Below are 230686 nucleotides of genomic sequence, written 5' to 3' on the forward strand. Positions count from 1 at the left end.
AGCATACAGCTTCTTAAAGAAGAAACTGTATTATTTATTTATTGCAAGTATGGCGTCTAGTTTTGCATTTATGTGTAAGGGTCCTATAGCATTCGTTTTTATTTTTAGTTTTTGGTTAATTTTTTTAATCAACTATATTTTAAAAAATAAAGGACAAATATTAAAATTAATTTTTATACATATCTTTTCCATAATATTTATTCTTACTCCCATATTAATATGGATATTTTTACTACTAAAAGAACCTAATGGCCAGCATTTATTTAATATTTGGTTTTGGGAAAATCAAGTTGGGAGACTTTCAGGAAGCTCAACTTCATTGGGACATATCAATAAAAGTTATATTTATTATCTTGGCCCAATATTAGAGTATACTCTTCCATGGACACCATTATTTATAGTTGGATTAATTCAATCTTTTAAGAAATTTGATTGGTTAAAGTTTACAGTTTCACTTAGCTTTATTATAAGTATGATTATACTAAGTATTGCTTCAACAAAAAGAGGAATGTATTTACAACCACTTCTTCCATTAATGGCAATTATAACAGCTTTTTATCTATCTAAATTTTTAGAAACAAAGTGGTTGAAAGTTTATTCATATATTCTACTATTCATTTTTACAGTTGTTGTAATTATTTTAAATTTAGCACCCTTTTTTATTCATTTTTTGCAAGAAAAACTGCCTCATGATGTTTACAATGATTTGTCCACAATTAGTTTCAAACAACTGATACCTTTTGTTTCTCTTGCTGCTTTATTGGTTATTTTTTTAAAAAGAAAAAGTCTAAATGCTGTCCATTTAATTTTATATACAACACTATCCTTATATTTTTCAATGTACTTTTATGTATACCCAATTCTAGATAAATCCAGAAATCTTGAAGGAGTAGCAACAAAGGTTTATCAATTCATACCACCAAGCGATCATATTAATACCGTCGGTGTAAATTTGAAAGAAACCACAAGAGGACTATTCGATTTTTATTATAAATGGTCTATCAAAAATTATTCCTACAAAAAATTTTCAACCCTGGAACAACTAAATTTAAAAAAAGTTAAATATATCATTTTAAGAAGCGAAGATACTCAAAAAACTATTAAACTTAATAACCCGAGGAAAGAGTTCAAAGTTGTACAAAAAATTGACTTTCCATCTAATAAACCTGGTGAGCACGAAGGATGGGTTATTCTAAAAGGAAAAGAATGAAATTAATCTTGCATCAGCCAATCTGATGCATCCTTCTCATTATCATATGTTTTAATTTCTGAGGCTACTATCTGTTTGATGAGATCAACAAGAAAAATCATCCAAGATTTATTTGTGACGATAGCTAGCTTTGCAATTTTTTTTCTTTTTGTAACCCCTAATTTTAGATCGTCAAGAACTGCCCTTGGTTGCATTCCTGAAAATTCTAACGCATTAATCATCAACTTCATATTACCTAATTCTGATAATTTATTGATCTCAGGAATTAAAGTTTCAATGTAATCCTTATGAGTTAGCCTTCCATGAACGATTATTTTTGTGTAATAATCACGATGAACAATAGTAAACATAAGGCAATAAAATACTAAAAATATTAATATATGTTTAGTATATAATTATTAAGTTTTCAAGACTATTTTCAATAAGGTTAATCATAGAGTTTGAAGATAAAGCTTAGGAGTGATATTCATATTTCTTTTAAATGCGCGACTAAAAGAGATTGAGGAAGCAAAACCACATTTATAAGCAACTTGCTCAAGTGATAAATGTTTATTTTGGTTAAACAATTCCTTGCTTTTTTCTATTCTAATTATTTCTAAATATTTTTTTGGCGTTACGCCAAATTCTTTTTTAAATTGTCTGTTAAAATTTCTCAAACTCATATGACAAGTATCAGCCAAGTGCTCAACTGAATATGTTATATTAAGATTTTCATGGAAAAGCTTTAGCAATTTTTGAAATCTTGAATTTTTTAGATTAATGTAACTTAAACTTTTATTAGTTGAAGTATTTAATTCATCCGACAATATTATCAAGTGTTTCGCAGTTTTATCCGCTAAGATTTTCCCAAAATCATATTTTACAATGTAAATTGCCAAATCAATACCTGAAATACCCCCAGCTGAAGATAAAATATTGCCATCATGAATATATAACGATTTATCAGATATATTAATCTTAGGAAATTTTTTTTTAAATTGAGGCATACAGGTCCAATGTGTTGTCACAGTTTTATTTCGTAAAATGCCTGCATAAGCTAGTAAAAATATCCCACTACAAATTGCAACAATTCTTATATTTTTATTTAACGAACTTATCCTGTCAATTAAAGTTTTATCCTGCGAAGCTTTTTCATAACCCACTCCTCCCATAACTATAATGGTTTGATAAGAATTCAAGGAAACATTATTCTGCAAACTTAATGTGTATATTGAAAGACCATCTTCAGATACACACTTTCCCCCTTCAGATGAGTAAATACTTACCGAATACTTTGGACTATTTCTATTAACAGAATTAAAAACTTCTGTCATACAAGACAAATCTAATAAAGAAAATTTTGGATACACGACAATTGCAATTTTATGCATAAAAAACCTATCTTAGGACAAGAATCTTTTGAAACTGATCTAATATAAAATTAAAAATAAACATATTTTATAAATCACTTGCTATGTTAATACATATACTGAAAATTATGGAGTGTTATATGCAACAATTTAATATAGAACCTCATATAATTGATAAGTATATACGTTCATTAGCATACTATCATTATGATTTACTGAAATATTTAAAACAGTCTTCTCAAAGTGAATCTATTAGAGAATCATATTATCATGTGAAAATCATAATTGATTTGATGAACTTTACAGAATCAAGCATTAATTTTCTTGAAAAAATAAAATCCAAACCGGTAACTAGTGTGATTGGATTTAATTTCAAACTCTCAAATATAGTTTATCTTGTTGATGAAATTGAGAAACAAAAATCAAATTCTGCTTTTGCTATCATAGATATTAAAAGACATGAAAAAGTAATTCATTAAAAGAATTATTTGCATAAAAAGTATTTAAAATACCCTTGTACATTTGTTAAGAAGAAAAATCAAATATTCCAAGCCTATAACTGACAAAAAATCACATTTATAATATATATTTATTTTAAAGGACTGTTTCCCCAAATATCTTTAAGCTTATCATCTCGTCCGCATTTCCATCGATAAAACTGATATTTAACTGGATTTTTTTTATAATATTTCTGGTGATAACTTTCTGCTGGATAAAACGTTGTTGATTTCAAAATTTTAGTTTTAATAATTTGTGATTCATTCAATTTATCAGTCTCAGCTAATATTTTCTTAGCTAATTTATATTGTTGGTTATTTAAATAGAATATAGCGCTCGTATATTGTAACCCCTTATCACAGAATTGGCCTCTATCATCATAAGGATCTATCTGTCTGAAAAAAAAATTCAGTAACTTCTCGTACCCAACAATATTTGAATCATATTTTATTTTAACAACTTCTAAGTATTTTGTTTTTCCACTTGATACATCTTCATAAGTTGGATACTGTTTTATTCCGCCATCATAACCTACAGTTGAATTAATTATGCCCTTTTTAAAGTTTTGATCAAAATCTTTTTGGATACACCAAAAACATCCTCCAGCAAAAATTGCTGTTTCAATTTTTGCCTTTACCGCAAAACTAAATAATAAAACAATTAAGCTAAAATATCTCATAATAAAGTAATAAATTTTAAATTTATTACTTTATTATATTGTATATAACTGAAACAGAGTCCTTAAAGATTATATAATTTGGAATATAACTCAAATTAATGTCTCTATTAGACGCCCTTCCAGCGTATTGAACAAGGTTTAAATCAGAACTTGTTTTATAAAAATTATTAACATTATATTTTATAGATTTTATCGAACCAAGCTTATAACCAAAATCTGTTGAAATATTTGTTGCATTTGTAATTGCATTTTTGACTGCTAATTTTTGAACTTTTCTTTTATAAATTTCAGGTTTTAAAATGTCATAATCTAACCTATTTATTTGGATATCTTTTGAACTCACTAAAGAATCCATAACTTGATTGACAAGATTTAGATTATCTAGATTAATTTGATAACTTCTTTTGGCAACATATCCAGAAAATTTCTTTGTATTATCTTTTTGAAGATCATATTGAGGTAATAAAGAAAAACTTAATGGTTGAATCTGATTTTTATTAACTCCCAACTCTTTAAGTTTTTGCTGCATATCGATTACAATTTGATCTACCATTTTTTTGCATCATCTTTTATGTTTTGATTGGACTCTATCGAGATGAAGATTTTCGCAGTGTTGGGTTTAACTTTTAACTCTGCGGTCCCTGTAGTCTCTATCAAATTTGAAGACTGAGTTGCATTAGCCTTCATACATAATGAAGAGAATACTAGTAATACTATATATGCACTTCTCGTTATTTTGTTATACATTTTTACCTCTATTAAAATTATTAATAATCATCTTCCACCAGAAACGTCAATAAACGTTCCAGTAACATACGCTGACTTTTCGGATAGTAACCAACATATAGCCTCTGATACTTCGCGAACTGAGCCGCCTCTTTTCAATGGAATTGTTTGCTCCAACCGTTTTACTCGCTCAGGCTCTCCACTATCTGCATGCATATCTGTTTTAATTAAACCTGGTCTCACTGCATTTATTCTAATGCCCTGTTCAGCAAATTCTTTTGCTGTTCCAATTGTCATAGTATCGATAGCTCCTTTTGTGGATGCATAATCCACATATTCATTGGGAGAGCCCAGAACACTTGCACGAGAAGAAACATTAACAATAGAACCTCCAGCCCCACCTAAACTAGTTGACATTCTTCTACAAGCCTCCCTTATACAGAGAAAATTAGCAAAAACATTAATGTTATAAATATCTTTTAATCTGTCCAATGAAATATCTAATATTGAGGACTGTTTCTTTACTATACCAACATTGTTAACAACCCCAATTAAAGGTTGTTTGTATTTATCCAATTCATTAAATAATGCCATGATTTCATCTTCTTCAGAGAAATCAACTTTTATGGCAATAGCTGTGCCTTTTAATTGTTCAGCTTCATTCAAAACTTCTTTAGCTTTCTCTAAATTATGATTGTAAGTAAAAACAACTAACTTTCCTAATTTAACGAGATCTAAAACAGTTGATTTACCAATACCTCTTGATCCACCCGTAACTAAATACATTATCAAATCTCCATTAGTTTACCGAATTACAAATGACTCGAATTAAATTCAACCAAAACAATCGGTTAGAAATAAGTGAGTAGCATCCCATGAACGCTTGGATATTAAAGCATCATACACGGTTCCTGAATTCATATCGTTTGCATTTGGATTAGTAAAAGCGTGATAGCCATCTCCATAAGAAATAAATTGCCAATCACAATTTCTTAGAGATAATTCTTCCTGAATAAGAACTACCTGTTGCTGCGTACTTGTTCCTGACATGACACCAATCAAAGGATCTTTATAACCATGTAAAATTAATACTTTAGAATTAATCTCTGTATTTGTTTCATTGGGCTTTGAGTATAATCCATGAAATGACACTACTCCTTTGAGGTTTAATCCGGCTCTAGCCATATCTAAAACACATAATCCACCAAAACAAAATCCAAGTGCTACAACTTTATCTACATTTACTTGTTTAAGTTGGATTGCCTTTTCATAACCACCCTTTAATCTTTTTAGGAGTTCTTCTCTATTTTGGACTAAAGGTTTCATTAAAGATTCATTCTCTTCTGGATTTTTCCCAACCCTCCCATTTCCATAAACATCTAAAACAAAGCAGGTATAACCCTGTTGTGCTAATTTTACTGCATGTTTGCAACTAAGTTCACTTCTACCATCCCAGGCTGAAGCAATTAAAATAGTGTTCAGAGCCTCGGCTTCTTGAGGATGAGCAACATAGCCCTTATAATTTTTGTTATCAATTTTATAATCTAAGTCATAAGTTTCTATTTCTATCATAAATTTATCCTTTAATTTATTTGACTCCACTCTGACCATGAGCCGTCATATATTGAAAAGTTTTCAGCCCCTATACAATAACCACAGAAAGCTAAAATACATGCTGTAACCCCTGAGCCACAAGTATAAATGATATGTTCATTTAATTGCTCGGGTGTAATCACATTCATAAAATTTTTATAAATATTCTTATGAGATGGAAATTCATTGCTTTTCACTAGATTACGATAATATAAGTTTTTGGAATGAGGAATGTGGTCTACCCGATTATTGTTGCTCTGCGCATTAAATCTATCAGGGGAACGAGCATCAATGATTAAATCTTTATTCATTGAAGCTGACATTACATCATCATAATTAGCGAGAAGGTTTGATTGAAAACTTGCATTATATTGAGCCGGAACTATGTTTAAATGTGGTGGACTTTCTTCAATTGGATACCCTAATTCGATCCACCCTTTGAGACCCTCATCTAATATAGAGATCTTTTGATGACCCATGATCTTAAACATCCACCAAACTCTTGGGGCAGAAAAAAAATCACAATTATCATATATTATGATGTGTGTATTATTCGAAATACCCATTAAACCAACTTGCTCGGAAAAGTATTCCGGACTGGGAAGCATATTTGGTAATAGACTATTGTGCTCTTTAATTTTTTTATTAAAATCAAAATAAAGAGAAGTAGGTATTCTTTTCGAATTCCATTCAAAAAAACCATCCCTTTTATCATTTTTTAAAAAAAAAGAAGCATCTAAGATACATATATTTTCATTGTATAAATTATCTTTTAACCATTCACAGGAAACGAGAAAATTACTATTCATCATCAACATAATCTCAAAATATAAAGCTTGATTTTAAGAAATAAATAATATAAAAACAGTAACATAAAATGAAAAATTACTTTCCATTTTAATCTGGTTATAAAAAATATTGCCAATAAAATCGACTCTCAAAAACCGATAAGGATACTCATTAATTTATGAAAAAATCACAATACATAGGAATGATGTCAGGGACAAGCTTAGATGGCGTAGATATTTGTCATGCAGATTTTAGCCAACCTCAAAACCCCCTAATTCAACAAAAAGAGTATCCATTTCCTCAAGATTTAAAAAAAGAAATTCTTGATTTATGTCAAAATAACTCTACCACAATCGAAAAAGTAGGTTTAATCGACCATAAATTAGGACAATTATATGCAAATGTTGTTTTAAAGTTTACAAGTGAATTTAAGATTAATACAAAAGAGATTTTAGCTATTGGTTGTCATGGTCAAACTGTTTGGCATTCGCCAGAAGGTCCTTACCCTTTTTCAATTCAGTTAGGGGATTTGAACATTATTGCTGTAAAAACTGGCATCAAAACAATCGGGGATTTTCGAAGAAAAGATATAGCTTTAGGTGGTCAGGGTGCTCCTTTAGTTCCTGTTTTTCACAATCATTTTTTCAAATCTGAAACAGAAAATAGAATTATTTTAAATATTGGTGGTATTTCTAATATTACAAAATTATATATAAACGAGCCTATTACCGGGTATGATACTGGCCCTGGTAATATACTTTTAGATGCTTGGATTAGGAAAGTAAAAGGGTTAAATTACGATCAAAATGGACAATGGGCTAGTACCGGAACGGTCCATAAGAAATTATTAAAGATTTTACTTTCAGATCCATATTTTATTAAACCAGCACCCAAAAGTACTGGAAGAGAAAAATTTAATCTAAATTGGATAGAAAACATACTTAAAAATCAATTTGATCATATTCCTGAACAAGACGTAATGGCTACCTTAACGGAGTTAACTGCTCAATCTATAACAAATGAAATTAATAATATTAATAAGTGTAACACAGTTATTGTATGTGGTGGCGGTGCATTAAATAAAGACTTGCTTCATAGACTTAAAAGGAAACTGCACAAAATTAATATAGCTACTAGCTTAAAATATAATATTGATCCTCTATGTGTTGAATCCATAGCCTTTGCATGGCTTGCTAAAATAAGAAATGAGGAAATTTCTGGTAATATCCCCTCTGTGACCGGTGCTAGAGAGGATACTTTGTTAGGTACAATTGTAAAATAAGTGTTTAATGGGTTTCTTTTTTGACCCAATTTTTAGATTTATGGTAGCCCTTAGAAAAGGCATGACCCACTTGGTGTAAATCTTTTTTAGCAACATCTTCAGCTTTATGCCAATTTTTTTTTATTTTATGCCCTTCCTCATTCATTCCATCTGCATGACTGAGAGTTGGAATCATAAAACATAAAATATATATCGAACTAATTAATAACTTTTTCATTTTTATCTCAATTTCTAATAGTTTAATTATATGACCAATCATTTTTCATAAGGTTCAAAAAAATAAAAGACCAATGCAAAGGTCTTTTATTTTTAGAGCTATAATTTGCAATATAAAGATCTTATTTAATATATCACAAAATATTACACTAACACTTCATCACTTTTAAAAGAAGCCATTACAGTCCCTAGATCTGGAATAGAAGGCTGTGCTCCATTTTTTGTTACAGAAATGGCAGCTGCGATATTTGCAAACCTTATAGACTCTTTCATGGTCATATTTTGACTTAATGCCACTGTTAATGCACCATTAAAAGTATCCCCTGCAGCTACAGTATCAACCGTTTTAACTTTCATAGTAGGGACACAATATCGCTCATTTTTATCAGCAAAAAATGCTCCGTTTTCACCCAAAGTAATTATTACATTATCAACACCCTTTTCTAATAAAATATTAGCTGCTTCGTTTGCCGTTTCTTCATTGATGACTTTAATACCAGTTAATATTTCAGCTTCAGTCTCATTGGGTGTAATTAAATACAAACTATTTAAAATATCATCCGATAAAGTTTTGGCTGGTGCTGGATTCAAAATTATTTTAGTATTAGACTTATTTGCAATATCAATTGCTTTTTCAATACCATCCATAGGTGTTTCTAATTGCATTAAAAGCAAGTCAGAATTTTGAATAGCAACATGATTTTTTTCAACAATATCTTTTGTCAATAGTGCATTAGCATTCGCAGATATAGATATAATATTATTACCATTATCATCAACTAATATTAATGCTATGCCGGTATTCTGACCGTTACAGACTTCAATGTGCTTTGTATCCATACCATCTTCAATAAATTGATGAATAGCATCTCTTCCAAATGAGTCTGTTCCAACACAAGCTATAAATTTCACATTTCCTTTTAGCCTAGAGGCACTCACTGCTTGATTTGCACCCTTCCCTCCAAATGCTAATAAATGACTATGGCCCTCAATTGTTTCTCCAATTTTAGGAATATATTTAGATTGAATCGAATGATCCTGATTAACACTTCCTAAGACTACAATGTTTTTATTTTTCATATTAAAAATCTCTTCCTATTTAGATGCCAAAATCATAAAAGTTATACCTACAATAAAAGTGATAAATACAAATAAAATTAATTTACCCGTTCCTTTGGGTGCTCCTTTAAATTCTTTCCAAACAAATACACCCCAAATTAATGCAACCATAGCGGCACATTGACCAAGAGCATAACTTACTGCATAACCAGCTTTATTTCCACATAAATAAACCAGAGCAGTCGCTAAGCACCAAATAGCACCACCAATGATACCCACAATATGCTCTTTAAAGCTACCCTTAAAATAAGCTTTTCCATTAATAGGTTTGCCTGAAATCGGTTTCTTCATTACAAAAACATTTAAGATAAAATTAGATAGAAAAACTCCAATTGCAAAAATAAATATAGCTGTATATGGCGTTAACATTCCAACAGAAATTTGTTCAAGGTTAGGTGAAATGGATTTCACAATAAAGGATGCAAACCACCCCATCGTTAAACCTGCTGCAATCGCAGTGATTAACCCCTTTTTCTTATTTAAAACATCTTGCTTCATTCTAGAAGATGCAACTCCACTTAAAATTATAGCAAGCGTAATGCAAAATAAACCAAGTAAAGTTAATGCTAAATTACCTGAAGGTGAAGAAATATAACTTGTAATTGTACCTAAAACTAAAGCTAGACCTACCCCAATAGGAAATGCAACTGCCATACCAGCCAAATCAATTGCAGCTACTAAAAGCAAATTACCTATATTAAATACAACACCAGCTATGAAAGCGTCTAAAATGAACGAAGTTTCTGCCTGTGTTAGATTTGTAAAAAATGACTGTCCCTGATCACCTGTAGACCCTAATGTTAAGCCTAAAGCTAAAGAAAATAATACAAGACCTATGGAATAGTCCCAATAAAATAATTGGAAAGGCCACCTCTTATTATCAACTAATTTAGTAGTATTTGCCCAAGATCCCCAGCCTATCATAGCCAGGAAGGTAAACATTATTGCCATCATGTGTGTTTGAACGATAAACATATTTTTCCCCATATTTAAGTTATTTTTTAATTAATTTGTTTTTTCTAATAAACGAGAAATAGCTAATTCTCTTTTTGGCATATTAGATGCTCCTTTTCTTTCAATTTTTAAAGAAGCATATGAATTTGCAAATTTAATCGATTCTTTTATTGTTTTTCCTCGAGACAATTCCCCAACAAAAGCGCCAGCAAAGGCATCTCCTGCACCACAAGTATCTACAACATACGATTTATATGTAGGGAAAATCCAGAATTTTTCACCATTAAAATAGACACAACCATCCTTTGACATCTTGATTATTACATGTTTTGGTCCCATCCCATGAATTTTATAAGCCGCTTCTTTAGCACTTTCGTAATTAAGTATTTCTATATTAGATAACTTTGAAGCTTCAACTTGATTAGGTAAAATAATGTCAACTTGCTGAAGTAATGGAATGCAATTTAAGTTTAGTGGTGATGGATCTAATACAACTAAAATATTCTGATTATGAGCTCTTTGAATAAGATGTTTTGTTACATCAAAATTATTTTCAAGTTGCGTTAATAATATATCACTTTGATCCAAGTGACATAGATCTTGTTCAATTTCATTTAATGTTATGTGAAGATTGGCTCCCAAATTAGCATAAACTTTGTTATTTCCTGCTTTTTTTGCGCTGACTATAACCGCTTGACCAGTTGAATATTCATTATCCATCAATACAGTTCTCGACATTAATGGGATATTTTTAATAAATTCTTGAGCCTTAAAACTCAAAGCATCACTACCTATTTTTACAGTTAAGTGAACTTTATCTGATATACAAGATGCTGCTGTTGCTTGATTTGTACCCTTGCCACCTGAATAATAATTAATACTTTCCGCTGCAAGTGTCTCACCAATACTTGCAAAATCATCCACTTCAACACAAATATCAATATTAAATGAACCTAGAATAAATATCTTTTTGTAATCATCTGTATTTGACTGGGAGCTGTTTAAGATTTGTGATTTTGTATCATTTTGAGTTGATAAGTAGTTATTATTAATTTTTAAATTAAAGTTTTTATTATATACAGAGGTATATAAACTTCCATAATTAATTTTTTTCTTTTTAGCACCGCCACGAAAGATTTCACAACCAATTTTTGTCTGAAGTTCTTTTAAATCATTTCTTATTGTTCTGATTGTAACGTTAAACTGTTGAGATAAATCAAACAACGAAACTTGGCCCTTAATCCTAATTTGATCGCTGATAATTTTAATTCTTTCATGTTTTTTCATAATAACTCCTTCAGTGAGAGATATTATCCAAAAAAATAAAAAAAAATATGAAAGAATTCAAAAATAACAACTAAATAGGAAAATTTATTTCAATTCATGATCTTTATCACGAAGTTCAGTTATAAAATTTTCAATTTCCATTCTGTTATAAAAAATTTTAACTCCTAATTTATTAAGTTGCTCAATAATATTTTTTTCAGAGTTTAAATCAACTAATTTTGTTGCGTTAAAATTTAAAATGACCTTAACTTGGTTTTTTATTAACTGATTTATAGTTGAAAAAACACAGTAATCTAAAGCCAATCCACCACATAACACCCATTTAATATTATGGTATCTTAGAAATTCAATTAACCCAGTAGATTGTGTTTCTTGTAAGTCATGATATAAAGCGCCATATGGATGTGCATCAATTTCAATTCCTTTGTATACCTGGAAGTCATAATGGAAAGGTTCAATTAAACCATCAATTAACTCAAAACCCTTTGTTCCTATAACACAATGACTTGGCCATTTTATATCAAGGTTTGCACCTTCTATTTTCTTAAAGAATTCAGTTTCATTTTTTGCTATCCACTTTGCATTTGTGGGATGTGCATCTCTAGTTAAAATATGGATATCTGTCATTGAATGATTAAATAATAATTCGTCAGCTATTTTGTGACCATCAACTACTGGCAATTCATCAGGACATAAAGGCGTAAACCCTTTTTGTGGATCGATATCCAACGAAGCAATTTTCATTTATATACTCATATTAAAAATATGTACTATATCATAAAAGAGTAGCTTTGTGTTTAATCTACTAAGTATGGATTTTCATCATCTATATCTGGAATTCCGTCATTATCACTGTCCACATCAAGATGATCAGCTAAACCATCTCCATCCGTATCAATTCCTTCACAATAACCAACATCACTCTCATATGATGCCAAAAGCTCAGAATAAGGAACTTGTCCAACAAAAAATACTGGTGAGCTATGAAGCGTTGAACTATTGGAAGCAGTCCATTCTACTGTATCGCCCTCATTTAAAATCACTGTCGTTGCATAAAACGCATTACCAAATCCACTTGTACTATTTGCTAAAACATACAATCTACCAGTTTCGCCCGTTGTAATGTTATTAATTTCAATGTTTCCGTAAGAAAATATTTCATTACCGATAAGATTTAATCCTGTAATATCAACAACAGTCTGTTCTCCATCTGTATCTAAAGTTTGAAGGCCACCATTACTTGAGTCAGATAAAATAGGATCATTATCTTTTATCATAATTGTTGAATAATCTAGATTTTGAATTATCACAGTCTCTGTTGTTCCATTATATCCAAATATATTAGCGCCATTTAAATTTTGTATTAAATTGCTTGAGTATATAAGTAGTTCAACTTCACCATCATCATTAAACGACGCATATTTTTTATTAGAGCAACCCTCATCAATATCCAAAATAGTATCATTATCATCATCCGTATCTGTATTATCACCAATTCCGTCTCCATCAGTATCTCTAGTTTCACTGGGATCATTCGGGAAATCATCTCCATTATCACCTACACCATCACCATCAGTATCAGTTTGTTCCTCAAAATCAAGCGGAAATGCATCACTACTATCTCCTACACCATCTCCATCAGTATCTGAGAACTCAGTGGGATCATAAGGGAATGCATCCATAAAATCAGGCATACCATCATTATCATCATCATCATCTCCATTATCCCCTATTCCATCATTATCAAAGTCACTACTTTCTGAATTATCTAACGGAAATAAATCTTCAGCATCTGCTACACCATCATTGTCATCATCTGTATCTGTGTTATTCCCAGTTCCATCACCATCCGTATCGATACTTTCAGAATCATCTAATGGGAAGGCATCGTCACTGTCTGCTACGCCATCATCATCATCGTCGCTATCTGCATTATTCCCTGTACCATCGCCATCGGTATCAATACTTTCTGAGTTATCTAATGGGAAGGCATCGTCATTATCTAATACACCATCATCATCATCGTCGCTATCTGCATTATTCCCTGTACCATCGCCATCGGTATCAATACTTTCTGAATTATCTAATGGGAAAGCATCGTTATTATCTAATACACCATCGTTATCATCATCGGTATCTGCATTATTACCAGTTCCATCACCATCCGTATCAATGCTTTCTGAATTATCTAATGGGAAGGCATCGTCATTATCTAGCACACCATCATCATCATCATCGGTGTCTGCATTATTACCAGTTCCATCTCCATCCGTATCAATGCTTTCAGCATTATCTAATGGGAAAGCATCCTCGTTATCAGATACACCATCATCATCATCATCGGTGTCTGCATTATTACCAGTTCCATCTCCATCCGTATCAATGCTTTCAGCATTATCTAATGGGAAAGCATCCTCGTTATCAGACACACCATCATCATCATCATCGGTATCTGCATTATTACCAATACCATCACCATCCGTATCAATGCTTTCAGAATTATCTAATGGGAAGGCATCGTCATTATCTAGCACACCATCATTATCATCGTCATTATCTGCGTTATTCCCAGTTCCATCACCATCGGTGTCTATTGTTTCACTATCATCCAATGGAAGTGCATCTTCGCTATCAAGCACACCATCATCATCATCATCGCTATCTGCATTATTACCAATACCATCACCATCCGTATCAATGCTTTCTGAATTATCTAATGGGAAGTCGTCCTCATTGTCTGCTACGCCATCATCATCATCGTCATTATCTGCGTTATTCCCAGTTCCATCACCATCCGTATCGATACTTTCAGAATCATCTAATGGGAAGGCATCTTCATTATCTAGCACACCATCATCATCATCATCGGTGTCTGCATTATTCCCTGTACCATCGCCATCGGTATCAATACTTTCTGAATTATCTAATGGGAAAGCATCTTCGCTATCAAGCACACCATCATCATCATCATCCGTATCTGCATTATTACCCGTACCATCGCCATCGGTATCAATACTTTCAGAATTATCTAATGGGAAGGCATCGTCATTGTCTGCCACGCCATCATTATCATCATCGGTATCTGCATTATTACCAGTTCCATCACCATCCGTATCAATGCTTTCTGAATTATCTAATGGGAAGGCATCGTCATTATCTAGCACACCATCATCATCATCATCGGTGTCTGCATTATTACCAGTTCCATCTCCATCCGTATCAATGCTTTCAGCATTATCTAATGGGAAAGCATCCTCGTTATCAGATACACCATCATCATCATCATCGGTGTCTGTATTATTACCAATACCATCAGCATCGGTATCAATGCTTTCAGCATTATCTAATGGGAAAGCATCCTCGTTATCAGACACACCATCATCATCATCATCGGTATCTGCATTATTACCCGTACCATCGCCATCGGTATCAATGCTTTCTGAATTATCTAATGGGAAGGCATCTTCATTGTCTGCCACGCCATCATTATCATCATCGGTATCTGAATTATTACCCGTACCATCACCATCGGTGTCTATTGTTTCACTGTCATCCAATGGAAGCGCATCTTCGATATCTAGCACACCATCATTATCATCGTCCGTATCTGCATTATTCCCAACACCATCGCCATCGGTATCCGTATTCTCTGAATTATCTAATGGGAAAGCATCGTTATTATCTAATACACCATCGTTATCATCATCGGTGTCTGTATTATTACCAATACCATCAGCATCGGTATCAATGCTTTCAGAATTATCTAGTGGGAAAGCATCCTCATTATCTAGCACACCATCATCATCATCATCATTATCTGCGTTATTCCCAGTTCCATCACCATCGGTGTCGATACTTTCTGAATTATCTAATGGGAAAGCATCCTCATTATCTAGCACACCATCACCATCATCATCGGTATCTGCATTATTACCAGTTCCATCCCCGTCAGTATCAATGCTTTCAGAATTATCTAATGGGAAAGCATCCTCGTTATCAGATACACCATCATCATCATCATCGATGTCTGCATTATTACCAGTTCCATCACCATCCGTATCAATACTTTCAGCATTATCTAATGGGAAGGCATCGTCATTATCTAGCACACCATCATCATCATCATCGGTGTCTGTATTATTACCTATACCATCTGCATCGGTATCAATGCTTTCTGAATTATCTAATGGGAAAGCATCCTCATTATCTAGCACACCATCGTTATCATCGTCCGTATCTGCATTATTCCCAACACCATCACCATCGGTGTCTATTGTTTCACTATCATCCAATGGAAGCGCATCTTCGATATCTAGCACACCATCATTATCATCATCGGTATCTGCATTATTACCAATACCATCACCATCGGTATCAATGCTTTCAGAATTATCTAATGGGAAAGCATCGTCATTATCTAGCACACCATCATTATCATCATCGGTATCTGCAATATTTCCAGTTCCATCCCCGTCAGTATCAATGCTTTCAGAATTATCCAATGGGAAGGCATCTTCATTATCTAGCACACCATCATCATCATCATCATTATCTGCATTATTACCAACACCATCACCATCCGTATCAATACTTTCAGCATTATCTAATGGGAAAGCATCTTCGCTATCAAGCACACCATCATTATCATCATCGGTGTCTGCATTATTACCAATACCATCGCCATCGGTATCAATACTTTCAGAATTATCTAATGGGAAAGAATCCTCATTATCGGATATACCATCATCATCATCGTCGGTATCTGCATTATTACCAGTTCCATCATTATCTGTATCTGTATCCTCAGTTGCATCTAAAGGAAATGCATCATTATCATCAGCAGTACCATCATTGTCGTCATCGGTATCTACATTATTACCAATACCATCACCATCCGTATCAATACTTTCAGAATTATCTAATGGGAAAGCATCGTCATTATCCACTACACCATCATCATCATCGTCAGTATCTGCATTATTCCCAGTTCCATCATTATCTGTATCTGTATCCTCAGTTGCATCTAAAGGAAATGCATCATTCTCATCAGCAGTACCATCATTGTCATCATCGGTATCTGCATTATTACCAGTTCCATCACCATCCGTATCAATGCTTTCAGCATTATCTAATGGGAAAGCATCGTCATTATCTAGCACACCATCATTATCATCATCGGTATCTGCATTATTACCCGTACCATCGCCATCGGTATCAATACTTTCTGAATTATCTAATGGGAAGGCATCGTCATTATCTAATACACCATCATTATCATCGTCGCTATCTGCATTATTACCTGTACCATCGCCATCGGTATCAATACTTTCTGAATTATCTAATGGGAAAGCATCGTCATTATCTAGCACACCATCATTATCATCATCGGTATCTGCATTATTACCCGTACCATCGCCATCGGTGTCGATACTTTCTGAATTATCTAATGGGAAGGCATCGTCATTATCTAGCACACCATCATTATCATCATCATTATCTGCGTTATTCCCAGTTCCATCACCATCGGTGTCGATACTTTCTGAATTATCTAATGGGAAGGCATCGTCATTATCTAGCACACCATCATCATCATCATCGGTGTCTGTATTATTACCTATACCATCACCATCCGTATCAATGCTTTCTGAATTATCTAATGGGAAGGCATCGTCATTATCTAGCGCACCATCGTTATCATCGTCCGTATCTGCATTATTCCCAACACCATCACCATCGGTGTCTATTGTTTCACTATCATCCAATGGAAGCGCATCTTCGATATCTAGCACACCATCATTATCATCATCGGTATCTGCATTATTACCAATACCATCACCATCGGTATCAATGCTTTCAGAATTATCTAATGGGAAGGCATCGTCATTGTCTGCCACGCCATCACCATCATCATCGGTGTCTGCATTATTACCCGTACCATCGCCATCGGTATCAATACTTTCAGAATTATCTAATGGGAAGGCATCGTCATTGTCTGCCACGCCATCACCATCATCATCGGTGTCTGCATTATTACCTATACCATCGCCATCGGTATCAATACTTTCAGCATTATCTAATGGGAAGGCATCTTCATTATCTAGCACACCATCATCATCATCATCGGTGTCTGCATTATTACCAACACCATCACCATCCGTATCGATACTTTCAGAATTATCTAATGGGAAGTCATCGTCATTATCTAGCACACCATCACCATCATCATCGGTATCTGCATTATTACCCGTACCATCGCCATCGGTATCAATGCTTTCAGAATTATCTAATGGGAAGGCATCGTCATTATCTGCTACGCCATCATCATCATCGTCATTATCTGAGTTATTCCCAGTTCCATCACCATCGGTGTCGATACTTTCAGAATTATCTAATGGGAAGGCATCTTCATTATCTAGCACGCCATCATTATCATCATCGGTATCTGCATTATTACCCGTACCATCACCATCGGTATCAATACTTTCTGAATTATCTAATGGGAAGGCATCTTCATTATCTAGCACGCCATCATTATCATCATCGGTATCTGCATTATTACCCGTACCATCACCATCGGTATCAATACTTTCTGAATTATCTAATGGGAAAGCATCTTCATTGTCTGCTACGCCATCACCATCATCATCGGTATCTGCATTATTACCCGTACCATCGCCATCGGTATCAATACTTTCAGAATTATCCAAAGGAAATGCATCATCGTCATCGGAGACACCATCATCATCATCGTCCGTATCTGCATTATTACCCGTACCATCGCCATCGGTATCAATACTTTCAGAATTATCTAATGGGAAAGCATCTTCACTATCTGCTACGCCATCATTATCATCATCTGTATCAGCATTATTACCAATACCATCACCATCCGTATCAATACTTTCAGTGTTATCTAATCTAAATGCATCATCGTTATCGGAAACACCATCGTTATCATCGTCTGTATCTGCATTATCCCCTATACCATCACCATCACTATCCAAGGTCTCATTTGCATCAACAGGAAAAAGATCCAATATATCTGAAACTCCATCACCATCATCATCCGTATCTGCATTATTACCAACACCATCACCATCCGTATCAATGCTTTCAGAATTATCTAATGGGAAGACATCTTCACTGTCAGGTATACCATCATTATCATCGTCTGTATCTGTATTATTACCAACTCCATCGCCATCGCTATCAATGGATTCATTTGTATCAAGAGGAAATACATCTATACCATCATTAACACCATCATTATCACTATCTTCATCTAAATAATTAAATAATCCATCATTGTCTGTATCAATGTCACAACCATTATTATTGTTTTCTTCAGTAGCTATTAAATCCGTGTAAGGTGCTTGCCCAATATAAAAACTAGGTGATTGAATATCTGGTTTATAATTTGCAGAAGTTAATTTAATACTATCGCCATTTGTAAGAACAATCGTAGAAGCAAATACATAATTAGATGATGAGGATAAAATATATATACTTCCTGATTCACCTGTTGATAGATTTTCAACCGATGTTCGACCGATACTAGTTATGTAATTACCTGAATTTAAATTGGCAATTGTTAAATCATTAACAACATATTGCGTATTAACAATATCATTATCCCTTATTTGCCCATCAGATGTACCACTATCATTAAGCATGTCATCATCATCGTAAACAACAATAAGCTCTGAAGTCAGAGCACTTAATGTAGTTGTAACTGAACCATTAAAAAATAAAATGTTTGAACCAGTAGTAATTCCTTGGTAAACAATAAATTCATATTCACCATTTTCATTAGCTGTAGCATATATTGGTCCAGAACTTCCAGTACATTCTTCAGTATCAGTTAAGCCATCACCATCATCATCCGTATCGGCATTATCTCCTATTCCATCACTATCTGTATCTGTGTCTTCATTTTGATCTAAAGGAAATGCATCATCAATGTCATTGGTGCCATCACCATCATCATCGCTATCCGCATTATCACCGGTCCCATCGCTATCGGTATCTGTATCTTCATTTGGATCTAAAGGAAAGACATCATCAGTATCATTGGTGCCATCACCATCATCATCATTGTCGGCATTATCACCAGTTCCATCATTATCTGTATCTGTGTCCTCCGTTGGATCTAGTGGGAAAGCATCATCACCATCATCTGTCCCATCACCATCATCATCATTGTCGGCATTATCACCAGTACCATCACCATCGGTATCTATATCTTCTGTTGGATCTAAAGGAAATGCGTCATCTGCATCTGGCGTACCATCATTATCATCATCGGTATCCGTATTATCACCGTCTCCATCATTATCTGTATCTGTGTCCTCCGTTGGATCAAGTGGGAATGCATCATTACTATCATCAGTTCCATCTCCATCATCATCGGTATCCGCATTATCACCAGTACCATCACCATCGGTATCTGTGTCCTCCGTTGGATCAAGTGGGAATGCATCATTACTATCATCAGTTCCATCTCCATCATCATCGGTATCCGCATTATCGCCAGTTCCATCATTATCTGTATCCGTATCTTCATTTGGATCTAAAGGAAAGGCATCATTACTATCATTGGTTCCATCACCATCATCATCATTGTCGGCATTATCACCTATTCCGTCGTTATCTGTATCTGTATCTTCAGTTGGATCTAAAGGAAATGCATCATCATTATCATCTGTTCCATCTCCATCATCATCTGTATCTGTATTATCACCGGTTCCATCGCTATCGGTATCCGTGTCTTCATTTGGATTTAACGGAAATCCATCTTCAGTATCATCTGTTCCATCTCCATCATCATCGGTATCTGCATTATCACCAGTTCCATCATTATCTGTATCTGTGTCCTCCGTTGGATCTAGTGGGAAAGCATCATCACTATCATCAGTTCCATCTCCATCATCATCGGTATCCGCATTATCACCAGTACCATCACCATCGGTATCGGTATCTTCTGTTGGGTCGAAAGGAAAGACATCATCTCCATCATCTGTTCCATCTCCATCATCATCGGTATCTGCATTATCGCCTGTTCCATCATTATCTGTATCCGTATCTTCTGTTGGATCGAAAGGAAATGCATCATCTGTGTCTGGCGTACCATCATTATCATCATCGGTATCTGCATTATCACCAGTTCCATCATTATCAGTATCGGTATCTTCATTTGAATCTAAAGGAAATGCATCATCCGCGTCTGGCGTACCGTCATTATCATCATCGGTATCGGCATTATCACCAGCTCCATCATTATCGGTATCTGTATCTTCATTTGAATCTAAAGGAAATGCGTCATCTGCGTCTGACGTACCATCACCATCAGCATCGGTATCGGCATTATCGCCCGTGCCATCACCATCGGTATCCGTATCTTCATTTGGATCTAAAGGAAATGCGTCATCTGTATCATCAGTACCATCATTATCATCATCGGTATCGGCATTATCGCCTGTTCCATCATTATCCGAATCTGTGTCCTCCGTTGGATCAAGTGGGAATGCATCATTACTATCATCAGTTCCATCTCCATCATCATCGGTATCTGCATTATCGCCTGTTCCATCATTATCGGTATCCGTATCTTCAGTTGGATCTAGTGGGAAGGCATCATTACTATCATCAGTTCCATCTCCATCATCATCGGTATCCGCATTATCACCAGTACCATCACCATCGGTATCTGTATCTTCTGTTGGATCGAAAGGAAATGCATCATCCGCATCTGGTGTACCATCATTATCATCATCAGCATCTGCATTATCACCGGTTCCATCATTATCGGTATCCGTATCTTCAGTTAGATCAAGTGGGAATGCATCATCAGTATCGGGCGTACCATCATTATCATCATCGGTATCTGCATTATCACCCGTGCCATCACTATCGCTGTCTGTATCTTCTGTTGGATCTAAAGGAAAGGCATCATCTGTATCTTCAGTTCCATCACCATCATCATCGGTATCTGCATTATCGCCTGTTCCATCATTATCTGTATCCGTATCTTCTGTTGGATCAAGTGGGAATGCATCGTCTGTATCTGGCGAACCATCATTATCATCATCGGTATCTGCATTATCACCAGTTCCGTCATTATCGGTATCTGTATCTTCATTTGAATCTAAAGGAAATGCATCATCCGCATCTGGTGTACTATCATTATCATCATCAGCATCTGCATTATCACCGATTCCATCATTATCCGAATCTGTGTCCTCCGTTGGATCTAGTGGGAAGGCATCATCTGTATCATCAGTACCATCATTATCATCATCGGTATCTGCATTATCACCGTCTCCATCACTATCGGTATCCGTATCTTCTGTTGGATCGAAAGGAAAGGCATCACCCACATCTGGTGTACCATCATTATCATCATCAGCATCTGCATTATCACCGATTCCATCATTATCCGAATCTGTGTCCTCCGTTGGATCTAGTGGGAAGGCATCATCTGTATCATCATTACCATCATTATCATCATCGGTATCTGCATTATCACCGGTTCCATCATTATCCGTATCTGTATCCTCAGCTGAATCTAAAGGAAAGGCATCATCAGTATCTGGCGTACCATCATTATCATCATCGGTATCTGCATTATCACCCGTGCCATCACTATCGCTGTCTGTATCTTCTGTTGGATCTAAAGGAAATGCATCGTCTGTATCTGGCGAACCATCATTATCATCATCAGTATCTGCATTATCACCGGTTCCATCATTATCGGTATCCGTATCTTCAGTTGGATCAAGTGGGAATGCATCATCAGTATCGGGCGTACCATCATTATCATCATCGGTATCTGCATTATCACCCGTGCCATCACTATCGCTGTCTGTATCTTCTGTTGGATCTAAAGGAAAGGCATCATCTGTATCTTCAGTTCCATCACCATCATCATCGGTGTCCGTATTATCACCGGTTCCATCATTATCGGTATCTGTGTCTTCAGTTGGATCAAGTGGGAATGCATCTTCTGTATCATCTGTTCCATCTCCATCATCATCGGTATCTGCATTATCACCCGTGCCATCACTATCGCTGTCTGTATCTTCTGTTGGATCGAAAGGAAAGGCATCATCTGTATCTTCAGTTCCATCACCATCATCATCGGTGTCCGTATTATCACCCGTGCCATCACCATCGGTATCTGTGTCTTCACTTGGATCAAGTGGGAATGCATCGTCTGTATCTGGCGAACCATCATTATCATCATCGGTATCTGCATTATCACCGTCTCCATCATTATCCGTATCTGTATCCTCAGCTGAATCTAAAGGAAATGCATCATCAGTATCGGGCGTACCATCATTATCATCATCGGTATCTGCATTATCACCTGTTCCATCATTATCAGTGTCGGTGTCTTCACTTGGATCGAAAGGAAAGTCATCTTCAGTATCATCTGTTCCATCTCCATCATCATCGGTGTCCGTATTATCACCGGTTCCATCATTATCAGTGTCGGTGTCTTCACTTGGATCAAGTGGGAATGCATCGTCTGTATCTGGCGTACCATCATTATCATCATCGGTATCGGCATTATCTCCAGCTCCGTCATTATCGGTATCTGTATCTTCATTTGAATCTAAAGGAAATGCATCATCCGCATCTGGTGTACCATCATTATCATCATCAGTATCTGCATTATCACCGGTTCCATCATTATCGGTATCCGTATCTTCAGTTGGATCAAGTGGGAATGCATCTTCTGTATCATCTGTTCCATCTCCATCATCATCGGTATCTGCATTATCACCGGTTCCATCATTATCCGTATCTGTATCCTCAGCTGGATCTAAAGGAAATGCATCATCTGTGTCTGGCGTACCATCATTATCATCATCGGTATCTGCATTATCACCCGTGCCATCACTATCGCTGTCTGTATCTTCTGTTGGATCTAGTGGGAAGGCATCGTCTGTATCTGGCGAACCATCATTATCATCATCGGTATCTGCATTATCACCTGTTCCATCATTATCGGTATCCGTATCTTCAGTTGGATCTAGTGGGAAGGCATCATTACTATCATCAGTTCCATCTCCATCATCATCGGTATCCGCATTATCACCAGTACCATCACTATCGCTGTCTGTATCTTCTGTTGGATCGAAAGGAAAGGCATCATCTGTATCTTCAGTTCCATCACCATCATCATCGGTATCGGCATTATCACCGATTCCATCATTATCGGTATCCGTGTCTTCACCCGGATTTAAAGGAAATGCATCATCAGTATCGGGCGTATCATCATTATCATCATCGGTATCTGCATTATCACCCGTGCCATCACCATCGCTGTCTGTATCTTCTGTTGGATCTAAAGGAAAGTCATCTTCAGTATCATCTGTTCCATCTCCATCATCATCGGTGTCCATATTATCACCGGTTCCATCATTATCAGTGTCGGTGTCTTCACTTGGATCAAGTGGGAATGCATCGTCTGTATCTGGCGTACCATCATTATCATCATCGGTATCGGCATTATCACCGATTCCATCATTATCGGTATCTGTATCTTCATTTGAATCTAAAGGAAATGCGTCATCTGCGTCTGACGTACCATCACCATCATCATCGGTATCGGCATTATCACCGATTCCGTCATTATCCGAATCTGTGTCTTCACTTGGATCTAAAGGAAATGCATCATCCGCGTCTGGCGTACCATCATTATCATCATCGGTATCGGCATTATCACCGATTCCGTCATTATCGGTATCCGAGTCTTCACCCGGATTTAAAGGAAATGCATCTTCTGTATCATCAGTACCATCATTATCATCATCGTTGTCGGCATTATCTCCTGTTCCATCATTATCCGTATCTGTGTCTTCACCCGGATCTAAAGGAAATGCATCTTCTGTATCATCAGTACCGTCATTATCATCATCGGTGTCCGCATTATCGCCTGTTCCATCATTATCCGTGTCGGTGTCTTCATTTGGATCTAAAGGAAATGCATCATCCGCGTCTGGCGTACCGTCATTATCATCATCGGTATCGGCATTATCACCCGTGCCATCACCATCGGTATCGGTATCTTCATTTGAATCTAAAGGAAATGCGTCATCTGCATCTGGCATTCCATCACCATCATCATCGGTATCGGCATTATCACCGGTTCCATCATTATCCGTATCTGTGTCTTCAGTTGAATCTAAAGGAAAAGCATCATCTGTATCATCAGTACCATCATTATCATCATCGGTATCGCCATTATCACCAGTGCCATCACCATCGGTATCTGTATCTTCAGTTGAATCTAAAGGAAATGCGTCATCTGCATCTGGCGTACCGTCATTGTCATCATCGGTATCGGCATTATCTCCTGTTCCATCATTATCGGTATCTGTATCTTCAGTTGGATCTAAAGGAAATGTATCATCTGTGTCTATCGTACCATCATTATCATCATCGTTGTCGGCATTATCCCCAGCTCCATCACCATCAGTATCGGTATCTTCAGTTGAATCTAAAGGAAATGCGTCATCTGCGTCTGGCGTACCATCATTATCATCATCGGTGTCCGCATTATCACCGGCTCCATCATTATCGGTATCCGTATCTTCAGTTGAATCTAAAGGAAATGCATCATCTGCGTCTGGCGTACCATCATTATCATCATCGGTATCGGCATTATCTCCAGCTCCATCATTATCGGTATCCGTGTCTTCAGTTGAATCTAAAGGGAAGGCATCATCACCATCATCTGTTCCATCCCCATCGTCATCGTTGTCGGCATCATCACCCGTGCCATCACCATCGGTATCCGTATCTTCAGTTGAATCTAAAGGAAATGCGTCATCTGCGTCTGGCGTACCATCATTATCATCATCGTTATCCGCATTATCGCCCGTGCCATCACCATCGGTATCCGTATCTTCAGTTGAATCTAAAGGAAATGCGTCATCTGCGTCTGGCGTACCATCATTATCATCATCGTTGTCGGCATTATCCCCAGCTCCATCACCATCAGTATCGGTATCTTCAGTTGAATCTAAAGGAAAGGCATCATCTACGTCTGGCGTACCATCATTATCATCATCGGTATCGGCATTATCTCCAGCTCCATCATTATCGGTATCCGTGTCTTCAGTTGAATCTAAAGGAAATGCGTCATCTGCGTCTGGCGTTCCGTCTCCATCATCATCGTTATCCGCATTATCACCGGCTCCATCATTATCCGTATCTGTGTCTTCAGTTGAATCTAAAGGAAATGCATCATCAGCATCTGGGGTACCATCATTATCATCATCGTTGTCGGTATTATCTCCTGTTCCATCTCCATCGGTATCCGTATCTTCAGTTGAATCTAAAGGAAATGCATCATCAGCATCTGGGGTACCATCATTGTCATCATCGGTATCGGCATTATCACCGGCTCCATCATTATCGGTATCCGTGTCTTCAGTTGAATCTAAAGGGAAGGCATCATCACCATCATCTGTTCCATCCCCATCGTCATCGTTGTCGGCATTATCACCCGTGCCATCACCATCGGTATCCGTATCTTCAGTTGAATCTAAAGGAAATGCGTCATCTGCGTCTGGCGTTCCGTCTCCATCATCATCGTTGTCGGCATTATCACCCGTGCCATCACCATCGGTATCTGTGTCTTCAGTTGAATCTAAAGGAAATCCATCATCAGCATCTGGGGTACCATCATTATCATCATCGTTGTCGGTATTATCTCCTGTTCCATCTCCATCGGTATCTGTGTCTTCAGTTGAATCTAAAGGAAATGCATCATCAGCATCTGGGGTACCATCATTGTCATCATCGGTATCTGCATTATCACCGGCTCCATCATTATCGGTATCTGTATCTTCAGTTGGATCTAAAGGAAATGCATCATCTGTATCATCAGTGCCATCTCCATCATCATCGTTGTCGGTATTATCTCCTGTTCCATCACCATCGGTATCGGTATCTTCATCCTGATCTAAAGGAAATGCATCATCTGTGTCTGGCGTACCGTCATTGTCATCATCGGTATCTGCATTATCTCCTGTTCCATCATTATCGGTATCTGTATCTTCAGTTGAATCAAGTGGGAAGGCATCATCTGTATCATCAGTGCCATCATTATCATCATCGTTGTCGGTATTATCTCCTGTTCCATCACCATCGTTATCTGTGTCTTCAGTTGAATCTAAAGGGAAGGCATCATCACCATCATCTGTTCCATCCCCATCGTCATCGTTGTCGGCATTATCACCCGTGCCATCACCATCGGTATCCGTATCTTCAGTTGAATCTAAAGGAAATGCGTCATCTGCGTCTGGCGTTCCGTCTCCATCATCATCGTTATCCGCATTATCACCGGCTCCATCATTATCGGTGTCGGTATCTTCATCTGAATTTAATGGAAATGCATCATCTGCGTCTGGTGTTCCATCATTATCATCATCGTTATCCGCATTATCGCCTGTACCATCACCATCGGTATCCGTATCTTCAGTTGAATCTAAAGGAAATGCGTCATCTGCGTCTGGCGTTCCGTCTCCATCATCATCGTTATCCGCATTATCACCGGCTCCATCATTATCCGTATCTGTGTCTTCAGTTGAATCTAAAGGAAATGCATCATCAGCATCTGGGGTACCATCATTATCATCATCGTTGTCGGTATTATCTCCTGTTCCATCACCATCGGTATCTGTATCTTCATCCGGATCTAAAGGAAATGCATCATCCGCGTCCTGCGTACCATCATTATCATCATCGGTATCTGCATTATCTCCTGTTCCATCATTATCGGTGTCGGTATCTTCATCTGGATCTAAAGGAAAGGCATCATCAGCATCTGGGGTACCATCATTATCAGCATCAGTATCGCCATTATCACCGATTCCATCACCATCGGTATCCGTATCTTCATCTGGATCTAAAGGAAAGGCATCATCAGCATCTGGGGTACCATCATTATCAGCATCGGTATCGGCATTATCACCCGTGCCATCACCATCGGTATCTGTATCTTCATCTGGATCTAAAGGAAAGGCATCATCAGCATCTGGGGTACCATCATTATCAGCATCAGTATCGGCATTATCACCCGTGCCATCACCATCGGTATCTGTATCTTCATCCGGATCTAAAGGAAAGGCATCATCCGCGTCCTGCGTACCATCATTATCATCATCGGTATCTGCATTATCTCCTGTTCCATCATTATCCGTGTCGGTGTCTTCATCTGGATCTAAAGGAAAGGCATCATCAGCATCTGGGGTACCATCATTATCATCATCGGTATCGGCATTATCACCCGTGCCATCACCATCGGTATCTGTATCTTCATCTGGATCTAAAGGAAAGGCATCATCAGCATCTGGGGTACCATCATTATCAGCATCAGTATCGCCATTATCACCGATTCCATCACCATCGGTATCTGTATCTTCAGTTGGATCTAAAGGAAAGGCATCATCAGCATCTGGGGTACCATCATTATCAGCATCAGTATCGCCATTATCACCCGTGCCATCACCATCTGTATCTGTATCTTCATCCGGATCTAAAGGAAATGCATCATCCGCGTCCTGCGTACCATCATTATCATCATCGGTATCTGCATTATCTCCTGTTCCATCATTATCGGTGTCGGTATCTTCATCTGGATCTAAAGGAAAGGCATCATCAGCATCTGGGGTACCATCATTATCAGCATCAGTATCGCCATTATCACCCGTGCCATCACCATCGGTATCTGTATCTTCATCTGGTTCTAAAGGAAAGGCATCATCAGCATCTGGGGTACCATCATTATCATCATCGGTATCTGCATTATCTCCTGTTCCATCATTATCCGTGTCGGTGTCTTCATCTGGATCTAAAGGAAAGGCATCATCAGCATCTGGGGTACCATCATTATCATCATCGGTATCGGCATTATCACCCGTGCCATCACCATCGGTATCTGTATCTTCATCTGGATCTAAAGGAAAGGCATCATCAGCATCTGGGGTACCATCATTATCAGCATCAGTATCGCCATTATCACCGATTCCATCACCATCGGTATCTGTATCTTCAGTTGGATCTAAAGGAAAGGCATCATCAGCATCTGGGGTACCATCATTATCAGCATCAGTATCGCCATTATCACCCGTGCCATCACCATCTGTATCTGTATCTTCATCCGGATCTAAAGGAAATGCATCATCCGCGTCCTGCGTACCATCATTATCATCATCGGTATCTGCATTATCTCCTGTTCCATCATTATCGGTGTCGGTATCTTCATCTGGATCTAAAGGAAAGGCATCATCAGCATCTGGGGTACCATCATTATCAGCATCAGTATCGCCATTATCACCCGTGCCATCACCATCGGTATCTGTATCTTCATCTGGTTCTAAAGGAAAGGCATCATCAGCATCTGGGGTACCATCATTATCATCATCGGTATCGGCATTATCACCCGTGCCATCACCATCGGTATCTGTATCTTCATCTGGATCTAAAGGAAAGGCATCATCAGCATCTGGGGTACCATCATTATCAGCATCAGTATCGCCATTATCACCCTTGCCATCACCATCGGTATCTGTATCTTCATCTGGTTCTAAAGGAAAGGCATCATCAGCATCTGGGGTACCATCATTGTCATCATCGGTATCCTTATTATCGCCTGTACCATCACCATCGGTGTCGGTGTCTTCATCTGGATCTAAAGGAAAGGCATCATCCGAGTCTGGCGTACCATCATTATCATCATCGGTATCAGCATTATCAACTGTTCCATCATTATCGGTATCTGTATCTTTATTTGGATTTAAAAGAAGTGCATTATCTGTATCATCGGTTCCATCATTGTAATCATCAGTATCCTTATTATCGCCTGTTCCATCACTATCCGTATCTTCATCATCAACCTTGTCATCATTATCGACATCTTTCTTTACAGGTTTGACAATATTATTATCGTCTGTGTTAGTGACAACTTTATCTTCAGTATTATTCTTAGTTGGATTATCTAATTGGCTAGTTTGTTTGTTATCATTAAAGGAGTTGCTATCCTCACAACTTGTTAAAAAAAACAAAGAAGTAAATATAGTAATTAACAGTAATCTTAAAGGTAGCTTTCTATCCATAAACTTAAGCCTAATAAAAACCTAAGTAAATTTATGCAAATTTCAAGCCACAAAGTTTAAAGAATAACTTATTGATTTTAATGTTTAAATAAACTTAATATGAATGTTTTTCCGAAATGCAACAAATGAAATTTTTATTTTGACAAAAATCTTGGAAACAAAACTAATTATTGAATCCAAGATTATTTTTTTAGCGAATTAATATTCAATGAGATATAAGTTTTTAGAATAGATATAATTTAGTGCATCATTCATTGGGAAACCTTTTACATATGGTTTTACAATTGTTGTTGCAGAAGTTTGAAACCATGTTACAGCAGGATAATCCTTATCTAAAATTTCCTGCATTTTTTGAAAAAATACAATTCGTTTTGTCAAATCTTCTTCCATAAATGATTTTTCGATCAATTGATCGAAATCTTTATTGGAATAACCACCTGAATTTTGAGAGCCTCCTGTTTTTAAGTTTCCATAAAACGCCATAGGATCGTTAAAATCTGCAACCCATCCTTGACGTGCCATCTCCCAGTTTCCTGTATCGAGGGTATTCAAATATGTCTTAAACTCTTGATTAGTGATGGTTACTTGTACCATTGGTAATGCCTGCTGAATCATGGCTGCAATTGCGGACATTTGTTTTTGTCTTTCATCACTTGTTGGATAAAGTAAACTAAATTTTAGTGGCTTATCTTGACTGTAACCTGCTTTTTTAAGAAGTTCTAATGCCTTTTCTTTTCTTTGCTCGGGATTCATCGATTGATATGGTGACTTAATACTTTTAAAATTAGCTGTACCCTCAACAGCAAAATTATACAAGGGCTTTGTTGCTCCTCCCATTACAAATTTTGACAATGCTTCTTTATCAATAACCAAAGAAATAGCTTGTCTCACATCTACATCGTTAAAAGGTGGTTTTTTAACATTAAAAATTGCATACTCACTTGTTAAAAAAGGGGTTATTTTCAATTGATCTCCATATTCTTTTTGAAGACTTTTAAAAAAATCACCTCCAGGCAACTGCCAACCAGTCATGTCTTCACCATTTGATTTATAGCGATTAACGTCAGCAACTCTATCATTTATAACAAGATACGTCACTTTTGTAATTATTGTATTTTTATTGTCCCAATAAAATTTATTTTTCTCGGTTACAATTTTTTCATTTATAACGTGATTAGTTAATTTATAAGCTCCATTACTAACTATATTTTTGGGATCTGTCCACTTATCTCCCCATTTTTCAATAACTTGTTTAGGTAATGGAAACATAACTGTTTGACCAAGCATACCTACAAAATATGGCGTTGGCTTAACTAAAGAAACCTCTAAAGTATGAGCATCCTTAGCTTTAACACCAAGGTCAGTCGATTTTAATTTACCATCAATAATTTCTTTTGCATTTTTAATGTTTGCAACTTCAAGATAGAATGAATATGGTGAAGCTGTCTGAGGATCTACGGCCCTTTGCCACGAATAAACAAAATTGTCAGCAGTTACTGGTGATCCATCGCTCCATTTTGCGTCATCTCTCAAGTAAAAGGTATAAGTTAAGCCATCTTTACTCATTTCCCATTTTTTAGCAACACCTTCTGACGGTTCTCCATTATCATTAATGGTAATTAAACCCTCAAAACAATCTATAGCTACCCTTGCTCCATAAGTATCTTCAATTAATGTAGGATCTAGGGAGCCCGGTTCTGCTTGATTATTAAATGTTATTTGCTGATTTTTTGCTAATTTTGCACCTTCTGGAACCTCAGCAGCAAAAGAAGTTGAAGTAAAAATAAATAAAAAGAACCAATAAAACAAATGTTGAATTAATTTATTCATAATAGTAACCAGTCAATTTAAATATTAATTAAAGTATTAATGAGAACTGGAATTTTTCAAAAAAATAATACAAAAAAAATGAGAATTGAGGCTTTTTAAACTTATATAAAAATAATAAAAAAAAACCTCAATCAGAATTGAGGTTTTTATGAGCTTATATTAAAAATTAATTAGTGTTTAACTAAATATAAATCTTTAGAATAAACATAATTTAAAGCATTATTCATTGGATACCCCTTAACATAAGGTTTAACTAAAGTTGTAGCTTTAGTTTGGAACCAAGTAACCGCAGGGTATTCTGTTGATAAGATTTCTTGCATTTGATTAAAATATTTTTTACGTTTATTTAAATCTTGCTCTAAATATGAAGCTTGAATAAGGTCATCATATTTTTTGTTTGAAAAACTACCATAGTTAGATGGTGAACCAGACACCAAGTTTCCGTAGAAAGTCATTGGATCATTGTAATCTCCAACCCAACCATTTCGAGACATTTGCCAATCATTAGTATGAAGTGTTGATAAGTATGTTTTCCATTCTTGAACTTCAATTGAAGGTTTAACAAATGGAACAGCCTGGGAAATCATCGCTGCTACAGCTTCGATTTCTTTTTTACGCTCATCACTCGTAGAATATAAAATACTAAATTTCAATGGATTACTTGCATTATACCCTGCTTCATTCAACAGTTTTGTTGCCATTGCGATGCGTTGTTCTTGTGTCATCGTCTGATACGGTGTTTTAATAGGTGAGAAGTTTGCTGTTCCAGCTGGTGCAAAATTATATTGAGGAGCCGTCGCACCACCCATCACATATTTTGACAATGCTTCTTTATTAATTACTAAGGAAATCGCCTTTCTTACTTTCACATTATTAAATGGTGCAACTTTAGTATTAAAAAGAGCGTATTCATCAGATAAAAATGGAGTAATTTTAAGTTGTGAACCGAAGTTAGCTTGTATTTGTTTAAATACTTCTCCACCTGGTAATTGCCATGCACTAATATCTTCGCCACCAGATTTATAACGATTTAAATCTTGATTTCTATCTGGAATTACTAAATATACAACCTTATTAATAACTGTATTTTTATTATCCCAATATTTTGGATTTCTAACAGAAACTATTTTTTCATTTACAACATGTTTTGAAAGCTTATATGCGCCATTTCCGACGAAATGTTCTGGTTTAGTCCATTTGTCACCCCACTTCTCAACAGTAGCTTTTTGGACTGGGAACATACATGCGTTTGATAGCATACCAATGAAGAATGGAGTGGGTTTTTCAAGTTTTACAACTAAGGTATAGTCATCTTTAGCAACAACTCCTAACTTACTTGCAGGCATTTTTCCATCAACAATTTGAGCAGCATTCACAATATTACCCATTTGTGGATAATAGGCATAAGGTGCTCCAGTTTTTGGATCAACTAATCTTTCCCAACTATAAACAAAATCTTTTGCAGTAACAGGAGAACCATCAGACCACTTCGAATCTTTTCTTAAATGAAAAGTATATGTTAGTCCATCTTTACTTTCTTCCCATGATTTTGCAACTCCAGGAACAGGGTTACCATTACCATCAACGTTGACCAATCCCTCAAGTAAATCATCTAAAATTCTATTGGCGTAAGCACCTTCATTTAACTGTGGATCTAGGGTTTGAGGTTCAGCTTGGTTATTAAATGTTAGGGTTTGATCTTTAGCTAACTCAGTTCCAGCAGGCACATTCGCAGCGAAAGAAGATGTAGACAACATACCCAACAGAGCTGTTGCAATAAGGGTTTTTCTTAAACTTTTATTGTTCATTTTTAGTCCTTGTGTGTTTGTAAAAATATTTTTTTTTTATTTTTTTAACACAAATGAACAATAATTTAAAGAAAAAAGTTAAAATTTATATAAGTTTTATTTATTAATAGTAGAAAAAAAATAAATCTAAAGGCACAAAGTCCTTAAAAAACTTAGCTTTATTGAAGTTATTTTAATCAATTTTTTTGATACCTTTATATAATGCCTGCATAGGTTTTTGATTATCACATAAATCCATAAAATATTGCTCGGCTTCAACATCCGAGTTAGCTTCAAATTCTACTTGAACCTCTTCACTAAAGCCAAAACATTGTACAGCGTATCCAACGTATTTCATGCCTACCACCTATCAGTAGATTAATATTAACAATTTAATTATAGCTAAAAAATGTTAAAAATTGACTTTATTTTTTAAAATTTATTCAGTGCGTCGAAAAATTTTAAAAATGTAACCGACTAAATAAATAGAACATAAAATCATAGTGATTAAAAAGCTTGTTGGTATATTAAAGTAAAATGTAATTACAAGTGATAACCAGATTGATATTAAAGAAATAATAATACTTGTAAATATCATTTTAAATACATTATCACACCACTGAGTTGCTATTGCACCTGGAATAATCATAAGTGCAAAAATTAAAAGAGCTCCAACAATTTGACAGCCCATTGAGACTGAAATTGATAACAAAAGCGTAAAATAAACATTTATATTTTTCATTGGAAACTGATAGGCTCTTGCTAACTCCGGATCAATAGTTGTGAAAATAAAAACTCTATATAAAATAGAGATACCTATAAAAACGATGACACATGAACCCAGTAGAATCCAAATCTGTTCCAAACTAATGGACAAAATATTTCCAAATAATATACTCATCACACTTCCAGAATAATTATTTTGAAAAATAAATAGAAAATAGGCACCTAAACCAAGAAAAAAAGATAGAATTACACCCACAGAAAGATCATTTTTTTTAATTTTATCTCCAAATAATCCAATTAAAATAGCAACAATTGCATTAATAACCAGTTGTCCCACAACACCTGGAAGCCCTACTAAAGCCGAACCAGCAGCACCTGTCAAACTTGTATGGCCAAGTGCATGAGCTGCAAAAGAGCTTCTTCTTAAAATTACAAAAACACTCATTAAACCACATAAAATACCAATCATGGTCCCTGCTATAAAAGCATACTTCATAAATTCGTAGTTAAACATAAAGACAGCTCTCCAGATTTTCAATAGTTTTGTGATAATGTAACTGCTGTTCACTAAAATGCATGAAACCATCTAATTCTTGGTATACTTCTCTCATTTCATGTGAAATCATCAAAACATTTAACTCTCTTTGTTCTCGAATACGGTGAAGGGATGCAATAAAAGCTCTTTTAGATTTAGGATCAAGATCTGCAAGTGGTTCATCTAGTAAAAGTAATTTAGGTTGACTGATTAAAGATTGGACTAGAAATATCCTTTTTTTTTGTCCTCCTGATAAAGTTAAAAACGGTTGATGAATATAGCTTCCAACATCTACCAAATCTATTAAATTATTCAGAAAATTACGATCAATTTTTTTTTGCTGTTTAATCTGGGGAGAGCTTAAAGTATATTTCACTAGGGAGTAACCCGTCATTTTATCTGGCAAATTTAGCTCTCTTTCTTGAGGGATATAACTAATGAGATTATTTGAGTTCTCTGGCTTTTGATTAAAAATTAATATCTCACCTCTCAGAGGTTTAATAATACCTAAAAAAGTTTTAAATAAGGTTGTTTTTCCAATACCATTTTTCCCAACAACTCCTAACCATTTGTTATCAGAAATTTTAAGGTTTATGGGATTAGTTATGGGTTTGTGATAACCCAAAACCAGATCTTTCATTTCTATCATAGAGAATATAAGAATATTTTAAAATGATACAATATACCAAATCGAATGGTATAATGCATCATTTAAAATTTATTAATTCTTTATAATATCTTTTGCCTCATATCTATTGGAAAAAAGTTTTCTTAATGATAACAGTGAAATTAATAGAAAAAATGACACAAAAACCACTGTAAATTGTAAGATACTGCTTAAAGGAATAAGGCCCATCAAAGATACGATTAAAGTTGCTGCGCCCACATTTATAAAGGACATAACGCCACTCCCAATGGCTTTATCTGCTAGGGATTTAGTGGCTAAATAACTCCCTGGACCCATAATAGCACCTAAAAAAAGATAGAAGAACATTGCCATTACAAAAAATAGTGATGTACTCACAATATATCCTAGAGCAATTAAAACCCATACAAAAAGTAGTGGAATCATCATAATCAATAGTAAAAATATCGTCCTTTCAGGAGATGTTTTTTTCATCAAATAATTAGATAAAAAACTACCCCCAATCATCCCTATTGTATTTATAAAACTATATGATCCATACTCTTGTGGAGAAAGAGTTAAAACTTGAGAGCAATATATAGGTGAAAAAGCTGTATATCCATAGGAGAAAATAGCTAACAAACTAATTATAAAAGCATAAAAAATTAAATTTTTATCTTTAAAAGCATTACTATAATCTTGAAAAATATTTTTAATATTTATACTTTTTTGTTCTGTAAGTGTTTCCTTAAATTGCCAAGTTAGGAAGAACATTACTATACCGTGGAACAATAAAAGCCAAAAAATACTATACCAACTAAAATATTGAGTAATTAAACCACTTATAAAAATTATAAGGCTAATCCCAACGCTAAATGCAAAAACTGAGAAAGAAAGAGCTTGTTTAGCTTTTTCTTTACTTAAACTTTCATGAATTAAAGTATATGTTATTGCTAAGCCAGCTGAAGCACCGAGAGCACTTAAAAACCTCCCTAGTATAATTATCCCAAATAAATTTAAATAACCGGCTATTAAACAAATGATTGAACCTATAATGTATATTAACAATCCCGCTCTCAGGGTATTGAGACGTCCAAACCTATTGGCAAATGGTCCATATACCAATTGTCCGATTAAGTAACCTACTAAAAAAACAGATACAATAGCATTCGTCATCACATCTGAAAGATGCATAGATATTTTAATATCATGTAATCCTGGTGAAATTGCAGCTGCTGCTAAGGAAGCAATACTTATATAGGTCAATAACAAGCCTATTTTTAGATTGTTCATTTCGTTACTCCAAATAATTATAAATTGGAGTCATTTTACAAAACATGGAGGTTTCAAATTATAATTATTAAGACGAAGTATTGTTCAATTCGGACATGTTTATTTATGGAACCAGCCATCTTGTCATTTGGAATTTTGACAAAAAATGAACAGTGGCAAAGGATAGAGTAAAACTAATGATCCCCCAAAGTAAAATATTAAAAATAGTTGGACCAATATAAATATCATAATTTCTTGTTGGCCACAAAAATATGGGATGTATTAAGTAAATACCCAAGCTGTATTTGCTAATTAATGATAATTTTTTTTGTATTTTAATAGAAATATAACCACTAAGCTGCCTGACAATTAAAAAAATCATAGTCGCAATCAAGACTGTATTGAGTGTCTTGTATGAAAACCATAATCCAATATCATATGTTTGAGATATGAAACTGTCTTTTAAAACAAAATAGTTAGATATGATTAAAGATACCAAACCCAATAAACAAAAAATAAAATATTTAAGTTTTTATTTAAATATAAATAATACCCTAGTAATAGAAATCCACCATACATAAACAAATCATTAGTCCAGAACCCTTGAATAGAAAGCAAATACATTAAAGTTAAAACTAACCAAATCAAGATAATAAACTCCACAGAGTTATTTTCTGTATTTGTTTGAACCATGTACCTAAGAAAAGGAATAATAAAATAAAGAGGAATAAAATAATAAAAAAAACCCAAATGATAATAAGCCTCATGATGATAAAGGTTTTTGAGTGTACTTAAAAATATATCATACTCAAAACCAGCACTTGTGAGACCCGATAAAACTGTAAAAAAAAGTGACCAAACTAAAAATGGAATAAATACTTTAAAAACTCTTCTTTTGATAAAGTAATTCAAATCAAATTTTCTAGTGTCACTCAACATTAGTGCACCTGTAATCATAATAAAAACTGGTACAGCCCAACGAAGAGAACCATTCAACCCAATTGCCATTGCCCATTCATAATCAGGTATTTTTCCAATTTGTTCTCTATAAGGTCCTATTGAATGGATTAATACAACAGCGACGCAGCCAACTACACGCAAATTATCAAAAAAAGTAATTTTTTTCATTGTAACTCAAACTTTTTACACATAATAAAAATGTAGAACAACTTGAAAAAAAATGCTTACTTTCTTGTCGTTAAACGAGTTTATCTAATTAATTTGAAATGACATACAAAAAACCTTTATTATCTTGCAGTGAATATTATATATTAATTGATATACAATAAAGTTTAAAAAGTACGCTATGAAACAAATAGAAGTAGCCCCTGAAGAACATATTAAATTTATTGATGAATCAAAACTTCCTTTGATAACAAACCCATTTAATGAAGAGTGGAATCATTATGAACATTCACACAATAAAACACAAATTACCTTCGTGGATAATGGACTCTTAAAAGTTAATATTGATAATCAGATATATTTAATTACTTCAGGTTTTTTGATTTTGATACCACCAAAGTTCAATCACTCTGTCGAAATTCAAAAAAACTCAAAATTACTGACTGTTTTCACAGAGACACAACTAATGATTAAACCAAATTGTATAATGGCCACTCCTTTCTTAAAATCACTGCTAATTAAGCTTGATAATACATTCCCAAATGAACAATTACCAAAACAATTAGCCAATTCTTTTTCAGAAATACTAAAACATGAAATAAAAGATATTAGCTCAGAAACAAATTATAAAATGCTTGTGCCAAAAAATAAAAAGCTTGTTTCAATAATTTCTTATATTGACGCCCATCTATCTGAAAAATTATCCTTATCAGACATATCTTCTCGCTTTTTCATATCAGATAGACATTTAAGTCGCTTATTTAAGAATGAAACAGGGCTTTCTTTTTCAGACTGGATTCAAAAATATAAGTTCTTAATATCAGTGAATAGGTTATCAGTTGCAAAAAGTACTACTGTCGTTGCAAAAGAGTTAGGTTATGATAGTGATAGTTCTTTTATTAAAATGTTCAAAAAGTTTACAAATGGAAAAACACCATCCAAATTTTTTTAAAAAAATGGAAACCCAAAGTACGTATTTTGCACTATGGGTTGAGAGAATTATTCAATTCTAAAGTTACTTTAAAACTTTATCAATTGCGTCTAACTCTGATAAAAACCATGTATTAACATCAGTAACACCCTTTGGAAGAGTTTCAGTTACACCGACAACAGGTACATTATTTTTCTTAGCTAAGTCTTGAATATTAGTCGTTACTGGATCCGTTACTTGGCTATTGTAAAATAAAACCTTAACCTTTCCATCTTTGATATTGTTTTGATATTCTGCTAATGCTTTTGCAGATGGATCTGCATCATTCATTATTGTCCACTGAACATCTTTCCCAACCATATCAAATCCTAGTGCGTCTGCCATGTAGCCAAAAACTGGTTCAGTTGCAGTAACTGTTACGCCTTTTGTTTTAGATTTAAGTTGCTCTATTTTAGCTAATACCTTTTGATGTTCTTTTAAGAAATTTTGAAGATTAGATTCAAAATAAGCTTTTTCTGCTGGCATTATTTCGGTAAAAGTTACAACTAACTTCTTGGCTAAAGTTGGGAAAGTTTGAGGATTATACCATAAGTGAGGGTTCGCATCTTTACTCGTAATATTCATCAATTGGCTTACTTCAATCACAGATCTTTTACCATCTTTATTTTTAGTATTTAGTAGTGTCTTACTCCATGGATCATAATCAACACCATTAAAGATAAAAACTTGAGCATTCGTCATAGCTTTACTTGTTTTTGCGGAAGTTGTAAATAAATGTGGATCTGCATCAGGGTTATTCAAAATACTTTCAACATGAACATATTTGCCACCAATGACATTTGCTACAGAGCCATAAAAGTTTTCAGCAGCAACAACATTAATTTCGTTAGATTTTGCAAGTGCTAAACTTGAACACACTAATAGGACTAGACCTAAAATATACTTTTTCATTTAAATTCCTTAGATATGATATAACATCACGGTAATTCTATAATATATATTTTTTTTTCAATATAATTTATATTGGCATTGAACTAATTAATAAAATTACACTCAAAATTATGTCTTATTTATTTAGAAGGAATCTAGAATGAAAACAAAAAATATAATAATGTCAGTAGTATTTCTTGGTATTGTTTCAACTGGTGTTTATGCCGTTACTGCAAACAAATCAAGTCAACAAAGTAATTTAACAAAAAAAAATCAAGAAATTCACTTATATACATCTGCATCGACAAGTTCAAAAGTTATACAAGACTACCCTCTTACTAAAAGTTTTGTTGTAATTTATCAAGATCCTAAAAACAAGGATTGGTTTAAAGTCGGTGACCAAAGAAATGGTCAAGTAGGCTGGATTAGCAACACACAATATAATCAAGCAGTAAGCAATTATCAAAAATCTTTATATAACGAAGATCATTTTAAAACACAATCCGTTTATATTACAGAGACGCGTACGAAGGATAACAAGCCAAAAATGAATATTGAGGTTTACCAAAATGGTAAAAAATTATCTGAAAAAGAGGCTCAGAAGGTCTACCAAAATATAAAAATAAACGAACAGAAATCGTCAAGAGAGTTTATGCAAGAACAAAAAGCCATTAATTACCAAGTCCACCTAATGAATCAACAAATGGATGAATTAGATAATCATAATATGATGTTTAATTAATACATAATAAAGCCCTTAAATTTATTTGATTTTTGTTATAAAATATCATTAACCAATTTTTTTAAGGGTAGCAATATGACTAATCAGCAAAAAACATTTTCCACTATTGAAACTCATTGTTTGCGTGAGGATGTCAAATTAACTCCCAAGAGAAAAAAATTCTTGATATTTTATATAAATCAGAAGCGCCTTTATCCGCTTATGAAATAGCCGATTTATATAATCATGATGAAAAAAAACCAATGCATGCCATGTCAATTTATAGAATATTAAACTTATTTCTTGGAATAAATATTATTCATAAATTAGCATCACAAAATAAATACATCTTTTGCTCACACATAACTTGTGATCACAACCATGTTGCTCAACAATTCCTTATTTGTAAAAAGTGCAAAAAAGTAAAAGAGATTGAGTTAAATCCAGCTCTAATAAATGAGCTGAATGCAAATATCAAAAAATCTGGATTTCAAATCGATGGTCCTCAACTGGAAATCGACTGCATATGTGAAAAGTGTGCTAGAGATGACATTTTGTAATATCATTTTTTGGAATTTAAATTTAACCCTTTTTCATAAATTTCATTCATTTTTTTGTGCTTATCCCTATTGCAAAACATAATTTTAAAATAAAATTCATACATGATTGAAAAACTATTCCATTTTTTTCAAATCTTATGGCTGATGTTTGAGAAACAAATTCTATTCGAATAGGCTTATAAACCTTTTTTAATAGATTACAAAGTACTGTGTCTTCAAAAATCTCATGAGGTGGCATGTGATTAATTTCATCTAAAATATGTTTTTTAACAAAAATACAATGATCCAAGTAGTAAATTTTTCTTATATCTCCACGAATATAATTTGAATACCATGATGTAAATTTATAAAACCATCGTTTTTCAATAAAATTATGAGTTAGTGCTCCCCAATGAAAACTTTGATGATGTTCTTTTAAAAAATCAATTGCACGAATATCTATCAGCGAACGGGGATGATGATACAGAATTATATCCCCATTAGCTCTTTTGGAACCATATGATAGCCGTTTGCCACGAGATTGAAGTGGAACAGAATAATATGTAATTGAATAATTTTTAATTTTACCTAAAAAATCACTCTTACTGTCAAGATCTACCACAATAACTTCAATATTTTTCAAGCTTCTTAGGTTCTCTAGAGTTTGAAAAAAAATATTATTTTCACCATCGTTATGGGTTGGAATAATTATACTGATTAACATTTATTAAAACTTTACTCCATTAACCAAATCAAGAGGTAATTGGTAGGATTTGGTATTTTGAACCAAGTCTTGTCCGAACTTAATTAGAAGCAATTCTGATTCATCCATCTTAATATCTGTAAAATTAAATACAGGAAAATTTGATGCTCCAATTATACGCCGCATAATTTCACATCCACAAAACTTGATAGATTCAAACCATAATTTATCAAAATATTGCTGGAGTTCTGAACTAGTTTTCAAGTTATCTTCTAAAATAGAAAATTGGTCTTTAAAACCATTCCAAAAATCATTCAAAAATTCTAACACCTTCAATCGATCCTGGCCTGGCACAACTAAAATAACTATAATATGGGCTATAAAAACACCAATATCAAAAGAAGAAGGGCCAAAGCAACAGAACTCATGATCAATTATTTTGATACTATCATTTAAATTTGACATCACGCTACCAAGATGAAAGTCGCCATGAATTAAAGACTCTGTATCATTTATATATTTAACTTTTAATTTTTTTATTTCATCTAATAAATATTTATTATTTTGTATCAATTCAACTTCTTTAACTAAATGTAAACCATAGTTGTTAGTTTCATGCTCTTCATATGGATAATTAAAGATATAATCAATATGTAGATTTTTTAGATTGTTATCTTGAAAAATCTTTTGTTGATGACCCATCAATTTACTTTTACCGTATTTGTCCTGAGTTAAGAAAATCATATGAGCCAAAAACTGTCCTATCTTACCAAAGTTAATATGATCCGTTTTTAAAGAAAGCCTTGTTAAAGTTTCATGCTCATGTAAATATTCCATGATAATGAATTTATTTAATTTAGAATATTTGAAAATTTTAGGAGAAAACATTTGTAAATGTTTATTTAGAAAATTATAAAACTCAATTTCAACTAAGATCCGATCACTCGATAAATAATAATTTTTCCCCAAACAAGGAATATAGTTAACTGACTTTTTGATGATCATAGAATTTTTAATTTCGTCAGAGCAAAACTTAAAAACATAATTCATGTTGCCATCATTAATTCGATTTGCATTAATATTTTCAGGAGGTATTTTAAAAATTTCAGAAACAGTAAAAGTTAAGTCTTCCTTAATATCTAATAGATCTTCCATAAATGTTGTCATTATTCAAATTTGTAACTTAAATTATCATACTTTCAGACAATCTAATATAAGTTTTTTAAATAAATACACACTCTTAACTCAATAAAAAAGCTCTTTTTTATTTAATATTACATCAATATGTCTACTCTCTCGAGGAGATGAAATCATTTCGTCATATACATTGGAGTGTCGTAAAATGTAATATTTTGTCTCTATTGAACCAATCAAAGTTAGAAGTTCTTGAACAGAATTTTTCGTAACTAGTTTATCTTTACTATCTAAAATAACATGTTCTTCGCCATCAATTTCAACAATTAGATTATAGAAACAGTTTTCATTACTAGAGAATATAATTTTATCCAAAAAGTAATGTTTTTAAACTCCGATAAATGAATAGACATTTTATTTTCTCCGCAAAAGCAATGTATTAAAATAACTTTAATTTAACATATTTTAAATTACAAATTTGTATAATAAGCATTTTTAATCAACTAGGAATAAAATGCTTAATTTCCCCAATATAGATCCTGTTGCTCTCTCCATAGGGCCAATACATATTTACTGGTATGCCATAATGTACATATCAGGGTATGGTCTTGCATCTATGTTTTTAAAAATGCGTATAAAAAAGTATAATTTACCTTGGAAAAAAGACCAACTTGAAAATTTAACTTTATTTATTGGTATTGGCTGTATACTTGGTGGTAGGCTTGGCTATGTTTTATTTTATAACTTACCTTTTTATTCAAATAACCCATTACAAATTTTCCAAATATGGCATGGAGGAATGTCTTATCATGGAGGTATGATAGGAGTTTTATTGGCTATATTTATTTATGGAAAAAAATATAATAGAAGTTTTTTTTCAATATCTGACTTTATTGCACCTGCTATTCCAATCGGGTTAGCTCTCGGAAGAATAGGAAATTTTCTAGGTGCGCAATTGTATGGCAAAACGACTTCATTACCCTGGGGAATGATCTTTCCAAATGCAGGGCCATTACCTAGACACCCAAGCCAAATTTATGAATTTTTACTGGAAGGTGTTTTACTTTTTATTATTTTAGCATCCTTATCCCGTAAGAGTCGAGCTCCTATGTATCTTTCTGGTATGTTTATGGTTTTTTATTCAATATTTAGATTTATAAGCGAATTTTTTAGAGAACCTGATCCACAGATTGGTTATCTCGCATGGAATTGGTTGACAATGGGACAAGTGCTATCAATACCAATGTTCATAATTGGAATAGTATTAATTTTTAAATCATATACCTTTGAAAAAAAAGATGTAGTTTTAGATCTAAGCAGAAATTAAGTGCTCCTTAATTTTTTGCAGCCAAATATAATTTTTGTAAAATGGGACAATCTTTAGTCTCCATTTTACCATCACAAGCCCTATCAAGCTCGGAAAGAACGTACTCTAAACTTTTTAATTTTGAAATCTTTTCTTTAATTTTATGTTGTTGCTTTTGAATTTTATTTTTAATTTGGTAACTACCCGACTCTAAAAGTTCTAAATTAAAAAAATCTCTAATCTCTTTTAAATCAAAACCTAAGTTTTGGGCATTCTTAATAAAAATAATTCTTTGTTTAGCTTCTTCATTAAAATACCTGTAACCATTTCCTTGACGTATAGATTGAATTAAATTCATATTTTCATAATATCTTATAGCCACCTTAGATACATTTGTTTGCTTTGATAATTCGCCTATATTCATAATTACAATATTACTCTTAAGTACTAAAATTATATTTTAAAATAAGAATAATATTTTCTAGGCAAACTATCAAATAATAAACTTTATTTATTAATATCTTGGACAATACCCATGTCTGCAATGAGGATGTCTCCAACGCCAACGCCAATGAGGGTGACTTCTATTCCAATGTGCCCTTCTCCAGTGACGGTGTTCCCAACGATTATAGTGTCTCCAACCACCATGATGTCTCCAACCACCATGATGTCTCCAACCACTATGATGTCTCCAACCACCATGATGCCTCCAACCACCATGGTAATGGCCATGATCTTTTATTACAAACCTAAAACTATCTGCATTTGCATTAGTAACAGAAAGAAACAAAATACAACTTGAAATAACTCCAAGAAAAATCATTTTATATTTCTTCATTTTTATTTTCCTTCGTCAAAAATAATTATGACCATCGTAATAGCAATGAAAGATTGTCACAAAACCTATTTGATGAACGGTATTATTTTGTTATGAGTTGAAATTTAATATTTCTATAACAGGTATTTGGGATGAGTTTTGTGAAAATTATTTAATGAAGCAGAAAAAATGGAAGACTATAAATGATTTGTACTATACAGATACAAGCTTGTTTGTACAATACAAATCTTAATTAAATGTAATTATCTTTTGGAAAATATTTTATGAATAATAATTAAGGCTATAAAAATAATCAAAGCTCCATAATTTTCTAAAATATTTATAAGGTTTAGATCAAATTGAGTTATTTGTCCTGCTATGATTATTACGATAAAAATCATAGCTAATAAAGGAGCAATTGGATAAAATTTTGATTTATATTTTAAGTTATTAACCTTATCCTCCCCAATACTTTTTCGAAACTTAAAGTGACTAAGAGCAATACCAAACCAAGCTATAAATCCACACAACGCAGATATAGTCAATAATGTTGAAAAAATATTTTCATTTTTAGAAAATGCAGATAATAAAAATGCTGAACCAACTAAAGCTGTCGCAATAAGAGCATAAATAGGTAATCCATATTTATTGGTCTTAGCGAATATTTTTGGTGCTTGAGATTTTTGTCCCATCGAAAATAACGTTCTGGTTGAAGCATACATACTTGCATTAGCCGCTGATATCACCGCAATTAAAATAACCAAGTTAATAAAGTTTGTTGCCAAACCCTGACCAAAAAACTTCATAAAAATTAAAGTAAACGGACTTGACTCCACACTATCTTGTATAAATAGCTTTGGATCGTTAAAAGGAATTAATAAACCAATAAGAGCTGTTGCTAATATATAAAATAAAATCAATCTCCAAAACACAGAACGAACAGCTTTTGGAATTGATTTTTGTGGATCTTTTGTTTCACCTGCACTAATTCCAATTAATTCACATCCTTGAAAAGAAAAACCAGCAATCAGAAAAACGGACATAAATCCATAAAAACCTTGATGAAAGGGGCCGTCTGCAGTAAATATATTTTGAGATGCAAGTGAAGGTTTCGATACGACTAAAGCAAAAGCTAATATAATAAATGTTATGATGACCGCAACTTTTATAAAGGATAAAATATACTCAGTCTCACCAAATATTTTCACAGAAAAAACATTAAAAAATAATACCAATAAAAAAATTAAACTTGAAATTAGTATAGGTGAGATATCTGGAAACCAAAATTTCATTATGATCGCAGCAGCAGATATTTCAGCTGCTATAGTGATAGCCCAATTAAACCAATAGTTTATACCCATAGCAAACCCAAATGATGGGCCAACATAATCAGTAGAATACTCGCAAAAAGACCCTGAGGTTGGTCTAAAAGTAGCCATTTCCCCTAAGCTTGTGATCAAAAAATAAACCATTATTGATAATAAAGCATACGCAAGAACGGCTCCAGCAGGTCCTGCAACATGAAGTGCGTAACCGCTTCCTAAAAATATTCCAGTACCAATTGAACCACCTAAAGCTATCATATTTAAATGTCTAGCTTTTAAATTTCTTTTTAACCCTATATTTTCCATTTTTTATCATATTCAAAAAAAAACAATAATGTACATGAATAAAACTCATATATCAATGACTATTTGGAATATTATTTGAAATATAAACAATTTAACTTAGGTAAAAGTATAATTTGGTTAGATATCTGAATAGTATTATTTAAAAAAAATGATAACAATAGAATTGTTATCATTTTCAAGCAAGAAGTTCATTCCAACAAAAAATCAATATACCAGATTTTAGGCGTATATTAGTTAGTTTGTTTCTGTACTTTCTCTATTGCAGTTACAATGGAGTTCGGATCTGCCCCTGGTATGACAAATGTATTATTTTCATTGGCATTTTTCACTGGCATTACTATAAATGATGGAGTACCTTGGAATCCTAGGTCCTTAAACAAAGAAATATCAACAGATGTATTTTCTTTATCATCAAATTTACTTATATCTGCACCTATTTTCTTTGCCACTGCATTAATATCACTTTTTTGAAGTTGTCCTTCCATTTTATTAGTAGCAAATAGGTCATTATGATAATTATTATAAGCTTTACTTCCGTAATTTTTATAAATCCAAAGCCCTACTTTTGCCGCATAATCTGATGCTTCCCATTGACTTCCGAAAATTGGCGTTTCTTTAAATACAAATTTGACCTTAGGGTATTTTTCTTCAATTTGTTTCATATATGGTGCCATTTTTGAACAATATGCACATTGATAATCAAAAAACTCAATTAAAGCAACTTTAGCATCTTGAGGTCCGTAAACTGGTGTTGCAGGATCAGACAATAATTTTTCTTTGTTTGCAAGTACCGCCTTCACCATTTTTTTTGCTTCTGCTTTTTGCTGTTCTTCTTGCTGACTCTGTAATTTATTAGAAGCTTTAATTAATACATCTGGATGATCAATTATATAATCAGAGGCAATTTTTCCAATTTGATCTTTATCGCTTTGAGACAAATTGTCAAAGTTTGTTTTTTCTGCTTGTGCATTACATCCTGCTAGAGCAAGAGCAGAAAAAAGCACTGACGAAATAATTTTATTTTTCATAATTTTTTCCATTTAATAAAAATATATAAATATTATAAATAATTTTCTAAAATTACAATAGGACAAATGTGCTATTCATATTCTTTAATTTGAAATTATCAAATTTTCTTTAGATAAGTCAAAGATAATTTTCCTTTTAGATCTTTATAAACTTGGGCTTTATATTTTTTATTACCATGTGTTAAAAAAGTTACTTTATAATTCATTCCTGCAACAACTTGCTGTTGAGCATTAAGTATACTTTTAATTTCATTGTGTTTAGTTTTTACATGTGATGCAGCAAATTTAGTTACTTGTTTTACATCCTTAGAATTGGTACTTACGTTACTCCAACCACCTGCAAAATTTTGATTCTTATTATTTGAATGGTGGTTATCGTGACTATGATGATGTCCCTCATGATGATTAGAGTTTGCATTATTAGGATTATAAACACAACCAGTAAGAGTAAATGTAAGTAAAGCACATAAATAAATTATTTTTTTCATACCTTATCTCCACATAAAAAAAAAGCAACTAATAAAAGTTGCTTTTCTCTAAAGTCAACTTTTATTGACTTGAGCTATCTGAGCTATCACCAGCTGAATCGTCTGCGCTTGCTGCTGAATCATCTGTGCTTGCTGCTGAATCATCTGAGCTTGCTGCTGAATCATCTGAGCTTGCTGCTGAATCATCTGTGCTTGCTGCTGAATCATCTGTGCTTGCTGCTGAATCATCTGTACTTGTTGCTGAGTTATCAGCAGAAGAATCAGTTGTTTGTGAAGAATCAGTTGAACTGCTTGAATCAGAAGAATCATTACAACCAGTCAATGCTACCGCACCACCCAATAAAACAACAAGAGGAATAATTTTTATATATTTGTTCATAATTACCTGCCTTTATATTTATACTTATATTTATATACAAATAAATACGTTTGAAGTTAGAAAAAGTATAGCAAACTAATAAATTAATTCATTAATTTTTATTACAATTTACATTCAAATTACTTTCAATGCAACAAATCACAATATAAGTCAATTTTTTAACAGTTTATTGACATAAAAAAGCCTTTTATTAACAAAAGTTAATTTTCTTCGTTTACTTTATCCTTTATATCATCAATACTTTCTTTTGTTGAATCAGCAGCATTATTAATAGCTTCTTTTGTTCTGTCTTTACCCGTTTGTGCTGCTTCAGCCACATTGTCAATACCTTTATCAACTGACTCCTTAACATTATCTTTCATTTCTTCAATTTTATCTTTATGTGAATCGTTGCAAGCAGCTAAACCTAATATTGAAGCAATTGTTAAAATATATATAAAAAGTTTCATATTTAATCCTTAACTATTGTTTAAATTAATTTTTATTATAACAAACTTTAAATTTGTTCGAGTTATTAATCATTTTTTAACCTTTAAAAATACTTGATAACATATTTTTCATCGTTAATTGCAAATTCTAATTTAAAGAATGCATAAAATATAGGGCTATCTCAACTACATTATTAAATTAATGGTTTTATTATATATAAACTTTTTGGGAATATTCTTAATTTTTTAAAATTATTAAGAATCAATTATTTATTAAAAAAGAAAAATAGCTCTTATAGGTGATGTTTTATTTATAATATTTTTTTATTATGAACTGGCTTTGCATACATATTCTTGACAATTAACCTTATTTCAGGTGAAAGACTTTCTAGCTTTTGATTCCATTTTTCCTTTAACTCTAATATATCATCTTCATCTTTGGTTTGTTCAGCTGCTATCAAATTATATGGAAATAAATAGTATGATTTATGAATTACAGCATCAATGGCGGCACTTACCTCTTCTGGTGTTGTAAATTCACCTTTTAGAGGACTTCCAAAAGACACATTAACTTTACCTTTTTTTCCTAAAATTCCTTTGATGATCGTATCAATATCTTCAAATTCAGTTTTTTCATATGAACCATTAATGTTCAATTTATGTATTTCATTGGCCATCATAATATCACATGGATCATTTTCATATGAAATTGAAACAGGCACTATATTCATTTGATTAACAATATCTGAAAAAGAAAGTTTATCTTTCTTAAAATCTAAACTTAACATTTTTATCATTGCAGGATCAGTTTGATCATTTCCGTCTTTAGCCCGTCCAGACTTTTGAGCAATCCAAATCGAATTACCTTCTTTCAATGAAAGTCTTATATATTTAGACAAGTTTTTTAATGATTTTAGCAGCTCTCTACCTGTAGAAGATCTGTCAACAATGAAAGTTTTATTTAATTTCATTAATATAGTCGAGCAATCTTTTTTAAGTAAGTTATCTCCCATAGCTATTCTTACAGTAGGAAAGCCTTCCATATGAAGACACCAGTTAATCAAAGCTGAGTCCATAGCAATATTTCTATGATTAGAAATAAATAAGTATGGTTTATTTTTTTCTAATTTTTCTAAACCTTCATAGTTCAACTTTTCAATAGTATTAGGGATTAATTTATGCATGTAATTAGCAATTTGATCTTGTACTTGCTTAACAGTTTTAATATTTCTAAATTTAACTTTCAAAAAAAACTTGAGTAAAGGTGTAATTATTTTAATTAATTTTTTATTATGTATAGAGAATTTTGCATGCATAATCAAATCTAGGAACTCTTGATCATTAATTAGGTTTTTTATAGCCCCATTTACTTCATCATCATGGTAAGGCCTAATTTCTTTAAAAATATCAGAGTTACTATCAAGCATCGTTCACATTATCACTATTGAAATAAACAAGAAATTATAACTTAAAGTATTAAATAATCAAATATAATTCTTAAAATTACTTTAGTCGTCACTATCATATAAATCATAATTAAAATTTAGAAATAACGTATTATTTTCCCTATTTTTCCAATAATAATCTAAATTTATATATGGTGTATCTTCAGTTTCTGGAAAGTTAATGCTCACCTGATGTCCATAAAAACTTTTTCTAGCTTCATCATTTATTTGTTGAAAAAATGGTAGCTGATGATAACTTGATTGATAATATCCATTTGTATCACTAAATAAAATAGTGTTTTTATCACCTTCCCATAAATTTAAGTAATAATGTTCGAAATTATTACTATTATATAAATCAAAGTTTAGTTTTTGATCTGGCACCAAAAAACTGTCATCCTCTTCAAAAAATAATTTATTTTTTTTTACACTCAAATTATCTTTACCATCACCATCCTCAATAGAGTTTATGGTTGAAAAATCATGAGATTTTAGGTTATAAAATTGATTGCCCAGTTGGGGATACCCTAATTGATTGGATATCATATCATCTGTGTCTTTAAACTGTTGATTATTAACTATGACAGATTGTACAGAATCATTTGAAATTAACGCAGGCATATCAAGTTTATTTTTAAATAGAAAACCATAAACTATTGTTGAAGCCAATAATAACAAAAAGATAGAATGCCCAAATGTCCTTTGTTTCAATTTCATTCTGTTGTCCTAAAAAGATTTTTACTCTTGATATATTTCAATACATTATTAGTAGTTAAGTCATCAATAGATTTTTTTTCATTTATTTTTGTTCTTATTAGAGTACTTCGAATTTTAATAATTTCTGGTATCACTAATATTGACCACTTTTCTAAAATACTAGTATGTTTATAAAACTTATTAAAATTATAAAAGTTATCTGGCCCTATAACAAAGGTCAAATCATCTTTGACATATTTGTTTTGTAACGCAGTCAAAACATCATAAGTTGTAACAACATTATTATGAATTGAGAAAATAGATTCTTCTATCAGCGAAATTCTCAAATTATCTATATCTAAATCATCAATGAATAATTGCAACATTTCAACTCTTTGTTGGAAGGAAATAACTTGTTTGCCCCATGCATGTTTATATGAAGGAACAAGAATGATTTCTTCAAAATTAGACAGTTTTTTTATCACTTCTTTATGTCCATTTGTTGGAGGATTAAAAGAGCCTCCATAAATCGCTATTTTCCTAGTCATTAGATATCATTTGATGTAAAATAATAATTATATATTTTGTAAATCAATTTGTCTTTATAATAATTATTTAAGAGCCTAAAATTATGACTATTCAAACCACTATAATTAATGAAATGAAAGTACTACCTAATATTGATCCCAAATTTGAGATTAATAGAAGAATTCAATTCATAAAAAATATGATGTTAAAGAGTCATTCAGAGGCATTAATACTTGGAATTAGTGGTGGCGTCGACTCTAGTACATGTGGTAGAATTGCTCAATTAGCAATTGAACAATTAAACCTCGAACAAAATACAAATAAATACAAATTTATTGCTGTAAGACTTCCTTATGCTGAGCAAAAAGACGAATCTGATGCTCAACAAGCGTTAGATTTTATTCAACCCTCAGTTATACATACTGTAAACATCCATAATGCAACTGATGCTCTTCACGCAGAAGTTTTAAATAATTTTGCCAATCAGCAATTAGATTGCTCAAAAGTTGATTTTGTAAAAGGTAATTTAAAAGCACGATTAAGAATGTGTGCTCAATATGAAATCGCCGCATTATACAATGGACTTGTTCTAGGTACAGATCATTCTGCAGAAAACATTACAGGTTTTTATACTAAATTTGGTGATGGTGCCTGTGACCTTGCACCTTTATTTGGCTTGAATAAAAGGCAAGTTAGACTTCTGGCATCTCACTTGGGAGCTCCTAGTCTTCTTATACATAAAACACCTACCGCGGATCTTGAATCTTTAGACCCTCAGAAATCAGATGAATCTGTCCTTGGCTTATCATACGATGATATTGACGATTACTTAGAAGGAAAAGTAATTAGTTCTGAAAATCTGAAAAGTTAGAAGGAATTTATTGTAGAACTATGCATAAACGTGAAGAAATACCGACTATTTATAACTAATTACTTTGCCAATACGTTTTAATTTTGGTTATAATCATAATGATCAAACTCTGAAGGATTAGAGTACATAAACGGTTCTGAAATATTTTGCTCATTTTCAATTTTAATTTTTCCTTGAAATCTCGTGAAGGTTAACCCTACTTCCACTCTGTACTGTTTTGAAGGAATCATTAATTCTGGAATTTTTCTGTCGACTAAACTCAATGGGATAACTTTTAAATCTTTATCGTCATCAATATTTATATTTTTCACTGTAAGTTGTAGAGTTGGTTCTGGACATATTGATTCTTGAAGAGTTATATTCTGTAAAAACCATGTATCATCACTGATCCACCCCAAATGAAAACTTAACCTGGGCTTTCTAAGAACAACCCAGCTTGTCCAGGACTTATCTCCGTTTGAAATCTTTATCAAATACAATCCAGATGAGATTGAACTATCAAGGTTTTTTTTTGTTACAAACTTACCATCTGTTTGTACTTTTACATTTGCATTTATGATCTGATTATTGGGCCACTTAATAAAACTAACTTTCATCTCATCAGATGTTGAAACCCCTAATATCTCAAGAGAATAAGAAGAATTTATACCTTGTGAGTATACTCTTTTAATAGATAAAGATTTCAACCAAGTTGGATAATTTAAATTAGATAACGATCGTCCACAATCTAAATTAATTGCACTATGAAGAAGACTTATCAAGTTGTTTTTTTCAACTATATCTACTTTATGCTGTAAAAGATTTACGATTTTATCAAAAGAGGCCGATTCATTTCCTTGTAACAAGTTTCTATGAGCAGCAGAAAGTTGATTTTTATATAAAAACCAGTTTGGATCCTTAGCCAATAAATTTAAAGTGGTAAGGAGCAAAATAATTGGCAAGAAATAATTAAATCGCATAAATTTCATATAATTAAGGCTTCATTCGATAACCTACACCTCTTAAAGTTTCTATTTCAATACCAGGTAGTTTTTGTCTCAATTGTAGTATGTGTGTATCTACTGTTCTAGTCGTCGGATAATGGTTGTACCCCCAAACTTGATCAAGTAATTCATCTCTAGTAAAAACTCTACCAATACTTTTTGATAAGAAAACTAATAAATCAAATTCAGTTCGAGTTAATATTATTAACTTTCCATCAATTTCAACCTCTCTACTTTCAAGCAGAATGGTTATATTATCATTAATTTTTATATTATTTTTAACTTCTTGATCTTGATTAGTACGAAGTTGTGCCCTAATCCTAGCTAAGAGTTCTTCTTCAACAAAAGGCTTTGTTAAATAATCATTTGCTCCACTATCAAGTCCTTCTATTTTATTTCCAACAGAAACCATTGCTGTGAGCATAATAATTGGAATTTGTTTAATTTTTTTCCAATTTTTAATAAATTCTTTCGAATCACCTTCTGGCAGTTGTCTGTCTAACACAACCAAATCTGCATTTTTCCATTTAGATTCTACTTGAGATGCACAATTCGCGTATAAACAATCATATCCAGAGGATGTTAAAATGTTTTTTAAACCTTCAGCAAGATTTTGATCATCTTCTACCAACAGTATCGTTTGATTCACAAGGTATCTCCATTATAAACGTTGTAGGTGGCCCTTCTAATCTCAAAGTGCCCCCCATTTTTTTTATCATTGACTCAACAATAGTTAAGCCTAAACCTAAACCACTTTTACTTTCAAATGGCTTTTTTAGTCTGCTCCAATCAGATGACTTCAAATTTCCCTGATCGATAATTTTAATTACAAGCTGTCCAGACTCAACACTAGAATATAGCTCAATAGGAGCCACTCCATATTTAGTTGCATTTGATAATAAGTTATCAATACAAGTGCCCAACCAGTAAACATTTAAAAAGACTTTAGTATCTTTATTGGTGTGCATATTAACATTATATGACTCACAAATATAGGATAACCAAGAATTTAAAGATTCAAGTTCGCTAACTTTCATTTGTCCTTGATTTGCTAACAAATAGTCTTTACTTGCTTCTGCAAGCTGCCTCAGACGCCTACTATCCTCACATAAACGTCTAAACTCATCATAAAGAGAGTCAGGCAGCTTATCAAATGATTTCCTAAATCCTTCAACTGTCATACCTAAACTTGCTATCGGTGTTCTAAGTTCATGAGTCAAGATTTGTAGTATGAGCATCCTTTCATTAAGAATTTTTCTATGCTCTATCCATCTTGAAATAATCCAAGCAAAAATGATAGTGAAATTTAAAATGATTAATATTATGAATAAATACCAAGTAAATTTATCTTTGTTTTCGACTTTATTTATACATACATTTCCTAATTTCTCTAAACAAAATACATTGTTTTTTCTCGTAGAGATATTTAAACCAAGTTCATCAGCTATTTTTTTCCATGAATTCTTTGGGTAAACAGAATAAAATTGATTGCTTTTAAACCATAAGTATTGTCCCGATAATATCAAAGGTGTTCCTGTAACCAAATTTTCAATGGCTGTTTCATTCATTCTTTGTAGCTGGCCTAGTTCTGTTAATATACCTGACTTACTTCTTTCACGAATATGCAAAAATCTTTCATACTTTTTCTTTTCTTTAGGATATTTTTCAATATATCGTTTTGCATATGAACCTCCACCTGGATGAATATAGTTTGCGCGAGAAAACCAACTTGGAGGTAATTTAAGATTAAGACACATCGCTCGTGTAAACACTAAGGGTTGTAATAGCCTGGGATCTACAGTTTTATCACCTTTACAATCACTTTTATAAAATTTATATAATTTTTGTAATTCTTTAATATTATAACTTGATGTTTGTGGTAGGAGTTTTGAAGGCAATAAAAGCTGTTCTGGGTAGCGGGATAAAATATGTTGTAATGAAAATTTTCTAACTGGTTTAACAATTAATAATTTTTCTCTAAAGGCAATAATCTTTTGAGATATATCTTCCGAAATAGCTTTAAAAGTAAAAAAAATTAAAAAAAAACAAGACTTTTTAATAAAAAATTATGTCTCACAAATAAAACCAAAGTTAGTATGAACACATAGTTCATACTAACATATTAAAAGTATTTAACAAAATTTAAACCTTAAAGATTTTCTAAGATCTTAAGACATGATTCTTTTGCATCACCAAAAAGCATTGATGAGTTTTCTTTAAAGAACAAAGGATTTTGAACACCTGCATAACCAGTATTCATCGATCTTTTGAAAACAACAACATTTTTAGCATTCCATACTTTTAAAACAGGCATTCCAGCGATTGGACTTGTTGGATTCTCTGCCGCAGCTGGGTTGACGGTATCATTAGCGCCAATAACTAATACAACATCTGTTTCTTCAAAATCGTCGTTGATTTCATCCATTTCCAAAACAATATCATAGGGAACTTTTGCTTCAGCTAACAAAACATTCATATGTCCTGGCAGTCTTCCTGCAACTGGATGAATCCCAAATCTAACATTTACACCTTTAGCTCTCAATTTTTCCGTTATTTCATAAACTGGGTACTGAGCTTGTGCGACAGCCATTCCATAACCTGGAGTAATAATAACTGACTTTGCATCTTTTAACAGTTCAGCAACTTCTTCGGCGCTGCTTTCGTGATATTCACCATACTCTTCATCTGAATCAATTTGAACATCAGTTCCAAAACCACCTGCAATTACACTGATAAAAGATCTATTCATAGCTTTACACATGATATATGAGAGTATAGCTCCTGAAGAACCAACTAAAGCACCAGTTACAATTAATAAATCATTATTTAACATAAAACCAGCAGCTGCAGCCGCCCATCCTGAGTATGAATTTAGCATGGAAATTACAACCGGCATATCAGCACCACCAATAGATGCAACAAGATGATAGCCAAATATTAAAGCAATTATTGTTACTAATACTAATGTAAACACATTACCATTCGATTCAACGAAATAATATAGTAAATAGAGAGATATTAACAACGCAACTAAATTTAGTTTATGTCTATGTGGCAGCATCAAAGGTTTCGATGAGATCAAACCTCTTAGTTTTCCAAAAGCAACAATTGAACCAGTAAAAGTTACAGCACCTATAAATACTCCCAAGAATATTTCCACAAGATGAATGTTTAGCATAACTTGATTGAATTGAGTAGAATCTAGTTCAATGAAAGTATTAAACCCAACAAGAACGGCAGCTAACCCCACAAAACTATGAAGTATTGCAACCAACTCAGGCATACCCGTCATTTCGACTCTTTTGGCTAGAATAATACCAATAACTGCACCTATAACCATAGCTAAAATGATCCAAGAATACCCTTCAGCATGAGGTCCTAAAATAGTCGCCAATAAAGCAATAGTCATACCGGCAATACCGTAATAGTTACCAGATCTTGCAGACTCTTGCTTTGAAAGACCCGCTAAAGATAAGATAAAACATATTGCTGCAACTACATAAGCTGCTTGCACTAATCCTAATGACATTTAAAAATTCTCCTTACTTATCTTTACGAAACATTTCAAGCATACGTTTGGTTACTGTAAATCCACCAAAAATATTAATACTTGCGACTAAGATGGCAATAAATGCAAAAAATGTGGCTAATGCGGATCCATGACCTATTTGTAAAATAGCACCAACAACAATTATTCCAGAAATTGCATTTGTTACTGACATTAAAGGAGTATGAAGTGCATGCGTAACATTCCAAATAACGTAATAACCTATAACACATGACAGCACAAAAACTGTAAAATGTGATAAAAACTCTGGAGGAGCGGATTGTGCAATCCATCCAAACCCAATTAATCCTAGAGCAAGTAAACCTACTTTCTTATAGACACAAGGCTTTTTTTCTTCAACCACAATTTCAGTTTCTTTAACTTCTACTTTTGGCTGAGCTGAAACTTGAATTGGTGGAGCAGGCCAAGTTACTTCACCACTTTTAGTTACGGTTAAACCTCTTATGACTTGATCATCAAAATCAATATCTATCTGACCATCTTTATTTTTACAAAGTAATTTCAACAAATTTACGAGATTATTCGCATAAAGCTGAGAGGATTGAGTAGGCAACCGACTAACCATGTCTGTATAACCAACTATTTTCACACCATTTGAAGTAGTTATAACTTTATCTTTTTCAGTATAATCGCAGTTTCCACCGTTTGCGGCAGCTAAATCGACAATGACACTTCCTGGTTTCATTGAATCAACCATAGATTTTGTGATTAATTTAGGCGCAGGCTTACCAGGTATTAATGCTGTTGTGATAATAATATCTACATCTTTTGCCTGTTCTGCATAAACAGCTTCTGCTGCTTTATTAAAATCATCAGACATTTCTTTAGCATAACCATCATTAGATTCAATGGTTTCTTCAAATTTGATTTCTAAAATTCAGCGCCCATACTCTGAACTTGCTCTTTAACTTCCGGTCTAACATCAAAAGCTCGAACAATGGCTCCCAAGCTACCAGCAGCACCAATAGCAGCTAAACCTGCAACACCAGCACCTGCAACTAAAACTTTAGCTGGAGGAACTTTACCCGCAGCTGTAATCTGTCCAGTAAAAAAACGACCAAATTCATGCGCAGCTTCGACAACAGCTCTGTAACCAGCAATATTAGCCATTGAGCTTAATGCGTCTAATGATTGAGCTCTTGAGATTCTGGGTACAGAATCCATTGCCATGACGTTTATATTTTTGCTGGCCAGTGTTTTAAGTAATGTTTCATTTTGTGCAGGCCAAATAAAACTAATTAAATTTGAACCTTCTTTAAGCAAGTCAATTTCACTTTCAGTATTGGGTGCATTTACCTTTAAAGTTATATCTTTAGACCAAGATTCTGCTTTATCAACAATCTCAGCGCCAGCTTTAATATATGCTTCGTTATCGAAGCTTGCCAATAAACCTGCATTTGTTTCAATAAAAACCTCAAATCCAAGTTTAATAAGTTGTTCAACAGACTTAGGAGTCGCTGCAACGCGATTTTCTCCAATAAAAGTCTCTTTTGGTACACCAATTTGCATAATGATTCCTTCACTATTGGTATGTTAAAACTAAAAACAGTTAGTAACTGTTCACCACTTAAGCATGTAAGAATTAGAAAATATCCTCACCACTTTGATCTATGAATAGTTTAGATTTACTAATCATCAATTCCTGAGCATCTTCAATATTATTTAATACATCTGAACGAATAAAAGTGTGTGTCAATGTGTCATTATCTTTAGATAAACAAATTCTTCCTGCTACTCTATATTGACCATTTTCATGTATTGGCTCAGGATAAATTACAAAACCATTATAATGAACTGGCTCAGCTATGCTCTCTTGAATATTGTCATCTTTTTTGAATAATTTACTAAAGAAACCCATTTCAAATTCTCCACAATGTTATGCTTAAATCAATTAAATATCTAATTGTCATTTTCTATATAGATAATTGCTAATTCCTATCAATATATCAATATTAATTGAAAAAGATTAAATTACAACTTACTTCAAAATAAAAATGAAGATAAATAATTGTTTTTTTATGGATTTCGAAATTTGTTTAAGTTTTTTGGGGCATCTTTTAAAGATGTTAGGTAGAGGGAATGATATAGATACTGCAATTTTTTGCAGTATCAAATATAGTAGGATTAATACAATCCTATATCTTTTTTCATATGTTCAGACAAAAATAACTTATTTTGACTAATTTTCATTTTATTTTTAAAAATTTTATTTAAGATTCTTTTTTTCATGCTTCCTCCAAATCTTAAGTATTAAGTAACTTTTCAATGTGGAGCAATATACTCTTAAAGTTTTCAAAAAAAAATGATAATTATTAATTGTCAATCATTAGAAAAAGTAATGCGAATCTTTATTCTTTTATAATAAATTTTTATTCAAAGTTTTCCTAAATTCAGAATATTTTATAAATGCATCATTCATACATATTCCAATTGGAGTGATTGGAATTGTAGAGCTTAAAATCTCATCATATCCTTCTTTTCCTGTTGCAGTATAACTTGATGAAATAGACACATATTCTCTATCATCAATGATTTTAGCCCATCCATTATTAGTTTTAATTTCAACGTTAAAAACATCTACCTGACCTGATTGATAAATTTTAACATCAAAACGAAGGCCTGCTGCATATGGATAGCTACCCCCGCTAGAGTTTTTTGCATAAAGAGCATTCGTAATTGAATCTTTTAAAAGTTTTTTTATTTTTTCTCCGCTTAATCTATATTGTACCAATTCAATTTCAAATGGAAGGATTTTACCCGAAATATCGCCTTCACTTAAATTACCCTTTGGAATATGGGAACGAACCCCTCCAGCATTATGAATTGCAAAGTCAGCATTTTTACCGAGTTTGTTTGCAGACCATAAAAAAGAATCTGCAACTAATGGAGCAACACAACTGGATTTGTTATCATTAGGTATTCTTATATGATTTAAGTCTTCCTCTACTTGAGCAATTATCTTTTTTTCTAACTTTGCTTTAATCTGTCTATAGTTGGTATTAAGGCAATGTTCTATACGTTTATCTTTACTAGCAAAAATTACTCCATCTTGTCTTTTTAAATAAGAAAAAATCTTCTTCGACAAAGAGCTATCAATTAATTTTTTTTTGTCCTTATCATTATAAAACTGCGTATCCAACATCAAATAGTTATTACCATTATAAGAACTCACTACTCCATCTGAGTTTAAAGTCAATTCTAGATAGCCATAACTTAGGGAATTAGAACCTGATTGAACAATCAAGGTATTGTTCATAACAAAAGGATATTCTTCAATTTTTTTCAAACCCACATTTGAAAAATTTCCAAGTAAAGTATGAGTATGCCCACCAATTATAATACTTATTCCATCAACTTTTTCAGCAACTTCTTGATCTTTCTTAAATCCTAAATGGCTTAATAATATAATATGACGTATTTTCAAATTATGAAGATGTTGAACTGTATTTTGAATAACAGGGATAGCTTTCAAAAATTCCGTATCATGATCTGGACTTGCTATTTCTGCCATATTATCAATTGTTATACCGAATACAGCCAATTTAACATTATTAACATTATATATTTTATAATTAGCAATCTGCTGTTTTACATTGTAATCGATCAGATGATCTTTATTAATCTTAGAGCTTAATTTGCTCGGGGATTCCTTTGATAAATCCCAATTTCCTGCAAATATTGGAAAATTAATTTCATCAAGAAATTCATAAAACAATTCGTTTCCAAGATCTAACTCGTGATTACCCAAGGCCATTCCATCAGGAGAAAGAATATTATACAAATCTGCATTTGCTTTCCCTTTAAAGTATGAAAAATAAAGTGAGCCCTGAAAAGTATCTCCACCATCAAAAAAGAAAAATGGTAGATTATTAGCCAAAGAGTCCTTCTTTCTTCTCTTCTTTTCACTATTAATATAAGAAAATCCTCCACAATCAACCCAAAATTCAATAAGTTCGTTCTGAATAGGAACAGTTAATTTTAATATTGATGGATCAAAATTTGAGTGTGTGTCATTAATGTGAAATATATTTAACTTCATTAATTTAAATTTTACCTAATTTTTTTTTATAGTCTGATACAAATTTCTTAAATGCATCTCTTTCAATAGGATTTGTTATATTATTTTCAAAATCTCTAATTTCAGCTGGTGCGCAAATTGACTCTTCTACTTTCCAAACCAAATAGGCAGCGTGTTTTTGTAAATTAATCAAATTTTTTTCATGCTCATCAAGGTTACTTAAGTTATTTTCTTTCATATTCATTTAATATATTTAATTGATTATTTTGTTTAACTGTAAACAACTATATAATGGAGTGGTTTTATCTTTCAAGAATAAATTTTAAAAAAGGGAAAGAAATGAGTTTCCATTATGTAAGTAGAGCTATTATTATCCAAAAAAACCATCTTTTAGTTTGCCATGCTAAGGGTGATCAGAACTGCTATTTACCAGGCGGTCACATTGAAATCGGTGAAAAAGCCGAATACGCCTTAAAGAGAGAAATAAAAGAAGAAATTTGTTGCGACATAGCTGAACTTAGCTTTTTTGGTGTGATTGAGAATAAGTGGGTTAACGGTAATCAGGAAGAATTTGAATTAAACTTAATTTTTAAAGTATCCTTGGACAATCTAAATTATCCTGATATTCCAAAATCTAATGAACCCCATCTAACTTTTTCTTGGTTAGATCTTAGTAAACTTGAAAGCTCAAAACTTGAGCCAAATCCTTTACGTATAGATTTAAAAAATTCTTATTTACGAATGCCATCATATTTTAGATCTACGATGTAACAACATACAAGGATCTCAATGAACAAATAAATTTATAAATTTCCTTGACTCAACAAATATCTCAGTAATAACGGTGCTTAAGTAGGATTTACACAAAGTTATTCACAACTTCTGTGGATATTAAAATTTTAGAATTTAATCTTTAATAGTTTAAACTTCTAAATATGAATAAATCCAATATTATCAATGACATTTGTGCAAAATTAGTGCACATAGTTATGTAAAAGGATATTTTTGGTAAAATTATGTTACAATTTAATAAAAAATTACAGAATACATGAACTTTAATAGAATTGTTTGCTTTGATCTTGAAATGTGTTGTTGGGATAAATCTATAAGGAAAACGACTGGAGAAATCATCGAAGTTGGTCTTGCTGAAATAGATTTGATGGAAAACTCTATTGTTAAACGTGCACAATATTACGTAAAGCCGGATACTGATGAGATTTCAGAGTATTGTACAAACTTAACTGGTATTACACCAAATCTAATCAATAAGAAAGGCAGACCTCTGGAACATGTTTTAAAATCAGTTATGAAAAACTTCGCTACGAAACAGAAGGTTTTTGCGGCATGGGGGTATGATGATGTCATTCTAAGAAATGAATGTAAAAAAAGAACCTACAATACCCGATTCGAGAATACATCAATTTAGCAACTTTATTTAAAATTAATAAACGTATTGCAAATGGTAGAATTGGACAAAGAGCTGCTATGGAACAATTAGAGATTCAATGGCAAGGTACCCAACATTCAGGCTATGATGATGCTTATAATTTAGCCCTTCTTGCGAAAAAAATATTATAAAAAAACAACTTTACATAGACGTCTATGCGTCTTAAAATGCAAAAGCCTATCAAAACAATAAATCTAAAAATGAAAAACTCTAACAACATATTAATAATTAGTGCTCTGACACTTTTGAGCCTAAATGTATATGCTCAAGAAAACAATGGAATCAATAACAAAAAACCTGAAAAGAATTACCCAACAAATGTAAGAGACGATAATAGAAACAAACCTTTAAGTTTGACCATTACTAAAGGAAAATTACTTTCATCTCCAACATCAATGTCTAATTTAAGTGCTAATTCAACACAAATTAGTGGAGCTGAAGCAGCTTTGAGAGGACAAACTTCTTTGGACGATGTGCTTCAATATAATGCTCCTGGCTTTATATATATTGATAAAGGTCAAGGCTATCCAACTGTATTCAATATGGGTATTGGCTCTCAATACACACAATATTTTTTAAATGGTGTACCATTACCATCAAACTCCTCTGGCATTTCTGGTTTATTTAACTTCCCTACAAGTATGACTAAAGAATACGAGATTGTCCGTGGCGGCTCCTCTTTTTTATATGGAGGTAATGCTGTAACAGGAATTGTTAATATTAATACCTATGATCCCGGCTATTATCCTAACTCTATTTCTTTTGGTTATGGGTCGAATCAAACCTATCAAACTCAAATAAATATTTCTAAAAAAAATAATGAATGGGGTATCGGATTATCACTAAACCAGTATGCAACCCAGGGTTATGACATTAATACAGGTTTGCCAAATTTCAATGGAAATACTAAATATAAGAATAAGAATGATAATCAAAGTGCATTAATTAATTTAACGCACTATTCAACAACAAGCAAAACCAGCCTTATATTTCTTGAATACCATACAAACTATGCACCTTATCAAAGCATCTTTCCTTTAGACCCTTCAAAACAACCTACAAATGGCGAAGTTGCACAAAATACTCAAACCACAAGACAAATCAGTCTCAATCATAATCAGAAGTTATCAAAACAGTTAGATTTGAATTTTGTTTATGCATTTACTGAATCAAATTATGTTCAATTTAGTAATTACGATGTCTATCAAAACTATGTTAGAACTACTTTAAAATATCACTTAAATAAAAAAAGTTATTTGACTTTTGGCGGACAATATGAACATTCCGATATTTCTTCTTCATATAATGAAAAAGAAATTGACAGAGCCTTACTATTTAATTCTAAACTTTATTTAACCAATAAGTGGTCCATTAATGGTGGTGCAAAATTTAACAGTTTCAGTCAGTTTAAAAATGCTCAAGAATATAGTGCAGGAACTGCTTATGAATTTACCCCACGGACCAGTTTATATTATTCATACTCAAAATCAATTACACTCCCTACTCCCTATGATGTGTCGACAACCATCGGAAAAAATCAACCAAAGCTTAAACCAAGTTACTCATACTTAAATGAAGTAGGTTTAAAAAATATAAGTGATTGGGAAAATTCATCAATAGAAAATACACTGTCAGTTTTTCAAGGGCATTTTGTTGATTTGATAAACTACATTAACTTTATCGCTACTAATCAAAATTCATTTAAATCCAAAGGAATTGAATATCAAATTTCTATTACCAATTCCTTCTTTAGCTGGCTAACAAATATTACCTATACTCAAGCTAAGGACAACAATGGTAATTTTCCAGATCAAGTGCCTAAGTGGCTTGTAAAAGATCAAGTTGGGATTCCTATTCAGAACAATTTAAATTTATACTTAACTCACTTATATGTTGGAAAAACAAAGCAAGTGCAATATTACAGTTATAATTATAATCCCTATAATCTATTTAATGTTTCTTTAAATTATGAGGTCGTTCCTCAATTCAAAACTCAATTTGTAGTTAACAATATTTTTAATCATCGAGCTATTACTTATGTTCAAGATAAAAATACTCAATACTACACTGAAGGTAGGAGTTATATGTTTACTATCAACTATCTTTTTTGATCAATTTTATTATAGAGCTAATTAAAGGTTACATTTCAATTTGTTCGAATGTGACCTCTGTTTTTAAACTTTTTGATAAAGCCACTCAACTAGCTCTAAGGTTTTTTTCTGTCTATTTTCTGTATCCATAATTAAATAATAATGATAATCAGGGACAATTTTTTTTGTATTTAAATTAATTAACAAACCATTTTTTAACTCATCAATTACAAAAGCTTTATGTGTTACAAAAATGCCAAGACCCGCAATGGCTGCTTGGATAGCTTGTAAGGAGGTTTGAAAAAGAATATTATTATCTTCAGGAGTTTCTAGTAACTCCATATTTGCGCTCCAAAATGCCCAGTCGTCTTCCCTGAAAGGTACATCAACAACAATCTTCGGATATTTGTTCAATATATTCTGTAAATTATTGTGCTGAGCAACCGATGGAGCACAAACTAAAATTAATTCATCTTCAAAAAATAGCTTTGAATTAACTTGCTCAAAATCTTCTTTTTTGCCATATAAAATACTTATATCAGAATTCAATATAACTTCTTTTGAAGATGGTTTAGATGTGTCACCAGCAGTATAATAATCATGCATTGGAGTCGTAATCTTAATATTTAAATCTGGAAATGCTTGCTTCATCTCAGGGAAAATGGGTATTAACCATTTAATTGCCAGAGACGATATACACTGAATATTAATTTCATTAATTTTTTTTAATTCAAATTTGGTTGCTTCTTCTAAAATCCTAATAGACTCCCTTGCTTTAAGGTAAAATCGTTCTCCAAACTCTGTCAAAGAAATAACCTTATTTTCTCTATTGAACAATTTTTTATCAAAAAAGGATTCCAATTGCTTTATGTTTTGACTAACAGCGGAATGCGTAACAAATAATTTGTCAGCCGCTTTTGAAAAACTTAAGTTTTCAGCAACCTCAACAAAAACTGGAATAGCTTTTAAGGGAGGAAGTTTTTTCATACTTATCAATCCTTTTTTAGGGACTAGTAATTAATTTAAGAAAGATATAAATTAAAATTATATTATAATAAATTTATATTAAAGCCTATTATGAAAGCTCAAAGTATTACTAACTTTATAAAATTTAAACAAAATAATCAAAAGTTTGCTACGGTTACCTGTTATGATTCAAGTTTTAGTCAAATTATAGAACAAGCTGAAATTCCACTTATACTTATAGGTGATTCATTAGGTATGGTCGTACAAGGCAAATCAAATACTCTTTCCGTCACAGTCGATGACATTAGTTATCATACAAAATGTGTTGCAGCTACTAATCACAAATCACTTTTAATGGCTGATATGCCGTTTATGTCATATCAAAACCCCAAAGATGCCTGTTTCAATGCTGCAAAACTTATTCAATCCGGCGCACATATGGTTAAATTAGAAGGGGGTATATGGCTGAAAGATACTATATCTATGCTAACAGAAAGAGCTATTCCTGTTTGTGCTCATATTGGATTAACACCACAGTCAGTAAATATATTTGGTGGTTTCAAAATACAAGGTAAAACAAATGAAGATGCTGATAGAATAATTAATGAAGCACTGACACTTCAAAATGCAGGCGCCCAACTATTAGTCATTGAGTGTGTTCCAGAAAATTTAGCGACCGAAGTAACTAAATTACTTGATATACCAGTTATTGGAATTGGTGCAGGCAAAAATACAGATGGACAAATTTTAGTGCTACATGATATTTTAGGTATCAGCTCAGGTTATATACCTAAATTTGCTCAAAACTTCCTAGAAAGGGAAAACTCTATTCTTGATGCCTTAAAAAGCTATAAAAAGTCAGTTGAGCTTGGTCTCTTCCCTTCTAAAGAGCATATTTTCTAATAATATACAAAAGATGGTTTATCGATTCTTCATATCAAACAATAAGTTGAGTCATTGAAATTTGACTCAAATTATATATTGAATTGGTGCTGTACATCCTTGTCTTCTAAAGATTGAGGATAATACTTTTCCATTACATAATGCATAAACCCCATTAAAGGATGCCCAATAATGTATGCCTCTAATAAACCAACAATTGTTTTATGAATATTCTGAATTTCATGTGCATTTGGAAAATCATAGTACCAAAATAAAAGCCAGGCCACACCTGTAACGCAGACCAGAACAATTGAAAGAAGACCTAACCCCTGAACTATCGCAGCGAGGCCTTTTGGTTTTGCATTTGGTAATTTCAAAGACATCATGGTTAACAAATCTTTTTTTAAATTTTGAAAATCCATCCAGATGTACGGGTAATAATATTTTAGTCCCCTTTTCTTAAATGATAGAAAAACCAAAAATAAAGCTAATACTGATGTCAATATACCAACTATGATATGAATAATTGTACCAATATTAAAAGACATCAATACATATTTAACATGCATAAAGTTACTGTCCAAGATTTGTAACAACACGCATCCAGCTAAAGTTATATGCACCCATCTAAATATAAAATTCTGTTGTTCACTTATATAATTCCAAAAACCAAACAAGGTATTACTCAAAAATTTCATAAAAACAACACTCCAATATCAATGATCTTACTTCAATATTTTTTTATTATAAAGCGAGGTCTTTTTCGAACTTCTTCATAAATTCGTCCAATATATTCACCTACAATTCCCAGCCCCATCAGAACTATACCAATGAAAAAGAATGTTAATGCAAATAGTGTGAAAACACCTTCTGCATCAGGACCATGCATAAAACGTTGTATTATAAGATACAAAAATAAAATAAAACTTATAGTTGATACAGCCAATCCGAGCATAGTAAAAAACTCTAGAGGAGCTTTTGAAAAGTTTGCAAAAAAATCAAAATTATATCTTATTAGCTTATATAAATTATAACTTGATGTACCCTCTTCTCTTGCTGCATGACGGACATCAATATCTGTTGGATTCGCAGCAAAACTATGAGCCAAAGCAGGTAAAAACGTCGAGTTCTCTTCTGTAGCAATAACTTGTTTTACAATATCTTTTGTATAAGCTCGAAGCATGCACCCTTCATCAACCATATCAATGCCTGTTAATTTTAGTCTTAGAGAGTTATGTAGTTTTGAAACAAGAAGTCTCCATTTTTTATCTTGGCGATTAACTCGAACACCACCGACAACATCATGACCTTGCTCCACTTGATCGATTAAAAGACCTATATCTTCAGGATAATTCTGAAGATCAGCATCCATCGTTACAACAATCTCACCAGATGACTGTTCAAATCCTGCCATTATAGCCATATGTTGACCATAATTTTTATTAAAATCAATAATAACTGTTTTATCCGGATATTTTGAATGCACTTTAGTTAGTATTTCCAATGATTTATCTTTACTGCCATCATTTATAAAGATAACTTCATAGGTGCTTTTAAGTTCATCCATTGCAGGAAATAATCTTTGAAATAAAGATTCTAAAACTTCCTCTTCATTATAAACAGGGATGACAACTGAAATTTGTTTATTCATAAATTTAATATATTCCTCTATAACATATTATTTATTTGTAACAAGAACCATTTTAGAGGTTGCCTTTACAAGAATTAATTTGTGTTTATTTTGATTCAAAAGGCTATCATAATCTTTTTTTCTCATAAACATGAGAACCTTTTGAGGTGAATGCCATGCATCCCAAAGTTGTGTTTCAGTTTTTAAAGTATATTTAGCACCAGAATTTCTCATTTTTCCAGTAATTTCTAGTTCACCGGGATTATCAATGATCCATAATTTACGATGAAGATAAAAAGATGCTCCATAAAAATAATCATGATAACCAGCAATAATTGTGCTCTCATTACTTTTCATTATACTCTGAGCGATGTTTATTAAAGGCTTTACTGTCTTTGACGATAAATATTCTGCACCAATCCATGAACAATTTACAATAATACACATTCCAAATATAATCAAACATAACAATTTTCTAATTTTTTTTCTTTTTAAATATAAAATTGAAAAAATAATGATTGGTAGAAGAATAAGTGACATCGAAAAAAACACACTTATTAAAGTGGATTGATAATACTCAAATTTGGGAATAAGTGGAACAATTACTCCTGCAATTGCAAAAAGTATTAAGAAACTTATCGCTAATATCAAAGGGATCTTATTTGCACTAGAAATGGTGTTATTTTGAAAATCTATTTTTAGTTTTTTGGCTATTAAAATCGATACAGGTGCTATTAATGGAAGAAAGTAACCGATCAAAACAGAATGTGAGAAGGCAAAAAATGCAACTATAGATAAAAACCAAATAATAAGAAACTTTTCTTCAAGGTTTGTATTAAACCAGTTTTTGAAGTAATTTTTAACTAAAATTGGTAAAAAACCTAACCATGGAATGAAAATGGCAAAAACACATACAAAATATACAATAATGTTCATGCTTCTATGCTGTTCATTTGTTGTAAATCTTAAAAATTGTTGAACAATTACATAATAATGAAAAAAGTCAGGATAGCGACTATTTACGGCAAATATCCAAATACTTGAAACAAGCAAAACCAAAATTGCACCTAGGTAAAGTCTGTAATTTTTTAAAAGAAAAAATCTACCTGTAAAGATTACCCATAATCCAATGACCATCATTGGAAAAACTAAACCGATTAGTCCTTTTGTCATCACTGCCAAAAATGAAAAAATAAATGATAATGTTAACCAAATTTTTGACTTTTTTTGACTATAAATGGATGCTAAAAAAGTTAGTAATGAACAATTAATAAAAATTGCAACACCTATATCCAAGTTTAAATAGCGACTCATCACCAAATATAGTAATGAAGTTAAGCACAATAAAGAAGAAAGTAGTGCGATAATTCGAGAATTAAAAATCCTTTTGATAAGTAAATACTGAAAAATGATATAACTTAGTGATAGAATAGGATTAACAAGTCTGGCAGCCCACTCATTTAACCCAAATAATTTTAAATAAACTGCCGTTAACCAATAAATAAGAGGTGGCTTTTCAAAATAAATTACGCCATCAAGGTGAGGAACAATAAACTCGTGTGTTTTGATCATTTCACGAGCAATTTCTGCATATCGAGTTTCATCAGGAGAAAATAAAGCTGGGATTCCATAAGTTAAAATTGCAATAAAAAAAATCAAGCTTAAAAATAGCAAATCTAACCAAGTTTTGTTTTTATCACTACTTAAAAAATTAAACATGTCTCTTGAGATAATTATAAAAAAAATGATTATATAATTGCACAAGTGACATCAAAGTGACTTTTACATTACAATTTTGTCATTTATTTTTTTAATCGTATCTCTATTTCTGTTCCCTTTCCTTCTTGACTTGTTGCATTAATTAGACCATCGTGCATATCTATTATTGACTTAACAATAGACAGTCCAAGACCAAATCCGTTAATTTTTCTAGATCTGGACACGTCTGTTCTATAAAACCTATCGAAGATTAGGTCTAAATCTTTAGTAGGAATACCAATACCTTCATCTTTAATGAGAATGTAAGAATATTTAGCATCTTCTTTCATCAAACAAACAATATCAGAATCACTTTCTGAATATTTGATAGCATTTGAAATTAAATTTCCGACAGCCCTTTTTAATAGCAATCTATCTGCATAAACAATACAATGTCCTTTAATATGAATATTAATTCTTTTATCTTCGGCAACTTCATCATAGTATTCAACTAATTGTTTTAAATCCAATGAAAAATCATAAACTTGTCGTTCCAAACTATTTTGTGGAGATTCAGCTCTTGCAATAAATAATAATTTATCAATTAAAGTAGATAATCTTCTTAGCTCTTCAAGATTATTAAGTAGAGTATCATAATAATCTTGGTTATCTCTTTTTTTTGAAAGGATCACTTCATTTTGACAAACAATTGAATTAAGAGGGGTTCTTAATTCATGAGCCAAATCATTTGAACAACTTGATAAACGATGAAAAGAGTGTTCTATTTTATCCATCATTTTATTTAATAGATCCACCGTTTGTGTTAATTCAGTTGGCCACTTTCTTTTACTAGATAAATTAATATTAAAGCTTTGAAGATCTGTATTTTTTATCGCAAAGTTAAGATCATATATCGGTTGAAGTCCCTTTCTCGAAAATAAATTAATGAAGAAAAAAGAAATAATAAAAATAAGAATAAACGAAGTTAATAGTATCCCCTTGTATTGTTCAACTAAACCATCACTTTGGGTTATATCTATTACAGAAATAATTTCAATATTATTGGTTTTATAAAAAAATTGGTTCGTTTTGAATAAAAGAATCTTTTTATTAATTCTAAGTTTAAAAAGATTATTTTCAGAACGAATGTTATTTTTTATGGCAAAATTATCAAAATCTATACCAGGAGTTTGAATATAGTTTTTGCCGTTGAATAATATTAGAACATAAAATTTATTTGAATTGTCCTCTGCTTCAGTTATAACTTCTTGTGCAAGACTCGGTTTTAGATTTTCATCTTTCGATTTTTTGATAATATTTTTAATAGTGTTAATTTCATTTTCTAAAAAATTTTCATTTTTATCTGAAACAATCTTAACTACTGCAAAGTAACTGACACCAAATGCAAAACTTAATAACAAAATAGAATATATTATATAAGATAATAATATTCTATTTTTAAGAGAAAAAGCATCGATTTTAAAGGCACTACCTTTTTTCCAAAACATATCCAAACCCCCTAACAGTGTGGATTAATTTTGATTCAAATGGCGTATCTACCTTACTTCTCAAACGCTTTATAGCGACATCAACTATGTTTGTATCACTATCGAAATTAATATCCCAAACTTGCTCAGCTATCATTGTTCTAGATACAACCTTAGTTTCATTTCGTACTAAAAATGATAAAAGTTTGAATTCTTTTGCTGTCAGATCTAATTTTATACCATCTCTATATGCTTTGAGTGATTCAAAGTCTATTTTTAAATCTGATATGTGAACGGTTTCGTTGATTTGCGAGTTTTGTGTCCCTCTTCTCATTAGAGAATTTATGCGGGCTAATAACTCTACAAAGTGGAAAGGTTTAACTAAATAATCATCTGCACCTAGTTGAAGACCTTTCACTTTATCAAAAACTTCATCTTTAGCAGTTAAAAAAAGCACAGGTGTTTGTTTATTCTTGGAACGGAAAATTTTAATTAAACTAAAACCATCTAAATCAGGCAAGTTAACATCCAATATAACTAACGAATATACATTGTTTTGGGCAAGATGTAGACCATCGATACCATTATGAGTGATATCAACAACAAAATGGTGTTCCTCAAGACCTTTTTTTAAATATTGGGCTGTATTAATCTCGTCTTCAACAATTAAAATTTTCATTTTTTTTCTCTACTTCAAAAAATTTTATTATACATAACAAGAAAAAAAAAACATTTAAAATTGGAATTTTTAATTTGATTATTCTGTATAGGATAACTGTTATTGTACATAACACCTATCCTATTTAATATTCATTATACAGATATCATTGAATAGATATTAATATCCACCCGCCTTTCCACCACCGATCCATTTAAAATCACCTTTAATCGTAAATGGTTTAAAGTATGGTGCTGTTCCAGTTTCTTTATCTGTATGTCTGAAAAATCCATTCCAATCAGGTGGATCAATGTGACATATCTCATCATAATGTCCAGGACCATCAAGTTTTATATTTCTACCATAGTGTGGTCCATCATTGGCTACCATCGGCATCATAGAAAATACAATTCTCCAATCAGAATTTCTTTTACTGATAGTACAAGCAATATTTGCATTAGGGATCCAACCGCCAGCACCAAAACCCATTTCAGAACCTTTAATTTCATGCATATCAACTTCATTATGGATGTCGAACTTTTCCATATTCATCGTTGGCATTGGAGCCATAGTTACGGGTTCAACCCATATAAGAGCTACTTCCACTTTATTTTGGTATACTTTTGGCGGAGAAATAGGATGATCTGCATAGGCAGCTGACGTCCCAAGCGCCATAATAGCCGCAGACAAAACGGCTGGTTTGAAAAATTTTTTCATTGTTCTTACCTCTTTTTTTAAAAATTATTTATTTACCGGGTACAATAAGATGCTGCCGGATCATTTCAACTTCAGACATATAGCCCTGCCCGAGTATCGCAGGCCACCACATGTATAAAATCATTAAAATATTTATTATAACTAGCAACAGTGCCATAGACTTTTTGTAAAAAGCGACGGATTGAAGACTAAATACATATTGGTAACTAAGTATAAAAGTCCATAACATACTAGAAATTAACATGATACTTTTAATCCAAACTTCGATAAGTTCGGGAAGGTTAAAATCGTCATGTAACACTTCAAAAAACTTCCCGCACAAGCCAATAATAATTGACAAAATAGCCACTGGTATAAATTGATATGTGATAATTTTAAATGACTTTTTAAATTGTTCTTTATTGCAAGATATGAGTTTTGAAGCAATTGCATTTGTCCCTGCTAAAATAAGAGCAATGATCATTCCGTAAAAAGACATATATAATGTTATTGATATTACATCTAACCATGTGAAATTTTGATTCCATGTTTGTGAAGAAAGTAATGGTGAAGCTTGATTGAAAAACCACATAAAATTATTATCAAGTAAGATACCACCCACATAATCTCTAAATACATTGTAATCATTTAATATTAACCACAAGAATCCCCCCGCGCATAATCCTGGTGTGATTAAGATAAAAATTATCTCAGACCAGTTTGGGCTATGATTCATAATATTTTTGACTTCAAAACCAGGCTTTCTGAGATAAATACCTAGCATAGCTTTAGGTTTTGCATGAGTACAAGCCCCACATGTTATACAGTTATTTGTGGTCGATTTAATTGAAAGGTTATAATCAGTAGGACATAAACTACCCTCAATATATTCGGGCAACTGTTCAGTTTTTTTTCGTTGTTTATTAGGCTTAAAATCTAAAATTCCCAGACGCGATACTACACCTAAAATTTTTCCAATGGGACAAAAATATCTACACCAAGGTCTGCTCCCTCTTTTACCAAAAAGCAAACCGACAATAAATGCTAAGACAAAAATATAGAGAAATAGAAGTGCAAGTCCTTTTGGATCGTCTCGAACATCCATAGTTTGACCCAAAATGGTTACTAATAAAAACATGATGACTAACCATCCATTCCATTTCACCCACCTAGGAACTTCTCTTTTTAATCCTAATCGACCTGCCCACTCAGATAAAGCTCCAAGAGGACAGAGTAATCCACACCATAATCGACCTATAACAATTACGGATAATAGACAAAAACCATACCAAACCCCCCAAAACAGAAATTGACTTAAGAGCGTCACATTTGTAAATATCGTATCATGTGATTTTGGAACACTCGCAAATAATGGTGCGATCGTAAGATAAAGAAATAATAAAAACATAATAGCTTGAACTATATAAAAATTCTTACGAAATTTTAGAAATATCTTTTCAAGCCAAACTAACCTTGCTTTTTGAAAAGCAGGTTTATTATTTAAATATTTCACAGGAATTTGTTTACCAACCTTATCAGGCATAATTAACTCTTAAATATATAAATCAAAAAATCTTTAATAGTTTTCGAGAATTGTTTTAAAAACAATAAACCAGTTGAAACTAAAAATATGGTTATACAAAGCAAATACTCTACACTTGATTGGGTTTTCAAAATTGAATTATCAAACATATATTGTGTTGGTGTAAAGCCAAGCCAGTTAGCCTCTTGAAATGCATTCACCGCATTACCTATGCACATCACAGCTAATAAAAAAATGAACCAAGGGGTTAAAGAAAAAATAACTCTATTAATTTGTCTATATTTATCTGTTGAGTATTTATAAATAATCAATAAAATAGCAAACAAAACAATACCAAGCATCAACCCTGACAATGTTCCAAATTGTTGAGACATAGAACCTTGAAATAAACTAAAGTAAAATAAAATCGTTTCTGCAAGCTCTCTGAAAACGCTTATAAAAGCCAATAAACCAATGCCAAATAAGCTCAATTGATGAAGGTTTTCTTGTCTAGAAAAGGTTTCAAAATTAACGTAAAGTAACATCGCCATTGCAAGTAAGCTGGCAACCGCTTCACTAACCTCTCTTGCTTGTCCAGTGAACACACTACTTAGATAAACACAACCAAGTGCCATTAATAAACCAGCAAACAAAGCTCCTACACAGTTTTTATAAACAATACCAACTTTATCTTCTCTATCCGATTTTTTTAAGGCAGATATTAACATAATTACAACAAGTAAGGCTTCGGTGCCCTCTCTTGGAATTATCCAAAATGATGAGGAAAGTGCACTAAAAAATGAATTATCAAACATATTTATATCCTCACAGTCCCAATTCTTTATTTAGTAAAGCTGCTTCTTTATTAACTTCCTTACAAATTCCATCCATTTTCTTTTTAATTTGAGCTTTTTTATTATCATTCATTGGTTTTTCAATTAATGCAGCTAAGGAGTGAAATTGTTGCTCTACTTCAAAAAGTTGAGAGGGTGAAGCATAAGATCTATATTTAATCTCAATAACAGCATCATATACATCCCAATATGCACTCGATGCTATATCGTGAGCCTTTTGAATTTCGCCTTTATTTATTAACTCATATGATTGTTCCATCATATTACATATTTGCTTAGCTTTTTGACTATAAATACTGCTTGATTTAGATTTCCCATCTTTAACAGTTGGCTTATCTGAAGTCTTTTCTGCTTTCGTTTCGCTGGTAGCATTATTATTTGTTGGAGATGAACCAAAATAAATAATTGCACTAGCAACTAAAAAAATTGCTATCAAGGTTCCAAATAAAATTAATAACTTTTTACCCATTGTTAATTCTCAGTTAATGTAGATATAGTTACGGGATCTTAATTCAAATGATAATTATTATCAATACTATTTTCAAAAAAATTGCAACATTGATAAAAAAAAATTATCAAAAACTCTTTCAAGTTAAGATTAAAAGTATGAATTGAGATACATTGAAATATTAAATAAATAAAAAGTATTAAAGATGAGCCATATTCAAACGATTTTTCTTGCATTAATTCAGGGTTTAACCGAATTTTTACCCATATCTAGCTCAGCACATCTAATTTTACCTTCGCAATTACTGGGGTGGAATGATCAAGGGATTCTTTTTGATGTCTGTGTACACTTTGGCACTTTATTAGCAGTCATTATCTACTTTAGAAAAGAAATTTATGAGATATTGGTTGGAACATATAATGCAATTTTAAAAAGGAATCCTAATGAACATTCAAAATTATTTGGATTACTTATATTAGCAAGCATTCCAGTTTGCATTTTTGGATATTTCCTAAAAGATTTTATTGAGGTTTATTTAAGATCAAGTCTTGTTATTGCCCTATCAACAATTATTTTTGCTTTTTTACTCTGGTGGAGCTTTTCTTCAGCACGTGAGACAAACACTTTGAAAGATTTAAATTGGAAAGATGCATTTTTTATTGGACTATTCCAATCTATTGCATTGATTCCTGGGACTTCTCGGTCAGGCATAACAATTACGGCTGCTCTACTCAAAGGGTTTGACCGAGTATCTGCAGCCAAATTTTCATTTTTGTTATCCATTCCAGTGATATCATTAGCAATGGGTTACTACAGTTACAAATTGATTTTAACACCTAATTTAAAAATTGATTTTTTAAACTTATTATTAGCAACCAGTATTTCATTTTTATCAGCATTAATCTGTATACACTTTTTTATTAAAATTATATCAAAAGTGGGAATGTTGCCATTTATTATCTATCGATTGATTTTAGGAGTTTTCCTTTTTCTGTTTATAGGATTTTAGCCATTCCCTTTTTAAAAGCAAATTATAAAGTTTAATTCGGCTATTAATCAAAACTAAAATCAACGTTTTAAAATCGTTTAATGGATTATTGTTTTCTACATTAATTGACTCAATTTGTGTTTGTATAATTTTAAGTTGGTCCTTCTTTTCATGCAAATTATCTTTTAGGTTTGGGATTGAGCTATGAAGATGGCTAAATACATCAATACATACTGAAGTAAATTGATGATTATTTTTTAAGTCCTCAGCACTTATTTTCGATAAACTTTTCACCATTTTATTTAATGTTGTATCAACAATTTCATACAATTTAGCAGTTGTTGTAAAATAAAATAATGGCTCTTTGGTCAAAAAAGTATAATCTTGATGAAGCTGGATAGTTTTAATTCGAAAGTCCTTTGTAAATGCGAGCATTTGTTCATTATCCAAACTTTCATTTAAAGTTTTTTGCAGGAAAATAGTCATATCATGATAAAATTTCATAATTTCTAATCGAATATCATTAGATATACTTCGTGGAAAGAATATCAACTCTCCAATTATGGCTATGATGACTCCAATTAAAGTATCTATCAAACGTAATTCCACAAAATCATTGAATGTCATCTTAACTGGCATAAAAAAATACAGATTTATAATTAAAATGGAAGCAAGAACCGTAACAATAAATACCTTCCTAGCAAGAGCAAAATTGATAATTGCAAAAAGTAAAAAAACGAGTGAATATTTTGCAAACTCAAACGGTTCAAAATAGATAATTGCGATAAAATAACCAAGAATCAGGCCTATGATGGTCCCAAAGACTCTTTGTTTGGCTTGCTCAATTGTCATGGCAAGATTTTGTTGGCTTAATACTAAAGCAATAATACAAATCCACAATATATTTGAATTGGGTAAAAATAAACTAGCAAAAATTGAAAATAAAAAATTAAGGCTAATACGAAAGGCTTGTTTAAAAACATATATGTCTTTATTGATCGGTATAGATGGTATCTGGGTCAATGGTATAACATAAATAACAAAACAATAACAAAGTGAGACAATTACAGCTGACTTAATAATTAAAGCTAAATCTGATAGATATTCTTTTGGTTGAAAGCCATAATAATTCAGATAAATTAATAAAAGTACCAATGTAAAGATTGATAAAGGTTTACCATATGACATAAACCTTGGTAAACAAAAAGCTAAAAAAGTTAAAATAGTTAGCGAAATATAGTCAAATGGTGGCTCTAAAGTATGACAGCAAAGTATCGCAATGATAAGAATCAAAAGCATCACAACAAAACTTTTTAATAAATTCAAAATCTGCGATGTTTTGTTAGATCCAAATCTAATAAAGGTTAAAAAAACGGAGAAAAAAACCAACCAAACTGAAGACGGAAAATGAAAAATTGAACCCAAAGCCCACGATAAAAAAACAACTAATAATGTGGAAGTACTCATCCAAAATTGTTGTTTAAAAATAAGCTTAATTTCTGAAAATGAAGAAAGATAGTTCAAAACAAGTCGTAAAACCAATCAAATAAAAACAAAATATATCTTAACTATAAGCGATAATCTATAATTTTTTGCAGAAAATCATTATTAATTTTTGTCGTACTATAAACCCCAAAATCCTTCCAAGAAGACGTCTCCGTCCAGCTTGTTGAATTTGATGCAATTTCTAGTAAGTCCTTATAAGGCATAAAAAACCATATGTTTTTTAAAGGAAAAACAATATGTAAATCTTCGTCTTCGCAACTTTTATCAATAGTCGGTGCAGTTTTCATAATAACTTTAATATTATGTTCTTCGCTACATGCTAAAAAATCAGCTTTCCAATAACTATAATCAAGTTTGATTAAGTGATAACCATATTGAGCAAGCTTAGCTGCAACCAAATGAAAATTATATATTTCTTTTTGCTTAGCCGATAATTCATTAAGATGAAGTTTCTTCAATTTCATATTAAAAACCTATTATCAAAATCTTTGTTAATCCATAAGACCATGTTAAGGATTAATGTATGATTGCAAACCTAGTTATTATAATAATGTGATAAAAATCTAATTCCACTTTTCAAAAAAACAATCAATTTAACAGTTTTTTAATCACTATCACCCATAGTCAAATACCATTTGTCATTGATAAGAATTAAATAATTGACTCCTTTCGTGGATTCATTCGACCAAAATATGCTAGCTTTCTTTTGATTTTTAGAAATTGATATTTTATCAAGATGAATCGTTTTTGACATATTTTGATTTGATACACTCATAATTGAGACAAAATAGTCTTCATCTTTTAACTGTTTAATTTCAGATATTGACATGTTACTTGCTTTGGAAAATTCAGCTAATGCTTTCGGATTAGTTTTTAAGTCGTGAAATTGACTAGAAAAATAACTTTTACTATCATCAGTGAGCATCTCCCATACAATATTATATTTTTTATTATTAAGTGCTGAGAGTAATTTTTCCGCCGAACGTTTTACTTCATCATTAACTTCAATAACAGATGTATTATCACTACTTTCATTCGTTTGTTCCACTTGAGCTTCGTTCACAACATCTGTTTTTTTATCATTTTCTTTTGAGCAAGAACTTAGTAAAATAGCAACAGATAATAAGCCAACTAATTTTAATCCCTTCATGTCCATGATCTCTTTACCTTATTTTTTATTTATTATCACTTTTTCAATAAATTAATTTGTCATATTTTTATAAAGATTTATGATTTTTTTGTGAAAAAAATTGAAATTTTACCAACTGTAAATCCAAATTTAGTCATTGTCGTTAAATTAATTATATGTTTAGGATCCTGAAGGTACATCCAATCATTCACTGAGACATTCACTTCACCATATTTATCAGTCATAACTTTCAGTGTATATTTCAAGTTAAAAGCATTACCTGATTCAACACCAATAGCATCCCCCTCTACATCTGAAGCATTTGCGATATATTTACCATTTTCTTTTCTAACCGTCCAAATCCGCTTATTTGGATTATTACCTTTTCTATCCCATTTAAAAGTCTCGTCCAGAATAAGTTTATTATCTTTAATAACACCAATAGTATTAACAGTAAATCGACTAATTATTTTACCACTTGAATCCTGCACCATTCCATAAGCCTCTGTTTCTCCATTAAAAAATTGAAAGAAATCAAGCTTTGGTGTTTCGTCTTTGAAATCACTAATAGATGCAGAGCAACCAACTAGAATAGAACATAATACGAATAAGAATGCCTTTTTAAACATATTGTAACCTCCTGATAGAACTACTGGGCATTTTTAAGTAGAGACCGCCTCAACCTTGTGGCTGTTGAGTTTTCAGATAGCCAAATTCCCAAAAATTTTTTGGAAAAGTTATTATCTTTAATCATACCAATTTTTTTTCTATTTAAAAAAAACAAACTATTTCCTGGTTGATAAACAAATGTTATTACATCGTTTTCTTTAACATTGGGATAAATTTTTGACAACACTTTTTCTCCATTTGCAATAAAACTAGGAGATTCTCCCATTCTTCTCCAACTCCTCGACGTCGCTTCAATGAGATCTTGTTTGGTAAAGCTTTGTAAATAACGTATTGAAATCGCAGCTTCAGAGGATGGATATTTATAATTTAACGTTGGTGACTTCAAGGTAGCTTTGAATCTTGTTTTGAATAAGAACACATAACTCCCTTTTCCAACTTCTTTCCAGCTTTTTATATCATTTAAATTGACAACTTGCTTAGCATAGATATTTGTTGATAAACAAGTGGCAGAAAATAAAAAAAAATAAAACATCTTTCTTAAAATAAGTTTCATATCAAGCTTCCTTAATCTGCTTATTCATAACAATATTTGCATAAATTCCTGTTAAAATACTCCACAAAACAAATAAAACACAAAGGGTAATATAAAGATCTTTAGGAAAAATCACAGCCCCTATTTTCATACCCGCGAAATAGGATAAGGTTCCCCCTACACCACCTCCAATTATCATAAGTATATAAGGGATTTTTGCGACAAAAGGCTGAAAAAAGTATAAAAAAACGCCAAAACCCAACCATAACACCACAAGCCACAGTGGTATAATTAATTGATTAAATTCGAAAAATCCCAGATAAGTTAGAGTTGAATCAATGATGCAACCAAAGATAGCATAACTCAATGAATACAGAACACATTTATTATTACAAATCCATATTACACACAGCATCAAAATAGGTATATAAATATAATTATTTTTACCAAAAACACACAAAATCCAAAAAAGATAAAATAATATATTATAAATTATCAAATTCATGAAAGTTCCCTTTAAATGTTTTTCTCTAGGAGAATTTGAGCTACGCTAATAGACTTTTCTTCAAAACCTCCCTGACAATAACTAAAATAAAACTGGAATGTTTTGATGAACTTTTCATCATATCCCTGCATAAGTATAGCATCTTTGTTTTGATTAAATTTTTCATGCCATATCTCTAGTGTTTTAGCATAGTCTTGTCCCAAATCCATATAATTTTTTAAAACAAGATTAGAGTGATTGGTCGATTCTTTTAAAAAGGCACTTATGGATGGCAAATATCCTCCAGGAAATATATATTTTTGAATAAAATCAACTTGGTTAGAGTATGCTTTATGTCTTTGATCTTTCATAAGAATCGATTGAATTAAAATTAATCCATTATTATCTAACAATTCATTACATTTATTAAAAAACTTGGGGATATATTTTTTTCCAACAGCTTCGATCATTTCAACTGAAACAATCTTGTCAAAAGTTCCTTCTAGTTCTCTGTAATCTTTTAAAAGTAAATTAATCTTATTTTGAAGGCCTAATTTTTGAATTAAACTTTGTGTGTAATTATATTGCTCTTTCGATATAGTTGTTGTTGTAACTTGGCAGCCATATTCGGATGCCAGATAAATACTTAATCCTCCCCAACCAGTTCCAATTTCTAATACATGATCGCAAGACGAAACATTTAAAGTTTTGGCGATAAGATCAAGTTTATTTACTTGTGCTTCATTCAGACTAATCTTAAAATCTGAGCCAAAATAGCCGCTTGAATATTGCATTCTTTCATCTAAAAAAAGCTTATATAAATCGTTTCCAATATCATAATGACGAGAAATATTTTTTTTGGCTTGTACAACTGAATTTTTATTAAAATAATGTTCTAATTTTGACTTTATCTTAAAAATAAAATTTAATTTACTATCTATAAGATCAATAACATCTTCATTTTTGATCATTACTTTTATAAAATTAGTTAAATTTTTGGTATTCCAATGACCATTAATAAAGGATTCACCAGCACCAATTGAACCATGAAGGATAACTTGTCTGTAACATAATGGATTAAATACTTCAATTTCAACAACATTCTTTGATTCAGGATCTCCAAAAACATAAAAATCTTGGTTACTTTCATTTAATTTAATAAAGCAGTTTTTCATATTTTTTAAATAATTAAAAACTAAATGTCGATAAAACTTGTTTTTTTTATTCAGCTTGTCAAACTGTTTTTCAATCTCAACTTGATACATTATTATCTCCTTAATTTATATCAGGATGTGAATAAAATTTATTTCCCTTCAACCAAACTTTAAATGCTTCCCAATAAATATTGATTAAAATTCTGAATGTCATAGATGGTGTTTTCAATACACATTTTCGCATCAATTTTTTTGAAAAAGGAAAACCTTTTAAGATTAATGTTGCATCAAACACCTTATTTTCATGACATACGTCCATGTGTACTTTTAAATATTTAGAGGGATTATTAATTTTCCAATGATAGATCTGGTCCATTGGATTAAAGGGGGATACATGAAATGACTTTTCATGGCTCCATTTATATAACTTTTGTTCTTCTAAAATAACTTTTGAATAATAAAACCTTTCATTCCAAGGCGTATTAGAGACTTCTACTAAGACTCCTTGAAGTATATTTTTCTGATAAATATAATAAATATTGATCGGGCTAAAAAAAATTTCACAATATCTAAATTGGCACAGCATAAAAACTTGAGCATCTAAATAATTAGTTTTTTCTAAATCATTAAATTTATCTAAAACAGATTTTTTTATATTTTGGCTATTTTGCAAATAATCTTTCTTTTGAAATTTAATCGGAGTGTAAAAATATTTGCCAAAAATTTTGAGTAAACTTTGAATTTCCTCAAATTCATCAAGATTTATATAAGGCATAAATATTGGATAATTAAAAAAATGCTTTTTGGGTGAAAATCTTCTGTGTCTTACATTCCCAATATAGATCTTACTTTCCATATTTTGTACCATTCAATAAACTTACAATATCTAATGCACTTCTAATACCATCCTCATGAAAACCGTTATACCAATATGCACCACAAAAATAACAGTTGTTTTTTCCATTAATTTTAGAACGTAAGCCTTGAGCTTTAACAGTACTCTCATTAAAAATTGGATGTGAGTATACAAAAGAATTTATTATTTTCGACTTATCGATTGATTTCGTATCATTTAAAGTCACACAAAAGGTCATTTTATCTTCAAGTCTCTGAAGAATGTTCATATTATATGTTACTGAAGGTAATTGATCTGTTAAATGATCTTTATTAAACCTATAATTCCAGGAAGCCCATGCCTGTTTGGTTTTTGGTAGCATATTAATATCATAATGAAGAACAACTTCATTCTCTTTATATTTGATTTGTCCTAATATGTTTTTTTCTTCAGGAGTAGGGTTTTTAATTAATTTTAAGGTTTCGTCACTATGCGAGGCAAAAATGACTTTATCATAATTTAAAATCTCATTACTAATCTCGACAGCACAATGATTTGAAAAGCGCTCAACAGCTATGACAGGCTCATTTAATCTAACTTCAAAATTACAATTTTCAAATATTTTTTCAATGTAATATTTTGAACCATTTGGAATAACCTTCCATTGTGGGCGGTTATTAATATCTAATAGTCCATGATTATTAAAAAATTTTACAAAAAATTTCACTGGAAAATTCTTTATATCATCCAATGATGATGACCATATTGCCGAACCCATCGGTAACAAATAATTTTGACAAAAATATTCACTAAACTTATATTTTTTTAGTAGCTCTGAAAGCAAATAATCATCTGAAAAATTTTCTAACATCTCATTATTCACATATTTTTTAGCGATTTTATTAAATCTTATAATTTCATATAAAAACTTGTAGAACTTCAAATTAAAAAAATTTTTCTTTTGAGCGAATAAACTTAAAAATGAATGGCCATTATACTCTAAATCATATCTAGGATTTGAAACACTAAAACTCATTTCTGTGTCTAATCCTTCAATATTTAAATCTTTCAAGAAATTATTAAAATTTGGATAGGTTCTGTCATTAAAAACAATAAATCCTGTATCAATTCTGTAGGATTTGTTATCTTTAGTAAATTCATGAGTTGCAGTATGTCCTCCAATATAATTATTCTTTTCAAATAAAGTCACTGAATGTTCTTTACTTAAATAATACGCAGATGCTAATCCTGATATTCCACTTCCAATTATGGCTATTTTCATATTAATCCCTAATTTTTTGATAATTTTTTTGTAAACTTAATCTGTAAATCTATTGGTAACATACGGATTAACTTTAAAATAAACATAAACTTCCAAGGAAAAGAAATTTCTTGAGGTGAACTTTTTAATTTTCTTATAATAAATTTAGATGCATCATCAACATCAACTAAAAAAGGCATATTGAAATCATTTTTATCAGTTAATTCTGTTTTTACAAAACCTGGGTTAATAACTGTTAATTTTGAATTTAATTTTTCAGTAGAAAGTGAGTTAATAAAATAAGTCAACGCAGCTTTTGAAGAACCATATGCTTCTGAACGAGGGAAAGGAATGAATGTGGCACTTGAACTTACAACTGCAATGTGTGTATTGAGAAGTGGATCTTTCTTTTGAAAAAACTCTATAATCCAAACTGGTGCAAAGAAATTAACTTTGTGCACTCGCTCAATTAAATCACTATCAATTTGTCCATCGTTTATATATTCACAAACTCCAGCATTCAAAATAATAAGATCTGGTATAAACTCAAGAGTTGAAAGTTTATCATGTATTTCTTCCTTATTAGAAATATTAAAAGAAAGTATAGTGGCTTTAGGGTCAAGCTTTTGGAGTTGCTGTAATTTTTCTTCATTCCTCCCACAGGCAATGACATGATAGCCTTCGTCAATATAATCCTGTGCTAATTGAAAGCCAATTCCTGAAGTTGCTCCAGTGATCATCACCGTTTTTCTTTTTGCTTCCATTACTTACTCCCTAAACTCATTTGTTGAGTGATTTTTTAATTTTTCGGATAAACCATGAAAGAATCGGTATCCCCTCATAAATCATACTTCCCAAATCAATGTAATCTCTGTGATAATAAATTTTATCATCACTCATTTTTAGTATGCTGGCTCCCTCAACGGTTCGAGAGTCTCCCTTAAATAATTTGGGGTGCTTAAAAGACATATCCCACTCAATAATGCTGATATCATGTTTGATAATAATATTTTTAAAACTAAAATGACATTCATGGATATTGGAATACATATTTAAGAAATAATTTTTTAGATTATCAATTCCTTTTATTTCATGGGCTGGATCTACGAAAATAATATTATCTGAGTAAATTGAAGATAACTCATCGATGTTTTTAACAGTTAATTGGTTGTAGAAAGTTTCTAAATTATCAATAATATTTTTTACTTTTTGCTCTTCCATAAATTAAATTCCATTTTCATATTTTTCTTTTGCAAACTTAAAAGTCTCGATAGCTTGTTTTCGAGAAGATGACAAGCTTACCATGGGTTCATAGTAAATATTTTCAGAGTTTAGTTGGATATAATCCCATGGTTCATGAATATATTTTCTAGGAATATTTTTTAGTTCAGGAACATATTTTTTGATGTATTCTCCATTAGGATCAAAGTTCTTACTTTGAGTAATAGGATTAAACACTCTAAAGTAAGGCTGCGAATCCGTTCCTGTAGAAGCTGACCATTGCCATCCACCATTATTTGAAGCAAATGTTCCATCCACTAAATGCTGCATGAACCAATCTTGTCCTTTTTTCCAATGAATTAATAAGTTTTTGGTAAGAAAACTTGCAACAATCATTCTAACTCTATTATGCATCCAACCTTCTTCAATTAATTGTCTCATTCCAGCATCTACAATTGGAAAACCAGTCATCCCTTTTTTCCATTTATTAAAATCATCTTCAGATTCATTCCATGGAATAAATTTAGTATATTGAAGAAAGGGTTTATTTTGTCCTAAATCTGGAAATGCTTGTAGTAAATGGATATAAAATTCTCTCCAGATAATTTCATTTACCCAACTATTATCGAGAGCTATTTTTGAGTCTATGCAGATTTTTATTAAAGTCTGAGGAGAGACAATGCCTACGGCAAGATATGGGGACATCTTACTTGTTCCATTTATAGCTGGAATATCTCGTGTAAACTCGTAGTCGGCTAAATGGTTAAGGACAAAAGAATTGAATATCTCTAAGATTTCTTTCTCTTTATAAAAATATTTGTTTTCATATTCAACATCTCTAAAGAAATTATTATATGCATTCTGTGCGCTTTCAAAAATAATTTTATCGGTAAGGGTATTATAATGATTAGTTTCTATATTAAATTTACTTCTATCTAGTTGGTGAATCCATTTTTTTTTAAATGGAGTAAAAACCTTGTACATTTTTTTCTCACCATTTAATACAGTTCCAGGCTCTAATAAAGTTTGATTATGCATTTGTATATATTCAAAATTATTCCGAGATAAAAGAAAATGAACAGCGTGATCTCTTTCAGACTCATCATATTCATACTCATAGTTGCTCAAAAGTTTCTGAATAGAAAATTGATTCATAAACTGAATCAGAAAGTCAGGTATTTCGGAAAAGCTATTAATTTCAAAAATAAAAAATGGAATATTTTTTTCTTTAAATAAAAGATATAAATATTTGAGTCTATCAAATATCAGAGCGCGTTGAATATTCGACTTTTTGTGTAATTTCCATTCATGAATGGCATGAAAATAGATAACAATAGTTTCTTCCGATGATTCATAGTCTCTAGAAAATAAAATATTATCCATCATCCTTAAATCACTTCTTAACCAAATTAATCTTCTATTATTTTTACTCATCATTCATTTCCCCCCATCATCATGTCTTCTTTTTTTAATAAGATTCCGGGGTTATCTAAATTACTGATGAAGTTTTTTTGTTTTTGATTAAGCGTAACGTTATGAGAGCAATATACTTTGGTAATTTTATTTGCATTTAAGTACGCCTTTAACGTTAAGTTATTGGCATTCGCACATACCAAAAAATCAATGTAGTAACCTTGATTGGCTAAAGTAAGAGCATCATGATAAATGTGTAGGTAATCATAATTAAAACTAATAATTAAAACACTTTCTGTATTTTGTTTATTTAAACTGGAAATAATAGATTTAAAAATATCAACAGAAATATTTACAAATAAATCATATAAGAATTCTTGATTAGGTATAATGCCAGATTTTAATTTATGTTGTATTTTTTTAAAAATTTGATTATAAAATATATGATAAGGATAGTTTTTCAGCACCTCATTTAAATAGGACTGAATCTTTCTTCTATTCATACTCAATAATAAGTCAATTATCGTAGATACCTCGGTGAAGTCTTCATTTGAGTTACTCACATCATGGTTCAAAGTCTCATCAGATAATAAAAGAGGCTTTACCTTTCTGATGGGTACACCTTTATCTAACCAGTTCAAGATTTGATGAATTATATTTATGTCTGATTGATCATAAACTCTATGACCCTTGGGATTTCTTTTGGGATTAATTAATCCATATCTTCTTTGCCAAGCTCGCAGTGTTACAGAGTTCACATTTGTAATTTTTGATACTTCCGTAATAGTATAAAATTTATTGCATTCCATATCTGATATTCAACTCTTCTGGGTATGGCGATAAAAAAGACTGACATTCAATAAACTTGTCATAATATTTATTTTGATAATGTTTTAATAAAGTCATCGGTGATTCAATAGGTAAGATTGAATTCCTATATTTTAAAATAATTTCGGAAAGTTCCTTTTTTTCATTTTTATCTAAAATTTGTTTATAGTGTCCTTGAATATGCATTAGTACATTAGTATTAGTTTTTCTATTGGCATGTTTTCTAAGAGTATCCATAAATTTTTGTCTATAAATATGGTAAAATTCTTCATTGTTATATTCGCAAATATGGGCAACTAAATGGCCTAATTCTTTGTAACCCTCTTGGCAGTGAGAGAGCAGCAAATATTTATATCGCGTATGAAAATTGATGTAATCTTTTCTTTTAGACTGAAGATTTATATTTTTATAGTAATCATTTAACGCAAATACCCTAACAATAAAGTTTCGGCGTAATACCAAATCACACAATCGACCATCTTCTTCAACTGGTAACCAGGGCATTTTTTGAATTAACTTACCTGTGAAAAGACCCGGTGTTCCTCCTGGAATAGTATTTCCATTTTCTCTGTAAAGCTTTACTCTTTCCATACCACATGTAGGTGATTTTGCGCAGACAATATATCCACACATTTGATTCTGTTCATTAAGTTGATTTATTTTTTTTTCAGAGAAATCATTCATTTGATCAGTAAAATCTTTCTCATGTGTTTTAGTATCTACTAAGAGGTTTGTTTGATTTTTAAATAATAGACGAACTGTGGGTCTTGGAACACCCATATTAATTGCTACTTCAGGGCAAATAGGCTGGAAAGAAAAATAAGGAGTTAAAACTCTATCAACAAATCTACTTAATTTATGTCCGCCATCAAATCGAACTTTTTGACCAAGAACACATGAGCTTATACCAACTTTAATCATCTTTTCCTCACAAAAGGTGTACAAAAAAATACCTTACTAAATAATTGTACAACCTAAATACTCGCTTGTACAATTATTTTTTTGTATAACTTGATTTGTTCTTGGAGTTGAGAAGCTGCTCTCGCTCTGTTATCCTGCTATGAAAATTAAAATTTAATTATATATGTTCTTAATTTTTCTAAGTTTCAAAATCAATTCGAATTCCATTCACTGAAAAAATTCTTGTATGATTTCTACCCACTTTTTCATCTAAGACATTTTTATTTACATTTTTTTCTAACTTCAAAATAGTTTCATGAACAAGTTTCTTTTGGCTCTGTAAGCTATGTTCTAATTCATTAATATGTTGATTTAACTGCTCCAAAATACTTAATTGCAAATAATCACCTTTGTTATGCATAATATTACTCCCAAAATATAAATACTAAAAATGAATTAATAAAAACCGTTTTCTTTTTGAGCAATAATATTACAAATAAATTAACTTTCAAAACATGACGCTGTTCAAAAATTAAGCATATTAGTTAATATGATGAATAACCAACCTTTATAAAATCAATCAAATTGCTACATGATTTCATAAAAACAAATATTTTAATATAAGATAAAATTAATTTTTATCATTTAGTTTTGCCTAACAATTTTCAAATTAGTACTATCAGAACTAGTAAATATTTTGATAAAGTCTTATTTTTTCTTTCATAAAGTTTAGAAAAGCTTTGTGGGTTGGGAGATGTGAATTACCCTTATCATAAAAAAAATACTGATCCATTGTTCCAAAATCAAACGAAGGCAGTAATCTGATTAAACTGCCATCATTAAGATATTTATAAACTTTATTATCTGGTAAGATACTTACACCAATATTTTTTAAAATCAAACTAATTATTGCATTTTGCGTGTTTAATAATAAATTTGATTGCCGTAATTCAAGCTTTAATCCAGTTAAAGAATCAAAGGATTCTGGGGTGGGTGTCAAATAATGATAGAGAAAACGAAATTTTTTTATATCTTTTAGCGATTTTGGTCTTCCAATAAATTTTTCATGTTCTGGTGTACAGACAAGCAAAAGCTTTGAACTTAAAATTTTTTGAGCAATTAAATTTGGTGATAATCCTTTAAGATCAATTCTAAAGCCTATTAAAAAATCAATCTTATTAGCTATAAAATTAGGTACTTCTTCTCTAATTTCAATTTTAAGATTAATTTCAGGATACATTGTAATAAATTCATTTAAATATTTGAAAAGTAATTGGTGACATATTATTTCAGATACAACGATTTTAAGTTCTCCTTTTGGATTTTCATTAACATTCAAATATAATTTTTCTGTATTTTTTAGTAATTCTTGTACCTTTTTTGTATGTTCGTAAAACGCAACCCCCCTCTCCGTTAAGTGAACAATGCGTGTTGTCCTATTAAATAACTTATAGCCAAGCTTATTTTCTAACTTTTTTATTTGTGCACTTACAGCTGGTGGTGAAATTTCGTAATATTCAGCTGTTTTAACAAAACTACTTAATTCCACTATTTTATTAAAAGTTAACATATATTTTATCAACGAAACCATATCTTAAACTCCTCTGTAACTTATAAATTTATAAAATCGGTAAAATCAAAATTTGAAAACACTTACAGCTAAACCAACATTATTAACCTTATAGTTAATAATATCTTAAATATAAGCTTATTGATATGTGTGTTTTTTAAAAATAGTATGGATATTATTTAAAAAAATATAGGTATCGAATATGAGATTTAACAATCAAGTAATGTTTAATTTTACACTCATAATAATCTATGGATTTGGTAATTTTATGAATATAATTTTATCAACTTCAATAAAAGATATAGCAAATGAGTTTATGGTATCTAATGAAATATCATCATACATAATGCCTATATTTTTAGCTGGTTATGCATGTGGTGCAATTTTATTTGGTATCATGTCACATAAATTGGGCAGAAAAAATACTATGTTAATAGGGTGTTTAACCTCACTTCTTGGAATTGGCATAGAGTTAACAGGTATATATTCTCAATCCATTATCCCTTTATTTTTAGGACGATTTATAAATGGACTTGGTTCATCAGCAGGTGTTTGTATTGCGCTAATACTAATTGCAGATACATTTAACCATAAACAGGGCTCTAAAATGTTATCTCTCATTTTTTTAGTCTATAGTTTTGTTCCTCCTTTACTTATAAGCTTAAGCGGCTTTGTGATAAATCAATTAAATTGGCATTACATTTTATATAGCAGTTTTGTTTTTAATATCTTTGTAATGATTTTAGTCTTTATAAGCCTTAACGAAGATCTCAATAATAATTACAATAAACAAACATCTAAAAATATTTTTATAGAGTCATCCATAATTATGGGTAACAAATATTTTTTACTTTATCTAGTTTTATGTATTACATCTTCTTCAGTGCTATTTATCTACAATGCTTTCAGTCCTTTCATTGCTAAAAATCAATATCATATTTCTTATGAGACTTGCGGGATAATTTCAATTATTCCTTGTTTTGGCTTGTTAGTTGGGTCTTATTTATCAAAAAAGCTCATAAACTATATTAAGGAGGAGATAATAATTAGTATAGGTTTAATTTTATTTTTGATTTCATCACTGACATTATTTGCCATTAACATCGCAAAATCATCTAACTTTTATTATTTCATTATTACCCAACTATTGTCTTTTTTGGGGTTGTCTATCATTATGCCCATTTCCAACATTCTTGCTATTAAAGCAACTCAAAATACATCATTAGCAACAGGGCTTTTGAACTTCTTAAACTTTTTAGCATGTGCTTTAATTTTAGGTTTAGTTAATAATTTCCTAGATATTAGATTTGACTTAGCAGTATCGCTTATGATGATAACTATAATGGGAGGCGTTGCAATGGTTTTATTATTTAAGAAAAATTATTCATAATTAGATAAAAAAAAAGAAGTAATTTGTTTGAACAAAAATACTTCTTTTTTAAGTTATTTTAAAATTTTGTGACATTAACCTCGGGGGGTCTTCATCATCACTTAAAATAATATCTGTAATCATTTTATAACTTTCGTTTACTTAGCAAAAAATCTTAAAGCTGCAGTCGAGACTTGCGCTTTATGAATTGCACTATCATCATAAAGGTAGTCGTTTTTACACGGCTTTTTTGACATTGGAAGTGCCTTGATGCTAAAAAATTTGAAGTTAAAGCTCATAATTACTCTCCTTGTTATTGACTTTAAATAGAACAATAAAAAAAAATTTATACCATTAAATATTCTTTTTATTATGCGGACGAATTAAAAATTCTAAATTATTAGAGCATAAAACACACAAAAATGCAAGCAATGTAATATAAATGTAATAAAACTGTGATAATGATTTATTGAAAACAAAATATTTTATTACAATCGATAACAATGAACTGTTGATTTTTGATTTAAAAAAAAGTAAATTATCGTTCTTTTATATTTAGAAAAATTCTCTTATGAACAGGATTATTAAATTTATTCCAATCATTTTATTAGTTTTTATTTTTGCCTTAATTCATTTAAATAAAAACAATATAAATAAAACAGAAACTAAATTTAAAAATGATGACAATGTAGTAAGATTGAATGTTTTAGAAAGCCTCAATGCTGCCAAAGAAGCTTTGCTTAATCATAATAGCGATAAGTCCAAAATTTAATTTTCCACCACAGCTTTTTCCCAAGCATCTTTATAAGCTTCAGGAACAGTTTCCTCACTAAGCAACGAATCCTTCAAAATAGTTGGATAAATTTCTTCATAAGACTTAACACAACCTATAGACGTACGTCTAAAGATAAGATCTGGTGTAATCTCACTTGGGTATTTAAAGCCCATTGCACCAATAATTTCACGGAAACTATGAAGAGTTGCATCATGAAAGTTATTAATACGAACTTTCTTATCTTCAATATCTAAATTTTTGTATAACTTAGGGTTTTGAGTTGCTACTCCAACAGGACAGGTGTTATTATTACATTGACGCGACTGGATACATCCTAAGGCCATCATCATAGCTCTCGCAGAATTACAAATATCAGCGCCCAAAGCTATTTTCTGAACCATATCAAAACCAGTGGCAACTTTACCACTTGCAATCAGTTTTATCTTATCTCTTAAACCAAAACCAATCAAAATGTTATTTACAAAATGTAAAGCTTCATTCAATGGCGCACCTACGGAATCAGCATATTCCATCGGAGCAGCTCCTGTACCGCCTTCTGAACCATCAACGGTAATAAAGTCTGGATAGATTTTATATTTAACCATTGCTTTACAGATGCTAATAAACTCATCATGGCGTCCAATGCATAATTTAAAACCAATAGGTTTTCCATCCGATAACTCACGAAGCTTTTGAATAAAAAAGCATAAACCTTTAGGGCCTTCGAAAGCACTATGAGAAGGTGGAGATAAAACATCTTTACCAAAATTACAACCTCTAATTTCGGCAATTTCTGCAGTAATTTTTGCTGCTGGTAAAACGCCGCCATGTGCTGGTTTTGCGCCCTGAGATAATTTAATTTCTATCATTTTGATAAAATTAGGTTGAACTCTTTCTTTGAACTTTTGCTCATCAAATTCACCAGTATCTTTATTTCTAACACAAAAATACCCTGTTCCTATTTGAAAAACAACATCGCCACCATTATCATGATAAGGAGTAAGACCTCCTTCACCCGTATTTTGGTAGAATTTACCGAGCGCAGCTCCTTTATTTGCCGCAATTAGAGCATTTTTGGAAAGAGCCCCATAGCTCATTGCTGAGATATTAAGCCTTGAAGCAGAGTAAGGGTGTTTACAATCCGGACCTCCAATAAACACTCTATTTTCAACATCTAGAGGATCTTTGGGTGTTAGTGAATGGGCAATCCATTCATAACCGACTGCGTATACATCTTTATCAGTTCCAAATGCCGTAGTGTCATTTATGCCTTTGGAACGTCTATAAATAACAGTTCTTGTGTCTCGATCAAATGGCTTTTCACTTTTATCATCAGCAATAAAATATTGTTGTATTTCTGGTCTAAAAAACTCAAAAATATATCTTATATGCCCCAAAATTGGAAAGTTTCTTAATAGCGTATGTTTTGTTTGTATCAAATCATATGCTGCAACAACAGCAAGAGAAACTAAAAATATAATTATCCAAAAATGACTTGCATGAATCGATATCATAAAGCCAACTAAAGCTAAAATAACAATGGCAAAACCAAGATACCATTTTCTTCTTTCTGATAACTCCATAATATGTCTCTAAATCTACTTGTATTCTTAAAAAAGCCATGATACACGATAAATGTATCATTTCAATCAGTCAAAAAGTAATTTATGTTTTCATGTTTATATTTAAAAATTAATCTAATAAATCTGAAGCCACTTTGTATGAAGGATCTTCAATTAAATTTATTTCACATGCTACATTAGACTGCTTTAATAATTTTATGCATTCAGGGCTAAGATGTCTAAGTTTTACAATTTTATTATTTTCTTTGTAAATATTATTTAATTTGGAAATTGTGTCTAATCCAGATTGATCAAGTATTCTCGAGTTTTTAAAATCTAATATTATATGCTTAGGATCTTTTTTTATTTTAAAAATTTTTAGGAAATTATTAGTAGACCCAAAAAACAATGGACCATATATAAAATAAACTTTTTCCTTTCTCTTTCTATTAATTTGACTAGTCGCGTGAATTTTTTTTGATTGAATCCAGCTGAACCTCAACGCATATAGAACAATCCCATAAATAACTGCAATTGTGACATCATAAACTAAAGTTAAAATAGTAACTGATATTAAAATCAAAACCTCTCCTTTTGATACTTTTTTTATTGATTCACTAATGGTCCATTTGATTGTGTTAATAACTAATATAATTACCACTGCTAGAAGTGCTGCAACTGGAATAGACTCAATAAAATTTGAGGCTAATGGAGTAAAAATTAAAAGCGCTAAAGCTGCAGTTAGACTTGATAACCTTCCTCTTCCTCCATATTTAATATTATGAATTGACTGACCTATCATTGCACAACCTCCCATACCACCTAAAACAGAACAAGACATGTTGCCAATACCTTGAGCAATACATTCCTTATTACTCTTCCCTCTTGTTTGGGTTAATTCATCTAATATGCTCAGAGTAACCAGTGACTCAATAAGCCCTACTGTTGCTATGATTAATGCGTAAGGGAAAATAATTTCTAATGTTTGCCATGTTAGTGGTAATGATGGTAAATAAACAGTTGAGAAGTGCTGATGAATAAAATTATCGTTTCCTTCGATATGAATAGCAAAATCCAGTGCATCCTTAGTTGGTATATTAAAAAAATATAAACAATATGTTACCAGTATTATAGCTACCAAAGCTGAAGGAATCGCCTTCGTAACATAAGGAAATAATTTAATAATGAGAAGAGTTGCAATTGTAATGAAAATAATTTTTATTATTTCAAAAGAAGATAGCCAACCTTCATTACCATTAAAATCTATGGTTCTAAATTGATCTAATTGAGCAAAAATGATCAGAATAATTAACCCATTAATAAATCCAAAAATAACTGGGTAAGGTACAATTCGTATGAATTTACCAAATTTCAGAATTCCAAATAAAATTTGAAATATTCCCGCAAGAAATAAAGCACCAAATAAATAATCAACCCCATGATCTGCAACCAAATCTATAATGACCACAGCAACTGCACCAGATGCACCAGAAATTAAGCCTGGTCTACCACCAAAAACAGCGCTAGAAATCCCCATTATAACAGCACCATAGAGACCCAAAGTAGGAGATACACCCGCAACAACAGCAAATGCAATTACCTCAGGAATTAACCCTAAAGCAATTGTAAATCCAGCAAGAATTTCTTTAACATATAATTGAGCTTTATTTCGAAAAATACTTATTGAATTCAAAATCTAAAAAACCATAGAACATATCAATTTTATTTTTAAATTATAGCTTCTATTTGAAATATACCTCTTTTGTCAATAAAAAAAAGGGAGTTTTAACCTATCTATGGTTAAAACTTCCTTTTAGCAAAAGTATAACCCTAATTATTCAGAGCTTTTAAATCTGATTCTTCATGTGATTTTTTGTTGATTATTAAGTCTTGATCAAAATCTTTCTCTAATTGAGGTGTTACCCAAGCAGATGAAATTCCCCAATAAAAGAAACAGAGACTAACTATTCCAACAACAACCATATCCTCACCAAAATTTAAATAACCCAACCCATTAAACTCTTTACTCCCAATAAAAGATAAGAAAGCCATCGTGATAAAATATCCAAAAATCCACAGTGACGAAACAATGTGTTCTTTAATATCAGCCCAACCATTCTTATTTTGATAAATTGCAAAAATCACAAATCCAAAAAGTAACACAAAAATACACTTTCCTGTCAAAGGCCATGTAGCCCAATATAAAATTTCAGAACAAACAATAAAGCCTAAGGGAGCTATAATATTTAAACGCTTAATACGATTTGTTCTTTTAGCTTCAGGCATTAATTTTCTCATAGACATGGCGGCAACGGGTCCTACTAAATATGTCACCACTGACAATACTGATATTACACCAGCCAGCTGTCCCCAGCTACGAAATAGATATAAGAAAACAAAAGCTATAAAGATATTAACCCATAAAGCAGCCCTAGGAACTTTTAAGGTTGGATGTAACTTACTCAAGAATTTTGGTAAATGTTTATTTTCACTCATGGCAAATAACATTCTTGTTGTTGCACCTAAATAAGTAATCCCTGTCCCTGATGGAGAGACAAAAGCATCAACATAGAGCATCAAAACAACTAGGTTTAAATTTAATGCTATTGCTATTTGTGCAAAAGGAGAATCAAAGTTTAAACTCCATCCAGATTTATCAAGTACGCTTGGTTCAACGCTTCCTAGAAAGCTAACCTGTAAACCGACATACAATATTATCGCAATAAAAATAGTAAGCAAGACAGCTAAAGCAAGGTGTTTTTTTGGGTTTTTGGCTTCACCCGAGAAATGAAGAGGGATTTGAAAACCATTATAAGAAAAAATAATACCTGCGGTTGATATTGCAGTCAAAACTCCGGCCCACCCATATGGAATGAAAGAGTGATTAACATGATTAAAATTAGAAGAATGAAAACCAGCCAAAACAATTGAGAGTACACAGAAAAAAGGAACAAAAATTTTAAACCAAGTGATTGCAGACTGACACTTTGAAAAGAAACTTACACTCCAATAATTTAATAAAAAGTAAACAATCATTAAAATACCGGCAATTCCCAACCCTACTGATGATAAAGAATCATTTTCTAAATTAAATATATTTTCTGTAATTGGCTTTGCCCATTCCCACTGCCAAGACGCCATATATTGAACTGATGCCTCTGCCTCAATTGGAATAACAGTTATTATCGAAAGCCATGTTGACCATGCAATTAAATAACCAACAACTTTACCATGAGTGTAATCTAGATACCTTACCGGACCTCCGGATTTTGGGATCATAGAAGACATCTCTATGAAAGAAAGAGCTACTATTAAAACCGCGACTCCTCCTAAAATCCAAGAAAAAATTGAGGCTGGTCCAGCTAATTTTGCTGCATGGTATGCTCCAAATAACCAGCCAGAACCAATAACAGAGCCTATTCCTGTCATTGTTAAACCGACTAAACCAATACTCCTTTTAGGAGCGTTATCACTTTCATGTTTCATATTTTAACTCCATGTTGCATTTGTATAATGTGTTTTTATTTTTATTTTTATTTTTATTTTTATTTTTATTTTTATTTTTATTTTTATTTTTATTTTTATCACAAACACTATTACACACTTAAGCTCTAAAAAAAAGTGTAATTTCAGAATTAAATTCTTTTATTATTTGTTTTTTATCAATAAAACAATCATTTGTTCTGTTATGATGCAATTATTTTATATATGCACTCAAAACGTGCTTATGTGTAACAACATAGAAAAATCAGTTTATGTTTATTTATAAATGAAGGGGAAAAATATCTTTTTTAGAAAATTAATGAAAATTATGGTGTCAGAGTTGCAGCAATTGGCCTAACTTTAGTATCAATAATTTTTTTATTTGATAAATCAACCATCATAGATGGCTGCGTCGATAAATCAACAAAAATGGGATTCTTGTTTTCTCTTGTTAAAGGCTGTAATAATATATTTTTTACTACTTTACTAGCTTTATTGACTTTATAAATAGCTGTTAATGCTCGGTAACGATAGACATAATCTCTTGTTTCTTTCGGTAAATGTAAATCTTCAATCGTTTGATGATTGGAGTACTTTTTTAATGCATTTAATACTCTACCTTCTCCAGCATTATAAGCAGCTAAAGTTAAATACTCATCTTTATTAAATAATTTATATAAAAAATCCAAATAATCAATCGCAGCATCAGTACTTTTGCGTGGGTTAAAACGCTCATCATTTACCCCGTAAGAGATTAACCCAAATCTTTTAGCCGTTTTAGGCATTAGTTGCCACAATCCAGCTGCTTTAGCATGTGATACGGCTTTTTTATTAAAAGATGATTCAATATAAGGAACAAATATAAAAGTTGATGGTAATTTTCGCTCAATTAATTTATCTCTTATATGTTTTACTAAGCTATAGTTTTTAGAAAAAGTAGCCGAAATAAGCGCATCTTGTTTCTTGTAGGATTTAATTTGAGCTTCAAGTTTTTTATTTTGTAAAAATGGTACGCTAAATACATTTGAATGAAAGGCTATAAACAAAATTATAAATAAAAATCTAATATAAGTGCAATTTAATACCATTATTTATGTGCAAACCTTTTTTAACATGATTAAAAAATGAACATGTTAACATTCATTTAATAATTAGTCACTTTTTTCTATACATTATAATTAACATTATCTATAACTAATAAATTTTTAATTTATTTTATGATTCTGTTCTCACAGGTAAAAAAAGAGCTACAAAGTAGCTCTCTCACATAAATGGTTAAAATATGAATTATCAAATTTATGTTTAACTAATTATCTTATTAGCTTGGTAATTGCATATTAGCTTGATAAGAGCAAGCTTCTGCTTGTTCTGCTTCGCTTTTACTCATTCCTTTTCCTGAGCCATGACACAATAACTTCCAATGTATTAAAGACTTATCATTCTTTTGAAGAGTTAGGCTTTTATTTGTTCTAGTAAGCCCAGAACCAGGAATAGTGTTTTGACATGATTTCGCATCAGAGTCACATCTAAACATTGCATTATCGCCATTAATAGCTTTCATCACAATAGTACCGCGATGATATTTTTCCACTTCATTTGGCCAAGTTTTTGCTTGTGCATCCCATTCTGGTCTTATTGGCGTTAAAGAGTTTGGGGAAGTTTGTTTTAAAAAATTCTTTATATAAATTGAGTACTCTTTATTTTTACTAGCAGGTAATATTGGCATTAAATGTTCAAAATTTCCATTTTTCCATTGCTGATACGTTTTTGGTAAAGATTCATTTACACGATATACTTCAAGCTTTTTAACCTGATTGGAATATACAGTGCTATCATTTAAATAGCTGTTTGTGTAAGTATTACCTGGCATCTTACTGTGTTGTTTCCAATGGATCACAAAAACATAAACCATTCCATAATCATTATTAGCCCAAGCCCTACTTTGTTGTGAGGTATTGTAATTATCAGAAACTAGTTTCATCAAATTTTCTTTAGATACTTGACCGTCCACTGCTTTTTCAGGCATTAAGCGCTCAATCAAGCCCTGTGCTAAGTTGGATGCTTGATCATGCTCCCATGAAATATAGGTGACAGAATTTCTATAGTTTTTACTTTCTACATCTATAACATTTGGATGATCTGGGTGTTCGTAATTGTATGATTGACCATGAGATTTAATTACTCTTTTATCCCAGTTATTTAAAACTTCTGTTGTAATATCGGTTGGCCATTTATTAACTGCATTTGCTTGACGCTTAAACTTGTAAGGCTTACAAGCAGGAGTCCCTTGAGTTATATGATCGGTATTTTTTGCATCAGGATTATAACAACCTAGATAATCACTACCTATACCAACATAACTATTAATTGCAGTCCAACCAATATAAAAACTTCCATTTATTGATTTATCAATTGAGTTAGCAAATGGTGCTACTGTTGTAAAAGGTCTTGTATAAAAGTTTGAAGACCAATATGAGTCAGTGCTCGTCGCCATGATATAATTAGGATTACCAACAACTTTTCTTAGTGCTTTACCAGTGTCATGGTAATCTTGTTGGATTTGACCATAATCAGATTGTTGTTTAGCATCTAAAATTACTTTAGGGAATTGATAATGTTGTAACTGTGCTCCAAGCACTTTACTAAAATAAGCAGGCAACAAAAGAGAACGCTCTGTTCCTTCATTACTCAAGTTATTTCCTGAAAAAGGATATTTGCCCTGAGCCTTTTCTCCATGACGAAATAAAACAATTACTTGGGTATGACTTTCAAGATTTTGTGCATTTGATGGGTTTGCATTATTAATGTTTTGTGCTGATGTTTGATAAGAACAACTCGCTATAAAAGCACTTAAAACAACAGATGATATTAGATTTTTTTTCATTTTAGATCCTAATTTTATTTTCCAATGAAAAGATAAATCTTTAATATTTCATTTCTTTGAAGAATATATGACTTTTACATGAACAAAATATGAAAAAAGATGAAATATCATCCTAAAATACATAATGATTCAATTTGAAGATTAATTTAAGTTTAGTTATCATAAAGGTGTAAGAAATACTTTGGAGTTTGGACAATGAATAAAGATAGTGAACAAGAGTTTCAAGATTTTTTTAAATCTGTAAAACCATTAAAAAATGACAAAGTATATCCAACTAAAAAATATGAAACAACAGAAAATCATAGGGCAAAGCAGCGTTCTGCTGTATCTTTTACAACTAACCCCAAAGATAGTCTATCTCTAGATTACGCACCCTTTGTTGAGCCGGATGAGATTATTAGCTACAAAAAGTCAGGTGTGCAAGAAGGAGTGATGAAAAATTTAAGACTCGGTAAATATAGAGTTGAAGCGAGTTTAGACCTTCATAAAAAAACACTTGAACAAGCTCGTAATGAAATTCTTTTATTTATAAAAAAATGCATGAAACTAAATATTAGAACTGTTTTAATTATTCATGGAAAAGGCTCTAAAAGTAATCCTCCCGCCTTATTAAAAAGCTTTGTCGCATCATGGTGTAAACAGATTAAACCAGTTTTGTGCTATCACTCTTCAATTATGAGGCACGGTGGCTCTGGCTCAACGTATCTTTTATTGACAAAAAACGAGGAATCAAAGCTTGCAAATAAAGAAAAACATAAAAGAAATTAAGTTCAAATAATATATTTTTATTTCAACAAAATTTCTTTTATTTGCACGTTTATGCTTTTTGTTTAATATCTTTTATTTTACTTTGAAGCTCTCTTACACTGTGCTTTGAAATTAAAAAAGTATACTTTTGATTATTCCAAACTTTGTTGAATGAATTTTGAATGAAATGGGAAACTCTTGAATTATTCATTAATAAAATACCTAAATCTCTATTTTTTTCAAAATAAGTTTCTGTTACATTTGAATTTGAAATCCAAACATTATCTCCCACAGACATGTATTTTGCATGGTCGTACTGAGCATAATCTATTCTTTTTTCAATTTGATTTGGATAATAATCGGTAAAACCAATTTCTAATTTACCACTCTTTTTCATTGAGTTATATTTTTGCTCTAACTTATAAAGATCGTAAAAATTAGCATAAAGTTGAGCTTTTTGCTCTTGTGACAAAGGTAGTGGTGCATTTAAAATTGCGTCATCAACATAAGCAAAATCTTTTCCAGAAAAAAGTATTTTTATGTGCTTACCCTCATTAAGTGCCGTTTTAATTGCAAAATAAAAACTGTCCCAAGTAGTTTTACCTTGATTAAAGTAAAAATCTGTTGTTCCAAAGTTCTCAGTTTGAATATAAACGTTTTTTCCTGTTTTAGGATTTGTAATCAAATTTAAAAACTGCCTTTCTTCATTACTTTGATCAAAACGGTTAAACTTTGTATCCTGAGTAGAAACATTTTTATCAAATGTGCCCCTAATGACACCATTTCCTGGAGAAATTAATATTTGACTAGCATTTTGTTTATTATTTAAAATTAAATTTTTTTGATAAGGTTTTAAAGTCAAGTTTCCTGCAAAATCATTCATTAAAATTGACTGTAAATCTTTTGCATCTTGAAGATATTGGTTATTTTTGCTGTTTTGTCCGATATAAATTAAACCAACGTCATGGCTGTGTTCTATTGCCCCAGCATCAAAATTATTCGAGCCTATAAAAAATGAGACTCCATCAACCGAAATTGCTTTGGTATGAACTATACCGGCGTTCGATGTATCAAATTTCTTATCATCATCAATATTTTCATTTCTGTTATAAGGATATTTAACCACCTTACCAATCTGAGATAATTGCTCGAAATTTTGCTTCCCACTTTTATCTTTTAAATTAATAATACCATATCTAGGATTATATCGAATTTGCGTTGCTGTCTTTATTTTTATGTTTTTTTCACATCCTGAATGCTGAGCCATATCCATCAGAAAGTTTAAAGTTTTCAAATTTGAGCCTTCATTACTATCATCAATCCCTGACTGTCTACTTAACAAAATATTAATTTTGACACCACGAGTCGCTGCAAGGACTAAAGGCATAATAATATTATCAACATATCTCTGACTCTGTTCATAATGATCATCCTCACTATTGTGAGAAGTTTTGTGAGCTATAAACATATTTAAATAAAATGCTTGAATGTAAATATCTTTATGTGCACTATCAATTAGCTCTTTAAATCCTTTGTAGGGGTCAATTGCTGAATGACTGGACTGCAAAGAATCATGGACTATTGGAGGAAAACTCTCTAATATATTGAGTTTATTGTATTGGACTTGGTTATTTGAATCACTGGCGTAAGCACTTGTAACACAAAGTGATACTATTAACCCGGCTATAAGTTTTTTCATTCGATTTCCTTTAATTATAAATTATTGTTTTTTTTTGTTTTTTTCAGATAATTCTAAAAAAAATATATGACAAAACTATGTCATTTATATGACAGTTAAATGGTTTAACTAAACATTTTTACAAAACCAATAATTCGCTAAACAATTTTTTAAGATAAAAGGAAAGCTAGATAAGGTAAAACATCAATGATTAACAAAACATTATTAACTAATTTTTTTTCAATTGTTCTCTTTTTATTAGGATACTTATTAAATTTAAAGGCAGTTATGTATTGCGGTCTATTCGCTTTTTCTGGTGCCATAACCAACTGGTTAGCAATATATATGTTATTCGAAAAAGTGCCTTTTTTATACGGCTCTGGCATCATTCCCCTAAGATTTGATGAGTTCAAAAAAAGCATAAAAAACTTAATGTTAGAAGAGTTTTTTACCAAAGAAAATATTGAAAAATTTATTGCTGCTGAAATGACAAGTCAACCACCATTAAATTTAAAACCTATTATTGAAAAAACCAACATTGAACCTGCATTTAATGCTTTAGTTGACGTTGTAATGAACTCAAGTTTCGGTGGGATGCTGGCAATGTTTGGTGGTGAGGAAAGCCTTGCTCAATTAAAAGATCCATTTCAAATTAAAATGAAAGAGAGCTTGATTAAAATTACGGAAACAAAAGAGTTTAAACAATCTATTTCAGATGAACTCTCATCACCAGAAGCTTTTCATGATATCATTGATAAAATTGAAGGTATTATTGATGCAAGGTTAGATGAGTTAACCCCATCTCTTGTGAAGAATATAATTCAAAAAATGATTAAAAAGCATTTAGGATGGTTAGTTCTTTGGGGTGGTGTTTTCGGGGGCATAATAGGTTTTCTATCTGCCTTTCTGGTCTAAAAGACTAACTGAATTTCTTTTTATAAGATCAGGTTTTAATTGAAAAACTTGTGTTTCTAACTTAGGATCTTTGATTCTCTGCATCAATAAATCAACAGACTGAATACCCAGTTCGTACTTAGGTTGATGTATAGTTGTTAAAGCAGGATTCAAAAATTCTGAGTATTCGATATTATCATATCCAATTATTGAAATATCATCCGGTATAGTGAATCCATTAGAGTAAGCCTTATTCATAAAACCCATAGCCATTAAATCATTAAATATAAATAAAGCTGTAGGACGTTTATTTCGAGGTAATCTCATATATTTTTCAAAACAATCCTGACCACTTCGACAATCAAAGTTACCCTCAAATATATAATTCTTATTAACCATTAAACCAGCTTTTTCAAGTGCTTTTTGATAACCTTTAAAACGGTCCCTATTTACTTTACTACTCATATTACCTGAAATACATCCAATTTGTTTGTGACCACAAGCAATCAAATAATCTGTTGCTTTATAAGCACCATAAACAGAATTACTTAAGATTTGATCTACTAAATGATTTTTTACTGAAATATCTATATCCATAAAAACCATTGGTGTTTTAGAGTATTGTTCCAGACAACTTAACGGATAGCTATTGATTTCGCTTCCAAATAATAGTAAACCGTCTACTTTTTTTTGCATTAAAGTATTCAAGTTAAACTCAAATCTTTTGTGCTCACTTTCAAAATTACTTATTATTATGCTGTACCCATTTTCATATGCCCTTTTATCAACAGCAGATAAAAGTTCGGCAAAGTAAGGGTTTGTATTTCTATCAAATATGACTCCAATAGTTTTCGTTTCATTTTTTTTTAAACTACGAGCGATTGCTGATGGAGAATAATTTAATTCTATGGCAATTTTTTTAACCTTATTGCTTAGTGACTCACTGACAAACCTTGTCTTGTTGAGTACATGACTTACTGTTGAAATTGAAACTCCAGCCTTTTTAGCAATATCTTTTATTGTAGCCATTAATTTTATGTCTCGATTAAATTTTTTTAAGTTACAAAAAAAAATTGAATATGTATAAAAAAACGTTTTTATTTGTGAGCTTTGTCATATAAATGTGTTTTTTTAAATTATAATATAAGTTAAGATAATCTAAACGTATTAAAGATTTAATATTTATTTTGTCCAAACCTATTATCTTAACCATAGCTGGATTTGATCCATCAGGCGGAGCTGGTCTTCAAGCTGATATTAAAACTATAAGTGCCCTTGGTTCTTATGCTTGTTCTATTGCAACATCATTGACAGTTCAGAATACTTTAAAAGTGTATAGTTCTCACCCAATATCTACTTCAATTATTGAAGATCAGTTTGATAAACTTATGATGGATATGCCTATAAGATATTTAAAAATAGGCATGCTTGCTCATAAAAACATTGTTGTTCTTTTAAATAAGCTGATTAACAAATACAAAGATCATTTTGAGTTCATTATTTTAGATCCAATAATCAAATCTTCGAGCGGTCATTTTCTTTTAGATAAGGAAGGCTTAAAAGTTCTTTTTAAAGATATTTTCCCACAAACTAACCTGATTACTCCAAACTATATCGAAGCTTGCGAAATATTCCAATTAAGCCCTGAAGATTCTCTTGCGCACAATATATGTTGTATTCAAGAAAGCATAAAAGATTTAGGAGTCCCCTTTTGTTTACTCAAAGGAGGCCATTTACCAGGAACAAGTAATCAATGTATAGATTATCTAATATCCTCAAAAACAGTTCAATCTTTTATGGGTAAAAAAATAAGCTCTAAAAACACTCATGGTACAGGGTGTACACTTTCTTCCGCAATAGTAACGAATATATCTCAAGAAAACTGTTTGACTCAATCAATAATTAAAGCGAAAGAATATTTAATCGAAAGCATGTTGCAATCCAAAAACTCAATATTTGGTTCAGGTCATGGTTCTCTTGAACATTTCCATCATTTAACTTAATTTTACCCAAAATACTGTCTGTTTAAAATAACAAGTTCACATAGGTATATTTTATTCCTTTCTAATTATTCTACATACATATCTTAATAGTGATTTCATTAAACATTAACTTATCAAAAAAAGCCTCATATAAATCTTGCTGTTATTTATTACAACTTTAATAATCGGGCATGATATTGGAAATGATAGTATTAAATTAAAAGAAAGTGAGTTTTAGTTTGTAATTTTCCAAAAGTTGGGTTGTAAGAATCATTTTTTTCGTGAAAACACCATTATAGAAGCGGAATTCATATTGAATTAAAAACTCATGAAATGGATTTTGCTTTCAATGTTTTCTTTAAAATAAGCCAACTACACATAGATAACTTTCCTCTTGTAATCAATTTAAACATAAGAAACACTTAAATCATTAAAAAAATTATGTTTAAATTCTTTAAATCTGATTTGCATAAGTTGGATATCTTTTTTAATCTCTATAGGTGTCGAATTAGTCTTAATCAAACCACTTAATTCAGAATGCATTAACTCACCAATCTCTGCTAATTTAATATCAAATTTACGAGCAGCAAAAATAATTACCTCATCAACTAAAACTTCTAAGTTTTCTATCTGAGAATGCATATGACTTTTATTTTTTAACAAAACCTTTAATGTAGAGATGTTGCTGTGCAATACTTCAAGTCTACCCATGGTTAAAGCTGCGTCATCAGTAAAGTTTTTATTAGATTTAATGAAAATATTGTTAAAATTATTGTCTATACACAAGAAATGATCTATCTCATTGATAATTGGGGATATTAGATTTATTAATCTAGTTCGACGTAGTTCAGATAAGATGTTATACAAAAGCTTCATCAAACAAACAACCAGTACAGTCCCAAATATAGCTACAATCAAGAGAATAATCTCTATACTTAAACTCAATAAATTCATGTGAAATCCTAATAAAAATTTTAATTTAAGTATAGTTAACAGAATTATTATTTAATATATTTTTTTATAATGACATTCAACTCTTCAGCTGACTTTAGCTGCTCATCTGTCGCAGTGTGTGGGTTTAATACATGATCCATAATGTGTCCTTCAATCAATTCTGCTAAAAATCCATTGATGGCACCTCTAGATGCAACAATAGTATTCAATATTTTGGTGCAGTCACCATCACTTTCTAACATTCTAATAACACCATCTATTTGACCTCTAATCCTCTTAGCACGATTTAAAAGCTTTACTCTATCTTTTAAGGTATGAGCCATTTATCCCTCTTTAACACATAAAAATAATTTAAACTAATATACTGAACATATAACTATTATCAAGTCATGATTTATAAATAACCCTTAATTTTAAAGAAAAGGTACGGTGCAACACCAGAGATCAACATTAATATTAAGGTAACTTCATAACCATACTTCCAATTTAGTTCAGGCATTAATGAAAAGTTCATTCCATAAATGCTTGCAATCATTGTAGGAGGTAGAAAAACTACTGCCATAATTGAAAATATTTTGATGATTTGGTTTTGTTCTATATTAATAAAGCCTTGTGTTGCATTCAACAAAAAGTCAACTTTCTCTGATAGATAAGTATTATGTGGTAATAGTGTTTCCAAATCAGCTAATAATTCATGTATAATTTGATTATCTTCACCTAACCATTGATTTTTTTTTCTTAATAAAAATAACAAATCTTTCTGACCAGCTATTAAGCATAATCTAGTTTTCCCGATAATATCATCTTCTCTAGCTAGTTCTTCAATGCTATTTTCAATGCTAAGTTTACTTTTAACGTTTAAAACCTGTTTGCTTATATGATTCAACCTGCGATAGCCATCTTGTAGAGATTCTCCTAATTGCTCAAACTTCATTTCAAGTAAATCTAAGAAAATATTTTTTGGTTTTGTTGATGTCTTGAGGCCTTTTTTAATACGGTTTCTTAACAGCCTCAATTCTGGCACCTCATCATCAGCTAGAGTTATTATGGATTGTTCATTAATAATAAAAGCTACATTTATGTTTAAGACTTCATCAACTTTTCTATGCATAAACAAACAGTTTATCTGAAAACCTCCATCATACTCTTCATGATGAGAAGTACCTTCTAATTCTGTAACCTCATCTATATCTGGGATTGGTAACATACTAGCGTTATTTAGCAATTCAAGTTCATGTTCAGTTGGTTCAAAGACATCGATCCAAACTGCAGATTTTAAATCTTTATCTGTTAAGTTTAATGTAGGCTTTAATTGACCGCCTTCAAGTTTAAATGCATTAATCACAAATTATCTCTCTAATTTTTAAAATCTTTATTAATGTATATAACCTACTAAAGTTAATACATTTTTTCAATTTTTAATAAATCATCATTATTAAAAAATTGTGTGGGATTATCTACAAAGATAAACCTCACATTGCATTCAGAGGCATTATTTATTATTGAATGAAAAAAATCTCTATAAATGCTCCTCTTTAAATCAAACTCATGAAAATCATTTATAATAATAAACAATGGTCTTGCTTTTGCTTTCATTTGTTTTTGTATTTTTAGACTTTTTAAAATTATGTATAGAAATAATTGAATTTTCATATTATAACTTTGTTCAGTACTAAAATTTATTGAACTTATTGAGTGCATAAAACTATTTTGAAATAGATGCTCACGATCAAATTGATTGAATAGATAATTATGTAAAGTCCTTTTTTCAAAAATACGATTAAGTTCAGGGCATGTGTTTAGAAAAATAAATCTCCATCTATTGGACATATAATTAATATCATCTATTAGATTGTTTAATTTATTTTTTTCAATGTATAAAGCCATATTTTGATTATGAAACATTAAATTGATAAGTTTGGTTTCAATGATCATACTGAAGTCCTACTCAGTTTTTATGTATAAATATTGTAGCATTTTGTTCTCTAATTATGTGTCGTAATTGATGAATTTTGAGAAGTAAATGCTCAATTATTTTTGCAAATTTATGTAAATTTTATATTCAAATTTTAAAAAATGTCTTAAAATAATTTTTTCAGCCTTAATTAGAATTTTAAAAATCATGAAACAAAAATATTTTTTAGGTATTATATTTTTTGTAATTTTAGCTATTTATTTTATATTTTTTAGCAATAAAGATAACGCTATTGAAAAAATTAGAAAACCAAAAGAAGTAAACGTTATTAAGGTTAAGCAAAAAGAATTTCCTTTAACCATAAAAATTCCAGCAGTGGTCAGCTCTCAAGATAATATAATTTTATCTGCAATGACCTCTGGAAAAATCACAAAAATAAACTTTAAAAATGGTCAGTTTGTAAAAAAAGGGACTGTTTTGATTCAAATAGAAGATAAAAACCAACTATCCGCGTTAAGATCTGCAGAAGCAAGTTATGAAAATGCAAAACAAAACCTAAAAAGATTTAAAATTGTCTCTAAGGAAGTTCCTGGAAGTATTGCACAAACAAAGTTAGATGAAGCAGAAACAAACCTAAAAGCTGCAAATGCACTACTGGCTGATGCAAAAGAAAACTTTAACAATACTCGAATAAGAGCACCTTTCGATGGTTATATGGGTACACTACTTGAACAGAAAATGTCTCAAAACTCAACCTCAAGCATTCAAACTTTTACGAACTTATCAGTCGGAAGCTATGTAAAAGTTGGGACTGAGTTGGTTTCAATAACAAACAATCACCTATTATATGTTCAATACGATATACCAAAGAAATATCATAATTTTTTAAAAATAGGCAAAACAGTCCTTTTAAATAATCCACAACATAAACACCAAAAAATTAAAACCTCAATAATTTATGTTTCAAAAAACATTAACCCAGATTCTAATACTTACACAGTTAGAGCTCTAATTCCTAATTTAGTTCATGAAACTAATTTATTTTCACCGGGTGCTAATATTATGATTACGCAAGTTTTAGATGATGACAGAAAAATGATTACAGTACCAGGGTTGAGTCTCGTACCCTCTATTAATGGATATTCAGTATATTCAATTAATAAAGGTGAGGTTGTTTCCGTGCCTGTTACGATTGGTAATAGATTTAATACAGAAGTGGCAATTGATTCTGGTGTTAAAGTTGGTGATTTAGTTATCACCAATGGGGTCGATCAAGTCAATCCAGGCGATAAAGTAAAAATAAAGAATCAAGAATAAAGGCTTTCAATGAACTTACCAGAAATATGTATTAGGCGCCCAGTTTTAGCAATTGTCTTAAATTCGGTTTTAATTGTACTTGGCTTTCTCGGTTATCAACAAGTAAAAATGGAATTTATGCCTTCAGTTTTTAAGCCAGTATTGACTATTATAACTAATGTACCCGGTGCAAGCTCAGACTTTGTCGAACAAAATGTTACAAATCCACTTGAAAATAATCTTAAACAAGTCGGAAATGTATCTTTTGAAACATCCGAATCAACCTCTGATAAATCCAAAATAAAGTTATACTTTGGCACGATTTCGCAGGATCAATTTCTAACAGTTCAGTCTCAAGTTCAACAAGCTATTTCGCAGACAAAATTACCTACTAATGCTAAAAATCCATTGATAAGAACCAGAGATGGTTCATCTCCTCTATTTATTCTTGGTGTAACGGATAAAAATATTGGGCCCTATGAATTGGGAATGTATGTTACTAATAATATTGTAAACCCTATTTCTCAAATGAGTGGTGTGGGAGCAGTTGATCAATATGGAGCTCAACCACAACTTCAAATTGAATTAAATCCAAAACAAATGGCTCTTAAGGATGTTAGTATTGATGATATAAAAAATGCTATTTCATCATCTAATACCTCAATTTCCGCTGGTAATATCATTAATAAAGACCAACAAATAACATTAAATCTAAATTCAAAATTAACAAATTTAGATAATTTTAAAAATATCATTATCAAAAAAACCGGTCGACACTTAATTTATTTAAAAGATGTATCTAAATTAGGTATTACAGACCAAAACCCAGGCGGCTCATTAATAAAAATTAATAATAGTAATGGCCAATATGTCATTATCTCTCAAACAGACACGGCTAACCCTCTCATTCTTGGTGAAATGCTTAGAAAGAAATTAAAAGAAATACAAAAACAAATGCCTACCGGAATGAAAATTGTCAAACTTCAGGATACCGCAGAGGCAATCAAAGTAGCGAATGACGAAGTCTTTCATACAATTGTTGAGGCAGTAGTAGCCGTCACTATTATTACTATTTTATTTATTGGAAGTTGGCGCTTATCTTTAATTCCGCTTGTCACAATACCTGTTTGTTTGATTGCAACCTTTCTAATCATTTGGATGGTTGGGTTCACGCTAAATATTTTTAGTATGTTAGCTTTAGTTGTTGCGGTAGGCCTTGTAGTCGACGATGCTATCGTTGTTCTTGAAAATGCCCAAGTATATAGTAAAAAAGGAATAAGCCCAATTGATTCAACTATCCAGAGTATGAATAAAATCATATTTCCCGTGATAGGAATGACAATCGTCATTGCTGCTATTTATGTTCCCATATTTTTTATGAAACCTCATAAAGAAACTGTCTATTTACAACAATTTGCCTTCTCTCTATCGGGAGCAGTCTTGTTTTCGGGCTTTGTAGCATTAACTTTATCCCCCATGATGTGTTCAAGACTTATTAGACCGGATAATAGAAGCCAATTAGAAAAGTTAATTGAAAAGTTTTTTATTAAAGTCTCAAGTTTATATATAAAATCTCTGAAAATATTTCTAAATAATATTTGGTTACCCGTACTCATAGTTATGTTATTTTTTTTCATTGGCTACTTATACTTTCAGAAAATGTCGAGTACCGATCTTCCTCCAGAATATGATGGCACAATAAGTGTTACAATGCGCACACCTGATTCTTCAAGTGTAGAGAAAACTAGAACACTGACAGCACCATTGATAAAGGAATTAAGAAAGTTTAAAGAAGTACAAGCAATTGGTTCTATTACATCAAAGAAACTTGCTGGCAATAGTTCTGTATCAAATACTATTGTAACGAATTTAAAATCTGAGCAAGCTTTGCAAGAACTTTCAGAAAAAATGATGCAAGCTCTAAACAAAATTAAAACACCTGATGTGAAAATATCTGCAACACCAAATAATTTTAACTCTCATGGGGGTAATAATGCAGCTAATCAGAATGAATTTGATTTTTATGTAACAGGCTATGCTAGCCCAAAAGAATTAAATCAAGCAACAAATAATTTAGTTAATGCTTTAAAGCAAACAGGAATGTTTTTAGATATAGAGAACAACTCAAAATTTAATCAGCAACAATACGATCTTACAATCCAAAATAATAAATTAATCCGACTAGGTCTCACTCGTGAACAGGTAAATGATGCTATTAATACTTATTTAGGTACTTATAGCTTCCCTACTGACTTTGACTTTTTAGGTCAAAGCCTTCCTCTTGTAATGGGTTTGCCTGCAAAAAAAATTAAAGATCTATCTGTTTTACAAACAATTTTCCTGAAGAATAAAACTGGTAACTTTATATCCCTCGATAGAGTTGTAACTCCAAATTTTATTGCAACACAACAAAGTATAACTCACATAAATAATACACCAGCTGGAGAGATCGGTGCGATTCCTAAAACTAATATATCTAAAGGAAAGTTAATCAAAATAATTACTGCAACTGGTAAGCAAAGTTTACCTTATAATCTTAAGGTCGCATTCAATACAAAAACTCAAAGCGTTACCCAAGCGAAACAGTCATCGAAAATTATTGTTATAGCTTCCATTATATTTATTTACTTAATACTAGGTGCATTATTTGAAAGTTTTATTGATCCATTAATTATTTTAACAACTATACCTATGTGCGTAATATCATCCATGATTGCACTTTATTACGTTGATGGTAGTTTTAACACCTATACGATCATTGGGTTTATAACTTTAGTCGGTTTAATTTCAAAACATGGTATATTGATTACAAAATTTGCAAATGATTTAAAAAATGATAATGTCAATACAGAAAATGCCATAATACAAGCCTGCCAGACCAGGTTGAGACCTATTTTAATGACAACAGCAACTATGATAATAGGCCTAATTCCATTATTATATGCATCAGGCGTTTCAAAAAATTCACACCTTGAGCTAGGTGTTGTGTTAATCGTAGGTTTAATTTTTGGAACACTTTTTTCTTTGTATATTGTTCCATCATCTTATAAAATTCTTTCTAAATATAAAAAAGCATAATTTAGGAAAAACCAATAAAAATGAAGTTTATAATGAAAACTTATGGAAATATATAATAATCTCCCGATCTAATAATAGGGAGATTAAATATACCGTTATTAAGAATAAAAATTTAAAATATTATTTTCTCTGTCATGTAAAAATTCATTTAAGGAAATATGCTCCATAATATTTTCATAACTTTGATTCTTATTTAAAAATAATAATTCAGACTGGAGTAATGGATCTTTTACATCCTGAATGATTAAATGATTTTGAGGATATTTTTTAAAGAATATCCCAGGTAAAATGCTGAATGACGGCATTTCTTCGAGTAACCTATATAAATTTTCGTATGAGCTTGCAGTAATTTCTTTTGGGATTTGGATTGAACTATTTTTAACAAATTGGTTTAGTCTTAATAAATATTCTTTGTCCATATTTGGTTTTAAAAAAATCAAGCTATTACTAGAACCACTCAATATATCGTTAATAGTAATATTATTTTTTTTATGGGTAACAATATAAGATGTATCTGAGTATATACTTTCATGAGAAATATCCGAATTTAAAATAAAATTTTTGTGAAAGTAACCAAAAGCAAAACTCAAAGTCTCTTTATGCAAACCATCTAAGATTAAATCATTAGATAACTCATTAATGTTAATATTTTTTTTAATTAACTCTTTTTCATTTAAATTTCTTATAATATCAGCCGATAAAATTCCACTAAAATAAGAAAACCCTATATTTAAATAGTGTGAGTGATCGTCTAAAGCAAATGTTTGTATTTTATTTGTTGCTTCTTTTTTCAAGGAAAAAATTTTCTGAGTATAATCATATAAAATTTTTCCAGAAGAGGTTAATAAAATTGTTCTTGGGTTTCGAGTAAATAATTCAACTCCTAATTCATCTTCTAAGAGTTTTATTTGATTGGACAGAGCAGGTTGAGAAATAAACAATGCACTTGATGCTTTTCTAAAATGCTTATATTCTGCTACCGCTTTAAAATACTTCAAGCGTTTCAACATAATATGAACCTTCGTGTTTGTAATTTATTGTTATTTTATTTTTATATTATTTTTCAACAAATAATTGTTGTTATAAACATACTAAAGCAATGATTAACTTTTGTACATGTTTTTTTATCTTTATAAAATTGAATTGCAGTCATTAAAAATTGATTTTAAGTTTACATTAGATATAATTAGCCTTTTTTAAAAGTACATTTTATGTCAAAAAGAATCCGAGCAGAGCTAGTATTAATTTTAGTTACTATTTTATGGGGCGTAAGTTTCCCAATAATTGAAATGTCCGTAAAATCAATCGCTTCCAATCAGTTGGTCTTTTGGAGGTTTTTAGTTTCAGCGGTATTTTTACTTCCCTTTGTAATGCATTTACTTAATAAAACTAATAGAACTTTGTTATTTTTCTCTGGTATTCTTGGAACAATTAACTTTATATCATACTTCACCCAAACAATGGGTCTAGAAACGATCAGCTCTGGAAGAAGTGCTTTTATCACAGGAAGTTCTGTGTTGTTAGTTCCTTTTCTTGCACCTTTATTTAAATTAAACAAACCCCAAATGCTTGATTATGTTTCTGTCATTATTGGTTTAACAGGATTATATATTTTAACTGGAACATCCTTAAAATTCGGTCAGGGGGACTTTTTAACTTTTATATGCGCAATTTCATGTGCATTTGAAATTATCATTGCCCAAATTGCATCTGAAAGAAAGTTTAACAATAAATTATTAACTTTTTATCAAATTACATTTACGATACCATTTTGTTTATTAATTCCTTCTCCTATTATTACAAGCAATTTATTTATAGCACAAAATATGATATTTATATTTATTCTAGCTGTTTGTAATACTGTTCTCGTATTATATTTAAGATTTAAATATCAAAAGGATACCACCGCTCATAGAGCTGCACTCATTTTCATTTTAGAGCCAGTTTTTGCAGTTTTAGCTGCTTATCTGATACTAGGATCTAAAATTACACCTGAAATGATTTTAGGTGGTTTAATTATATTAGTAGCGATTCTGATACCCGATCTATGTGGGTATTTATCTTTTAAAAGGTTGAGTAAGTCATAAAAATAATGTTTAAAATTGACTTATTCTAGTTATTAAATGATAGTGTTAGTAAATCTAATATTAGGAAAAAACTATGGAAATATCTGAAATAGCTTGGTCATTATTTATAAAAAACTATAAGATACCTGAAAACTTAGATAAAATTAGCCCTGAATATCTTAAATCATTAGAAAAAAAATTTGAAACCATGTACTTTTTAGGTTTTTATTTAAAAAATTTTGAAAAAGATTTGCTTAATTCAGATGAAATAGAAAAAGTTGAGAAACTAGCAAAAGATTTTTTTATTGAAAACAAAATCATTCGTTAATTTGATTTCAAAATCTTATTTATCAAGTTCAAAAAAACGAATACGATTATTGACGTTGTACCAAAGCAAAACAAATAATTATAAATTTCTTTTTTATCAAAAATAAAAACAAGAATAGAAGAAAGAAACATGAATAACATATAAATGCCAAGAAATTCATAAAAATTTACAACTTTCATCTTAAATTCTGTAGGTAATCTTGTTTTATTCATTATAAGTCCTTATATTTGCTTGATTGATTCCCCGATCCATGGGGAAACTATATTATCTCCAATTTAGGAGTTAAATGCACCTTGTAGTGGTGGAACAATTTGTTTTTTGCGACTTAACACACCATCTAACCAATTTGATGAATTATCTTCAAGATTAAATGCAGATTTAATTAATTTCTCATCATCACTAACAAGAATTAACTCTGATCCTTCTTTCATAATATCTGTTAACAACAGAATGAGAGTATGTCGATTACCTTCGGCTTTTAAATTTGTTATATCAGCCATTAACTCTGATTTAATTGAATCAAACACCGAAATATCAATCACTTCTAACTGTCCAATTCCAACTTTATGACCATTCATATTGAAATCTTTAAAATCTCTAAGAACTAATTCTCTGACAGGTGTTCCTTCAACTGCTGATTTCACTTTAAACATTTCCATTGCTAAGGCTTCATAATCAGGTATGCCCGCGATTAGAGCTAAATCCTCTACAGCTCGTCTATCAGCTGTTGTAGTGGTTGGAGATTTAAACAGTACAGTATCACTTAGAATTGCACACATCATAATACCAGCAATATCTTTAGGGATATCAACTTTATAAAAGTCGTACATCATTTTAATAATAGTATTACTGCAACCAACGGGTCTAATCCAACACTCTAGGGGAGTTGATGATGTTAAGTCACCTAACTTATGATGGTCAACAATTCCAACAATAGTTGCTTCATCAATATCATCTGGAGCTTGAGTTTTTTCAGTATGGTCTACAATATAAACTTTTTCTCCAGCATAATTCATCTTTAAAAGCGGAGCTTCAAAGCCAAATCTGTCTATAATAAATTGTGTTTCTGGTGATAACTCTCCCAACCTTGCTGGTATCGCTTTCTCACCAATTTCATTTTTTAAATGAGCTAAGGCAATTGCCCCACATATAGAATCAGAATCAGGTATTTTATGGCCAATGACATAAATTGACATTTAATAGTTCTCCTAAAAATTTTAAGTATACTGTTTACTTTTATTGTATCACAAATAAATGACTTATTTAATCAATAAGGCAGCACCAAAAACACCCGCGCTATCTCCTAACGAAGGTTTAATTATTTTGGTATTTACATGTTCATTGAATATTAACTTTTCTAATTTTTCATACAATAAATCAGAATATATTTCATCAACATTACCTACTCCACCGCCAATGACCACAACATCAGGATCTAATAAATTCAAAACATAGCTTAATGATAAAGAGAAATAATCAAGCAATCTATTCACTGTAAGATTAGCTGCTTCATCAAATGTGTCTGAACGATAGCTGTCAATAATATCTTTCAACTTGAGCTTTTTATCTGTCAAAGAAAAATAATAACGTTCTAAACTTGGCCCAGCAATAATTTGCTCAAGGCATCCGTATTTACCACAATAACATTGCACATCATGATCTGGTAAAAAGACGTTGTGTCCCCACTCTCCTCCAATACCATGTTTTCCATGCACAATTTTACCATCAACTACAACACCACCGCCAACTCCTGTGCCTAATATCACACCAAAGACCACTTGAGCTTTAGGGTCTACTTCTGGAACTGCACCCATATTAGCTTCTGCAAGCGCAAAACAATTTGCATCATTAGCTAATTTAATTTCACAGTTTAAAATATTTCTTAAATCTTGATCTAGAGGTTTACCATTTAAACAGGTTGTATTGCAGTTTTTCATGGTGCCACTTGCTGGATCAAGTGCACCTGGTGTACCAAAACCAATTATTTTGGGATAGTAGCCAATTTCTTGAGCGCAAGTATCAATTAAACTTTTAATATTTGAAAGGATAACATCATAACCACGACTTGTTTCAGTTGGTGTTCTTTTTCTTAAAACACATTCATTTGTAATTTTATCAATAATCGCACATTCAATTTTTGTACCGCCTAAATCGATACCCCAACAGTAATTATCCACTCTTTCATCCTTTTAAATTTATAAACCCAATGACAACGAGGAGCTTATTTTATCAAGACTTTTGGACAATGCAAATACAAGAGCAGAATATCCTTCTTTTTTTAATGGCGTTATCGAATTAAAGCTACCATTTTTTATAATATTTCCATTTGAATTTAGTAATAGCCATGTTCCTGATACAATTGCATTTCCATCAAAACGTCCTTGAAAAGCAGAAATATAAATTTTTAACCTTAATACATTTAAGGTATTTAAACCTGTTACATTTTTGTTAAAAAAATATTTTGATTGTTTATTATTTAATTGAGTAATCAATTGGTCTGTGATCTGCTCTGAAAGGGAGTAGGCCCATACATTATTATTAGCAATATTAATTTCATTAGGAGATATTTGATAAGCAATACCAGAGGAATCAATTTCATTGGGCATATTTACATTATCAATGATAGCTATCTTCCGATTTTTATAATTTATATATTGAGAGTTTTTAATTTTATTCTTATTCACTAAAGTATAGGATTTCATAGGGCTTGATGAACAACTTACTAAAGTGATTAAAAATATAAAACTCAAAAGGATTCTCATTTTGAACTCCCTACTGGAATTGGATCTTTATTTTTATCGCTACCAAAGATTAATGAATTTGGTTTCCTATTTAATTGCTTAATTAGTGGGTTTAAATCCGACAGAGTTTCATTAAACTTGGATAAGGATGAGTTAATTTCACTATAAGCACTTGAATTTGGGCTAAAGCCATTAATTGTTTTTTGTAATTGAACTAACGTATTATTCAATTCTTTTACACTTTTATCTATCGGTAATTTACTTATTTTATCTAATATTGTATTTACCTTGTTTTTAATTTGATCGAGTGAGTTAGCTTTACTTGGGAATACATAATACTGGTCTACTTTAACTAATTTTTGCTTTTTCTTTAATGGCTTGCCTTTAACTAAGTTTACAAACAATTCACCAGTTAACAAACTCTGAGTATCTAATGTTGCATATAAACCATTATGAACGGCTTTCAAGACTTGTTGTCTAAATTCATCAACATTAACTTTTTCGGGATCTTGAAAAACTCTTCCCAGATCAATTTTAAACTTCACAGAAATTTTAGATGGAAAATTGAAAGTTTTATTTTCACTCAATAACTTGTAAGGAGCTGATACAACAGTACCAACACGAGCACCCTTATACAATACAGGAGCGCCGGCTTTCAATCCATTTGAATCATCAACCTGCAAGATGAAGTATACGGATTTTTGATATGAATCTTTCTTCGCTGCATCATGAGTAGTATAAAGTTTAAAAACTGTATTTTGCTTAACTGGACTAGGATCGGGCTTGTTATGTGCTAAAAGACCAAAAGAAACACCACCCATTAACAAAGAAGATAGTGAAGAAACATTCACCGTCGCTCCATTTGGAGTTAAGCTCATACTAAATCCAGATGATGTCCAAAACACACTATTATTATGTAACAATTTATTATATGGCTTGTTAATCAGCAAAGTATATTTGGTATAGCCTAATGCAAGGTCAAATTGACTCCTAACAATCTTGCCAACAGTATATCCATTATAAAGTATAGGATCTCCAATATTTAATTTATATGATAGATTATCTTTGTCATACAAAATTACGCTTGTGCCACCTTGATCAGGTCTAATTAGAGGTGCTTCTTGCTTTACCTTAAATTTAGTTTGAAGTGGACCAGGCTGACCAGGTTGAAGTGAAATATATCGACCTGTCAAAATAGTAGATAAACCTGTAATCCCATCCTTACTAATATGTGGAGAAACAACCCATAAAACAGCAGTATCAGTCAACATTTTTGTTGCTATTTTTTTCATTTGAGCTGTTGCTTTAATTTTACTATAGTCCTTGTTGAAACTTAATTTTGTTATCGTTCCAATATCTACATTTAAAGCCTTAATTTTTGTTTTACCAGCCTCTATTCCATCGGCATCTTGAAGAATTAAATGAATTACTGGTCCTTGACTAGAAACATGAGAATACACCATCCATGCTCCAATTATGATTGCAAAGATGGGTAATAGCCATACTATTGAAATACTTGATACTCTTCTTTTTTTAGCTTGCTTTGTTTGAACCATATTTTTTTTCCAAATTTTCTCCATGCATATCACTTCTCAACCAAAGCATCCTAGAATCAAATAAAAGTGATGACGACATTGTACAAACGACAACTAGACAAAAATAGATAACACCTTTACCAGGAATAATTGATGATAGCTGATTCAATTGAATTAAAGCAACCAATAAGGCTACTACAAAAACATCTATCATTGACCATCTACCGATACTTTCGGCGAATACAAAAAACTTTTTTCTTTTAAGTGAAGATCTATACGAATATTTACTTTCAAAGTGCGTTGTCCAATAAACCCAAAATAGTAAAAATATTTTAATTAAAGGAATACAAATACTTGCCATAAATATAATTAAGCCAATAAAATATTCTTTATTTTTCAAAAAATAAATGACTCCCGATATTATGGTTTGAGGCTCATTTTTACCAAAAATTGAAAAAATCATCATGGGATAAAAATTTGCCGGGATATAAAATATCAAAGCAGCAAAAAGTAGTGCCCATGCAGCTTGATTTCTCTTTGATGAAGGCGTTTTGTCAATTTTTGAGTGACAACGATCACACCTTATACTAACTTTCGATTTTTTTCTAACATTTAAACAGTGAATACACTGCTCATATCCTGATAAAAGATAGTTTTGGTTTTTTATTTCAACAGGATATTCAATCTTTTTATAAATATTCCATAAAGAATATTTGTCCACTTTTGAAATAAAATACATTAAAAAAAAAGCATAAAAGCAATAACTATAAACTGCATAATCTAAATAAACACTAGCCATACCAACTAATTTAATAAAAGTTACAATTAAACCCATAATAAATACATCAGCCATTAACCAAGGTTTTATTCTAAAAATAATTTTTAACGCCAAAAGTGTTAAAATAGTTGGCTTCAAATTAAAAACCTTATGTCCATATACAAAAAGTACTCCAGTTACAAATACAACTGGTAAAACAATTATGGTAAGAAAAACAAAAAGAGCTAACAGAGGTAATTGAAACTTTTGTAACATTTCAGGGGCATTTAAAAGTGAAATTGTTCCAGAGACACCGAACCTAGTAAATGTTAGCAAAGGAAAAGTTAGAGTCAGAAAAAGAGTTATGTAGATACATATACCTACAGAAAACTGCATATGAGTCACTGAATCCATTCTTCTAGTTAGAGTTGAATTACATCTCGGACAGACCACTTTCTCATTATCATCAAGAGGAGAATAAGTTAAAAATAATCCGCAAGTTGAGCAGGCAATTTTTTTTTTCATAACTCCATTTAAGTATATATTTTTTTAATCTCCAAAATTATAGTATTTCTGAAATAAAAAACAAGATTTTTTATTTATATTTGAACTTTTATATATAGATTAAGGTTAATTTAATCACCACAGGTGTTTCGATTCGAAACAAATTAATTTTCGTTTTGACAAAATTGTTTCATTATGAAAGAATGCAATCAAATATTAATAATTAATATAATAAATGGTATATAAGAACATTAAAACCAGACAAAATAAAATTGTTGAGCTTGTTAATTCACAAAAGAAAGTTTCTGTTGAGTATTTAGCTCAACAATTTAATACATCTGTAGTCACAATTAGAAAAGATTTATCAACTCTTGAAAAAAGTGGAAAGTTACTTAGACAACATGGTGGAGCAATTTCAATATCATTTGATAGAACATCATCTGAAGCTGATAAAAATAGCGAATATAAGGAATTAATAGCAAATTTAGCTGCTACACTTATTGAAGATAACAACAGAATAATCGTTGATTACGGTACAACTACAGGTTTTTTAGTTCAATCCTTTGAGAATATCAATGGGTTAGTCGTAATGACCAACTCTATACCTCTAGCCAATAAAATAAACATGCTTAAAAATCAACCAACCTTGTTGATGACTGGCGGAACTTGGGATAATCATTCTGAATCACTTCAAGGTAGAGTCGCAGAACAAGTGTTAAAATCTTATGATTTTGATCAGTTGTTCATTGGATGTGACGGTATAGATTTAAGCAAAGGAACAACAACTTATAATGAACTTTTTGGTCTTAGTCATGTTATGTCAGAGGTATCTAAAGAAATTATCGTATTAGCTGAGTCTGAAAAAATTGAACGCAAAATCCCAAACATTGAATTAGCATGGGATCAAATTGATTATCTAATTACTGATGAAAATATCAGTGAATCACAAAAACAAGCTATAAAAAAACATAACGTTAAGGTTATGTGTGCTTCCAAGTCTTTAAATTTAGGAGAATAAATATGTGTGGAATTGTTGGGGCTGTTTCTCAAAGAAATGTAATTAATATCCTATTGGATGGCTTAAAAAAATTAGAATATAGAGGATATGACTCTTCTGGAGTTGCGGTTTTAAATAAAAACAAAGAACTTTCATTTTATCGTAAAGTTGGAAAAGTTCAGGAACTTTCCAACTTGGTAGAAAATAAAAATGTTGATGGTGGAACGGGCATTGCACACACAAGATGGGCTACGCATGGTGAGCCCTCAGAAAAAAACGCACACCCTCACTTATCAAACAAAGTTGCTGTTGTTCACAATGGAATAATTGAAAATTATGAAGAGCTTAAACATGAACTAATCTCGAGTGGATATAATTTTAAGTCCGAAACTGACACAGAAGTAATTGCTCACCTTCTTGATTTTTATTTAAATGAAAGTAAAAACTTACGTGAAGCTTTTTTTAAAACAGTTAAAAGATTAAAAGGTGCTTATGGCACAGTTGCTTTTGAATTAAATAACCCTGAAGTCCTTATTACAGCGAGATCTGGGAGCCCTATTGTAATTGGTTTAGGTTATGATGAAAATTTTATTGCCTCCGATCAACTGGCTTTACTCAATGTTACGAGAAAATTTATGTTTCTTGAGGAAGGAGACATCGCTGAAATAAAATATAATGAAATAAGTGTATTTGATGTTAATGGTAAAAGTATTGAAAGGGACATCATAGAATCAAATCTGAAAGAAAATGCCACCGTAAAGGGTCAATACAAGCACTTTATGGAAAAAGAGATTTTTGAACAACCCCAAGCAATATTGGATACGTTAGCGGGAAGAACTCTTGATAATGATGTTTTAGTTGAAAGTATTCACTATGATGCAAAAGAAATACTAGAAAAGGTTGAACATGTTCAAATTATTGCATGCGGAACATCATTTAATTCTGGTTTAACAGCTAAATATTGGTTTGAAAGTATTGCTAAAGTTAGTTGTGATGTTGAAATCGCATCAGAGTTTAGATATAGAGACTTTGTTACGCGTCCAAATAGTCTTTTGATCACATTATCCCAATCAGGTGAAACTGCAGATACATTAGCAGCTTTAAAATTAGCAAAAGAAAAAGGATTTATGGCAACCATGTCCATTTGTAACGTTGCAGGTTCATCTCTTGTTCGAGAGTCAGATTTCTCCTTCATGACAAAAGCTGGCGTGGAAATTGGAGTAGCTTCGACTAAGGCATTTACAACCCAGTTGGTTTGTTTATTACTTATGGTAACTGCTATTGGAAAAGTTAAATGTAAAATTAATACTGAAAAGGAACATGAAATAATCTCTTCTCTTAAAGTTCTTCCGAAACAAATACAAAGTATATTCAAATTTGATAAAGATATTGCAGAAATATCTAAAGATTTTTCTGATAAACATCACACCCTTTTTCTTGGGAGAGGTGAATTTTATCCAATAGCTATTGAAGCGGCGCTCAAACTTAAAGAAATATCATATATACATGCAGAGGCATACGCTGCTGGTGAACTTAAACATGGTCCATTAGCATTAATTGATGAAGATATGCCTGTAGTTGTTATCGCACCTACAAATGAACTTTTCGAAAAGCTTAAATCAAATATTGAGGAGGTGAAAGCTAGGGGGGGGAAACTATATGTTTTTACAGACACAGAGTCAACTTTTACAGATGAAGAAAATACAAAAGTAATTAAGCTACCTGCAGTAAATCATATAACAGCTCCAATCTACTTCACAGTTCCTATGCAACTCCTTTCCTATCACGTTGCACTGATAAAAGGTACAGATGTAGACCAACCGAGAAACTTAGCTAAAGCAGTTACAGTCGAATAACAGTTAAGTTTTAATTTAATGATTGTCAGAGGTCAACAAAATTTGTAACTCTGACAATCAATAGTTTCACCAATCATTATAAATTAAAGTTTGTTCTTTCGGTAAGCTAAAACTTATTTATTTTGATAACTCATTAATAAAACACAAGCTTAAATAATTTCGTTCAGTATAATTTTATAATAAGAATTCAATTACTTGTTATTTTTCTTGAACCCATCGACTTTCAAGTTTAATAATTTCGCTGTCAAAATTAATTGATACCTCAACTCCTATTGGGGTTACCAACATAGGATGCGTATGACAACTATCGAAACCATAAAGTATAGGAATATTTTTACCATTTAATACTTCAATCAAAACATCGAGTGGTGTTCGACCGGTTCCTTTGTCATTAAACAATTCATGTTTACCTAATATGATAGCGCCTACCTTATCAAATACACCACAAGCCAGTAGATGCGCAAAGGAGCGCTCAACAGTTTCTATACCTTTAAGAGAATCCTCAATAAAAAGGATATCACCTGAATTAATTTCTGGCATATATTTGCTACCCCAAATACCTGCAATTGTATTCAAATTACCACCTATGATACGTCCACGTACTTGCCCATTACCCAAAAACTGCCATTTATTTGGATATCTGGGTTTCGGAGAATCTTGAGTTTCCCATTCAAGTAATACATCTGTCCATAATTCTGGCATTTTGTATTGGTAAGAGTCATAGGTAGAACATAAAATATCCAAAAATGATTGAAAGGTTTCTTCAACTAATGGAGGAAACTCACCAAATGATGCAACCAATGCAGGACCATAAAAAGTGATTAGTCCTGTTTGGGCATAAATAGCTAAAAGCAACGCAGTGACATCAGAGTAACCAATTATAATCTTCGGATCTTTTCTAAGGGCTTCGTAATCAATATAAGGTAATAAAGAATTACTATTATAACCTCCAATTGTAGACATAATACAACGCACATCAGGGTTACGTATTAATCGATTCAACTCTTCTGCACGTTCTAAAATTGACCCTGAACGATAGAAATCAGAATGACCAGTGAGCGAACCTTCTACCAGATTAAAACCTTTGGATTCCAGATAAGACTTTGCTCTACTCAAACGATTTGGAGCAAAAACTGTTGCTGGTGAAGAAGGCGAAAAAAAGCCAATTTTATCACCCTTTTTTAAAGCTTGTGGATATATCATTTATAATTGCCCTTAATGTTTGCATGTAGATTTATAACATTATTTGATTATTGTTTACTCACATCATATATCTTCTAGTAGGATCATTCAACAATTACCATATTAATCAGTAAGTTATAGTTATTTTTAATAGTCACAACTTAAAATGGTTCTCAAATACTAATATTTAAAATTATGTATAACTTTTATTTTATCTTCTTTGTATATCAAATTTCTTTATTTTAAACCCTATAAAACAATTATATAAAATCAAAAAAAATGATACTTTTCATAAGCATAAGATCAACTTATCGTATAAATTAATTTTTTAATATTTCTTTTACAAGATGAATTTAAATTAATAATAAAACTTACAAGGATAAATTATGATCATTGATCTAAGTATTGTTATACTTTTTTTGCTTATAAATTTATGGATTGGTTATCAATCAAGCAAGTCAGTAACAGATTTTTCTATATTTTCGGTTGGACATCGTTCTTTCTCTAGTTTTTTAATTTTCTGTACTCTTACAGCTACTTTTGTGGGTGGAGGATATACCTTTGGTACGGCAGCATCCGTGTTTAACCACGGTATGATTTTTTCTTTAGCTCTTTTAGGATTTAGCTTAAAAGAAATTCTTGTTGCAACAATTATTGCACCTCGAATGGGTAGATATAGTGACTGTTATTCAGTGGGAGATATGATTGCCAAAACATACGGAAAAAGAGCTAAAATAGCGACAGGAATTTTTAGTCTTTTAATTTGTGGGGGGATTTTAGGAGCACAAGTTGGTGCTTTAACGGTGATTATTCATTCAACACTTAATATAAATACCACTTTAGGTGTGATGATCAGTTTGCTCGTTTTGTTAATATATGCAAGCCTTGGTGGCATGCGTGCTGTAGTTTTTACAGATTTGTTTCAAGGCATAATCCTATTAATAGGCATACCCCTCACCTTTTTTATTGGATTAAATCATGTTGGTGGTTGGCAGCACGTCACATCAGTGGTACCTCATAGTTATCTTCATTTTCTTTCTAATGGAAAGGATTGGATATTTTTTGTTTTCTTGTTTTTAACTTTTATGTTAGGCGAAACCTTAGTACCACCATATGTTCAAAGGTTATTTATGGCGTCTTCAATTAAACAAACAGCAAAAGGTATTCTGTTAAGTGGCTTAGTATCAATACCTATCTTCTTAATATCTGGTGGAATTGGTTTAGTTGCATACGCGAGCAATAATCAAATTGATGCAAATACAGCCTTCCCTTTTATTGTCAATGAAATGTTACCAATAGGTTTACGAGGATTTATTATAGCTGCCCTTTTATCAATAATTTTATCCTCTGCGGCAGGATTTTTAAATGCGGCAAGCATTTCTTTTGTAAATGATTTAGTTAAGCCTATGAGTAAAAGTCCTGAAAAAATCAATTTTTTGAAAATGGCTCGTGTCAGCACCATTTTAGTTGGTATCATTTCTATTATATTTGCTTTAACAATTAAAAATGTCTTAAGTTTGTTATTGGCGGCATATAATTTTTGGTCTCCTATTATTTTAATTCCTCTTGTTGCTGCAATTTTTAATGTCAATGCCAAAGAGCGTGATTTTTTTATTGGGGCATTTTGCGGGATTGCTGGAAGTCTGGTTTGGGAGTTTGTTTTAAATGATCCATACAACATTTCACCAATTTTATTAGGCTTATTATGTAATTTAATTGGCTTCATAATTTCTTTAAGCTTTAGTAAAAGTTCCAAAAAGATGAATGACCAACAATCAATAACATCCAATATTTAAATTATTTATTGTTGCAAGATATACATTAAAGCCTCTAAGAGGCTTTAATGTATAAGATTATAAATGACTATTGTTGATGCTGATAATATTCTCTTAACTTTCTTCTCATAATTTTATTAGATGCTGTTCTAGGAAGTTTATCCAAGTTATAACATGAGCTTACTTTAAATAAAGGATTTAATTTATTTTTTATTAGATTTTGCATATCAGTTAAATCATTTTTGTTTTTATCACCAACATAACAAATTACTAATTTACTTGGTCCACCTCTTTTATCGCTGAGCTCTATAGCTGCAGCTTCATTTACATAGGATATTTCTGTTATTAACTCCTCAATTTGAGTGGAACTTACCTTTATGCCTCCTAAATTCATAGCGTCATCACTTCGACCTTGAATCTGATAATATCCATTCGTATGCTGAATTAAATTATCACCATGTCTTCTTAAAGTAAGTCCATCAATTTTGGGACAATCCTTATAATAAACTTTGAAATGGTCACCATTGATCAATTTATTTGAAAGACCCATAATTGGAGGAATTAAAAACACTTCTCCCCTTTTACTTAATTCACCATCATCATTTAAAATTACAAAATTTCCACCTAAGGTTGGCGTAGAAAAAAAAGAGGGCAAATTAGGCTGAATTAAGGTGGATGAAATATAACCTCCACCAGTTTCGGTTCCCCCACAATATTCAATGATGGGTTTATTATCAAATTGTTCCATTAATTCCTTCATTTGATGTGGATTAGAGCATTCACCAGATGAACTGAAACATTTAAGGTGTTGCCATCTAAATTGATTCATTGTTTTCTTTTGTAACCAACTAGATACAATACTTGGAACTAATCCAAGTACATTAACTTTAGCATTTTCAATAAAATGACCAAACTGACTATCTAAAGGTGAATCGTCATATAAAGCTATTGTGCCTTTATTAATCAATGTGGCAAAAACTAACCAAGGGCCCATCATCCAACCTAAATTAGTTGGCCAACATACGACATCTTTTGATTGTACGTCATGATGATAATATGCATCAGATGCAGATTTTATAGGTGTACAATGATTCCATGGAATTGCTTTGGGATTTCCAGTTGTTCCCGAAGAAAATAAAATGGTCATTTCTGTTTCAGGTGGGCAGTAATGAGTAATATCTTCAAAATTAGAAATCAAAAATTCTTCCCAAGAAATATCTTCGGCTTTAAGTTCTAAATTTTTATCTTCGTTACAGTAAACAACACATGGATACTGTCCAGCAACCTTTACTTTTGAATATAATTCGATTTTTTTTCCAGATCTAGTAACTACATCTTGAGTTATTACTAATTTTACATCCGTAATATTTAAACGAGTTTTTATTTCTTCAGCTGAAAATGAATCTGCTATGTTAACAGCTACTGCACCATATAAAATAACTCCCAAATAAGCAATAACAGATTCTGGGTTCATTGGCATATCGATCGCAACACGATCACCAGGAGAAATACCCTGTTTCTTTAAGGAATTGGCAAACTGCATACATTTTAGCTTTAATTCTTCATATGACATTTGCTCAATCTGATGGTGCTTATTTTCATAAATTAATGCAATATCCTGTTTGTCTGCATTAAAACAACTTTTTGCAATATTTATACTTGAGCCATATAACCACTTTGCATCATGAACACCTAAATCAAGGTTCAAAATATCCCGGTAGGGTTTGTCAAAAACGATATTTAATTTTTGAACTGTATAAGACCAAAAACCTTTTTTATCACTTTGAGAATACTTTAAAAAATCATCATAATTTAAAATATTATGATCAGTCATTGAATTTTCTATATTTGTTTTAACTTTTTTAATTGGTGATGTTCCTGTATGATTTTTTTCAGTCATTTTTATTCCCTTAAATTTAAAATACAGAATATGATTATAATGTCACAAATTATTTCAATTTGTGACTTAAATAAACTAATTCATATAAAAATTTCATTGTTTGACTTTTAATGATCTCATTTTTTATAAAGTATCTTTTATACAAACAAAAAGTGATTTAACTCACAGTTTACAAAATATATTAGGGAAAATAAACGTGACCAATGTCACATTAAGATCGAGTTTAGTCCATTTTTTTTTCATTGAGTGCGATCTGGATCACTTATAGGTTTTTATTTGTAATAATTTTTTGTGAAATGCGTCACGTATAATCCTTTATTTGAGCTATTTTTATAATGTGATACATTCAAAAAAAAATTTTAGGACACAACACAATGCAATCCAAATCTATTCAAACCAAAGTTCAAGCCTTTGGAAGATTTTTATCTAATATGGTTATGCCTAACATAGGTGCCTTTATTGCCTGGGGTTTGATTACCGCTTTATTTATACCCACAGGGTGGCTTCCAAATAAAAATTTTGAAACACTAGTACCTATAATTTTAACTTATTTACTTCCAATACTCTTAGCCTTTACTGGAGGAAAATTAGTTTACAAAGAAAGAGGAGCAGTGGTAGGAAGTATTGTTGTCATGGGTGCAATTGCTGCATCACCAAATACACCTATGTTTCTTGGTGCAATGATTTTAGGTCCTCTTGGCGGATATGTCATAAAAGTTTTTGATAAATTAATTGATGGAAAAATAAAAAGTGGATTTGAGATGCTTGTTAATAACTTTTCAGCAGGTATCATCGGATTAATATTAGCACTGATAGCATATGAGTTTGTCGCTCCATTTTTACACCTTATAACTCAGTTTTTGACTTTCGGTGTACAGTTTTTAATATCTAATAATTTACTCCCCCTTACATCTATATTTGTAGAGCCAGGAAAAATATTATTTTTAAATAATGCTATTAATCAAGGTATATTTACACCTATTGGAATACAACAAGCCAAGGATCTTGGTCATTCAATATTTTTCTTAATAGAGGCTAATCCTGGTCCTGGTGTTGGTATGCTTTTAGCTTATATGTTTTTTGGAAAAGGCACAGCAAAACAGACTGCTCCAAGCGCCATCATTATACAATTTTTCGGGGGTATTCATGAAATTTATTTCCCTTATGTCTTAATGAAACCAAGATTGATATTAGCATTAATTGCTGGTGGAATGACAAATGTATTTATCTTAACAATATTTAAAGCTGGATTAATTGCTCCCGCATCTCCTGGATCAATTTTTGCAGTTCTTTTAATGACACCAAAAGGTTCTTATATTGGTGTTATATTATCAGTAATATGCTCTGCTGCAGTCTCTTTTATCATTTCTTCAATTTTATTAAAATTAGAAAAAAGTTCTAAAGAGGATAACTTGGAAGAGGCTCAAAATAAAATGAAAAACCTCAAAAATGAATCCAAGGGTGTCCCGAATCAAGAAATTGATTACTCGACCATCAAGAAAATTATTGTAGCGTGTGATGCAGGTATGGGATCCAGTGCAATGGGTGCCGGATTATTAAAGAAAAAATTAAATAATAAAAATATAGAAATAGAGTCATATAATACTGCAATTAATGATATACCCAAAGATGCAGATCTTGTAATCACACACAAAGATCTGACGCCAAGAGCTAAAGAAACTGCTGACCATGCGCACCACCTATCACTGAATAACTTTTTAGATAATAGTTTCTATGATGAATTAATAGAGAAGATTCTATCTTTTGGCTCTCATAAAACAGCGCAAGATAATTTAGACAAATCTCATGAAGAAGAGCAAGATCAAGAGCAATGTTTCCAAATTTCTGAGAAAAATATTTTTCTTCAAAGAAAAGAAAGTAACAAAGAGGATGCTATTAATTTCATCGGTGAACAGCTTGTAAACTTAGGCTATGTATCAGAAGAATATGTAGAAGGAATGCATGCCAGAGAAAAATTAGTCTCTACTTATTTGGGTGAATCCATAGCCGTTCCTCATGGCACTATTGAAGCTAAGGAATTTATCAAACACACAGGTATTTTATTCTGTCAATTTCCTAACGGTATTCAGTGGGGAGATGATGAAGAAGATATAGCAAATATTGTCATCGGTATTGCCGCACAAGGAGATAACCATATCCAAATTTTGTCCTCTATAACCAATGCATTAGATGATGAAAATAGTTTAGAAATATTGAAGAACACACATCAAAAAACAGATGTTTTAAATATTTTACAACCTAATAATGAGTAATAATTTGGAGAACTTATGAAAGTATTGCATTTTGGTGCTGGTAATATTGGTAGAGGATTTATAGGTAAACTACTATCAGAATCAGGGTTTGAGGTCATTTTTGTTGACGTAAATCAACCTGTTATTGATTTAATTAATAATAATAAAGAATATATAGTTAACGTTGTTGGAGACGAAACATATCAAGATAAAGTAACAAATATCTCCGCATTAAATTCTAATTCAGACAATGTTATAAAACTCTTTAATGAGGTTAATTTAATCACCACAGCTGTTGGACCTAATGTTCTTAAATTTATTGCTCCTGTTATATCTAAGGGTATTGAATACAGAAATAAATATAAAAATGAAAAATCACTAAATATTATTGCATGCGAAAATATGTTAAAAGCATCTTCTCATCTCAAGTCTTTAGTAATTCAAAATTTATCCAACAAACAATTAGTTAAAAATATTGGCTTTGTAGATTCAGCTGTTGATCGGATTGTTCCCCCAGCTATAGAATCTGATAAACATACACTTGATGTAACTGTTGAATCCTTTTATGAGTGGATTGTTGATGAAAATCAATTTTATGGTGACATTCCTAAGATCCATGGTATAAAATGTGTTGATAATTTATTATCTTACGTTGAAAGAAAACTTTTTACTTTAAATACAGGCCATGCAATTACAGCTTATTTAGGTAATTTAAAAAATTTTTCAACTATTGACAAAGCTATTCAAAACAGCGAAATTCAAACAATTGTAACAAATGCAATGAAAGAAAGTGGCGAAGTTCTGATCAAAAGATATGGTTTTGACAGAACTAAGCATATTAATTATATCCATAAAATTCTTGAAAGGTTTCACAATCCGTACCTAAATGATGATGTTAAGCGAGTTGGACGTGAACCATTGCGTAAGCTAAGTCCAAATGAAAGACTGATAAAACCGTTAAGTGGTACTATTGAATTTGCTTTGCCTAATAATGCTTTATTGCACGGTATTGCTGCAGCTTTTCACTACGATAACCCCAACGATAATGAATCAATTAAACTTCAAGAGGCTATCGATGGTCACGGTTTCCTTGAAACTTTATCACAGTTTACTGGTCTAGAAAAAGACTCATTAATATCTAAGGAAATTTATAAAATTTATAAAAAATTAAAATAACATGAAGAATATAAATGAGCCATCATGTGAAAGTGAGATTTTAGAAACCTTAGAAGAACATGAAAATATTAATGATTTTATTCAAATAGCTATCCATATTTTAGACAGTTTGATTTTTAAAGCTGTTAAATATTATCTGAATAATTCTCAAAATTATGAAACTCAATTTATTGTAGAGCCATTGTTTTTGAACAATGGCCCTTTAAACGATAATAGTGTACAACTTAAACTACTTTTAGGTTTAGGTAAATTGCCCTATAAATGGTATTGTTTTTGCAATCTTATGTTTGAATTAGATATCACCACACCGTTAGGTATCGACGACATAAAAAATCTATTTACAAAGATAACCAATAATTCAAATGTAAGATCAAAAGTAAAACTAAACCCTTTAGAAGATTTGCCAACTAAAATAAAATTATCATTATCAGAAGCAAAATTGAAATCTGCTGTTTCGTTGCAACTTATTGAACTTAATAAAACTTTATTTTCCACAAAAAATTAAACCTAATTTTTTATAATAGTTAGTTTTTTTATATTCGTATCTAATATTTTAATTTCTTTCCAAAAATATTTTAAGGAATGTATAAATGCATAAAGATGTATATGTTCATTTTCTTTTTTTATTTTTATTTCAACCTCTATTACCTCTAATAAATCTTTTAAAGTTTTATCTTGTAAGATAAAACTTCTATCATCATAGGGATAGGTTAATAATTTATGAGAACAATATTCAAAAAACAAATTAACATGCTCCAAAAACAACTTTACCTCATTAAGACTTTTTAACCAAATAGAGCTTTTTTCTGATAAGCTTAATGTATATCTCATTGCTAAAGTTTGCCGAAATACTTTTTTAGAATTTAATATTAATTCTTCTGCTTCTTTTAAATTTAATTTAAAATGAATTTTTTCTAGATACGAATCACTTTCATTTAATAATTTTGATTGTTTTAAAAATGAACTACTTATACCAGATGTTTGTTGAATTTCATATTTTGAGCTTTCAAGTTGTGTAAAACTTCTGTTTAAACTAAAACAATCTAGTATTAACAATCTAAATTTATCAATTGTGCCTGCCATTGAAGCCAATAACTCTTTTCTTGCATATATGGGGAAAACAAGACGGTTTATGACGATACTAATAATTACGCCCAGAAGAATGTCCAGCGCTCTCATCATCCCGTCTGAAACACCCGAATGAAAAGAATGTGACAACCCAACAATTACGAAAGTAGCTGTACCAAGAATTCCAACATAAGAGTATTTTTTACTTCCTGCCAAATAGGCAAAGCCTAATGACACAATAAACAAAGCCAGTAACTCATAATAGATTTGTCCAACGAAGCCACACAATAAAAAAAGCCCACCAGCAAGTGCACCAATAATTGTAGCAAAAGTTCTTGCTATTGATTTTTCTTCTCCAGAGCCAACTGTGATTTGAGAACCCATGACAACTGCAATTGTAATAATAATCCATTGTCCATGCTCAACAGAAAATAGCCGATAAGCAAGTAACCCTATTAGACAAGCTAAAGATGTCTTAAAAGCATGAAGATATCGATGATTTTTATAAATCAATTTAGTTAATCTGTTGATAAATGAATTATTCATAAGGACACGTCTTTTTATTTAAAATAGCTATAACTCATAACTTTAATGATCTAAGAAAATAATTATTATACCCGAAATATTATGCGATAAAGCGTTTTTTTTTGTGACCATTTAAATTCACCAATCTCTTCAGATGATAAACTTTCTTTATTATCGCCCTTAAACTTAAGAATATTTTTATCGAAACTAGCTAGCCTTTTAACAATTAGTCCTAGTGAGTCATGATTAAATCCATAAACAGCTCCAACTGATGGTTTAATAAATCTGGGCTGTTTTACAGCCAAAACATAATCACCATCCTTTAGAGCTGGTTGCATGCTACTACCAGATATTTTGTATAATTTAAAAATACAAAAAAACCTATTTTTTTAAATCTGGATATACAACATTTTCTGATGGTGGATAGGGTGATACTGCCTCATAAACCTTAACCCCTTTGGTTAACCAAAAAATTTCAGAAAAACGGTTCACTTTTTTCAAAAGCTCAAGAGCATCATCACGATTAATTTCTTGTTTTACTTTAGAGGTCAAGAGCATTATAGAATGAGTCAATTCATGTATTTCAGGAAATTTTTCAAATTGTGGCGTTTTAAAATAATCCCCCCAAATGACTCTGATTTCATTTTTTAATATCACACCATGCTCTTCTTTCTGACTGACAAAGCGAATTAATCTTGTTTGTTCAGTTATGTTTAATGAATCCTTTCCATTCAACTCCTGAATAAGATCAATCATTCTAATCATTGTCAATACAGCAACTTGAGCATGGTGCGGATCATATATCTTACATGGTATATCGCAATGTGCCTTGAGTTGTGGCACATTCATAACATCCAGCTTACTTCTAATAAATTTACCAAACATTTTACGACCTTTTAGATTAAAAATTTAAAATGAATTAAATGTTCAATTTTCATAAAACACTCGCCAAAGTTAAATATAGCAAATATTTATTTGGAAGACTAAATGCTAAAAAAAATTATCTCTTGCTTTTTGATTTTAAAATTTTAATCAAAAATATTCCCAATAAATTTACTACAAACCAGAAACCACACATTAAAGCAAGTAAATTTTCTTCGTGATAAGTTTGGTCAAGTTGACTGGTTGTCAGCATATCAAGATTATCGATATGTGATCCAATGGGAAGCCATAAAAAAAATAATAATCCGGCCATAATAATATTAAATATGATTAATATTTTATAAAAAATATTTAAAGTATCGCTCTGATCTTCTCTAATATCCGTCATTTATTTATCCTGTTTATATTGTTTGTATTTTATTTTTATATTTTTATATTTTTATTATTTTTATTATTTTTATTATTTTTATTATTTTTATTATTTTTATTATTTTTATTATTTTTATTATTTTTATTATTTTTATTATTTTTATTATTTTTATTATTTTTACTGTTTTTATTGTTTTTATTGTTTTTATTGTTTTTATTGTTTTTATTGTTTTTATTGTTTTTATTGTTTTTATTGTTTTTATTGTTTTTATTGTTTTTATTGTTTTTATTGTTGATAGAATTTAATTATTACAACACTCTCATAATAACATTTTTTTTACATAAAAAAATAATAATTTATGCAAATTACATAAATATTTAAAAAAAAAAGTTGTGTATATTTTTGCTAAAACAAGAATGAATTTTCTAATTATTCATGAGTTAAGAAAAAAAAGGAAAATTTATATGGTATTTTTATATTTTAGAGAATTTTATTTTGGTTAAAAGATTTTTTGTAGAAACAAATTTATATATTTATGTAAAAATTTTGAATTAAAATTTTTCTTGGTGTTCAGTTTCCTGAACACCTTATAAATTTTTTAAATACCTACATTTTTAATAGGTGTACCAGACTCAAATTTCTTCTCAATACTTTCAATACTAACCCCTTTAGTTTCAGGGCAGAATTTCTTAACAACAATAAGAGCTACTACAGTAATAACCGCAAAAATCAGCATCAAATTAGAGGTTCCATATGCAGACATTAAAGTCAAACTTGTACCAGCTACAATTGTGTTACCAAAGTAGTTTGCAATTGTTGATAGAGTAACACCTAATTCTCTGGATTTAAGTGGAAATAGTTCTGCTACTAAAATCCATGTAATTGGACCCCATGAACATGCAAAACCTACAATGAATAATAGCGTGGCCGCCAAAAACATGTATCCATATAAACCTAAAGCTGCACCCGCAACAATATGATTATAAGAAAAAGCAGCTAAAAGTAATGAGAGCACAACTAAAATACCACCTGCTGTTAATAATTTTACTCTTCCAGCTTGGTCAATATATTTAACAGCAATGAAAGTAGCCAACATATTCACAATATATATGATGTTTTGCGTGAAAAGTCCATGAGCAAAACCAGCTTTTTCAAGAATTGATGGTCCGTAATATATGAAAACATTTATTCCTGTAGTTTGTTGGAAAAACTGTAAAACACCACATAAAGCAACTATTTTCCAAAAAAACGGTTTTGTTAAAAAACTAATAAAGCTTGTTTTAACTTTGGTAGCTTCTTCAATTTCAGCCAATTCTTCGTTAACTTCTTGCTCAGAGTTTCTTGTTCTTCTTAAAACCTGAAGTGCCTCTTCTCTTTTCCCTTTGAGCATTAGGTATCTTGGGCTTTTTGGAATAACTAAAACACAGACAAACATAAGCACAGAAAAGAAAGATAGAACGCCATACATTAATACTAGAGAATGAACCGTTTCACCAAAACTCATTGTAATATAGCTATTAATAAATGATACTGCAAAAATACCGACAGTAATCATAAGTTGCCAATATGTTCCAAAAGTTCCTCTTTTTGATTTAGGGGAGGTTTCGATTAAATAGATAGGCACAGTGAAAGCTGCAATCCCAACAGCTACTCCAAGTAATAATCTAGCATAAAATAAAACTTCATAACTTGGCACCATCGTAGAAATCAAAGACATGCTTGCGAATAAAAAGCCAGCAATAATGATTGTATATTTTCGACCTATAAATCGATTAGATAACAGCGCAACGGCTGGACCAATCATACAACCTACACTCAAAATGGCTGTAAAATGTTCTTTTTCAGCGGTAGACAAATTATAATGTGCGCTAATCGTAGATAACGCATTTGCAACAAAACCTTGGTCTAAGCCAAAAAGAAGTCCACCTAATGCAGCAATAAGAGCTATTAAATAAACTATCCCCTTTTGACTATTTGATTCAACTTTAGCTGAACCTATTGTAGTAGTACTCATCACATTCCCTTTATTTGTAAAATTATTATTAAAATCGCTATAAAAACGTTTCGATACATACTCTCTACTTAGCCAAAGAAATGCAATAAAATATTATTTTTATATATGAAATAAGTGACGAAGATCTAAAAAGAAAATGTAAATGAGAAAAGGTTAGCCTTCTTAAAATGATAAAGAAGGCTCTTATGAGGTTAGTTATTACCTATTTTGTTTAACTTAATACCTTTTTCAAGATCAGATTCTATTTTTTCAAGGCTGACTCCTTTTGTTTCAGGAATAAAGAGCTTCAAGAACACAAGACAACCGACACAGAATGCTGCAAATAAGAAAAACAAATTAGCTTGACCGTAAATTTTCATAAATGACAATGCATTACTTATTACCAGTGAAGCAAAAGTCCAATTAACCATTGTTGTAATTGTCATACCGATTTCACGGCCTTTGAGAGGAAATATTTCAGAGCAGAAAACCCAAATTACTGGCCCCCATGAACTTGCAAAGCCAACAATGTATAAGCCTAATGAAATAACCAACAAAATTTTAACTAGAGAATGACTTGCGTCTGGTTCAGCATTTATAATGTAAAAACATATGCCTGCAACTAACATAGTGATTAGCATAATAGTTGCACCAATATACAATAATGTTCTTCTTCCGAGTTTATCAATATATTTAATTGCTATAAAAGTTGCTAATAAATTAATTGTGGGTATAAATAGCTCACCAAGTAGGCCTGTGAATCCTGCATCGCCTAGTATTTGTGGGCCGTAGTATATCATCACATTGATACCTACTAACTGTTGAAACATTTGGCTTGCAATACCTATTAACAAAACCTTCCAAAAAAAGCCTTTTGACAACATTTCAAATGATGCAACTTTAACTTGAGCGGCTTCCTCGATTTCTTTGATGTCTTCATCAATCTCTTCTTTGCTAACTCTTATTCTTTGTAATACTTTATAGGCTTCATCTTCTTTACCTTTCAAAATAAGCCACCTTGGGCTTTCTGGTAATATAAAGGCACCTAAAAACATAATCAGTGAAAAAAGAGTTAGAACTCCGTACATAATTACCATAGATTGAGCCGTTTCACCGAACAACTTAACAATTGCAACGTTTATGTATGCAATGGACATTATACCTATAACAAGCATGAGCTGGAAGTAAGAGCCAAATTTACCTCTTAAACTTTTTGGAGACGTTTCTGAAAGATATAAAGGCACAGTAAAAGAGGCAATACCTACTGCAAATCCCAAACCCGCTCTGCATAAATGTAAAAGCCAATAGCTGGGTAGTAAAGCAGAAATTAAAGATGCTATTGTAAAAAGAAATCCTGCCAAAACAATGGTTTTTTTTCTACCCAAAAAACGCGCAAAAAAACCACTTAATAATGCCCCAAGCACACCACCTGTGGCTAAAACTCCAGAAAAGTTTTCTTGCTGTGTCGTTTCTAAATTGTATGTAGTTGAAATTGTTTTTAAAGAATTAGCAATAAAGCCCTGATCTAATCCAAATAAAAGTCCACCTAAAGCTGCAATCAAAGCAATAAAGTATACAATTTTCTTATATTCTTGATTTGAATGTAGTTCTTGTGTTACACCACTCATAACGCTAGCCCTTAATAAAATTGGTACATTAAGTGAAAGTCATAAAACTTAATCTGTCAATTAAGTAGTAATAAAAATGTAACTTGAAGTTAATCTCAATTTTTTTAAGTTAAATTTTCTTGGCACCAAGTCTCCCCCTTTTTAGTTAAAATAACATAAGCACTGAGAACACTCTTACCATTATTCAATATGTAAACAAAGCCATTTTCAATTAATTTATGTAAATCTAGTTCAAACTCTTGTTCTTCTAAACCCGATGAGTTTTGTAAGTCTTGATATTCGAAAACATCCTTACCTAATTGATGTTTCTGTTGTAAGTCATACATACATTCTAAAAGTTTTTTTTCTTCCATACTTATTATCATTACTGAATCCTTGTCGTCATTTAAAATTGTGTCATATTAATAATATTTTATTATATGAAAATAATATGACAATCAGAATAAAAAAGATTATGATTGTTGGTTTCGAATAATAAAAAGTTATTAAATAGGTATAAAAATGATAAATTATCGCGAAATGCCCAAAGGTGTTTTATTGATTAACATAATCCAACTTTTTTCAACAGTTGGTTATGCGGCCTTGATGGGCTTGTTAAACTTTTATTTGACTCAGCATATAGGTATGGCGCAATCAGAAGCTAATACTTTAACGGCAAGTTTTTTTGCGATTAATTTTTTATATCACTTCTTAGGTGGAGCAGTTGGCGGAAGATATATAAGTTTCCGTGGATTATTTTTTATAAGTTTGGCATTACAATTTATTGGTTTATTACTTATTGCAATTAATAACCATAGCATTGTCCTGTTAGGAATGGCTACATTCATAACAGGCTCAGGCTTAAATGTTAGTTGTATTAATATGATGCTTACTCAGTTATTTAAACCTAACGATAACAAAAGAAGACAAGCTTTTGCAGTAAACTATAGTTTTATGAATATCGGCTTTTTAATAACATTTTTAATTGCTGGTTATCTACAAGGTCAAAATCAATATGCACCCACCTTCATTTTTGCTGCAATTTGCATGATAATTGCGATGGGGCTTCACTTAGGTTTATGGAAACATGTTAAAGACAAGGATACAAGCTACTCATTAAATTTCTTTAATTCTTCTAAGAGATTTTTTTATACACCTATCATCGTGATAGCTTGTCTAGTCTTTGCATTATTTTTAATGCACTACCCTAATTTTGGTTCTTGGGTTGTAAACATATCGTTCATCTTAATGGTGATTTACTTAATTAAATTTGCTTTTCAGCAACAAAAAGAATACCGCATCAAGATTTTTACATATATGATACTTATGGTCGGTACCATGCTTTTTGCCTGTGTTCAAGGGCTTCAATCAACAGCACTTGAAAGTTTTGTAGAGTATAATACCAATAAGTCTTTATTTGGTATAGAAATGCAACCGGCGACTATCAATATGTTTGAAAGTTTAGGTGTTATTATCTTTGGCTTTGTTTTTGCGGCAATAATGAAAAACTCTAAAGTTAAAACAGCTCCTGCTACGTATGTAACTCGTGGTCTTCTAAGCTATGTCTTAGCTTTTTTAATGATCCCTCTTGGTGTTTTCTTGTCAAACAGTTATGGTTTAAGTAGTGTCATTTTTCCAATTTTACTTTTATTAATAGTGGCGGCAGGTGAAGTCCAAGTAAATCCTGTAAATTTTGCCATGGCAGGAGAAATGTTAGAGCCCCAACATCAAGGTTTATTTACGGGTTACTTATTTTTAAATGTTGCATTTGGTATCAATTTATCAGGTCCAATTTCTAATTATGCACTTGCAAGTGAGTCATCTAATCAAACTAACCCTTTGATGACAAACCACTTATACTCTGAAATTTTCTATGTTATGGCAATAGCTGCACTAGCAATTGCGATATTATTTTACTTTTCAATTAAAGCAGTAAGTAAGTCCCCAAAAACATCTAATTAATAATATTTAAAGCTCAAAAAATAAATTGGTAAGATGACTTTTTTGGGCTTTTTTTATTTTATTTCAAACAAACCATCATCAAGATCCTTTGTTAATCTATTTCTTAATTCTCGCCTAAAAATTTTAATAATCCACAGTTAATAAATATAACCAATTGTTTCTGATAAATTTTTTTGACGACCACCAAATAAGAAGCTCCCAATAAAATATCGAAGTGCAAATCTATGAAAGGCTATTTATTACTAGAATGTTAAGTGCAACCTTTACCATAATTTTATTTTTTGGTAAATTTCTGCAATATAACCATAAAACATCGAAACAAAATCAAAAAAATAATAAACACCACACTCAGCAAAGATAATTACTTTATCTTAATAAATTTAAACCTAATTCAGGGTTTATAAATCAAAATATTGAAGTACTTGCAACATTTGTTTAATCAGTTGTTCTAGGAGAAAATAGTACTACAATTCCAAAATATACGAAAATTGCAATGCTAACCCCAAGCACTCGTCTAGAACATCGTTCCAAATCTATTGTTTTTACCGTAATTTTTGTAAAAAGCCTATTACCATAAATATCCTATCTCATATAACATGATTGTACTTTAAACCAAAATATGGAACTTACCTATGTTGAAAGTATAATTTATACATAAAGGATATTTAAAAGTGAACTTTAGAAATAAAAAGCTCCCTATCTTTTATCACAAATAGAGAACTTTATTTTTTTGAGATCTTTTAATTAAAATTTAATTCTTTTAATTAGACAATACATCAAAGGTACCACAAATAAAGAACAAATGGTTCCGATAGTTACTCCTATAGCAATAACAAAACCGATATCATGCATTAAAACTCTGATATTTTCAGCTTGGAACATTAATGGAATTGCTCCCGCTATCATGACAAGAGATGTCATGAGTATGGGTCTAAATCTTTCTTTTAAAGCTTCATAAATTGCAACTTTACCCTCTTTTCCTTCTGATAAGAGTTGATTTGCATATTCTGTAATCAATATTCCATTTTTAGCAGTAAGACCGATTAAAGTAGCTAATCCCAGAATAGCATATATGTTTAAAGCAACACCTGCCAAATAACAACACCACAACGTTAAAACTAAAGTTAAGGGAACACTAAACAATACGATAAATGAATCTTTAAAACTTTCAAATTGAGCTGCTAAAAGTAAATAGATTACAAGAAACGATGCTAATATGACATAGCCAAATGATGATGAGTTTTCAGTCAAAAGTTCGGCTTGTCCTGTATAATCGTAACTTATACCCTCTGGTAAAATATTAGGCATATTTTTGTTTAAAAGTTTCATGCCTTCGACATAACTTATACCGTCAGCAAATGTAACTGTCAAAGGATTGGTTATGATACTATTGGTCATTTCAATGCTCTTTGGACTCCCTTCTGTTTTGAATGCGCCCAAGCTTCTTAGTGGAATCAGCTTACCATCAGCGTTAGGGACTTGGATTGAGTAAAGATCGATAGGTTTATTAAAATACCTGGATTCCACCGACATATATAACTTCATAACAAAATCATCTGTTTTGATTTTTGTTGGAAACATATAATCCCCTGATGAAACTTTTATAGCATCATAGATTTTACTTTCATTTACTTTATATTTTCTTACTAAATCTTTATTGATAACAAAATTACTTACAAGCTTTGCATTATAATTATCATCCCCTTGAACATTGGTTACACCCTTAATATTCTTGATTCCTTTCATGATTTGAGATGTCTGTCTATACAAATTTTGGACACTACCAGAGCTCTGTAAATTAAAGGTAAGCTGATTATTTGGTTCTTTTGACGGGCCCGAAGTAGTAATGTCTATAGGGGGAACAGCATAAGTAAAGACGTCTTTAAAACCTGAATTAGTAACAGCAGATTGAATGTTTTTCATAAGCTTATCTTGATCCACTCCATCTTTTAAGATAAGGACCCCCATTGGATTCATACTTTCCGACCACAAAAGGCTTCTTTTAAACTTATTTTTAAAAGGCAACAAGGCCTTCTTAAATACATTAAACTGCTTTTGCATTTCATTTTTTTGTAAGTCTGTTCCTTGATAAGTGCCCTGAACCAGATAAACTCCTGTTTTTTCATTGGTTAAATTTTCAATTGAAACCAGTTTGATGACTCCGAAAAAACTCAATGAGCCTAAAATCACCAAGCTTATAAAGAGTAATCGCCTCGATAATACAAAAGATACACCTTGCGAATACATCTTTGTCGTATAATTAAGTGTCTGATTTATTTTTTCAGTAACCTTGCTACTTTTAGCTGACAATAGACGAGCACACATCATTGGTGTAAGCGTTAATGCCACAAAGGCTGAAATTAAAACAGAGCCTGCTAAAACAACTGCAAACTCAACAAGTGCAGGACTTGTAATCATATTTGTAAACGCGAGAGGAATGTATACTGATGCAAGTGTTAAGGACATAGTAATAATACTAAAAGCTACTTTTTTAATTGCAAGGTAAGTTGCTTCAAATGGTTTAATGCCTTTTTCTATTCCAGCATCAACAGCCTCGACTAGAATAATTGCATCATCCACAACTAAGCCAATCGCTAATAGCAAAGCTAATAGAGTAAATAGGTCAAAACTGAATCCTCCAACATAAATAATTAATATAGTACTGAGCAAACACGTCGGTACTGTAATTAAAGGAATAAATGTAGCTTTAACTTTTCCAAGAAACATATAAATAACGATAACTACTAAAATAAATGCAATTATTAATGTTTCTACTACGCTATGAATTACCTCTTTTAAAGTATCTGATTTAGAATACAATTTAAAGCTTTGAATTGAAGGGCTTTGTTTATTTAGTTTTTGAATTAATTGACCCGTCTGTTCAGACATATTTAAAAGATTAGTTTTATTATCTTTTGACTGATATAACAATAGAGCAGCAATATCTTTAACCCCCTTAAAGTCTACTGTAACTATCGGATCAATTGTGCCCTTTGCATCAGAGTTAATCTTACCCTGATAAACGTCTGCTATGTCTTTTAAGAGAATTGTTTTATCTGAGTTAGGGATATGTATTATTGTGTCCTTCAATGTATCGATACTATCGTTCATTGCCCTAACTTTAAAAGGCGCATCTGTTTGACTCAAATATGTTGTTTGAAATCCATCTCTTGCGATATCATCCCTTACCTGTGAAATCATTTCATCTATAGTCAAATTAAAGTAAGCCAATTTAAACGGATTTAATTTAATAATAAAATTTTGATAACCAATAACTACATTATTGGCTGCACCAACATCATTTATTTGATTGAATAAATCTGGGATTCTCAAATTATAATCATTAATAAATGGAATAAATGGCAGACTATCTGATTTACTTATAATAATTTCATCCATCATCCCCTGTGTACTACTTTTAGCGACCACAGTTGCGACACCAGCTGGCAAGTCATCCTTAATTTCATTTATTTTATTATTCACTTGAGTTACTGTGTCATCAATATCAACATCTTGAGAAATATCTAACGAAATTTGGTTTTTTTGAGTACTGGAGGTTGTCTTTTCGATACCTTTGATTGTGCCCAAGGTGTTAAGAATAGGCCTCATAACAGTCTTATTTTTTTGTTCTTCAGACATACCATCGACATTATTGACTTGAATAATTATCGTAGCAGTTCCCAAAAAAGGAGCAAATTTAACCGGTACATTTGTAAATACTATAAAACCTAAAAGAATTGGAATCAGTGTGATCACAATAGTAAACACTGGTCTTTTTACACATATTTCAGATAATTTCATTCCATTACCCTCTAATTATTTCAGGCGACTTATATTTTTTACTTATTTCTACCTTACTGCCCTTAAAAACAGGACTTTCACAGTTGAGAACTAACTCTGAACCTGGCTTGATATCTGTTCCACTTGTACTGTAAAAACGATATTCCCCATCCTGAAAAGGAATATCATCTGTATTAAATAACTTTATATTTTTATAAACGACGGTGCCATTTTCAATTATTTTGACTGTCTGAGTCGAAGTTGAATTACTTGGAAATATTGTGCAACTAACATCCATTTTTGCTTGGGGAATTGCATAAACATCGTATTTGCCAATGGTCTGTGTTATTCTAATTTTTTCTCCTGAATATAAATCCAGATTATTGTCAAATGCTGCCTGAACTGTAATCATACCATCCGATATATCAGGTGATATATAACTTACCTGTGCTTTGATTTTTTGAGAATGGTCCATCACTTCAAGCGCCACATCTTCTCCCAATTTGATTTTACTTTTATAATACGCAGGAAGAGAATATTCAACATACATTCCAGAAGGGCTATATATACTTAATAATGTATCATCAGTTGTTACCACATCACCATCATGGAATGGAGATGCTGTCGTTACGCCGGAGATAGGAGCTCTAATTTCAAGATCTTGGAGATCGCTTTTTTTGATCTCCATTCTTCCTTTTGCCCCTAAATAGAGTGCTTTAGCTTTATTTAAATCACCCAAACTTACAATTTTTTATCATACAATTTTTTTAAACTCTCATATCTAAATTTGGTATTCGCTACCTCTGCTTCTAAAGCTGCAAGATCTGCAATTTCCTGTCTGTTATCGAGTTGAATCAATAAGTCGCCTTTCTTAACTTTCGTACCATTTTTAAAATATATACCTAATATTTTTTTTGAATTAGCTGAGCTTGATTTAATTTTAACTGAATCATTTTTAACATCGCCATAAGTTGAAAAAGTAGGTTGATAAGATGTGGACTCCAAAGTCTGAACTACAACTTTAGTCTTTGCTGCACCTTTATTTGTATCCGCATTTGCAAAATAAGAGTTAATCAAAAGTAAAAAAGAAATTATAAGAGTAAAAGATTTAATCATATGTCCTCAAAATTAAAACTAAAGTTTTCATATTTGAAAAGGTACTGTACAAAATTTAACCACCCTTGTCCAGTTTTTTCATTCGTTATTTTACATTATTTGTTATTTTTAATGTTTTTCTAGGACTTTTGTGCCAAATGGATGTAATTAGTGATAAAGTTCCAGTTTTTAGGGATGAGCTTGGCATTTAGGGATAAAATATTTGAAATATCACAATGAATATAAACAACATCACTTAAAGTGATTTGGTTGGAAAAAAATATGTTAAAAACACCTTAAACATAAAAAATTGAGTCTAAACATAATTTTTAATAATTAAAAAAAATATTAGTAAAAATTATTCGACAATATTTTGAATAATTACATATTTGTCATACAACTCTTCTCGACTTTCCTTATGATCGGGATTTATGATAATACAGTTTTTTATAGGACACACATCTTGGCAAGTTGGCATATCATAATGTCCAACACACTGCGTACATAAGTTTTTATTAATTTCATAGATGTTTTCACCCATAGAAATTGCCTCATTAGGACACTCAGGTTCACACATATCACAATTAATACATTTATCAGTTATCAACAAAGACATATCTAAGCCATATGTTTTATTAAAAGCGCATATTGAATATCAATATTATCAGGAATGGGCAATAAAACTTTATACCCTGAACCCTTAGCTTGATTGATATTTTCACCATTGAGACTGTATATTTTGTCTACAATAATCTTCAGATTCCCTTTAGGTGTCATGATTTCTAGGCTATCTCCCACACAAAACTTATTTTTAACAAAAACCTCAGCAAAATTGTCATGGAATTTACCCGTAAACTCACCAACAAATTGTTGTGTCTGCGACATAGAATAACCAGATTTGTAGTTTTGTAATTCTCTTGCACTATGTCGCTTAAGAAAACCATCCGTGTACCCGCGATTAGCCAATCCTTCCAACTCAATTATGTTTTCTGGATCAAAGGGTCTACCATGAACTGCATTATCAATGGCTTTCCTATATACTTGAGCTGTTCTTGCACAATAATAAAAAGACTTGGTTCGACCTTCAATCTTGAAAGAATGAATCCCTATTTTAGATAACTCCTCAATATGTTGAACAGCCATCAAATCTTTTGAATTAAAAATGTAAGTTCCATGATCATCCTCGAGAACGCTCATAGGTTCATTTGGACGGTGTTGTTCCGTAACAACGCCAATTTTAGTTTGATGTTCTAATTTAGGATCAAAAGCTGAAACTATATTTCCACTATCATCTTCTTTTGCGTCATTCACATTATACTTCCAACGACAAGCATTCGTACAAGTACCTTGATTAGAGTCCCTCTTATTCATATACCCTGACAATAAGCATCGTCCAGAATAAGCCATACACAATGCTCCATGAACAAAAATTTCCAACTCAACATCAGGACAATGCTCTCTAATTTCTTTGAGTTCTTTAATTGAAAGCTCTCTTGAAACAATTACTCGCTCAATACCGTATTGTCCCCAAAACTTTACAGTTGCCCAATTAACAGCATTCGCTTGTACTGATAAATGAATAGGCATTTCTGGAAAATGCTCTTTTACTAACATAATTAAACCAGTATCTGACATAATCAAAGCATCCGGTTTCATGTTAATAATAGGCTCTATATCTTTGACAAAAGTTTTAATTTTAGTGTTATGCGGCTGAATATTACATACAACATAAAATTTTTTATTTTGTTTATGTGCTTCAATAATGCCTTGATGTAAGCTATCAATGTCAAATTCATTGTTACGAACTCTTAGGCTATATCGAGGTATGCCTGCATAAACAGCATCAGCACCATAAGCAAAAGCATATCTCATATTTTTTAATGAACCAGCCGGCGATAAGAGTTCAGGTTTAAACATTTAAAAATTCCAGATCAATTAAAAAGATAAATTTTACTCTTTTGTAATTAAATTTCAAATATTAAATTAAAACTATTAATAAAGTTTGCTTAATTAATGTTGGATTCATTTGATATTTATAGTATTATTTTTTGTTTTATAGTAGGTATCAGAGTGATTAAAAAACTCTTGAAAAATGATCTTATTCTAAAATCCCTTTTATCCATGTTCACTCAGGGACTTGGTCAATTAACTGCTCTTGTCACTACGGTATTACTGACCAACCATCTAAACCAAACTCAATTTGGCCAATGGGCATTTGCAACAATTACAACAGCAACAGTATTAGCAACAATTGCAACTTTTGGAGCTGGTGGGGGTGTGCTCTCAAAAAGTTGGGGGTGGACCCAAAAACAGGGTGTTGAAAAGAGCAAGTATGTCTTCAATATTATGAATGGATACCTTCACAAAGGTACTATTTTTCTGCTTTTAGTTGGTGTAGTTTTCGCGGGTTATTGTCTTTGGTTTCCTTCTAGATTTAATAATATGGAGCTTTATGCATCTTTATTCATGTTTCCTTATTTTTTTGCAAACCTGATACAAGCATACTACGTATCTGAAAAACGTGTTTCATGGGCTAACCTCAATCAGCTTTGCCTTCGTCTGATCATTTTAGCTTGTGTTGGATATTATATTTTTGAACCCAATACTGATTTTAGTACTATAGTTTTCATGATGCTCGTAATTTTAAGTTGCTTTACGATATTAGTATATATTCTAAATGCATCCAAATTAGGATATAAAAGTGCAAAATCAGGCAATAACGATAATCTATCCTTTATGGTTTTACATTGGGGAAATTTGCTATTTTTAAATGTAAGTCCGTTTATTTTAAAAGTATTCTGTTCTGATACTGATATTGGTATCTATAATGTTGCCAACCAAATTGTTGTAATATCGGTGTTTTTTGCACAAGCCTTGAGTGCAAACACTAGAAGTCTGATTGCGCACGGCTTTAAACATCACTCAAAAGAAGTATTTCAAAAAAACATTCATGGATATGCAAAATTAATGTTCTTTTTTTCAATTGGCATAATTTTCATCATCTACCTAACAGGGTATTGGTTTGTTAAGATATATGGTGAAGGATACTATTTAGCATATCCATTATCCTGTGTACTTTTACTCGGTTCATTAAGCCAAGCTCTTTGCGGTGGATTAACCTCTCAGATTTTAAATATGTCTGGACATGAAAAAAAGACAGCAAAAAGTTTTTGGTATGCTCTAGTTGCAATGTTACTATTAGGTTCATCTCTGGCAAAATTTTTTGGTATTTGGGGGGTGGCTATCAGTTATGCAATTGTTCTTAGCTGTTGGAATGTTTATTTATTAACATTAGTCCGTAAAGAGTTAAAGGTAAATCCTACAATGTTCAAGTTTTTAAATTTACCCAAGTCAAGTTAGATTATTTTCCTTCATTTCGAACAATCTTAACAATAGAAAACATAATTAAAACACTTCCTAAAATAAAAAAATTATTAGGAAGTTCACCCCAATATAACCAATCTAAAAAAGTACTAAAAATCACGCCCGTAAAAATAAACGGGGCAATTAATTGCATACTTGAAAAAGACAGTGCATAGCTAAGAAATACCTGAAATAAAACACCAAAAAGACCGACTAAAATTAATAAGTAAAGATTTTGATAAATTGGCAGCTTCCATCCATGAGAAAAAAATAAAAAGATAACTAAACTTCCAAATAAATGAAAATAGAAAACAATATTTAATGGCGAGTGATCTTTACTGAGTTTTTTAATGCCAATATAGGCCAATGCGGCTAGAACTGCACTGATAACACCAAAAATATAATAAATAAAATTAGTATTTTCCAAAGAATTAGAAACAATAACAAAAATGCCAAAAAAACCAATCAACATGAAAGAGATTGTTTTTATGTTGGTACGCTCTTTAAAAAAACAAAATAAACATAAAGGAATAAATAATGACGAAGAGTTCAAAAATAGCACATTTAGTGCGACAGGTATTTTGGATAATATCGAAAAAGATAAAATCATCCCACCTAATCCAGCACAATTTCTAAGTAAACTCATTTTTATATTAGTGATTTTAAAACTAAAAGAATTTGACTTAACTATACTTGGAATGAGAAAAATAAGACCTAAAAAAAATCTAGAAAATAATACTTCTGTAGGAGGTAGTGTTCTCGTAGCTAATTTAGCACTTAACATCATAAGGGAAAGAAATACATAAGCCAGACATATATAAATAATTGCTCTAATTGTATTTCTATCATTCATTAGACTAACTATCTATTTTGATTAATTTTTAAAACAAGATAAAGTCCCATCAAAACTAAGTCAGGTTCGGTTTGATCAAATAACTTTTCTTCTTCAAATAAAATCGATACCCCACCCGTTCCAATAGTAATAATATCCTGTTCAATTGAAAACTGATCTCTAATTTGTTTTTTGACTTCTTTAATCATACCTATTGTATTGAAATAGAGTCCGGACTGAATTGCATCCACAGTTGTTTTTCCAATCAAAACATCGGGTTTTTTAATTGCAACTTCAGGAAGTTGAGCAGTTGTAGACGCCAATGCTTGCATGGAAACTCTCATGCCAGGTGTGATCATATGTCCGAGGTATTCATTTTTATCATTAACCAATGAATACGTATTAGCAGTGCCAAGATTAACAATTAATCTATTCTTATTAGGGTATAAATGACATGCAGCCACTGCATCAGCTATTAAATCACTGCCTACACTTTGGGGATTTGAAGTTTTTATTTTGAGTCCAGTTTTTACACCAAGTTTAAGCATCAAAGGGCTTAAATTAAAATACTTAATACATGCTGAAGCTAGAGCATGATTTAAATCAGGCACAACAGATGAAATAACAATATCAGTTATTAAATTAGGATCTACCTCATTTTCTCTTAAAACTTGCCTTAGAAATAAGCCAAACTCATCCGATGAACTTTGAATTTTTGAGCTTTTTCGAAATCTCAGTTGAATCTTACCATCTTTAAATACTCCTGCAAATAATTGAGTATTTCCTATATCAATTGCTAAAATCATTTTTTAAAAGTTCCAAAATTATTAAATTGCTTAAAATATCTGAATAAACATAAAAACAAAATACTTAATATAAAGAAAACGCTTCCATAGTACAAAGGTAATTTGATCGATACCTCTGATATTTTACCTATCATAAGGGAGCTAATAAACCATGCTAAACCAAAACCTGCTCCAGCACCACCCATCAATTTACCTTGCTCTTTTTCAGATACTTTTTTTGACAATAGTGTAATTGAAGAAGTGTAAGCAATCAATTGCGAAACTGAACTTAATGCACCTAATATCCAAGTTAAATAAAAATAATTACTTGTAACTTGAGTTATTACCAAAAAACTTATTGAACAAATGATGGAACTTATTATGTACAATTTAACTTCACTCAAAGCTTTGAAGAGATACTCTTGAAAAAACGCAAATAAAACAACTGCTATTCCCATCACAGCGAAGTAAAAACTTATAAATTGGACACTATAATCAAACTTCATTTGCAAAAAGACAGGAACTCCTAAATAAAATAGTCCGTATCCAAGCTGCATTAATATAAAAACCAATCCCAAAGCATTCACTCTTTTATCACTAAAAAGAAAAAAAATTGTTTTTAAACAATGTAGCAATGATATTTTAAGGCTTGGAAACTTAGGTTGATCAACAGACAAAAATAACTTCACCAAACATGCATTAATAATAGAAAGGATTCCAGCAAGGAGAATGACTGTATATATTGGAAGGTTATACATAGGATCGTTAATTATACCTGATAAAATCGGGCCAATAATTGTTCCAAGGTTAGCTGCTATAATAATGTATCCCATATTTTTTGCTCGTTCACCAGAACTACTAATATCAACAGTATAGGCTTGGGCAACTTCAAAAGATCCAGCAAAAATACCTCCAAGAAGACGAGCAAAGATAAATAAATAGAAATTTTTGGTTTCAATACTCAAAGCAATAATAAAATATGAAATTGCTGTAAAGACTAATGATAAGATAATCAATTTTTTTCTGCCAAATTTATCAGATAACTCTCCGATAATTGGTGCCCCTAAAACCAAACCCAAGGGCCAAATAGCCATGGCTAATCCATATGCTAAAAACTGTAAATTATTATCAAATTGGAATATCAACTTATTACCAAAAAACAAATCAGGCATCAAAGGTATAATAATACCCACACCCATAATATCTATAACAATCGTTAAGAATAACAAAAGGATGATAAGTTTATTTCTGTCCATGAAGGTTTTCTGTTAGAGGGAATAAGCCACACAATATAAACTATTTTATTTTTTAAAACAACTGCCCTTTTTAGGTATATTATGCCTTTATACTTGCACTTATTTAAAATATATTAAATAAGTTTACTCAAAAATCAGCAATAATGAGATGAGTAAACTTTTTTTAAGATATTCTACAATGCAATATTAATTAAATTTTTTAACCTTTAAAAACAATGCATCAGCCTCTAACTTATGCATTTGAGTTGTAGGGTGAACACCATCATAAAATAAATATCCTTTTTTATAATTTGACGGGCTGATAATAGCAAGCTTTACAAGTTGCGCGTTTGTATTAGTGAATTTTACTGTATCATCTAAAATTTCAACTTTATGATCAAGTATAGCTTTTTTATATATTAAATCAGGATCAAAATATTGAATTTGTAAGTCTTTATATTTACTAGATAGTGCATTTAATTTTTTAATTAAGTTTCGATTAAATGTATTTCGGTAATCTTCCACAATATTTATTTCATTTATGGTAAAAAAGTCTTTAAATACTTGTGTCTTTTCGGGATTGAACCAAAACATTAATTTAAAAGGAATGGAATGAGAGAACATTTTCATTTCATAATTAAACTTTTTAGTTGACGGTAAATTTTTATAATCAAAGAGTTTCCAAACAATAAATCTTTTCGCACCTTTTGCATGCAATAAAACAACATCGTTTACAATATCATCCGATGCACTGATAGCAATATCTCTAATATAAGGATTTACATTATGATTCAATTTATAACTTTTCCAAAAATTATCTCTTGTATTTTGCGATGAACCAAAGTTTTTAAAAAATTCAAATATATTATTATTACCCCCCTGAATAATGAATATATTTCTATTTCGAGATATATCTGTTTTATTGTGCCTTTGTAAATAGTGTTCAATTTGCGACATACCTGCAAGATTATGATTACAATGAAACATTGGATCTTTGGAATCAAAACTATTTGGAGATTGAGGTCCAATTGGTAATGGAGCTAAACCCTTAAAGTTCAACCAAGCACAAGATGTGGTTGCTCCACCTACAGCATAATTATCACCATTAAGGCTTTGAGAAACAAATTTTGAGTCGATTGGATTAAAGTTATTTTCTTTTATTGCTACTCCTGTATATTCAGAAAGGTATTCTGACCACACTTTTCCATTAGGGGTTGTATAGATAGCTCTATCACCGGCATGAAATTTTTGGGGATAATTTTTTATTAATAATTGGTCAAAATATCCACCATCAGATAAGCTATCACCAAAAACAACTAAGTTAAAACCATGTTTACCAATTAATGACTGTTGATTAAATTGTTTGATTCCACCAATACTAATCGTTAAATATGACTGATGATTGAAATCTGCATTTTCTTTTGGAGCAAACAAAACATAAACATCGAAAAATAAATGATTTTTACTGTGTTTTTTTTCAACCCTCACAATTTTAAAAGCATTACTTTTAGTATTATGTACAATTGCAAATCTAATCTTATCTCCCAAATTTTTTTTTGAAGTTGTTGGATCAATAAATACTCGTATTTTTTTTGGTTTATTGTAAAAATATTTTGATTTTTGTGAGTTGGCTTTGAGATCATGGTAAAAAGTATGACCTGTTTTAATTTGATATGTCAATTTTATATCATTGTTCCCTTGCAGAGCATGAATATTAAAAGAAAAAACTAATGCAAAGATAAGTATCCATTTCATTTTATTCTAAATTTCCTAGTTAATTTTACAACTCAAGTAATTGTACAGTGTTTTAAATAAAATTTAAAGCAATGTTTTATTAAATTTGCTATTCTATTTGAATTAATAGAAAAAAGTTATTATACATGAATTACTTAGTTAAATTTTCCCATTCACAAACTACCAAACACATAGCTATCTTATTTTTTTTAAATACAATAGCTTTAATTTTTTATGGATCCCCTGCGCTTATTAACCCTGATGAATCAAGGTATGCGGAAATTGCTAGAGAAATGCTTCAAAGTGGAAATTATTTGGTACCTCACCTTCAGCAAATTGTATATTTTGAAAAACCTCCTCTAATGTATTGGCTTACATCCTTTTCATTATCTTTGTTTGGTATTTCAGAATGGTCAGCAAGACTAGTAAACCCTATCCTTTCATATATATCAATTTTCTTTTTCTATTATGGTGTGAAGCAATTATTTCACTCAAGAAACATAGCCTTTTATACGGTTCTTATTTTAAACTCGACTTTTCTTTTTTAATTATGCAGAAATACTTAAATCTAGATTTTTCTGTTGGAATTTTTATTAGTATTTCTCTTTTATCATATATGTTAAGCCTCAATAAAAAATCGAACTCTAAAACATCAAATATCTGGCTTGCAAATTCCTTCTTTTTTTCATTTTTAGCTGTAATGACCAAGGGTTTAATTGGCCTTATTTTACCAATGGTAGTCATAGGAATATATCATCTATGTAAGCGTGAATTTAAAAAACTGATAAACTATAAACTTTATGTTGGTTTGTTCTTTGTTATTGTCTCCAGTAGTATCTGGATATATTTGGTCAACCAAAGTTATCATCAATTTTTTAATTATTACGTTATTGTTCAACAATTTGAACGATACCTTACTGACGCTCAAAATAGAGAAATGAATAAAGGTATTTATATTCTTTATATTTTTGCAATATTTCTACCTTGGACATTTTATCTTCCTGAGTCATTGAAAAAAAATTACTTAAAATTCAAAGATAATAAGTATAAAAACGAGATACTTTTTTTGTTTATTTGGTGCGTATCAATAGCTTTTTTCTTTGGGTTTTCACAATCCATTTTGATTGGTTATCTGGTCCCTCTTCTTTTACCATTATGTATCTTTTTATCAATCAATTTCGTAGAAAAATTTGAAATCAACAAGAGATATTGTCTTTATGACTTATCAATTATTTTATTAACTATAAGTGTCTTTTTTGTTTTTGCTTTGGCTGGTGCGATACTTCCTTTTCTCAAGAAGTTTAATCTTTTTTTAATCAGATCAGTACCTATTTATTTCCAATGGCTGCCATATTATTGGGCATTATTATTGCAATCATAAAACAAATGAAAAAAAACAATAAGAAAAAAGTTTTTGCTTATATTTTATTAGGAAGTTTAACAATATCTGTTTTTGTCTGGCCAAGTATAGAATTTATAAATCAAAAAACGATCAAGCCTTTAATAAAAAATATAGAAAGTTTAATAATTAAACACCCTAACAGTATCGTTGTAGCTTATGGAGATTACTTTTACGATGCTTCTTTTTACTTAAAAAAAAGTGTTATTCTCTATAATTTTTTAGGTGAATTAGAAGCAACTTCTGAGATGAAAAATTCAGGAATTGAGAAAGGTTCAATAACCTCTTCCCAATTAACTAAACTATGGAGCAGTAAAAACCATGTGTTTGTAATTACCAATAAAAAAGACTATAATCAAACTAATTTTCCCTTTAAAAGAAGTATTTATATAGTTGGATCCAACCAACGATATTATATACTTTCCAATCACCCTAATTAACCAAAGGTATCATATTTTAATGAGACAACAATTTTTACCGTTTGCAAAGCCTAGTATTTCAGAAAAGGCAATAGAAGATGTTAATGATTCTCTCCGATCTGGATGGATAACTTCCGGACCAAAACTAAAAAAATTTGAAACACTCTTATCCGAGTACACAAGTGCATCAAATGCTGTTTGTTTGAATTCCGCTACTGCAGGACTTCATCTTGCATTACTATCATTAAATTTAAAAGAAACAGATGAGGTTATAACTACTCCTATGACCTTTGCCGCTACTCTAAATGTAATTGAGATAGTAGGAGCCAAAGTAAAATTAGTTGATGTAAACTTATCCGATTACAATATCGATATTTCTAAAATTGAACAAGCAATCAATGAAAACACAAAGGTCCTCATGCCTGTTCATTTTGCCGGCTTACCAGTTGATTTAAAAGAGATTTATAATTTAGCTAAAAAGCACAATCTTGTAGTTATCGAAGATTCAGCTCATGCAATTGGAGCTGAGTATGATGGGAAGAAAATCGGAAGCTTTGGAGATTTCCAAGTATTTAGTTTTCACCCAAATAAAAACATGACAACTGGTGAAGGTGGTTGCATCACATCTCCAAGAGAGGATTTCAAAAAATATTTTGATGAAATTAATCTCTTAAAGTTCCATGGAATGGATCGTGAGGCTTGGAATCGTTTTGGAAAAACTGGTAGTCCGCATTATCAAATTGTATGCCCTGGGTTTAAGTATAATTTAATGGATATTCAAGCAGCACTTGGGATCCATCAAATTAAAGCACTAGATACCTTCATTGAAAAAAGAACATATCTAGTCCAACGATATTATCAATTACTTAATGATGTTGAGGAACTTATTTTGCCTCAAATGCCAAATTACAAATTTAAACATGCTTGGCATTTATTTGCACCTAGAGTCAATAGTGAAAAAACAACTATAACCAGAGACGAGCTTATGAACGAGCTTAAAAACAATAATATTGGTTGTGGGTTACATTATGAAGCTGCTCATTTGTATCCATACTACAAAACAAAATATGGCTATGATGTAGGTGACTTTCCAAATTCGGAATTAATTGGTAGTTCTGTAATTAGCTTGCCTCTTTTTCCTGATATGAGCGAGAGCGATCAAGATGATGTCGTTTCAACTCTTAAAGATATATTTAAAAGTTTTAGGAAATAATTATGAAAAGCAATAAGTTGGCTATTGTCATTCCTATTTTTAATGAAGAAGAAGTTCTTCCAACATTATTTGAAAGATTATTCCCTGTCTTAGACAGCATGAACAAATCTTACGAAGTAATATTTATTAATGATGGCAGTAAAGATAATTCAATTCACTTGCTAGAAGAGTTATACAACAAACGACCACTACAAGTTAAAGTCATTGATTTCAATAAAAATTATGGTCAGCACATGGCTATTATGGCTGGTTTTGAGAACTCGGATGCTGATGTTATTGTCACAATGGATGCTGATTTGCAGAACTACCCAGAAGATATCCCTCTTTTGATTGAAAAAGTAGAAGAGGGACATGATGTGGTCGGTGGTTACCGTCTTAACAGACAAGACAAAAAATGGCGCCTTTTCGTTTCTAAACTTCATAATAGCCTAAGATTAAAACTTACTGGAATAGATATGGTCGATGAAGGTTGTATGTTGCGAGCATATACTAACGACATTGTCCAAAGAGTTATTTCAACTAAAGAGAACTCCACTTTTCTTCCAGCACTTGCTCATAGTTTTGCAACAAACCCTATTGATGTTGGAGTTCGCCATGCCGCTCGTGAAGAAGGCACGTCAAGCTATAATTTATACAAATTGATAAGATATAATTTTGATTTTTTTGCAAATTTCTCAAAAGCCCCTCTTGAATTTTTCACTCTATTAGGCTTTTTAGTGTCGACTGCAAGTATTATTTTATTCATCTTTTTAATATGCTCTAGATTCCTTCATGGACCAGGAGCGGACGGCGTCTTTACCCTTTTCGCAATCACATTTTTCTTTTTAGGTGTTGTGTTAATGGGACTAGGAATTGTTGGTGAATATATTGGTAGAATTTATGAAGAAATCAGACAAAGGCCAAGATTTATTATCAAATCTATACTGAGTTTGAATCAAAGCGATGATAAATGACTATCTTGTTTTTATTCAAGAAGTAATATATCATTTTGAAAAACTTATTAACACATTAAAATAACAGAGACTTAATTTAATGAAAAAAATACTTATTTTGGGCGTAAACGGTTTCATTGGAAGTGGGATGGTTGAACAGATCTTATCACAAACCGATTGGGAAATTTTTGGCATGGACCTTGATGACTCAAAAATTAAAGACTTTTTATCTCACCCTAACTTTACTTTCGTCAAAGGCAACATGTTAGATGAAGATGATTGGGTTGAGAATCACATTAAACTCTGTGATGTTATTTTTCCATTAGTTGCTGTTGCAAACCCAGCTCTCTATGTTACTGATCCACTTCATGTATATCAGCTAGACTATGAAGCAAATGTTGATATTGTAAAGCTATGTGTCAAACACAACAAACACCTTGTTTTTCCATCTACAAGTGAAGTATATGGTATGAGTACTGATATTCCATTTGACGAGTATACGAGTAAACTGGTTACAGGTCCTATTAATAAACAAAGGTGGATTTACTCTTGTTCAAAACAATTGCTAGACAGAGTAATTCATGCATATGGATTACAAAAAGGACTTAATTATACTTTGTTCCGTCCCTTTAATTGGATTGGCCCTAAACAAGATAATTTAAAATCTTCTAAAAATGGAAGTGCAAGAGTCCTAGTTCAATTTATTACAAATATCCGTGATGGTAAACCTCTTCAATTAGTAGATGGCGGTATGCAGAAACGTTGCTTTACTTATATTGATGACGGTATTCAAGGATTAATCGAGATTATTAGACAAAGTGATAAATCATTCCAAGAAATCTTTAACTTTGGTAATCCTCTGAATGAATTCACGATTAAAGAATTAGCTGAGTTAACTATTGAAGCTATGAAAAAATACCCTAAATATAAAGAAAATGCAATGAACACTGAAATTGTTGAAACCAATTCAGAAAATTATTATGGTAAGGGTTATCAGGACGTTGATAGAAGAGTTCCATCTATAAATAATGCTAAACAAAAACTAAATTGGGTCCCTAAAGTAGATATGTTAGAAGCCCTTCAAAGAACATTAGATTTTCATTTTCTAGAAGAAAAATAGACAAACTAATAATAAGGTGTCGTATGAAACGGCACCTTACTATAGCAAAATGACCCCAAATTTCTTAACTACTACCGCAAATAACACAAAAAATATCATTGTAAAAATAACACTTACCGCCAGTGAGAGCCAAAACCCTAACTTTGGAAATAATATAGGGAAAATCAAAAACATTGGTAATGTTGGTATAACATACCAAAAAGTATACCAAGCATGATTTGCAATTTTTTCAGCAGGTTGATGACTAAGATATAACCAAATTAATACAATGACGGTTACCAATGGCATTGCTGCTATTAAACCACCAAGTCGATCACTTCTTTTAGCAAGCTCTGAAACTAACATAACCACACCAGCAGTCAAAAAATATTTAAACAATAAACCAACCATAAAGCCCTCAATATACCTATACCCATATATATATAATAGATTAATTTATAATTGATTTGCAAGTTTAATCTTATATAATTAACCTTTTAGAATGTTTTTGGAGAAAATTTAAAAATGAGTTTTCCATTTATACTGGTTGCAGCAGTAATTTTAGTTAGTGCTATGGCGAGTTATCTAAATTATAAAATTTTTAGGTTTTCAAATTCCATAGGGATAACTTTTGCTTCTCTTTTAATTTCAACTACAGTTATTATTTGTCTAAAGTTTTTTCCAGCCGCTTTTATCCCAATCAAAACAATTCTTTCAGGCATTGATTTCCATTCAGTTATCATTGATGGAATGCTTGGTTATCTTTTGTTTGCAGCTGCTCTTCACATCAATACTGTCGATTTTAAAAAACAACTTTCACCAATTATACTCTTAGCTAGCATAGGAGTCATTTGTTCAACTATTTTAATAGGTTTTTTTCTATACTGGGTTAGTCACTTATTAAATAGTCCAATTTCAATCTTTTATTGCTTTTTATTTGGTGCCTTAATTTCACCAACAGATCCGATTGCAGTTGTTTCGGTGTTTAAAACCACTAAATCCATACCTAAAAAAGTCAAAAGTAGAATTTTAGGAGAGTCGCTATTCAATGATGCAACGGGCATCATATTATTTGTAATTTTATATCAAATTGTAACAAATACAGCAGATAATATTACGTTTAAATATGTTTTAACAATGTCCATAAGGGAAGTTTTTGGCGCTATTCTTTTGGGTGCAATACTTGGTAAATTTGTTTCTTTCCTTTTAAGAGATGTAGATGACAGAAAAGTAGCTGTGCTCATCACATTAGCTTTAACTACAGCAGGTTACCTATTTGCTGTTGAGCTTGGAACTTCAGCTCCAATTATGATGGTGATTTCTGGTCTGATAATTGGTCACGATATGAGAAAAGGTCATTATCCTAAACGTACTAGTCTGTATTTGAATAGTTTTTGGGAGCTGTGGGATGATATTTTAAATACTGCTTTATTCGTTCTAATAGGGTTGGAGGTTTTCGAGGCAGATTTTCATGTAAAATATCTAATCATAGCATTCACGACATTTCTTGCGATTGTGATCATTAGATATGTGATTTTATTTATACCATCCGTCCATAAAAAGAGACTGAATTTTCGAAAATACTACTGGAAAGAGAATCTGTTAATGAGTTGGGGAGCTATCAGAGGTGGGATATCAATAGCCTTAGCATTAAGTATTCAGACTTTTGAAGGAGTCACGACAATATTTACTATTACATACTATGTCGTACTTTTTTCAATCTTTATACAAGGGAGTACTTTTAAGTGGTTAGTCTTAAAATTGTTCCCTGAAACAAATAAATAATTGAGGCTCTGATGGGATATCAAATATTATTTTCAATGTTAGTGATTATTTCAGCCTTAGCAAGCTTCATAAATTCTAAATATCTGAAGCTCCCTAAATCTATTGGACTAACTTTAACAACATTATTAATATCCTTAGTTGTTTTAATTTTATTAAAAATATTCCCCGATTGGTTTTTGCCTGTAAAAGACCTGTTATCTGGGGTTGACTTTAAAGATATCGTTCTCAATACGATGCTAAGTTATTTACTATTTGCTGGTTCACTGCATGTTAACTCGATTGATTTAAAACAAGAATTCTTTCCAATTTTAAAACTTGCCAGTTTAGGTGTAGTAATTTCTACATTAATTACAGCCATTTTAGTCCATTACATCAGCATACTTTTAAATTTCCCAATATCCTTTCCAATGTGTCTTGTATTTGGAGCCTTAATCTCACCTACTGACCCAATTGCAGTTTTAGCCGTATTTAAAACAACAAAATCAATTTCCCAATCAACGAAAACTAAAATTATTGGGGAGGCCTTATTTAATGATGCTGCTGGTATATTATTATTTATTGTACTATTGGGAATCGTTTATTCTCATGATTCTGTGTCGTTATTTTCTTTATCTACAACACTGATACAACAAGCATTAGGCGGGTTACTTCTTGGATTTGTATTAGGGAAATTTGTAAGTTTCTTTTTGAGAATGATTGATGATAAAGAAGTTGCGATTCTATTTACTCTTGCATTGTCAAGCTCAGGTTTTATTCTTGCTTCAGCTATAGATGTATCACAAGCCATTACTATGGTAATTGCTGGTCTCGTAATTGGCCATGATATGAAAACAAAAAACTTCGCAAAAAAAACAATTGTATCATTAGATAGTTTTTGGGAATTAGTTGATGAAGTTTTAAATTCATTTCTTTTTGTTTTGATTGGTTTAGAAATGCTAACAATTGATTTTAACATTAAATTAATATGTATAGGCATATTAAGCTTCATTGCAATTTTTATAGCAAGGTATATTAGCGTTTCATCTATTTTAATCAATTGTATTACTTTTTTTTATAATAAAAACCTTTCAAAAAAAGCCTATTGGAAAGAAAATCTTTTAATGTCATGGGGTGGCATTAGGGGTGGTATTTCAATCGCACTCGCGCTAATGATTCCTGAAAATAATTCTAATTCCATCATTACCCTAACCTATGTAGTTGTAATTCTATCAATAGTCTTACAGGGTAGTACCTTTAAATGGATTGTAACAAAACTTTATCCGAAAAAAGAAAGTTAACTGCATAATATTTAAACAAGAAGTGTGAAAATCAATTTGCCTTTTAAAGATAAAATTGTTCTAATAATGTAATCGGGCATTAGCGCAGTCTGGTAGCGCACAACTCTGGGGGAGTTGGGGTCACTGGTTCGAATCCAGTATGTCCGACCATCTTCTAAAATCACCTTTCTCTTTTTCTTCATATGTTTTATGGGTATTGTTTATGGACAAAGATTTAAACACTAAAATACAACACTGGCTCAGCAGAGATACAGATCCAGTTACAAAAAACCAAATTCTAAAACTTCTAAACGATAAGAATTTTTCTGAATTAAAAGATATGTTTTCATCAAGACTTACTTTTGGAACTGCTGGAATTAGAGGTATAATTGGAGCAGGAACAAATAGAATCAATCAACTATTAATCCAAGAAACTGCATTAGGCTTAGCTAATTACCTTAGACATTCTGAAGAAAATAAATCAGTAGTAGTTGGATATGATGAAAGACACTTATCAAAACAATTTGCAGAGGCTACTGCTTGTATTTTAATTAGTCAAAATATAAAAGTACACCTATTTGCATTCTCAAGTCCAACACCTGTAGTATCATATTTTGTGAACTATTATACAGCTGATGCAGGTATTGTAATAACGGCAAGCCACAACCCAAAAGAATATAATGGATTAAAGCTGTTCCTTTCAAATGGAGCGCAGATATTCCCTCCCATTGATAGTAAGATTTCAGAGGAAATAATGAAGGCTACTCAGCAAAAAATTCCCTCTCTATGTATTACCGATGCAAAATTTAAGAAAGAAATTTCCTATATTCCTCAAGAAAAAATAAACGAATATATTAAAGATATATCCCACGATACCAATTATTCAATAGGGAAAAACATTCCTAAAGTTAAGTTTTCATACTCACCACTTCATGGTGTTGGTCTCCCTACGATTGATTTGTTAATGAAATATAACAATTACAAGAATTTTTATATTGTGGAAGAACAAAGTCAGCCAAATCCTGATTTTCCAACTGTAAATAATCCTAACCCTGAAGATCCAGATTCAATGAAGTTAGCCATAAAGTATGCTGAAAAAAATAAATGTGATATAGCTTGCGTTCATGATCCTGATGCAGATCGACTATCTATAGCTATCAATACTGGTAGTAATTTTCTTGTGTTAAATGGCAACCAAATTGGTGTTTTACTTGCGGATTATGTCCTATCCAAAAACAAAAAGGCTAATCCTATAGTTGGAACAACAATTGTATCGTCAAGGATGTTAAATCAGATTGCCATAAATTATAATGCAACCTATTACGAGACACTTACGGGCTTTAAATGGTTAATGAATTCAACTCTGTTAGATAATCATAATTTAATTTTTGCCTATGAGGAAGCAATTGGTTATTCAGTCAATAATAAAGTAAATGACAAAGATGGAATGTCGGCAATGCTTGCATTTTGTAATTTAGCATCAGAATTAAAATATAAAGACATCAATGTAATAGAACATCTAGCTTCACTTTATGTTAAGTATGGTTATTATTTTACTTCACAAAAAATTATTCACTTAAATTCTGAAAATTTTGATTTTATGCAAGAGTTAAGAACCAAACATATTAAAAAAATCGGAAATACTTCAGTATCATACATCGAAGATTATTTATCAGGAAAAGTCGTCTATTTTACTAAAGAGCAACCAAAGCAAGAAATCCAGTTACCCTCCTCGGATATACTTATTTATAATTTATCAGACAACTCAAGAATCATTATTCGACCATCAGGGACAGAGCCTAAGATAAAAATATATTATGAAATTTTACTAAAGCTAAATCATGTAGATGAGTTTGAAACAATAAGCAAGATTGGTAAAAGTAAAATAAAAGAGCTTGAACAGTTTCATTTAGATGAAATAAAAAGATAGATAATACAGTACATTAAAAAAGTGCATTACTTATAAAAAATGTTTTTTCTTAAAAAGAAAAAACATTCACTTTTGCTGGTGGTAAGTTTCTCATAACCTTTTGAGATTCAATAAGCTTTCCGCCCTTAGGATAAAACCTATTTCGGCTTAAAAAATCATATGTAAATTGAATATATTTACCTTCAGGACTTAAAACTTGGGGGATTTGTTCTAAAATTGCAGAGCTTGTTTTTCGAGGCAGTGATCTTAACGGTAAGCCAGATATAATAGTTCCAACTTGTCCAACTATATCTTTTAAGATATTCGTTAAACCTGCTGCATCACCATGTACTACACGAACGCCAGGAAAATTTCTTTTAAGTTGAAAATAAAAATTTTCGTTATATTCAATAACAATTAATTTTTTTGGTTCAATACCAATTTTTAATAATTCAGCAGTTACCACACCAGTTCCTGGACCAAGTTCAACCACATATTCATCCTTAGAATGCCTAACATGTGACACCATTTCTCTAACTAAATATTTTGAGCTAGGTAATATAGCACCTGTTGTCCTTGGATTTGACGCCATAGTTCTTACGAAACTAAATGTGTTTTTAAGATAACTCTTTTCAATATTTTTCATATGTTCCCTTATATAAAATTTACTAATATCCATATCATAGTAAAAGTATAAAATTAGTTATGATTCCATATTCTCTTGAATTTCTCATCCGTTCGTAAGGTTAAAACCTCGCATCCTTTTTCTGTAACTAAAATGGTATGTTCCCATTGTGCCGACTTCTTACCATCAACTGTATATGCAGTCCATGAGTCACCATCATTAAAGCGAATACCTGACTTTCCTGCATTAATCATTGGTTCGATTGTGAAACACATACCTGGCTTTAAAATTAAAGAATGGTTGTTTTTATAATGAAGGACTTCCGGCGCCTCATGAAAAACTTCTCCAATCCCATGCCCGATAAAATCTTTTACAATCGTATACCTAGTACTTGCAGATTTTTTGCTTTTAATATATTTTTCAATTGTTGTACCGATCTCGCCTAATTTAATTCCTGGTCGAACAACTTTGATAGCTTCGTACATACTCTCCTGTGTAACCTGAATTAATCTCCGATCTTTTGGATTCACCTCTCCAATCATAAACATTTTTGAAGTATCCCCATGAAAACCATCTTTAATAACAGTCACATCTATATTTAAAATATCACCGTTTTTTAGGATTTCTGTCTCGTTAGGTATACCATGACATATTACGTCATTAATAGATGTACAAACAGATTTAGGAAATCCATTGTAATTTAAACATGCTGGGATAGCATCTTGCTCATTAACAATATAATCATGACAAATTTTATCTAACTTTTCAGTTGAAACACCCGCCACTACAAATGGTGTTATCATTTCTAAAACTTCAGATGCTAATTTACCCGCAACACGCATTTTTTCAATATCATCAGCACTTTTTATGGAAACTTCTTCGTTCATATTTTTTCTCAATTAACTTAACTCTTTCAATTATAACCGACTAAAGTTATGAAACAACAATTTTTAAAGAAACCATTCATAAGAAATACGTTGATAGAAAAAATATTAAAGAAAAATAATTAAAAATTGTCATTAATAAGTTAAAAATTACTATTTACTTAAAGAGAATTTTATCATATAGTAACCCCCTACTTTGTGATAATGATAATGATTATCATTTGCTTTAAGGGGTGAGGTTAAAAATGGAAGTTCTATATCATCTGAGCCATTTATTTGGTCCTATCATTTATATCATGTTATTTGCCTTTTTCTTTCTGACCTTTTTAACAACGGAAAGGATCATCAAATTTATTCTTCTACCTAAATTTAAGTTACCCAAACATGATCATCTTTCAGAATATAATGAAAAGTGTAAACACTCTAAAATTAATAACCATTTTTCATCATATGTTTTATCTACTTTAAAAGATAATCAAAAAAAACAAGCAGAGCGAAAAATAAATTTATATCTTCAATCTTTAAGAAAAAATTTGTTCAGGCCTCTTATTTTATTAAATTTGTTAGCTGTTGTTTCTCCAATGCTAGGGCTTCTTGGCACAATTTGGGGTATGAGTAAATCTTTTGCATCATTATCGGCACAAATGAACCAAGCAAATGATTTTGAAAATTTAATCAGATATTTATCAGAAGCCATGTATGCAACTGCATTTGGAATTGTAATTGCATCCTTGAGTTTAATAGCTCTATTTGTTTTTAGGTTCTTATTTGAACAATATTTTCAAAATCTTGAAGACTCCTTGAACACGTTTATTGAGAGTCGCGCATGATTTCATCTAATCAAAAACAAATTGAATTTATCAATGAACCTAACCTGATTCCACTTTTGGATTTTTTTTTGATATTAGTCGTTATGCTTGCCTTGATGGTCGGACCAATTCAAAGTTATATTAAAATTAACCTTCCTGAGTTACAAAAAAAATATTCTCAAACTAACAAAACTAACAATCATATCATTAGCATCTTAAAAACAAATCAAATTTATTTAGATGGGAAGTTATTAACTAGCACCCAAGAACTTGAACAAAAAATTCACAACAAAGGAGGTCCAATTAAAAGTTATAAATTGGCTGTTGACTCTCAATTGCCATCAACAAACTTAATTAAAATTCTAACTATTTTAAAAAAAATAATATAAAAATAATGAAACTAATTGTCAAAAATAAAAATTAAAACAAGAATTAAACACAGGAATTAACCAAATGAAAAAAGTTGGATTTAAGCTTTCATCAATAGCAATCTTGGTGCTGTTATCATCCAAAGGGTATGCCCTTCCATATAACACCCAGCATTTAGAATCAATTGAAGTAACAGGTCAATTAAAAACCAAACAAAATAAACAGATGAAAAATGCAAACTTTGCAAATTATAAAACAAACTTATCTGATTCTTCAAGCATGATACCCTATCAAAAATATAAAATTGATGTGTCTGCCACGCCAAATAATGATCTTGAAAATCTAATTAACCTTACTCCAGGTTTAGATACAATTGGTGCCCCAAAACCAATAACACAAAATATTCAAGTTAATGGTTTAGATGTTGGCACTGGGCGCTCCATATTTGCAGTTAATGGCGTCAGTCAAGCATCTTTTTTAATGCCAGGTGGGCATGGCGACTCTACCATATTAAATACGCCATCCCCATTTTTGCTGCACTCATTGTCAGTTTATCAATCTGGAAGTAACCTTTCTTTTGGTTCGGGAAATATGGGAGGAGTAATTGATACAGAAACTCTTACAGCTAAAAGCTTACTAAAAAACAAAGAAATTGGTGGTAAATTATATTTAGGTTTTGATTTCAATAATGATAAATTCACACAAGGAATCGCAACTGGAATTCAAAATGATCAATTTGGTTTTCTAATCGCAGGTATTGGCAATCAAAATAATAATTATAAAGATGGCAATAATCAAATAGTCAAAGATAGTGAAGCGCATCAATTTCAAGGACTCATAAACTTTAATTGGGATATAAATGATTATCAATCTTTAAATCTTTCTTACCTTAATATAAATAATGATACCAATTCAAAAATATCACCCAATAACTCAGATGATTTTGCACCCACAATTTTAAAACTAAATACTCAACAATATAATTTAAAGTATAATCTCAATCCCGACAACGAATATGTTAATTTAAAGCTTAACCTCTTTTACTTAAAAAATAGACTAAATCAACAAACGCCTTCATATTCATTTTTTCCTGGAGCCCCAATAATTCCAGCTGTCAATGATAAAAACACAGGGACAAAACAAGGGTTCAAAATACAAAATACAACCAATTTGTATAAACAAAATATTACATATGGTTTAGATTACCAATATACCAAATACAATACAAATAGCCCAAGAAGCGCTAAAACGCCTAAATCAAATCAAAAACAATTTGGTATCTTTATTAAAGATCAGATTCACTTAACGAAGATATGGTCCATTACGCCTGGATTGAGATTTGATGATTACACCAATAAAGGATTTGACATACCAAACGAGCAAAATATAAAGAGCAATCAAACAGATAAAGATAGTAAATTATCCAAATCCATATCTACAAAACTTCAGTTGACAGATTCATTATCCACTTATTTGGCATACACTGAAGGTTTTAGAGCTCCAAATTTCTTTGAGCAATTTGCATATGGTAGCCACGCTGGAGGAATACCCACGATCTTCGCGCCTAACTTTTCTTTAGAACCAGAAGAAAGCGCCAATAAAGAGTTTGGTTTTGATTATAAAAAAGTCTTACCGAATGATGACCTATTAACTGCTCATATAAGTATTTTCCAAAACGACATTCATAACTTTATTAACTCAGAGACCATTGGATTTGCTCCTCCGGGGATGTTTGGACCAATTGAAATAGAGCAATATCAAAATATTGATAAAGTGAGAATAAAAGGGGTTAATATCAATACCTCATATAAAAATGAATATTTTATTTTCCATACAAGTTATACCTATAATAGAGGAATAAATACCGATAATGGACAATTAATAAACAATATGCCTTTATCAAAGGGGTATTCATCAATCTCAATACCTGTAAAATCAATGGATACTACGTTTATATTTTCTTCAAACTACGCAGCGAGACAAACACACTCTGTGGAGTTAGATGATGGCAGTATTAAAAACGAAGTAAACCCCGGTTATGCAATATATAATGCAAATGTTTCTTACCAACCTCATTCAATTAAAGATCTTACGCTTAATGCAGGAATCAACAACATAACAAATAAAGCATATCGTACAAATTATGACTCAGATTTTTTTGAAATGGGTAGAAATGTCTTCTTAAGCATGAATTATAACTTCTAATGAATTATAAAAATTTAATCGCAGCAATAGTAACCCTATTGCTGAATTCTTCTCTTCTTTGGGCTTTTCAAAAGTCATCGAATCAATGGGTATTTTTCCATAACAAGAGAAACCAAGAGCAAACAAATATTAGCTTAAATATGATGAGTTTTGAAAATCAGAAAGCTGAAAAAAAAGAGAGTCCTTCACCTGAAAAAGACGGGATTAAGCCTGTATTAAAAAAACAAGATACTAAGGTAAAGAAGAAAAACAATAATAAAATCACAAAGGAAGATAGAGTAAAAAAATCGAAAAGAAAAAAGTTTTTCATAAAAGAAAAACCCATAAAACACCTAAGCAAACTCGACAAGGAGCTAGTGCATCAAAAAAAGCTTTAGTAAAGCATAAAGCCAAGCTTATAGGGCAATATTTACCACCACAATATCCACAAAATGCCTTAGAAAGAGGTATCGAGGGTTCTGTCACCATTGAAGCAACCATTGGTAAGTTAGGAAAAGTAATTAGTGTTAAAGTTTTAAAGTCATCAAACAATAAATCATTGGATAACGCTGCAATAAAATGGTTTTTAAATTTAAAGTTTACACCAGCAAAAACCGGAAAAACTCCAGAAAAAAGCGTCATTATTCAAAAAATTAAATTTAATATTAAGGATTAAAAATCATGAGATATTTAACTTTTATTTTCGTATCTATCTGTCTTCTACAATCTTTTTTTGTAGTCGCCTCTGAAAACAGAATAATATCTATTGGACCATCGGTTACAACCACCTTGAGTGACCTAGATGAACTTAACACAGTCATTGGAGTTGATTTAGAAAGTCAAATGTTACCAAAGTTCCACAAACTAAAAATATTGGCTATAAAAGAATGCTTAATCTTGAGGGTGTATTATCAATGAATCCTACATTAATTATATTTGATGCTGATTCTGGCCCTGCCCAAACTATTCAGCAATTTAAAGAAAGTGGGATAAAAACAATCACATTAAACAGACCAGATACCATAAACAATATTTTACGCAACATTAATACTATAGGAAAAGAAACAGGCAAGAGTCAATTAGCTGAGAAATTAGTATATTCAAACAAATTAGATATTAAAAAAGCACAAAAATTATTACCGCATCATGAAATACCAGGAATGTTTCTAATGTTTCGTAATGACACTCTTGTTACATTAGGAAGTAACTCTTTGGGAAATAATTGGCTTAAATACCTTAATATTAAAAACTTAAATAAAGTTTCAAATACAAAAGTTAATAAAGAAAGTTTACTCAAAACTCAAGCAAAAATTATTTTAATTGCCTCTGAAGAAAAAAAAATGAGTGATTCTTATAAAAAAATATTCAATTTGTTAAAGAAGAATGGGACAAAAATTATCTTTGTACCCGTATTAGATATTGAAAAAAGTGGCTCTTCTTTTGGTCAAACTTATTATAAGCTATCTAAGGTAATATATGGAATTAATTAAAGACAAACAAACTCATACTGATGCATTGAGTTATTTTAATCTTTACCGTATAAAAATACGCGTAAGTATATCACTGCTTCTTGTTACCTTAATTCTAGTATCGATTGCTGCATTAACAATAGGTCCAATGAATATTCCTATTTCAAGTTTTTTCAACAGCATAACTAACTCTGGTTTAAATCATTATATTATTTATGATGTAAGGTTACCAAGAATAATCGCTACGATTTTTGTCGGAGCTGCCATGGCATCAAGTGGAGCAATCATTCAGGGATTATTTCAGAACCCTCTTGCAGCACCAGATATACTAGGAATATCTGCAGGCTCACAATTACTTGCAACTTTAACCATTCTGTTTTTATCATCAAGTTCATCTCAATGGGTGCAACTGTGGGCTTTACCAATTTCATCTATTTTAGGAAGTCTAGCAGTAGTGTTATTTCTAAACTATGTTGTACATAAGACTTCAAACACAAATATGTCATTTTTAATTGTTTTAGGGGTCATACTTAACTTGGTATTAATGGCTCCTATTCAACTAGCACCTTTTATTGCAAATGATAATACATTGAGAAGTTTAATGGTATGGGGAATGGCTTCATTTTCAAATATTGAATGGTTACATTTAATAATTTCATTACCTTTATTTATACTTGGATTTATTTGTTTAAAAAATTCTGCTCTCTATCTCAATGCTCTCAAATTAGGATCTTTTGAAGCAACAAATTTAGGAATTAACTCTAAGCAAAAACAAAAAATATTATTTATAGGCATCTCTTTGTTGGTTGGAACCTCAACTGCTTTATGTGGTCCTGTTAGTATGATTGGGTTCTTAGTTCCCCATGTTATAAGGATGATATATTCAAATTGTTACAGATTTTTACTACCATTATCTGCTTTATTAGGGGCATGTCTCATGACAATAGTTGATACTTTTTGTCGAGCAGCTTTGCAGCCAATAGAGCTTCCAGTAAACATAGTTTTAACTCTGATTTCAACACCAATTCTAATTTATGCCATCATAAAAATTTATAAAAAGGACTACTTACTATGATTGAAATTATCGATTTATCTATAGTTTTAAATAATAAAACAATTATACAAGACATAAATTTGAAGTTTTATCATAAGCAAATTTTTGGTTTAATTGGTCATAATGGTTCCGGTAAAACAACTTTGCTTAAGGCTATAATGAATGATATAAGCTTAGATACTGGGAAGATTTATTTTAATGAAAAATTGATTTCTCGTTGGAATAAACGAGAATTAGCAAAAAGTATTTCATTAGTTCCTCAACATCACAAAGCAGACCATAATTTTAATTGTCTTGATTATGTTCTTCTTGGAAGAATACCCCATCAAAATGGTCGTTATAATAAACTTGACTATGAAATTGCTTATGAAGCAATTGAGATGACTGGTGCCATAAAATTTATAAACAAAAACTTTAATAACTTATCAGGTGGAGAACAAGCCAAAATAAAGATATCCAAAGCATTAGCACAATTAATGAAACCAGAACTATCTGGATTTCTACTTTTAGATGAACCAAGTGCAAATATGGATTTAAAACATCAACAAGACTTAATCCTTTTGCTTAATAACATTACAAAAAAACACAATATTGGTGTTATTCTTATCATTCATGACTTAAATATAGCCTTAAATAACATTGAAGTCGGCTGTTTACTTCACTCAGGGAAAATTGTGTCAAAAGGAGACATAAATAATATAATTACGGAGGAAAATGTGAAGAATTATTTTGGTATAGCAACAAAAAAAATCAAAGTACCAGAAATCAATAAACAAGCATTAATCAACCTCTAGAAAAAATCAAAGTAATAATTGTCATACTTGATAATCAATTTACATTGTAAATCTAAAAGCCCTCCATAAAAAGATTCGCTTCAATCAAGCTTATTAAGTAAGGTAAAGCTTACTTATAGTGCTTTTATCCCTTAACTTTTCATTTATTATATGTATTAAAATCATAATTTATTTCTAAACGTAAAACTATCTATTGGAGAGTAATGTGTTTTAACAAAATGTACTGAAAATTAGGTGAAATAACATTCTTACACCTAAAAAACAACAATTGATAAGTTTGTTTCATCAATTTATTTTGATTTTATTGAGGCTAATTATAATTTATTGTCGATATAAACTTATTAAGCACTTCTATTATTTTTATACATCAATAAAATCAAAAAACTTTTATTATTTAAATGCAACTACAGTCGGGAACATGTGAGCATCATCATATATAAATTCAATATCTCTAAATCCTATGGACGCTAATTGTTGATGCATTTTCTCAGTACTCTGAAAGCATTGCCATTTTGCATCAATAATATCTGCAAAAATAATTTGTTGCAAAAGTAGATGCTCTGGATTCAAGCTTTCAATTTTCCATTCAGAATTTGCATCTATATTTGGAGGCGGAGTTATAAAGCTTGTTACTAATTTACCACCTGATTTTAAGGCATTATAGAACTGTTTATATAATGCAGAAACCTTTTTATTATCTGGCTCATAAATGTTGAGTCCATTACTAGAAATTAAATCAAATTCATTTTTTAGATTTAAGTTCCATGCATCTTTTTTATGAAATTCTACAAATTGAGATAGTTTTTGCTTTTCAGCTAAATTTGCAGCATCTTCAAAAGCATTCGCGTCGTAGTCAATACCAACCAAACGAATAGATTTAATATCTTCAAAGTTTAGATAGAGTAACTCTCCCATCATACCACAAGGAATACTAGCTAGTACGGCGTCATTATTGACTTCCTGCTGGCTTTCTTGTAAAAAAATTCTAAAACGTTGCTGTGTCGCTATTATCGTGGGGGCATTTTCTAATATAAATTTCTCTAAATCAGTTAATGAATTCCCTAGATTATCTTTCCCTGTTTGCTTACCATACCAAGGATAAGTCAACATATAATGTGTCCAATAACCATTTATACCCTGATTTTGAAGAAGAAACCGCCCAAAATCGAATTGACTTAATTGTGTTAATAAGTCAAGCTGACGTTCTACCGTAACATGTGGCTTATCGCCAGTATTTTTAATTCGTTGGGAAATATCCCTAATAGTTCCTTCCAAATCTTTCTTAAAGTCATTATGAGAGAGTAAACGCTTTTTTGTCATAAAGTTACACCACAGCTTTTCAAATTTAATTGAATTTAATTTAAATAAAAATATTTTATGGCCTATTCTAATAAGAAAAAGATTTGACCACTTTTAAAAAATAAAATATTTTATAAAAACTTCGATAACTTTCGAAGTTTCTTCAAACTAAACTAGATAGCGCAACATCAAAGGATTGAACGACATCAAGAATTATTTATCTATTTTGATGAAATTTTTATCTTTCTAGGTTTTGCTGATTCAGGAATTTCACGGAATAATGAAATGTGTAATAAACCATTTTTTAAGTTAGCAGAATCAACTTTCACATACTCTGCTAATTGGAATTTTTTTTCAAAATTTCTGGTGGCTAATCCTTGATAAAGATATGTTAATTCTTTTTTATCGCGACTAGTTCTTCCAGAAACTAAGAGCATACTGTCATGTTGAACCATTTCGATATCATTATCAGAGAATCCAGCAACAGCTATAACAATTTCATAATTATTTTCATCATATTGGATAATATTGTAAGGTGGGTATGATGACTTAGAGAAATTTTGAGTCGATAATTGTCTAAAGGTTTTATCACAGCCAATAATTGTTTTATATAAATGAGTTATGTCTAACTCTCTCATCACAAAAACTCCATAATAATAAAAATGAAAAATTTAATACAAGATAATTTAATTATACATTTAAATCTAGCATAAAGAAATCATCACTAAAGCTGAGCCAAAATATAAATAACTTAATATTTATGAAATATTTCACCGAAGAGTCAGATAAAGGAGATAGCTTTTCTACTTTTATGTCCTACTTTTTCATTGTCGTTGGATGTATCATCTAACACTACTAAATATGTGTTTTCTTGAAATTGGATGACGTCATTGACATAGATTTTTTTTCTCTTTCGAGATTCAATGTCTCCATTAACGCAAACCAATCCCTCACTTATCAGTACTTTTGCTTCCCCACCACCAGAAACAATATTAGCGAGCTTTAAGATTTTTGACAATTCAATTGGTTCTTGATTTATTTTTATTTCAATCATCGTGAATGATAACCTCAAATAACAACTTTAGCATTTTCTGAATCAAAAGGTCCTTCTTTAATTTCAATCAGAACAGCTCTTTCCGAAAGACATTTTAAACTATGTATCTCTTTAGCATCAATTTCAATAAATTGACTTTCATGACTTGGTCCTATTTTTTCAGAAGATTTAGCATTACCTTGCTCGTCATAAAAAACAAACTCAACAGCTCCCTCTATAACCTGAACTAATTCCCACTGATGATTTAAAGGATGGTAATGCGGAGCTGCAAAACTATCTTTAAGCATCACCATAAAAAATCTCTGGACCGGACTGTTATGCGAATCATGCATTAGAAAATGCGATCTTTTGATTTCAGAAATTTGAGCCTTTTTTTCAAGTTCTTCAAAAAATTTTTTATTATATAATTTCATGGTTTTTTTTTATTTACAATATTCATGCACGATATCATACATTCGTTTTGGCTCTTTAACAAATGGATTAGAATTGTCCCAAACATAACCCGCTAAAATGCTACAAACCATTCTTTTAATTGTATGGTTTGGATAATTATAAAATAAAATATTTTTGAGTGAGCCATCATACCAACCATTCACAAAGACCTTGAAAACATTGACATAGGAACGAAATGGTTGTTCATAATCATTTTGCCAACAAATAAAGTTATCTTGATGTTTTTTAATAAGACAATGAGCAACAAGCTCTGCAGATTTCATTGCTAATGTCATGCCAGATGAAAAAATTGGATCTAAAAACTCACCAGAATTACCTACAATAGCATAATGTTGATTTGCGAGTTCAACTGAGCTTGCAGAAAAATCAGATAAAGATCTTACTTGATTAACTGAATGATAGTTCTTAATTTGTTCTTTTACAAAATCTTCTTGGTTTAAAATATAATCATATATTTCTGTATCACTTAGATTAAATTTAGTTTGAATTTCATTAATATTACCAACTATACCTACCGAACAAATATTATTTTTGAATGGTATTAACCATATCCATAAATTTTCAAATTTAGTATGTTCCACAATGGTGATTTCATGAGGAAACTTTAATTGACTCTCGCATGGTAGTTGAATTTGTTTGAAAATAGCTTGTCTATTCTCTTGGAATGTTTGTGTTTTTAGATTTAATAGATTAGGTAGTAATCGACCAAAACCGCTAGCATCTATAATAAAAGAACAATTAGTTTTAGTCACTGTTCCTAAGCTATCTTGAATCGTTAAAACCGAATAGTTATCTTTCAGTTCAACAGATTTAACTTCATGTTGAAATAAAATTTTTAATCCTCTGTCCATCAAATTTTGGGCCAACTTATTATCAAATTGGTCCCTTGGAATTTGATAAGTATGTTTATAGCCTATTGTAAATTGATCTGAAAAATCAAATAAAGCGTTTTTTCCATTAGCATGAAATAAGGCTCCTTTTTTCATTTGGAACTCATTATTGTCAAACACACCCATTAAACCTGCGTTGTTAATAATATCCATTGCAGCAGGTAATAAGCTTTCTCCAATAGAGAAACGGGGAAATTGACTTTTTTCAATAACAAGCACATCAATATTATTCCGTAGTAAAATTGAAGCAGCAATAAGCCCAGCAGGACCAGCTCCGATAATAACGATTGGAAATTTAGAACTCATAAATATGACCAAAGTAACCAAGATATGATATATTTTAACAAATAATAAAATAAGTTACCAATTACACCATAATGACATCTTTGAATTCATGCTTAAAATTTAACTTAAAATCTTATAACGTATTATCTAAATATCATTACTCCAAAGATGACTGGTTATCATTTTTTAAATGTAATGATTATAAGAGTAATCATGAAATTAAGTTTACCTCTATACCTGGTAATATTAAAAGAAGAGCAAGCTTTCTATCTAAATTAGCCATTGAAACAGCAACTTCATTAATCAAATCATCGAAGCATGTTGATTTTGCTATATTTGCCAGCCAACATGGCGAAATAGATCGAACAGTTGGTTTATTACAACAAATTTCAACACAAGAAGAGCTGTCCCCCACATCCTTTGCACAATCTGTTCACAATACTGCATCGGGTCTTTTCAGCATTGCAAATAAGTTCACTCAACCTATTACTTCATTATCATCTGGTTCCTCAACATTCATCATGGCATTGATTGAAGCTTATGCATATTTAAATTCTAATGAAAATAATCAATCAGTTTTGTTGGTATATTTCGATGAAAAATTACCATCAATTTATAAGCCCTATGTAAAAAACACATTTAATACTTTTAGCATTGGATTAATATTAGAAAAAGGAAATAATTTTAAAATTGAGTTTGAAACAAAAAATATAGCTTTAGATGACGCTCAGCATATTGGTAAAGAGTTTATTGAGTTTTTATATGGGAATGCATCTTCAAAATCTATTAATCAATTTCACTTTAGCAAGCTATCATAATTATGTTTTATGAAATAAAACAATATTTCTCTATGTATTACAGAGTTTGTATGTTTGTAATCTGTTTTATCATTTTTTTCTGTGGTGCACTTTTTTTAGGTTTTGTTTTATTCCCCTTCCACAAAATTATTAGTACTAGTGATGTCTTAGCTAAAAAAAATAGAGCCAGCATAAAAAAATTATTCATTTTTTTCTGTTTTTTAATGAAATTTTTACGATTAATTGAAATTGAGGTTGAAAAAATTGATAAAATAAATAAACTTGATGCGGCTATAATTGTTGCCAATCACCCTACATTACTTGATTACATAATTCTTACCGCTCATATAAATGACTGTTTATGTATAGTAAAAAAGGAAATATGGAATAATTCAATACTTAAAAATATTGTTCGCCCAGCTGGTTATATGCCTAATAATATGAACCCAGAGTTAATCTTAAAGTGCGACAATGCGATTGAGGAGGGGAGCTCAATTTTGATTTTTCCTCAAGGCACAAGAAGCTCATTAGATGATCAGCAACCAATAAAGTCTGAAAGAGGTGCATCACAACTTGCTCTTAGAACTAAAACAAACTTGTTGGTTATTAGTATTGCTTTGAATATGGATTTTTTAAATAAATCTCATAAATGGTACATGCCAACTAAACAAAAACCGAAATTTAAAATTAAATATGAAGAAACAATTCATATAAATAAGTTTTTGAACAATGATTACCCTATTTCAATACAAGCTAGAAAATTAAATAAATTAATCAATGAAAAATTATTACGCTACAATTCTTAATAATACAAAAAATATAGAGGTTTAAATATGGGAGATTTACACACAGAATTAAAAGAATTTATTGTTGAATCTTTAAATTTAGAAGATATTGAGCCTAAAGATATTGATGATAACGCCCCACTTTTTTCAGAAGCTGATGGTTTAGGACTTGATTCTATTGATGCTCTTGAATTAGGGCTAGCCTTCAAGAAAAAATATAATATAATGATAGACCAAAATGATGAGTCTCAGCAAAAGCACTTTTATTCAGTTAAAACAATTGCCGACTACATAGTTGAAAATATTAAGGATAATAATGATTGAACAAAATGATGATATTTATATCAAAATCAAATCAATTTTATTTAAACTTTTTGAAATTGAAGAAAATGAAATAAATCTCGATTCTCATTTGTATAATGATTTAGATCTAGACAGTATAGATACAGTAGATTTAATCGTTTATTTACAAAACATGACGAGCCAAAAAGTCGACCCTGAAGATTTTAAAAATGTCAGAACCGTAAAAGATGTTGTAAATCAGGCTAAAAAGTTACTTCAAAAATGAAATTTTTAAGTGTTTTAATTTCTATCATTTATTTCATTTATCCTTTTATTATTTTGTATACTTTCCAATATAATATAATTGGAGTTATCATACCTATTTTAATAATAGCCAGTTTTACAAGATGGTATATTTTCAAAAAATCAAATAACAAATACCTAACCTTTATTTCATTATCATCCTTTATCTGTCTTATTTTATTGTATTTATTAATGATACTTAAAAAAAATAACGAAGTTTTTTTATACTACCCTGTTTTAATTAATTTTTCTTTATCATTTATTTTCTTTTTTTCTCTAACTCAAAAACAAACCATCATAGAGATTTTTGCGAAATTAAAAGATCCACACATTGATGAAAGAGGGATAAAATACATAAGAAAATTGACCATAGTATGGGGTTTTTTTTGTTTTTTTAATGGTTGTATTTCTCTTATAACAACTTTTTTATCATTAAATATTTGGGCCATCTACAATGGATTTTTGAGCTATATTTTTATTGGGCTGTTTTTTATAGTAGAGCTTTGTATAAGATATCGTTATAAAAATGCAAATAAATAGAAACATGATTACTTTCAATAAAATATTAAAGAATAACATTGATGATAAAATATTCTCCTATTTGCTTAACAATGTAAAAACATGGAAAGACTTCAAAACAGACGTTAAGAAAATGATTTTCTCTCTAGAAAAAGACTTTAAAGCTATCAATACTTTTTATGTATATTTTCAAAATTCATATCAATTTATAGTTACATTTTATGCACTTGCAGTTAGTAATAAAATTTGTATTATAATAAATGAACCTTCATCAATATCTCAAATATTGACAATCAGAAATTATTGTTTGTTAACAGATATTTCCTCAATAAAAAATAAATATCAAACTCAATTATGCAATACTTACCTTTTCCAAGATTGCTTGTCATCTGTACGAGAAACTTCTAATCATCGGTACTTATCTTTTTCAAACAATAAGTTTTTCTATATTTGTACATCTGGTTCAAGTGGACAACCCAAATTAATCAAAAAATACTTTTATCAAGTCAATCATGAAATTTTAGCTATTGAAAAAAAGTGGGGAGAACAAGCAAAACAATATGATATTTTAAGTAATGTCTCTCATCAGCATCTTTATGGATTAACCTTTAAAATTTTTTGGCCGATGTGTACATTTCGTTCATTTAATGAAGAAATATTTATGTATCCAGAAGATCTTGTTAATAGATGTGCACAAAAAATTATAATCTCTAGCCCTGCAACTTTAAGTAGATTAGAAGGTATGCCTTGTTTAATTTCTCCAAAACTAGTGTTTTCATCCGGAGGGAAACTTAATGAACAAGATGCAATGAAATCGTGTAAGATATTTAATAAAAATATTACAGAGATTTATGGAAGTACCGAAACTGGGATTATTGCCAGTAGAACTATTAATATTTCCACAAATTGGGTTTTCTTTCCAGAAATAAATTATGTAGTTGATGAACAGTCTTGTTTAAATGTATCTTCTCCCTTTACAAAAAATGAACAATGGATTAATACACAAGACATTGTTTCACTGCTGGGACAGAATCAATTTATTTTAAAAGGTAGATTAGACAGAATTATAAAGCTAGAAGAAAAAAGGATTTCTTTAGAGCAAATTGAGAATATATATAACAGCCATGAACTGATTCAAGAAACAACTACTATAGTTATCAAAAACCATGTTGATAAAGATATTATTGCTATGTTAATTGTTCTATCTGCAAAAGGAAAAGCCTTTTTAAAAGAAAATACGCGTCGACAACTTTATATTAAACTCAAACAAGATATACTTCGAAAAAATATACTAACCTCCTTACCTAAGAGATATAAAATTGTGGATAATTTACCCTATAATTCACAAGGAAAACTAATAAAAAAAATATTTTGCAAGTTTTTGATAAGGATATAAAATGACCGAACCAATTATTAAAGATATAATTTATAAAACAAAGACAAGTATCGAGTTTGAACTCCAATATCACTCAAAAATGGATGATTTTGACGGTCATTTTCCTGGTTTTCCTATTCTACCTGGTGTAAGTCAAATTGACTTAGCAATTAAATTATCCAATAAATATTTTAAAGAAAATCGTAAATTTAAAGGTATAAAAAAGCTTAAGTTTAAGGAGCCAATAACACCTAATCTTATCGTTTACCTAAACTTGGAAATTTTAACCAAAATAAATTTGTTAAAATTTAACTATTTTTCAGATTCATTTGCATTTTCATCTGGAGATATTCTCTTTTATGAGTAATTTGGCTTACAACCCTTGTTTTTTAATTCCTTGTTTTAATCATGGAGATAAACTTTCTAAAGTTCTTTCTGAGTTATCTTTGCATAATTACCCAATAATAGTCATCGATGACGGTAGTAATAAGGAAACAAAACAAACTATAGGTGAACTGAAAAAAAAATTTTGTTTTATAGTTATTCAACTTAATACAAATCGAGGAAAAGGCGGAGCCTTAAAGTTTGGTTTGACATATGCCTCAAAGAATCAATTTACCCATGCTATTCAAGTCGATGCAGATGCTCAGCATGATTTAACTCAAATTGAACCTTTGATTAAACTATCACAATCAAACTCCTTATCAATTATTTCTGGGCGACCCATTTTTGGAAAGGATGCACCCAAAAGTAGAGTCTATTCGAGGTATATCACTCATATATGGGTATGGTTGGAGACATGCTCCTTTAAATTAAAAGATACATTATGCGGCTTTAGAATTTATCCAATCAAATCCACATTAAAGTTAATCAAAGAAAATAGAATTGGCAATTATATGGATTTTGATATTAGTATTATGGTCTATGCATATTGGAGCAATATAGATATTAAGTTTTTGCCGGTAAAAGTTTACTATGACCCAAATAATATTTCGCATTTCAGGCCTTTTAAAGATAATATAATTATAAGCAAAATGCATGCTAAACAATTTTTACAAATGTTCTACAGAATCCCTAAATTATACTTCAAGAAAAAACAAAACTTTAAGTGGTTTGATAAAAAGGAAGCAGGTTCTATTCTTGGTATGAAAATAATATTTTTAGTTTATAGATTTTTGGGAATAACAATCTGTAAATGTATTAGTAAACCTATTATTTTTTATTATTTTTTAATCCATTCAAGAGAAAAAGATAATATGAAAGCCTTTCTAAATAATGTTTGTAATTATACAAGTAAACCTCAAGCTAAACTCAATAATTCATTTAAATCATTTCAAAATTTTGGTTATAGCATGATTGATAAAATTGCTTGTTGGAATGGGGATATCGAAAAGTTTAACGTGGATACTAGCGCACTGCAAGGGCTTAGAAAAAATATTAGTCTAGGTAAAGGTGCAATCATTATTAGTGCTCATATTGGGAACATAGAATTATTACGTTCACTGAATCAATCCAAACAAAAAATCAAAATGAATGCAATTGTGTATACCCAAAATGCATTAAAATTTAATAAGATAATGAAATTAATTAACCCTGATTTTTCCACTAATCTGATACACACAAACGAATTTAATATGGAAACAGCTTTACTCATTTCAAAAAAAATCGAGCAAGGCGAACTCATTGTAATTATGGGAGATAGAATACCTAAATCTAATCAAGATCGTGTTTATCAAGAAACATTCTTAGGTCAGTTAGCAAATTTTCCAAGTGGTCCATTCATACTCGCATCAATTCTTAAATCGCCGGTTTTTTTTACAACAGTATTATTTAAGGATAGAAAATATACTGTGTTCAGTGAAGCTTTAATATCTGATAAAGAAGTGAATGAGCTTAACAGAAATAATAGGATTGAAGTTATTAAAAACAATTATATTCAAGCGCTTGAGAAATGTTGTCTAAAATATCCTCATCAATGGTTTAATTTTTTTTCATTTTGGGCTAAAAATAATAAAGGAAAATATCTTGAGTAATATTTTAATTCACACAGAAGTAAATGAAAAAGTTCATTTTGCAGATGCAGACCCTATGGGAGTTCTATACCATGGTAACTATGCAAGATATTTTGAGCTTGCAAGAGATAAAGCGTTAGAAACGCTAAATTATAGTTATTTAGAAATGGAAAAATCAGGTTTTCTATGGCCTGTAGTCAAATTAAATACTAAATTTATCAAATATATTAAATATAATCAGTTTATCAAAATTCAATGCGAACTAGTTGAATGGGAAACAAAATTGGTTTTTAACTATAGGATGTATTGTGTTGAGAAAGGTTTATTAGCTAAAGGACAAACTACTCAAGTTCCTTATTGTATGAAAACTAATTCTCTTCAATATTCTTTCCCCGACATATTTAAAGAACGTATTGAAAAATTTATTCAAGAAAATGGGATGTACTCATGTTAAAAAAATTTTATGTATTTTAATTTTATGTTTTTCATTGCCAATTTTCTCGATGAGTCTGTCAATTCTTGAGAAAAATCTCAATCAATATCAAAATATAACAGGCAGTTTTACTCAAGATAGAATAATAGCCATATTAAAAAAACCATTAAGATCTTCAGGAACATTTTTAATTTCAAAAAAACATGGTTTAATTTGGAAACAAACAGACCCCTTTAATTTAAGGGTTATTTTGAGCGAAAATAAAATGTCACAAAAATATCAAAACCAACCAGAGGAGTCTTTTACTAAAGATAAAAACCCCTCACTTTTTTATTTTACCAGTTTATTCACACAATTGTTTGAAGGTGATTTTGAACAATTAAAAACTAATTTTACTTTTGAGCTTAACCAAAATGCTGATACTTGGACATTAACATTAAAACCTAAAACCATGCCCCTGAATAAAATATTTGAAAAAATTACCATCAAAGGGAATAAATTTATAAATCTTTTGGTTTTACAGGAAATAAGAGGCGATAAGACAATTATCAGATTTAACAACCAAAAAAAATAAATAATCTAAATCAAGAACAATTAAATGAATACTAAAAAATATCTCGCTTCTATTTGGTTACTATTTTTACTTTTAATAATCTTAATTTTCATACATAAAAATAAAGATGTAGTTTTTGGTAAGTTTCCTATTGAGTCAAATATTTTTAAACTACTACCATCTGATCAACAAAATCCAATTTTAGATCAAGCTTTTCAAAAAGTATCTAAAAAAGTAGATCAAAAAATTATATTTCTTTTGAGCAATAAAAATGAAAATCTGGCCATTCAAACTGCAAATACTTTAAAGACTGCTCTTAAAAACAACCATTCAACTGCTCAGATTAACCTTGAAAGCAATCAATTTGATTTTCACAAAATATTTAAGAATTTATTTGGTTTTAGATATCAATTAATAGATACAAAAGATCGTGAATTAATTTTGACTGACCCTAACTCTTTTACTGAAAAAACCATACAGAAAATTTATAGTCCTTTTTCAAACGTATCAAGTGAAGAATTAAAATCAGATCCTTTTTTATTATTTCGGACTTATATTTTAAATAATTTAAGTTTTAATACTAATTTTGTTCCTGAACATGGGTACTTAATTCAAAAAAAGAACAATCAAAATTATATTTTGATGACGGGTTCTCTTCAACAATCATCGTATGATAAATCATCCTTAAATGCTGCCCTTAAAATTAAAGATATTGTAAATAAATTAAAACAAGATACTTCTACTCAAATATTTTATACAGGGACTGTTTTTTATGCCCAGCATGGAATAACAAGTGCGCAAAACGAAATACAAACTATTGGATTAGGTTCCTTAATTGGAATAATTTTGCTGTTTATTTGCGTATTTAAAAAATTCCATCCACTAGCTTTAACCTTTATATCATTACTTGTTGGGTTTTTATGTGGTTTTATATTTACCGATATCATTTTTAACGAAGTCCATATTTTTAGTATAGTTTTTGGTATGAGTTTAATTGGTATATCCGTCGATTATTCTTTTTTCTTTTTTGCAAATAAGTTATATTTAGGAAATCAATGGACAAAAAAATCATCTCTTGAAAATATTATCACTCCAATTTCACTTGGTCTTTTGACCTGCATTGTAGGCTTTTTATGTTTAATGTGGACTCCTTTCCCAGGGTTTCATCAACTTTCTATTTTCGCTATTTTTGGCTTAACTGGATCATTTATCACAGTTATTCTTTGGTATCCCTTTCTAAATAGTCAAAAATCAAAAACAAATGTGGGGTTCTTAACTACAGTTATCCAAAAATGGCTCCAATTTTACACTAAAAAATTACAACTTTTTTTATTGATAATTTTTATATTATTATCACTTTTTGGGTTGATAAATATAAAGTTTAATGATGATATTCAACAACTGCAGTCTCTGCCAATTAATTTAACTACAATGACTAAATTTATAGAAAAAGTAACAAGCTTTAATCCTTCATTTGGATCCTTTTTGGTCACTGGTGATTCTGTTAATTCTCTATTAAGAAATAATGAGCTTTTAACTAATAATTTACAAAATGAAAAAATTAAGTATTTAAGCCTTACCCAACTCATACCATCCGAACAAACCCAAAAAATGAATTTTGAAATTTACCAAAAACTTATTAAAAATAATTTATCTAAAATAAATGATACTTTAAAAATATCACCACCAATTAAAATGTCAGATGTTTTAGCAAATCATTTTCAGTCTATACCTCTAGATATTTTGTTATTAAATCAAAAAAATAACCCTCTAAACACATTTTGGTTAGGTAAAATAGGTAATAAATATGCTTCTTTAATTGTTTTAAACCAGCCTATCACCAGTAAACAAATTCAACTTTTAACAGAAAATCCAAACGTTTTTTTCCTTAATAAAGCTAAATCAATTAGTCAAGTATTTAAAGAATATAGAAAGAGATTTATGTATTTATTCAGTATATCTTTGATTATGGTTTTTCTCATTTTAATCATTAGGTATGGATTCTTCAATGGATTTAAAACTTTAATACCTCCATTAATTGCATGTTTATCTGCTATCGGAATAAGCTCTCTTATTTTTAGTAACTTAAATATTTTTAATTTAATACCATTAACATTAATTTTAGGAATAGGGATTGATTACAGTCTTTTCTTTCGAGAAATGAATAAAAATGATAACAAACATATTTGTATGATTTTTCTTGCAACAACCTTATCAGCTATCACTACACTTTTATCCTTCGGTCTGCTATCTTTAAGCGAAACAGAAGCAATTCAACACTTTGGGTTTACTATCGTAATCGGTATTATTGTGGCTTGGCTTCTTGCTCCATTATCATCAAGGAATATAAAATGAAACAGGTTAATTTTGTGGTTTTCGCCGTTATTTGTTTATTAATCAGTTCCTGCTCTTCAAATTACGTTTCTAATCAAGAGAGCTCAAATAGAATATCCCTAGGACAAAATGAATCTTTATCCTTACCTCCGCCATCGTCTATTTCCAAAATTGCCAATCATTCTTTTTTAGTAACTCTCACTACACAAGAAAAAACTATACCGATTCAAATTAATACTGATCAACAAACCAGCTATATGCTTGGGTTTACATCATGGGGAACGAGATCATTAACATTATCTTATTCAAACAATAAAATATTTATAAATGACATTAATGCATTAAGTAATATTAATACGGACTACAAAAAATATTTTTAGCTTTATTAATGACACAAATTAATGATAATGAGTGGTTTAAATATAACCCCAAAATAAATATTTTGACTAAAAGTCATATAAAATATATTTATAAAAATAAAAAATTATTACTTAGTATTTCAAAATCAAAAGAAACGTATCATATCAAATTTAATCAAAGTACTGAGTTGAGTGATATTGTTGTGAACATTATATAAAAGGAAGCTTTCATTGTTTATTTATAACTCTGCAATGATTTCAGCACTTGGTTTGGATGAAACAGAAATAATAAAAAACTTATATTCTGATCAATCAAAACTACAACTCTCAAGTGATTATTTATTAAATCATCAATCAACATATTTGGGTTTAGTTGGACAAAAATATAAATCGGAAAATATTTTAGAAAAAAAATTCAATTCCGTTAATAATAAATTAGCATTGACTGCATTAATAAAACTAAAGAAATCATTAAAAGATCTCACACAGTATATTCCAAAAAATCGAATAGCTGTCATAGTTGGAACTTCAACATCTGGGTTTAGTGATGCCGAAAACGCATTCAAAAGATTAAACAAGCATAATAATCTAGGTAATGATTTCCATTATAAGCAACAAGAAATTGGCGGTCTTAGTGAATTTGTTAAAAATTATTTAGATCTTTCAGGTCCATCCTATACAATTTCCACAGCATGTTCTTCAAGTGCAAGAACGCTAATATCTGCTCAACATTTAATGCAATGCGGATTGGCTGATGCTGTTATTGTTGGTGGTTGTGATACTATTTGTAAACTTACAACACAGGGTTTTGACAGCCTTCAGTCAGTATCACAAAGTATATGTAAACCGTTTGAAACAACTAGAGATGGAATCAATATTGGAGAAGCGGCCGCATTTATGATCTTAACCAAAAAGCGCTTTTCAAAATCTTCTTTAAAAATTTTAGGGATAGGACAAAGTTCTGATGCATACCACATGTCTGCACCAGATCCATCAGGATTAGGAGCAGAAAGAAGTATGTTAGATGCAATCACAAAAGCGAATATAAGATGTGAAGATGTTGGGTATATCAATGCTCATGGAACAGGCACTAAATTAAATGACTCCATGGAGAGTATGGCTATTTTTAATCTTTTTAAAGATAATACGCCCGTTACTTCAACAAAAAATCAAACGGGTCATACTCTTGGGGCTAGTGGAATTCTTGAGCTATCAATTTGTTGGTTAATTCTTAAAAAAAGTTTAGAGATACCTGTACAGCAGAACTTTGATTTAATTGATCCAAACATACAGCCGATAAATGTTAACACCCAGTATCGAGTTTTAAAAAATAAAATTATACTTTCTAACTCTTTTGCTTTTGGTGGTAATAACGTAAGTATTATTATAGGTGAAGGATAATGAAATACCCCCCAATTACAGATTTAATTTTGCATTCTGGTAATATGCAATTTATAGATGATATAATTAAAATTACAGATCATAATATTATATGTCAGTCAGTTATTAAGCCTCATAATCCATATTGGGATCATAAATCTAATTGTTTACCTTCATGGATAGGTATTGAATTTATGGCACAATCCATTGCGATATGGTCTGGGTATCATTATTATATCTCAAATCAAAAAATTCCTATGGGACTACTCTTAGGTACACGAAATTATAATTCATATACTCATAAATTTAATTTAGATGAAACTATTATTATGCAAGCAGAGCTTTTAATTAAAAATGTAAGTTCAGCCGCCTTTAAATGTTCAATTCATGCTCAAGAAAACTTGCTAGCTGAAAGTCAAATCAACATTTTTGAAAAACAAATTTAAATTTTAATAACATAGGTTTAACTAATGAATAAGTTAGTACTAATCACAGGGTCTAGTAAAGGTATAGGAAAAGCAATTGCTATTAGATTGTGTCAATTAGAATACAATATCGTAATACACTTTAATAAAGATAAAATTAATGCAATAAAAACATGTGAAGAAATCGAACAAATATGCGGTATATATCCTCAAATGGTTCAATTTGATATTTCCAATAGAGAGGAGTGTAAGAGTAAATTAGAAAACTTCATTAATAAACATGGCGCATTTTATGGTATAGTTAATAATGCTGGTTTGTATGAAGATTGTAACTTTCCATCTATGCAACCCGATCAATGGGATAAAGTTATTAATGCAAATTTAGGGGGGTTTTATAATGTCCTACATCCATGTATCATGCCTATGATTCAGGCACGTAAAGGTGGAAGAATTATTTCAATCACATCAGTGTCTGGACTTATAGGTAATCGAGGCCAAGTAAATTATAGTGCCTCAAAGGCTGGTATTATCGGTGCTTCAAAATCTCTAGCCATAGAGTTAGCAAAGCGAAAAATCACAGTGAATTGCATTGCCCCTGGACTAATAAATAATGCTAATGAAAACGATATTAAGGAATTCGAGCAACAAATTATAAACAATATCCCTATCAAAAGAAAAGGAACATCAGAGGAAATTGCTTATGCCGTTGAATTTCTTATGTCCGATCTATCCTCTTACACCACTAAACAAGTAATATCTATCAATGGAGGCCTGATATGATAAACTATCCCAAAAGAGTTGTGGTTACTGGAATGGGTCTGGTATCAAGCCTAGGTCATTCACCAGCAGATTTTTTTTTAAAGCTGAGAGAATATAAAAACACAGTACGTCTTATTGATGAATTTACTTCTACAATTGGTCTTAATACCCATTTAGGGTGTCCTGTTAAACCATTTGATTTACCCGATACTTTTACAAGAAAAAAATTACGTACTATGGGTAAAGTGTCCCAGTTTGCATGCCTGGCAACTCAATATGCTATTAAAGATGCTAATTTTGCTCAAGATTATCTAATTCATAACCAAAATGTCGGTGTTGCTTACGGATCATGTTCGGGTAGTTCAGATGCACTTGCTGACTTTGCATCAGTTATCAAAGATAAAAACACATCTACTCTAAATGCCAACACATACCTTAAAATGATGTCTCACACAACTGCAGTTAACATTGGTTTATTCTTTAACTTATCAGGAAGAATCATTCCTACAAGCTCAGCTTGCACTTCATCTAGTCAAGCGATTGGCTATGCATATGAATCTATAAAACATGGACTTCAAAAAGTTATGATTGCAGGTGGCGCTGATGAGTTATGTACTTCTCAAGTAGCAGTATTTGATACCCTTTTTGCTGCAAGTATAAAAAATAAAACTCCAAATTTGACACCCTCACCATTTGACGTTGACCGTGATGGACTTGTTCTAGGAGAAGGAGCTGGTACTCTTATACTTGAAGAATATGAGCATGCTCAAAAACGCGGAGCTAATATATACGCAGAGCTTGTTGGATTTTCAACAAATTCAGATGGGTCTCATCCTACACAACCTGAATATGAATCAATGCAAGATTGTATGCAAACTGCTTTATTTAATGCAGATATCAATCATACAGAAATAGATTATATTTCTGCTCATGCTACCGGAACAATAAAAGGGGATATTGCTGAGTCAATAGCGACAAAAAATGTTTTTGGTAGCCAGGTTCCTGTCAGTAGTTTAAAAAGCTACATAGGACATACTTTAGGCGCTTGTGGAGCAATTGAATCCATTAATGGTATAGAAATGATGTCAAATAACTGGATACATCCAACTCTCAACTTAAATGAAATCGATCCAAATTGTGCAGAATTAAATTATGTTTTACAAAAAGGTAAAAATCATGACATTAATATGTTTATAAATAATAATTTTGCTTTTGGTGGAATTAATACCTCATTGATATTCAAAAAATTTTAATTTTGGAAATGTTTCATCGAAACAAAGTTGATGTTTTTCACATAACTTTGTTTTTTGTCATAACCATATATATCGGGTCTTTTATGTAAAATATCATTTTCATCAACCCATGAAGTAATATACATCATTTGTATATATATGGGCTTCGAGATTTTTAAATATTTTGTTCTTCTACTATTTACATAATTGCTAATTTGATTGCTACTATATCCTTCAAATTGTAATAGATATTCTGCTAAAGTAACTGCATTTTCTACACGAACACATCCAGAGCTTAAAGCTCTTTTATCTTTCATGAAAAGATTTTTGAAGAGGTGTCGTGTAGAAAAATTGCGAAGTTATTTGGAAAATCAAATTTAACTTTACCTAAAGAGTTATGTCTTCCTGGAGTTTGCTGAAATTGAAATGGGAAATTTCTGGCGTTAACATTTCTCCAATTAATTGAGTACGGTGAAATCTTTCTTGGGTTTTGCCAACTTCTAATAATATTTATTTTATTTTTACGTAAGTAATGAATATTCCGTTTAACATTTGGTATTATATCTTTCTTTTTAATTCCCTCCGGTACATTCCATGTCGGATTTATGACTATATTTCTCATTTCTGAAGAAAATAATCCAGTAGGTCTTTTATATCTTCCTGTTATAACTTTAGATTCAAAAACCTTATTATAATTTCTAAATACTTGTAACTTAAAATCAGGCACATTAACATACAAATAAATTGGAGCTCTCATTTTTTTAATCTAGTCCGTTGCATATTAAGAGCAAGTATTCTCTGATCATTTGAAAAACTATTATTTAGTGCTCTAATAGTCTCATTTCCTATAACGCCATCAACTTTAAGACCATTCCTACGTTGAAAGTTTTTTATTGCTAAGTTTACTTCTCCTTGATTCAAAATTACCTTCTTAGTTGATAAATATTCATAAGTAAAATCATCCAGGTCATTATAAAAGTTCAGCTTTTCAATTAATTGCTTCCCATAAGGTATAACTTTATTATGCCTAATTAACCCTTGGTTTAGTCTAATTTGTATATCCTGTTGTTCGTTTAATTTCTTCAGATAGACCAATGATGCTTGGTAATTGTATTTTAAGGGTCTTAATTTTAAAAGTTGTTCGTAATTAATTAAAGGATCCATATTTGGTAAATTATTACCTACTGTATTCACTTTCAATAATTTAGATGTGAAAAGAACGTGGGGATTTACATGAATTTTTTTATAATTATTTTATATAAAATAAATGAATCTGTAACAAGTTCTTGATAAGAAGCACTTTCGATTTCTTCGATATTACTTCTCACATAAGAAATTCTTGTATTAAATTGTGGAGCTAAGTTGGAAAGCTGTAAAATAAATAATTGCTCATTGAACTCATCTAACATCTGTTGATTCCAGATATTATTACCATTATAAGCTATTAACTGGCTCACTTTATCCCTAAAACATGGATAATTATTTTCAAAACAATCCGCTACTATCAAGTTCGAATAGAAAATGAGAAAGAAAGACAATATATATTTTAATGATCTCTTCATAGTTATTCTCATAATTTTTGAAATTTCTAATATAAATTATAAGTAATTTTAAAAAAAATTGAGAAAAAATGTGACGGAAGTATCATTTATGATATAAGAAAATGGAAAGCTTGGCGATGACCTACTCTCACATGGGGAATCCCCACACTACCATTGGCGCAATTACGTTTCACTTCTGAGTTCGGCATGGGATCAGGTGGTGCCATAATGCTATGGTCGCCAAGCAAAATTTGTTTACAATTCGAAAAGCTGACTCTGCAATACACATCAAGATCTTTATATCTTTAAAATCCTGCAAAACCCCTTGGGTGTTGTATGGTTAAGTCTCACGGGCAATTAGTACAAGTTAGCTCAACGCCTCACAACGCTTACACACCTTGCCTATCTACGTCGTAGTCTCCAACAACCCTTTAGGATACTTATAGTATCAGGGATGACTCATCTCAGGGCTCGCTTCCCGCTTAGATGCTTTCAGCGGTTATCGATTCCGAACTTAGCTACCGGGCAATGCTACTGGCGTAACAACCCGAACACCAGAGGTTCGTCCACTCCGGTCCTCTCGTACTAGGAGCAGCCCCCTTCAATCATCCAACGCCCACGGCAGATAGGGACCGAACTGTCTCACGACGTTCTAAACCCAGCTCGCGTACCACTTTAAATGGCGAACAGCCATACCCTTGGGACCGACTTCAGCCCCAGGATGTGATGAGCCGACATCGAGGTGCCAAACACCGCCGTCGATATGAACTCTTGGGCGGTATCAGCCTGTTATCCCCGGAGTACCTTTTATCCGTTGAGCGATGGCCCTTCCATTCAGAACCACCGGATCACTATGACCTGCTTTCGCACCTGCTCGAACCGTCATTCTCGCAGTCAAGCGGGCTTATGCCATTGCACTAACCTCACGATGTCCGACCGTGATTAGCCCACCTTCGTACTCCTCCGTTACTCTTTGGGAGGAGACCGCCCCAGTCAAACTACCCACCAGGCACTGTCCTCACCCCAGATTATGGGGCTAAGTTAGAACATCAAACATACAAGGGTGGTATTTCAAGGTTGGCTCCACGATAACTGGCGTCACCGTTTCAAAGCCTCCCACCTATCCTACACATGTAGGCTCAATGTTCAGTGCCAAGCTGTAGTAAAGGTTCACGGGGTCTTTCCGTCTAGCCGCGGGTACACAGCATCTTCACTGCGATTTCAATTTCACTGAGTCTCGGGTGGAGACAGCGTGGCCATCATTACGCCATTCGTGCAGGTCGGAACTTACCCGACAAGGAATTTCGCTACCTTAGGACCGTTATAGTTACGGCCGCCGTTTACCGGGGCTTCGATCAAGAGCTTCGTCCGAAAACTAACCCCATCAATTAACCTTCCGGCACCGGGCAGGCGTCACACCGTATACGTCATCTTTCGATTTTGCACAGTGCTGTGTTTTTAATAAACAGTTGCAGCCACCTGGTATCTGCGACTCTCAACAGCTCCAAGAGCAAGTCTCTTCACCGTCAAGAGCGTACCTTCTCCCGAAGTTACGGTACCATTTTGCCTAGTTCCTTCACCCGAGTTCTCTCAAGCGCCTTGGTATTCTCTACCCGACCACCTGTGTCGGTTTGGGGTACGATTTCTTATAATCTGAAGCTTAGAGGCTTTTCCTGGAAGTATGGCATCAATAACTTCACTGCCGTAGCAGCTCGACATCAAGTCTCAGCCTAACAATGACCCGGATTTACCTAAGTCATTAGCCTACACTCTTGAACCTGGACAACCGTCGCCAGGCCTACCTAGCCTTCTCCGTCCCCCATCGCAATTATAAAAAGTACGGGAATATTAACCCGTTTCCCATCGACTACGCCTTTCGGCCTCGCCTTAGGGGTCGACTTACCCTGCCCCGATTAACGTTGGACAGGAACCCTTGGTCTTCCGGCGAGGAAGTTTTTCACTCCCTTTATCGTTACTCATGTCAACATTCGCACTTCTGATACCTCCAGCAGACTTTACAATCCACCTTCAACGGCTTACAGAACGCTCCCCTACCCAGCAATGCTAATGCACGCTGCCGCAGCTTCGGTGTATAGCTTAGCCCCGTTAAATCTTCCGCGCAGGCCGACTCGACCAGTGAGCTATTACGCTTTCTTTAAATGATGGCTGCTTCTAAGCCAACATCCTGGCTGTCTAAGCCTTCCCACATCGTTTCCCACTTAGCTATAACTTTGGGACCTTAGCTGGCGGTCTGGGTTGTTTCCCTCTCCACGACGGACGTTAGCACCCGCCGTGTGTCTCCCGGATAGTACTTACTGGTATTCGGAGTTTGCAAAGGGTTGGTAAGTCGGGATGACCCCCTAGCCTTAACAGTGCTCTACCCCCAGTAGTATTCGTCCGAGGCGCTACCTAAATAGCTTTCGGGGAGAACCAGCTATCTCCAGGTTTGATTGGCCTTTCACCCCTAGCCACAAGTCATCCGCTAATTTTTCAACATTAGTCGGTTCGGTCCTCCAGTAAGTGTTACCTCACCTTCAACCTGCCCATGGCTAGATCACCTGGTTTCGGGTCTAATCCTAGCAACTATTCGCCCAGTTAAGACTCGGTTTCCCTACGGCTCCCCTATTCGGTTAACCTTGCTACTAAAATTAAGTCGTTGACCCATTATACAAAAGGTACGCAGTCACCCCACGAAGGGGCTCCCACTGCTTGTACGTACACGGTTTCAGGTTCTATTTCACTCCCCTCACAGGGGTTCTTTTCGCCTTTCCCTCACGGTACTGGTTCACTATCGGTCAGTCAGGAGTATTTAGCCTTGGAGGATGGTCCCCCCATATTCAGACAAGATGTCACGTGTCCCGTCCTACTCGATTTCATTATCATTGCGCCTTCAGCTACGGGGCTATCACCCTGTACCGCAGAATTTTCCAAAACTTTCGCCTAGCACAATGAAAACTTAAGGGCTGGTCCGGTTTCGCTCGCCGCTACTACCGGAATCTCGGTTGATTTCTTTTCCTCGGGGTACTTAGATGTTTCAGTTCCCCCGGTTCGCCTCCTAAACCTATGTATTCAGTTTAGGATAACTGCTTATGCAGTTGGGTTTCCCCATTCGGAAATCGTAGACTCAAGTGGCTCTTACTGCCTTATCTACGCTTATCGCAAGTTAGTACGTCCTTCATCGCCTCTGACTGCCAAGGCATCCACCGTGTACGCTTAGTCACTTAACCATACAACCCCAAAGGGTCTCACGTATGTCTAAACAACCAAGGTTCTTTGTTTCGCCGGATCTTAAAAATACAAGACACTTGATGTGTTTTGCTTTTTGAGAACTCTTCTAACTTTCGTTAGAATTATTTTACTAGTCAGCTTTCCAAATTGTTAAAGAGCTATGGTTTTCAAAAAAAACCAATTCCTAAAATGTCTCTATCAAACAGCTTAGGAATTGGTGGAGCTAAGCAGGATCGAACTGCTGACCTCCTGCATGCCATGCAGGCGCTCTCCCAGCTGAGCTATAGCCCCAGGAGAAAATGGTGGGCGATACCGGGCTCGAACCAGTGACCCCCTCCTTGTAAGGGAGGTGCTCTCCCAACTGAGCTAATCGCCCACTTAAAAAACCATTAAATTAAATAATGGTGGGTCGTGCAGGATTCGAACCTGCGACCAATTGATTAAAAGTCAACTGCTCTACCAACTGAGCTAACGACCCTAAGTGGCGTCCCGTAGGGGAGTCGAACCCCTGTTACCGCCGTGAAAGGGCGGTGTCCTAGGCCTCTAGACGAACGGGACTTGGGTTTCAAGATTAACTATCTTGAAAATCTCTTTAATATTTAACTAAATAATCTGTGTGGACACTACATCAATATAATCTTTAAGGTAAGGAGGTGATCCAGCCCCAGGTTCCCCTAGGGCTACCTTGTTACGACTTCACCCCAGTCATGAACCACACCGTGGTAAACGCCCTCCCGAAGGTTAAGCTATCTACTTCTGGTGCAGCCCACTCCCATGGTGTGACGGGCGGTGTGTACAAGGCCCGGGAACGTATTCACCGTGGCATTCTGATCCACGATTACTAGCGATTCCGACTTCATGGAGTCGAGTTGCAGACTCCAATCCGGACTACGACATACTTTATGGGATTCGCTCACTCTCGCGAGTTGGCAGCCCTCTGTATATGCCATTGTAGCACGTGTGTAGCCCTACTCGTAAGGGCCATGATGACTTGACGTCGTCCCCACCTTCCTCCGGTTTATCACCGGCAGTCTCCCTGGAGTTCCCACCCGAAGTGCTGGCAAACAAGGATAAGGGTTGCGCTCGTTGCGGGACTTAACCCAACATTTCACAACACGAGCTGACGACAGCCATGCAGCACCTGTCTCAGAGTTCCCGAAGGCACCCTTCTATCTCTAAAAGGTTCTCTGGATGTCAAGAGTAGGTAAGGTTCTTCGCGTTGCATCGAATTAAACCACATGCTCCACCGCTTGTGCGGGCCCCCGTCAATTCATTTGAGTTTTAATCTTGCGACCGTACTCCCCAGGCGGTCTACTTAACGCGTTAGCTCCGAAAGCCACGATTCAAGATCACAACCTTCAAGTAGACATCGTTTACGGCGTGGACTACCAGGGTATCTAATCCTGTTTGCTCCCCACGCTTTCGCATCTGAGCGTCAGTCTTTGTCCAGGGGGCCGCCTTCGCCACCGGTATTCCTTCAGATCTCTACGCATTTCACCGCTACACCTGAAATTCTACCCCCCTCTACAAGACTCTAGTTTACCAGTTCCAAATGCAATTCCCAGGTTAAGCCCGGGGCTTTCACATCTGGCTTAATAAACCGCCTGCATGCGCTTTACGCCCAGTAATTCCGATTAACGCTCGCACCCTCCGTATTACCGCGGCTGCTGGCACGGAGTTAGCCGGTGCTTCTTCTGTTGCTAACGTCAAATGATAACGCTATTAACGCTACCACCTTCCTCACAACTGAAAGTACTTTACAACCCGAAGGCCTTCTTCATACACGCGGCATGGCTGCATCAGGGTTTCCCCCATTGTGCAATATTCCCCACTGCTGCCTCCCGTAGGAGTCTGGACCGTGTCTCAGTTCCAGTGTGGCTGATCATCCTCTCAAACCAGCTAGGGATCGTCGCCTTGGTGAGCCCTTACCTCACCAACTAGCTAATCCCACCTGGGCTAATCCTAATGCGAGAGGCCCGAAGGTCCCCCCCTTTGCTCCGTAGAGATTATGCGGTATTAGCCATCGTTTCCAATGGTTATCCCCCACATTAGGGCATATTCCCAGGCATTACTCACCCGTCCGCCGCTCGTCAGCAGGAGAGCAAGCTCTCCCCTGTTACCGCTCGACTTGCATGTGTTAGGCCTGCCGCCAGCGTTCAATCTGAGCCATGATCAAACTCTTCAATTAAAGTTTTGGCTCAATGAATTCTGATTAATAAATTGACTGTGATGAATATCGCTATTCATTCGGTCACTCAGCTCATTGATAATTCTTTTTTAATGACTATCATTCACGAGTGCCCACACAGATTATCTAGTTATATTTTTAAAGAACTTAAAAGAAATCTCTCTCTTTTGTGGGAATGAATTATAGATAGTTATAATTTTATTTCAATACTTTTTTTTAAAAAAAAAACCAACTGTTCACAAAGTGGACAAGTTGGCCTTATTTTCATCAAAAAAGAGCTTTTATGATAATGTTTCTTTTACATAATCGCCAGGAGCAACGTTAATAGACTTAAACTCATAATTTCCAGCATTTTTAGGTGCTAACACTTTAGTAGAGGGACTATTTTTTGATAACCATTCATTCCAGTGTGTCCACCATGATCCTTCATTAACCTTCATATCATTTTTCCAATCTTCAGGAGATTCGACTAATTTTGTATTAGTATAATATGAATATTTATTTTTGGATGGGTGATTAACGATACCAGCAATATGACCTGAATCGCCTAAAACAAAAGTTTTATCGCCTTTAAACATAAGTGCACCACGATAAGTAGCTTGCCAAAGTGCAATATGGTCTTCTTTTGTAGAAATAAAGTAGCTGTTTGTATCCACTGCTGATAAGTCAATTTCAACACCTTTCACTTTGAACTTACCATTTGCCAAACTATTATCAAGATAAAAATCTCTCAGGATATTATTATGACATTTAGCAGAAACATTTGTACTATCACTATTCCAATACAACATGTCAAAGTCTACAGGACTATTTCCTTTAAGATAGTTATCAATATAGTAATTCCAGTATAGGCTATTTTCTCTTAATAAACTAAAAGTAACACTAAGTGAACGACCATCTAAATAACCTTTGGAAGTATTTTGCTCTTCTATAGCCGTAATAACTTGATCATTGATAAAACTTCCTAATTCTCCCGGTTGAGAAAAATCCAATAACGTAGTAAAAAATGTTGCTGTTTTTACTTTAGATTTTTGACCAGTCGCTTTCAAATAGGCAAGAGTTGTCGCTAAAAGAGTCCCACCAATACAATATCCACTTACATTTATTTCTTTTTGTTTTGTAACATCAGAAACAATATTAATTGCATTTAGGGCACCATCAACAACATAATCTTCAAAACCAACTTTTGCCATTTCACTATTAGGGTTTTTCCATGACATTAAAAAAACACGGTGACCTTGTTCAACCAACCATTTAATCATAGAGTTTTTTTCACGTAAGTCTAAAATATAATATTTATTTATAAATGGTGGGATAAATAATAATGGAGTTTTATTTACTTTTTCAGTCGTTGGTTTGTATTCTATTAATTCAAATAGATCATTTCGATAAATAACATCACCTGCAGTATTAGCAATGTTTTTACCTAATTCAAAGGCTGCACTGTTTGTCATTCTTACTTTTAACATCTCAGCACTTGCATCTAAATCTTCTTTAAGTAACTTGATCCCTTTTACAAGATTTTGCCCATTGGATTCAATGGTCAATTTCATTAATTCTGGATTTGTTGAAATAAAGTTACTTGGAGACATGGCATTTACAGCCTGTCGAGAAAAGAAACTTAAACGTTCTTTAACTTCTGGCTCAATCCCATCAACACTATCTATGGTTTGTTGAACTGTATTACTAAAAAGTAAATAAGATTGTTTGATGAAATTAAACATTGACTCTTCTTTCCAGGCTGGATGATTAAATCTTTTATCACCTTTGTCTGGCTCTATCAAATCATGTTCTTGTTGAGCTTGTGTTGGTTGTGAAATACTTTGCCAAATTTTAAATTGGTTTTCCCACCAGTTCATTTGGACTTTCATTAAAGCATCGGGATTACTGACTGCTTTTTCAAGTAACTTAGTTATATCATCTAAGTTAACTTCATTAATTGCTTTTCCTAATGGTGAATTGAAAGTCGTTTTATTGTTTTCAATTTCTTCCCACCATTTTTGGTTACATTTTTGAAGCTGATCAAGGTAATCCGTAAAAAAGTTCTTGTACATTGAACATTTACCTCTCAGAAAGGAAAAATCCATCCCAACATTAAGTTAGAATGGATTTGAAAAATAAATTAAGCTGCTGGTGCTACTTCTTTTACATTTTCAGCAACTAAAGCATCACAATCAGCTTTAAAATCTTGTGCTACAGCTGAGAATTTTTTGCTATCTTCAACCATTTGTTGAGATAAACGAGTTAGAGCGTCAATTTGTGAGCTGTTAAAACTAACTAAAGATTGAACATCCTTGATATCAGTTGCAGCTTTAAGTTGAGACAAACCTAACTCAGAATATGAACGTGCAGCAGAAAGTTGTAGGTGAGTTAACTCTTCTACGTTTTTTGCGCATAGTTTGTTGAATTTAACTAAAGGAGCAAAAGTTTTTTCAGCTTGCTCAGAAAAAGATTTAAACATATCAGTATACATATTATTTTCCTTATAAAGATTTACTTCAATTTGTTTTTTAACAAAATTATTTGTTAAACATTTTTTAGTACAATAGCTGTACCCATTCCGCCGCCAATACAAAGAGAAGCTAAACCATATTGAGTATTACGGCGACGCATTTCGTGAATTAAACTTACTACAATTCTATTTCCAGATGCTCCTAATGGATGACCTAAAGCAATAGCTCCACCATTAACGTTAGCTTTTTCAAGTATACTACCAACTTGAACTTCTAATTTATCCGCTAACTGATACGCAACACCAAGAGCTTGACCGGCAAACGCTTCATTTAACTCTAATAAGCCCAAATCATTGATAGATAAGTTTGCTTTATCTAAAGCTTTCATGACTGCTGGTACTGGACCTAAACCCATTACTTCTGGTGCTAGCCCTGCTTGAGCATAACTTTCAACTTCCATAATTGGTGTTAAGTTGTATTTTTTAACTGCTTCTTCTGAAGCTACGATGACTGCGCTTCCACCATCATTAATTCCAGAAGCATTACCTGCAGTTACAGAGCCATCTTTTTTGAAAGCAGGTCTTAACTTAGCTAATTTTTCAATACTTGCATCTTGCTTTGGATACTCATCTGTATCAACTACATTCGTTGAACGCCTTGTGACAACTTCAACAGGTGTGATTTCGTCAGCAAATTTTCCTGCTTCTATTGCAGCAACTGCTTTTCTCTGGCTAGATAAAGCAAATTCATCCTGTTGCTCTCTTGATAAATTAACTTCACTTACTACGTTTTCAGCCGTTACACCCATGTGATACTTATTGAAAGCATCTGTTAATCCATCGGTAATTAATAAGTCAGATAATTGAATATTACCCATTTTGTTACCTTCACGAACATTAGATTCAGTCGCAAAAGGTATTTGTGACATATTTTCGGCACCTGCAGCAACAACAACATCTGCATCACCTGCTTTAATGTGAGCAGCTGCATCCATGATGGTTTTCATTCCACTACCACAAACCATGTTTAAGGTATATGCAGGTACTTCTGCTGGAATTCCAGCTAAAATTGATGCTTGTCGACCTGGTCCCATACCTTGACCAGTTCCCACTACATTTCCTAGTATAACTTCATCTACTGCTTCCGCTGGTAGATTCGCTTCAGTTAAAGCAGCCTTAATAGCTACTGCAGCTAATTTAGCCGCTGATTCTGTTTTAAGTGCTCCACAAAAGCTACCAATTGGAGTTCTTTTTGCACTAACAATATAAATTTTTGACATTTTTTTCTCCCATATACATACATTTTAGTGCATGTATAATCCACCATTAAGACTTAAAGTTTCACCAGTAATATAAGCTGCAGCATCACTTGCTAAATATGCGACTGCACCACCAATTTCTTCTGGAGTTGCAAGACGTCTCATTGGAATTTCAGCTTTAATAGAATCTAAGATCTCTGGTTTAATTTTCTCAACCATTGGTGTTAGAGTATATCCAGGTGCAATAGCATTGACAGTAATACCTGCACGCGCACCTTCAAAAGCCAACGCTTTTGTAAATCCTATCATACCTGCTTTAGCAGCTGAGTAGTTTGTTTGTCCAAACTGTCCTTTAAGACCATTAACAGATGTAATATTTATAATTCTACCTGACTTATTTTCAAGCATAGAATTAAAAATTGGGTGAGTTACGTTATACAAACTGTTTAGGTTAGTGTTTATAACTTCATTCCATTGTTCTGCAGTCATTCTCTTGAATGTAGTATCACGAGTAATACCAGCGTTATTAACTAATACATCAACTTTACCTTCTTCTTTTAAAAGAACAGATAATGATTCTTGACAAAATGCTGTATCAGTGACATCTAAAGCTAACAATCGAACTTGTTCATTCGTAAAGCCATTCGCTTTAAACCATTCTTGAGCTGACTCCTCACTTCCAGGGGAATAAGTCGCAATTACACGATATCCTTGTTCTAATAAAGACTTAGTTATTGTTGAACCAATGCCGCCTTTTGCTCCTGTTACTAATGCGATCCTACTCATTGTGAATATACCTCCCTTCACATAATTTGTGTTATATTATATTTATTTATTTGTTTTATATTTCTGAAAATTATTATGCACTAGAAATGCTACATTTTTATGTCACAATAATTTATATTGCATATATGAACATACACACATATAAAATTCAAGTATTATTTATATTTTATTAATACAAAAGGATGATAAAAATGGAATTTAACTAATCAATTTTGAAGCGTGTTTTTTACTAAATATTTTTAATAAACATGGTGTAACAAATAAAGTAAGGAAAGTCGAGAAAATTAGCCCTCCACATACGATTAATGATAATTGAGACCACATTTGGGCTGATGGTGCATCATACTGGATTTTCAGGTTCACAAAATCAAAGCTGAACTTAAAAACCATTGGTAATAGACCAAATACAGTTGTAATCGTTGTTAAAAGTACCGGCCTTAATCTATTTAGTCCAGTTTTAAGAATAATATCATCCAGTGATGATGACGCATTTTTATAGGAATTAAATGTATCAATTAACACAATATTATTATTCACAACTATACCTGCCAAAGCGATAATACCAATTCCAGACATGACAATACCAAATGGCTGATTAAAAATAATCAATGTAATTAAAGAACCAATAGTTGAAAAAATAATTGCTGAAATTATCATCAAAGCCTGAGAGTATGAATTAAATTGCGTTACAAGCACAATTAAAATACAAAATAAAGCAATTAGAAAAGCATGTTTTAAAAACTGTTCTGATTCTTTCGTTTTACTTCTTTCGCCTTCAATTTTTATACTAATACCTTGTGGAATAACTGTATTGGATAAAAGTTTACTAATTTTTTGATTTATATTATAAATTTTTGAGCTATCTTCAGCATCTGCTAATATATTAAAAGCAAAATTCCCATCAACTTTTCTATAAGTTTCATTACTATTTTTTAGGCTTATTTTGATAAACTTAGACAATGGAACCTGACCATTTGGAGTCATGATCCGTGTTTCATCTAATTGGTTAATACTTCTGAAATCTTTTGGAAATCTAACGCGTATATCGATTTCTTCACTTAAATCATCTGGATAAAATGTACCTACTAACAATCCATTTGAAATCATTTGTATATAACTACCTATTTCTTCTGTAGTTGTTCCATATTCTGCAGCAATTTTCTTATTTACTTGAATATCCCATTCTAACTGATCCATCGGAATGTTATTTTCAATATTTTTGATACCATTTATTTGACTTAAATCTTTCGCAAATTTACTAGTAAACTTCGCAAGCTTGGCATATTGATTTGAGCTTAAAATAATTTTTATATCTCTCCCCAGCTTTGGCCCCTTTTTGTCTTCTATATATATATATTTAATTCCATATATTTCATCAAGCTTTGATTTAATTTGATTAAGTATCAATTTTGATTTCTCTCTTTGATCCCATTTCAAAAGATTAATATCTAATTGTCCAATACTTGTTTCTCGTTGATTACTTGTTGTTTTAACCAAAACGAAGTCTACTCCTTTTACATTTTCTACTTTTCTTAAAGCGGCATTCATTATTTTTTCTTTGTGCTCTAAAGATAAGTTTTTATCTGCTTTAATTTTTATAATGATGTTGGTTGCATCAATTTTCGGGAAAAACTCAATACCTCTATTAAAAAAAACAAATACAATACAGACCATAAACAACATGGTTATAATTAGAGCTACAAACATTTTCGGCTTTTTGATTATTCTTTTTAGATATGTTTGATATTTGTTTGCCAAAAAACTGTCTACCGCAACCTTTTTAATTGACTTATTTTTTAATCTTATTTGACTAGCTATAATTGGTATAAAAATGATTGCAATCAAAAACGAAGAAAATAAGACCGCAATCATAGTAATAGGTAAATACTTCATAAAGTCACCCATAATACCAGGCCAAAACATTAAGGGCATAAAAGCTAAGATAGTCGTTAGTGTTGATGAAAAAATTGGAATGGCCATTCTTTTTGAAGATTTGAGGTAACTATTAAAAACTGTCTCACCGTTTTCTAAATTTTTTTTTGCATCTTCTACAACAACAATACTCCCGTCAACTAGTAAACCAACTGACATTATGAGCGCAAACATTACAACAATGTTAATTGTTATACCTAAAGCCGTAAGCATTGTTATGCCTAATAATATTGAGCATGGAATGGCTAAAAATACATAGACGCTGCTAGTTATCCCTAAATAAAAACACACGACTATCGAGACTAAAATAATAGATAATATAATATTAGAGTTCAATTCATTGAGCATCTCTTTTACTTGAACAGAGCGATCGCTAATTAGCGAAGCATTGATATTTACCGGCCAAGATTGAGTGTTTTCTTTTACAATCGTTCTAATAATATCTACAGTATCAATAATATTTTTACCTGGTTTTTTCATTACTTCCAAAGTAATCATTTTTTTATTATCTAAACTTGATGATGATTCGGCGTCTTTAAAAGTTCTTTTTACTTCGGCTATGTCTGACATGATAATAACTTCTTGTTCAAAACTTTTAACTGGTGTTGTTAAGATGTCTGTAATATTCTCAATAACCGATGGAACTGATAAATCTAATGAGCCCTCTCCGGTTTGTAGATTACCAGCAGGGATAAGAGTATTATTTTTTTGTATATAATTGTATACATCTTTTAAATTGATTTGATACAGTGATAAAAACATAGGAGATATGTTAATTTCAACAAATTCATCTCTATTTCCTCTCTGTTTTACTTCCAATATATTTATATTTTTTTCAAGATTTTCTTTCAATCTTTTAGATAAATCGTTCATCTTACTTTCAGGAATACTCCCTGATATGACTACTTTTAAGATTGGGTTTTGTGTTGCTAAGCTAATTTCTCTTATATTCGGTTCGGAAGTTCCTTCAGGTAATTTAGATTTGACCTGATCAATGACTTCTCTGATATCATCTATGGCTTTTTTAGAATCTGACCCAATATCAAACTCTAAAAAAATAGAAGCATGATTTTCAGTTGCCGTAGATCTAAAGGTTTTTAAATTTTTTACACTCGTTAATTTTTTTTCAACTGGTCTCAGCAGAAGTCTTTCTGAATCCTCAGGTGAAATACCCTGATAATTCATTGATATGTATATATAGGGCATTTTTACATCTGGCTCGGCTTCTTTAGAAATATTAAAATAACAAAATAGCCCCACTATCATTAATATAATAAAAACCAAGTTTATTGTTTTATTTTTATAAAAAAGCTGAGTTAGCAATTTACTCATACAAATCACCAATACTTTTTGTTTTAACCGGCTCCCCTATATTTACATTAGATTGCCCTAAAACAATAATATTGATGGGCTTATTAATGTTAGTGACCCATACATTTTTTGTCGTTATATTTTCAACTTGGACACTTTGAAAAAATACTTTTTGGTTTTCTACATATTTGACGCCAATATTGCCTTTATTATCAAAACTTAGGACAGATGGAGAGACCTGAATCCCCATTTTTTTTTCTAGATCAAACCTTACTTTACACAATTGACCTGCTTTAAGGTTTTTGTTTTTAATTAAAGCTTCAGTATCATAGGTATTTGTTTGTGGATTGGCTTCGAAAGATATATAACTTATCTCTCCCAAGAACTTTTGTGCATTACATTCTACGTCTACGTCATCTTTGAGTTTGATTTGATTTATGTATTTAGGGTTTAAATCTATTTGAACAATTAATTCTCTAGTTTGAATAATTTTGCCTAAAACTTCTCCTTTTTTTACATACACCCCTGTATCATCAATAATATCATTTAGTATTCCAGATATTGGTGCTCTCAAAACTTTTTTATTTAAATCATCTTTAATTTTTTCCCAATACGACTTAGCAGTATTATAAGCAACCTTGGCTTGCAATAATCGTAATTTAGCTTGAAATCCACTTTGGTGGAGATTTTCTATTGCTTTATATTCCATTTTTTTTTCAATATAATCAGACTCTGCTTTGATTAATTCCGTTTCGAGATTCTCTAAATCAAATTTTACAAGCTCACTTCCCTGTTCAACATAATCTCCTTTTTTGGCAAGTACTTTTTTAATAACTCCCTCAGTATTTGATATCAAATCAAGAGATAAAAAAGGCTTTGTTTTGCCTTCCGTACGATATTGCAGAACAAAATTTTCTGGCACAAACAACTTAGTCGTTACTTTTGCTATTTCTTCCCCTTTATTTTCATCTTTTGATTTTGGAGACAAAGACGTGTCTTGTTTTTTCAAAAGAAAAATAATCAATATTATAAAAAAGAGTAAAGTTAAAATAATGATGTACTTTTTCATCAACAAACCTTTATCAACAATAAAAAAAGTATTTCTTTAATTATAGAAAACAATAATTGTACAGTGTTGTTTTTTTTAGAATTTATATAAGAACTAGAATAGGTTCACGGTTTTTTGCAAAACTAAAAGTACTTAAAATATAATATTATTGAAAATCAATAAATTAGCTTTGGCATGTAAAATGCTTTTCAATTTTCAAATGTAACTTTTGAGGATTTGAAAATGAAATCTAATTTTTTAAAAAAATTTATAATGATACTGAGTTGTCTAACTTTTACATCAACGTTTAATTTAGCCTTTTCCGAAGACATAAAGACATTATCTCAACAATTCGAAGAAGAAAAAGCAGTAGGAGATCCAATCACTCCCTTCGACATGGATGGGGATGCAGGAACTTACATGGGTAGTACGTTTAATGACAACTCGAATGGTGATGTACAAGAAAGTTTTAATAGAATAGATGGCCCAGATATCAATGCAAATAACGGTTATTATAATAACTCTTCGTGTCTCCGTCCTAACGGTCTAGCGCCAGGGCCATGTGGAGGAAACGCTGATCGTTATGCAGTGGATTACAGATTAGGTAAATGGATTGAAACTATTAGCAGATACATTGATGATACTTTAGTTCCAAATGCTGATCACGCCAACAGAGACATAGAGTCCAATGCATCAGCAAATATTGATCAACAAATTGAAATAGATGCTCAACAAATTGAAATAGGCTTCAATGCATCAACAAATGTTGATCAACAAAATGAAATAAATCAACAAAAAGATGAAATTATTCATAACACTACTGATATTAATACTAACAATGGCAAGATTGAAATTAATACCAGTAATATTGCAGAAAACAAACAAGAAATAACAACCAACTCTACTAGTATTAAAGCTAACACTGACAATATTGAAAGTAATACCAGTCATATTGCAGAAAACAAACAAGAAATAACAACCAACTCTACTAGTATTCAGACTAACACTGACAATATTGAAAGTAATACCAGTCATATTGCAGAAAACAAACAAGAAATAACAACCAACTCTACTAGTATTCAGACTAACACTGGCAATATTGCAGATAACAAAACAAGTATTACTCAGAATAAAGAGGATATACAAACTAACTATGGATACATTCAAGCCAATATGGATAATATTAATGAAAATGCCTATCAAATCGAATTACTTAACCAGAATATGAATCAAGGTTTTGGTGTATTAAACAATAAAATCGATCAGAATACACAAGCGATCAACCAGAATAGTGAAGATATTCTTAAATTAAGACATACGATGGCCGCGTTTGCTGCGCTATCTGGACTAAATTATGTAGATGGAATGCATTCCATGTCAGCATCATTTGGTACAGCAATGGATCGAGTCGGATTTGCTATTGGGATTCGCCTGAAATTTTCAGGTTACGATGCGTATACAGCATTTCAAGCAAGTTCAGATCTAGGTGGAAACCAACAGGCCTACAGCATCAGTGCAACTTTTGGCTTCTAAAATGTTAATCTGCAAAATGCATATAACAGTGTCTATCATGGATAGAGATATTCACTGTTGTATTCCTTCCATGTTTTAAACTTTTTCATGACAATTTCATTAAAATCAGTTTGACATAAAAAAGTATTTAACCAATTTTGCGTATTTTTATAAGGACTTGTAGTAAACCAATTCATATCAAATAAAGCAAACTGTCTAATAAATGGGAAAATAGCAATATCTATAAAAGAAATTGAATCTCCTGCTAAAAATAGGGAGTTCTTTAAAAGAATTTCAATTGATTCTAAAAATGTTTCACATTTTTCTCGATAGTATTCTTTTGAATACTCTGGATAACGGTCAAAATATTTGTAACGATCCAGCCAATATTTAAAATATTGATCATTTTCAACTATTAGCTTTTTAGATTCTTCTGTAACTAGCGAAGTCCAATCATTTTTTCCACTAAAAGACCAACTCATTATTTCAAGGCTTTCAGATATTATGGAAGAATGATCATCAAGAACAAGAACTGGGACTGTTCCTTTTTCAGTAAAATGAAACAGCTCTTTGGGTTTGTCTTTTAATAAAACTTCTCTTAAACAAACCTTCTTTGAATTAAAGTTAAGAGCATAACGAGCCCTAATTGCATATGGGCATCTTCTAAAAGAATATAAAATTGGAACAGCTTCTTTATTTTGCATCATGTTCATCTTTAAAACCTAAACTATATTCTTCTTTTAATTTTTGCACACTTACAACTGGTACCATAATTTTTACGTTAATTCGTTGGCCCGAACGTATGGTATCAAATCCAGAGTGATCTCTTGAACTGCACTGCTCATGTAAATTAATTCTAGATTCTGATAATTTAAACAAATCATATTGTTGTCTACGAAATGTGAGTAATGAACACCAATACATTGCATCTAGCACTTCATTAGGTTGATATGCTCTAATCACAAATCTCAAATGGTGTTCCTCACCAAAAAAATCCATAGGAAAAAGTTTTTTTATTTTTTTTTCAATGAAGATTCCTAATCTTTAAAAGATAAATTTTTAAATTTATATTAACAAATTTAAAAAAAAATCCAATCTTAGTTGGATTTTTTTAATTTATTTTTCCGCTTTAGATGGGCGAGATCTTACAGGACGTCCTGATTTTGTTGTCGAACGATTAGGCGTTGATACATTATTAGAAGTGTTAGCTGTGGTAGATTTTTCTAATTTCAAAATTAAATCATCTTTCGCTTTTATCTCTTTTCTCAATTTAGTAACTAAAGCTTTCTCTTGAGTAAGTTGCTTTTTAAGATCAGTTGCAGATGTACTTGTCGTGCTTTTTTTTGTTTTGCTTAATTCTAACTCTAATTTTTCTATTTTATCTTCGTATACAGTTCTCATTTCTTGTATTCTTTCTTCAACCGATTTTTCAGTCTCCCAACTCTTTAAAAATTGATTGATTACAGAAATACGACCTGAATGATTATTCAGTTCACGGATTTTTAAATCCGTAGGAAGTTCTCCCAAATTATGAAGTTGGTCCGCTAAATGGAAAACAGTTTCCTTTGTTATTTCATTTGACATATTAAACTCACTTAAAATTAAAAGATTTAAAACTCTATATACATTACACAAAATTGTTGCATCATGCCACAAAAATATGCAATACATTTCATATAATTTACCACATTAAATCATCTGGTATTTCAAATTGAGCATAATAATCATCATCATCTTGTTCACTTTCAGAATGATTATTAACATTATTTAAAACAATTTTTGAACTATTGATTTCCTGGATTTTATGAGCAACTGGTGATGGTATAATTTCGTAACTTTCTTTCAACTTGGCAATTGCAAGTTTACCTGAAATCAGATGATTTTTTATCATATCATTCACATACAAAGTTTTGATTAAATTTTCACTTTGAAAATTATACTCAATTTCACCACTATAGTTTTTAATTTTATTACTTAAGATTAATTGATTAATTTGGTTTTCAATTTCTTTATTTCGAAGTTCTTCCGCTCGCTTTTCATTAAGGAGCTTATCCTTTTCAACTTGTGCTGCTTTATTTGTCGCAATATTTTCTCTGGTTTCTCTAATCATATCACGCGATTTTTTCGATTTTTTGGCTGTTTTCTTTAATTTTTTTTTATCAACTAAACCAGCTTTTAACATTTGTTCTTGAAGGGTCAATTTTGCCATATACTAAAACCTTTAAATTTACATCCATCAAATAATATAAGTATCAAAAAAAATGTCAATCAAAGGATATTAAATAGCAACTATTTCTAACGAATTGAAATGATCTGGTTTTATCGCAATAATACTACCATCACAAAACTCCAGCCCATCGTAATAATGATTTCCCCACTGAACTTTTTTAAATTTAGAAAAGTGTTGATTTGAATATATCCACTCCAAAGTATTTATTACTCCATTTTTTTCCGCATATTTCTTAACTTCTTGATCTAAAATATTTTTTGCAATTGTCATATATTTACTATCCATGTATGAATAAATATAAGTTAACATAAATAAGTTAATATAAATATTACAAACATCTCATTTCATATAAATTTAATATTTTTGCTTTCAACAAAAGTTATATTGAAGTTTTTCTACAAATTATAAAATAAGTATTATAAAATCAAAATTAAATTATAATTGGAAAAAAATTGACTTCTTATGAATAGTAAAAAATTATTTGTTGATAAAGAATTAAGTTGGCTATCCTTTAATCATAGAGTTCTTCAGGAAGCTCAAGATCCATTAAACCCTATAATAGAAAGAATTCGTTTTTTGGGTATTTATTCAAATAACTTAGATGAATTTTATAAAGTTAGATTTGCCGATGTGAAAAGACTTATTTTGATTTCAAAAGATCAAGTTCAAAATCATAATGCAAAGGAATTACTTAATAATATCCAAAAAAAATCAATGAACTTAATATTGAATTCAATAAAACAAGGCAACAAGTTTTTAAAGAACTTGCAAAAAGAAACATCTTTTTAGTCAATGAGCTACAGCTTGATAACAGCGATAAAGCATATTTAAAAAATTACTTCAATCAAAATATTCTTCCTTTTATATCACCTATTGTTTTAAATGATAACATTGAGTTAATCAATTTTTTAAAAGACGAATATTCTTACCTCTTTGTTGATATCAATTCAGAAAATCAAAGAAACTTTGCTCTTATTGAAATTCCGAGTGAGCAAATACCAAGATTTATTCAAATCCCTTGTAAAAAAGGAAGTAGAAAGAAAAAGATTATTTTTCTTGATGATATCATTCGATTATGTCTTGATAATATTTTTTCAGGTTTGTTTGATTACGAACAACTTAATGCATATTCCATGAAGATGACTCGTGATGCTGAATATGATTTAAGTACTGAAATTGACTTTAGTATTCTTGAACAAATGTCTCAGGGCCTGACTCAAAGAGTAACAGCAAAACCTGTGCAATTTATTTACGAAGAAAATATGCCAAAAAAATTGTCTTACTTCTTTGTCAATTATTAAAGGTCTCAAACTATGATAGCATTGAGCCAGGTGGAAGATACCATAATTATAAGGATTTTTTAAGCTTTCCAAATGTTGGAAGAGATTATTTAGAAAACAAACCTATTCCACCTCTTGAAACAAAAGATTTTACTCAGTTCAAAAATACTTTTGAAGCAATTCGTAATAAGGATATTTTATTATATTATCCCTATCATTCTTTTAGACATATGACAGAATTTGTTCGGCAAGCTGCTTTTGATCCAAAGGTTCGAGCAATAAAAATAAATATTTACAGAGTTGCAAAAAACTCTAAGATTATTGAATCTATGATCGATGCTGCGAATAATGGAAAAAAAGTAACCGTTGTAGTTGAATTACAAGCACGTTTCGATGAAGAAGCTAACATTGAATGGTCTAAGACATTAACTGAGTCCGGTGTAGATGTGATGTTTGGTGTACCTGGTCTTAAAATCCATTCTAAACTTTGTTTAGTATCTAGAAAAGAAGGAGATCAATTAATCCGTTATGCTCACATTGGAACAGGAAACTTTCATGAAAAAACGGCCAGAATATACACAGATTTTTCTTTATTTACTTGTGATAAAATTATAACAAACGAGGTCAAACAAGTATTTGACTATATTAGAAACCCCTATAAACCAAACAAATTTGACCACCTAATTGTATCACCAAGAAATTCCAGGGGGAAACTCTACGCATTAATAGAGAGAGAAATTACCAATATAAAACAAGGCTTAAAAGCAGGCATCACATTAAAAGTGAACAACTTAGTTGATCAAGGTCTCATTAACAAACTCTACGAAGCGAGTAATTCTGGTGTTAAAATTAACATTATAGTCAGAGGTATGTGCTCCTTAATTCCCAATCTTGCAGGTTACAGTGAAAACATTGAAATAATAAGTATTGTTGATAGATTCCTAGAACATCCGAGGGTAGTGGTTTTTAATAATAACAATAATCCCAGTGTGTTTATCTCCTCAGCTGATTGGATGTCAAGAAATATTGACAACCGAATCGAAGTTGGTTGTCCTGTTCGTTCTAGTGAGCTAAAAGAAAAGATCATACGCATTTTAAACATACAACTTCAAGATAAAGTAAAAGCTAGAATTGTAGATGAAAATATGACGAACACCTACATCCCTAGAGGTAATAAGAAGAAATTGCGTTCACAAATTGAAATTTATAAATACCTAAAAAGCCTAGAAAAATAGGAAATTAAAAATGGATATCAATAAACAATTAGTACCAGTTAAAAATATAGCTGCTATTGACTTAGGCTCAAATAGTTTTCATATGATTGTGGCACAACTTATAAATAAAAGATTCCAAATTATAAGTAGACATAAAAAAAGAGTTCACCTAGCATCAGGTTTAGATAACAATAAAATCTTATCAGAAGAAGCAATGGAACGAGGTTTAGACTGTCTTCGACTTTTTGCCGAACGAATAAAAGATTTTGAATATAAAAATGTTAGAATTGCTGCAACATACACTTTAAGAGAAGCAAAAAATGCACATGTTTTTATAACAAAGGCAAAAAAATTTTTCCTTATGATATTGAAGTATTACCTGGAATTGAAGAAGCAAGATTAATATATCTTGGCGTTTTATTTGGACAAACAAACAAAGAAAAAAGGTTAGTTGTTGATATTGGCGGCGGTAGTACTGAATTAATTTTAGGGCAAGGTAATGACCCTAAATATACAACTAGTAAAAATATGGGTTGTGTAAATCTAACTCAAAAGTTTTTTAAAAAAAACAACATCGATCAAAAACATATTAACAAAGCCATTTTATATGTTGAGCAAGAGCTTGAAAGCATATCATTACGTTATCAAAGAGTTGGATGGAACCATACTATTGGCTGCTCTGGTACTGTGAAAATTATTCGTGAAGTCATAAATCATTATAAATTTGAGAAGGACATTATATCATTGCCAGCAATGGAATTTATTCTCAATAAAGTAAGTAAATTTTCAAATATTGATGAGATTGATATTAAGGGATTAACCCCTGAAAGAAAACCAGTTTTCCTTTCTGGGCTAATAATTTTAATTGGTATTTTTAAATCCCTCCAGATAAAAAATATGTCATACTCTGATTCAGCATTAAGAGAAGGTCTAATTTATGAAATGGATCCTACCTTCCAGAAAAAAGACATCAGATTTAACACGGTAAGCGAAATATCAAAACAATATAATGTAGATTTAGTTCAAGTAAGACTCATTTCTCAAACTTTACAATATATTTTGGAAAGATGTAGCTTATTTCTTGAAGGATTCAAAAAACAGGAAATGATTAATATTTTACATTGGGCTACTAAATTACATGAGATTGGTTTAAACATTAATTATTCTGGTTATCATAAACATTCTTTTTATATTACTCAAAACACGCCAATGCCAGGTTTTAATAAAGAAGTACAAGATGTTTTGTCTTTATTAATTAGGTGGCATAGAAAATCAATTAAACTAGATTTAAATACGATTGAAAAATTTCACTTTTTTCCCGCACCAAGTATTTTACAGTCTCTAAAAATATTTAGATTAGCAATCGTGTTAAATGGGACTCGATTATCATATAATTTAGATAACCTTGCTTTCAAATGTGATCAAAATTCCATGCACATTGAATTCAAAAAAGACTGGATTGAGAAACATAAACTTATTGAAAGTGACCTTATTCAAGAGCAAGAGTATTGGAGTCAATATGGTTTTAATCTAATTTTGACTTATCTATAAAAGGAATTTAAATGACATGTCTACTATAAAAGATGTTGCAAAATTAGCTGGAGTATCAATAGCCACCGTCTCTCGTGTTTTAAACAATTCTGATAAAGTGAGCCTCGATACAGCTCAAATTGTTCAAGATGCAATAAACTCACTTGAATATGCCCCTAATGCAATGGCTCAAAGTCTTGTTACTCAGAAATCAAATACTATCGGTGTTTTAGTGAATGACCTGTCAGATCCATTCTTTGGTCAAATGATAAAAACAATTGATACGGTTGCCAAACAAAATGGACAACATATTTTGGTAGGTAACGGTTATCACAATCCAGATTTTGAAAAAAAAATTATCAATCTATTTATAAGCAAACAATGTGATTCTCTTATTTTGCATAGCAAGGCCCTAAAAGATAGTGAAATTATTTCAATTGCCAACAAAATTGAAAATGTCGTCATTATTAACAGATATATTAAGGAACTTGCTGATAAGTGTGTCTATACAGATAATTCCTGGGGCACAAACATTGCGACTGATAAATTAGCGAAGCTAGGCCATACAAATATAGCCTTTATAAACTCCAATCATCAAATAGAAGATGCTAAAAGTAGAGAGATTGGTTATAAAAAAGCAATCACCAAACACAACCTCATTAGCAAAGTTATTTATACTAACCCAGATCAAAATGGTGGCGAAAGCGCCATGAAACAAATTATAAAATCAACGACTAAGTATACTGGAATTGTTTGCTATAATGATTCAATCGCTTCAGGAGTCATAGCGTTTCTCCATGAAAACAATATTAAAGTACCTAATGAAATTTCAGTTATTGGTTTTGATGATCTTGATGTTGCCCAATACGTCTATCCAAAACTCACTACAATTCATTACCCTATTAAAGAAATGGCTCAATACGCGACTTTACTTTTACTAAACAAACTCGATAAAAAACAGTCATTTGGTTTAAAATTAATTGTTCGAAATTCAATATCAAAAGTCAATCTAGGAATTAATTAGCCAAGACTACAAGTATTAAAAATAAATAACTCAATCAATGCTTTAAATTTTTAAGCATTTATTTAAATTTTTGAGCATTTATAAAAATAAGTTGACCTTTTCTGGTGGTCTACATAAAAACGCAAAATCATCCGTTTCAATAATTGGTCTATTCATTAAGTTTGGATATTTAGAAATAAGCTCAATCAAGCCCTCATCGGAGTAATTTTTGTTTGCAATACCCAAAGACTCAAACTCCTTACAATTTTCTTTTATAATATGATGAGCCTTCAAGTTCATCTTATTTAAGATCACTTTTAATTCTGCAATCGTTAGAGGCTTTTTCAGATAATCAACTAATGTGTAATTAATATTTTTTTTATCGATAATCGCTAAAAGCTTCTGACATTTGCTGCACTCAGGGTTGAAATAAATTTTGATAGAATGATTCAGTTTTTTATCAGTCATGGTTTAGCCTTATCAAATTTTAAATGAATATAATGGTCATATTGTTCACCGGGTTCCAAAAAAGTATCCTCATGCCACAGTTGATTTGGTGAATCAGGTAAAAATTGTGGTTCAATAGCAATACCAGAATAATTATTGTATGGTGTATTGGTGCTTGAGGTACATTCTCCTAAAAAATTTCCTGTATAGATATGTATGGCTGGCTTCGAAGTTATTAACGTCATACTGACCTTTTTATCAGCGGATAATAATACAAGCTTTTTGGCGCCATCCAATAAAAAAGAGTGATCATAACCACTTACTTGTTGCTGATCTTTGCTTTTTAAAAAATCCACTCCCACTTTTTTAATATTTGTGAAGTCAAAATCTGTTTCTCTTACTGATTTAAATGAATTATCAGGTATTCCATCTTCGTTGACGGGTAGATATTTTTGAGAATCAATTTTTAAAAACTGCTCTAATCCAGCCTGATCTAATTCATTCAAGTTAAAATAACTATGACTTGTCAAATTTAATGGTGTTTTTTTATCAGTAAAGCTTTTAAAGTTAATCTGTAATTCATTGGATTCTAAAATTTTATATTCTACAAATATATCTATATTCCCCGGGAAGCCTTGATCTCCATCTTCCGAAAACAAGTGAAATTCAACACTATTTTTCCCTTTTGAATTTACTTTCCATCTTCTCTTATCAAAACCATTAAACCCTCCATGTAAACAATTTTTACCTGAATTCGTGTCTAACTCGATGGTTTCACCATTACAATCATATTTTGCATTAGCAATTCTATTTGCATATCGTCCAACGATAGAATTGATGTATGCAGATTGTTTTAAATAAAAGTCTAAAGATGGAATTGGGAGTATTAAATTTCTTGAATGATGATCCACGGAAATAGAACAACGAATAATCGTTGCTCCAATATCCATAATCCATACTTTAAAGCCAGTTTCATTTTGTAACTCAAAAACCTTAGCCGGTTTACCATCGTAAAACTTGCCTTTAAACTCAGATTCTTTAAGTAAGCTTAACATAACTAAACAATTACTTCTTCTGAAAAGCTATCTATTAAGCAAGACCCAGCTTTGGGTTCTGTAATATAGATATCTTCCTTGAAACCTGATTTTGGTTCATAATTCTCTTGAACATAATCTATAACCTTTGGCACTAAACTTTTAGGCATAACGGAAACTACGCAACCGCCAAAACCAGCACCTGTCATTCTTACTCCTCCTTCATTACCTAAAGATTCTCTTATTAAATCAACCATTGTATCTACTTCAGCACAAGTGATTTCAAAATCATTTTTCATAGACTCGTGAGAATCATACATTAATTGACTTAATTTATTCATATCAGAATTTCTAAGGGCATCAACAGCATTTAAAACTCTCTCATTTTCATAAATTACATGCTGAGCTCTTTTTGCAATCAAAGGATCCATTAAACTTTTTTGTTCTTCAAACTGAAATGTTGTCACATCTCTTAAAGAGGAAACGTCAAAAAATAAAGCCGCTTTTTCGCATTGTTCGCGGCGCAAATTATACTCACTATCTGCTACTTCTCTCTTTTTATTGGTATTAAAAATAACAATATTCCAATCATTAGGAATATTGACATCTTCTTCTTCAAGATATCTACAATCAATTTTAAGCGCTAATCCCTCCTTACCATTTGCAATTATATATTGATCCATGATTCCCACATTCGCACCAACAAATTTATTTTCCGCTTCTTGCGCCAGTAATGCAATTTCTTTTTTATTGAGTCCACATTTAAAAACTGTATTAATAGCATCTGCTACCACGACCAATAAAGATGCTGAAGAACTTAAGCCTGTACCCTGAGGAATATTTCCACCAACGACTAAATCAAAACCATCAATTTTATATCCTTTTAGATGAAATAAATGAATGATTCCTCTTATATAATTTGCCCACATTTTATTGGGTTCAAATTGAATATCTTTTTTTAGGTTTAAATGATCTTTTTCATTGTTATAATCAAAGGCAACAAGATTTATATCGCTATCATTTCTTTTAGAAATGACTAATTGTGTTCCATAGTTGATGGCACACGGCAAAACAAACCCTTCATTACAATCAGTATACTCACCAATTAAATTGACTCGACCTGGAGCTTGAAAAATAAATTCTGGAGATTTATTAAAATGAGTAATAAAAGTATTAATTAAGTTTTCTTTTAAATTATTTAAACTTGTCATCTTATTTCCTATTTTCTAGCTTTATAATGATTAACTGATGTATTTCTTAAATATTCTGCAGCAACTTCTGGTGTGATATCCCTTCCTTGCTCACATAACAATTCATATCCAACCATAAACTTACGGATACTTTTCGATCTTAGTAATGGCGGTAAAAAAGTTGCGTGAAGCTGCCAGTATTCTAAATGATTTATTGTGTCAACAAAGGGCGCAAAGTGCCATCCCATAGAATATGGAAAAGAGCAATTAAATAAATTATCGTAACTAACTGTCAATTTTTTTAAAATAGAGGCAAGACATTTTCTTTGCTCTAAATTCATATATGACATCTGAGGAATGTGACTTTTGGGTAATACCATGGTTTCAAAAGGCCAAGCTGCCCAATAGGGAATCAATACGACCCAATGTTCATTTTCATGTACTATTCTTTCTTTTAATTCAAGTTCTTTGGTAACATAATCTAACAATAAATTTTTCTTATATTTATTAAAAAACTCACGCTGACTTCTATCTTTTTTATTTATTTGAGTAGGTATAAATTCACTGGCCCAAATTTGTCCATGTGGATGAGGCTGAGAGCAACCCATCATTTGGCCCTTATTTTCAAATACTTGAACCCATTTATAACTTTTACTAAGTTCATCAAGTTCATTTACCCACGAGTTTATTAATTTCTCAATAGACTCAATAGGTAGTTCGGGTAAAGTTAAAGAGTGACTTGGAGAGTAACATATTACCTTACCTGTACCCCTTACAGTCTCTCCTTGAAATAAAGGATCTTCTCTAAAGGAATGTATTTCGGCATTTTCCATCAATGCAGGAAAATCATTGTAAAAAACAAAGGTATCTTCATAATTAGGGTTTATTTCCTTCGAGCTTCTAGAGTTCCCAGGGCATAAAAAACAACTCTCATCATAATCAACACCGATCTCTTCTTCTTCATCATCTTGAGATCCTTGCCATGGCCTTTTAGTTCGATGAGGTGCCACCAAAACCCACTCATCCAAAAGGGGATTATATCTTCTATGAGAATATTGATTTAATATTTCTATCTGCTCTTTTTTCACTTACCTGTCCTCGAATTATTTTGTCTACACAAACCATGTAAACGTTTACACGGATGTTATAAGAGATTCATTCAAGAGTAAATTTTTAAATAGAATTTTTTATAAAATATATTAACTAGATCTCACAAATACTGATTTATAAATGAAGAGATTTCTTTGAAAACAATTTCTATCTGATGATAGTTATGACCCTGTCCACTCTGAATATTACACTTAGCTCCTTTATAAAAACTAATGGCATCTTCAAAAGGGGTAATGTTATCATCATCTTGTAAAAGTAATAAATAGTCATCTAAAACTGAATTTTGTGATGGCAATAAATTATATAGCCTTAAAGCAGATTCTCTAACATCATAAAACCTTTCTTGTTGGACCAAAAGATCTAACCTAGAAACAGGATTTATTAAAATGACACTTTTTACATCCTTTCTAGTTTGTTTGAGTAAGTGTGCTAAAAAACCACCAAATGAACTTCCTATTATAATTTTATTTCTATTTTCATTATTAAAGAAATCGTTCAATTTTTTAAAAGAACTCATACCATTTTCGCGCATCAATGGAAAATATATTTTTGAGTCTGTATAATTTTTTAATAAAAATTTTTTTAATTTTTTTCCTTTTTCCGAAATAGGCGAACCTTTATACCCATGTAAATATACAAAGAGCATATCGCTACTAGCATTTTGTTTCATATTATTTTGAGTATTTAATTTGTTAATAAAATTGATTATACAATAGATATGATGAATATCTTATAGTCATCACTATAATGTTTTAAAAAAAAAGAAGTTTATTCATTATAGTTATGAAGTATATTTGATATAGAATATATTAATAAAATTAAATTGAAAAAATTACTGAGTAAAATGATTGATTACTTTATTTATGATTTCAACTTTTCAGGCAGGCTTCTTTTAGAAGCTGATAATGATTATCTACTCAAAGCAACGTGGGTAAAAGAAACTGAGACAGTTAGTTCAAAACAGAAATCATCCAATCCTATTCTTAAAGAAACCAGACAACAGTTAAAACATTATGAGCTTAATAAGCTTACAGCTTTTGAATTACCTATCAAATTAAAAGGCTCTGAATTTCAAATTTCAGTTTGGAAGCAACTCATGCAAATACCATATGGTCAGACTATTTCTTATAAGGAACTCGCTGTAAAAGTTGGTAATAATCAGGCTGCTCGAGCAGTTGGGAATGCAAATAATAAAAACCCAATCTCAGTTATTATTCCTTGTCATAGAGTCATTCAAACAGGTGGAAAAATTGGTGGATATAGAGGAGGAATTTCTAATAAGTCAAATCTCTTAAAGATTGAAAGGGTGTCATTTGAATACTCAAAGGATTTAACAAAATAACACCTTAAGTTAATAATAGTTTAGTCCTATGTTCCAAGATTTAAGAGCTTTTTTACATACTCTAATTTTATAGTATCACTATAATAACTTTCCAAATTTATTAAGTATATTTGTTTAAACAGTGGAATCGTTATCCCTACATGATTAAGAAAACCTAAAAATTCATTTCTTTGTTGCAGTTGATTTTCGTGTTGACGGTTTTTGTATAACTTTTCTATCTTTTCTATCCAAAGTTGTTGTTCTTTATTTTCAATCCATTCAATAATACTATGATTATGAAGAAAGCTATATTTTTCAGTAATTTGTTGATGAAAGTTTCTTGTTAATAAAAAATCTCTGGAGCCATAAAAGGTTTTATTAAGAAATTTCAAGTAATCAACAATAATTAGTTCAATTTGTTGATCTTGTAGCTTACCCTGTGAACGCTCTTCCTCCATTAAAACTTTAACTTTATCCTCAATTTTTGACCATAAACCTAAAAAAAAAGCTCTTTCCTTCTGATTAGAAATATCACTTTGATACTTCTTAAATTCCAAAAATTCAATACGAAACTCATCTGTCAAATCATTCTTTAATTGTAAATGCTTTAAATCTTCCCAAGTTTCTAAATCTGTTTTAAGAAAAAGTGCAAGTTTATAAAATTCTTCCCATTTTATTGATTCTTGGTTTTCAATGATATTATCCATTAAAGATGCTATTCTGAAATAGGTTTGAGATTTTAATTTTAATAAAAATGATTGTGATTTTAAGGATGAATTAATATTTTCATGATTATCTATAAATTGTTGTATTTCTTTTAACGAAAACCCAAACGTTTTAAGTATATTAATTTGTTGAAGTCTAGAAAAATCATCCTTATTGTAATATCTATAGCCATTATCAGCACGATATGATGGTGACAGAAGACCTAATTTGTCATAATGTCTCAAAGTTCTTTGGGAGACACCACTTTTCTGTGCGAACTCTTTTATTTTTAATAAAGCCAATTTCTAACACCTTCCCATAAAAAAAGAATCAAATTAAATTGATTCTTTTTTTACACTGTAAATTAGAGTTTAAATTGAGATTTAATTGCAGCCATTGTAAAAAACACTCCATTTCCGGTTGTATTAGTCGGGATAGCGCCAAGGCCACCTTTATTTTCTGCTGATGCTAAATCTAAATGCCACCATTCTTTAACATTGTTATGATCAATGAACTTATGTAAAAACCTTGCTGCTAAAATGTGATCAGGGCTTGATGTCACGCAACATTGCAATGTATCTGCAATCTCAGACGATAATAATTGATCAAAATCATCCGACATTGGAAGAGGCCAAACTCTTTCACCTGATTCGTTACCCAAATGAACTAAATGGCCAATGCGGTCAATGTTAGGGGTAAATAATGCAGTGTAACGAGTGGAAACGGCTCTAACAGCAGAGCCTGTTAAAGTGGCATAATCTATCAATAAATCAGATTTTTCCTTAGAAGCCAAAGTCAATGTATCAGAAAGAGCCATTCTTCCTTCTGCATCTGTATCTGTAACTTCAATCGTGGTGCCATTTAAGGCTGTAATTACTTCATTAACTAAATAAGATTCGCTTCCTATTAAGTTTTGTGTAATAGCTAAATAACAATCTACATTAATCGGATAATCAGCATCAGATATTGCTAACAAGCTTCCCAAAGCTACTGAACTTCCTTGCATATCTTCATGCATACCATACATGCCTGTTGGATCTTTTAAACTCACTCCACCAGTATCGAAACATATCCCTTTTCCAACAAAGGTCACTTTGTTTTTTACATCACCGACTCTTCTTTTGACACATATAATGAATGACTCATCTTGACATGCTCTACCAACTGCACAAAATGCGTTAGCTCCCATATTTTTAAGTGTCTGATAATTATAAACTTCTAAACTCAATTTATATTGTTTACAAATTTCTTTGATAATTTTTAAATATTTTTGAGGAGTTAAATAATTAGTCGGCAATATAGAAAGTGAACGTGCCAAAAAATTTCCTTTATGACCTGCAATAACTTCATTAATTAAACTCTTCGACCCGCCATTAAAAAGCTCTATGTTTTTGATCAGGTGGGAGTTCGATTCTTTTTTATATTGAGGTAAGTTAGCACTTAAAGCTAATGTTGTTCTTAATGCATATTGAGCTATATCTGATTTGTTAGATTGATTAACTATCGCAATATTTCCCTTCAAATTATCTATTTTTTTAAGCTTATTTTTTAACTTATCCATAAAAGTAAAGGGGATACTCTTTTTTAAAGCTAAAAAGTACGTACCTGAACTATTTGGAATTTGGGTAAGATAATCTGAGTTATGCTGATTGCCTGATTTTTTAAATCGACTCTTCAACTCTAAACTATCTAAACTTGCTAAAAACTCGTTATTATTGAAGTCTTCAACAATTAAAATAATCAATTCATAACTATCAATTTCAGTAAAATTAAATTTTTTTTTTCTAATATTTACATTCGGTGTATTTAAAATAGTTTCTAGTTGCATAAATTCGTTTACTCAATATTTAATGATTAATCATATATTCTAAATTGAAAATGCGTATTCGAAAAGGCTTTATTTTTTTAAATTATCAGTTACTTCTTTTAGTAAGGACGGTATATCCATTTTATCAAAAAAACATTGAATTAAAACTGGTTCAGATTGATGGCTTTTCATATTAATTTTCTCAAGACATTGTAAACTGTTAACTTTATAAACATATGAAAAACCGAGAGAGCGTGCAAACATCTCATAGTCCCATGCACTAATATCATTGTAAGCTTCATAAGGGCCATGAATTGCCCTTTCAACTGTATACCCTTCGTTACAAATCAAGAATATTATAATATTCGCATTAACTTTCTTAATACTGCTTAACTCCTGCCCTGTCAATTGAAAAGCTCCATCTCCGATGAATAAAAGTATTCTTTTATTTTTGTTTGCTAAAGCAAATCCAAGAGAAGCAGGAAGAGAGTATCCAATTGATGCCCAAAGAAGTTGGGAATAAAAGTTAATTTTTTGAGGTAAATATTCATCTAGTAAACCAAATACTGAAGTTCCCGTATCTGCCACGATAATATCATTGTCTTTTATGATGTGAGAGGAAATATATGCCCAAAAAGTATTTTGTTCCAATTTTTTTTGTAAGTTAAAGCCAACTCTTTTGACTTTGCATTTTTTGATGTCCTCATGAGTAATTGTGCGTTGTGACAATTTACTACCTAATCTTTCAAGTAAATCATTCACATCTAGGTTACTTGGATAAATTGTATTGCTTATCTTGATGTAGTCATGCCTGATTTGAATTACATTTTTTAAGTCAATCTGGCTCTCTGAAAAACCACCTGTAGTAAAATCTGTGTCTTTCGTGCCAATAGTAATGATACAATCAGAATTAAATATTTTAGCTCTTCCTTCTAAGTTATATTGACCAGCATACATTCCTACAAATAAAGGATGGTTCTCAGAAATGACTGCCTTTGCAGATAAAGCCGAAGCAAAAGGTATCCCTACCGTATTGATAAAACTTAAAACAGAATTTATCCAATTAAATTTTTTTATATCTTCACCGATAAGAAGTACTGGTTTTTTTGACTTAATAATTTTTTTTTGAATGTTATTCAAAATAGAAGTCGATACTTTCTGAGTAAAATAGTAGGGGTTTATTTCTATTTCATTACACATATTTGTAATATCGAGATCAACCAAGTCCACAGGTAACCCAATATACCCCGGTTTTTTTTGGATCAAAATTTCTTGGATTACTCTAGATATTTCATAGCAATAGTTGTGCTCATTTAAAAGTGAAATAGCGCAACATAATGGCTTATATGATTGGATAAAGTTATTTTTATTTGAGTTTGCCAATGTATGATGAACCGGCAAATCTAAGTTCAAGATACTTTGTTTTGGATATCCAACGATTTGTAACAAAGGGACATCCTCTGAAAATGCCCCAGCTACTGCATTTGCTGCGCTTAATTCACCAACGCCATGCGTCGTAACTAAAACACCAAATCCATTTTCTCTTGCATAACCATCTGCAGCATATCCTGCATTTAATTCATTGCAATTTCCTACCCAACTTAGTTGTTTATCCTTAACAATATAATCTAGAAATCGCAAGTTGTAATCACCTGGAACACCAAAAATATACTCGCACCTCTGGGTCTTAATGATGCTTATAATTAGTTCAGGAAGTTTCATAAAATGAGTTTTTACAGGTTAATAATATTAACCTTAGGCAAAAAATAAACTTTTAAAAATATTTTTTTTGTTTTCTTGAACAACATTAAAGAAGTTCTAATGCACCACTTTTTAATCAATATATAATTTATCAATTCAATAAAATCTTTATTATTGACAACTCTATGGACGATATTTTCTTCGATATTTCCATGGCTCCGTAATATGTTTGCCTTCTCTAAAAAGCCCTTTTTTTTCTAATTTGGCTTGTTTAAATGCAAAATAATATTCAGGATTTTGGCAATATTTTTTATAAACAAAAGCATACCCTTGCCTCACCATCTGTAAATTAATGTCACTATCATTTCCGTATAAAGTTCCAATGTACCTGCCATATCTATCTTTACCCTTTAAAATAAACTTAATCACTTTATGATTTTTGATTAACTGGATAAATTTCTTTTTTGACTGCAAACCAATTGATTTTGATGGTCCATATAACTCTGGTGTATCAATACAACTGCTTCTAATTTTATATTTCCTACTCTGATAATAAAAATTTAAGGTGTCGCCATCATGAACATGAATTTTCGTAGACTGAATATAAATAGTTTTGCTAACAACATTCATTGATATAAGCGTTAAAAGTAAAAAAATGATTATTTTTTTTAACATTACGATACTTCTTATAGAGTTAGGAAAAGTTTTTATCATACTAATAAATACAATTAAAAGAAAACTTTGTACAAATCAATTTTTATGATTAACAGATATATACTAGTGATAATCTTTAAATTTATCTAAGACTATGAAATATTAAGAGTATAAAAATGAAATCATTAATATACAACATAAAAATTAAATAACTTACTTTAACACCCTATTAACTTTTAACAATTTTATTAAAAAAATTAGCAATGTATAATTGTAAAATTAAATACCGATAAGAATGGAAGTAATTTTAAATGAACTAAAGCCCAAACACACATTGCTTTAGGCAACGCATTACATGTATTTGCTCGATTAAGTATCTAGTCAACGCCAATGGAAGGCATCGATAAGAATATAATTCAAAATGAGTTTTTTCCGAATTAGATGGTTATGAAGCCGATTTGGTATTAGTAATGGGATATAAGAAATCTGAAAAAAATTATAACTTTCACAAACCTAAGACTAGGTTACCACAAAAAGATATCTTTATTGCGATATAAAACAAAAAACCGCTTAAGAATTAATTAAGCGGTTTCTTTTAATTTGGCGGAGAGATAGGGATTTGAACCCTAGATACGCTACAAACGTATGCCGGTTTTCAAGACCGGTGCTTTCAACCACTCAGCCATCTCTCCTGACAAAAAGAATGATAAGCATAAAGTAACTTAATGTAAAGAATTATATTTAAATTTGATTTTAAACGTTCAAAAAACAGTCGGTGCAATAGGAAGGAATAAGCTTTCAAGTCTCAAACGTTGAGAGTACCGTATCAGTTTATAAAAAACCTTTACCCGTAAAGCTGTAGAAAGCTTATTCGATAGCTTTTCAAAAGCTAAGGTATAAACAACTAAATTAATAAAACACGTAGGATTCAGATAGAATCAATTTGTTTATACCTTTAAATTATGGATAGTATTTAACACTTTTTCAAGTCAATATTTTAAATTTCTAGTAAATCAGTATTACCACCAATCGCTGTTAAATTGGTGGTTTTCACTCTTTCATTACAATAAGAAAATGCTCTATCTTGATCAATAATGCATAAAGGTGTTTGCAAGTTACTTTCATGAATTATTTTTATTATATAGTCATTTCTTCTACTTACTATTTTACTAAATTGCGATCCATTTATTTTGTTTCCAAATAAAACTAATAAATTAACTTTATCCTTCTCTAATTTTTCTTGAATTTGAGTCAGTGATTCTATTTTAATTTGTTGTTCAAATAAATTTCGAAATAAATCTAAGTCTTTTTCGTATAATAAGTAATACTCCTCTAAAATGTTATTCATTATTATTTTATTGGAGATTAATAATTGACAAAAAATGAAACTTAGAAAAAAGCCAAATTCAATTTCTTCACTGAAATATAAAATAATTGTTCCCTTTCTTTCATAATAATATTCGTTTAACTCTCCAGTGATTGAAGATTGTTTAGAGTGTTCTTTTAATTTGTCATAATCATTGGTAAGCGAGTTAGAGATCATATTCTTTAATTTTATATTCTTAACTCCATTTATCATAGATAACAAAACATCATACCTTTTTTGTAAACTCAAATTTTCCCAATTCATATGAACTTCTTGTTCTTTTTCAATATTTTTAAAGTGATTTCTCATAAATAACTACTCATAAATTAATATTTTTTTTAGATAATTCTTTTAAATACAGTGGACCTCCAGCTTTTGGACCAGTACCTGATTTACCCATTCCACCAAAAGGTTGTGACTCTACAACCGCGCCAACTTGATTTCTATTTATATAGGTATTACCAACTTTTATATTTTTCTCCAAGTAGTTCGCTAAAATATGATTTCTAGTTTGAATGCCCAGTGTTAATCCATAACCTTGGTTATTTATGTCCTCAATTATATGACCTAATGAATTAGGCTTGTAACTTATAACATGTAATACTGGACCAAAAATTTCGTGGGTTAGTTCATTAATAGAGTCTAATTTCACGATTGTTGGGTAAACAAATTGACCTTCATTATTAAATTGTTCTTGTTCATAAATAATCTTGCCAAGCTTTTTCATGCGCTCTATGTGTGTTAACAGCATGTTTTGAGCTTGCTTGTCAATAACAGGGCCAATATCAGTATTCATTTGCTCAGGACTGCCAACTTTTAAAAGCATCGTTGCTCCAATAATCAAATCAATAAGCTTTTGATATATATCTTCTTGGATATATAAAACTCTTAATGCTGAACACCGTTGGCCAGCTGAATAAAATGCTGAATGTATAATATCAATAGCAGCTTGCTCTAATAGAGCCGTACTGTCCACGACCATTACATTTAAACCGCCCGTTTCAGCAATAATATCTATCATATTTGTTTCAACTTGAGCAATTTTATCTCTAATGTGTAAGGCCGTCTGTGTTGAACCAGTAAACACAATTTGATCTATGTTATTTTGTTCTATAATTTTGTTGCCCAAGGATACTCCATCACCCAAAAGAAGATGAAATGCATGTTCAGGAAACCCTGCTTCTAAAATTAATTTGCCTAATTTAAAAGCAATTACGCTTGTTTGAGGTGCCGGTTTTGCAATCACACAATTCCCTGTAACTAAAGCTGCAACAATTTGTCCTATAAAAATAGCTATTGGAAAATTCCAAGGACTAATACAGACACAAATTCCTTTTCCTTGATATTTATAGGTAATTTTATCATTAAATAAAGTTGGGAAATCTTGTTCCATTTGCATCACTTCGGATGCATAAAATCTACAAAAATCAATGGCTTCTCTAATTTCATCAATACTATCGCTAAACGTTTTACCTGCTTCCATAATATTAAGTGCTATTAATTCATGTTTATTTTCTTCAATTAAATTAGCAAGATCAGAAGCCATTTTACTTTTGGTCTTAATAGGAGTCTGAATCCAAGATTCTTTAAAATTAACTGCAGATTTAAATGCCATTTTTACATCATCTTCATTAGACCATGCAACTTTTCCTATTATTTTTTCTGGATCATACGGAGATCTAATTTCGATTCTATTATTACTGTCTAAACATTTACCGGCAACAATAGAACTGGCGTTAAAATAACAACTCAAATAAGGGATTACATTTTGTTGTAATTTCATTTGGCTTGATAAATTATTTATGTCAACACCGCTAGAGTTATCCCTATAAGGTCTAAAGATATTTTGAGGTAAATCAATCTTAGGGTTTGATTTTAAACCACTATCTATTAAATACTTTAACGGGTCTTTGACAACTTCATTTATAGCATATGAATCATCTAATAACTGATGAATAAAAGAGCTATTGGCTCCATTTTCAAGTAATCTTCTCACTAAATAGGGTAAAAGATTTTCATAGCTTCCAATAGGAGCATAAATTCTGACTGGTTTTTTATTGATCATTCTTACATGATTATATAAAACATCACCCATTCCAAATAATTTTTGTAGCTCGTAATTTTTTTATAACCTATACTTTCAATCATACATAATGTGTATGCATTATGTGTTGCAAATTGTGGATACATGAACTTTTGGCACTCATCACTTAAAAGAAAAGATGAGCATGCCATATATGACAAATCAGTTGACTCTTTTAATGTAAAAACTGGGTATTCATTTAACCCTAATTGTTGCGCATTTTTGATTTCATAATCCCAGTATGCTCCTTTTACTAATCTTACTGGAATAATTGTTTCTTGTTCATGGCTCAGTTTATTCAACCATTTTAAAACTGGTAAAGCTCTTTGGAATAAGCTTGCACAACTAACCCAAATTTACCCCAATTTTTACATAAATTAGAAGTATAGATTTGTTCAAAAAGTAGCAGCGATAGCTCTAACCTACTTGCTTCTTCTGCATCAATAGTAATTCCAATATCATGTTGTTTTGCTTCTTTAACTAACAGAACAACCTTTTGATATAAATATTCTAAAACCTCTTCCTTTTTTACGCCTTCATATCGTGGATAAAGTGCTGATAATTTAATAGAGATGTTTGCCAAATTTTCTTTTTTTAGTTTTTTAGATATTAAGCTTGTTGTTTTAATACCATGAAGATAAGAATCAAAAAATGACTCTGAGTCATCTGCAGTAACAGCTGCCTCTCCCAACATATCAAAAGAATAAGTGTGATTATCTTTATCGATTTTGACTTTATCATTTAAGATATCATCAATATTTTCAGATAATACAAATTGCTTCCCCATAAATTTGATAACTTGGAACAAAATTTTTCTCAAAATCGGTTCTGATAATTTTTCAACCAATTTATTAACTTTCAAATATGGGTTTTCTGTTAAAGATGCATCCAAAAAAACAAGTTTACCTGAAAGATTTAATCCTCTTGTTGACGCATTAACAAAAATCGATTTAGACTGTTTTAAATGCTTTTTCCAATTTGCACTGCTGAACTTATCTTTAATAAATAAATCAATTGTTTCCGTATCGGGTATTCTTAACAATGATTCAGATAAACACATTAATAAAATACCTTCATTATTATCTAATCCATATTCAAGCATTATTGCATCAAAGAACTGTACAGAAGTTTTATCACCCCTGATCTCTGTCACTAGTTCTTTTGCTTTCTTTTGGATCTCAGATCGTTTCTCATCAGTTACAGATATAGAATTGATTAATGCATTTAAAACTGTGGATTCTTTTTCAAGATAGTGATTTTCAACTTCAGTCCACAATTCTCTTAGATCATGTTGGATGCTTGTTTTAGGGTTTTTAATTACCATTAAATTTCCATTTTTTCAGTCAAAATTTCATGGGAACATATTAATGATAAAAAATGAAAATGTCTCTTACTTGAGACAAAAATCAATGTGTTTTTTTTTAAATTTGATCAACATCATAATTCTTAGGGCGCTAATCGATTTAAATTCCAGTTTTGTCCTTCCTTTTGATATAGAAATCTATCATGTAGCCTTTTGCCTCCACCCTGCCAAAATTCTATGTAATTAATTTTTACAACCACTCCACCCCAAAATTCTGGTTTTTTTATGTTTTCTTTAGAAAATTTTTTAAAGTTTTCTTCGAAAGCTTTGTCTAAAAAACCTCTACTTTCAATGACTTGGCTCTGAGGGCTACTCCAAGCAGCTATCTGACTTTCAAAAGGTCTGCTCAAAAAATATTTTTCGGACTTTTCCGCGTCTAAAAAGGTTGCTTCTCCTTGCATATTAACTTGTCTATCCATTGATTGCCATGGAAAATTAATACTAACTTTATTACACTCTTTTATTTGATTAGCCTTGTTGCTTTTCAGGTTCGTGTAAAAAATAATACTATCGTTGGTAAGTTCCTTCATCAGAACTATTCTCTGAAAGCTTTGTCCTTCTTTATTTACTGTAGCCAATACCATTGCCGTTGGATCTTTAGCTTTACTTTCCACATATTCCTTCAACCAAACCTCAAACAAACTAAACGGATTAGGTGGCATTTCACCATCATTTAATCTATCTTGAAGATATTCTCTTCGTGAAGACTCGTAATCAGCTGACATAAATTTTATCCTTATTTAATTGGCATTCATCTTATATTTTATTGCATTATAGATTTATAGTCTATGCTCAATAAAATTTTTCAGCTTAAACTTTTTTGGCATTTTTAATTAATTCATTTGTGTAAGCTTGAAATCAAAAAATAAGCTTTTTAACCTACTGAAAATTATTGGTAATTTATTATTTACACTGTAAAACCATTTACACTGTAAAACCATTTACACTGCAAAACCATTTACACTGTAAAACCATTTACACTGTAAAACCATTTACACTGTAAAACCATTTACACTGTAAAACCATTTACACTGTAAAACCATTTACACTGTAAAACCATTTACACTGTAAACCATTAACATTACATATGCTAGATGAACAAATAGTTTATTATAATGAGGCCTTATAATATTAAAAATAATTTAATTCTTTTGATTCAATAAAATTGAAATTTTCTGCTTTAAAAATTTTTCAGTTTCACGTCTTCCATTTAAGTTATTTTTTTTTGCACATATAGTCCAATCTTTTGACTGAATAATTTTTAATATAAGGATGCTACAATTTTCTAAAGATGCTTTTTTCTGATAAATAACCTTTATTAACCATTGCTTTAAAATAAATTCAACAAACTCATAATGCATTTGTCCATTCAAATATTTTTTAATATAGGTGTTTTCATCAGGAAAGCTTTCAAATGGTAATTTGATATTCAAAAGAATAGTATATAAGTAATCGATGGGTTCATTTTTATAAGTCGATGATAAAGAATTCACAAATGAATAGTTAAAGAGATCAAATAAACGTTCAAATTCATCATATCTTTTTATTTTGGAGTCCAGCATTACAATAGAATATAAACCGCTAGAAGCGTCTTTATGAATGCCTAATTTGACCGGTTTATAGTTATTAGAGAACCAAAAATTGAGTAATTCACTATCAATACCAAAGCTTGTGCCGACTATGTCTATAGCATTAATTGTTGCCCATTTCCTAATTTGATTAATTAAACCACTTCCAATTTTTTCTTGTCTTCGATTGTTTAATACTGCTATTCTCATGATGCGGCCAAAATTATTTAGCAAAAGATCAAACTGATTACAATAAACACTTAAACTTTGTTGTAAAAGATTGCCTTTTGTACGCTTCCTCCCTCTAAAAATATTTAATGAATCTTCTTTAGAAAAATTATACTCTTTCTCTACTAATGCACAACCTAGAAGAGTATCTCCTTCCATAACCAAAAAAACAACTAAATTACCTTTATTTAAAAGTTGCTTTAAATCAGACGGCTGCGTTTGATAGTGAGAATCCACAAGTAATGTAAAAACTTGCTTCAAAATATTTTCATTATTTGAAAGATAATTATTGTCTACTTTAAGAAACTTTTTGTTAAAAGTACCTATCATATTTGAAGGACTTATATCATTTACTAAAAGTAACTCATCGAGCCAAGATTCAAGCGGATCATCGGTGGACCATCTTATAGGTTCATGCAATTCAAAAAAGTTACAATTAGGAAACTTTATTTTCATAAACTTTTTAAATTTAATTTCGAACCCTCTTCCTGTGCCTTCATATCCATGCACAGTCGAAGAAAATACAACTCTATTAAAAGATAATGCGAGCTCTTTTAAAATTTCTATAGGGATACTTGCAGCTTCATCAACAAATAAAAGACATGGCCTAATATTATATTTCACAGCATCCTCTGGGGACATATATTGAATACTGGAATTTTGAAATTCAAATTTCCAATTAAAGCATTCTCTAAAGAGTTCTGCTAATTTATTAAAAACAGCGACAACATTATTTTTATGGGGGGAAGTTACAATAATATTAACTTTATGATTTGACATCAAGTAAAATGCAGCAAGTGCTAATCCAGTTGACTTACCTCTACCTCGACTTGCAGTTACAATTAAAGGCCTCTTAGAGCGCCCTTCATACACTTTAATTACTTGTTTGACCATATACAGCTGTTCTTCTGTTTTGGCTTGAAAGCATTCATTTTGAGATATAACAGGATTGCTTAAATTTCGGGGGTATACATTATTTTTAGATATATTAAAATATTGATACTTTTGTTCAAATAAATCTAAAAAATTAAATTTGAATTTTTTAAAGTTAAAAAAAATCTTTTTGAAAAATTATCTGAATATTCACAGGGATGATTAATTCTGATAACAATACAACCATTCCCAGGAATACTTCCTGAACAGATTGAAAGAAGATTAATATCTATATCTAGGCGGAAATCAAGGATAACAAGGTCTACTTCATCACCCAGTAGCTTATTGAGTTGATTTTTTTGATAATATTCTT

At 31.3% G+C, this 230686-nt stretch carries 208 protein-coding genes, 6 tRNA genes, 3 rRNA genes and 8 pseudogenes (2 of these 225 only partly in view); 72 read left to right on the plus strand and 153 right to left on the minus strand.

Translation table 11 applies throughout. The features are described from left to right. A protein-coding gene (locus CF386_RS10635; RefSeq protein ID WP_089074413.1) for an ArnT family glycosyltransferase crosses the window boundary here: on the plus strand, window positions 1-1210 show its 3' portion. 458 nt of this gene lie to the left of the window's left edge; the window shows 1210 of its 1668 coding nt (coding positions 459-1668); its start codon lies off the left edge, out of view; the stop codon is at window positions 1208-1210. 2 nt (window positions 1211-1212) lie between these two features. Here the strand turns inward: CF386_RS10635 and CF386_RS10640 are convergent, their stop codons facing one another. Both CF386_RS10640 and CF386_RS10645 read right to left on the minus strand, forming a co-directional pair. Next, a complete protein-coding gene (locus tag CF386_RS10640) occupies window positions 1213-1560 on the minus strand; it encodes a SpoIIAA family protein (RefSeq protein WP_089074414.1) in 348 nt (115 codons plus the stop codon). A gap of 81 nt (window positions 1561-1641) precedes the next feature. Continuing rightward, window positions 1642-2580, minus strand: a complete 939-nt coding sequence (locus CF386_RS10645; protein ID WP_089074415.1) for a GlxA family transcriptional regulator — start codon at window positions 2578-2580, stop codon at window positions 1642-1644. Window positions 2581-2699: 119 nt separating this feature from the next. Between CF386_RS10645 and CF386_RS10650 the strand changes: the two genes are divergently transcribed. Next, window positions 2700-3038: a hypothetical protein gene (locus CF386_RS10650; RefSeq protein ID WP_089074416.1), complete on the plus strand. Its 339-nt coding sequence runs from the start codon at window positions 2700-2702 to the stop codon at window positions 3036-3038. Window positions 3039-3148: 110 nt separating this feature from the next. Here the strand turns inward: CF386_RS10650 and msrA are convergent, their stop codons facing one another. From msrA to CF386_RS10680, 6 genes are read right to left on the minus strand one after another with little or no spacing between them, the layout of a single operon-like run. Then, a complete protein-coding gene (msrA, locus tag CF386_RS10655; protein ID WP_089074417.1) occupies window positions 3149-3736 on the minus strand; it encodes a peptide-methionine (S)-S-oxide reductase MsrA in 588 nt (195 codons plus the stop codon). A 25-nt stretch (window positions 3737-3761) separates the two neighbouring features. After that, window positions 3762-4289, minus strand: a complete 528-nt coding sequence (locus CF386_RS10660) for an SIMPL domain-containing protein (protein ID WP_089074418.1) — start codon at window positions 4287-4289, stop codon at window positions 3762-3764. Next, window positions 4283-4483 (minus strand): SIMPL domain-containing protein, encoded by a 201-nt coding sequence (locus CF386_RS10665; RefSeq protein ID WP_089074419.1) that lies wholly within the window; start codon window positions 4481-4483, stop codon window positions 4283-4285. The genes CF386_RS10660 and CF386_RS10665 overlap by 7 nt, the downstream gene beginning before the upstream one ends. Before the next feature lie 27 nt (window positions 4484-4510). Continuing rightward, window positions 4511-5248: an SDR family oxidoreductase gene (locus CF386_RS10670; RefSeq protein WP_089074420.1), complete on the minus strand. Its 738-nt coding sequence runs from the start codon at window positions 5246-5248 to the stop codon at window positions 4511-4513. A 48-nt stretch (window positions 5249-5296) separates the two neighbouring features. Beyond that, window positions 5297-6034 carry a dienelactone hydrolase family protein gene (locus CF386_RS10675; RefSeq protein WP_158522390.1) on the minus strand — a complete coding sequence of 246 codons (738 nt, stop codon included), beginning with the start codon at window positions 6032-6034 and terminating at the stop codon, window positions 5297-5299. An 11-nt stretch (window positions 6035-6045) separates the two neighbouring features. After that, window positions 6046-6867, minus strand: coding sequence for a sulfurtransferase (locus CF386_RS10680; protein WP_158522391.1), 822 nt, complete (start codon window positions 6865-6867; stop codon window positions 6046-6048). 155 nt (window positions 6868-7022) lie between these two features. Between CF386_RS10680 and CF386_RS10685 the strand changes: the two genes are divergently transcribed. Then, complete coding sequence (locus tag CF386_RS10685) at window positions 7023-8126, plus strand: anhydro-N-acetylmuramic acid kinase (protein WP_089074423.1); 1104 nt, start codon at window positions 7023-7025, stop codon at window positions 8124-8126. A 4-nt stretch (window positions 8127-8130) separates the two neighbouring features. Here CF386_RS10685 and CF386_RS10690 read toward each other — a convergent pair whose 3' ends face one another. The 13 genes and pseudogenes from CF386_RS10690 to CF386_RS13745 all read right to left on the minus strand — a co-directional run bounded on the left by CF386_RS10690 (window position 8131) and on the right by CF386_RS13745 (window position 37733). Then, window positions 8131-8343 carry a hypothetical protein gene (locus tag CF386_RS10690; protein WP_145955052.1) on the minus strand — a complete coding sequence of 71 codons (213 nt, stop codon included), beginning with the start codon at window positions 8341-8343 and terminating at the stop codon, window positions 8131-8133. Between the two features lie 143 nt (window positions 8344-8486). Beyond that, complete coding sequence (gene rbsK, locus CF386_RS10695) at window positions 8487-9422, minus strand: ribokinase (RefSeq protein ID WP_089074425.1); 936 nt, start codon at window positions 9420-9422, stop codon at window positions 8487-8489. A gap of 15 nt (window positions 9423-9437) precedes the next feature. Next, the gene (locus CF386_RS10700; RefSeq protein WP_089074426.1) at window positions 9438-10436 is read right to left on the minus strand and encodes a GRP family sugar transporter; all 999 of its coding nucleotides are present in this window, start codon (window positions 10434-10436) and stop codon (window positions 9438-9440) included. Between the two features lie 30 nt (window positions 10437-10466). Then, complete coding sequence (locus CF386_RS10705) at window positions 10467-11702, minus strand: PfkB family carbohydrate kinase (protein ID WP_089074427.1); 1236 nt, start codon at window positions 11700-11702, stop codon at window positions 10467-10469. Between the two features lie 84 nt (window positions 11703-11786). Then, on the minus strand, window positions 11787-12446 hold the full coding sequence (locus CF386_RS10710; RefSeq protein ID WP_089074428.1) for an isochorismatase family protein: 660 nt from the start codon (window positions 12444-12446) through the stop codon (window positions 11787-11789). Between the two features lie 53 nt (window positions 12447-12499). Further along, complete coding sequence (locus CF386_RS10715) at window positions 12500-29830, minus strand: hypothetical protein (RefSeq protein ID WP_089074429.1); 17331 nt, start codon at window positions 29828-29830, stop codon at window positions 12500-12502. A gap of 198 nt (window positions 29831-30028) precedes the next feature. Then, complete coding sequence (locus CF386_RS10720; RefSeq protein ID WP_089074430.1) at window positions 30029-31660, minus strand: peptide ABC transporter substrate-binding protein; 1632 nt, start codon at window positions 31658-31660, stop codon at window positions 30029-30031. A gap of 170 nt (window positions 31661-31830) precedes the next feature. Beyond that, window positions 31831-33468 (minus strand): peptide ABC transporter substrate-binding protein, encoded by a 1638-nt coding sequence (locus CF386_RS10725; protein ID WP_089074431.1) that lies wholly within the window; start codon window positions 33466-33468, stop codon window positions 31831-31833. Between the two features lie 172 nt (window positions 33469-33640). Further along, a complete protein-coding gene (locus CF386_RS12880; RefSeq protein WP_158522392.1) occupies window positions 33641-33805 on the minus strand; it encodes a hypothetical protein in 165 nt (54 codons plus the stop codon). 81 nt (window positions 33806-33886) lie between these two features. Continuing rightward, window positions 33887-34687, minus strand: coding sequence for a metal ABC transporter permease (locus CF386_RS10730; protein WP_089074432.1), 801 nt, complete (start codon window positions 34685-34687; stop codon window positions 33887-33889). Continuing rightward, entirely contained in the window at window positions 34680-35348 is a 669-nt protein-coding gene (locus CF386_RS10735; RefSeq protein ID WP_225971765.1) for a metal ABC transporter ATP-binding protein, read from the minus strand. Before CF386_RS10735 ends, CF386_RS10730 begins: the two co-directional genes overlap by 8 nt. Window positions 35349-35429: 81 nt before the next feature. Next, entirely contained in the window at window positions 35430-36626 is a 1197-nt protein-coding gene (locus tag CF386_RS10740; RefSeq protein WP_089074434.1) for an MFS transporter, read from the minus strand. Between the two features lie 103 nt (window positions 36627-36729). Beyond that, window positions 36730-37733: pseudogene (locus tag CF386_RS13745) on the minus strand (acyltransferase). A gap of 178 nt (window positions 37734-37911) precedes the next feature. Here CF386_RS13745 and CF386_RS10750 point away from each other — a divergent pair. Then, window positions 37912-38682 carry an AraC family transcriptional regulator gene (locus CF386_RS10750; protein WP_089074435.1) on the plus strand — a complete coding sequence of 257 codons (771 nt, stop codon included), beginning with the start codon at window positions 37912-37914 and terminating at the stop codon, window positions 38680-38682. A gap of 63 nt (window positions 38683-38745) precedes the next feature. On the opposite strand, the gene CF386_RS10755 is transcribed toward CF386_RS10750, so the two are convergent. Next, window positions 38746-39612 (minus strand): metal ABC transporter solute-binding protein, Zn/Mn family, encoded by an 867-nt coding sequence (locus tag CF386_RS10755; RefSeq protein ID WP_089074436.1) that lies wholly within the window; start codon window positions 39610-39612, stop codon window positions 38746-38748. Window positions 39613-39751: 139 nt separating this feature from the next. Between CF386_RS10755 and CF386_RS10760 the strand changes: the two genes are divergently transcribed. Next, window positions 39752-40333 (plus strand): hypothetical protein, encoded by a 582-nt coding sequence (locus tag CF386_RS10760; protein ID WP_089074437.1) that lies wholly within the window; start codon window positions 39752-39754, stop codon window positions 40331-40333. A 137-nt stretch (window positions 40334-40470) separates the two neighbouring features. Then, window positions 40471-40872, plus strand: a complete 402-nt coding sequence (locus CF386_RS10765) for a Fur family transcriptional regulator (protein ID WP_089074438.1) — start codon at window positions 40471-40473, stop codon at window positions 40870-40872. Between the two features lie 46 nt (window positions 40873-40918). Here the strand turns inward: CF386_RS10765 and CF386_RS10770 are convergent, their stop codons facing one another. The 3 genes from CF386_RS10770 to CF386_RS10780 all read right to left on the minus strand — a co-directional run bounded on the left by CF386_RS10770 (window position 40919) and on the right by CF386_RS10780 (window position 43063). Beyond that, complete coding sequence (locus CF386_RS10770) at window positions 40919-41575, minus strand: glycosyltransferase (protein WP_089074439.1); 657 nt, start codon at window positions 41573-41575, stop codon at window positions 40919-40921. A 3-nt stretch (window positions 41576-41578) separates the two neighbouring features. Continuing rightward, window positions 41579-42709, minus strand: coding sequence for a phosphotransferase (locus CF386_RS10775; RefSeq protein WP_158522393.1), 1131 nt, complete (start codon window positions 42707-42709; stop codon window positions 41579-41581). A gap of 90 nt (window positions 42710-42799) precedes the next feature. Then, the gene (locus CF386_RS10780; RefSeq protein ID WP_089074441.1) at window positions 42800-43063 is read right to left on the minus strand and encodes a DUF6482 family protein; all 264 of its coding nucleotides are present in this window, start codon (window positions 43061-43063) and stop codon (window positions 42800-42802) included. 139 nt (window positions 43064-43202) lie between these two features. On the opposite strand from CF386_RS10780, the gene lgt reads away from it, so the two are divergent. Then, entirely contained in the window at window positions 43203-44015 is an 813-nt protein-coding gene (gene lgt, locus CF386_RS10785) for a prolipoprotein diacylglyceryl transferase (protein ID WP_089074442.1), read from the plus strand. A 7-nt stretch (window positions 44016-44022) separates the two neighbouring features. Here lgt and CF386_RS10790 read toward each other — a convergent pair whose 3' ends face one another. The 10 genes from CF386_RS10790 to CF386_RS10835 all read right to left on the minus strand — a co-directional run bounded on the left by CF386_RS10790 (window position 44023) and on the right by CF386_RS10835 (window position 51454). After that, entirely contained in the window at window positions 44023-44418 is a 396-nt protein-coding gene (locus CF386_RS10790) for a MerR family transcriptional regulator (protein ID WP_089074443.1), read from the minus strand. Window positions 44419-44508: 90 nt separating this feature from the next. Next, window positions 44509-44832 (minus strand): hypothetical protein, encoded by a 324-nt coding sequence (locus CF386_RS10795; RefSeq protein WP_089074444.1) that lies wholly within the window; start codon window positions 44830-44832, stop codon window positions 44509-44511. 242 nt (window positions 44833-45074) lie between these two features. Continuing rightward, window positions 45075-46442, minus strand: coding sequence for an amino acid permease (locus CF386_RS10800; protein WP_089074445.1), 1368 nt, complete (start codon window positions 46440-46442; stop codon window positions 45075-45077). A 230-nt stretch (window positions 46443-46672) separates the two neighbouring features. Continuing rightward, on the minus strand, window positions 46673-47470 hold the full coding sequence (locus CF386_RS10805) for a thioredoxin domain-containing protein (protein WP_089074446.1): 798 nt from the start codon (window positions 47468-47470) through the stop codon (window positions 46673-46675). Window positions 47471-47568: 98 nt separating this feature from the next. Then, a complete protein-coding gene (locus tag CF386_RS10810; protein WP_089074447.1) occupies window positions 47569-47958 on the minus strand; it encodes a cystatin domain-containing protein in 390 nt (129 codons plus the stop codon). Window positions 47959-48019: 61 nt separating this feature from the next. Next, window positions 48020-48337, minus strand: a complete 318-nt coding sequence (locus tag CF386_RS10815; protein WP_089074448.1) for a hypothetical protein — start codon at window positions 48335-48337, stop codon at window positions 48020-48022. Between the two features lie 200 nt (window positions 48338-48537). Further along, window positions 48538-48786 (minus strand): hypothetical protein, encoded by a 249-nt coding sequence (locus tag CF386_RS10820; RefSeq protein WP_089074449.1) that lies wholly within the window; start codon window positions 48784-48786, stop codon window positions 48538-48540. 290 nt (window positions 48787-49076) lie between these two features. After that, window positions 49077-50192, minus strand: coding sequence for a 1-acyl-sn-glycerol-3-phosphate acyltransferase (locus CF386_RS10825; protein ID WP_089074450.1), 1116 nt, complete (start codon window positions 50190-50192; stop codon window positions 49077-49079). Between the two features lie 81 nt (window positions 50193-50273). After that, window positions 50274-50927, minus strand: coding sequence for a hypothetical protein (locus tag CF386_RS10830; protein WP_089074451.1), 654 nt, complete (start codon window positions 50925-50927; stop codon window positions 50274-50276). Next, complete coding sequence (locus CF386_RS10835; protein ID WP_089074452.1) at window positions 50924-51454, minus strand: nicotinate-nicotinamide nucleotide adenylyltransferase; 531 nt, start codon at window positions 51452-51454, stop codon at window positions 50924-50926. Before CF386_RS10835 ends, CF386_RS10830 begins: the two co-directional genes overlap by 4 nt. Window positions 51455-51543: 89 nt before the next feature. On the opposite strand from CF386_RS10835, the pseudogene nadE reads away from it, so the two are divergent. After that, window positions 51544-52364 (plus strand): annotated as a pseudogene (gene nadE / locus CF386_RS10840) (ammonia-dependent NAD(+) synthetase). Window positions 52365-52382: 18 nt separating this feature from the next. Here nadE and CF386_RS10845 read toward each other — a convergent pair. From CF386_RS10845 to CF386_RS10880, 8 genes and pseudogenes are all read right to left on the minus strand, one after another. Next, the gene (locus CF386_RS10845; protein ID WP_089074453.1) at window positions 52383-53273 is read right to left on the minus strand and encodes a DUF2861 family protein; all 891 of its coding nucleotides are present in this window, start codon (window positions 53271-53273) and stop codon (window positions 52383-52385) included. A gap of 4 nt (window positions 53274-53277) precedes the next feature. Then, complete coding sequence (locus CF386_RS10850) at window positions 53278-53937, minus strand: response regulator transcription factor (RefSeq protein ID WP_089074454.1); 660 nt, start codon at window positions 53935-53937, stop codon at window positions 53278-53280. Next, a complete protein-coding gene (locus tag CF386_RS10855; RefSeq protein WP_089074455.1) occupies window positions 53906-55348 on the minus strand; it encodes an ATP-binding protein in 1443 nt (480 codons plus the stop codon). Before CF386_RS10855 ends, CF386_RS10850 begins: the two co-directional genes overlap by 32 nt. Window positions 55349-55437: 89 nt before the next feature. After that, window positions 55438-56817 (minus strand): Re/Si-specific NAD(P)(+) transhydrogenase subunit beta, encoded by a 1380-nt coding sequence (pntB, locus tag CF386_RS10860; protein WP_089074456.1) that lies wholly within the window; start codon window positions 56815-56817, stop codon window positions 55438-55440. Window positions 56818-56830: 13 nt separating this feature from the next. After that, window positions 56831-58365: pseudogene (locus CF386_RS10865) on the minus strand (Re/Si-specific NAD(P)(+) transhydrogenase subunit alpha). A gap of 73 nt (window positions 58366-58438) precedes the next feature. Then, window positions 58439-58714, minus strand: a complete 276-nt coding sequence (locus CF386_RS10870) for an HlyU family transcriptional regulator (protein WP_089074457.1) — start codon at window positions 58712-58714, stop codon at window positions 58439-58441. A gap of 498 nt (window positions 58715-59212) precedes the next feature. Continuing rightward, window positions 59213-60895: a bifunctional metallophosphatase/5'-nucleotidase gene (locus tag CF386_RS10875; protein WP_089074458.1), complete on the minus strand. Its 1683-nt coding sequence runs from the start codon at window positions 60893-60895 to the stop codon at window positions 59213-59215. Between the two features lie 4 nt (window positions 60896-60899). Continuing rightward, window positions 60900-61118 (minus strand): DUF3283 family protein, encoded by a 219-nt coding sequence (locus tag CF386_RS10880; RefSeq protein ID WP_145955053.1) that lies wholly within the window; start codon window positions 61116-61118, stop codon window positions 60900-60902. 95 nt (window positions 61119-61213) lie between these two features. On the opposite strand from CF386_RS10880, the gene CF386_RS10885 reads away from it, so the two are divergent. The 3 genes and pseudogenes from CF386_RS10885 (at window position 61214) to CF386_RS10895 (ending at window position 64432) form a co-directional block, all read left to right on the plus strand. Beyond that, the gene (locus tag CF386_RS10885) at window positions 61214-61645 is read left to right on the plus strand and encodes an NUDIX domain-containing protein (protein WP_158522394.1); all 432 of its coding nucleotides are present in this window, start codon (window positions 61214-61216) and stop codon (window positions 61643-61645) included. Between the two features lie 277 nt (window positions 61646-61922). Next, a pseudogene (locus tag CF386_RS10890) lies at window positions 61923-62452 on the plus strand (exonuclease domain-containing protein). A 36-nt stretch (window positions 62453-62488) separates the two neighbouring features. Beyond that, on the plus strand, window positions 62489-64432 hold the full coding sequence (locus CF386_RS10895) for a TonB-dependent receptor plug domain-containing protein (RefSeq protein ID WP_158522395.1): 1944 nt from the start codon (window positions 62489-62491) through the stop codon (window positions 64430-64432). A 63-nt stretch (window positions 64433-64495) separates the two neighbouring features. Here the strand turns inward: CF386_RS10895 and CF386_RS10900 are convergent, their stop codons facing one another. Next, on the minus strand, window positions 64496-65398 hold the full coding sequence (locus CF386_RS10900) for a LysR family transcriptional regulator (RefSeq protein WP_089074462.1): 903 nt from the start codon (window positions 65396-65398) through the stop codon (window positions 64496-64498). Window positions 65399-65488: 90 nt separating this feature from the next. On the opposite strand from CF386_RS10900, the gene panB reads away from it, so the two are divergent. Beyond that, a complete protein-coding gene (gene panB, locus CF386_RS10905; RefSeq protein ID WP_089074463.1) occupies window positions 65489-66280 on the plus strand; it encodes a 3-methyl-2-oxobutanoate hydroxymethyltransferase in 792 nt (263 codons plus the stop codon). Between the two features lie 71 nt (window positions 66281-66351). Here the strand turns inward: panB and CF386_RS10910 are convergent, their stop codons facing one another. The 9 genes from CF386_RS10910 to CF386_RS10950 all read right to left on the minus strand — a co-directional run bounded on the left by CF386_RS10910 (window position 66352) and on the right by CF386_RS10950 (window position 75273). After that, window positions 66352-66957, minus strand: a complete 606-nt coding sequence (locus tag CF386_RS10910) for a cytochrome b/b6 domain-containing protein (protein ID WP_089074464.1) — start codon at window positions 66955-66957, stop codon at window positions 66352-66354. 32 nt (window positions 66958-66989) lie between these two features. Then, on the minus strand, window positions 66990-67910 hold the full coding sequence (locus CF386_RS10915; protein WP_089074465.1) for a glycosyltransferase: 921 nt from the start codon (window positions 67908-67910) through the stop codon (window positions 66990-66992). A gap of 27 nt (window positions 67911-67937) precedes the next feature. Further along, on the minus strand, window positions 67938-69608 hold the full coding sequence (locus CF386_RS10920) for a phospholipid carrier-dependent glycosyltransferase (RefSeq protein WP_089074466.1): 1671 nt from the start codon (window positions 69606-69608) through the stop codon (window positions 67938-67940). Between the two features lie 83 nt (window positions 69609-69691). After that, on the minus strand, window positions 69692-71095 hold the full coding sequence (locus tag CF386_RS10925; protein ID WP_089074467.1) for a heavy metal sensor histidine kinase: 1404 nt from the start codon (window positions 71093-71095) through the stop codon (window positions 69692-69694). Further along, window positions 71076-71753, minus strand: coding sequence for a heavy metal response regulator transcription factor (locus CF386_RS10930; protein ID WP_089074468.1), 678 nt, complete (start codon window positions 71751-71753; stop codon window positions 71076-71078). Before CF386_RS10930 ends, CF386_RS10925 begins: the two co-directional genes overlap by 20 nt. Before the next feature lie 159 nt (window positions 71754-71912). Further along, window positions 71913-72449, minus strand: a complete 537-nt coding sequence (locus CF386_RS10935; protein WP_089074469.1) for an iron transporter — start codon at window positions 72447-72449, stop codon at window positions 71913-71915. Between the two features lie 28 nt (window positions 72450-72477). After that, window positions 72478-73971, minus strand: coding sequence for a 4Fe-4S binding protein (locus CF386_RS10940; RefSeq protein WP_089074470.1), 1494 nt, complete (start codon window positions 73969-73971; stop codon window positions 72478-72480). 2 nt (window positions 73972-73973) lie between these two features. Next, a complete protein-coding gene (locus CF386_RS10945; RefSeq protein ID WP_089074471.1) occupies window positions 73974-74765 on the minus strand; it encodes an FTR1 family iron permease in 792 nt (263 codons plus the stop codon). A gap of 10 nt (window positions 74766-74775) precedes the next feature. Next, window positions 74776-75273 carry a hypothetical protein gene (locus CF386_RS10950; protein ID WP_089074472.1) on the minus strand — a complete coding sequence of 166 codons (498 nt, stop codon included), beginning with the start codon at window positions 75271-75273 and terminating at the stop codon, window positions 74776-74778. 184 nt (window positions 75274-75457) lie between these two features. Between CF386_RS10950 and CF386_RS10955 the strand changes: the two genes are divergently transcribed. Then, window positions 75458-76261 (plus strand): undecaprenyl-diphosphate phosphatase, encoded by an 804-nt coding sequence (locus CF386_RS10955; RefSeq protein ID WP_089074473.1) that lies wholly within the window; start codon window positions 75458-75460, stop codon window positions 76259-76261. Here CF386_RS10955 and CF386_RS10960 read toward each other — a convergent pair. The 16 genes from CF386_RS10960 to CF386_RS11035 all read right to left on the minus strand — a co-directional run bounded on the left by CF386_RS10960 (window position 76226) and on the right by CF386_RS11035 (window position 89724). Next, window positions 76226-77707: an FUSC family protein gene (locus CF386_RS10960; protein WP_145955054.1), complete on the minus strand. Its 1482-nt coding sequence runs from the start codon at window positions 77705-77707 to the stop codon at window positions 76226-76228. The genes CF386_RS10955 and CF386_RS10960 overlap by 36 nt on opposite strands. Before the next feature lie 101 nt (window positions 77708-77808). Beyond that, window positions 77809-78210: a hypothetical protein gene (locus CF386_RS10965; protein ID WP_089074475.1), complete on the minus strand. Its 402-nt coding sequence runs from the start codon at window positions 78208-78210 to the stop codon at window positions 77809-77811. 140 nt (window positions 78211-78350) lie between these two features. Further along, window positions 78351-78896, minus strand: coding sequence for a hypothetical protein (locus CF386_RS10970; RefSeq protein WP_145955055.1), 546 nt, complete (start codon window positions 78894-78896; stop codon window positions 78351-78353). Between the two features lie 77 nt (window positions 78897-78973). Continuing rightward, on the minus strand, window positions 78974-79504 hold the full coding sequence (locus tag CF386_RS10975) for a DUF3833 family protein (RefSeq protein ID WP_089074477.1): 531 nt from the start codon (window positions 79502-79504) through the stop codon (window positions 78974-78976). A gap of 20 nt (window positions 79505-79524) precedes the next feature. After that, a complete protein-coding gene (locus CF386_RS10980; RefSeq protein WP_089074478.1) occupies window positions 79525-80058 on the minus strand; it encodes a chalcone isomerase family protein in 534 nt (177 codons plus the stop codon). A 1-nt stretch (window position 80059) separates the two neighbouring features. Then, entirely contained in the window at window positions 80060-80542 is a 483-nt protein-coding gene (locus CF386_RS10985; RefSeq protein WP_089074479.1) for a DUF2878 domain-containing protein, read from the minus strand. 11 nt (window positions 80543-80553) lie between these two features. Further along, the gene (locus CF386_RS10990; protein WP_089074480.1) at window positions 80554-81786 is read right to left on the minus strand and encodes an SAM-dependent methyltransferase; all 1233 of its coding nucleotides are present in this window, start codon (window positions 81784-81786) and stop codon (window positions 80554-80556) included. 10 nt (window positions 81787-81796) lie between these two features. Further along, window positions 81797-82531 carry a DUF1365 domain-containing protein gene (locus tag CF386_RS10995; RefSeq protein ID WP_158522396.1) on the minus strand — a complete coding sequence of 245 codons (735 nt, stop codon included), beginning with the start codon at window positions 82529-82531 and terminating at the stop codon, window positions 81797-81799. Beyond that, a complete protein-coding gene (locus CF386_RS11000) occupies window positions 82521-83792 on the minus strand; it encodes an NAD(P)/FAD-dependent oxidoreductase (RefSeq protein WP_089074482.1) in 1272 nt (423 codons plus the stop codon). The genes CF386_RS10995 and CF386_RS11000 overlap by 11 nt, the downstream gene beginning before the upstream one ends. A gap of 8 nt (window positions 83793-83800) precedes the next feature. Next, complete coding sequence (locus tag CF386_RS11005; protein WP_089074483.1) at window positions 83801-84535, minus strand: SDR family NAD(P)-dependent oxidoreductase; 735 nt, start codon at window positions 84533-84535, stop codon at window positions 83801-83803. Between the two features lie 16 nt (window positions 84536-84551). Beyond that, a complete protein-coding gene (locus CF386_RS11010) occupies window positions 84552-84992 on the minus strand; it encodes a nuclear transport factor 2 family protein (protein ID WP_089074484.1) in 441 nt (146 codons plus the stop codon). Between the two features lie 3 nt (window positions 84993-84995). Beyond that, window positions 84996-86429: a cryptochrome/photolyase family protein gene (locus CF386_RS11015; RefSeq protein ID WP_089074485.1), complete on the minus strand. Its 1434-nt coding sequence runs from the start codon at window positions 86427-86429 to the stop codon at window positions 84996-84998. Beyond that, window positions 86426-87214: a MerR family transcriptional regulator gene (locus tag CF386_RS11020; RefSeq protein WP_089074486.1), complete on the minus strand. Its 789-nt coding sequence runs from the start codon at window positions 87212-87214 to the stop codon at window positions 86426-86428. The genes CF386_RS11015 and CF386_RS11020 overlap by 4 nt, the downstream gene beginning before the upstream one ends. Beyond that, window positions 87201-88154, minus strand: coding sequence for a YbgA family protein (locus CF386_RS11025; RefSeq protein ID WP_089074487.1), 954 nt, complete (start codon window positions 88152-88154; stop codon window positions 87201-87203). Before CF386_RS11025 ends, CF386_RS11020 begins: the two co-directional genes overlap by 14 nt. Window positions 88155-88332: 178 nt before the next feature. After that, window positions 88333-88554 carry a hypothetical protein gene (locus CF386_RS11030; protein ID WP_089074488.1) on the minus strand — a complete coding sequence of 74 codons (222 nt, stop codon included), beginning with the start codon at window positions 88552-88554 and terminating at the stop codon, window positions 88333-88335. Between the two features lie 264 nt (window positions 88555-88818). Then, window positions 88819-89724 (minus strand): LysR family transcriptional regulator, encoded by a 906-nt coding sequence (locus tag CF386_RS11035; RefSeq protein ID WP_089074489.1) that lies wholly within the window; start codon window positions 89722-89724, stop codon window positions 88819-88821. Window positions 89725-89926: 202 nt separating this feature from the next. Between CF386_RS11035 and CF386_RS11040 the strand changes: the two genes are divergently transcribed. Beyond that, entirely contained in the window at window positions 89927-91093 is a 1167-nt protein-coding gene (locus CF386_RS11040; protein ID WP_225971799.1) for an MFS transporter, read from the plus strand. A 137-nt stretch (window positions 91094-91230) separates the two neighbouring features. Here CF386_RS11040 and CF386_RS12885 read toward each other — a convergent pair whose 3' ends face one another. Continuing rightward, window positions 91231-91371 carry a hypothetical protein gene (locus CF386_RS12885; protein WP_158522398.1) on the minus strand — a complete coding sequence of 47 codons (141 nt, stop codon included), beginning with the start codon at window positions 91369-91371 and terminating at the stop codon, window positions 91231-91233. A gap of 272 nt (window positions 91372-91643) precedes the next feature. Between CF386_RS12885 and CF386_RS11045 the strand changes: the two genes are divergently transcribed. Continuing rightward, complete coding sequence (locus CF386_RS11045) at window positions 91644-91844, plus strand: hypothetical protein (protein WP_089074491.1); 201 nt, start codon at window positions 91644-91646, stop codon at window positions 91842-91844. Here the strand turns inward: CF386_RS11045 and CF386_RS11050 are convergent. The 5 genes from CF386_RS11050 to CF386_RS11070 all read right to left on the minus strand — a co-directional run bounded on the left by CF386_RS11050 (window position 91841) and on the right by CF386_RS11070 (window position 99776). Continuing rightward, complete coding sequence (locus CF386_RS11050; RefSeq protein ID WP_089074492.1) at window positions 91841-93430, minus strand: FMN-binding glutamate synthase family protein; 1590 nt, start codon at window positions 93428-93430, stop codon at window positions 91841-91843. The genes CF386_RS11045 and CF386_RS11050 overlap by 4 nt on opposite strands. A 109-nt stretch (window positions 93431-93539) precedes the next feature. Continuing rightward, complete coding sequence (locus CF386_RS11055) at window positions 93540-95102, minus strand: SulP family inorganic anion transporter (RefSeq protein WP_225971767.1); 1563 nt, start codon at window positions 95100-95102, stop codon at window positions 93540-93542. A gap of 137 nt (window positions 95103-95239) precedes the next feature. After that, on the minus strand, window positions 95240-96895 hold the full coding sequence (locus CF386_RS11060) for an APC family permease (protein WP_089074493.1): 1656 nt from the start codon (window positions 96893-96895) through the stop codon (window positions 95240-95242). A 323-nt stretch (window positions 96896-97218) separates the two neighbouring features. Next, complete coding sequence (locus tag CF386_RS11065; protein ID WP_089074494.1) at window positions 97219-97980, minus strand: lytic transglycosylase domain-containing protein; 762 nt, start codon at window positions 97978-97980, stop codon at window positions 97219-97221. 230 nt (window positions 97981-98210) lie between these two features. Next, window positions 98211-99776: a hypothetical protein gene (locus CF386_RS11070; protein WP_089074495.1), complete on the minus strand. Its 1566-nt coding sequence runs from the start codon at window positions 99774-99776 to the stop codon at window positions 98211-98213. A 195-nt stretch (window positions 99777-99971) separates the two neighbouring features. On the opposite strand from CF386_RS11070, the gene smrA reads away from it, so the two are divergent. Continuing rightward, window positions 99972-100544: a DNA endonuclease SmrA gene (smrA, locus tag CF386_RS11075; protein ID WP_089074496.1), complete on the plus strand. Its 573-nt coding sequence runs from the start codon at window positions 99972-99974 to the stop codon at window positions 100542-100544. Window positions 100545-100593: 49 nt separating this feature from the next. Here the strand turns inward: smrA and CF386_RS11080 are convergent, their stop codons facing one another. Further along, entirely contained in the window at window positions 100594-102222 is a 1629-nt protein-coding gene (locus CF386_RS11080) for a phospholipase D-like domain-containing protein (protein ID WP_089074497.1), read from the minus strand. 186 nt (window positions 102223-102408) lie between these two features. Between CF386_RS11080 and CF386_RS11085 the strand changes: the two genes are divergently transcribed. After that, window positions 102409-103116, plus strand: a complete 708-nt coding sequence (locus CF386_RS11085; RefSeq protein WP_089074498.1) for a DUF445 domain-containing protein — start codon at window positions 102409-102411, stop codon at window positions 103114-103116. Here the strand turns inward: CF386_RS11085 and CF386_RS11090 are convergent. After that, the gene (locus CF386_RS11090) at window positions 103096-104124 is read right to left on the minus strand and encodes a LacI family DNA-binding transcriptional regulator (protein WP_089074499.1); all 1029 of its coding nucleotides are present in this window, start codon (window positions 104122-104124) and stop codon (window positions 103096-103098) included. The two genes, CF386_RS11085 and CF386_RS11090, sit on opposite strands and share 21 nt — an antisense overlap. Before the next feature lie 158 nt (window positions 104125-104282). Between CF386_RS11090 and thiD the strand changes: the two genes are divergently transcribed. Continuing rightward, a complete protein-coding gene (gene thiD / locus CF386_RS11095; protein WP_158522399.1) occupies window positions 104283-105098 on the plus strand; it encodes a bifunctional hydroxymethylpyrimidine kinase/phosphomethylpyrimidine kinase in 816 nt (271 codons plus the stop codon). Between the two features lie 384 nt (window positions 105099-105482). Here the strand turns inward: thiD and CF386_RS11100 are convergent, their stop codons facing one another. From CF386_RS11100 to CF386_RS11115, 4 genes are all read right to left on the minus strand, one after another. Further along, the gene (locus CF386_RS11100) at window positions 105483-106031 is read right to left on the minus strand and encodes a hypothetical protein (protein WP_089074501.1); all 549 of its coding nucleotides are present in this window, start codon (window positions 106029-106031) and stop codon (window positions 105483-105485) included. Window positions 106032-106078: 47 nt separating this feature from the next. Beyond that, the gene (locus CF386_RS11105; RefSeq protein WP_089074502.1) at window positions 106079-106354 is read right to left on the minus strand and encodes a metal/formaldehyde-sensitive transcriptional repressor; all 276 of its coding nucleotides are present in this window, start codon (window positions 106352-106354) and stop codon (window positions 106079-106081) included. 71 nt (window positions 106355-106425) lie between these two features. Next, the gene (gene corA, locus CF386_RS11110; RefSeq protein ID WP_089074503.1) at window positions 106426-107376 is read right to left on the minus strand and encodes a magnesium/cobalt transporter CorA; all 951 of its coding nucleotides are present in this window, start codon (window positions 107374-107376) and stop codon (window positions 106426-106428) included. 53 nt (window positions 107377-107429) lie between these two features. Beyond that, window positions 107430-107966, minus strand: coding sequence for a hypothetical protein (locus CF386_RS11115; RefSeq protein WP_089074504.1), 537 nt, complete (start codon window positions 107964-107966; stop codon window positions 107430-107432). A gap of 187 nt (window positions 107967-108153) precedes the next feature. Between CF386_RS11115 and CF386_RS11120 the strand changes: the two genes are divergently transcribed. Continuing rightward, window positions 108154-109263, plus strand: coding sequence for an efflux RND transporter periplasmic adaptor subunit (locus tag CF386_RS11120; RefSeq protein ID WP_089074505.1), 1110 nt, complete (start codon window positions 108154-108156; stop codon window positions 109261-109263). Between the two features lie 9 nt (window positions 109264-109272). Further along, window positions 109273-112320 (plus strand): efflux RND transporter permease subunit, encoded by a 3048-nt coding sequence (locus tag CF386_RS11125; protein ID WP_089074506.1) that lies wholly within the window; start codon window positions 109273-109275, stop codon window positions 112318-112320. Window positions 112321-112418: 98 nt separating this feature from the next. Here CF386_RS11125 and CF386_RS11130 read toward each other — a convergent pair whose 3' ends face one another. Further along, entirely contained in the window at window positions 112419-113330 is a 912-nt protein-coding gene (locus tag CF386_RS11130) for a LysR family transcriptional regulator (RefSeq protein WP_089074507.1), read from the minus strand. A gap of 201 nt (window positions 113331-113531) precedes the next feature. Between CF386_RS11130 and CF386_RS11135 the strand changes: the two genes are divergently transcribed. Together CF386_RS11135 and CF386_RS11140 are read left to right on the plus strand one after the other, a co-directional pair. Next, entirely contained in the window at window positions 113532-114407 is an 876-nt protein-coding gene (locus tag CF386_RS11135) for a DMT family transporter (RefSeq protein WP_089074508.1), read from the plus strand. 73 nt (window positions 114408-114480) lie between these two features. Next, a complete protein-coding gene (locus tag CF386_RS11140; RefSeq protein ID WP_089074509.1) occupies window positions 114481-114714 on the plus strand; it encodes a hypothetical protein in 234 nt (77 codons plus the stop codon). On the opposite strand, the gene CF386_RS11145 is transcribed toward CF386_RS11140, so the two are convergent. The 6 genes from CF386_RS11145 to CF386_RS11170 all read right to left on the minus strand — a co-directional run bounded on the left by CF386_RS11145 (window position 114711) and on the right by CF386_RS11170 (window position 120272). Further along, a complete protein-coding gene (locus tag CF386_RS11145; RefSeq protein WP_089074510.1) occupies window positions 114711-114926 on the minus strand; it encodes a hypothetical protein in 216 nt (71 codons plus the stop codon). The genes CF386_RS11140 and CF386_RS11145 overlap by 4 nt on opposite strands. A 63-nt stretch (window positions 114927-114989) precedes the next feature. Further along, window positions 114990-115910, minus strand: a complete 921-nt coding sequence (locus CF386_RS11150) for a manganese-dependent inorganic pyrophosphatase (protein WP_089074511.1) — start codon at window positions 115908-115910, stop codon at window positions 114990-114992. A 63-nt stretch (window positions 115911-115973) separates the two neighbouring features. Beyond that, window positions 115974-116891 carry an ROK family protein gene (locus CF386_RS11155; protein WP_089074512.1) on the minus strand — a complete coding sequence of 306 codons (918 nt, stop codon included), beginning with the start codon at window positions 116889-116891 and terminating at the stop codon, window positions 115974-115976. An 18-nt stretch (window positions 116892-116909) separates the two neighbouring features. After that, complete coding sequence (locus CF386_RS11160; protein ID WP_089074513.1) at window positions 116910-117476, minus strand: PqiC family protein; 567 nt, start codon at window positions 117474-117476, stop codon at window positions 116910-116912. Beyond that, window positions 117473-119035 carry a PqiB family protein gene (locus CF386_RS11165; protein ID WP_089074514.1) on the minus strand — a complete coding sequence of 521 codons (1563 nt, stop codon included), beginning with the start codon at window positions 119033-119035 and terminating at the stop codon, window positions 117473-117475. Before CF386_RS11165 ends, CF386_RS11160 begins: the two co-directional genes overlap by 4 nt. After that, window positions 118989-120272 carry a PqiA/YebS family transporter subunit gene (locus tag CF386_RS11170; RefSeq protein WP_089074515.1) on the minus strand — a complete coding sequence of 428 codons (1284 nt, stop codon included), beginning with the start codon at window positions 120270-120272 and terminating at the stop codon, window positions 118989-118991. The genes CF386_RS11165 and CF386_RS11170 overlap by 47 nt, the downstream gene beginning before the upstream one ends. Before the next feature lie 214 nt (window positions 120273-120486). Here CF386_RS11170 and CF386_RS11175 point away from each other — a divergent pair, with 214 nt between their 5' ends. Together CF386_RS11175 and glmS are read left to right on the plus strand one after the other, a co-directional pair. Then, window positions 120487-121269 (plus strand): DeoR/GlpR family DNA-binding transcription regulator, encoded by a 783-nt coding sequence (locus tag CF386_RS11175; RefSeq protein ID WP_089074516.1) that lies wholly within the window; start codon window positions 120487-120489, stop codon window positions 121267-121269. Window positions 121270-121271: 2 nt separating this feature from the next. Further along, window positions 121272-123104: a glutamine--fructose-6-phosphate transaminase (isomerizing) gene (glmS, locus tag CF386_RS11180; RefSeq protein ID WP_089074517.1), complete on the plus strand. Its 1833-nt coding sequence runs from the start codon at window positions 121272-121274 to the stop codon at window positions 123102-123104. 198 nt (window positions 123105-123302) lie between these two features. Here glmS and CF386_RS11185 read toward each other — a convergent pair whose 3' ends face one another. Next, the gene (locus CF386_RS11185; RefSeq protein WP_089074518.1) at window positions 123303-124307 is read right to left on the minus strand and encodes a S66 family peptidase; all 1005 of its coding nucleotides are present in this window, start codon (window positions 124305-124307) and stop codon (window positions 123303-123305) included. Between the two features lie 365 nt (window positions 124308-124672). Between CF386_RS11185 and CF386_RS11190 the strand changes: the two genes are divergently transcribed. Further along, the gene (locus tag CF386_RS11190) at window positions 124673-126082 is read left to right on the plus strand and encodes a sodium:solute symporter family protein (protein ID WP_089074519.1); all 1410 of its coding nucleotides are present in this window, start codon (window positions 124673-124675) and stop codon (window positions 126080-126082) included. Window positions 126083-126149: 67 nt separating this feature from the next. Here CF386_RS11190 and CF386_RS11195 read toward each other — a convergent pair whose 3' ends face one another. Further along, window positions 126150-127961, minus strand: a complete 1812-nt coding sequence (locus CF386_RS11195; RefSeq protein ID WP_089074520.1) for an AMP-binding protein — start codon at window positions 127959-127961, stop codon at window positions 126150-126152. Window positions 127962-128335: 374 nt separating this feature from the next. Here CF386_RS11195 and CF386_RS11200 point away from each other — a divergent pair, with 374 nt between their 5' ends. The 3 genes from CF386_RS11200 to CF386_RS11210 are packed head-to-tail and all read left to right on the plus strand — an operon-like array spanning window position 128336 to window position 131894. After that, on the plus strand, window positions 128336-130234 hold the full coding sequence (locus tag CF386_RS11200) for a PTS mannitol transporter subunit IICBA (protein WP_089074521.1): 1899 nt from the start codon (window positions 128336-128338) through the stop codon (window positions 130232-130234). A gap of 15 nt (window positions 130235-130249) precedes the next feature. Beyond that, window positions 130250-131389, plus strand: a complete 1140-nt coding sequence (locus CF386_RS11205) for a mannitol-1-phosphate 5-dehydrogenase (protein WP_089074522.1) — start codon at window positions 130250-130252, stop codon at window positions 131387-131389. A gap of 1 nt (window position 131390) precedes the next feature. Continuing rightward, window positions 131391-131894 (plus strand): MltR family transcriptional regulator, encoded by a 504-nt coding sequence (locus tag CF386_RS11210; RefSeq protein WP_089074523.1) that lies wholly within the window; start codon window positions 131391-131393, stop codon window positions 131892-131894. A gap of 2 nt (window positions 131895-131896) precedes the next feature. Here CF386_RS11210 and CF386_RS11215 read toward each other — a convergent pair whose 3' ends face one another. From CF386_RS11215 to CF386_RS11245, 7 genes are all read right to left on the minus strand, one after another. Continuing rightward, on the minus strand, window positions 131897-133003 hold the full coding sequence (locus tag CF386_RS11215; RefSeq protein WP_089074524.1) for an FUSC family protein: 1107 nt from the start codon (window positions 133001-133003) through the stop codon (window positions 131897-131899). A gap of 65 nt (window positions 133004-133068) precedes the next feature. Then, entirely contained in the window at window positions 133069-133353 is a 285-nt protein-coding gene (locus tag CF386_RS11220; protein WP_225971800.1) for a S24/S26 family peptidase, read from the minus strand. A gap of 10 nt (window positions 133354-133363) precedes the next feature. After that, window positions 133364-133867, minus strand: a complete 504-nt coding sequence (gene sodN / locus CF386_RS11225; protein WP_089074526.1) for a superoxide dismutase, Ni — start codon at window positions 133865-133867, stop codon at window positions 133364-133366. 115 nt (window positions 133868-133982) lie between these two features. After that, window positions 133983-134252 carry a hypothetical protein gene (locus CF386_RS11230; RefSeq protein WP_089074527.1) on the minus strand — a complete coding sequence of 90 codons (270 nt, stop codon included), beginning with the start codon at window positions 134250-134252 and terminating at the stop codon, window positions 133983-133985. A 580-nt stretch (window positions 134253-134832) separates the two neighbouring features. Further along, entirely contained in the window at window positions 134833-136335 is a 1503-nt protein-coding gene (locus tag CF386_RS11235) for a sugar porter family MFS transporter (RefSeq protein ID WP_225971801.1), read from the minus strand. A 104-nt stretch (window positions 136336-136439) separates the two neighbouring features. Beyond that, window positions 136440-137855 (minus strand): sugar porter family MFS transporter, encoded by a 1416-nt coding sequence (locus CF386_RS11240; protein ID WP_089074529.1) that lies wholly within the window; start codon window positions 137853-137855, stop codon window positions 136440-136442. Between the two features lie 104 nt (window positions 137856-137959). Further along, a complete protein-coding gene (locus tag CF386_RS11245) occupies window positions 137960-138220 on the minus strand; it encodes a hypothetical protein (RefSeq protein WP_089074530.1) in 261 nt (86 codons plus the stop codon). Window positions 138221-138356: 136 nt separating this feature from the next. Here CF386_RS11245 and CF386_RS11250 point away from each other — a divergent pair, with 136 nt between their 5' ends. Then, window positions 138357-139796 (plus strand): POT-type proton-dependent oligopeptide transporter, encoded by a 1440-nt coding sequence (locus tag CF386_RS11250; RefSeq protein WP_089074531.1) that lies wholly within the window; start codon window positions 138357-138359, stop codon window positions 139794-139796. 744 nt (window positions 139797-140540) lie between these two features. On the opposite strand, the gene CF386_RS11255 is transcribed toward CF386_RS11250, so the two are convergent. The 5 genes from CF386_RS11255 to trhP all read right to left on the minus strand — a co-directional run bounded on the left by CF386_RS11255 (window position 140541) and on the right by trhP (window position 146588). After that, window positions 140541-143597, minus strand: a complete 3057-nt coding sequence (locus CF386_RS11255) for an efflux RND transporter permease subunit (RefSeq protein ID WP_089074532.1) — start codon at window positions 143595-143597, stop codon at window positions 140541-140543. A gap of 4 nt (window positions 143598-143601) precedes the next feature. Beyond that, on the minus strand, window positions 143602-144264 hold the full coding sequence (locus tag CF386_RS11260) for an efflux RND transporter periplasmic adaptor subunit (protein WP_145955056.1): 663 nt from the start codon (window positions 144262-144264) through the stop codon (window positions 143602-143604). A 53-nt stretch (window positions 144265-144317) separates the two neighbouring features. After that, complete coding sequence (locus CF386_RS11265) at window positions 144318-144692, minus strand: efflux RND transporter periplasmic adaptor subunit (protein ID WP_089074534.1); 375 nt, start codon at window positions 144690-144692, stop codon at window positions 144318-144320. A gap of 337 nt (window positions 144693-145029) precedes the next feature. Next, complete coding sequence (locus tag CF386_RS11270; protein WP_089074535.1) at window positions 145030-145287, minus strand: YfhL family 4Fe-4S dicluster ferredoxin; 258 nt, start codon at window positions 145285-145287, stop codon at window positions 145030-145032. 2 nt (window positions 145288-145289) lie between these two features. Then, the gene (gene trhP, locus CF386_RS11275; protein ID WP_089074536.1) at window positions 145290-146588 is read right to left on the minus strand and encodes a prephenate-dependent tRNA uridine(34) hydroxylase TrhP; all 1299 of its coding nucleotides are present in this window, start codon (window positions 146586-146588) and stop codon (window positions 145290-145292) included. Between the two features lie 153 nt (window positions 146589-146741). Between trhP and CF386_RS11280 the strand changes: the two genes are divergently transcribed. Continuing rightward, entirely contained in the window at window positions 146742-148031 is a 1290-nt protein-coding gene (locus CF386_RS11280) for a lipopolysaccharide biosynthesis protein (RefSeq protein WP_158522400.1), read from the plus strand. A 1-nt stretch (window position 148032) separates the two neighbouring features. On the opposite strand, the gene CF386_RS13500 is transcribed toward CF386_RS11280, so the two are convergent. From CF386_RS13500 to CF386_RS11300, 5 genes and pseudogenes are all read right to left on the minus strand, one after another. Further along, window positions 148033-148506, minus strand: a complete 474-nt coding sequence (locus CF386_RS13500) for a DMT family transporter (RefSeq protein ID WP_264080491.1) — start codon at window positions 148504-148506, stop codon at window positions 148033-148035. A 24-nt stretch (window positions 148507-148530) separates the two neighbouring features. After that, window positions 148531-148887 (minus strand): annotated as a pseudogene (locus CF386_RS13750) (EamA family transporter); the annotation flags it as partial. Window positions 148888-148895: 8 nt separating this feature from the next. Beyond that, window positions 148896-149672 (minus strand): type III pantothenate kinase, encoded by a 777-nt coding sequence (locus tag CF386_RS11290; protein ID WP_089074539.1) that lies wholly within the window; start codon window positions 149670-149672, stop codon window positions 148896-148898. Further along, complete coding sequence (locus CF386_RS11295) at window positions 149669-150907, minus strand: MFS transporter (protein ID WP_089074540.1); 1239 nt, start codon at window positions 150905-150907, stop codon at window positions 149669-149671. The genes CF386_RS11290 and CF386_RS11295 overlap by 4 nt, the downstream gene beginning before the upstream one ends. Window positions 150908-151093: 186 nt before the next feature. Continuing rightward, a complete protein-coding gene (locus CF386_RS11300) occupies window positions 151094-152641 on the minus strand; it encodes an SGNH/GDSL hydrolase family protein (RefSeq protein WP_089074541.1) in 1548 nt (515 codons plus the stop codon). 125 nt (window positions 152642-152766) lie between these two features. On the opposite strand from CF386_RS11300, the gene CF386_RS11305 reads away from it, so the two are divergent. From CF386_RS11305 to CF386_RS11330, 6 genes are all read left to right on the plus strand, one after another. Beyond that, the gene (locus CF386_RS11305; protein WP_089074542.1) at window positions 152767-153168 is read left to right on the plus strand and encodes an ArnT family glycosyltransferase; all 402 of its coding nucleotides are present in this window, start codon (window positions 152767-152769) and stop codon (window positions 153166-153168) included. A 2-nt stretch (window positions 153169-153170) separates the two neighbouring features. Continuing rightward, entirely contained in the window at window positions 153171-154001 is an 831-nt protein-coding gene (locus CF386_RS11310; RefSeq protein ID WP_089074543.1) for a glycosyltransferase family protein, read from the plus strand. 5 nt (window positions 154002-154006) lie between these two features. Beyond that, window positions 154007-154459, plus strand: coding sequence for a hypothetical protein (locus CF386_RS11315; protein WP_145955057.1), 453 nt, complete (start codon window positions 154007-154009; stop codon window positions 154457-154459). A gap of 19 nt (window positions 154460-154478) precedes the next feature. Then, window positions 154479-155651 carry a DegT/DnrJ/EryC1/StrS family aminotransferase gene (locus CF386_RS11320; protein WP_089074545.1) on the plus strand — a complete coding sequence of 391 codons (1173 nt, stop codon included), beginning with the start codon at window positions 154479-154481 and terminating at the stop codon, window positions 155649-155651. Between the two features lie 2 nt (window positions 155652-155653). Next, complete coding sequence (locus tag CF386_RS11325; RefSeq protein WP_089074546.1) at window positions 155654-156604, plus strand: glycosyltransferase; 951 nt, start codon at window positions 155654-155656, stop codon at window positions 156602-156604. 79 nt (window positions 156605-156683) lie between these two features. Next, entirely contained in the window at window positions 156684-157703 is a 1020-nt protein-coding gene (locus CF386_RS11330; RefSeq protein WP_089074547.1) for a bifunctional UDP-4-keto-pentose/UDP-xylose synthase, read from the plus strand. Between the two features lie 39 nt (window positions 157704-157742). Here the strand turns inward: CF386_RS11330 and CF386_RS11335 are convergent, their stop codons facing one another. Then, the gene (locus CF386_RS11335) at window positions 157743-158093 is read right to left on the minus strand and encodes a DUF3147 family protein (protein WP_089074548.1); all 351 of its coding nucleotides are present in this window, start codon (window positions 158091-158093) and stop codon (window positions 157743-157745) included. Window positions 158094-158207: 114 nt separating this feature from the next. On the opposite strand from CF386_RS11335, the gene CF386_RS11340 reads away from it, so the two are divergent. The 4 genes from CF386_RS11340 (at window position 158208) to CF386_RS11355 (ending at window position 162653) form a co-directional block, all read left to right on the plus strand. Continuing rightward, a complete protein-coding gene (locus CF386_RS11340; protein WP_089074549.1) occupies window positions 158208-159467 on the plus strand; it encodes a cation:proton antiporter in 1260 nt (419 codons plus the stop codon). Between the two features lie 11 nt (window positions 159468-159478). Then, the gene (locus CF386_RS11345; protein WP_089074550.1) at window positions 159479-160744 is read left to right on the plus strand and encodes a cation:proton antiporter; all 1266 of its coding nucleotides are present in this window, start codon (window positions 159479-159481) and stop codon (window positions 160742-160744) included. A 73-nt stretch (window positions 160745-160817) separates the two neighbouring features. Continuing rightward, window positions 160818-160894, plus strand: a tRNA-Pro gene (locus CF386_RS11350). 52 nt (window positions 160895-160946) lie between these two features. After that, window positions 160947-162653: a phospho-sugar mutase gene (locus CF386_RS11355; protein WP_158522401.1), complete on the plus strand. Its 1707-nt coding sequence runs from the start codon at window positions 160947-160949 to the stop codon at window positions 162651-162653. A 49-nt stretch (window positions 162654-162702) separates the two neighbouring features. Here CF386_RS11355 and CF386_RS11360 read toward each other — a convergent pair whose 3' ends face one another. Together CF386_RS11360 and map are read right to left on the minus strand one after the other, a co-directional pair. Beyond that, window positions 162703-163278 (minus strand): class I SAM-dependent methyltransferase, encoded by a 576-nt coding sequence (locus tag CF386_RS11360; protein WP_089074552.1) that lies wholly within the window; start codon window positions 163276-163278, stop codon window positions 162703-162705. 53 nt (window positions 163279-163331) lie between these two features. Further along, window positions 163332-164144 (minus strand): type I methionyl aminopeptidase, encoded by an 813-nt coding sequence (gene map, locus CF386_RS11365; RefSeq protein ID WP_089074553.1) that lies wholly within the window; start codon window positions 164142-164144, stop codon window positions 163332-163334. Window positions 164145-164386: 242 nt separating this feature from the next. Here map and CF386_RS11370 point away from each other — a divergent pair, with 242 nt between their 5' ends. The 9 genes from CF386_RS11370 (at window position 164387) to CF386_RS11405 (ending at window position 170820) form a co-directional block, all read left to right on the plus strand. After that, window positions 164387-164971, plus strand: a complete 585-nt coding sequence (locus tag CF386_RS11370) for a MotA/TolQ/ExbB proton channel family protein (RefSeq protein ID WP_089074554.1) — start codon at window positions 164387-164389, stop codon at window positions 164969-164971. Beyond that, window positions 164968-165339 (plus strand): ExbD/TolR family protein, encoded by a 372-nt coding sequence (locus CF386_RS11375; protein WP_089074555.1) that lies wholly within the window; start codon window positions 164968-164970, stop codon window positions 165337-165339. The genes CF386_RS11370 and CF386_RS11375 overlap by 4 nt, the downstream gene beginning before the upstream one ends. A 64-nt stretch (window positions 165340-165403) precedes the next feature. After that, complete coding sequence (locus CF386_RS11380) at window positions 165404-167524, plus strand: TonB-dependent receptor domain-containing protein (RefSeq protein ID WP_089074556.1); 2121 nt, start codon at window positions 165404-165406, stop codon at window positions 167522-167524. Then, on the plus strand, window positions 167524-167901 hold the full coding sequence (locus CF386_RS11385; RefSeq protein WP_089074557.1) for a hypothetical protein: 378 nt from the start codon (window positions 167524-167526) through the stop codon (window positions 167899-167901). The genes CF386_RS11380 and CF386_RS11385 overlap by 1 nt, the downstream gene beginning before the upstream one ends. 20 nt (window positions 167902-167921) lie before the next feature. Beyond that, window positions 167922-168179, plus strand: coding sequence for an energy transducer TonB (locus CF386_RS13755; RefSeq protein ID WP_225971802.1), 258 nt, complete (start codon window positions 167922-167924; stop codon window positions 168177-168179). Between the two features lie 5 nt (window positions 168180-168184). Further along, window positions 168185-168421, plus strand: a complete 237-nt coding sequence (locus tag CF386_RS12720; protein WP_145955059.1) for a hypothetical protein — start codon at window positions 168185-168187, stop codon at window positions 168419-168421. After that, window positions 168418-168993, plus strand: coding sequence for an ABC transporter substrate-binding protein (locus CF386_RS11395; RefSeq protein WP_264080493.1), 576 nt, complete (start codon window positions 168418-168420; stop codon window positions 168991-168993). The genes CF386_RS12720 and CF386_RS11395 overlap by 4 nt, the downstream gene beginning before the upstream one ends. Then, window positions 168980-170047 carry a FecCD family ABC transporter permease gene (locus tag CF386_RS11400; RefSeq protein ID WP_089074560.1) on the plus strand — a complete coding sequence of 356 codons (1068 nt, stop codon included), beginning with the start codon at window positions 168980-168982 and terminating at the stop codon, window positions 170045-170047. The genes CF386_RS11395 and CF386_RS11400 overlap by 14 nt, the downstream gene beginning before the upstream one ends. Then, on the plus strand, window positions 170044-170820 hold the full coding sequence (locus CF386_RS11405) for an ABC transporter ATP-binding protein (protein WP_089074561.1): 777 nt from the start codon (window positions 170044-170046) through the stop codon (window positions 170818-170820). The genes CF386_RS11400 and CF386_RS11405 overlap by 4 nt, the downstream gene beginning before the upstream one ends. 390 nt (window positions 170821-171210) lie before the next feature. On the opposite strand, the gene CF386_RS11410 is transcribed toward CF386_RS11405, so the two are convergent. From CF386_RS11410 to CF386_RS11430, 5 genes are all read right to left on the minus strand, one after another. After that, the gene (locus tag CF386_RS11410; protein WP_089074562.1) at window positions 171211-172140 is read right to left on the minus strand and encodes an SAM-dependent methyltransferase; all 930 of its coding nucleotides are present in this window, start codon (window positions 172138-172140) and stop codon (window positions 171211-171213) included. A 200-nt stretch (window positions 172141-172340) separates the two neighbouring features. Then, on the minus strand, window positions 172341-172757 hold the full coding sequence (locus CF386_RS11415) for an Hsp20 family protein (RefSeq protein ID WP_089074563.1): 417 nt from the start codon (window positions 172755-172757) through the stop codon (window positions 172341-172343). 143 nt (window positions 172758-172900) lie between these two features. Next, window positions 172901-173173, minus strand: coding sequence for an RNA-binding S4 domain-containing protein (locus CF386_RS11420; RefSeq protein ID WP_089074564.1), 273 nt, complete (start codon window positions 173171-173173; stop codon window positions 172901-172903). Window positions 173174-173187: 14 nt separating this feature from the next. Further along, on the minus strand, window positions 173188-173586 hold the full coding sequence (locus tag CF386_RS11425) for a WbuC family cupin fold metalloprotein (protein ID WP_089074565.1): 399 nt from the start codon (window positions 173584-173586) through the stop codon (window positions 173188-173190). A gap of 9 nt (window positions 173587-173595) precedes the next feature. Then, the gene (locus tag CF386_RS11430; protein ID WP_089074566.1) at window positions 173596-174822 is read right to left on the minus strand and encodes an NAD(P)/FAD-dependent oxidoreductase; all 1227 of its coding nucleotides are present in this window, start codon (window positions 174820-174822) and stop codon (window positions 173596-173598) included. Window positions 174823-174902: 80 nt separating this feature from the next. Between CF386_RS11430 and CF386_RS11435 the strand changes: the two genes are divergently transcribed. The 17 genes from CF386_RS11435 (at window position 174903) to CF386_RS11515 (ending at window position 188370) form a co-directional block, all read left to right on the plus strand. Continuing rightward, on the plus strand, window positions 174903-175619 hold the full coding sequence (locus tag CF386_RS11435) for a beta-ketoacyl synthase chain length factor (RefSeq protein WP_158522402.1): 717 nt from the start codon (window positions 174903-174905) through the stop codon (window positions 175617-175619). Between the two features lie 203 nt (window positions 175620-175822). Continuing rightward, on the plus strand, window positions 175823-176404 hold the full coding sequence (locus tag CF386_RS11440) for a lysophospholipid acyltransferase family protein (protein ID WP_158522403.1): 582 nt from the start codon (window positions 175823-175825) through the stop codon (window positions 176402-176404). A 27-nt stretch (window positions 176405-176431) separates the two neighbouring features. Continuing rightward, window positions 176432-176707, plus strand: coding sequence for a phosphopantetheine-binding protein (locus CF386_RS11445; protein WP_089074569.1), 276 nt, complete (start codon window positions 176432-176434; stop codon window positions 176705-176707). Further along, on the plus strand, window positions 176700-176951 hold the full coding sequence (locus CF386_RS11450) for an acyl carrier protein (RefSeq protein ID WP_089074570.1): 252 nt from the start codon (window positions 176700-176702) through the stop codon (window positions 176949-176951). The genes CF386_RS11445 and CF386_RS11450 overlap by 8 nt, the downstream gene beginning before the upstream one ends. Next, window positions 176948-177508 (plus strand): COG4648 family protein, encoded by a 561-nt coding sequence (locus tag CF386_RS11455; protein ID WP_089074571.1) that lies wholly within the window; start codon window positions 176948-176950, stop codon window positions 177506-177508. The genes CF386_RS11450 and CF386_RS11455 overlap by 4 nt, the downstream gene beginning before the upstream one ends. A 4-nt stretch (window positions 177509-177512) precedes the next feature. Next, window positions 177513-178883, plus strand: coding sequence for an AMP-binding protein (locus CF386_RS11460; RefSeq protein ID WP_158522404.1), 1371 nt, complete (start codon window positions 177513-177515; stop codon window positions 178881-178883). A gap of 1 nt (window position 178884) precedes the next feature. After that, a complete protein-coding gene (locus tag CF386_RS11465; protein WP_089074573.1) occupies window positions 178885-179229 on the plus strand; it encodes an ApeI family dehydratase in 345 nt (114 codons plus the stop codon). Further along, window positions 179222-180895, plus strand: coding sequence for a glycosyltransferase family 2 protein (locus tag CF386_RS11470; RefSeq protein ID WP_089074574.1), 1674 nt, complete (start codon window positions 179222-179224; stop codon window positions 180893-180895). The genes CF386_RS11465 and CF386_RS11470 overlap by 8 nt, the downstream gene beginning before the upstream one ends. Further along, window positions 180888-181328 (plus strand): acyl-CoA thioesterase, encoded by a 441-nt coding sequence (locus CF386_RS11475; RefSeq protein ID WP_089074575.1) that lies wholly within the window; start codon window positions 180888-180890, stop codon window positions 181326-181328. The genes CF386_RS11470 and CF386_RS11475 overlap by 8 nt, the downstream gene beginning before the upstream one ends. Window positions 181329-181377: 49 nt before the next feature. Continuing rightward, window positions 181378-181881 carry an outer membrane lipoprotein carrier protein LolA gene (locus tag CF386_RS11480; protein WP_158522405.1) on the plus strand — a complete coding sequence of 168 codons (504 nt, stop codon included), beginning with the start codon at window positions 181378-181380 and terminating at the stop codon, window positions 181879-181881. Between the two features lie 24 nt (window positions 181882-181905). Beyond that, a complete protein-coding gene (locus CF386_RS11485) occupies window positions 181906-184215 on the plus strand; it encodes an MMPL family transporter (protein WP_089074577.1) in 2310 nt (769 codons plus the stop codon). Further along, window positions 184212-184574, plus strand: coding sequence for a DUF3261 domain-containing protein (locus tag CF386_RS11490; protein ID WP_089074578.1), 363 nt, complete (start codon window positions 184212-184214; stop codon window positions 184572-184574). Before CF386_RS11485 ends, CF386_RS11490 begins: the two co-directional genes overlap by 4 nt. A gap of 8 nt (window positions 184575-184582) precedes the next feature. Beyond that, the gene (locus CF386_RS11495; protein ID WP_089074579.1) at window positions 184583-184771 is read left to right on the plus strand and encodes a hypothetical protein; all 189 of its coding nucleotides are present in this window, start codon (window positions 184583-184585) and stop codon (window positions 184769-184771) included. Between the two features lie 13 nt (window positions 184772-184784). Next, window positions 184785-185954: a beta-ketoacyl-ACP synthase gene (locus CF386_RS11500; RefSeq protein WP_089074580.1), complete on the plus strand. Its 1170-nt coding sequence runs from the start codon at window positions 184785-184787 to the stop codon at window positions 185952-185954. Further along, window positions 185954-186379, plus strand: coding sequence for an ApeP family dehydratase (locus CF386_RS11505; protein WP_089074581.1), 426 nt, complete (start codon window positions 185954-185956; stop codon window positions 186377-186379). Before CF386_RS11500 ends, CF386_RS11505 begins: the two co-directional genes overlap by 1 nt. 24 nt (window positions 186380-186403) lie before the next feature. Further along, window positions 186404-187138 (plus strand): 3-oxoacyl-ACP reductase FabG, encoded by a 735-nt coding sequence (gene fabG, locus CF386_RS11510; protein WP_089074582.1) that lies wholly within the window; start codon window positions 186404-186406, stop codon window positions 187136-187138. Then, on the plus strand, window positions 187135-188370 hold the full coding sequence (locus CF386_RS11515; RefSeq protein WP_089074583.1) for a beta-ketoacyl-ACP synthase: 1236 nt from the start codon (window positions 187135-187137) through the stop codon (window positions 188368-188370). The genes fabG and CF386_RS11515 overlap by 4 nt, the downstream gene beginning before the upstream one ends. Here the strand turns inward: CF386_RS11515 and CF386_RS11520 are convergent. The 17 genes from CF386_RS11520 to CF386_RS11600 form a co-directional block, all read right to left on the minus strand. Next, a complete protein-coding gene (locus CF386_RS11520; RefSeq protein ID WP_089074584.1) occupies window positions 188367-188666 on the minus strand; it encodes a hypothetical protein in 300 nt (99 codons plus the stop codon). The two genes, CF386_RS11515 and CF386_RS11520, sit on opposite strands and share 4 nt — an antisense overlap. Continuing rightward, a complete protein-coding gene (locus CF386_RS11525) occupies window positions 188663-189106 on the minus strand; it encodes a L,D-transpeptidase family protein (RefSeq protein ID WP_089074585.1) in 444 nt (147 codons plus the stop codon). Before CF386_RS11525 ends, CF386_RS11520 begins: the two co-directional genes overlap by 4 nt. Beyond that, window positions 189103-189543 (minus strand): peptidoglycan-binding protein, encoded by a 441-nt coding sequence (locus tag CF386_RS11530; RefSeq protein ID WP_158522406.1) that lies wholly within the window; start codon window positions 189541-189543, stop codon window positions 189103-189105. Before CF386_RS11530 ends, CF386_RS11525 begins: the two co-directional genes overlap by 4 nt. A gap of 35 nt (window positions 189544-189578) precedes the next feature. After that, window positions 189579-189806, minus strand: coding sequence for a hypothetical protein (locus CF386_RS11535; RefSeq protein WP_145955060.1), 228 nt, complete (start codon window positions 189804-189806; stop codon window positions 189579-189581). A 213-nt stretch (window positions 189807-190019) separates the two neighbouring features. Continuing rightward, window positions 190020-190135, minus strand: a 5S ribosomal RNA gene (gene rrf, locus CF386_RS11540). A gap of 91 nt (window positions 190136-190226) precedes the next feature. Continuing rightward, window positions 190227-193117, minus strand: a 23S ribosomal RNA gene (locus CF386_RS11545). Window positions 193118-193333: 216 nt separating this feature from the next. Further along, window positions 193334-193409, minus strand: a tRNA-Ala gene (locus CF386_RS11550). 9 nt (window positions 193410-193418) lie between these two features. Next, window positions 193419-193494 (minus strand) — tRNA-Val (locus CF386_RS11555). Window positions 193495-193520: 26 nt separating this feature from the next. Then, a tRNA-Lys gene (locus tag CF386_RS11560) sits at window positions 193521-193596 on the minus strand. Between the two features lie 4 nt (window positions 193597-193600). Then, a tRNA-Glu gene (locus tag CF386_RS11565) sits at window positions 193601-193676 on the minus strand. A gap of 88 nt (window positions 193677-193764) precedes the next feature. After that, a 16S ribosomal RNA gene (locus tag CF386_RS11570) occupies window positions 193765-195306 on the minus strand. The 16S, 23S and 5S rRNA genes sit together here with 4 tRNA genes alongside, the layout of an rRNA operon. A 281-nt stretch (window positions 195307-195587) precedes the next feature. Beyond that, a complete protein-coding gene (phaC, locus tag CF386_RS11575; protein WP_089074588.1) occupies window positions 195588-197360 on the minus strand; it encodes a class I poly(R)-hydroxyalkanoic acid synthase in 1773 nt (590 codons plus the stop codon). Between the two features lie 68 nt (window positions 197361-197428). Next, window positions 197429-197779 (minus strand): phasin family protein, encoded by a 351-nt coding sequence (locus CF386_RS11580; RefSeq protein ID WP_089074589.1) that lies wholly within the window; start codon window positions 197777-197779, stop codon window positions 197429-197431. A gap of 53 nt (window positions 197780-197832) precedes the next feature. Further along, window positions 197833-199038, minus strand: coding sequence for an acetyl-CoA C-acetyltransferase (locus CF386_RS11585; protein ID WP_089074590.1), 1206 nt, complete (start codon window positions 199036-199038; stop codon window positions 197833-197835). 24 nt (window positions 199039-199062) lie between these two features. Further along, window positions 199063-199803: an SDR family oxidoreductase gene (locus CF386_RS11590; RefSeq protein WP_089074591.1), complete on the minus strand. Its 741-nt coding sequence runs from the start codon at window positions 199801-199803 to the stop codon at window positions 199063-199065. A gap of 198 nt (window positions 199804-200001) precedes the next feature. Then, on the minus strand, window positions 200002-203067 hold the full coding sequence (locus CF386_RS11595) for an efflux RND transporter permease subunit (RefSeq protein ID WP_089074592.1): 3066 nt from the start codon (window positions 203065-203067) through the stop codon (window positions 200002-200004). After that, on the minus strand, window positions 203060-204115 hold the full coding sequence (locus CF386_RS11600; RefSeq protein ID WP_089074593.1) for an efflux RND transporter periplasmic adaptor subunit: 1056 nt from the start codon (window positions 204113-204115) through the stop codon (window positions 203060-203062). The genes CF386_RS11595 and CF386_RS11600 overlap by 8 nt, the downstream gene beginning before the upstream one ends. A 222-nt stretch (window positions 204116-204337) precedes the next feature. Here CF386_RS11600 and CF386_RS11605 point away from each other — a divergent pair, with 222 nt between their 5' ends. Beyond that, entirely contained in the window at window positions 204338-205627 is a 1290-nt protein-coding gene (locus CF386_RS11605; protein WP_089074594.1) for a coiled-coil domain-containing protein, read from the plus strand. 35 nt (window positions 205628-205662) lie between these two features. Here CF386_RS11605 and CF386_RS11610 read toward each other — a convergent pair whose 3' ends face one another. The 5 genes from CF386_RS11610 to CF386_RS11630 form a co-directional block, all read right to left on the minus strand. Next, entirely contained in the window at window positions 205663-206319 is a 657-nt protein-coding gene (locus CF386_RS11610; RefSeq protein WP_089074595.1) for a glutathione S-transferase, read from the minus strand. Further along, the gene (locus CF386_RS11615; RefSeq protein ID WP_404825007.1) at window positions 206300-206569 is read right to left on the minus strand and encodes a hypothetical protein; all 270 of its coding nucleotides are present in this window, start codon (window positions 206567-206569) and stop codon (window positions 206300-206302) included. The genes CF386_RS11610 and CF386_RS11615 overlap by 20 nt, the downstream gene beginning before the upstream one ends. A gap of 153 nt (window positions 206570-206722) precedes the next feature. Next, window positions 206723-207277 (minus strand): DNA-binding protein, encoded by a 555-nt coding sequence (locus tag CF386_RS11620; protein WP_089074597.1) that lies wholly within the window; start codon window positions 207275-207277, stop codon window positions 206723-206725. Window positions 207278-207287: 10 nt separating this feature from the next. Further along, window positions 207288-207815 carry a DUF2058 domain-containing protein gene (locus CF386_RS11625; protein ID WP_089074598.1) on the minus strand — a complete coding sequence of 176 codons (528 nt, stop codon included), beginning with the start codon at window positions 207813-207815 and terminating at the stop codon, window positions 207288-207290. Window positions 207816-207884: 69 nt separating this feature from the next. Then, complete coding sequence (locus tag CF386_RS11630) at window positions 207885-208106, minus strand: hypothetical protein (RefSeq protein WP_089074599.1); 222 nt, start codon at window positions 208104-208106, stop codon at window positions 207885-207887. Window positions 208107-208298: 192 nt separating this feature from the next. Between CF386_RS11630 and ppk1 the strand changes: the two are divergent. The 4 genes and pseudogenes from ppk1 to CF386_RS11650 all read left to right on the plus strand — a co-directional run bounded on the left by ppk1 (window position 208299) and on the right by CF386_RS11650 (window position 212884). After that, window positions 208299-210351, plus strand: a pseudogene (gene ppk1 / locus CF386_RS13510) (polyphosphate kinase 1). An 82-nt stretch (window positions 210352-210433) separates the two neighbouring features. Then, window positions 210434-211221, plus strand: a pseudogene (locus CF386_RS13760) (Ppx/GppA phosphatase family protein); the annotation flags it as partial. Window positions 211222-211272: 51 nt separating this feature from the next. Further along, window positions 211273-211881, plus strand: coding sequence for a hypothetical protein (locus CF386_RS13765; RefSeq protein WP_404825009.1), 609 nt, complete (start codon window positions 211273-211275; stop codon window positions 211879-211881). 16 nt (window positions 211882-211897) lie between these two features. After that, window positions 211898-212884 carry a LacI family DNA-binding transcriptional regulator gene (locus CF386_RS11650; protein WP_089074602.1) on the plus strand — a complete coding sequence of 329 codons (987 nt, stop codon included), beginning with the start codon at window positions 211898-211900 and terminating at the stop codon, window positions 212882-212884. A gap of 78 nt (window positions 212885-212962) precedes the next feature. On the opposite strand, the gene CF386_RS11655 is transcribed toward CF386_RS11650, so the two are convergent. The 5 genes from CF386_RS11655 to CF386_RS11675 all read right to left on the minus strand — a co-directional run bounded on the left by CF386_RS11655 (window position 212963) and on the right by CF386_RS11675 (window position 217314). Continuing rightward, window positions 212963-213331 (minus strand): ArsC/Spx/MgsR family protein, encoded by a 369-nt coding sequence (locus tag CF386_RS11655; RefSeq protein WP_089074603.1) that lies wholly within the window; start codon window positions 213329-213331, stop codon window positions 212963-212965. After that, complete coding sequence (locus CF386_RS11660; RefSeq protein WP_089074604.1) at window positions 213328-214365, minus strand: galactose-1-epimerase; 1038 nt, start codon at window positions 214363-214365, stop codon at window positions 213328-213330. The genes CF386_RS11655 and CF386_RS11660 overlap by 4 nt, the downstream gene beginning before the upstream one ends. Before the next feature lie 2 nt (window positions 214366-214367). Next, on the minus strand, window positions 214368-215555 hold the full coding sequence (gene galK, locus CF386_RS11665) for a galactokinase (RefSeq protein WP_089074605.1): 1188 nt from the start codon (window positions 215553-215555) through the stop codon (window positions 214368-214370). An 8-nt stretch (window positions 215556-215563) separates the two neighbouring features. Further along, entirely contained in the window at window positions 215564-216622 is a 1059-nt protein-coding gene (locus tag CF386_RS11670; RefSeq protein WP_089074606.1) for a UDP-glucose--hexose-1-phosphate uridylyltransferase, read from the minus strand. A gap of 122 nt (window positions 216623-216744) precedes the next feature. Beyond that, window positions 216745-217314: an alpha/beta fold hydrolase gene (locus CF386_RS11675; RefSeq protein ID WP_089074607.1), complete on the minus strand. Its 570-nt coding sequence runs from the start codon at window positions 217312-217314 to the stop codon at window positions 216745-216747. A gap of 174 nt (window positions 217315-217488) precedes the next feature. Between CF386_RS11675 and CF386_RS11680 the strand changes: the two genes are divergently transcribed. Beyond that, complete coding sequence (locus tag CF386_RS11680; protein WP_089074608.1) at window positions 217489-217986, plus strand: methylated-DNA--[protein]-cysteine S-methyltransferase; 498 nt, start codon at window positions 217489-217491, stop codon at window positions 217984-217986. A 26-nt stretch (window positions 217987-218012) separates the two neighbouring features. On the opposite strand, the gene CF386_RS11685 is transcribed toward CF386_RS11680, so the two are convergent. The 11 genes and pseudogenes from CF386_RS11685 to CF386_RS11740 all read right to left on the minus strand — a co-directional run. Beyond that, complete coding sequence (locus CF386_RS11685; protein WP_089074609.1) at window positions 218013-218972, minus strand: MerR family transcriptional regulator; 960 nt, start codon at window positions 218970-218972, stop codon at window positions 218013-218015. A gap of 62 nt (window positions 218973-219034) precedes the next feature. Continuing rightward, window positions 219035-220498, minus strand: coding sequence for a M17 family metallopeptidase (locus CF386_RS11690; protein ID WP_089074610.1), 1464 nt, complete (start codon window positions 220496-220498; stop codon window positions 219035-219037). Window positions 220499-220567: 69 nt separating this feature from the next. Further along, a complete protein-coding gene (locus CF386_RS11695) occupies window positions 220568-222199 on the minus strand; it encodes an alpha-keto acid decarboxylase family protein (protein ID WP_089074611.1) in 1632 nt (543 codons plus the stop codon). A 162-nt stretch (window positions 222200-222361) separates the two neighbouring features. Further along, window positions 222362-222853, minus strand: a complete 492-nt coding sequence (locus CF386_RS11700) for a thermonuclease family protein (RefSeq protein ID WP_158522407.1) — start codon at window positions 222851-222853, stop codon at window positions 222362-222364. A 580-nt stretch (window positions 222854-223433) separates the two neighbouring features. Further along, window positions 223434-223524, minus strand: a tRNA-Ser gene (locus tag CF386_RS11705). A 305-nt stretch (window positions 223525-223829) separates the two neighbouring features. Next, a complete protein-coding gene (locus tag CF386_RS11710; RefSeq protein ID WP_089074613.1) occupies window positions 223830-224507 on the minus strand; it encodes a hypothetical protein in 678 nt (225 codons plus the stop codon). A 10-nt stretch (window positions 224508-224517) separates the two neighbouring features. Then, complete coding sequence (putA, locus tag CF386_RS13515; RefSeq protein WP_264080494.1) at window positions 224518-226263, minus strand: bifunctional proline dehydrogenase/L-glutamate gamma-semialdehyde dehydrogenase PutA; 1746 nt, start codon at window positions 226261-226263, stop codon at window positions 224518-224520. Between the two features lie 2 nt (window positions 226264-226265). Next, window positions 226266-227605 (minus strand): annotated as a pseudogene (locus CF386_RS13525) (proline dehydrogenase family protein). Between the two features lie 122 nt (window positions 227606-227727). Further along, window positions 227728-228369: a pyridoxamine 5'-phosphate oxidase gene (pdxH, locus tag CF386_RS11730; protein ID WP_089074617.1), complete on the minus strand. Its 642-nt coding sequence runs from the start codon at window positions 228367-228369 to the stop codon at window positions 227728-227730. A gap of 417 nt (window positions 228370-228786) precedes the next feature. Beyond that, window positions 228787-230334, minus strand: coding sequence for a GNAT family N-acetyltransferase (locus CF386_RS11735; protein ID WP_089074618.1), 1548 nt, complete (start codon window positions 230332-230334; stop codon window positions 228787-228789). Between the two features lie 125 nt (window positions 230335-230459). Next, window positions 230460-230686 carry the 3' portion of a tRNA(Met) cytidine acetyltransferase TmcA domain-containing protein gene (locus CF386_RS11740; protein WP_089074619.1) on the minus strand. The gene runs 139 nt beyond the window's last position, so 227 of the gene's 366 nt are visible here — the last part of the coding sequence; its start codon lies beyond the right edge, outside the window — the gene reads right to left on this strand; its stop codon occupies window positions 230460-230462.

It is taken from the genome of Paraphotobacterium marinum, assembly GCF_002216855.1.
Lineage (GTDB): Bacteria > Pseudomonadota > Gammaproteobacteria > Enterobacterales > Vibrionaceae > Paraphotobacterium > Paraphotobacterium marinum.

Coding starts and splice junctions, on each gene's coding strand:
- CF386_RS11690 (WP_089074610.1), bottom strand. CDS start 220,498: ATGCAACTAGAAACTATTTTAAATACACCGAATGTAAATATTAGAAAA.
- CF386_RS12880 (WP_158522392.1), bottom strand. CDS start 33,805: ATGAAATACGTTGGATACGCTGTACAATGTTTTGGCTTTAGTGAAGAG.
- CF386_RS11210 (WP_089074523.1), top strand. CDS start 131,391: ATGAAGAATATAAATGAGCCATCATGTGAAAGTGAGATTTTAGAAACC.
- CF386_RS10955 (WP_089074473.1), top strand. CDS start 75,458: ATGAGCCATATTCAAACGATTTTTCTTGCATTAATTCAGGGTTTAACC.
- CF386_RS11355 (WP_158522401.1), top strand. CDS start 160,947: ATGGACAAAGATTTAAACACTAAAATACAACACTGGCTCAGCAGAGAT.
- CF386_RS10735 (WP_225971765.1), bottom strand. CDS start 35,348: ATGAAAGATCTGGTTTTGGGTTATCACAAACCCATAACTAATCCCATA.
- map (WP_089074553.1), bottom strand. CDS start 164,144: ATGAACGAAGAAGTTTCCATAAAAAGTGCTGATGATATTGAAAAAATG.
- CF386_RS11450 (WP_089074570.1), top strand. CDS start 176,700: ATGATTGAACAAAATGATGATATTTATATCAAAATCAAATCAATTTTA.
- CF386_RS10740 (WP_089074434.1), bottom strand. CDS start 36,626: ATGAACAATCTAAAAATAGGCTTGTTATTGACCTATATAAGTATTGCT.
- CF386_RS11465 (WP_089074573.1), top strand. CDS start 178,885: ATGACCGAACCAATTATTAAAGATATAATTTATAAAACAAAGACAAGT.
- CF386_RS11015 (WP_089074485.1), bottom strand. CDS start 86,429: ATGATGAGTAAAAATAATAGAAGATTAATTTGGTTAAGAAGTGATTTA.
- CF386_RS11295 (WP_089074540.1), bottom strand. CDS start 150,907: ATGGACAGAAATAAACTTATCATCCTTTTGTTATTCTTAACGATTGTT.
- CF386_RS10775 (WP_158522393.1), bottom strand. CDS start 42,709: ATGGAAGATCTATTAGATATTAAGGAAGACTTAACTTTTACTGTTTCT.
- CF386_RS11470 (WP_089074574.1), top strand. CDS start 179,222: ATGAGTAATTTGGCTTACAACCCTTGTTTTTTAATTCCTTGTTTTAAT.
- CF386_RS10705 (WP_089074427.1), bottom strand. CDS start 11,702: ATGAAAAAACATGAAAGAATTAAAATTATCAGCGATCAAATTAGGATT.
- pntB (WP_089074456.1), bottom strand. CDS start 56,817: ATGTCATTAGGATTAGTGCAAGCAGCTTATGTAGTTGCAGCAATATGT.
- CF386_RS11190 (WP_089074519.1), top strand. CDS start 124,673: ATGATCATTGATCTAAGTATTGTTATACTTTTTTTGCTTATAAATTTA.
- CF386_RS10875 (WP_089074458.1), bottom strand. CDS start 60,895: ATGAAGTTAAATATATTTCACATTAATGACACACACTCAAATTTTGAT.
- CF386_RS11035 (WP_089074489.1), bottom strand. CDS start 89,724: ATGGTTTCGTTGATAAAATATATGTTAACTTTTAATAAAATAGTGGAA.
- CF386_RS10900 (WP_089074462.1), bottom strand. CDS start 65,398: ATGAAAAAACTTCCTCCCTTAAAAGCTATTCCAGTTTTTGTTGAGGTT.
- CF386_RS10965 (WP_089074475.1), bottom strand. CDS start 78,210: ATGAAATTGAAGAAACTTCATCTTAATGAATTATCGGCTAAGCAAAAA.
- pdxH (WP_089074617.1), bottom strand. CDS start 228,369: ATGTCAGCTGATTACGAGTCTTCACGAAGAGAATATCTTCAAGATAGA.
- CF386_RS11610 (WP_089074595.1), bottom strand. CDS start 206,319: ATGAACATGATGCAAAATAAAGAAGCTGTTCCAATTTTATATTCTTTT.
- sodN (WP_089074526.1), bottom strand. CDS start 133,867: ATGTTTGGTAAATTTATTAGAAGTAAGCTGGATGTTATGAATGTGCCA.
- CF386_RS10975 (WP_089074477.1), bottom strand. CDS start 79,504: ATGTTTAAAAAGGCATTCTTATTCGTATTATGTTCTATTCTAGTTGGT.
- CF386_RS11695 (WP_089074611.1), bottom strand. CDS start 222,199: ATGAAACTTCCTGAACTAATTATAAGCATCATTAAGACCCAGAGGTGC.
- CF386_RS10930 (WP_089074468.1), bottom strand. CDS start 71,753: ATGAAAATTTTAATTGTTGAAGACGAGATTAATACAGCCCAATATTTA.
- CF386_RS11495 (WP_089074579.1), top strand. CDS start 184,583: ATGACACAAATTAATGATAATGAGTGGTTTAAATATAACCCCAAAATA.
- CF386_RS10870 (WP_089074457.1), bottom strand. CDS start 58,714: ATGGGTTTCTTTAGTAAATTATTCAAAAAAGATGACAATATTCAAGAG.
- CF386_RS11700 (WP_158522407.1), bottom strand. CDS start 222,853: ATGTTAAAAAAAATAATCATTTTTTTACTTTTAACGCTTATATCAATG.
- CF386_RS11405 (WP_089074561.1), top strand. CDS start 170,044: ATGATTGAAATTATCGATTTATCTATAGTTTTAAATAATAAAACAATT.
- CF386_RS10915 (WP_089074465.1), bottom strand. CDS start 67,910: ATGAATAAACAAATTTCAGTTGTCATCCCTGTTTATAATGAAGAGGAA.
- CF386_RS11400 (WP_089074560.1), top strand. CDS start 168,980: ATGGAATTAATTAAAGACAAACAAACTCATACTGATGCATTGAGTTAT.
- CF386_RS10730 (WP_089074432.1), bottom strand. CDS start 34,687: ATGTTTAACTACGAATTTATGAAGTATGCTTTTATAGCAGGGACCATG.
- CF386_RS13500 (WP_264080491.1), bottom strand. CDS start 148,506: ATGTTGATTGGTTTTTTTGGCATTTTTGTTATTGTTTCTAATTCTTTG.
- CF386_RS10685 (WP_089074423.1), top strand. CDS start 7,023: ATGAAAAAATCACAATACATAGGAATGATGTCAGGGACAAGCTTAGAT.
- CF386_RS10935 (WP_089074469.1), bottom strand. CDS start 72,449: ATGAAAAAATTTTTCAAACCAGCCGTTTTGTCTGCGGCTATTATGGCG.
- CF386_RS11255 (WP_089074532.1), bottom strand. CDS start 143,597: ATGAAATTATCTGAAATATGTGTAAAAAGACCAGTGTTTACTATTGTG.
- CF386_RS11125 (WP_089074506.1), top strand. CDS start 109,273: ATGAACTTACCAGAAATATGTATTAGGCGCCCAGTTTTAGCAATTGTC.
- CF386_RS10795 (WP_089074444.1), bottom strand. CDS start 44,832: ATGAAGAAATATAAAATGATTTTTCTTGGAGTTATTTCAAGTTGTATT.
- galK (WP_089074605.1), bottom strand. CDS start 215,555: ATGACAAGTTTAAATAATTTAAAAGAAAACTTAATTAATACTTTTATT.
- CF386_RS11410 (WP_089074562.1), bottom strand. CDS start 172,140: ATGACAAAAAAGCGTTTACTCTCTCATAATGACTTTAAGAAAGATTTG.
- CF386_RS11100 (WP_089074501.1), bottom strand. CDS start 106,031: ATGAATTTATTGAGTTTAAGTATAGAGATTATTCTCTTGATTGTAGCT.
- CF386_RS10690 (WP_145955052.1), bottom strand. CDS start 8,343: ATGAAAAAGTTATTAATTAGTTCGATATATATTTTATGTTTTATGATT.
- CF386_RS11480 (WP_158522405.1), top strand. CDS start 181,378: ATGAGTCTGTCAATTCTTGAGAAAAATCTCAATCAATATCAAAATATA.
- CF386_RS11080 (WP_089074497.1), bottom strand. CDS start 102,222: ATGAAAAAACTTATAGCCGGGTTAATAGTATCACTTTGTGTTACAAGT.
- CF386_RS11045 (WP_089074491.1), top strand. CDS start 91,644: ATGAACAGGATTATTAAATTTATTCCAATCATTTTATTAGTTTTTATT.
- CF386_RS10770 (WP_089074439.1), bottom strand. CDS start 41,575: ATGTTAATCAGTATAATTATTCCAACCCATAACGATGGTGAAAATAAT.
- CF386_RS11445 (WP_089074569.1), top strand. CDS start 176,432: ATGGGAGATTTACACACAGAATTAAAAGAATTTATTGTTGAATCTTTA.
- CF386_RS10680 (WP_158522391.1), bottom strand. CDS start 6,867: ATGATGAATAGTAATTTTCTCGTTTCCTGTGAATGGTTAAAAGATAAT.
- CF386_RS10650 (WP_089074416.1), top strand. CDS start 2,700: ATGCAACAATTTAATATAGAACCTCATATAATTGATAAGTATATACGT.
- CF386_RS11160 (WP_089074513.1), bottom strand. CDS start 117,476: ATGAGAATCCTTTTGAGTTTTATATTTTTAATCACTTTAGTAAGTTGT.
- CF386_RS11370 (WP_089074554.1), top strand. CDS start 164,387: ATGGAAGTTCTATATCATCTGAGCCATTTATTTGGTCCTATCATTTAT.
- smrA (WP_089074496.1), top strand. CDS start 99,972: ATGAATAAAGATAGTGAACAAGAGTTTCAAGATTTTTTTAAATCTGTA.
- CF386_RS11170 (WP_089074515.1), bottom strand. CDS start 120,272: ATGAAAAAAAAAATTGCCTGCTCAACTTGCGGATTATTTTTAACTTAT.
- CF386_RS11135 (WP_089074508.1), top strand. CDS start 113,532: ATGTCAAAAAGAATCCGAGCAGAGCTAGTATTAATTTTAGTTACTATT.
- CF386_RS10750 (WP_089074435.1), top strand. CDS start 37,912: ATGAAACAAATAGAAGTAGCCCCTGAAGAACATATTAAATTTATTGAT.
- CF386_RS11485 (WP_089074577.1), top strand. CDS start 181,906: ATGAATACTAAAAAATATCTCGCTTCTATTTGGTTACTATTTTTACTT.
- CF386_RS11660 (WP_089074604.1), bottom strand. CDS start 214,365: ATGTTAAGCTTACTTAAAGAATCTGAGTTTAAAGGCAAGTTTTACGAT.
- CF386_RS11425 (WP_089074565.1), bottom strand. CDS start 173,586: ATGAAATTATATAATAAAAAATTTTTTGAAGAACTTGAAAAAAAGGCT.
- CF386_RS11195 (WP_089074520.1), bottom strand. CDS start 127,961: ATGACTGAAAAAAATCATACAGGAACATCACCAATTAAAAAAGTTAAA.
- CF386_RS10715 (WP_089074429.1), bottom strand. CDS start 29,830: ATGGATAGAAAGCTACCTTTAAGATTACTGTTAATTACTATATTTACT.
- CF386_RS10880 (WP_145955053.1), bottom strand. CDS start 61,118: ATGAATATGAAAGAAAATAACTTAAGTAACCTTGATGAGCATGAAAAA.
- CF386_RS10760 (WP_089074437.1), top strand. CDS start 39,752: ATGAAAACAAAAAATATAATAATGTCAGTAGTATTTCTTGGTATTGTT.
- CF386_RS11605 (WP_089074594.1), top strand. CDS start 204,338: ATGAAATCTAATTTTTTAAAAAAATTTATAATGATACTGAGTTGTCTA.
- CF386_RS11245 (WP_089074530.1), bottom strand. CDS start 138,220: ATGATAATAAGTATGGAAGAAAAAAAACTTTTAGAATGTATGTATGAC.
- CF386_RS11655 (WP_089074603.1), bottom strand. CDS start 213,331: ATGACTGATAAAAAACTGAATCATTCTATCAAAATTTATTTCAACCCT.
- CF386_RS11030 (WP_089074488.1), bottom strand. CDS start 88,554: ATGCATAACAAAGGTGATTATTTGCAATTAAGTATTTTGGAGCAGTTA.
- CF386_RS11440 (WP_158522403.1), top strand. CDS start 175,823: ATGAAATTTTTACGATTAATTGAAATTGAGGTTGAAAAAATTGATAAA.
- CF386_RS11185 (WP_089074518.1), bottom strand. CDS start 124,307: ATGATATATCCACAAGCTTTAAAAAAGGGTGATAAAATTGGCTTTTTT.
- CF386_RS11070 (WP_089074495.1), bottom strand. CDS start 99,776: ATGAAAAAAAATCTAATATCATCTGTTGTTTTAAGTGCTTTTATAGCG.
- CF386_RS11340 (WP_089074549.1), top strand. CDS start 158,208: ATGAGTTTTCCATTTATACTGGTTGCAGCAGTAATTTTAGTTAGTGCT.
- CF386_RS13765 (WP_404825009.1), top strand. CDS start 211,273: ATGGATCCTACCTTCCAGAAAAAAGACATCAGATTTAACACGGTAAGC.
- CF386_RS11250 (WP_089074531.1), top strand. CDS start 138,357: ATGATAAATTATCGCGAAATGCCCAAAGGTGTTTTATTGATTAACATA.
- CF386_RS11420 (WP_089074564.1), bottom strand. CDS start 173,173: ATGATTGAAATAAAAATAAATCAAGAACCAATTGAATTGTCAAAAATC.
- CF386_RS11580 (WP_089074589.1), bottom strand. CDS start 197,779: ATGTATACTGATATGTTTAAATCTTTTTCTGAGCAAGCTGAAAAAACT.
- CF386_RS10945 (WP_089074471.1), bottom strand. CDS start 74,765: ATGTTTGATAATTCATTTTTTAGTGCACTTTCCTCATCATTTTGGATA.
- panB (WP_089074463.1), top strand. CDS start 65,489: ATGAAAGCTCAAAGTATTACTAACTTTATAAAATTTAAACAAAATAAT.
- CF386_RS11085 (WP_089074498.1), top strand. CDS start 102,409: ATGATTAACAAAACATTATTAACTAATTTTTTTTCAATTGTTCTCTTT.
- CF386_RS11020 (WP_089074486.1), bottom strand. CDS start 87,214: ATGGAATGCAATAAATTTTATACTATTACGGAAGTATCAAAAATTACA.
- CF386_RS11000 (WP_089074482.1), bottom strand. CDS start 83,792: ATGAAAATAGCCATAATTGGAAGTGGAATATCAGGATTAGCATCTGCG.
- putA (WP_264080494.1), bottom strand. CDS start 226,263: ATGATCAATAAAAAACCAGTCAGAATTTATGCTCCTATTGGAAGCTAT.
- CF386_RS11620 (WP_089074597.1), bottom strand. CDS start 207,277: ATGTATTGCATATTTTTGTGGCATGATGCAACAATTTTGTGTAATGTA.
- CF386_RS10675 (WP_158522390.1), bottom strand. CDS start 6,034: ATGATAGAAATAGAAACTTATGACTTAGATTATAAAATTGATAACAAA.
- CF386_RS10645 (WP_089074415.1), bottom strand. CDS start 2,580: ATGCATAAAATTGCAATTGTCGTGTATCCAAAATTTTCTTTATTAGAT.
- CF386_RS11270 (WP_089074535.1), bottom strand. CDS start 145,287: ATGTCTTTGTTGATAACTGATAAATGTATTAATTGTGATATGTGTGAA.
- CF386_RS10790 (WP_089074443.1), bottom strand. CDS start 44,418: ATGAATATAGGCGAATTATCAAAGCAAACAAATGTATCTAAGGTGGCT.
- CF386_RS11310 (WP_089074543.1), top strand. CDS start 153,171: ATGCAGAAATACTTAAATCTAGATTTTTCTGTTGGAATTTTTATTAGT.
- CF386_RS11525 (WP_089074585.1), bottom strand. CDS start 189,106: ATGAGAGCTCCAATTTATTTGTATGTTAATGTGCCTGATTTTAAGTTA.
- CF386_RS11590 (WP_089074591.1), bottom strand. CDS start 199,803: ATGAGTAGGATCGCATTAGTAACAGGAGCAAAAGGCGGCATTGGTTCA.
- CF386_RS11595 (WP_089074592.1), bottom strand. CDS start 203,067: ATGAGTAAATTGCTAACTCAGCTTTTTTATAAAAATAAAACAATAAAC.
- CF386_RS11305 (WP_089074542.1), top strand. CDS start 152,767: ATGAATTACTTAGTTAAATTTTCCCATTCACAAACTACCAAACACATA.
- CF386_RS11090 (WP_089074499.1), bottom strand. CDS start 104,124: ATGGCTACAATAAAAGATATTGCTAAAAAGGCTGGAGTTTCAATTTCA.
- CF386_RS10665 (WP_089074419.1), bottom strand. CDS start 4,483: ATGTATAACAAAATAACGAGAAGTGCATATATAGTATTACTAGTATTC.
- msrA (WP_089074417.1), bottom strand. CDS start 3,736: ATGAGATATTTTAGCTTAATTGTTTTATTATTTAGTTTTGCGGTAAAG.
- CF386_RS11585 (WP_089074590.1), bottom strand. CDS start 199,038: ATGTCAAAAATTTATATTGTTAGTGCAAAAAGAACTCCAATTGGTAGC.
- CF386_RS10990 (WP_089074480.1), bottom strand. CDS start 81,786: ATGTATCAAGTTGAGATTGAAAAACAGTTTGACAAGCTGAATAAAAAA.
- CF386_RS11680 (WP_089074608.1), top strand. CDS start 217,489: ATGATTGATTACTTTATTTATGATTTCAACTTTTCAGGCAGGCTTCTT.
- CF386_RS11065 (WP_089074494.1), bottom strand. CDS start 97,980: ATGGTATTAAATTGCACTTATATTAGATTTTTATTTATAATTTTGTTT.
- CF386_RS11735 (WP_089074618.1), bottom strand. CDS start 230,334: ATGGTCAAACAAGTAATTAAAGTGTATGAAGGGCGCTCTAAGAGGCCT.
- trhP (WP_089074536.1), bottom strand. CDS start 146,588: ATGTTTAAACCTGAACTCTTATCGCCGGCTGGTTCATTAAAAAATATG.
- CF386_RS10970 (WP_145955055.1), bottom strand. CDS start 78,896: ATGAAGGGATTAAAATTAGTTGGCTTATTATCTGTTGCTATTTTACTA.
- CF386_RS11710 (WP_089074613.1), bottom strand. CDS start 224,507: ATGAGAAATCACTTTAAAAATATTGAAAAAGAACAAGAAGTTCATATG.
- CF386_RS10725 (WP_089074431.1), bottom strand. CDS start 33,468: ATGAACAATAAAAGTTTAAGAAAAACCCTTATTGCAACAGCTCTGTTG.
- lgt (WP_089074442.1), top strand. CDS start 43,203: ATGCTTAATTTCCCCAATATAGATCCTGTTGCTCTCTCCATAGGGCCA.
- CF386_RS11060 (WP_089074493.1), bottom strand. CDS start 96,895: ATGAAACATGAAAGTGATAACGCTCCTAAAAGGAGTATTGGTTTAGTC.
- CF386_RS11460 (WP_158522404.1), top strand. CDS start 177,513: ATGATTACTTTCAATAAAATATTAAAGAATAACATTGATGATAAAATA.
- fabG (WP_089074582.1), top strand. CDS start 186,404: ATGAATAAGTTAGTACTAATCACAGGGTCTAGTAAAGGTATAGGAAAA.
- CF386_RS11375 (WP_089074555.1), top strand. CDS start 164,968: ATGATTTCATCTAATCAAAAACAAATTGAATTTATCAATGAACCTAAC.
- CF386_RS11325 (WP_089074546.1), top strand. CDS start 155,654: ATGAAAAGCAATAAGTTGGCTATTGTCATTCCTATTTTTAATGAAGAA.
- CF386_RS10805 (WP_089074446.1), bottom strand. CDS start 47,470: ATGAAAAATAAAATTATTTCGTCAGTGCTTTTTTCTGCTCTTGCTCTA.
- CF386_RS11490 (WP_089074578.1), top strand. CDS start 184,212: ATGAAACAGGTTAATTTTGTGGTTTTCGCCGTTATTTGTTTATTAATC.
- CF386_RS10845 (WP_089074453.1), bottom strand. CDS start 53,273: ATGAAATTTATGCGATTTAATTATTTCTTGCCAATTATTTTGCTCCTT.
- CF386_RS10825 (WP_089074450.1), bottom strand. CDS start 50,192: ATGCTTGATAGTAACTCTGATATTTTTAAAGAAATTAGGCCTTACCAT.
- CF386_RS11130 (WP_089074507.1), bottom strand. CDS start 113,330: ATGTTGAAACGCTTGAAGTATTTTAAAGCGGTAGCAGAATATAAGCAT.
- CF386_RS11050 (WP_089074492.1), bottom strand. CDS start 93,430: ATGGAGTTATCAGAAAGAAGAAAATGGTATCTTGGTTTTGCCATTGTT.
- CF386_RS10815 (WP_089074448.1), bottom strand. CDS start 48,337: ATGAACAAATATATAAAAATTATTCCTCTTGTTGTTTTATTGGGTGGT.
- CF386_RS11330 (WP_089074547.1), top strand. CDS start 156,684: ATGAAAAAAATACTTATTTTGGGCGTAAACGGTTTCATTGGAAGTGGG.
- CF386_RS10920 (WP_089074466.1), bottom strand. CDS start 69,608: ATGTTTAATTTTTTAAGTAGTGATAAAAACAAAACTTGGTTAGATTTG.
- CF386_RS12720 (WP_145955059.1), top strand. CDS start 168,185: ATGAGATATTTAACTTTTATTTTCGTATCTATCTGTCTTCTACAATCT.
- CF386_RS11630 (WP_089074599.1), bottom strand. CDS start 208,106: ATGACAATTGCAAAAAATATTTTAGATCAAGAAGTTAAGAAATATGCG.
- CF386_RS11430 (WP_089074566.1), bottom strand. CDS start 174,822: ATGAGTTCTAAATTTCCAATCGTTATTATCGGAGCTGGTCCTGCTGGG.
- glmS (WP_089074517.1), top strand. CDS start 121,272: ATGTGTGGAATTGTTGGGGCTGTTTCTCAAAGAAATGTAATTAATATC.
- CF386_RS10895 (WP_158522395.1), top strand. CDS start 62,489: ATGCAAAAGCCTATCAAAACAATAAATCTAAAAATGAAAAACTCTAAC.
- CF386_RS10910 (WP_089074464.1), bottom strand. CDS start 66,957: ATGAAATTTTTGAGTAATACCTTGTTTGGTTTTTGGAATTATATAAGT.
- rbsK (WP_089074425.1), bottom strand. CDS start 9,422: ATGAAAAATAAAAACATTGTAGTCTTAGGAAGTGTTAATCAGGATCAT.
- CF386_RS11650 (WP_089074602.1), top strand. CDS start 211,898: ATGTCTACTATAAAAGATGTTGCAAAATTAGCTGGAGTATCAATAGCC.
- CF386_RS11520 (WP_089074584.1), bottom strand. CDS start 188,666: ATGAAAGATAAAAGAGCTTTAAGCTCTGGATGTGTTCGTGTAGAAAAT.
- CF386_RS11315 (WP_145955057.1), top strand. CDS start 154,007: ATGAAAAAAAACAATAAGAAAAAAGTTTTTGCTTATATTTTATTAGGA.
- CF386_RS11395 (WP_264080493.1), top strand. CDS start 168,418: ATGAATCCTACATTAATTATATTTGATGCTGATTCTGGCCCTGCCCAA.
- CF386_RS10640 (WP_089074414.1), bottom strand. CDS start 1,560: ATGTTTACTATTGTTCATCGTGATTATTACACAAAAATAATCGTTCAT.
- CF386_RS10960 (WP_145955054.1), bottom strand. CDS start 77,707: ATGAGTACTTCCACATTATTAGTTGTTTTTTTATCGTGGGCTTTGGGT.
- CF386_RS11625 (WP_089074598.1), bottom strand. CDS start 207,815: ATGGCAAAATTGACCCTTCAAGAACAAATGTTAAAAGCTGGTTTAGTT.
- CF386_RS11200 (WP_089074521.1), top strand. CDS start 128,336: ATGCAATCCAAATCTATTCAAACCAAAGTTCAAGCCTTTGGAAGATTT.
- CF386_RS11675 (WP_089074607.1), bottom strand. CDS start 217,314: ATGAAACAAAATGCTAGTAGCGATATGCTCTTTGTATATTTACATGGG.
- CF386_RS11115 (WP_089074504.1), bottom strand. CDS start 107,966: ATGATCATTGAAACCAAACTTATCAATTTAATGTTTCATAATCAAAAT.
- CF386_RS11040 (WP_225971799.1), top strand. CDS start 89,927: ATGTTTAATTTTACACTCATAATAATCTATGGATTTGGTAATTTTATG.
- CF386_RS10820 (WP_089074449.1), bottom strand. CDS start 48,786: ATGAAACTTTTTATATATATTTTAACAATTGCTTCAATATTAGGTTTA.
- CF386_RS10700 (WP_089074426.1), bottom strand. CDS start 10,436: ATGTTTATCGTTCAAACACACATGATGGCAATAATGTTTACCTTCCTG.
- CF386_RS10925 (WP_089074467.1), bottom strand. CDS start 71,095: ATGTTTTGGAAAAAAGGTAGTGCCTTTAAAATCGATGCTTTTTCTCTT.
- CF386_RS10940 (WP_089074470.1), bottom strand. CDS start 73,971: ATGCCTGATAAGGTTGGTAAACAAATTCCTGTGAAATATTTAAATAAT.
- CF386_RS11145 (WP_089074510.1), bottom strand. CDS start 114,926: ATGAATAAAACAAGATTACCTACAGAATTTAAGATGAAAGTTGTAAAT.
- CF386_RS11290 (WP_089074539.1), bottom strand. CDS start 149,672: ATGATTTTAGCAATTGATATAGGAAATACTCAATTATTTGCAGGAGTA.
- phaC (WP_089074588.1), bottom strand. CDS start 197,360: ATGTACAAGAACTTTTTTACGGATTACCTTGATCAGCTTCAAAAATGT.
- CF386_RS11380 (WP_089074556.1), top strand. CDS start 165,404: ATGAAAAAAGTTGGATTTAAGCTTTCATCAATAGCAATCTTGGTGCTG.
- CF386_RS10835 (WP_089074452.1), bottom strand. CDS start 51,454: ATGACTAGGAAAATAGCGATTTATGGAGGCTCTTTTAATCCTCCAACA.
- CF386_RS11505 (WP_089074581.1), top strand. CDS start 185,954: ATGAAATACCCCCCAATTACAGATTTAATTTTGCATTCTGGTAATATG.
- CF386_RS11260 (WP_145955056.1), bottom strand. CDS start 144,264: ATGGAGATCAAAAAAAGCGATCTCCAAGATCTTGAAATTAGAGCTCCT.
- CF386_RS11335 (WP_089074548.1), bottom strand. CDS start 158,093: ATGGTTGGTTTATTGTTTAAATATTTTTTGACTGCTGGTGTGGTTATG.
- CF386_RS10800 (WP_089074445.1), bottom strand. CDS start 46,442: ATGGAAAATATAGGGTTAAAAAGAAATTTAAAAGCTAGACATTTAAAT.
- CF386_RS10810 (WP_089074447.1), bottom strand. CDS start 47,958: ATGAAAAAAATAATTTATTTATGTGCTTTACTTACATTTACTCTTACT.
- CF386_RS10885 (WP_158522394.1), top strand. CDS start 61,214: ATGAGTTTCCATTATGTAAGTAGAGCTATTATTATCCAAAAAAACCAT.
- CF386_RS11105 (WP_089074502.1), bottom strand. CDS start 106,354: ATGGCTCATACCTTAAAAGATAGAGTAAAGCTTTTAAATCGTGCTAAG.
- CF386_RS11265 (WP_089074534.1), bottom strand. CDS start 144,692: ATGATTAAATCTTTTACTCTTATAATTTCTTTTTTACTTTTGATTAAC.
- CF386_RS10980 (WP_089074478.1), bottom strand. CDS start 80,058: ATGAAACTTATTTTAAGAAAGATGTTTTATTTTTTTTTATTTTCTGCC.
- CF386_RS11165 (WP_089074514.1), bottom strand. CDS start 119,035: ATGGAGAAAATTTGGAAAAAAAATATGGTTCAAACAAAGCAAGCTAAA.
- CF386_RS11240 (WP_089074529.1), bottom strand. CDS start 137,855: ATGAGTGGTGTAACACAAGAACTACATTCAAATCAAGAATATAAGAAA.
- CF386_RS10720 (WP_089074430.1), bottom strand. CDS start 31,660: ATGAATAAATTAATTCAACATTTGTTTTATTGGTTCTTTTTATTTATT.
- CF386_RS12885 (WP_158522398.1), bottom strand. CDS start 91,371: ATGAGCTTTAACTTCAAATTTTTTAGCATCAAGGCACTTCCAATGTCA.
- CF386_RS11515 (WP_089074583.1), top strand. CDS start 187,135: ATGATAAACTATCCCAAAAGAGTTGTGGTTACTGGAATGGGTCTGGTA.
- CF386_RS11360 (WP_089074552.1), bottom strand. CDS start 163,278: ATGAAAAATATTGAAAAGAGTTATCTTAAAAACACATTTAGTTTCGTA.
- CF386_RS11150 (WP_089074511.1), bottom strand. CDS start 115,910: ATGTCAATTTATGTCATTGGCCATAAAATACCTGATTCTGATTCTATA.
- CF386_RS11175 (WP_089074516.1), top strand. CDS start 120,487: ATGGTATATAAGAACATTAAAACCAGACAAAATAAAATTGTTGAGCTT.
- CF386_RS11300 (WP_089074541.1), bottom strand. CDS start 152,641: ATGAAATGGATACTTATCTTTGCATTAGTTTTTTCTTTTAATATTCAT.
- CF386_RS11120 (WP_089074505.1), top strand. CDS start 108,154: ATGAAACAAAAATATTTTTTAGGTATTATATTTTTTGTAATTTTAGCT.
- CF386_RS11415 (WP_089074563.1), bottom strand. CDS start 172,757: ATGAGAGAGTTAGACATAACTCATTTATATAAAACAATTATTGGCTGT.
- CF386_RS10950 (WP_089074472.1), bottom strand. CDS start 75,273: ATGGGTAAAAAGTTATTAATTTTATTTGGAACCTTGATAGCAATTTTT.
- CF386_RS10670 (WP_089074420.1), bottom strand. CDS start 5,248: ATGTATTTAGTTACGGGTGGATCAAGAGGTATTGGTAAATCAACTGTT.
- CF386_RS11455 (WP_089074571.1), top strand. CDS start 176,948: ATGAAATTTTTAAGTGTTTTAATTTCTATCATTTATTTCATTTATCCT.
- CF386_RS11215 (WP_089074524.1), bottom strand. CDS start 133,003: ATGAATAATTCATTTATCAACAGATTAACTAAATTGATTTATAAAAAT.
- CF386_RS11345 (WP_089074550.1), top strand. CDS start 159,479: ATGGGATATCAAATATTATTTTCAATGTTAGTGATTATTTCAGCCTTA.
- CF386_RS11600 (WP_089074593.1), bottom strand. CDS start 204,115: ATGAAAAAGTACATCATTATTTTAACTTTACTCTTTTTTATAATATTG.
- CF386_RS10995 (WP_158522396.1), bottom strand. CDS start 82,531: ATGGAAAGTAAGATCTATATTGGGAATGTAAGACACAGAAGATTTTCA.
- CF386_RS11320 (WP_089074545.1), top strand. CDS start 154,479: ATGAGACAACAATTTTTACCGTTTGCAAAGCCTAGTATTTCAGAAAAG.
- CF386_RS10985 (WP_089074479.1), bottom strand. CDS start 80,542: ATGAATTTGATAATTTATAATATATTATTTTATCTTTTTTGGATTTTG.
- CF386_RS10755 (WP_089074436.1), bottom strand. CDS start 39,612: ATGAAAAAGTATATTTTAGGTCTAGTCCTATTAGTGTGTTCAAGTTTA.
- CF386_RS10830 (WP_089074451.1), bottom strand. CDS start 50,927: ATGAAATTGAAACAAAGGACATTTGGGCATTCTATCTTTTTGTTATTA.
- CF386_RS11230 (WP_089074527.1), bottom strand. CDS start 134,252: ATGACGGATATTAGAGAAGATCAGAGCGATACTTTAAATATTTTTTAT.
- CF386_RS11005 (WP_089074483.1), bottom strand. CDS start 84,535: ATGGAAGCAAAAAGAAAAACGGTGATGATCACTGGAGCAACTTCAGGA.
- CF386_RS10710 (WP_089074428.1), bottom strand. CDS start 12,446: ATGAAAATTGCTTCGTTGGATATCGATCCACAAAAAGGGTTTACGCCT.
- CF386_RS11010 (WP_089074484.1), bottom strand. CDS start 84,992: ATGGAAGAGCAAAAAGTAAAAAATATTATTGATAATTTAGAAACTTTC.
- CF386_RS11140 (WP_089074509.1), top strand. CDS start 114,481: ATGGAAATATCTGAAATAGCTTGGTCATTATTTATAAAAAACTATAAG.
- CF386_RS11025 (WP_089074487.1), bottom strand. CDS start 88,154: ATGATTAAAGTTGGTATAAGCTCATGTGTTCTTGGTCAAAAAGTTCGA.
- CF386_RS11385 (WP_089074557.1), top strand. CDS start 167,524: ATGAATTATAAAAATTTAATCGCAGCAATAGTAACCCTATTGCTGAAT.
- CF386_RS10660 (WP_089074418.1), bottom strand. CDS start 4,289: ATGGTAGATCAAATTGTAATCGATATGCAGCAAAAACTTAAAGAGTTG.
- CF386_RS11205 (WP_089074522.1), top strand. CDS start 130,250: ATGAAAGTATTGCATTTTGGTGCTGGTAATATTGGTAGAGGATTTATA.